General features: G+C 62.2%; 204 protein-coding genes, 1 tRNA gene and 1 other RNA gene (2 of these 206 only partly in view). 108 read left to right on the forward strand and 98 right to left on the reverse strand.

The features are described from left to right. Positions 1-2,105, reverse strand: the 5' portion of a protein-coding gene (locus tag ACLBKR_RS10290) for a glucose/quinate/shikimate family membrane-bound PQQ-dependent dehydrogenase (protein WP_414901669.1). 214 nt of this gene lie to the left of the window's left edge; only the first 2,105 of its 2,319 coding nucleotides appear in the window; the start codon lies at positions 2,103-2,105; its stop codon lies beyond the left edge, outside the window. Positions 2,106-2,490: 385 nt separating this feature from the next. Here ACLBKR_RS10290 and pncA point away from each other — a divergent pair, with 385 nt between their 5' ends. The 4 genes from pncA (at position 2,491) to ACLBKR_RS10310 (ending at position 5,853) form a co-directional block, all read left to right on the forward strand. Continuing rightward, on the forward strand, positions 2,491-3,117 hold the full coding sequence (gene pncA / locus ACLBKR_RS10295; protein WP_414901671.1) for a bifunctional nicotinamidase/pyrazinamidase: 627 nt from the start codon (positions 2,491-2,493) through the stop codon (positions 3,115-3,117). 85 nt (positions 3,118-3,202) lie between these two features. Further along, the gene (panC, locus tag ACLBKR_RS10300) at positions 3,203-4,075 is read left to right on the forward strand and encodes a pantoate--beta-alanine ligase (RefSeq protein ID WP_113466306.1); all 873 of its coding nucleotides are present in this window, start codon (positions 3,203-3,205) and stop codon (positions 4,073-4,075) included. 1 nt (position 4,076) lies between these two features. Beyond that, a complete protein-coding gene (gene panB, locus ACLBKR_RS10305) occupies positions 4,077-4,904 on the forward strand; it encodes a 3-methyl-2-oxobutanoate hydroxymethyltransferase (protein ID WP_113466307.1) in 828 nt (275 codons plus the stop codon). A gap of 79 nt (positions 4,905-4,983) precedes the next feature. Next, positions 4,984-5,853 carry an aldose 1-epimerase family protein gene (locus ACLBKR_RS10310; protein WP_113466308.1) on the forward strand — a complete coding sequence of 290 codons (870 nt, stop codon included), beginning with the start codon at positions 4,984-4,986 and terminating at the stop codon, positions 5,851-5,853. A gap of 9 nt (positions 5,854-5,862) precedes the next feature. On the opposite strand, the gene ACLBKR_RS10315 is transcribed toward ACLBKR_RS10310, so the two are convergent. After that, a complete protein-coding gene (locus tag ACLBKR_RS10315; RefSeq protein ID WP_113466309.1) occupies positions 5,863-6,111 on the reverse strand; it encodes a DUF2164 domain-containing protein in 249 nt (82 codons plus the stop codon). Positions 6,112-6,257: 146 nt separating this feature from the next. Between ACLBKR_RS10315 and ACLBKR_RS10320 the strand changes: the two genes are divergently transcribed. Then, entirely contained in the window at positions 6,258-6,971 is a 714-nt protein-coding gene (locus ACLBKR_RS10320; RefSeq protein WP_113466310.1) for an AzlC family ABC transporter permease, read from the forward strand. Next, positions 6,968-7,279, forward strand: a complete 312-nt coding sequence (locus ACLBKR_RS10325) for an AzlD domain-containing protein (RefSeq protein ID WP_112828046.1) — start codon at positions 6,968-6,970, stop codon at positions 7,277-7,279. The genes ACLBKR_RS10320 and ACLBKR_RS10325 overlap by 4 nt, the downstream gene beginning before the upstream one ends. Positions 7,280-7,307: 28 nt before the next feature. Here the strand turns inward: ACLBKR_RS10325 and ACLBKR_RS10330 are convergent, their stop codons facing one another. Then, a complete protein-coding gene (locus ACLBKR_RS10330) occupies positions 7,308-9,149 on the reverse strand; it encodes an aminopeptidase P family protein (RefSeq protein ID WP_113466311.1) in 1,842 nt (613 codons plus the stop codon). 286 nt (positions 9,150-9,435) lie between these two features. Here ACLBKR_RS10330 and ACLBKR_RS10335 point away from each other — a divergent pair, with 286 nt between their 5' ends. After that, positions 9,436-9,609 carry a hypothetical protein gene (locus ACLBKR_RS10335; RefSeq protein WP_414901676.1) on the forward strand — a complete coding sequence of 58 codons (174 nt, stop codon included), beginning with the start codon at positions 9,436-9,438 and terminating at the stop codon, positions 9,607-9,609. Between the two features lie 219 nt (positions 9,610-9,828). On the opposite strand, the gene ACLBKR_RS10340 is transcribed toward ACLBKR_RS10335, so the two are convergent. Both ACLBKR_RS10340 and ACLBKR_RS10345 read right to left on the reverse strand, forming a co-directional pair. Beyond that, complete coding sequence (locus ACLBKR_RS10340) at positions 9,829-10,719, reverse strand: 50S ribosomal protein L11 methyltransferase (RefSeq protein ID WP_112828044.1); 891 nt, start codon at positions 10,717-10,719, stop codon at positions 9,829-9,831. Between the two features lie 117 nt (positions 10,720-10,836). Then, on the reverse strand, positions 10,837-11,436 hold the full coding sequence (locus ACLBKR_RS10345; RefSeq protein ID WP_113447280.1) for an SCO family protein: 600 nt from the start codon (positions 11,434-11,436) through the stop codon (positions 10,837-10,839). Positions 11,437-11,892: 456 nt separating this feature from the next. Here ACLBKR_RS10345 and ACLBKR_RS10350 point away from each other — a divergent pair, with 456 nt between their 5' ends. The 3 genes from ACLBKR_RS10350 (at position 11,893) to ACLBKR_RS10360 (ending at position 15,343) form a co-directional block, all read left to right on the forward strand. After that, the gene (locus ACLBKR_RS10350) at positions 11,893-12,681 is read left to right on the forward strand and encodes a DUF2189 domain-containing protein (protein WP_113447279.1); all 789 of its coding nucleotides are present in this window, start codon (positions 11,893-11,895) and stop codon (positions 12,679-12,681) included. 230 nt (positions 12,682-12,911) lie between these two features. Then, positions 12,912-14,876, forward strand: coding sequence for a methyl-accepting chemotaxis protein (locus tag ACLBKR_RS10355; protein ID WP_112828041.1), 1,965 nt, complete (start codon positions 12,912-12,914; stop codon positions 14,874-14,876). Between the two features lie 2 nt (positions 14,877-14,878). Beyond that, entirely contained in the window at positions 14,879-15,343 is a 465-nt protein-coding gene (locus ACLBKR_RS10360; RefSeq protein WP_099058254.1) for a chemotaxis protein CheW, read from the forward strand. A 477-nt stretch (positions 15,344-15,820) separates the two neighbouring features. On the opposite strand, the gene ACLBKR_RS10365 is transcribed toward ACLBKR_RS10360, so the two are convergent. Together ACLBKR_RS10365 and ACLBKR_RS10370 are read right to left on the reverse strand one after the other, a co-directional pair. After that, complete coding sequence (locus ACLBKR_RS10365; RefSeq protein WP_113447278.1) at positions 15,821-16,312, reverse strand: CreA family protein; 492 nt, start codon at positions 16,310-16,312, stop codon at positions 15,821-15,823. Positions 16,313-16,361: 49 nt separating this feature from the next. Further along, positions 16,362-16,997 (reverse strand): 3'-5' exonuclease, encoded by a 636-nt coding sequence (locus ACLBKR_RS10370; protein ID WP_113447277.1) that lies wholly within the window; start codon positions 16,995-16,997, stop codon positions 16,362-16,364. Positions 16,998-17,231: 234 nt separating this feature from the next. On the opposite strand from ACLBKR_RS10370, the gene ACLBKR_RS10375 reads away from it, so the two are divergent. After that, entirely contained in the window at positions 17,232-19,283 is a 2,052-nt protein-coding gene (locus ACLBKR_RS10375) for a DEAD/DEAH box helicase (protein ID WP_113447276.1), read from the forward strand. 33 nt (positions 19,284-19,316) lie between these two features. Here ACLBKR_RS10375 and ACLBKR_RS10380 read toward each other — a convergent pair whose 3' ends face one another. From ACLBKR_RS10380 to ACLBKR_RS10435, 12 genes are all read right to left on the reverse strand, one after another. Further along, positions 19,317-20,297 (reverse strand): NAD-dependent epimerase/dehydratase family protein, encoded by a 981-nt coding sequence (locus ACLBKR_RS10380; RefSeq protein ID WP_113447275.1) that lies wholly within the window; start codon positions 20,295-20,297, stop codon positions 19,317-19,319. 78 nt (positions 20,298-20,375) lie between these two features. Then, on the reverse strand, positions 20,376-21,539 hold the full coding sequence (locus ACLBKR_RS10385) for a glycosyltransferase family 4 protein (protein ID WP_414901682.1): 1,164 nt from the start codon (positions 21,537-21,539) through the stop codon (positions 20,376-20,378). 285 nt (positions 21,540-21,824) lie between these two features. Next, a complete protein-coding gene (ligA, locus tag ACLBKR_RS10390) occupies positions 21,825-23,984 on the reverse strand; it encodes an NAD-dependent DNA ligase LigA (protein ID WP_113447273.1) in 2,160 nt (719 codons plus the stop codon). A gap of 65 nt (positions 23,985-24,049) precedes the next feature. Next, positions 24,050-24,853 carry an endonuclease/exonuclease/phosphatase family protein gene (locus ACLBKR_RS10395; RefSeq protein ID WP_113339049.1) on the reverse strand — a complete coding sequence of 268 codons (804 nt, stop codon included), beginning with the start codon at positions 24,851-24,853 and terminating at the stop codon, positions 24,050-24,052. Positions 24,854-25,031: 178 nt separating this feature from the next. Beyond that, a complete protein-coding gene (locus ACLBKR_RS10400; RefSeq protein WP_113447272.1) occupies positions 25,032-26,480 on the reverse strand; it encodes a phospholipase D-like domain-containing protein in 1,449 nt (482 codons plus the stop codon). Between the two features lie 69 nt (positions 26,481-26,549). Continuing rightward, positions 26,550-28,223 carry a DNA repair protein RecN gene (gene recN / locus ACLBKR_RS10405; protein ID WP_113443513.1) on the reverse strand — a complete coding sequence of 558 codons (1,674 nt, stop codon included), beginning with the start codon at positions 28,221-28,223 and terminating at the stop codon, positions 26,550-26,552. 32 nt (positions 28,224-28,255) lie between these two features. Beyond that, a complete protein-coding gene (locus ACLBKR_RS10410; RefSeq protein WP_414901686.1) occupies positions 28,256-29,065 on the reverse strand; it encodes an outer membrane protein assembly factor BamD in 810 nt (269 codons plus the stop codon). 317 nt (positions 29,066-29,382) lie between these two features. Next, positions 29,383-30,336, reverse strand: coding sequence for a UDP-3-O-acyl-N-acetylglucosamine deacetylase (gene lpxC, locus ACLBKR_RS10415; protein ID WP_113439081.1), 954 nt, complete (start codon positions 30,334-30,336; stop codon positions 29,383-29,385). Between the two features lie 265 nt (positions 30,337-30,601). Further along, positions 30,602-32,347 (reverse strand): cell division protein FtsZ, encoded by a 1,746-nt coding sequence (gene ftsZ, locus ACLBKR_RS10420; protein WP_112828247.1) that lies wholly within the window; start codon positions 32,345-32,347, stop codon positions 30,602-30,604. Between the two features lie 99 nt (positions 32,348-32,446). Next, complete coding sequence (gene ftsA, locus ACLBKR_RS10425) at positions 32,447-33,778, reverse strand: cell division protein FtsA (RefSeq protein ID WP_112828031.1); 1,332 nt, start codon at positions 33,776-33,778, stop codon at positions 32,447-32,449. After that, on the reverse strand, positions 33,775-34,707 hold the full coding sequence (locus ACLBKR_RS10430; protein WP_414901689.1) for a cell division protein FtsQ/DivIB: 933 nt from the start codon (positions 34,705-34,707) through the stop codon (positions 33,775-33,777). Before ACLBKR_RS10430 ends, ftsA begins: the two co-directional genes overlap by 4 nt. Then, on the reverse strand, positions 34,695-35,621 hold the full coding sequence (locus ACLBKR_RS10435) for a D-alanine--D-alanine ligase (protein WP_113447270.1): 927 nt from the start codon (positions 35,619-35,621) through the stop codon (positions 34,695-34,697). Before ACLBKR_RS10435 ends, ACLBKR_RS10430 begins: the two co-directional genes overlap by 13 nt. A 428-nt stretch (positions 35,622-36,049) precedes the next feature. Between ACLBKR_RS10435 and ACLBKR_RS10440 the strand changes: the two genes are divergently transcribed. Continuing rightward, on the forward strand, positions 36,050-37,357 hold the full coding sequence (locus ACLBKR_RS10440; protein WP_113447269.1) for an MFS transporter: 1,308 nt from the start codon (positions 36,050-36,052) through the stop codon (positions 37,355-37,357). Between the two features lie 137 nt (positions 37,358-37,494). Continuing rightward, a complete protein-coding gene (locus tag ACLBKR_RS10445) occupies positions 37,495-38,589 on the forward strand; it encodes a metallophosphoesterase (RefSeq protein WP_113447268.1) in 1,095 nt (364 codons plus the stop codon). Positions 38,590-38,604: 15 nt separating this feature from the next. On the opposite strand, the gene murB is transcribed toward ACLBKR_RS10445, so the two are convergent. The 14 genes from murB to ACLBKR_RS10515 all read right to left on the reverse strand — a co-directional run bounded on the left by murB (position 38,605) and on the right by ACLBKR_RS10515 (position 54,442). Then, the gene (gene murB / locus ACLBKR_RS10450; RefSeq protein ID WP_113424961.1) at positions 38,605-39,579 is read right to left on the reverse strand and encodes a UDP-N-acetylmuramate dehydrogenase; all 975 of its coding nucleotides are present in this window, start codon (positions 39,577-39,579) and stop codon (positions 38,605-38,607) included. Beyond that, positions 39,576-40,991 (reverse strand): UDP-N-acetylmuramate--L-alanine ligase, encoded by a 1,416-nt coding sequence (gene murC, locus ACLBKR_RS10455; protein ID WP_112828025.1) that lies wholly within the window; start codon positions 40,989-40,991, stop codon positions 39,576-39,578. Before murC ends, murB begins: the two co-directional genes overlap by 4 nt. Further along, positions 40,991-42,109, reverse strand: coding sequence for an undecaprenyldiphospho-muramoylpentapeptide beta-N-acetylglucosaminyltransferase (murG, locus tag ACLBKR_RS10460; protein WP_113447267.1), 1,119 nt, complete (start codon positions 42,107-42,109; stop codon positions 40,991-40,993). Before murG ends, murC begins: the two co-directional genes overlap by 1 nt. A 4-nt stretch (positions 42,110-42,113) precedes the next feature. Continuing rightward, positions 42,114-43,268, reverse strand: a complete 1,155-nt coding sequence (ftsW, locus tag ACLBKR_RS10465) for a putative lipid II flippase FtsW (protein WP_112828023.1) — start codon at positions 43,266-43,268, stop codon at positions 42,114-42,116. A 1-nt stretch (position 43,269) separates the two neighbouring features. Then, on the reverse strand, positions 43,270-44,679 hold the full coding sequence (murD, locus tag ACLBKR_RS10470) for a UDP-N-acetylmuramoyl-L-alanine--D-glutamate ligase (protein ID WP_414899307.1): 1,410 nt from the start codon (positions 44,677-44,679) through the stop codon (positions 43,270-43,272). Positions 44,680-44,686: 7 nt separating this feature from the next. Then, positions 44,687-45,787 carry a phospho-N-acetylmuramoyl-pentapeptide-transferase gene (mraY, locus tag ACLBKR_RS10475; RefSeq protein ID WP_112828021.1) on the reverse strand — a complete coding sequence of 367 codons (1,101 nt, stop codon included), beginning with the start codon at positions 45,785-45,787 and terminating at the stop codon, positions 44,687-44,689. Between the two features lie 24 nt (positions 45,788-45,811). Continuing rightward, positions 45,812-47,245 (reverse strand): UDP-N-acetylmuramoylalanyl-D-glutamyl-2,6-diaminopimelate--D-alanyl-D-alanine ligase, encoded by a 1,434-nt coding sequence (locus ACLBKR_RS10480; RefSeq protein ID WP_113424964.1) that lies wholly within the window; start codon positions 47,243-47,245, stop codon positions 45,812-45,814. Next, entirely contained in the window at positions 47,242-48,702 is a 1,461-nt protein-coding gene (locus ACLBKR_RS10485; RefSeq protein ID WP_113439087.1) for a UDP-N-acetylmuramoyl-L-alanyl-D-glutamate--2,6-diaminopimelate ligase, read from the reverse strand. Before ACLBKR_RS10485 ends, ACLBKR_RS10480 begins: the two co-directional genes overlap by 4 nt. 60 nt (positions 48,703-48,762) lie before the next feature. Then, a complete protein-coding gene (locus tag ACLBKR_RS10490; protein ID WP_113339061.1) occupies positions 48,763-50,511 on the reverse strand; it encodes a peptidoglycan D,D-transpeptidase FtsI family protein in 1,749 nt (582 codons plus the stop codon). Further along, the gene (locus ACLBKR_RS10495; protein WP_112828017.1) at positions 50,511-50,885 is read right to left on the reverse strand and encodes a hypothetical protein; all 375 of its coding nucleotides are present in this window, start codon (positions 50,883-50,885) and stop codon (positions 50,511-50,513) included. Before ACLBKR_RS10495 ends, ACLBKR_RS10490 begins: the two co-directional genes overlap by 1 nt. A gap of 3 nt (positions 50,886-50,888) precedes the next feature. After that, on the reverse strand, positions 50,889-51,914 hold the full coding sequence (rsmH, locus tag ACLBKR_RS10500; RefSeq protein ID WP_113339063.1) for a 16S rRNA (cytosine(1402)-N(4))-methyltransferase RsmH: 1,026 nt from the start codon (positions 51,912-51,914) through the stop codon (positions 50,889-50,891). Positions 51,915-51,928: 14 nt separating this feature from the next. Continuing rightward, on the reverse strand, positions 51,929-52,369 hold the full coding sequence (gene mraZ, locus ACLBKR_RS10505) for a division/cell wall cluster transcriptional repressor MraZ (RefSeq protein WP_112828015.1): 441 nt from the start codon (positions 52,367-52,369) through the stop codon (positions 51,929-51,931). A gap of 408 nt (positions 52,370-52,777) precedes the next feature. Next, positions 52,778-53,172: RNase P RNA component class A (rnpB, locus tag ACLBKR_RS10510), an RNA gene on the reverse strand. Positions 53,173-53,254: 82 nt separating this feature from the next. Further along, the gene (locus ACLBKR_RS10515; protein ID WP_113439088.1) at positions 53,255-54,442 is read right to left on the reverse strand and encodes an FAD-dependent oxidoreductase; all 1,188 of its coding nucleotides are present in this window, start codon (positions 54,440-54,442) and stop codon (positions 53,255-53,257) included. Between the two features lie 163 nt (positions 54,443-54,605). Between ACLBKR_RS10515 and ACLBKR_RS10520 the strand changes: the two genes are divergently transcribed. Next, a complete protein-coding gene (locus ACLBKR_RS10520; RefSeq protein ID WP_162757243.1) occupies positions 54,606-54,794 on the forward strand; it encodes a hypothetical protein in 189 nt (62 codons plus the stop codon). A gap of 137 nt (positions 54,795-54,931) precedes the next feature. Here the strand turns inward: ACLBKR_RS10520 and ACLBKR_RS10525 are convergent, their stop codons facing one another. The 3 genes from ACLBKR_RS10525 to ACLBKR_RS10535 all read right to left on the reverse strand — a co-directional run bounded on the left by ACLBKR_RS10525 (position 54,932) and on the right by ACLBKR_RS10535 (position 57,228). Then, positions 54,932-55,462, reverse strand: a complete 531-nt coding sequence (locus tag ACLBKR_RS10525) for a lytic transglycosylase domain-containing protein (protein WP_113447265.1) — start codon at positions 55,460-55,462, stop codon at positions 54,932-54,934. A 270-nt stretch (positions 55,463-55,732) separates the two neighbouring features. Then, complete coding sequence (locus ACLBKR_RS10530; RefSeq protein WP_113339067.1) at positions 55,733-56,494, reverse strand: N-acetylmuramoyl-L-alanine amidase; 762 nt, start codon at positions 56,492-56,494, stop codon at positions 55,733-55,735. Further along, entirely contained in the window at positions 56,491-57,228 is a 738-nt protein-coding gene (locus ACLBKR_RS10535; protein ID WP_112828010.1) for a J domain-containing protein, read from the reverse strand. Before ACLBKR_RS10535 ends, ACLBKR_RS10530 begins: the two co-directional genes overlap by 4 nt. 361 nt (positions 57,229-57,589) lie before the next feature. On the opposite strand from ACLBKR_RS10535, the gene ACLBKR_RS10540 reads away from it, so the two are divergent. The 3 genes from ACLBKR_RS10540 to ACLBKR_RS10550 all read left to right on the forward strand — a co-directional run bounded on the left by ACLBKR_RS10540 (position 57,590) and on the right by ACLBKR_RS10550 (position 60,547). Further along, positions 57,590-58,804 (forward strand): pyrophosphate--fructose-6-phosphate 1-phosphotransferase, encoded by a 1,215-nt coding sequence (locus tag ACLBKR_RS10540; protein WP_113339068.1) that lies wholly within the window; start codon positions 57,590-57,592, stop codon positions 58,802-58,804. A gap of 47 nt (positions 58,805-58,851) precedes the next feature. Continuing rightward, positions 58,852-59,487 (forward strand): LysE family translocator, encoded by a 636-nt coding sequence (locus tag ACLBKR_RS10545; RefSeq protein WP_112828008.1) that lies wholly within the window; start codon positions 58,852-58,854, stop codon positions 59,485-59,487. Between the two features lie 103 nt (positions 59,488-59,590). Continuing rightward, positions 59,591-60,547, forward strand: coding sequence for a lytic transglycosylase domain-containing protein (locus ACLBKR_RS10550; protein WP_112828007.1), 957 nt, complete (start codon positions 59,591-59,593; stop codon positions 60,545-60,547). A 31-nt stretch (positions 60,548-60,578) separates the two neighbouring features. Here the strand turns inward: ACLBKR_RS10550 and ACLBKR_RS10555 are convergent, their stop codons facing one another. Next, entirely contained in the window at positions 60,579-61,946 is a 1,368-nt protein-coding gene (locus tag ACLBKR_RS10555; protein WP_113447346.1) for a serine hydrolase domain-containing protein, read from the reverse strand. Positions 61,947-62,151: 205 nt separating this feature from the next. On the opposite strand from ACLBKR_RS10555, the gene ACLBKR_RS10560 reads away from it, so the two are divergent. The 5 genes from ACLBKR_RS10560 (at position 62,152) to ACLBKR_RS10580 (ending at position 67,339) form a co-directional block, all read left to right on the forward strand. Continuing rightward, a complete protein-coding gene (locus ACLBKR_RS10560; protein WP_113447264.1) occupies positions 62,152-63,399 on the forward strand; it encodes a DUF3419 family protein in 1,248 nt (415 codons plus the stop codon). Beyond that, on the forward strand, positions 63,399-64,052 hold the full coding sequence (locus tag ACLBKR_RS10565; protein WP_112828005.1) for a class I SAM-dependent methyltransferase: 654 nt from the start codon (positions 63,399-63,401) through the stop codon (positions 64,050-64,052). The genes ACLBKR_RS10560 and ACLBKR_RS10565 overlap by 1 nt, the downstream gene beginning before the upstream one ends. A 135-nt stretch (positions 64,053-64,187) precedes the next feature. Continuing rightward, the gene (locus tag ACLBKR_RS10570; RefSeq protein WP_112828004.1) at positions 64,188-64,970 is read left to right on the forward strand and encodes a GH25 family lysozyme; all 783 of its coding nucleotides are present in this window, start codon (positions 64,188-64,190) and stop codon (positions 64,968-64,970) included. Between the two features lie 142 nt (positions 64,971-65,112). Then, positions 65,113-66,297, forward strand: a complete 1,185-nt coding sequence (locus ACLBKR_RS10575; protein WP_414899308.1) for a lytic murein transglycosylase — start codon at positions 65,113-65,115, stop codon at positions 66,295-66,297. Between the two features lie 112 nt (positions 66,298-66,409). Next, positions 66,410-67,339 carry a DMT family transporter gene (locus ACLBKR_RS10580; protein ID WP_113447262.1) on the forward strand — a complete coding sequence of 310 codons (930 nt, stop codon included), beginning with the start codon at positions 66,410-66,412 and terminating at the stop codon, positions 67,337-67,339. A 451-nt stretch (positions 67,340-67,790) separates the two neighbouring features. On the opposite strand, the gene metF is transcribed toward ACLBKR_RS10580, so the two are convergent. The 4 genes from metF to ACLBKR_RS10600 all read right to left on the reverse strand — a co-directional run bounded on the left by metF (position 67,791) and on the right by ACLBKR_RS10600 (position 73,472). After that, positions 67,791-68,699 (reverse strand): methylenetetrahydrofolate reductase [NAD(P)H], encoded by a 909-nt coding sequence (gene metF / locus ACLBKR_RS10585; RefSeq protein ID WP_113447261.1) that lies wholly within the window; start codon positions 68,697-68,699, stop codon positions 67,791-67,793. Continuing rightward, the gene (locus ACLBKR_RS10590) at positions 68,700-69,707 is read right to left on the reverse strand and encodes a metalloregulator ArsR/SmtB family transcription factor (RefSeq protein WP_113447260.1); all 1,008 of its coding nucleotides are present in this window, start codon (positions 69,705-69,707) and stop codon (positions 68,700-68,702) included. A gap of 218 nt (positions 69,708-69,925) precedes the next feature. Beyond that, positions 69,926-71,575 carry an energy-dependent translational throttle protein EttA gene (ettA, locus tag ACLBKR_RS10595; RefSeq protein WP_112827999.1) on the reverse strand — a complete coding sequence of 550 codons (1,650 nt, stop codon included), beginning with the start codon at positions 71,573-71,575 and terminating at the stop codon, positions 69,926-69,928. Between the two features lie 109 nt (positions 71,576-71,684). Then, positions 71,685-73,472: a hypothetical protein gene (locus ACLBKR_RS10600; RefSeq protein ID WP_113447259.1), complete on the reverse strand. Its 1,788-nt coding sequence runs from the start codon at positions 73,470-73,472 to the stop codon at positions 71,685-71,687. Between the two features lie 125 nt (positions 73,473-73,597). Between ACLBKR_RS10600 and ACLBKR_RS10605 the strand changes: the two genes are divergently transcribed. The 4 genes from ACLBKR_RS10605 to ACLBKR_RS10620 all read left to right on the forward strand — a co-directional run bounded on the left by ACLBKR_RS10605 (position 73,598) and on the right by ACLBKR_RS10620 (position 78,609). Further along, positions 73,598-74,554 carry an alpha/beta hydrolase gene (locus tag ACLBKR_RS10605; RefSeq protein WP_113339076.1) on the forward strand — a complete coding sequence of 319 codons (957 nt, stop codon included), beginning with the start codon at positions 73,598-73,600 and terminating at the stop codon, positions 74,552-74,554. 235 nt (positions 74,555-74,789) lie between these two features. Then, the gene (locus tag ACLBKR_RS10610) at positions 74,790-75,746 is read left to right on the forward strand and encodes a DMT family transporter (protein ID WP_113339077.1); all 957 of its coding nucleotides are present in this window, start codon (positions 74,790-74,792) and stop codon (positions 75,744-75,746) included. Between the two features lie 11 nt (positions 75,747-75,757). Next, entirely contained in the window at positions 75,758-76,960 is a 1,203-nt protein-coding gene (locus ACLBKR_RS10615; protein WP_113447345.1) for a CaiB/BaiF CoA transferase family protein, read from the forward strand. Then, positions 76,957-78,609 (forward strand): thiamine pyrophosphate-binding protein, encoded by a 1,653-nt coding sequence (locus tag ACLBKR_RS10620; protein ID WP_113447258.1) that lies wholly within the window; start codon positions 76,957-76,959, stop codon positions 78,607-78,609. The genes ACLBKR_RS10615 and ACLBKR_RS10620 overlap by 4 nt, the downstream gene beginning before the upstream one ends. Positions 78,610-78,612: 3 nt before the next feature. Here the strand turns inward: ACLBKR_RS10620 and ACLBKR_RS10625 are convergent, their stop codons facing one another. Continuing rightward, complete coding sequence (locus ACLBKR_RS10625; protein ID WP_112827994.1) at positions 78,613-79,512, reverse strand: LysR family transcriptional regulator; 900 nt, start codon at positions 79,510-79,512, stop codon at positions 78,613-78,615. Between the two features lie 103 nt (positions 79,513-79,615). Between ACLBKR_RS10625 and ACLBKR_RS10630 the strand changes: the two genes are divergently transcribed. Beyond that, entirely contained in the window at positions 79,616-80,440 is an 825-nt protein-coding gene (locus tag ACLBKR_RS10630; protein WP_112827993.1) for an SDR family oxidoreductase, read from the forward strand. Between the two features lie 67 nt (positions 80,441-80,507). Here the strand turns inward: ACLBKR_RS10630 and ACLBKR_RS10635 are convergent, their stop codons facing one another. The 4 genes from ACLBKR_RS10635 to ACLBKR_RS10650 form a co-directional block, all read right to left on the reverse strand. Further along, complete coding sequence (locus tag ACLBKR_RS10635) at positions 80,508-80,849, reverse strand: RidA family protein (RefSeq protein ID WP_112827992.1); 342 nt, start codon at positions 80,847-80,849, stop codon at positions 80,508-80,510. Between the two features lie 60 nt (positions 80,850-80,909). Further along, complete coding sequence (locus ACLBKR_RS10640; RefSeq protein ID WP_112827991.1) at positions 80,910-81,248, reverse strand: TIGR01244 family sulfur transferase; 339 nt, start codon at positions 81,246-81,248, stop codon at positions 80,910-80,912. A gap of 83 nt (positions 81,249-81,331) precedes the next feature. After that, positions 81,332-82,162, reverse strand: a complete 831-nt coding sequence (locus ACLBKR_RS10645; RefSeq protein ID WP_112827990.1) for an aldose 1-epimerase family protein — start codon at positions 82,160-82,162, stop codon at positions 81,332-81,334. Beyond that, the gene (locus tag ACLBKR_RS10650) at positions 82,159-82,563 is read right to left on the reverse strand and encodes a MarR family winged helix-turn-helix transcriptional regulator (RefSeq protein ID WP_414899309.1); all 405 of its coding nucleotides are present in this window, start codon (positions 82,561-82,563) and stop codon (positions 82,159-82,161) included. The genes ACLBKR_RS10645 and ACLBKR_RS10650 overlap by 4 nt, the downstream gene beginning before the upstream one ends. A 255-nt stretch (positions 82,564-82,818) precedes the next feature. Here ACLBKR_RS10650 and ACLBKR_RS10655 point away from each other — a divergent pair, with 255 nt between their 5' ends. Continuing rightward, positions 82,819-84,153 (forward strand): L,D-transpeptidase, encoded by a 1,335-nt coding sequence (locus ACLBKR_RS10655; RefSeq protein ID WP_162757761.1) that lies wholly within the window; start codon positions 82,819-82,821, stop codon positions 84,151-84,153. A gap of 108 nt (positions 84,154-84,261) precedes the next feature. Here ACLBKR_RS10655 and ACLBKR_RS10660 read toward each other — a convergent pair whose 3' ends face one another. The 6 genes from ACLBKR_RS10660 to ACLBKR_RS10685 all read right to left on the reverse strand — a co-directional run bounded on the left by ACLBKR_RS10660 (position 84,262) and on the right by ACLBKR_RS10685 (position 92,100). Then, positions 84,262-84,981, reverse strand: a complete 720-nt coding sequence (locus tag ACLBKR_RS10660) for an AAA family ATPase (RefSeq protein WP_414899310.1) — start codon at positions 84,979-84,981, stop codon at positions 84,262-84,264. A gap of 370 nt (positions 84,982-85,351) precedes the next feature. Next, the gene (locus ACLBKR_RS10665; RefSeq protein WP_113339084.1) at positions 85,352-86,497 is read right to left on the reverse strand and encodes an iron-containing alcohol dehydrogenase; all 1,146 of its coding nucleotides are present in this window, start codon (positions 86,495-86,497) and stop codon (positions 85,352-85,354) included. Then, positions 86,494-87,879: an aldehyde dehydrogenase family protein gene (locus ACLBKR_RS10670; RefSeq protein WP_113486926.1), complete on the reverse strand. Its 1,386-nt coding sequence runs from the start codon at positions 87,877-87,879 to the stop codon at positions 86,494-86,496. Before ACLBKR_RS10670 ends, ACLBKR_RS10665 begins: the two co-directional genes overlap by 4 nt. 282 nt (positions 87,880-88,161) lie before the next feature. Continuing rightward, positions 88,162-89,526 (reverse strand): glutamine synthetase family protein, encoded by a 1,365-nt coding sequence (locus tag ACLBKR_RS10675; RefSeq protein WP_112827984.1) that lies wholly within the window; start codon positions 89,524-89,526, stop codon positions 88,162-88,164. A gap of 135 nt (positions 89,527-89,661) precedes the next feature. Continuing rightward, positions 89,662-91,215 carry an amino acid permease gene (locus ACLBKR_RS10680; RefSeq protein ID WP_113447255.1) on the reverse strand — a complete coding sequence of 518 codons (1,554 nt, stop codon included), beginning with the start codon at positions 91,213-91,215 and terminating at the stop codon, positions 89,662-89,664. A gap of 111 nt (positions 91,216-91,326) precedes the next feature. Next, complete coding sequence (locus ACLBKR_RS10685) at positions 91,327-92,100, reverse strand: N-formylglutamate amidohydrolase (RefSeq protein ID WP_113447254.1); 774 nt, start codon at positions 92,098-92,100, stop codon at positions 91,327-91,329. Between the two features lie 181 nt (positions 92,101-92,281). Here ACLBKR_RS10685 and ACLBKR_RS10690 point away from each other — a divergent pair, with 181 nt between their 5' ends. From ACLBKR_RS10690 to ACLBKR_RS10715, 6 genes are all read left to right on the forward strand, one after another. After that, positions 92,282-93,154, forward strand: a complete 873-nt coding sequence (locus tag ACLBKR_RS10690; protein ID WP_113339087.1) for a MurR/RpiR family transcriptional regulator — start codon at positions 92,282-92,284, stop codon at positions 93,152-93,154. Positions 93,155-93,300: 146 nt separating this feature from the next. Then, on the forward strand, positions 93,301-94,407 hold the full coding sequence (locus ACLBKR_RS10695; protein ID WP_113339088.1) for an ABC transporter substrate-binding protein: 1,107 nt from the start codon (positions 93,301-93,303) through the stop codon (positions 94,405-94,407). A gap of 117 nt (positions 94,408-94,524) precedes the next feature. Next, positions 94,525-95,415 (forward strand): ABC transporter permease, encoded by an 891-nt coding sequence (locus tag ACLBKR_RS10700; protein WP_112827979.1) that lies wholly within the window; start codon positions 94,525-94,527, stop codon positions 95,413-95,415. Then, entirely contained in the window at positions 95,412-96,194 is a 783-nt protein-coding gene (locus tag ACLBKR_RS10705) for an ABC transporter permease (protein WP_113447253.1), read from the forward strand. The genes ACLBKR_RS10700 and ACLBKR_RS10705 overlap by 4 nt, the downstream gene beginning before the upstream one ends. A 10-nt stretch (positions 96,195-96,204) precedes the next feature. Further along, complete coding sequence (locus tag ACLBKR_RS10710) at positions 96,205-97,263, forward strand: ABC transporter ATP-binding protein (RefSeq protein ID WP_113339090.1); 1,059 nt, start codon at positions 96,205-96,207, stop codon at positions 97,261-97,263. Between the two features lie 145 nt (positions 97,264-97,408). Further along, the gene (locus ACLBKR_RS10715; protein WP_113447252.1) at positions 97,409-98,038 is read left to right on the forward strand and encodes a DAK2 domain-containing protein; all 630 of its coding nucleotides are present in this window, start codon (positions 97,409-97,411) and stop codon (positions 98,036-98,038) included. A 6-nt stretch (positions 98,039-98,044) separates the two neighbouring features. Here ACLBKR_RS10715 and ACLBKR_RS10720 read toward each other — a convergent pair whose 3' ends face one another. Then, positions 98,045-98,848: a response regulator transcription factor gene (locus ACLBKR_RS10720; RefSeq protein WP_113447251.1), complete on the reverse strand. Its 804-nt coding sequence runs from the start codon at positions 98,846-98,848 to the stop codon at positions 98,045-98,047. A 200-nt stretch (positions 98,849-99,048) separates the two neighbouring features. On the opposite strand from ACLBKR_RS10720, the gene ACLBKR_RS10725 reads away from it, so the two are divergent. The 5 genes from ACLBKR_RS10725 (at position 99,049) to ACLBKR_RS10745 (ending at position 103,913) form a co-directional block, all read left to right on the forward strand. After that, the gene (locus tag ACLBKR_RS10725; RefSeq protein ID WP_113447250.1) at positions 99,049-100,143 is read left to right on the forward strand and encodes an ABC transporter ATP-binding protein; all 1,095 of its coding nucleotides are present in this window, start codon (positions 99,049-99,051) and stop codon (positions 100,141-100,143) included. Between the two features lie 46 nt (positions 100,144-100,189). Next, the gene (locus ACLBKR_RS10730) at positions 100,190-101,350 is read left to right on the forward strand and encodes a spermidine/putrescine ABC transporter substrate-binding protein (protein ID WP_113447249.1); all 1,161 of its coding nucleotides are present in this window, start codon (positions 100,190-100,192) and stop codon (positions 101,348-101,350) included. A 108-nt stretch (positions 101,351-101,458) separates the two neighbouring features. Further along, on the forward strand, positions 101,459-102,322 hold the full coding sequence (locus ACLBKR_RS10735; RefSeq protein WP_113447248.1) for an ABC transporter permease: 864 nt from the start codon (positions 101,459-101,461) through the stop codon (positions 102,320-102,322). After that, the gene (locus ACLBKR_RS10740; protein ID WP_113447247.1) at positions 102,322-103,146 is read left to right on the forward strand and encodes an ABC transporter permease; all 825 of its coding nucleotides are present in this window, start codon (positions 102,322-102,324) and stop codon (positions 103,144-103,146) included. Before ACLBKR_RS10735 ends, ACLBKR_RS10740 begins: the two co-directional genes overlap by 1 nt. 5 nt (positions 103,147-103,151) lie before the next feature. Continuing rightward, positions 103,152-103,913 (forward strand): SDR family oxidoreductase, encoded by a 762-nt coding sequence (locus ACLBKR_RS10745; protein WP_113447246.1) that lies wholly within the window; start codon positions 103,152-103,154, stop codon positions 103,911-103,913. A gap of 10 nt (positions 103,914-103,923) precedes the next feature. On the opposite strand, the gene ACLBKR_RS10750 is transcribed toward ACLBKR_RS10745, so the two are convergent. Next, positions 103,924-104,907: a GlxA family transcriptional regulator gene (locus tag ACLBKR_RS10750; RefSeq protein ID WP_113439092.1), complete on the reverse strand. Its 984-nt coding sequence runs from the start codon at positions 104,905-104,907 to the stop codon at positions 103,924-103,926. Between the two features lie 123 nt (positions 104,908-105,030). Here ACLBKR_RS10750 and ACLBKR_RS10755 point away from each other — a divergent pair, with 123 nt between their 5' ends. The 10 genes from ACLBKR_RS10755 (at position 105,031) to ACLBKR_RS10800 (ending at position 118,214) form a co-directional block, all read left to right on the forward strand. Next, on the forward strand, positions 105,031-105,945 hold the full coding sequence (locus tag ACLBKR_RS10755; RefSeq protein WP_113339099.1) for a 3-keto-5-aminohexanoate cleavage protein: 915 nt from the start codon (positions 105,031-105,033) through the stop codon (positions 105,943-105,945). Positions 105,946-105,983: 38 nt separating this feature from the next. Continuing rightward, positions 105,984-107,474, forward strand: a complete 1,491-nt coding sequence (locus ACLBKR_RS10760; RefSeq protein WP_113486928.1) for a carnitine 3-dehydrogenase — start codon at positions 105,984-105,986, stop codon at positions 107,472-107,474. A gap of 87 nt (positions 107,475-107,561) precedes the next feature. Continuing rightward, on the forward strand, positions 107,562-108,722 hold the full coding sequence (locus tag ACLBKR_RS10765; RefSeq protein WP_113439094.1) for an acyl-CoA dehydrogenase family protein: 1,161 nt from the start codon (positions 107,562-107,564) through the stop codon (positions 108,720-108,722). Between the two features lie 37 nt (positions 108,723-108,759). Further along, a complete protein-coding gene (locus ACLBKR_RS10770) occupies positions 108,760-110,814 on the forward strand; it encodes an acetate--CoA ligase family protein (RefSeq protein ID WP_414899311.1) in 2,055 nt (684 codons plus the stop codon). Between the two features lie 4 nt (positions 110,815-110,818). Further along, entirely contained in the window at positions 110,819-111,601 is a 783-nt protein-coding gene (locus ACLBKR_RS10775; protein WP_113339103.1) for a carnitinyl-CoA dehydratase, read from the forward strand. A gap of 120 nt (positions 111,602-111,721) precedes the next feature. Beyond that, positions 111,722-113,311 carry an ABC transporter substrate-binding protein gene (locus tag ACLBKR_RS10780; protein WP_113486932.1) on the forward strand — a complete coding sequence of 530 codons (1,590 nt, stop codon included), beginning with the start codon at positions 111,722-111,724 and terminating at the stop codon, positions 113,309-113,311. 108 nt (positions 113,312-113,419) lie between these two features. Next, a complete protein-coding gene (locus ACLBKR_RS10785; protein ID WP_113486934.1) occupies positions 113,420-114,424 on the forward strand; it encodes an ABC transporter permease in 1,005 nt (334 codons plus the stop codon). Continuing rightward, positions 114,421-115,248: an ABC transporter permease gene (locus ACLBKR_RS10790; RefSeq protein ID WP_113339106.1), complete on the forward strand. Its 828-nt coding sequence runs from the start codon at positions 114,421-114,423 to the stop codon at positions 115,246-115,248. The genes ACLBKR_RS10785 and ACLBKR_RS10790 overlap by 4 nt, the downstream gene beginning before the upstream one ends. Next, on the forward strand, positions 115,241-116,872 hold the full coding sequence (locus ACLBKR_RS10795; RefSeq protein ID WP_113486936.1) for an ABC transporter ATP-binding protein: 1,632 nt from the start codon (positions 115,241-115,243) through the stop codon (positions 116,870-116,872). Before ACLBKR_RS10790 ends, ACLBKR_RS10795 begins: the two co-directional genes overlap by 8 nt. 193 nt (positions 116,873-117,065) lie before the next feature. Further along, positions 117,066-118,214: an acyltransferase family protein gene (locus tag ACLBKR_RS10800; protein ID WP_113486938.1), complete on the forward strand. Its 1,149-nt coding sequence runs from the start codon at positions 117,066-117,068 to the stop codon at positions 118,212-118,214. A gap of 39 nt (positions 118,215-118,253) precedes the next feature. On the opposite strand, the gene ACLBKR_RS10805 is transcribed toward ACLBKR_RS10800, so the two are convergent. Then, positions 118,254-119,042, reverse strand: coding sequence for a helix-turn-helix domain-containing protein (locus ACLBKR_RS10805; RefSeq protein ID WP_112828244.1), 789 nt, complete (start codon positions 119,040-119,042; stop codon positions 118,254-118,256). A 137-nt stretch (positions 119,043-119,179) separates the two neighbouring features. Between ACLBKR_RS10805 and ACLBKR_RS10810 the strand changes: the two genes are divergently transcribed. The 3 genes from ACLBKR_RS10810 to ACLBKR_RS10820 are packed head-to-tail and all read left to right on the forward strand — an operon-like array spanning position 119,180 to position 123,896. Continuing rightward, complete coding sequence (locus tag ACLBKR_RS10810; protein ID WP_113438707.1) at positions 119,180-120,769, forward strand: ABC transporter substrate-binding protein; 1,590 nt, start codon at positions 119,180-119,182, stop codon at positions 120,767-120,769. Positions 120,770-120,792: 23 nt separating this feature from the next. Next, the gene (locus ACLBKR_RS10815; protein ID WP_414899312.1) at positions 120,793-122,793 is read left to right on the forward strand and encodes a CocE/NonD family hydrolase; all 2,001 of its coding nucleotides are present in this window, start codon (positions 120,793-120,795) and stop codon (positions 122,791-122,793) included. 59 nt (positions 122,794-122,852) lie between these two features. Then, positions 122,853-123,896, forward strand: a complete 1,044-nt coding sequence (locus tag ACLBKR_RS10820) for a zinc-dependent alcohol dehydrogenase family protein (protein ID WP_113439097.1) — start codon at positions 122,853-122,855, stop codon at positions 123,894-123,896. Between the two features lie 59 nt (positions 123,897-123,955). Here the strand turns inward: ACLBKR_RS10820 and ACLBKR_RS10825 are convergent, their stop codons facing one another. Further along, positions 123,956-124,390: an ACT domain-containing protein gene (locus tag ACLBKR_RS10825; RefSeq protein WP_113339112.1), complete on the reverse strand. Its 435-nt coding sequence runs from the start codon at positions 124,388-124,390 to the stop codon at positions 123,956-123,958. Positions 124,391-124,516: 126 nt separating this feature from the next. On the opposite strand from ACLBKR_RS10825, the gene ACLBKR_RS10830 reads away from it, so the two are divergent. Then, on the forward strand, positions 124,517-125,854 hold the full coding sequence (locus ACLBKR_RS10830) for an MFS transporter (protein ID WP_113447241.1): 1,338 nt from the start codon (positions 124,517-124,519) through the stop codon (positions 125,852-125,854). A 2-nt stretch (positions 125,855-125,856) separates the two neighbouring features. Here the strand turns inward: ACLBKR_RS10830 and ACLBKR_RS10835 are convergent, their stop codons facing one another. Then, positions 125,857-126,756, reverse strand: coding sequence for an alpha/beta hydrolase (locus tag ACLBKR_RS10835; protein WP_113447344.1), 900 nt, complete (start codon positions 126,754-126,756; stop codon positions 125,857-125,859). A 159-nt stretch (positions 126,757-126,915) separates the two neighbouring features. On the opposite strand from ACLBKR_RS10835, the gene ACLBKR_RS10840 reads away from it, so the two are divergent. Then, positions 126,916-127,785, forward strand: coding sequence for a protein phosphatase 2C domain-containing protein (locus tag ACLBKR_RS10840; RefSeq protein WP_113438709.1), 870 nt, complete (start codon positions 126,916-126,918; stop codon positions 127,783-127,785). A 266-nt stretch (positions 127,786-128,051) separates the two neighbouring features. Here ACLBKR_RS10840 and metH read toward each other — a convergent pair whose 3' ends face one another. Continuing rightward, a complete protein-coding gene (gene metH / locus ACLBKR_RS10845) occupies positions 128,052-131,807 on the reverse strand; it encodes a methionine synthase (protein WP_113438711.1) in 3,756 nt (1,251 codons plus the stop codon). A 194-nt stretch (positions 131,808-132,001) separates the two neighbouring features. Between metH and ACLBKR_RS10850 the strand changes: the two genes are divergently transcribed. Then, positions 132,002-133,258 (forward strand): AGE family epimerase/isomerase, encoded by a 1,257-nt coding sequence (locus tag ACLBKR_RS10850; RefSeq protein ID WP_113438712.1) that lies wholly within the window; start codon positions 132,002-132,004, stop codon positions 133,256-133,258. A gap of 8 nt (positions 133,259-133,266) precedes the next feature. Here the strand turns inward: ACLBKR_RS10850 and ACLBKR_RS10855 are convergent, their stop codons facing one another. The 5 genes from ACLBKR_RS10855 to ACLBKR_RS10875 all read right to left on the reverse strand — a co-directional run bounded on the left by ACLBKR_RS10855 (position 133,267) and on the right by ACLBKR_RS10875 (position 139,187). Then, the gene (locus tag ACLBKR_RS10855; RefSeq protein WP_113447239.1) at positions 133,267-134,469 is read right to left on the reverse strand and encodes an HlyD family efflux transporter periplasmic adaptor subunit; all 1,203 of its coding nucleotides are present in this window, start codon (positions 134,467-134,469) and stop codon (positions 133,267-133,269) included. A gap of 6 nt (positions 134,470-134,475) precedes the next feature. Then, positions 134,476-136,839, reverse strand: a complete 2,364-nt coding sequence (locus tag ACLBKR_RS10860) for an ABC transporter permease (RefSeq protein ID WP_414899313.1) — start codon at positions 136,837-136,839, stop codon at positions 134,476-134,478. 2 nt (positions 136,840-136,841) lie between these two features. Beyond that, positions 136,842-137,549, reverse strand: coding sequence for an ABC transporter ATP-binding protein (locus tag ACLBKR_RS10865; protein WP_112827949.1), 708 nt, complete (start codon positions 137,547-137,549; stop codon positions 136,842-136,844). 99 nt (positions 137,550-137,648) lie between these two features. Further along, positions 137,649-138,773 (reverse strand): zinc-dependent alcohol dehydrogenase family protein, encoded by a 1,125-nt coding sequence (locus ACLBKR_RS10870; RefSeq protein WP_113447236.1) that lies wholly within the window; start codon positions 138,771-138,773, stop codon positions 137,649-137,651. 338 nt (positions 138,774-139,111) lie between these two features. Continuing rightward, a tRNA-Ile gene (locus ACLBKR_RS10875) sits at positions 139,112-139,187 on the reverse strand. A 158-nt stretch (positions 139,188-139,345) separates the two neighbouring features. On the opposite strand from ACLBKR_RS10875, the gene ACLBKR_RS10880 reads away from it, so the two are divergent. Further along, complete coding sequence (locus ACLBKR_RS10880; RefSeq protein ID WP_113339130.1) at positions 139,346-140,086, forward strand: SIMPL domain-containing protein; 741 nt, start codon at positions 139,346-139,348, stop codon at positions 140,084-140,086. A gap of 277 nt (positions 140,087-140,363) precedes the next feature. Here the strand turns inward: ACLBKR_RS10880 and ACLBKR_RS10885 are convergent, their stop codons facing one another. Then, on the reverse strand, positions 140,364-140,708 hold the full coding sequence (locus ACLBKR_RS10885; RefSeq protein ID WP_112831647.1) for a hypothetical protein: 345 nt from the start codon (positions 140,706-140,708) through the stop codon (positions 140,364-140,366). Positions 140,709-140,960: 252 nt separating this feature from the next. After that, positions 140,961-141,383 carry a secondary thiamine-phosphate synthase enzyme YjbQ gene (locus tag ACLBKR_RS10890; protein WP_113339131.1) on the reverse strand — a complete coding sequence of 141 codons (423 nt, stop codon included), beginning with the start codon at positions 141,381-141,383 and terminating at the stop codon, positions 140,961-140,963. A gap of 258 nt (positions 141,384-141,641) precedes the next feature. Here ACLBKR_RS10890 and ACLBKR_RS10895 point away from each other — a divergent pair, with 258 nt between their 5' ends. Next, the gene (locus tag ACLBKR_RS10895; protein ID WP_113339132.1) at positions 141,642-142,112 is read left to right on the forward strand and encodes a heme-degrading domain-containing protein; all 471 of its coding nucleotides are present in this window, start codon (positions 141,642-141,644) and stop codon (positions 142,110-142,112) included. A 13-nt stretch (positions 142,113-142,125) separates the two neighbouring features. On the opposite strand, the gene ACLBKR_RS10900 is transcribed toward ACLBKR_RS10895, so the two are convergent. After that, positions 142,126-142,473, reverse strand: a complete 348-nt coding sequence (locus tag ACLBKR_RS10900) for a nuclear transport factor 2 family protein (protein WP_113447219.1) — start codon at positions 142,471-142,473, stop codon at positions 142,126-142,128. 66 nt (positions 142,474-142,539) lie between these two features. Beyond that, complete coding sequence (locus ACLBKR_RS10905; protein ID WP_113447218.1) at positions 142,540-143,430, reverse strand: LysR family transcriptional regulator ArgP; 891 nt, start codon at positions 143,428-143,430, stop codon at positions 142,540-142,542. Positions 143,431-143,531: 101 nt separating this feature from the next. Between ACLBKR_RS10905 and ACLBKR_RS10910 the strand changes: the two genes are divergently transcribed. Continuing rightward, positions 143,532-144,140 carry a LysE/ArgO family amino acid transporter gene (locus ACLBKR_RS10910; protein WP_113447217.1) on the forward strand — a complete coding sequence of 203 codons (609 nt, stop codon included), beginning with the start codon at positions 143,532-143,534 and terminating at the stop codon, positions 144,138-144,140. Between the two features lie 77 nt (positions 144,141-144,217). Then, on the forward strand, positions 144,218-145,366 hold the full coding sequence (locus tag ACLBKR_RS10915) for an amidohydrolase (RefSeq protein ID WP_414899314.1): 1,149 nt from the start codon (positions 144,218-144,220) through the stop codon (positions 145,364-145,366). Between the two features lie 22 nt (positions 145,367-145,388). Here the strand turns inward: ACLBKR_RS10915 and ACLBKR_RS10920 are convergent, their stop codons facing one another. Continuing rightward, on the reverse strand, positions 145,389-146,381 hold the full coding sequence (locus ACLBKR_RS10920) for a DUF930 domain-containing protein (protein ID WP_113447215.1): 993 nt from the start codon (positions 146,379-146,381) through the stop codon (positions 145,389-145,391). Positions 146,382-146,712: 331 nt separating this feature from the next. Between ACLBKR_RS10920 and ACLBKR_RS10925 the strand changes: the two genes are divergently transcribed. After that, the gene (locus ACLBKR_RS10925) at positions 146,713-147,372 is read left to right on the forward strand and encodes a peroxiredoxin (protein ID WP_113447343.1); all 660 of its coding nucleotides are present in this window, start codon (positions 146,713-146,715) and stop codon (positions 147,370-147,372) included. A gap of 369 nt (positions 147,373-147,741) precedes the next feature. Beyond that, entirely contained in the window at positions 147,742-147,879 is a 138-nt protein-coding gene (locus ACLBKR_RS10930) for a DUF2798 domain-containing protein (RefSeq protein ID WP_414901770.1), read from the forward strand. 58 nt (positions 147,880-147,937) lie between these two features. Here the strand turns inward: ACLBKR_RS10930 and rpoD are convergent, their stop codons facing one another. From rpoD to ACLBKR_RS10945, 3 genes are all read right to left on the reverse strand, one after another. Continuing rightward, positions 147,938-150,004 carry an RNA polymerase sigma factor RpoD gene (gene rpoD, locus ACLBKR_RS10935; protein ID WP_112831664.1) on the reverse strand — a complete coding sequence of 689 codons (2,067 nt, stop codon included), beginning with the start codon at positions 150,002-150,004 and terminating at the stop codon, positions 147,938-147,940. 524 nt (positions 150,005-150,528) lie between these two features. Continuing rightward, a complete protein-coding gene (gene dnaG, locus ACLBKR_RS10940) occupies positions 150,529-152,529 on the reverse strand; it encodes a DNA primase (RefSeq protein WP_414901772.1) in 2,001 nt (666 codons plus the stop codon). 162 nt (positions 152,530-152,691) lie between these two features. After that, positions 152,692-153,141, reverse strand: coding sequence for a GatB/YqeY domain-containing protein (locus tag ACLBKR_RS10945; RefSeq protein WP_244709676.1), 450 nt, complete (start codon positions 153,139-153,141; stop codon positions 152,692-152,694). Positions 153,142-153,456: 315 nt separating this feature from the next. Between ACLBKR_RS10945 and carA the strand changes: the two genes are divergently transcribed. Then, positions 153,457-154,662: a glutamine-hydrolyzing carbamoyl-phosphate synthase small subunit gene (gene carA, locus ACLBKR_RS10950; protein WP_113447341.1), complete on the forward strand. Its 1,206-nt coding sequence runs from the start codon at positions 153,457-153,459 to the stop codon at positions 154,660-154,662. Positions 154,663-154,698: 36 nt separating this feature from the next. Here the strand turns inward: carA and ACLBKR_RS10955 are convergent, their stop codons facing one another. Then, positions 154,699-156,099: an MATE family efflux transporter gene (locus ACLBKR_RS10955; RefSeq protein WP_113447340.1), complete on the reverse strand. Its 1,401-nt coding sequence runs from the start codon at positions 156,097-156,099 to the stop codon at positions 154,699-154,701. Between the two features lie 157 nt (positions 156,100-156,256). Beyond that, entirely contained in the window at positions 156,257-157,162 is a 906-nt protein-coding gene (locus tag ACLBKR_RS10960) for a LysR family transcriptional regulator (protein ID WP_113339141.1), read from the reverse strand. A 114-nt stretch (positions 157,163-157,276) separates the two neighbouring features. On the opposite strand from ACLBKR_RS10960, the gene ACLBKR_RS10965 reads away from it, so the two are divergent. Beyond that, positions 157,277-158,269 carry an aldo/keto reductase gene (locus tag ACLBKR_RS10965; RefSeq protein WP_414899315.1) on the forward strand — a complete coding sequence of 331 codons (993 nt, stop codon included), beginning with the start codon at positions 157,277-157,279 and terminating at the stop codon, positions 158,267-158,269. A gap of 79 nt (positions 158,270-158,348) precedes the next feature. Here ACLBKR_RS10965 and ACLBKR_RS10970 read toward each other — a convergent pair whose 3' ends face one another. Next, entirely contained in the window at positions 158,349-159,278 is a 930-nt protein-coding gene (locus tag ACLBKR_RS10970; protein ID WP_414899316.1) for a neutral zinc metallopeptidase, read from the reverse strand. A 108-nt stretch (positions 159,279-159,386) separates the two neighbouring features. Then, positions 159,387-160,106, reverse strand: coding sequence for a DUF1868 domain-containing protein (locus ACLBKR_RS10975; RefSeq protein ID WP_414901775.1), 720 nt, complete (start codon positions 160,104-160,106; stop codon positions 159,387-159,389). 277 nt (positions 160,107-160,383) lie between these two features. Between ACLBKR_RS10975 and carB the strand changes: the two genes are divergently transcribed. From carB to ACLBKR_RS11010, 7 genes are all read left to right on the forward strand, one after another. Beyond that, positions 160,384-163,878 (forward strand): carbamoyl-phosphate synthase large subunit, encoded by a 3,495-nt coding sequence (carB, locus tag ACLBKR_RS10980; protein WP_414899317.1) that lies wholly within the window; start codon positions 160,384-160,386, stop codon positions 163,876-163,878. A gap of 107 nt (positions 163,879-163,985) precedes the next feature. Beyond that, positions 163,986-165,521 (forward strand): MFS transporter, encoded by a 1,536-nt coding sequence (locus ACLBKR_RS10985; RefSeq protein ID WP_414899318.1) that lies wholly within the window; start codon positions 163,986-163,988, stop codon positions 165,519-165,521. 80 nt (positions 165,522-165,601) lie between these two features. Then, positions 165,602-166,840, forward strand: a complete 1,239-nt coding sequence (locus ACLBKR_RS10990; protein WP_113447338.1) for a T6SS phospholipase effector Tle1-like catalytic domain-containing protein — start codon at positions 165,602-165,604, stop codon at positions 166,838-166,840. 203 nt (positions 166,841-167,043) lie between these two features. After that, positions 167,044-167,520, forward strand: a complete 477-nt coding sequence (gene greA, locus ACLBKR_RS10995; protein WP_112831676.1) for a transcription elongation factor GreA — start codon at positions 167,044-167,046, stop codon at positions 167,518-167,520. Between the two features lie 20 nt (positions 167,521-167,540). Continuing rightward, on the forward strand, positions 167,541-168,605 hold the full coding sequence (locus tag ACLBKR_RS11000) for a glycosyltransferase family 4 protein (protein ID WP_113447212.1): 1,065 nt from the start codon (positions 167,541-167,543) through the stop codon (positions 168,603-168,605). After that, a complete protein-coding gene (locus tag ACLBKR_RS11005) occupies positions 168,602-169,834 on the forward strand; it encodes a nitrogen fixation protein FixF (RefSeq protein WP_113447211.1) in 1,233 nt (410 codons plus the stop codon). Before ACLBKR_RS11000 ends, ACLBKR_RS11005 begins: the two co-directional genes overlap by 4 nt. A gap of 2 nt (positions 169,835-169,836) precedes the next feature. Next, positions 169,837-170,727: a hypothetical protein gene (locus tag ACLBKR_RS11010; RefSeq protein WP_414899319.1), complete on the forward strand. Its 891-nt coding sequence runs from the start codon at positions 169,837-169,839 to the stop codon at positions 170,725-170,727. On the opposite strand, the gene ACLBKR_RS11015 is transcribed toward ACLBKR_RS11010, so the two are convergent. Beyond that, positions 170,644-171,111 (reverse strand): Lrp/AsnC family transcriptional regulator, encoded by a 468-nt coding sequence (locus tag ACLBKR_RS11015; protein WP_112831682.1) that lies wholly within the window; start codon positions 171,109-171,111, stop codon positions 170,644-170,646. The genes ACLBKR_RS11010 and ACLBKR_RS11015 overlap by 84 nt on opposite strands. Positions 171,112-171,338: 227 nt before the next feature. On the opposite strand from ACLBKR_RS11015, the gene trxB reads away from it, so the two are divergent. The 4 genes from trxB to ACLBKR_RS11035 all read left to right on the forward strand — a co-directional run bounded on the left by trxB (position 171,339) and on the right by ACLBKR_RS11035 (position 175,079). Continuing rightward, positions 171,339-172,313 (forward strand): thioredoxin-disulfide reductase, encoded by a 975-nt coding sequence (gene trxB, locus ACLBKR_RS11020; protein ID WP_113438403.1) that lies wholly within the window; start codon positions 171,339-171,341, stop codon positions 172,311-172,313. Between the two features lie 20 nt (positions 172,314-172,333). Next, complete coding sequence (locus tag ACLBKR_RS11025) at positions 172,334-173,230, forward strand: LysR family transcriptional regulator VtlR (RefSeq protein WP_112831686.1); 897 nt, start codon at positions 172,334-172,336, stop codon at positions 173,228-173,230. Between the two features lie 372 nt (positions 173,231-173,602). Then, entirely contained in the window at positions 173,603-173,896 is a 294-nt protein-coding gene (locus ACLBKR_RS11030; RefSeq protein ID WP_112831688.1) for an ArsR family transcriptional regulator, read from the forward strand. A gap of 73 nt (positions 173,897-173,969) precedes the next feature. Next, positions 173,970-175,079, forward strand: a complete 1,110-nt coding sequence (locus tag ACLBKR_RS11035; protein WP_113447209.1) for an alkene reductase — start codon at positions 173,970-173,972, stop codon at positions 175,077-175,079. A gap of 60 nt (positions 175,080-175,139) precedes the next feature. On the opposite strand, the gene ACLBKR_RS11040 is transcribed toward ACLBKR_RS11035, so the two are convergent. Both ACLBKR_RS11040 and ACLBKR_RS11045 read right to left on the reverse strand, forming a co-directional pair. After that, on the reverse strand, positions 175,140-175,388 hold the full coding sequence (locus ACLBKR_RS11040; RefSeq protein WP_113447208.1) for a hypothetical protein: 249 nt from the start codon (positions 175,386-175,388) through the stop codon (positions 175,140-175,142). Positions 175,389-175,521: 133 nt separating this feature from the next. Then, positions 175,522-176,571, reverse strand: coding sequence for an NAD-dependent epimerase/dehydratase family protein (locus ACLBKR_RS11045; protein WP_113447207.1), 1,050 nt, complete (start codon positions 176,569-176,571; stop codon positions 175,522-175,524). Between the two features lie 93 nt (positions 176,572-176,664). On the opposite strand from ACLBKR_RS11045, the gene ACLBKR_RS11050 reads away from it, so the two are divergent. Together ACLBKR_RS11050 and ACLBKR_RS11055 are read left to right on the forward strand one after the other, a co-directional pair. Beyond that, the gene (locus tag ACLBKR_RS11050; protein WP_113439102.1) at positions 176,665-177,555 is read left to right on the forward strand and encodes a LysR family transcriptional regulator; all 891 of its coding nucleotides are present in this window, start codon (positions 176,665-176,667) and stop codon (positions 177,553-177,555) included. Between the two features lie 10 nt (positions 177,556-177,565). Continuing rightward, complete coding sequence (locus ACLBKR_RS11055; protein WP_113438398.1) at positions 177,566-178,042, forward strand: bleomycin resistance protein; 477 nt, start codon at positions 177,566-177,568, stop codon at positions 178,040-178,042. Here ACLBKR_RS11055 and ACLBKR_RS11060 read toward each other — a convergent pair. Continuing rightward, entirely contained in the window at positions 178,039-178,302 is a 264-nt protein-coding gene (locus tag ACLBKR_RS11060; RefSeq protein WP_112831700.1) for a DUF2188 domain-containing protein, read from the reverse strand. The two genes, ACLBKR_RS11055 and ACLBKR_RS11060, sit on opposite strands and share 4 nt — an antisense overlap. A gap of 271 nt (positions 178,303-178,573) precedes the next feature. Between ACLBKR_RS11060 and ACLBKR_RS11065 the strand changes: the two genes are divergently transcribed. Continuing rightward, entirely contained in the window at positions 178,574-179,764 is a 1,191-nt protein-coding gene (locus ACLBKR_RS11065) for an OpgC domain-containing protein (RefSeq protein ID WP_113447206.1), read from the forward strand. 91 nt (positions 179,765-179,855) lie between these two features. On the opposite strand, the gene ACLBKR_RS11070 is transcribed toward ACLBKR_RS11065, so the two are convergent. Further along, positions 179,856-181,058, reverse strand: coding sequence for a pyridoxal phosphate-dependent aminotransferase (locus ACLBKR_RS11070; RefSeq protein WP_112831704.1), 1,203 nt, complete (start codon positions 181,056-181,058; stop codon positions 179,856-179,858). Between the two features lie 218 nt (positions 181,059-181,276). Between ACLBKR_RS11070 and ACLBKR_RS11075 the strand changes: the two genes are divergently transcribed. The 6 genes from ACLBKR_RS11075 to ACLBKR_RS11100 all read left to right on the forward strand — a co-directional run bounded on the left by ACLBKR_RS11075 (position 181,277) and on the right by ACLBKR_RS11100 (position 188,221). Then, positions 181,277-182,209 carry an EAL domain-containing protein gene (locus tag ACLBKR_RS11075; protein WP_113339155.1) on the forward strand — a complete coding sequence of 311 codons (933 nt, stop codon included), beginning with the start codon at positions 181,277-181,279 and terminating at the stop codon, positions 182,207-182,209. A 199-nt stretch (positions 182,210-182,408) separates the two neighbouring features. Continuing rightward, positions 182,409-184,757 carry a marine proteobacterial sortase target protein gene (locus ACLBKR_RS11080; protein ID WP_113448355.1) on the forward strand — a complete coding sequence of 783 codons (2,349 nt, stop codon included), beginning with the start codon at positions 182,409-182,411 and terminating at the stop codon, positions 184,755-184,757. Continuing rightward, the gene (locus tag ACLBKR_RS11085; RefSeq protein WP_113448356.1) at positions 184,747-185,394 is read left to right on the forward strand and encodes a class GN sortase; all 648 of its coding nucleotides are present in this window, start codon (positions 184,747-184,749) and stop codon (positions 185,392-185,394) included. The genes ACLBKR_RS11080 and ACLBKR_RS11085 overlap by 11 nt, the downstream gene beginning before the upstream one ends. A gap of 202 nt (positions 185,395-185,596) precedes the next feature. After that, on the forward strand, positions 185,597-186,754 hold the full coding sequence (locus ACLBKR_RS11090; RefSeq protein WP_414899320.1) for a PQQ-dependent sugar dehydrogenase: 1,158 nt from the start codon (positions 185,597-185,599) through the stop codon (positions 186,752-186,754). A 650-nt stretch (positions 186,755-187,404) separates the two neighbouring features. Beyond that, positions 187,405-187,620: a cold-shock protein gene (locus ACLBKR_RS11095; RefSeq protein ID WP_003494703.1), complete on the forward strand. Its 216-nt coding sequence runs from the start codon at positions 187,405-187,407 to the stop codon at positions 187,618-187,620. A 151-nt stretch (positions 187,621-187,771) separates the two neighbouring features. Continuing rightward, entirely contained in the window at positions 187,772-188,221 is a 450-nt protein-coding gene (locus ACLBKR_RS11100) for a BA14K family protein (RefSeq protein ID WP_113339158.1), read from the forward strand. A gap of 115 nt (positions 188,222-188,336) precedes the next feature. On the opposite strand, the gene ACLBKR_RS11105 is transcribed toward ACLBKR_RS11100, so the two are convergent. Continuing rightward, positions 188,337-188,984, reverse strand: a complete 648-nt coding sequence (locus tag ACLBKR_RS11105; RefSeq protein ID WP_113339159.1) for an MBL fold metallo-hydrolase — start codon at positions 188,982-188,984, stop codon at positions 188,337-188,339. A 249-nt stretch (positions 188,985-189,233) separates the two neighbouring features. Here ACLBKR_RS11105 and ACLBKR_RS11110 point away from each other — a divergent pair, with 249 nt between their 5' ends. The 4 genes from ACLBKR_RS11110 to ACLBKR_RS11125 are packed head-to-tail and all read left to right on the forward strand — an operon-like array spanning position 189,234 to position 192,509. Further along, positions 189,234-189,767, forward strand: a complete 534-nt coding sequence (locus ACLBKR_RS11110) for a MarR family transcriptional regulator (protein ID WP_162757628.1) — start codon at positions 189,234-189,236, stop codon at positions 189,765-189,767. A gap of 1 nt (position 189,768) precedes the next feature. Further along, the gene (locus ACLBKR_RS11115; protein ID WP_113448357.1) at positions 189,769-190,470 is read left to right on the forward strand and encodes a response regulator; all 702 of its coding nucleotides are present in this window, start codon (positions 189,769-189,771) and stop codon (positions 190,468-190,470) included. Positions 190,471-190,518: 48 nt separating this feature from the next. Continuing rightward, the gene (locus ACLBKR_RS11120) at positions 190,519-191,898 is read left to right on the forward strand and encodes an ATP-binding protein (RefSeq protein WP_113425022.1); all 1,380 of its coding nucleotides are present in this window, start codon (positions 190,519-190,521) and stop codon (positions 191,896-191,898) included. A 23-nt stretch (positions 191,899-191,921) separates the two neighbouring features. Further along, positions 191,922-192,509 carry a DUF1349 domain-containing protein gene (locus tag ACLBKR_RS11125; RefSeq protein WP_113339162.1) on the forward strand — a complete coding sequence of 196 codons (588 nt, stop codon included), beginning with the start codon at positions 191,922-191,924 and terminating at the stop codon, positions 192,507-192,509. Between the two features lie 11 nt (positions 192,510-192,520). On the opposite strand, the gene ACLBKR_RS11130 is transcribed toward ACLBKR_RS11125, so the two are convergent. The 4 genes from ACLBKR_RS11130 to ACLBKR_RS11145 all read right to left on the reverse strand — a co-directional run bounded on the left by ACLBKR_RS11130 (position 192,521) and on the right by ACLBKR_RS11145 (position 194,958). Then, a complete protein-coding gene (locus tag ACLBKR_RS11130; RefSeq protein WP_112830988.1) occupies positions 192,521-192,886 on the reverse strand; it encodes a tRNA-binding protein in 366 nt (121 codons plus the stop codon). Continuing rightward, complete coding sequence (proC, locus tag ACLBKR_RS11135; RefSeq protein WP_112830989.1) at positions 192,883-193,701, reverse strand: pyrroline-5-carboxylate reductase; 819 nt, start codon at positions 193,699-193,701, stop codon at positions 192,883-192,885. Before proC ends, ACLBKR_RS11130 begins: the two co-directional genes overlap by 4 nt. A gap of 17 nt (positions 193,702-193,718) precedes the next feature. Then, complete coding sequence (locus ACLBKR_RS11140) at positions 193,719-194,219, reverse strand: YbjN domain-containing protein (protein WP_112830990.1); 501 nt, start codon at positions 194,217-194,219, stop codon at positions 193,719-193,721. Positions 194,220-194,697: 478 nt separating this feature from the next. Next, a complete protein-coding gene (locus ACLBKR_RS11145) occupies positions 194,698-194,958 on the reverse strand; it encodes an accessory factor UbiK family protein (RefSeq protein ID WP_112830991.1) in 261 nt (86 codons plus the stop codon). 196 nt (positions 194,959-195,154) lie between these two features. Between ACLBKR_RS11145 and lgt the strand changes: the two genes are divergently transcribed. From lgt to ACLBKR_RS11175, 6 genes are all read left to right on the forward strand, one after another. Further along, positions 195,155-195,988, forward strand: coding sequence for a prolipoprotein diacylglyceryl transferase (lgt, locus tag ACLBKR_RS11150; RefSeq protein ID WP_414899321.1), 834 nt, complete (start codon positions 195,155-195,157; stop codon positions 195,986-195,988). 24 nt (positions 195,989-196,012) lie between these two features. Further along, a complete protein-coding gene (locus ACLBKR_RS11155) occupies positions 196,013-197,113 on the forward strand; it encodes a class I SAM-dependent methyltransferase (protein WP_113448360.1) in 1,101 nt (366 codons plus the stop codon). 127 nt (positions 197,114-197,240) lie between these two features. Further along, on the forward strand, positions 197,241-198,029 hold the full coding sequence (gene pgeF / locus ACLBKR_RS11160) for a peptidoglycan editing factor PgeF (RefSeq protein ID WP_414901777.1): 789 nt from the start codon (positions 197,241-197,243) through the stop codon (positions 198,027-198,029). Position 198,030: 1 nt separating this feature from the next. Next, the gene (locus ACLBKR_RS11165) at positions 198,031-199,182 is read left to right on the forward strand and encodes a M24 family metallopeptidase (protein WP_113487371.1); all 1,152 of its coding nucleotides are present in this window, start codon (positions 198,031-198,033) and stop codon (positions 199,180-199,182) included. 109 nt (positions 199,183-199,291) lie between these two features. Beyond that, positions 199,292-200,125, forward strand: a complete 834-nt coding sequence (locus ACLBKR_RS11170) for a hypothetical protein (RefSeq protein ID WP_113448363.1) — start codon at positions 199,292-199,294, stop codon at positions 200,123-200,125. 117 nt (positions 200,126-200,242) lie between these two features. Then, positions 200,243-201,175: a ribose-phosphate pyrophosphokinase gene (locus ACLBKR_RS11175; RefSeq protein WP_112830997.1), complete on the forward strand. Its 933-nt coding sequence runs from the start codon at positions 200,243-200,245 to the stop codon at positions 201,173-201,175. An 84-nt stretch (positions 201,176-201,259) separates the two neighbouring features. Here the strand turns inward: ACLBKR_RS11175 and ACLBKR_RS11180 are convergent, their stop codons facing one another. From ACLBKR_RS11180 to ACLBKR_RS11190, 3 genes are all read right to left on the reverse strand, one after another. After that, positions 201,260-201,646, reverse strand: coding sequence for a DUF779 domain-containing protein (locus ACLBKR_RS11180; protein ID WP_113425026.1), 387 nt, complete (start codon positions 201,644-201,646; stop codon positions 201,260-201,262). Between the two features lie 128 nt (positions 201,647-201,774). Beyond that, positions 201,775-203,289: an aldehyde dehydrogenase gene (gene adh, locus ACLBKR_RS11185; protein ID WP_112830999.1), complete on the reverse strand. Its 1,515-nt coding sequence runs from the start codon at positions 203,287-203,289 to the stop codon at positions 201,775-201,777. Positions 203,290-203,445: 156 nt separating this feature from the next. Continuing rightward, positions 203,446-204,405: a sigma-54-dependent Fis family transcriptional regulator gene (locus tag ACLBKR_RS11190; RefSeq protein WP_113425027.1), complete on the reverse strand. Its 960-nt coding sequence runs from the start codon at positions 204,403-204,405 to the stop codon at positions 203,446-203,448. Between the two features lie 446 nt (positions 204,406-204,851). Between ACLBKR_RS11190 and ACLBKR_RS11195 the strand changes: the two genes are divergently transcribed. The 5 genes from ACLBKR_RS11195 (at position 204,852) to ACLBKR_RS11215 (ending at position 210,071) form a co-directional block, all read left to right on the forward strand. Beyond that, positions 204,852-205,451 (forward strand): 50S ribosomal protein L25/general stress protein Ctc, encoded by a 600-nt coding sequence (locus ACLBKR_RS11195; RefSeq protein WP_113339167.1) that lies wholly within the window; start codon positions 204,852-204,854, stop codon positions 205,449-205,451. Positions 205,452-205,673: 222 nt separating this feature from the next. Then, positions 205,674-208,049: an EAL domain-containing protein gene (locus ACLBKR_RS11200; protein ID WP_113339168.1), complete on the forward strand. Its 2,376-nt coding sequence runs from the start codon at positions 205,674-205,676 to the stop codon at positions 208,047-208,049. Between the two features lie 30 nt (positions 208,050-208,079). Beyond that, on the forward strand, positions 208,080-208,823 hold the full coding sequence (locus ACLBKR_RS11205) for a transporter substrate-binding domain-containing protein (RefSeq protein WP_113339169.1): 744 nt from the start codon (positions 208,080-208,082) through the stop codon (positions 208,821-208,823). A 65-nt stretch (positions 208,824-208,888) separates the two neighbouring features. Further along, the gene (gene pth / locus ACLBKR_RS11210; RefSeq protein WP_113339170.1) at positions 208,889-209,617 is read left to right on the forward strand and encodes an aminoacyl-tRNA hydrolase; all 729 of its coding nucleotides are present in this window, start codon (positions 208,889-208,891) and stop codon (positions 209,615-209,617) included. A gap of 1 nt (position 209,618) precedes the next feature. Beyond that, on the forward strand, positions 209,619-210,071 hold the full coding sequence (locus ACLBKR_RS11215; protein ID WP_113487369.1) for a GNAT family N-acetyltransferase: 453 nt from the start codon (positions 209,619-209,621) through the stop codon (positions 210,069-210,071). 30 nt (positions 210,072-210,101) lie between these two features. Here the strand turns inward: ACLBKR_RS11215 and clpS are convergent, their stop codons facing one another. Beyond that, positions 210,102-210,413 carry an ATP-dependent Clp protease adapter ClpS gene (clpS, locus tag ACLBKR_RS11220; protein ID WP_113339172.1) on the reverse strand — a complete coding sequence of 104 codons (312 nt, stop codon included), beginning with the start codon at positions 210,411-210,413 and terminating at the stop codon, positions 210,102-210,104. 187 nt (positions 210,414-210,600) lie between these two features. On the opposite strand from clpS, the gene ychF reads away from it, so the two are divergent. After that, positions 210,601-211,704 carry a redox-regulated ATPase YchF gene (ychF, locus tag ACLBKR_RS11225; RefSeq protein WP_112831007.1) on the forward strand — a complete coding sequence of 368 codons (1,104 nt, stop codon included), beginning with the start codon at positions 210,601-210,603 and terminating at the stop codon, positions 211,702-211,704. 95 nt (positions 211,705-211,799) lie between these two features. On the opposite strand, the gene ACLBKR_RS11230 is transcribed toward ychF, so the two are convergent. The 3 genes from ACLBKR_RS11230 to ACLBKR_RS11240 all read right to left on the reverse strand — a co-directional run bounded on the left by ACLBKR_RS11230 (position 211,800) and on the right by ACLBKR_RS11240 (position 213,763). Then, the gene (locus ACLBKR_RS11230) at positions 211,800-212,789 is read right to left on the reverse strand and encodes an SLAC1 anion channel family protein (RefSeq protein ID WP_113487367.1); all 990 of its coding nucleotides are present in this window, start codon (positions 212,787-212,789) and stop codon (positions 211,800-211,802) included. Between the two features lie 37 nt (positions 212,790-212,826). Further along, entirely contained in the window at positions 212,827-213,033 is a 207-nt protein-coding gene (locus tag ACLBKR_RS11235) for a DUF2892 domain-containing protein (RefSeq protein WP_112831009.1), read from the reverse strand. A 73-nt stretch (positions 213,034-213,106) separates the two neighbouring features. Next, entirely contained in the window at positions 213,107-213,763 is a 657-nt protein-coding gene (locus ACLBKR_RS11240) for a Crp/Fnr family transcriptional regulator (RefSeq protein ID WP_113339292.1), read from the reverse strand. A gap of 67 nt (positions 213,764-213,830) precedes the next feature. Between ACLBKR_RS11240 and ACLBKR_RS11245 the strand changes: the two genes are divergently transcribed. From ACLBKR_RS11245 to ACLBKR_RS11265, 5 genes are read left to right on the forward strand one after another with little or no spacing between them, the layout of a single operon-like run. Next, positions 213,831-214,301, forward strand: a complete 471-nt coding sequence (locus ACLBKR_RS11245; protein ID WP_113339175.1) for a MaoC family dehydratase — start codon at positions 213,831-213,833, stop codon at positions 214,299-214,301. Beyond that, a complete protein-coding gene (locus tag ACLBKR_RS11250) occupies positions 214,298-214,765 on the forward strand; it encodes a MaoC family dehydratase (RefSeq protein ID WP_113339176.1) in 468 nt (155 codons plus the stop codon). Before ACLBKR_RS11245 ends, ACLBKR_RS11250 begins: the two co-directional genes overlap by 4 nt. A gap of 9 nt (positions 214,766-214,774) precedes the next feature. Next, positions 214,775-215,260, forward strand: a complete 486-nt coding sequence (locus tag ACLBKR_RS11255; RefSeq protein ID WP_112831012.1) for a glutathione peroxidase — start codon at positions 214,775-214,777, stop codon at positions 215,258-215,260. Then, entirely contained in the window at positions 215,260-216,096 is an 837-nt protein-coding gene (locus ACLBKR_RS11260; RefSeq protein ID WP_414899322.1) for an AraC family transcriptional regulator, read from the forward strand. Before ACLBKR_RS11255 ends, ACLBKR_RS11260 begins: the two co-directional genes overlap by 1 nt. A gap of 58 nt (positions 216,097-216,154) precedes the next feature. Continuing rightward, positions 216,155-216,766, forward strand: a complete 612-nt coding sequence (locus ACLBKR_RS11265; protein ID WP_113339177.1) for a LysE family translocator — start codon at positions 216,155-216,157, stop codon at positions 216,764-216,766. A gap of 27 nt (positions 216,767-216,793) precedes the next feature. Here ACLBKR_RS11265 and ACLBKR_RS11270 read toward each other — a convergent pair whose 3' ends face one another. From ACLBKR_RS11270 to petA, 4 genes are all read right to left on the reverse strand, one after another. Further along, the gene (locus ACLBKR_RS11270; RefSeq protein WP_112831014.1) at positions 216,794-217,336 is read right to left on the reverse strand and encodes an adenine phosphoribosyltransferase; all 543 of its coding nucleotides are present in this window, start codon (positions 217,334-217,336) and stop codon (positions 216,794-216,796) included. A 115-nt stretch (positions 217,337-217,451) separates the two neighbouring features. Continuing rightward, entirely contained in the window at positions 217,452-218,330 is an 879-nt protein-coding gene (locus tag ACLBKR_RS11275; RefSeq protein ID WP_113339294.1) for a cytochrome c1, read from the reverse strand. Between the two features lie 23 nt (positions 218,331-218,353). Further along, positions 218,354-219,622 (reverse strand): cytochrome b N-terminal domain-containing protein, encoded by a 1,269-nt coding sequence (locus ACLBKR_RS11280; protein WP_112831015.1) that lies wholly within the window; start codon positions 219,620-219,622, stop codon positions 218,354-218,356. A 14-nt stretch (positions 219,623-219,636) separates the two neighbouring features. Next, positions 219,637-220,215: a ubiquinol-cytochrome c reductase iron-sulfur subunit gene (gene petA, locus ACLBKR_RS11285; protein ID WP_112831016.1), complete on the reverse strand. Its 579-nt coding sequence runs from the start codon at positions 220,213-220,215 to the stop codon at positions 219,637-219,639. A gap of 292 nt (positions 220,216-220,507) precedes the next feature. On the opposite strand from petA, the gene ACLBKR_RS11290 reads away from it, so the two are divergent. Then, the gene (locus tag ACLBKR_RS11290) at positions 220,508-221,455 is read left to right on the forward strand and encodes an endonuclease/exonuclease/phosphatase family protein (RefSeq protein WP_113490181.1); all 948 of its coding nucleotides are present in this window, start codon (positions 220,508-220,510) and stop codon (positions 221,453-221,455) included. A 226-nt stretch (positions 221,456-221,681) separates the two neighbouring features. Here the strand turns inward: ACLBKR_RS11290 and ACLBKR_RS11295 are convergent, their stop codons facing one another. Continuing rightward, entirely contained in the window at positions 221,682-223,565 is a 1,884-nt protein-coding gene (locus tag ACLBKR_RS11295) for an ABC transporter ATP-binding protein (RefSeq protein WP_113487363.1), read from the reverse strand. A gap of 318 nt (positions 223,566-223,883) precedes the next feature. On the opposite strand from ACLBKR_RS11295, the gene fucP reads away from it, so the two are divergent. Beyond that, positions 223,884-225,155, forward strand: a complete 1,272-nt coding sequence (gene fucP, locus ACLBKR_RS11300) for an L-fucose:H+ symporter permease (protein WP_414901780.1) — start codon at positions 223,884-223,886, stop codon at positions 225,153-225,155. A 186-nt stretch (positions 225,156-225,341) separates the two neighbouring features. On the opposite strand, the gene ACLBKR_RS11305 is transcribed toward fucP, so the two are convergent. Continuing rightward, on the reverse strand, positions 225,342-227,198 hold the full coding sequence (locus ACLBKR_RS11305) for an ABC transporter ATP-binding protein (RefSeq protein ID WP_414899323.1): 1,857 nt from the start codon (positions 227,196-227,198) through the stop codon (positions 225,342-225,344). A gap of 375 nt (positions 227,199-227,573) precedes the next feature. Here ACLBKR_RS11305 and ACLBKR_RS11310 point away from each other — a divergent pair, with 375 nt between their 5' ends. Continuing rightward, positions 227,574-228,029 carry a tRNA (cytidine(34)-2'-O)-methyltransferase gene (locus ACLBKR_RS11310; RefSeq protein WP_112831020.1) on the forward strand — a complete coding sequence of 152 codons (456 nt, stop codon included), beginning with the start codon at positions 227,574-227,576 and terminating at the stop codon, positions 228,027-228,029. Between the two features lie 216 nt (positions 228,030-228,245). Then, a protein-coding gene (locus tag ACLBKR_RS11315) for a cell envelope biogenesis protein OmpA (RefSeq protein WP_113448369.1) crosses the window boundary here: on the forward strand, positions 228,246-229,528 show its 5' portion. Its footprint extends 76 nt past the window's final position; the window shows 1,283 of its 1,359 coding nt (coding positions 1-1,283); it begins with the start codon at positions 228,246-228,248; its stop codon lies off the right edge, out of view.

A 229,528-nucleotide genomic window follows, 5' to 3' on the forward strand; every position in this document is an offset into this window, starting at 1 on the left:
GCGACGCCGCCCTTGGTGATTATCGGCCCGCCGATACCTGGAACGCCAACCTTGAAGGGCAAGGGCAGCGCCGCCATGTCCATCACCGTGCCGTTTCTGTGCTTGTAGGCGATCTGGCCGGTTCGCAGATCGACGCCGGCGACATAGCCCCACGGCGGCGCCTGGCACGGAATGCCGAGCGGCGACAGGAACGGCCCCATGTAAACGCCATAGGGCGCGCCGTCATTGCGGTTGAGGCCCTGCTCCGAGCCCTTCTCGTCCTGCCCGCGCGGCGGGACCTCGGCGCGCGGCACCAGCCGCGAGGTGAAGGCGAGATAGGTCGGCATGCCGAACATCACCTGACGCTCCGGATCGACGGCAACCGAACCCCAGTTGAAAGTGCCGAAATTGCCGGGATACACCAGGGTGCCTTGCAGCGACGGCGGCGTGTATTGCCCCTCGTATTTCAGCTTGTGAAAGGCGATCCGGCACGCCATCTGGTCGATCAGCGTGACGCCCCACATGTTCTTCTCTTCCAGCTTTGGAGGCCGGAACGTCAGAGCCGAAAGCGGCTGTGTCGGCGCGGTGAAGTCGCCTTCGACGGCGCCACCCGGCGCGGGCTCTTCGCTGACCGGAACGATCGGCTCCCCGGTCCGCCGGTCGAGAACGTAAATATCGCCCTGCTTGGTCGGCCCGACCAGCGCCGGCACCGCCGTCCCGTCCTGCTGCGTGATGTCGAGCAACACGGGCTGGGCCGGAACGTCCATGTCCCAGAGATCGTGATGGACCGTCTGGCGCACCCAGCGGTCTGCTCCGGTATTGATATCGAGCGCGACGATCGAGGAGGAATATTTCTCCACGTGCTCGCTGCGGCCGATGCCGATCTGGTCCGGAACCTGGTTGCCGAGCGGGATATAGACGAGGCCCAGCTGTTCATCGACCGAGAAGACCGACCAGCTGTTGGGCGAGTTGGCCGTATAGGTCTCGCCCTCGCCGATGGGCTGGGTCCGGGTCGGATTGCCGCTGTCCCAGTTCCAGATCAGCGCTCCGGTATGCACGTCGAAGGCACGAATGACACCGGACTGCTCCTGTGTCGAATAGTTGTCGTTGACCGCTCCGCCGATGATGATCTTCCCGGCGGCGACCGCCGGCGGCGAGGTGGAATAGTAGTAGCCGGCAGGATTGTAGGGCATGCCTGTTTCCAGGTGCAGCACGCCGTTCTCGGCGAAACTCGTGCACACCTTGCCGCTTTCGGCATCGAGCGCGATCAGCCGCGCATCGGAGGTCGGCAGGTAGACGCGGGTGGCGCATTCGGCTCCCGCCGTCGCGGCCGGATCGGCATAATAGGTCACGCCGCGGCAGGTCTGGTGCTGGCGGTCAGGATTCAGCCCGACATTCGGATCGTATTTCCAGATTTCCTTGCCCGTCGCCGCATCGATCGCGATCGCCCAGTTATGCGGCGTGCAAAGATAAAGGCGATTGCCGATCTTCAGCGGCGTCACCTGATAGGTGGTCTCTCCGACATCTCCAGGCTGCTTCACATCGCCGGTCTGGTACGTCCAGGCGACCTTCAGGTCCTTCACGTTTTCGGTCGTGATCTGCGCAAGCGGCGAGTAACGCTGGCCGAATGGCGTGCGTCCGTACTGGTGCCATTCCGCGTCGGCCACCTCCCCGCCATAGGCAGGCGTCTGAACGACCGCCTCCGTCGGCAAGGTGCCGGCCTTGTCCAGCGGATCGATGCTCAGGGAGTAGCCGGCCACGCCGAGCGAGACCAGCACCGGAACGGCCACCGGCCAGGGCGACGCACCGAGACCGTTCAGGCGCCGGCGAAGCGCCGGCGACAGCAGCAGGAAGGCAAGCAGGATAACCAGCCCTCCCCGCGTCCCGAGCTGCCACCAGTCGAAGCCGACCTCGAGAATGGCCCAGCCGAGCGTGGCGAGGATGAAGAGCCCGTAGAGCCAGAGCGCCGCCTGGCGGCGCATGAGAAGCAGGATTGCGGTGAGGATGAAGACGATGCCAGCGGCAAGATAGAAAGGGCTGCCGGACAGGGTGACGAGCTCGACGCCGCCGATGGCAAGCACAAGCCCGATTGCGCCGAACAGAACGGCGGTAAGGACAACGACCATGTCTTTTCCAATTCGTTATGGAAATAAATTCTCAGACAGCGGAGACGTGCCTCCGCCAAGGCGGAAACGCAACCGCAGCAATTTTGTTCCATGAGGATATCGACGCATAAACTGAAAAAGCGCCCGGGGAAGATAACCGGCTCCGGTCCACAGCGGAGCCATTTGGACGGCAGGACGCCAGTCGAGCCGACCCCAAACCCATCGGCGGTCGCCCGTGGCAGGGCAAGAGCGTGACGCCCGAAGGCGACACAAGACATCGCCCCCATCGCTTGCCCGCCTAGGATTTCCGGCATCGGAGAAAGACGGAGGACAACGCAGCCCCACCCTTGATCCGACCGCCGCCGCTTGCCATCTTGCGGCGCATACAGACAAGAAGGGAACGCCAATGACCAAGGCTCTGCTGCTGATCGACATCCAGAACGGCTTCTGCCCCGGCGGCAACCTGCCGGTGGCGGATGGCGACAAGGTTGTGCCCGTCGCCAATGTGCTGATGGCGAGCGGCCGCTACACGCTCGTCGTCGCATCGCAGGACTGGCACCCGGCCAATCACGGCAGCTTCGCCTCGCAGCATCCCGGCAAGGCTCCCTTCGAAATGGGCGAACTCTCCGGTAAGCCGCAGGTGATGTGGCCCGATCATTGCGTGCAGGGCACCCGCGATGCCGATTTTCATCCCGCGCTCGACACCGCCGCAATCGACTACGTGCAGAAAAAGGGCCAGGACCCCGCTGTCGACAGCTACTCCGCCTTCCGTGACAACGATCGCTCGGCGCTGACGGGCCTTGACACCTACCTGAAGGAAAACGGCGTCAACGAACTCGACATCATGGGCCTTGCCACCGATTACTGCGTCAAGTTCTCAGCACTCGACGCCGTCGACATGCTGCCGGGCGCCACGGTGCGTTTCATCGAGGATGGTTCACGCGGCATCGACCCGGAGGGCGTGAAAGCTGCCATCGCCGAAATGAAGGCCAGCGGAATCGAGGTCGTCAGAAGCACTGATATAATCGTTTGAGAAAAAGCTCCAACCGATTCAGCGGATTGCCTTTTTGCGGGAACGGCGCTAGTGCAGCCCGTCGCGTCAATCGGGAGGAGCCGATATGGAGACCGTCACAACTATTTCCGCCCTCCGGCAGCGGCTTGCCCCTCATCGCCGCGCCGCCCGCGACATCGGCTTCGTGCCGACCATGGGCTATCTGCATGAAGGCCATATGAGCCTCGTGGAACGTTCTCGTGCCGAAAACGACGTCACCGTCGTCTCGATCTTCGTGAACCCTTTGCAGTTCGGCAGGAACGAGGACCTCGATCAATATCCGCGCGACCTCGCGCGCGACAGCAAGATGCTGGAACGCGCCGGCGTCGATTTCCTCTTCGCGCCGCGCGTCGAGGACATGTATCCGCGACCGATGGAAACCGTTGTCGACGTGCCGGCACTCGGGGGCGAGCTCGAAGGCGCCGCCCGGCCGGGCCATTTTGCCGGTGTCGCGACCGTGGTCACCAAGCTGTTCAACATCGTCCAGCCCCATGCGGCCTATTTCGGCGAGAAGGATTACCAGCAGGTGGCGATCATCCGCCGCATGGTCGAGGACCTTGCCCAGCCGGTGCGGGTCGTGCCGGTGCCGACGGTGCGCGAGGCAGACGGCCTCGCCTGCTCCTCGCGCAACGTCTACCTCTCGGAGAAGGAACGCTCGGCTGCGGTCATCGTGCCGAAGGCGCTCGACGAGGCGCTGCGACTGCGCATGCTCGGCGTGACCGATCCCGCCACGATGGAGCGCATGCTTTCCGCCTTCATAGCCGCAGAACCGCTGGCGACACCGGAAGTCGTGGCGGTACGCCATCCCGATACGCTGATACCGCTTGGCGTCCTCGACGGACCTTTTCTGGTCCTGCTCTACGTCCGCATCGGAAAAACCAGGCTGCTCGACAACCGCGTGATCGACGCCGGCTCAGCCAGAGGCAGGGAGGCCGCCTAAAATGAGCACACCACCCCGCCAGAAGCGTCTTACCCCGGCAGACATCGCCGCGCTCAAGGGCAATCGGCCCGTCGTGTCGCTGACCGCCTATACGACGCCCATGGCGCGCCTGCTCGATCCCCACTGCGATTTCCTGCTGGTCGGCGACAGCCTCGGCATGGTTCTCTACGGTATGGATACGACGGTCGGCGTCACCATGGAAATGATGATTGCCCATGGCCAGGCCGTCATGCGGGGCGTCTCCCGCGCCTGCGTCATCATCGACATGCCATTCGGCTCCTACCAGGAATCGAAGGAACAGGCCTTCCGCTCGGCCGCCCGCATCATGAAGGAAACCGGCTGCGACGGCGTGAAGCTGGAAGGCGGCGCGGAAATGGCCGAGACCGTAGCCTTCCTCGTCGACCGCGGCGTGCCGGTGCTCGGCCATGTCGGGTTGATGCCACAGCAGGTGAACACCGCCGGCGGCTATCGCTCAAAGGGCCATAGCGACAAGGAAGCGGAAAAAATCCGCCGCGACGCCCGCGCCATCGACGAAGCCGGCGCCTTCGCCATGGTCATCGAAGGCACGGTCGAACCGCTTGCCCGCGAGATCAGCGCCGCGGTATCCGCCACCACGATTGGCATAGGCGCATCCCCCGCCTGTGACGGCCAGATCCTCGTTTCCGACGACATGCTGGGCCTTTTCAATGACTTCAAGCCGCGCTTCGTCAAGCACTATGCCGAACTTGCCGAGGTGATTTCGAAGGCCGCTGCGGATTATGCCGGCGAAGTCCGGGCGCGCACCTTCCCCGGCCCGGAGCACACCTTCCAGCCGCGTCCGAAAAGCTGACCGCTCCGGCGGTTTCCGCGATTGAAACCTCCGGGCGTCCGCTCTTATGGTACGCCAACGGGAATCGAAGGGACCAGCCATGCCGGAAATCGTCAGGATCGCCAATGACCGTCTTGCCGTCGAGGTTTCCTCTCTCGGCGCGGAGATGCAGTCGCTGTCCTCCTCCGATGGCCGTTCATGGCTCTGGACCGGTGACGCCGCCTGGTGGTCGGGACGCTCGCCCATTCTCTTTCCGATTGTCGGAAAAGCGCCCGGCAATAGGTTGACCGTTGACGGACGGCAGATGGAGATGGCGCAGCACGGCTTTGCCCGTCGCAGCGAATTCGCGCTCGCCAGCCGGACCGAAACGAGTTGTTCGCACCGGCTCGCGGCAACGGATGCAACACGGGCCGTCTACCCCTTCGAGTTCGCGCTGACGCTCACCCACTCTCTCGACGGCGACACCCTTACCGTCACCGCTGAGGTGGACAACCTCGACGAAAAGCCCCTGCCCTTCGGACTGGGCTTTCACCCCGCCTTCCTCTGGCCGCTTCCCGATGGTGACGGCAAGCCGCATGTGGTCGAACTCGAAAACGGGGCAGAGCCGCCGCTTGCAAGACTTGAGGATGGGCTCCTCCGCCCGGAGCGCCTTGCCTCGCCCTTCGCGGCAGGCAAGCTCCAGGTTTCCTCCGAAATGTTCGCGGATGACGCGATGATTTTCCTGGAAGGGGCCGGAACAGCGCTCACCTATGGCGTCGATGGCGGTGCGGTCCTTCGCTTCCGCTTCGAGAACCTGCCGAACCTTGCCCTTTGGAGCAAACCCGGTGCACCTTTCCTTTGTGTCGAGCCCTGGCACGGCACCGCCGCAGCCATGGGCGCGTCAGACGACCTTGCGGCACGGCCCTTCACCACGATACTGCCGCCGGGTGAAAAGGCCTGCTTTGCCTTCAGCGTCGAAATCCCCGCCTGAGGCGAAGCTTCAAGCTCCGACCGGCCTCTCCATCTGATAGATCGCATCGCCAAGGCTCTCGACCTGCCGTGCGAGCAGCGCCTGCGCGTCATGCAGGCCGCGATTGTAGAGAAGCGCGCCAATGGTGCCTGCCATGAACGCGATCAGGTTTTCCGCCTCGAAACGGCCGAGTTTCAGGTCGTATTCCGTGTCGATATGCTTCTGCACGGCTTTCACCAGCACCGCCAGCTGCTCGGGAGAAAAATCGGGCTTGGCCATGGCCGCCGTTCCTTTCGTTCAAGAAATCCCTGCCGACATCCGCGAGGTTGCGGTCGCGATCAATTCCGCGCGATCAGCCATCACGCGAATTGGTTTGTATATCAAAGCCTTTTGCGACAGTGAGAGGCAGACCACAATAGAGACGAATGATGCGAAGCGACTTTATCGAGGGCATGCGCGGCAGCATGCCGATCCTTTTTTCCACCATGCCCTTTGCGGCGCTCTTCGGTGCGGTCGCGGTCGCCAACGGCCAGACGGTTGCCGAGGCGACACTGATGAGCGCCAGCGTCTTCGCCGGCGCAAGCCAGCTCGTCGGCATCGAGTTGTTCGGCCATTCCGTGCCGCTCTGGGTGATCGTACTGTCGATCCTCGCCGTCAACTTCCGCCACGTGCTCTATTCGGCCGCCATCGCGCCCTTCGTCAGCCACTTCACGCTGGCGCAGAAAGCCGCAAGCTTTTTCCTTCTAACCGACCCGCAATTTGCCGAAACGCTGACGCGCGGTGAAACCAGCCGTCCCGTGACCTTCGCCTGGTACATGGGATTTGCGATGACGATCTACATTCCCTGGGTCGCCATGACCACGGTCGGCGGGCTGCTCGGCAGAGTAATGGGCGAGCCGGCCAATTGGGGCATCGACGTCCTGCTGCCGATCTATTTCATGGGTCTCGTGCTGGGCTTCCGCAAACGCAGCAACTTCCTTTTGATCGTCGCGGTTAGCGCCGTGGTCTCCATCGCCGCCCAGAAGCTCGTCGGCTCGCCTTGGCACGTCAGCATCGGCGCCATCGCCGGCGTGGTGCTCGCCGCACTGCTGCCGCCGAAGAAGACCGGAAATGTCGCGGAGAAGGAGGCTGTCCGATGAGCACGCTCCTGACGCCCTACATGACGCTGCTGATCGCGGCAGCCGCCATAGCCACCTTTCTCACCCGCATCGCCGGCTACATCCTGGTAAAACGGCTGAAAACCATGCCACCACGATTGGAGGCGGCCCTGAACGCGGTTCCCGCCGCCGTTCTGACAACCCTGGTCGCCCCCGCCTTCTTTTCCGGCGGGCTCGACGTCAAGGTCGCGATGGCGGCTTCGCTGCTGATCGGGCTGCGCTACTCGGCGATCCCGATGCTCGCCGGCGGCTGGCTCGTGGTGATGGCGGCGCGTCAGTTCCTGATGTGACGCGCGCACCCGGATTGAAACGACCGGATCAGGCCTCGCCGCGGAAGGGTGCGGTCGCCCGCTCCAGCCATTCCCGCGCCTTGGGATCATGGATCAGCGGCATCAGTTCCTCGCGAGTCTTTTCGTGATAGGCATCGAGCCAGCGCAGTTCCTCGTCGGTCAGGAGATCCGTGTCGACGAGGTATTTGTCGATGGGCACGAAAGTCAGCGTCTCGAAGGAGAGCATCGGCTGATCGCCGCCCTCGACGGGTTCCGCCTCGCGCACATAGACGAGGTTTTCGATGCGGATGCCGAAATGACCGGGACGATAGTAGCCGGGTTCGTTGGAGAGGATCATGCCCGGCAGCAGTTCCTGCGTTGAAAGGCGCGAAATGCGCTGCGGTCCTTCATGCACGGAGAGATAGGAACCGACCCCGTGCCCCGTGCCGTGGGCGAAATCCGCTCCCGCCTTCCACAGCGCGATACGGGCCAGAGGATCGAGATCGCAGCCTCTCGTTCCCTTCGGAAAACGCGCGGTGCTGATCGCAATCATGCCCTTCAGCACAAGGGTAAAGAACCGCCGCTGCTCGTCCGGCACCGGACCGATCGCGACGGTGCGGGTGATATCCGTGGTTCCGTTCACATATTGCGCGCCGGAATCGATCAGGAACATCTCTCCCGACTTGAGCGGCCGGTCGGTCTCCGTCGTCACCCGGTAGTGAATGATCGCGGCATGTTCGCCGGCGCCGGAAATCGTGTCGAAGGAGATATCCTTGAGCGGGTTCTGCATCCGCTCGCCGACCCGCGCCCGCGCCTCTTCCAGCGCCTTCGTCGCAGCGATCTCGGTAACCGTGCCGGGGTGCTGCCCGTCCAGCCAGGAGAGGAATTCGGTTACCGCCACGCCGTCCTGCAGATGCGCCGCCGCCGAGCCGTTCAGTTCGACGCTGTTCTTGGTCGCCCTCGGAATCCTCACCGGGTCCGCGCCCTCGACGACATTGCCGCCGTGAAGGCGGATGAGTTCCACCAGCGCGAAGGGCGCGAGATCCGGATCGACGAGAATGCTGGCGCCCTTGGCGGAAAGCTGCGCCAGGCGGCCGGTCAGAAGCTCCGGATCGACCTGCTCGCAAAGCTGGCCGAGATAGGCCTCCGCCTCGATGCCGGTCTTGCGCTTGTCGAGAAAAAGCTCCGCCTTCCCGTCGGCATGGATGATGGCGCGCGCCAGGGGATGGGGCGTATGCGGCACATCCGAACCGCGAATGTTGAATATCCACGCGACCGAGGATGGATCGGTAATCAGTACCGCGGCGAGCCCGCGCTCCTTCAGATCCATGGCGATCTTGGCGATCTTGTCGCGCGCCAGCGAGCCGGCATAGGCAATGGTCTGTATCGTGACAGTGCCAAGCGGTTCCTCCGGTCGGTCCTCCCAGATCGCATCAACGGGATTGCGGGTGAGCATGACAACGGCGCCCTCCTTCTCGGCAAGCGCCTTTTCCAGCCGCCGCACCTCCGCCGTCGTGTGCAGCCAGGGGTCGATGCCGAGCTGGAAACCGGCATGTGCATGCCCGCGCAACCATAGGTGCGGCGGTTCGCCGACGAGATCGCCACCGGTGAAGACCGACTGATCGACCTGCTGGGCAAGCTGAGTCGTATAGCGGCCATCGACGAAAACCACCGCCTGCCCCGCCGTCACCAGCGCCTGACCTGCCGAACCGGTGAAACCCGTAAGCCAGGAAAGCCTTTCGGCCGAAGCGGGCACATATTCGCCCTGATATTCGTCGGCGCGAGGCACGAGCAGACCGTCGATGCCGAGGTCGGCGAACTGCGCCCTTAGCGCCTCGATGCGTTCGCGGCCGTATTGCGGAGTGGAGGTGACGTCAAAGGACTGAAACATGGAGAGACTACCTGCCTGAAGGATTCGTGGCTCCGCTTATAGCAAGCCCGGACGCTGCTGCCCATTTCCAACCGTAGGCACACAGCACAGCGAAATGACGCACCGCACCATAAGAACTTCAAAATCGCTCAAATCTGCACAAGAAGACGTCATTTGGATCGTATTTTCGCTCGACCAATGCGAGGAACGCATAGCACCCTTGAGGCAAGCCCACTCACTGCGCCGCATCGCACGAACTATATTCACACCATTGATGGCTCACACAGCGCGACGAAGGAGAGAGATGATGGCAGGTTCATTTTTCCGCAACGCATATCGGCACCTCATCGCTGCTCGTGAGCGGCAAGCGGAGCGCTATGTTACGGGCGCCCTTCTCGGCATGGACGACAAGGCCCTGCAGCAGATGGGCGTCTCGCGCGAAGAACTTCGCCGCAAGGAGCGGCAGCACGCATTTTTCTGAGAACCGGAGACCGCAACGAAAGGCTCTCGGCAATCTGAACGGAAAGTATTCCCGCTTGAGCGATCCTCCCAAGGCTCGCGGGAACGGACCGGCAAGACCGGTCCAGCAAGGCGGCATCGGTGATGCCGCCTTTTTGCTTTTCAATCCCTTGAACTGATCGTCATGCATATATCGCAATGCTGCGATTGCAATATGGCAACTGCCGTCAGTCGGCACCTCTTACCGACGGTGGCTTTCATGCCGCAGATGGATGGTCACCCAACCGTTGCGCCAGATGGTGCGGATATGGGCGAGGCCTGCGCCATTATAGGCGGCCAGCACCTTCCAGCGCTGTTCTGCGAGAATACCTGAAAGAATGACTGACCCGCCGGGCGCCAGATTGGCGACAAGCTGCGGCGCCATCTTCATCAGCGGCCGCGCAAGGATGTTGGCGATAATCAGGTCGAACGGGCCGCGCTCACGAAAAGCGGTCGAATGGAAACCCGGCGCCACGCGGAAATCGATGCCCTCGACGATGCCGTTGCGCCGCGCATTTTCGCGCGCCACCCGGATGGCGATCGGATCGATATCGGTTGCCAGCACCGGCACCGGCAGAAGTTTGCGCACAGCGATGGCAAGCACGCCGCTGCCCGTACCGAGATCGAGCGCATTGGCGACCGGCCTCGAGCGGGTAACATCCTCGATCACCTCAAGGCAGCCCGCAGTCGTGCCGTGATGACCGGTCCCGAACGCCTGCCCGGCGTCGATTTCGATCGCCACATCGTTCGGCTGCACCTTGTCGCGGTCATGCGAACCGTGAACGAGAAAGCGCCCTGCCCTGACTGGCGTCAGCCCTTCCAAGGACTTGGCGATCCAGTCGATGTCGGGAATGACTTCACGCTCGACCGGAAGATCGGGAAACTCCTCCGCCAGCAGGGCGACGACACGCTCGTTCACCTCGGCTTCCTCGTCGGCCATCAGATAGACGGAGGCCTGCCAGACATCGTTCTTCTCGTCGATCTCGGTCGTGGCGATCGCATAGTCCTCTTCGCCGAAGGCGAAGCTCATGAGGTCGAGGATACGATTTGCCTGCTGCTCGGTGGTGGTGACGAAAAGACGGATTTCGCTCACGATCGATGGTCCTGTGCCATTGGGAAGGGTATCGCGCGGAAAACGCGCGGCGCTCGCGTCTGCGCTACACCGTCGTCCCACATATGGCAACCTTCAAGGGCGCGGAAAGCAGGCCGGTCAGCCCTTCGCCAGATTTTCGAGCTTCTTGACGGCCGTGTCAGGGTTCTCGCCATAGGCAATGGTACCGACGAATCTTCCCTCGGCATCCAGCAGGAAAACCGAGGCCGTGTGGTCCATGGTGTAGTCGCCGTTCGGGTCCTTCTCGTCGAGGGGTACCTTGCGCGCATAAACGCGGAACCCCTTGATGACCTCCGCGACCTTATCCGGCGCGCCGGCGATGCCGGTCACTCGGTCGGTCACGTTGGAGATGTAAGAACCGAGGATCTCCGGGGTGTCGCGCTCGGGATCGACGGTAACGAAATAGGCCTGCAGCTTGTTTTTATCCGGGTCGACCTTGGCGAGCCAGCCATCGAGCTCAAACAGCGTCGTCGGGCAAACCTCCGGACAATGGGTAAAGCCGAAGAAAAGCGCTGTCGGCTTGCCGCGGAAGGCCTGTTCCGTGATCGGCTTGCCGTTCTGGTCGATCAGTTCGAACGGAACGCCGAACGGCGCCTCCGTCATCTTTGTCGTCGACTGGGTAACGGCAAGCGTCAGCCATCCGAGAACGCCGGCCATGACCAGAACGCCGGCCCAGAGGAAAATCCGCAACGTCTTCATCTATTCCATCCTCGCGACCCGCCTTCGGGCGGCCGTCCGCATTTTCCAATGCCGATACGCTGCCGGCGCGAGAAGCGCAAATCAACTGGACGTCAAAAAGCCGGGGCGCGCCATTTTGTCTCGGCTGCCGACCGCCCGTCCGGACAGGTGCCAATCAGAAACAGATGGAAAGGCCGCTCTCGGAGAGTGCAAGGATGATAGCCGCTCCGTGCTGCAGCCAGCCGGCGAAAACAAGCGCGAGAACAACCGACGACGCGGCCGCAAGAGCGGCAGCGAGCGCGAGGCGGGATGTTCTGGAGGCGATATGGTCCATAAACGGGTTTATAATATTCCTCCGCCCCGTGCGAAAGCACAAAGTTTCTCGGCCGGCTTGCAGAAAATGGATGAAATGGAGAGCGGAACCTGCGAGGCTCACCGCGTGATCGCTGTGGCGACCGTGAGTCTTGGGAGGGGCGAATGGGAGAGCAGACATTACAGGCGGTTCCTCAGACGAAGCTGCGGATCAACCGGCTGACAGTCGGTGACGTGCAGGCAGCGCTACGGCAGGGTATCGACGATTTCCGCCGTTATCCCGTGTTCGGGCTGTTCTTCGGCGGCATCTATGCGCTTGGCGGCGCCTTCATTCTGGCGATGCTGGTCTATTATCACATGCCCTGGATGATAATACCCGTGGCGATCGGCTTTCCGCTGATCGGGCCCTTCGTTGCCGTCGGCCTCTACGAGATCAGCCGGCGCCACCATCGACACGAACCCGTCACGTGGCGCGGCGTCCTGGCCGAAGTTTTCCGCCAGCGCGAACGCCAGCTTTCCTGGATGGCCTTCGCCGTTCTGTTCATCTTCTGGATCTGGATCTACCAGGTGAGATTGCTTCTCGCCCTTTTCCTCGGTTTCAAGATACCCGCTGAACTCGGCGCATTCTTCACCCTTGTGACCACGACACCCGAAGGTATCCTCTTCCTGATCGTGGGCACGGCCGTCGGCGCGGTGCTTGCAACCGTTCTCTTCGCCGCGACAGTCATTTCCATGCCTTTGCTGCTGGATTACGACCTCGACTTCGTCACAGCAATGATAACCAGCGCCCGGGTCGTATTGGAGAACCCGCTCCCCATGCTCGGCTTCGGCGCGATCATCGCGGTTTCGGCGATTCTTGCAATGCTGCCGGTTTTTCTGGGACTGTTCGTTGTCCTGCCCGTTCTCGGGCACGCGACGTGGCACGTCTATCGACGGGCGATCTCCGCCACCTGAACCGGGGCCGACCGTGAAATCAGGCCTTTCAGCCGGAAATCACCGGCAAGGGCCGCCACATTAGGCGTTGTTTAACTAATATTGGCGAATCTTCGGGTTCGCGAGATGACTGCTCAGGTCATTCGGACATCACGTCCACCGGGATATGCAATCTCCTCCTCGGGTCTCAGCATGCAGGAACGACATCGCGGACGAAACCGATCCGCGACAGCCGGATTTCGGGGAGGCGCATGCTGGAGTTCATATCGGGAACACGCCTGTCGGTTCGCCAGCGTTTGATGACGCTCGGCGCAGCGGCGGTTTTTGGGATAGGTTCTATGCTGGCCGTCGGCTGGTGGGAAAACACCAGCGTCGACACGGCCTTGCGGCGCTCAGTCGCCCTTTCGGCCGACCTCGAGCGCCTCAACGAGATGCGGCTCGCGAATACGCATCTGACCCTTGCGGCAATGGACACCATCATCGATCGCGGCGAGCGTACTGTTCAGCCGGAGCGGATGGAAATCATTGCGCAGGCCTCGGCAGTCCTCGCGGATGGCGCGGCCACCTTGAAATCCGTCGCCGAGGCCACGGGCAACGCGGCGCTTGTTTCGAACTACGACAAGGACAGGACAGCGCTCGTCCAGGCCATCTCCGTCGACCTCAAGCAACTGGTCGAAAACGGGGCGGCGGAAGAGGCTTATGCCCACATCGACGATGTGATCGACGAAGCGGGGGAACGCCTCGGCAAGACGCTCGACGATCTGTCGGAGGCCACCGCCAACGCGGTTGAGGATCGTGTCGCGCAGGCGACCGAACGGACAAGCTCCTCCCTTCACAGCCAGCTTATCCTCGGGCTTTTGGCCTTTCTCAGCGTTTGCACGCTGCAGATCGTGCACGGCAATGCCATCGTCAATGGAATTCGCGCGGTACGCGGCGCGATGCAGCGCATCGTCGACGGCGACCTGACAACCGCGGTGGATGCAGTCGAGCGCAGGGACGAGATCGGGGACATGGCCCGCGCGGCCGACGTTTTCCGCAAGGCGGCGATCGACAAGCAGGAACTTGAGACATCCGCCGAACAGACCCGGAAGCAAAACGATGCCGAGCGCGAAAGCCGCGCAGCGGCAATGGCGTCCGACAGCCGCGCGATCAAGCAGGCCGTGGACCAGCTCGCCCTTGGCCTCAACCGGCTGTCCGAAGGCGATCTCTCCGTTAGCATCGGCGAACCCTTCCATGGCGATCTCGACCGCCTGCGCCTCGACTTCAACCAGGTGGCCAGCCATCTCCAGCGCGTGATGTCCGAGATTGCGGCCAACAGTGCGTCGATCCGGGCTAACAGCCAGCAGATGCGCAGCGCCGCTGACGATCTCGCCCGGCGCACCGAGCAACAGGCGGCTTCGCTCGAACAGACCTCCGCTGCCCTCGATGAAATCACCTCCACCGTTCACAACGCCACCGAACGCGCCGAAGAGGCGAGTCAGATGGTCGACCATGCCAAGGACTATGCGGAAAAATCCGGCGCGGTCGTCAACGACGCCATGGCCGCCATGGAGCGCATCGAGGATGCGACCGGCGAGATCGGCAAGATCATCAATGTGGTCGATGAAATCGCCTTCCAGACGAACCTTCTGGCGCTGAACGCCGGCGTCGAGGCAGCTCGTGCCGGTGATGCCGGCAAGGGTTTCGCCGTCGTGGCACAGGAGGTTCGCGCGCTGGCCGGCCGTGCAGCCGAGGCCGCCCGCGACATCAAGAACCTCGTCGGCCGGTCGAGCACCGAGGTCAAGACCGGTGTCGAACTGGTGACGGCAACAGGCCAAGCCCTGCATCGGATCGGCGAGGACGTGCACCGCATCAACGAGCATGTGAAGGCTATCTTCACCTCCGCCCGCGAACAGTCGGTGGGTCTGAGCGAGATCAACTCCGCCGTCAGCCAGATGGACCAGGTGACCCAGCAGAACGCCGCCATGGTCGAACAGACCAATGCAGCCAGCCACACGCTTGCCGGCGACGCGGAAAACCTTTCGCGTCTCGTCAGCCAGTTCAACATGGGCGGAGAGGCGAGCCTCGTTTCCGCCAAGCCCGCGACGGTCACCGCCGCCGCGGTTCCGCAACCGTCCCCCGCGCGCAATCTGGTCGCCAGGGTCGCGGGGACATTCAACCGCAGCACCGCCGCATCCAGCCAGACCGCGGCCGCCGAAAACTGGGAAGAGTTCTGACCATGAGCAATGCCATCAAGCAGTCCGGGGCCTACCTCGAAATCGTATCCTTTCACCTGGGCGACCAGGAATTCTGCATCGATATCATGGCGATCCGCGAAATTCGCGGTTGGGCGCCTGTGACCCCGATGCCCCACACCCCGCCTTACGTGCTCGGCCTCATCAACCTGCGCGGCGCAGTGATCCCGGTCATCGACATGGCCTGCCGCCTCGGCATGAAGATGACGGAACCGTCCGAGCGCGCCGCCATCATCGTCACCGACATCGCCGGCAAGCTGGTCGGCCTGCTGGTCGAGCAGGTTTCCGACATGATGACAATCAAGGCTGAGGACCTGCAGCCTGCTCCGGAAATCATTCCGGAAGAACAGCGCGCCTTCTGCCGCGGCATCGTCGCCCTGGAAAAGTCGATGGTCTGCTTCCTCAACCTCGACACCGTCATCGCCGACGAACTCGCCCAGGCGGCCTGACCGTCGGCCTGATGCGCGCCGCTGTCCCGCGGCTCGCATCGTGTGGCCGTCGCCATCGCGAAACCGCTGCACACTCTTGCGCGATGTGCCTGGAGGCTCTTCCCTCGCCCGCAGTCCCGGCCTCCGGAACTGCGGGTGTTTTCTTGCGCCACCCTTTTCGGAGTTCCGCCAGTTCTTCAATCGTTGCGGGGGATTTCGTTGCGGAAGCTGAAACGAAAAAAAGCTGCGTTCCGGGATGAAGATCATCCGAAACGCAGCTTCTCAACTGGAGTCCGAGAGGCGCAACCTCGCGGTCTGGCAAGACATGAACAGACAACGGTCGAAAAATGGGGTGACACGACCGTCCGCCAATGCCGCCGGAACTTTTGCAAACTGCTCAAGTAAACGGAAGTGACGCCGCTCACAAAAAGCCGGTTCAACCGTCTTTTAAATCGACCATTTTTGGCACAATCATACCGATCCCATCGAAATTAGGGGTTATTGCGGTTTACCTTTGGTCCAGGTGACGGGCTCGTTGAACAAGGGCACCGTCGAAATCGCCATCTTGGCGGAACCGTCGACAACCTGACGCGAATGGATGAGATAGATCAGCGTGTCATTGGCCTTGTCGTAAATTCGGTTGACCACGAGCTGTTTCCAGATGAGGGACATGCCCTCCCGAAACACTTCCTCGCCATCCTTCGACAAGTCGATGTCGCCGATCTCGATCGGCCCGGTCTGGCGGCAGGCGATCGAGTTGTTCGAGGGGTCCTCGAACCAATTGCCCTTCGACAGACGGTCGATGATCGAGCGGTCGAAATAGGTAACGTGGCAGGTCACCCCCTTGATCTTGGGATCGGTAACCGCCTCCACGACGATATCGTTGCCAACCCAGTCGACGCCGACCTTGCCGACCACTTCGGCGGAGGCGGCAGAGGCAAGGGCCGAGAGCAGGATGCCAACGACAAGAATATGGGATCTGAGCGACATGGAAACCTCCGGTCGTGACGCACAATTGAGATAAGCGTGGCACACGGCCTTACAAGACGGAAGCGGCTTTCGGCCTGCGGCGAACGGAACATGCCTCGTAGCCCCCGCGGTAAAGCCGCCCCGGTGCGATACCGAGGCTTGTCGCGAGCTCCCTGATTCCAGCCGCACGCGCCTGTCTGGCCATGGCGATCGCGGCAAGCGCGCAGACATGGGCGTCCTCCGCGGCATTGTGGTGGGAAAAGGTCAGGCCGAGATGTGCGGCGAGCACGTTCAGGCGGTGCGAACCGAGTTCCGGCCAGACGCGCTGCGACAGCTTGACACTACAGATATAGGAAAGCTCCGGATAGGGTTGACGATAGGCATCGAGCGCGGCGCGCCAGACGGAAAAGTCGAAGGCGGCGTTGTGCGCGATCATCAGCGCTCCCTCGAAATCGTCGGCGAATTCCTCCATCACTTCAGGGAATTCGCCGGCATCTTCCACGTCTTCCGGCCGAATGCCGTGAATGGCGACGTTGAATGGCGAGAAGCGCATGGTTTTCGGCCTGATGAGCCGCTCTTCCAACCGTACCACCTCGCCGTTCTCGATGAAGGCAAGCCCGACCGAGCAAGCACTGCCGCGCTCTTCGTTCGCGGTCTCGAAATCGATGGCGATGGCTTTCTCGGCAAGGGGCGATGAATACGGCATCCGACTGGCATAGGCTGCGACAAGGATTCGGGCAACTCGATCCGCTTCCAATTCTGCAAATGCAGGCCTTGGGTGGGGTCTCGGACGCTTTTATAGCCCGTTCCCCCTGTACATCCGGGCCAATGCCTTATAGGAACGGCTGAAATCCGGCCCGCCCCTGGCGGATGCGGCGCGTGAACGCGCCCGAAACGCATCGGCCGGGATGCGCAACACTTACGTTCGAAAGACGGTTCTATGACAGAATTTGACGGCATCGCGCCGCCGATCGCCGAGGCATTGTCGAAACGCGGCTATGCCACCCTCACCCCGGTTCAGCAGGCGATGCTGGACCCGGAGCTTGCCGGCGCCGATGCCTTGGTTTCAGCCCAGACGGGATCCGGCAAGACAGTCGCCTTCGGGCTGGCGCTTGCCCCCACCCTTCTCGACGGCGAGACCCGCTTCGGCCGCACCACAGCACCGCTTGCGCTCGCCATCGCTCCGACGCGCGAACTGGCGCTGCAGGTCAAGCGGGAACTCGAATGGCTCTACGAGATGACCGGTGCGACGATCGCCTCCTGTGTCGGCGGCATGGACATTCGCAATGAACGGCGCGCGCTCGAACGCGGCGCCCACATCGTCGTCGGCACGCCGGGTCGCCTTCGCGACCATATCACCCGCAATTCGCTCGATCTGTCCGGCATCCGCGCCGTGGTGCTGGATGAAGCCGATGAGATGCTCGATCTCGGCTTCCGCGAGGATCTGGAGTTCATCCTCGAATCCGCACCGGAGGATCGCCGGACGCTGATGTTTTCGGCGACCGTGCCGAAGTCGATCGCTGATCTCGCCCGCAACTACCAGCGCGACGCGAAGCGCATTGCCACCGCCGGCGAAAAGAAGCAGCATGTCGATATCGACTACCGCGCGCTCGTCGTCGTGCCCTCCGACAAGGAAAACGCGATCATCAACGTGCTGCGCTATTACGAGGCGCGCAACGCCATCGTGTTCTGCTCGACCCGTGCGGCGGTCAATCACCTGACGTCCCGGCTGCATAATCGCGGCTTCTCCGTCGTTGCGCTTTCGGGCGAGCTTAGCCAGAACGAACGCACCCACGCGCTTCAGGCGATGCGCGACGGCCGCGCCCGGGTCTGCATCGCGACCGACGTCGCCGCCCGCGGCATCGACCTCCCCGGCCTGGAGCTGGTCATCCATGCCGACCTGCCGAGCAATCCGGAAACCCTTCTTCACCGCAGCGGCCGCACCGGCCGCGCCGGCAACAAGGGCGTCTCCGCCCTGATCGTGCCGGCCAGCACTCGCCGCAAGGCGGAGCGCCTGCTGGACAACGCCAAGATCGCCGCGAACTGGGCCAAGCCGCCGTCGGCCGACGAAGTCATCCGGCGCGACGATGAACGCCTTCTGGCCGATCCGCTTTTCCTCGACAAGGCGACGGAAGACGAAGCAGCCACCATCGGCGAATTGCTGGCAAAGCATGGCGCCGAACAGGTGGCTGCCGCTTTCGTCCGGCTCTACCGCAACGGCCGCTCCGCACCGGAAGACCTGATCGACGTCTCCGTGGCTCCCGAGCGCAAGCGCCGCGAACGCGACGGGCAGGACACGCCGCACACGGAACGCAGCGAGTTGCGTCCGCGTGAAAACTTCGGCCCGAGCGTCTGGTTCTCGCTATCGGTCGGCCGGCGTCAGAACGCCGAACCGCGTTGGCTGATCCCCATGCTCTGCCGCCATGGCCAGATCTCCAAGGCGGATATCGGCGCGATCAAGATGCAGCCGGAGGAAACCTTCGTCGAGATCGCCTCCGACAGCGCAGACCACTTCCTCGCGGCGCTCGGCCCCAACAAGACCATCGACCGCGGCATCAGCGTCAAGCCGCTCGACGGTATCCCGGACTTCAATGCACCGCCGAAGGAACGCCCCTTCCGCGAGAAGAGCGAATTCGGCCACAAAAAAACCTATGGCGAAAAGCGCGGCTTCGGCGACAGGAAGCCTTACGGTGATAAGCCCGCCGGCAAACGTCGCTTCGACGACGACATGGTAAAGGCCGATGCCGAGGTTTGGGGCGATGCACCTGCCCGCAAGCCCGAAAGCGACCGCGACTTCGGCAAGAAACCCTTCGGTAAAAAGCCGAAGGCCGCCGGTGCCGGCGACAATCGCAATTGGGACAAGCCCGCCAAGAGCGACTGGGCTGGCAAGCAGGGAAAGCCTGGCGGCAAGTTCAAGGATCGCGGTTTTGACGACCGCACCGGAAACGGCCCCGACCGCAAGCCGAAAAAGAAAAGCCGGCCGAACGGCTGAACACCCGGTGAGCCCGTCCCCTTGCGTTCGGGCTCACGCTGCCTTTCCGGCGGCAAACCTCAGATGCTCCAGCATGCGCGCGATGCCATCCCTGAGGCCGATCGACGGTGAAAGTCCGTATTCGGACTGCAAGCCGGTATCGCCGCAGCGAAAGAAGACGCCCTCCGGCTTGTCGGAAAGACCGGAAACCTTTGGCTGCCATCCGATCTGAAGTGCCACGTCCTCGGCCAGTGCGATGAACGAAGTGGCGACACCCGTCGACAGGTTGAGACTTGCCCCTGAAGGCAGCCGGTCAACGGTTCGCCAGATGAAATCCACGCAATCCGAGATATGGATGAAGTCCCGGCATTGCCGGCCGGAACCCCAGACGAACACCTCGTCCCGCCCTTTTTCTTCCATCAGCCGCTTGCATATCGCTGGAAAGGGATAGGCGAGATCCTGATCCTCGCCATAGCCGCTGAACGGGCGATAGGCGACTGCGCGCCCGCCATAGCGCTCGACATAGAGTTTCATCAGGAACTCGCCCGTAAGCTTCGCCCAGCCGTAACTGAGATCCGGCACGCCGAGCCCATTTTCGAACGAAATCATGTCTTCGCGCAGCATGACATGTCCGGCCGGGCTTTGCAGCGCGACCGGATAGGCGGCACTGGAGCTGAAGAACACAACGCAGCCGGGTCGGGTTTCCGCCGCCCACTTCCACATCTGCGCGTCGATGGAGAGGTCCTCCGCAACGCAAAGGGCCTGCGTCTCCATCATGAGCCTTCCGCCGACCATTGCGGCAAGATGATAGACATAATCGAAACGCTCGGCAGAACGGGCGAAATAATCGCGACAATCCTGGGGGACGAAGGTGAAGTCGCCCTTCGGCGGAAAGGGCCAACGCTCGGGGCGAAGGGCGCCGGTTGCCGGGGCAAGGCTGTCCACGCACACGACATCCATCCCCTCATCCAGAAGCCTGGCGCAGATATGACGTCCAACGAAACCGGCACCGCCGGTGACCAAAGCCCTTGCCATCGTTTCCCTGCCTCCCCGAATACGCCTTCACAACTTTGCCTGATCCGCCCCACCCGGAGGCGCAGCATTGCCGATACATCAGTGGATTGCCCGCATTGCCTCGGGCATGACGCCGGTCTCCTCCCCCGTCTCATCCGCGAACACGCCCCCCTGATAGATCTCGATGAGCCGGCGCCGCCATTCGTCATCTGACGGGGCGATCCGCTTGCCATATTCATAAGCTCCCTCGCTCAGGCGGCGCACGAGGGTGGCGCTGTCCATCATCGCGATCTTCTCGGCAAGCGATGCGGCATTGCCGCTCTCGAAGACCAGCCCGGCGCTGTTGCGCGCCACCTCGTCCGCGATCAGGGCATTGCTGCTGACGATCACCGGAATGCCGCTCATCATCGCCTCGGCAGCCACCAGGCCATAGGGTTCCGGCATCCGCGAGGGCATGATGAAGAACCGTGCTCCGGAGGCGAGCCGATCGACCTCGCTGTCCTCCAGCCAGCCAGGCACGTAACAGTGAGGCAAGACATTCTGAATCTCTTCGAGCAATGGCCCGCGCCCGATCAGGGTCGCGGTCCGGCCGCTTCCGTTCAGCGCTTCCGCCAGCGTGCGCACGCCTTTCTCCCAGGTCATGCGACCGAGAAACAGCGCCCGGTCGTTGTGCCAGGCCCTGACCGGCCCGGCGGTCAGCGGCTTGCAGGGAGTGCGCAGCGTCTGGAAATGCCGCAGCAGACCGCCCCCGAGATGTTTCTCCATGTTCTCATGGGCAAGGATCACCTCCACCCCGTTCCAGAACGCCTCTCCGGCGGAACGCTGGGTCAGCATTCGGCCGACGCGCCACAATTTGTGCAGGTAGCTGCGCTTGTCGCAATTGCTGGAAAGGCAGGACGGCGACATCGGTTCGTATTCACAGACCTCGCCGGTGCGGAAATTCAGGCGGCCGCCGTTCGGACAGGTGAGAAAGAAATCATGCGCGGTCACGATCACCCGGACGCGATGGCGGGCAAGGGCGTGAAAGATGGAAGGGGAAAGGATCTGGGACCAGCCGTGGACATGAACCACGGTCTCCTCATCGCTCGCGGACAACAGGCCGTCCAGCATGGCGTAAGCGCGGATATTGTAGTTCCGGTCGATGACGTCGCGCACCCGGACGCCATCGCGCAGCGGCCTCTCTCCGAGGGCGACGACCGTCGCCTCGGGAAAGCGCGTGCGCACGCCTTCGCCGTCGTCTCCGACAAGGACCGTACAATTCATTCCGGCGGCTATACCCGCCTCGACGCATTGCATCGCGACCTTTGTCGCGCCTCCCAAAACAAACGACACATCATTTATCACAACAAGCCGCATAGCGCCGTGGTCCATTCATCCGGAACCAAACGACGGGGGGTGTCTCGACGCCCCCAGGCTCCCCAGCCGGCCCATCGTTTTCAGCGTCAATTGACCTATATTTCGAGGGGGTAACGCAATTTATCCTTTTGAGTTATTCCACCTGTTTTTCCGGTCATGCGCAATGCAGAACGTGTGTCTACGCGGCGGGGTTCAACCGCCGATCAGGGCCAACCACTCGTCCTCGTCCATGACGGTCACGCCGAGCTCGCGGGCCTTGTCGAGCTTGGACCCGGCGCCGGGCCCGGCCACCACGTAGTCCGTCTTCTTCGAAACAGAACCCGCCACCTTTGCACCTAGGCTCTCCGCCCTCGCCTTCGCTTCGTCGCGCGTGAACTTTTCGAGCGAGCCGGTGAACACAACGGTCTTGCCGGCAACGGGACTGCCGCTCGTGGCAGGCGCTTCCGCATCGAGCGGCCGAACCTCCTGCAGGAGCCGCTCGACGACCGTCATGTTGCGCGGCTCCTTGAAGAACTCAACGATCGAGGCGGCGACGACCTCGCCGATACCATCGATGGCATTGAGTTCGTTCCAGGCATCGCCATGCATCGGAGCCGCGGCCGTCATGCCCTCGGCAAAGGCAGAATAGGACCCGTAGGAACGAGCGAGTAGCTTGGCGGTGGTCTCACCCACATGGCGAATACCGAGCGCGAAGATCAGCCTGTGAAGCGCGATTTCGCGGCGCGCATCGATGGCATCGAACAGCTTGCGCACGCTCACACGGCCGAAGCCCTCGATATTTTCGAGCTTGGTAAGCGGTGAAGCCTCCTGCCGGCTGCGCAACGTGAAGATATCGGGCGCCGTGCGGATCTGGATCGCCGGGTCCTCGCTCTCGAAGAAGAAATCGACCTGCTTCGTCCCCAATCCCTCAATGTCGAAGGCATTGCGCGAGACGAAATGCTTGATGTGCTCCTTCGCCTGCGCGGAGCAGACGAAGCCACCGGTGCAGCGGGTAACGGAATCGAGCTTCCCGGTCTTCTCGTTCAGCTCGCGCACGGCATGGCTGCCGCAGACCGGACATGTCTTGGGGAAGGCATAAGGCACGGCCCCTTCGGGCCTCTTTTCCGGCACGATGTCGAGGACCTGCGGAATAACGTCCCCCGCACGTTGGACGATGACGGTGTCGCCGATGCGGATATCATGGTCGTCCGGACGGATCCGCTCGCCGGAATTGCCGATGCCCTTGATATAATCCTCATTGTGCAGCGTCGCGTTGGTCACCACGACGCCACCCACCGTAATCGGCTCCAGCCGGGCAACGGGCGTAAGCGCGCCGGTGCGTCCGACCTGGATCTCGATGTTCTCGACCGTGGTGAAGGCCTGCTCGGCCGGAAACTTGTGCGCCGTCGCCCACCGGGGCGAACGCGACCGGAAGCCCAGCCGCTCCTGCAGGTCCAGCCGGTCGACCTTGTAGACGACACCATCGATATCGTAGTCGAGATCGGCGCGCATCAGGCCGATCTCCCGGTAATGCGCAAGAATCTCCTCCGTCGAATGAAGCCGCCTCATCAGCGGATTGACCGGGAAACCCCACATGCGGAACATCTCGACCATGCCCATCTGCGTGTCGGCCGGCATGGCGGACATGTCGCCCCAGGCATAGGCGAAGAATTTCAGTTTGCGGCTCTCCGTCACCTTCGGGTCGAGCTGGCGAAGAGAACCGGAAGCCGTGTTGCGTGGATTGACGTAGGTCTGCTTGCCTTCTGCCTCCATCTGCGCGTTGAGCGCCAGGAAATCGCTCTTTGCCATATAGACCTCACCGCGCACCTCGACGACATCGGGCGCACCCGGCGGCAATTGGCGCGGGATTTCCCTGATGGTGAGAATATTCGCGGTGACATTCTCACCCGTGGTACCGTCCCCGCGGGTTGCGGCCGTTACGAGCCGGCCGCCTTCATAGCGGATCGACATGGAGAGACCGTCGATTTTCGGCTCGGCGGTGAACGCGATGGAATTGTCCGGCAGCCGCCCGAGGAAGCGGTAGACGGAAGCGATGAAATCGGCGACGTCCTCGTCGGAAAAGGTGTTGTCGAGCGACAGCATCGGACGGGCATGGACGATCGGCGCGAAGGTCGCCAGCGGCGTGGCACCCACCCGCCTCGATGGGCTGTCGGCACGCACGAGTGCGGGAAAACGGGCCTCGATGGCATCGTTCCGCCGCTTCAGCGCATCGTAATCGGCGTCGGAAATCTCCGGCTGGTCCTTGCCGTGATAGAGAGCATCGTGGCGGGCGATTTCCGCAGACAGTCGCGCCAGTTCGGCAACGGCCTGCTCCTCGGTCAGATCAGCGACTGCGACGATATCCTTTGCCATGGCCATGCTCCGAAAATTGACGCCTTCGGTATTAGCCTAAATTGACGGAATGAAAAGCGGGGGCGTCACACCCCGTCGAGATCGAGCCGCGCGGTCAGCGGCAGGTGGTCAGACGCCAGACGGGCAAGCGGCGTGTCGTGCACGGCAAGCTCGGCAATGAGGCCGGCGCGATTCGCCATGATCCGGTCAAGGGAAAGCACCGGCAGCCGGGCGGGAAAACTCGGGATCGCCGGCGGCAGCGGACCGAACACCGATTCGAGGCGGGTGAGCGCCGAACCCGGGCCAAGCCGCCATTCGTTGAAATCGCCCATCAGCAGGGTCGGCCGCTCCTCCCGGCCGTCCATGATATCGAGGATGACGTCCGCCTGCTGGCGGCGCGCCCAGCGCAGAAGGCCGAGATGCGCGGCAATCACCCGCAATCCCTCGCCCCGCGCGAGATCGATCTCCGCGACGAGCGCGCCCCGCGGCTCCAGCCCCGGCAGCGCCACCTGATGCACGTCCCGGACCACCCCCTCCTTGAACAGCAGCACATTGCCGCGCCAGCCATGGGATTTCGGTTTCGACAGGACCGGGACAGGCATCAGACCCGTCTCCAGCCGAAGCCGCGGCAGATCGAGAAGGCCGGACCTTTCGCCGAAACGCTGGTCGGCCTCCTGCAGCGCGATCACGTCCGGGTCAATCTCGCTGATAACCTCGATGATCCGCTCGGGATTGAAGCGTCCGTCGGTGCCGACGCATTTGTGAACGTTGTAGGAGGCGACCACCAGCGACCCGTCCCGCGCGTCGAAAGGCCGAACAACCGCCCGGTTTGCGCGATTGCGGATCGAAGCGAGCATTGTCCTGGCGAGATTGCCTTTGGTCTTCGTCATCTCGTTACCATGCGACTGTCGGGCACGATGCCCGGTCCTGCCTGACCGAGGCGACCGGACGTCGGCACCGTTGCCCGGCGCTTACGGCCCCAATGTGAAATGCGGGATACCGCACCGCAACAGCAAATACACGGCAGCGGCAAATTTCCGCAGTTTTTCAGAACCTCCGACATCTGCCTCAGAGATAGGGAGAACCGAGCCAGAGAATACGATCGAAGAAACGCAGCAGGAACGGTCGTGATCCCAGGACTTCGAAGGAAAGTGATTCCGCGCCGTCCAGCGCTGCATCGATACGGGCATCGATGGCTGCGGCAAAGTCCCGATCGAAGACCTCCATGTCGATCTCGAAGTTCAACCGCAGGGAGCGCGAATCGAGATTCGAGGAACCGATGAAGGACCATTGGCCGTCCACCGTCAGCAGTTTCGAATGGTCGAACGGCCCCGGAGCACGATAGATTCGACAGCCGTCCTTGAGGATCTGCCCGAACTGCGAGGTCATCGCATGACTGACGATCGCCAGATTGTTCTGTGAAGGCACGACGATTTCGACCAACACTCCGCGCCGCGCCGCCGTGACGAGAGCCGCAAGCAGGATGTTATCAGGAAGAAAATAGGGCGACATGATGCGGATCGATTTTTCCGCGACAGAAAAGGCGCCCATCAGGATCTTGTGATTGGTTTCGATGTGGCTGTCCGGACCGGATATCACGGTCCGCGCGAAAGCCGGTCCACCCGGCACGGCATCATCGACCGCTAACTGCCACGCGACGCCCGTCAGCACCTCGCCGGTCTCAAAGTGGAGGTCTTCCGCCGCCACGGCGAAGATGTCCGACACGATCGGCCCCGTGACCCTGAAATGGGTGTCGCGCGCGGCATCCTCGCCATCGAAGGCGGCACGGATATTCATGCCGCCCATGAAGGCGACCTTGCCGTCGACCACCATGATCTTGCGGTGGGTGCGCAGGTTCGCATAGGGCAGCCGCATGCCGACGATGACCTTGCCGTTGAACGCGGCGACGGGAACTCCGCGCTCCCTGAGGTAACCGAGGATACTCGGGACGCTGTAACGGGCGCCGACGGCGTCGACCAGCACCCGAACCTCCACACCGCGCCCGACCGCTGCCGCAAGACAATCGGCAACCCGTTTTCCGATACGGTCACGGTCGAAGATGTAGGTCTCCAGGATGACGCTCCTCTCTGCCCCGTCGATCGCCGCGCAGAGCGCCGCGTAAGTCTCGCGGCCTGAGCCCAGAACTTCGATCCGATTGCCGGACAGGAGCGCATGATGGCCGACGGTATCGCCAAGCGATTTCAGCGCCCCCATGCGGCTACCGAAATCCCGGGTGATGGCCTCGCGCGGCACGCCGTATTCGGAAAGCCGCTTCCAGAGTTCCTCGAAACGCCGCGTGCGGCGAGAAATCAGCGATTTGCGGCGCACCCGGTTGATGCCGGCGACCGCATAGATGAGCGTTCCGATCAGAGGAGAAAGAAGAATAATGCCAACCCAGCCGATGGCTGAGCGGACATCCCGCTTGGTCATCGCGGCATGCACGGCGGCCACCGTCCCCAGCACAATGGAAAGAACGGCAAGGATTTCAGCCCAGTAGGTCGCAAAAACGCCTGTCATCGTGCCCCGAGGGAAACAGGTTTCGGCAGATAAAGCAATCTGCGCCTTGCATCGGAACAGATCAGGCCGTCAGCCCTCGCCAGCAAGAAGCTTGGCGGCAGCGGCCCTTGCCTCGTCCGTGATCGAGGCACCTGCCAGCATGCGGGCAATCTCCTCCCGGCGCCGCTCCGGCTCCATGGTCGCAACCCGCGTCGCGATCTTGTCGCCCGCCTCACCGGTCGGCCCCTTGGAGATCAGCAGATGGGTCCCGGCACGTGCAGCAACCTGCGGCGCATGCGTGACGGAAAGAACCTGCACCTTTGCCGAAAGCCGTTTCAGCCGTTGACCGATGGCATCGGCAACCGCGCCGCCGACGCCCGTATCGATCTCGTCGAAGACCAGGGTCGGCGCCGAACCGCGATCGGCAAGCGCCACCTTCAGCGCCAGCAGGAAGCGAGAGAGTTCGCCGCCCGAGGCAACCTTCATGATCGGTCCGGGCCTGGTTCCGGGGTTCGTCTGGACGTGGAACTCGACGGTATCGATCCCCTCGGCGGTCGCAGCAGCGGCATCGGTCGCGACTTCCACCATGAAACGGGCGCGCTCCAGCTTCAGCGCCGGCAACTCCGCCATCACCGCCTCGGAAAGCGCCGATGCGGCGTTGCGGCGCTTGTCGGACAAGGCGACCGCGAGATGATCGTAATGCGCACGCGCCGCCGCCACGGCGGCCTCAAGCTCGCCCAGGCGCTCCTCGCCGGCATCCAGTTCGGCAAGGTCGCCTACCATCTTTTCCGCCAGCGCCGGCAGGTCGGCAACGGATACCGAATATTTCCGGCCCGCCGCCCTCAGGGCGAAAAGCCTTTCTTCGACACGCTCCAGTTCATGGGGATCGAATTCGGTACGTCTAAGCGCAGCCTCGACCTCCATCTGAGCGTTGGAAAGGTGATCGAGCGCAGCGTCGAGCAATTGAACCGTGTCTTCCAGAAGGCCCGGCGCTTCATGGCTCTTGCGCTCCAGCCTTCGGACCAGAGATGCAATCAGCGGTACGGGAGAGGCATGGCCGTTCAGGAACTCGGACGCTTCCGAGATGTCGCTGGCGATTCGCTCGGACTTCTGCATGATCGTGCGGCGTTCGGCGAGCGCGTCCTCCTCGCCATCCACCGGGGCAAGCTTTTCGAGTTCCTCGACGGAAGCCCGCAAGTAATCCGCCTCGCGGGCGGCGGCCTCGACACGAGCCCGGTGCGCCTTCAGCACCCGGTCCGCCTCGCGCCAACGACGATAGGCGTCGCCAAGGGTGACGACATCGTCGGAAAGCCCGGCAAAGGCATCGAGCAGCATCCGGTGCGCATCGGTGTCGACCAACGCCCGGTCGTCATGCTGTCCGTGGATTTCGACGAGCAACTGCCCGGCCTGCCGCATCAGCTGCACGGAAACCGGCTGGTCGTTTATGTAGGCGCGCGTACGACCGTCCGCCGACTGGATGCGCCGAAAGATGAGATCGCCGTCATCGTCCACCCCATTGCCGCGCAGGAGCGTTCGGGCGGGATGATCGCCCTCGACGTCGAAGACGGCGGTGACCTGCCCCTTCTCTTCGCCATGGCGCACCAGGGAGCCATCGCCGCGCCCGCCGAGCGCAAGCGAAAGACTGTCGAGCAGGATGGACTTGCCGGCGCCGGTCTCGCCGGTCAGAACCGACAGCCCCGCCTCGAAGGCAAGATCCAGCCGCTCGATCAGAACGATATCGCGGATCGACAACTGGACCAGCATGGATGCCTCATCTCACCTGGATGTCGGGTGTCTCAGCTCCCGAGCAGGAGCTTCTTGCCGGCGCGCGAAATCCACGAACCCGCGTTCTCGCGCGGTTCCAGACCGCCGCTCTGGAGCAGCTTGTAGGAATCGGCATACCACTGGCTGTCCGGATAGTTGTGGCCGAGAACGGCCGCGGCGGTCTGCGCTTCCTGCACGACGCCCATCGCGTAATAGGCCTCGACGAGGCGCGCCAGCGCTTCCTCGATCTGGTTCGTGTTCGGATATTTTTCGACGACCGTACGGAAACGGGAGATCGAGGCCAGGTATTCCTTGCGCTCGAGATAATAACGGCCGACCTGCATCTCCTTGCCGGCGAGTTGGTCGCGCGCGAAGCGGATCTTCGCCTGCGCGTCGTCGACATATTCCGAATCGGGATACTGGTCGACGACCTTCTGCATCGTCTCGATGGTCTTCACCGAATTCTTCTGGTCCTGTGTGACGTTGGAAATCTGTTTCCAGTAGGACAGACCGACGAGATACTGCACGTAGGCGGCGTCATCGGACTTCGGATAGAGATTGAGATAGCGGTTGCCCGTCGATACCGCTTCGGTATAGCGGGCAAGACGGTATTTCACGAAGGTGCTCATCACCAGCGACTTGCGGGCGGGCTCTGAGAACGGATGCTGTGCATCGACGGCGTCGAACTTGCGCGACGCTTCGGCCATATTGCCGGCCTTGATGTTGGCAAGGCCCTGATTGTAGAGGGTTTCCGGCGGATCGGTATCGACGCCGAGCTTGGTGATGTCGATATCGGGATCGGACTGGCAGGCGGCGAGCAACCCGCCGGATACAGTCATCATCACACAAATGCTGGCAATACGTGCTGCTTTCTTCACAGTGACCGACCTTAAATGACTCATTCGACAGATCCCGATTGCAGCGCCGTTTGAAAAGCCGTCGCTTTCAAATGGCGTTTCTAGCCACAAAAGCGGCGGGAGAGCAACGCAATGATCGCGATTTAACGCATTTTTGTGGCGATCCAGAAGGAAAACCCGGAATTGGTCCGCAACCTTCGACTGGAGCGACCGGCAAGCGCTGAATACGTATCGTCCCGCCCTCGGGAGAAGGCGGGACAAAACGACGAAACCCTTGTGAAATCGAGGAAAGCTGCGTCCTCTCAGGCAGACCAGGGAGCAAATTCCGGAACATTGACGGCGACGAATTCACGCGCCCTCGCCTGCTGGCTGCGGGCCGGAGCCTCGACCACTTCGTAAGCGTCGCGATTCTCCAGAAGAGCCTTCAATGCATTGGCGTTGAGTTTGTGGCCGCCGCGATAGGAACGGTAGCAGCCGATGAACTGCGCACCGGCAAGAGCAAGATCGCCAACGGCGTCGAGCGTCTTGTGACGCACAAACTCGTCCGCGTAGCGAAGCCCCTCGACATTGATGACGGTATCGTCGTCAGAAATGACCACCGAGTTTTCCAGCGAGGAGCCAAGCGCAAAGCCGGCAGCCCAGAGGCGCTCCACATCCCGCATGAAACCGAAGGTCCGAGCCCGCGACAATTCGCTCTTGAAGGTCGCAGCCGTCAGGTCGCCCTGCCAGCTCTGCCGACCGATCAACGGCGACGTAAAATCGATCTCGACCTCGAAACGGGTCCCGTCATACGGACGGAACTCCGCCCAGGAAGCACCGGCTTCGATACGAACCGGCTTGGTAACCCGGATATAGCGGCGCTTGACACCGAGATTGCTGATGCCGACCTGCTCGATCGCCTCGATGAAAACTTCGGAGCTGCCGTCCATAATCGGCATTTCCGCACCGTCGACCTCGATCACGAGATTGTCGATGCCGAGCGCGTATATGGCCGCCATGACATGTTCGATGGTTGCGACCGAACGGGCAGGCGAGGTGCCGAGCACCGTGCAAAGATCGGTATTGCCGACCTGCGAGGAAACCGCCTTGTATTCGGCCTGCGTACCGTCTTCGAACAACCGCACGAAGACGATGCCGGTGCCGGCTTCTGCAGGCTGAAGATTGATTGTCACCGACCGCCCGGAATGCACACCGATGCCCGTCAGGCTGAGCGGTGCCGCGATGGTCGTCTGAAATCCGAGCAATGCGATTGCCATGAATACTGCCTCTGTCTTCCGGCCGTCGGCGCCTAGGCGCGACTGGTCTTTCATTCTCCGGACAAGCCGCCCCACGGCGCACCCTGTCCACGTGTCGATCCTTTCATACGGCGGGCTCGCCGACATTCCAAATCACTGTTCGTTTCCGATTGTTACGATCCAATGAGTTTGAAAACAAAAGACAATTTACACCACGAACTGCGGCCTGAAACAAAGGAAGCCCGGGCTCTCGCCCGGGCTCCGAATTCGCTTCGTAAGGCCGCCCTTAATTCGACTGGCGACGCAGGAAGGCCGGGATTTCCAGCTCGTCGTCACCGCCATGGGCAGCACGCGCGGCCGGCACCTGCCGACCCTGGTCGTCGAGCTGACCGCGGCGCGGAGCATAAAGGCTCGCCTCGGCCGACAGCGGACGACGCTGAGGCTGTGCGACCGGAGCAGGCGCCGGAACGTCGGCGGCAACCTGCTCGCCTTCCTGATGGCCGACAAGCGAATTGGTGATTCGCTTCAGCAGGCCCATCGGACCGCGCTCGTCGTGAGCGGCCGGCGCGGCACGCTGGTCCATCTCGGCGCGGACGACCGGCGGGAAATCCTCGACCTTCGGCATGCGGACCTGCTCGACCGTCTGGCGGGCGACCGGAACAACCGGCTCGTGACGGAGCGGAGCGGAAGCCATCGGCTGCGGGGCCGGTGCAGCCATCGGAGCGACCGGGCGGCTCACCATCGGGGCAGGCATCGGTTCCGCCATGCGCGGAGCCGGTGCGGGTTCCGCAACCGGGGTTGCGAACAGGCGGCTGGCCGGACGGAATTCCGGTTCGGCAACCGGCTGCTGAACCGGTGTGGCTGCAGCCTGGCGGGCGACGGCGATTTCAAGTTCACGCTCCATTTCGGCTTCAGCCGAGCGGATGGTTTCGGCGACCGGGTCAACGGTCTTGGGTGCCTGCGCCATTGCAGGCTGATATGCGGCCGGAGCCGGAGCAACGGCCGCGGAAGGACGCATAACGGGCTTGGAAAGCGGTGCAGCTTCGAAGCCCTTGGAAGCGAGGGCAGCACGGTCGATGCCGGTCGCAACGACCGAAACGCGGATGATGCCTTCCAGCGCTTCGTCGAAGGTCGCGCCGAGGATGATGTTCGCATCCGGATCGACTTCCTCGCGGATACGGGTCGCGGCTTCGTCGACTTCGAAGAGCGTGAGGTCGCGGCCACCGGTGATGGAGATCAGGAGGCCCTGAGCGCCCTTCATCGAGGTTTCGTCCAGCAGCGGGTTGGCGATTGCTGCCTCCGCGGCCTGCATCGCGCGGCCCTGGCCCGAAGCCTCGCCTGTACCCATCATTGCACGGCCCATTTCGCGCATGACCGAGCGGACGTCGGCGAAGTCGAGGTTGATGAGACCTTCCTTCACCATCAGGTCGGTAATGCATGCAACGCCGGAGTAGAGCACCTGGTCGGCCATCGCGAAGGCGTCGGCGAAGGTGGTCTTGTCGTTGGCGATGCGGAAGAGGTTCTGGTTCGGAATGACGATCAGGGTGTCGACGGACTTCTGAAGTTCCTCGATGCCCTGTTCGGCGAGCCGCATACGGCGGGCGCCTTCGAAGTGGAACGGCTTGGTGACCACGCCGACCGTCAGGATGCCCTTGTTGCGGGCTGCCTGTGCGACGACCGGGGCTGCACCGGTACCCGTGCCGCCGCCCATGCCGGCGGTGACGAAGCACATGTGCGTACCGTTCAGGTGATCGATGATCTCATCGATGCACTCTTCGGCGGCAGCGCGGCCGACTTCCGGCTGCGAACCGGCGCCGAGGCCTTCCGTAACGTTGACGCCGAGCTGGATGATGCGTTCGGCCTTCGTCATGGTCAGCGCCTGGGCATCCGTGTTGGCGACGACGAAGTCGACACCCTGTAGGCCCGCGGTAATCATGTTGTTGACGGCGTTGCCGCCGCCGCCCCCGACACCGAACACGGTGATCCTGGGCTTCAGCTCGGTAATGTCTGGCTTCTGCAGCTTGATGGTCATGGTACCAGTTCCTTCTCTTTCCGGCCGCATCGCCACGCCGGCCATGTCATTTCAACTCTTTCGCCCGGCGGCCCGCCCTGCGGGACCGACGGACTGAACTCAAAAACTCTCTTTCAGCCATTGGCCCATGCGGGCGATACGGCTGTTGCCGTTACCGAAGGGCGAGAACAATCCCGCCTGCCCGGCATGGGTCTCCTGATCTGCAACTTGCGGATAAATCATCAATCCGACAGCGGTCGAAAAAGCGGGACCCTTGGCCGCGGCCGGGAGGCCGGCGACACCCATTGGGCGCCCGATTCGCACGTTGCGGGCAAGGATGCGGCGCGCAGCTTCGGGAAGGCCCGTCAGCTGGCTTGCGCCACCCGTCAAAACGACTCGCTTGCCGACAACCGGCGAGAAGCCCGACTTCTGAATCCGATCACGCAGAAGTTCAAGAGTCTCTTCGATGCGGGCGCGAATAATCCGCGTCAGCAGCGCCTTCGGCACCTGGGTCGGCTGATCGCGATCATCCTCGCCGATCGGCGGAATGGAAAGCACATCACGCTCGTCGGCGCCGTTCGCAAGGGCGGAACCATGGACCACCTTGAGACGTTCGGCGTCTTCGATCCGGGTCGACAGACCGCGCGCAACGTCGGTGGTGACGTGATGGCCACCGAGCGCGATCGCATCGGTATGGATCAGCTTGCCCTCGGCGAAGACGGAGATCGTCGTCATGCCGCCACCCATGTCGATGGCGGCGCAGCCGAGTTCGACCTCATCGTCGACCAGGGCGGCAAGACCGCTCGCATAAGGCGTTGCAACAACGCCCTCGACCGTCAGGTGAGCGCGGTTGATGCAAAGTTCGAGGTTCCGAAGCGCGGCGCGCTCCGCCGTCACGACATGCATGTCGACCCCGAGCGCGTCGCCATACATGCCGAGCGGATCGCGGATTCCACGTTCGCCATCCAGCGAGAAACCCGTCGGCAGAGAATGCAGCACGGCCCGGTCCGAACCCTGCGACTGCTGGCCGGCGGCAACGAGAACCTTGCGCAGGTCGCCCGATTCGACTTCCTGTCCGCCGAGGTCGATGGTCGCCGTATAAACGTCCGAACCGATGCGGCCGGCAGAAACGTTGACGATCAGGCTTTCGACGGTCAGCCCGGCCATCCGCTCGGCAGCGTCCACCGCCAGGCGAACGACGTTTTCGACGGCATCGAGATCGGCGATCACCCCGGATTTGACGCCGCGAGAGCGCTGGTGACCGATACCGATGATTTCGACGTTATGCGTGCGACCGGGCAGGACGGAGCTTTCCTTGCGCGGGGTGAGCCGGCCGATCATGCAGACGACCTTGCTGGAGCCGATATCCAGCACCGAGACCACATGGGTACGCTTCGAAGAGAGCGGCTTGATGCGCGGGAGACCGAAATGGGAGCTTCCGAACAGATTCATATGTTCTGCCCCGCCTTCTTGAGTGCCTTGCGACGTTCCTCGACCGCCGCCAACCGGCGCTCCTGCGCCTCCGGCGTCAGCTGAACGGTTGTGCGATCGGGCAGCCGCAAATCGACGGCCGCTATATCACGGGAGAGAATCTGCTGTTCCGCATCGAGACGGGAAAGCCGGGCGAGAGCGTCTGAAACCCCTTCTTCCGGAAGCTTCACCACGACACCGTTGTCGAGGTGGATATCCCAGCGGCGACCGGCAACGCGGACATAGGCTTTGATCCGCGAGGCAACCTCGGGAAACCTGGCGAACTCCTTCTCGACTTCGGAAGCAGCCGTCTCGGCATCACGCCCCACGAAAAGCGGCAGGCTTGCAAACTTGTTGTCGCGCAGCGGCGCAATCACGCTGCCGGACTTCTCGATCAGGGAAAGCTCCGTGCCATGCTGCCAGATTCCGTAGGCCTTGCGCTCGCGAAGAGCGACCTCGACGCGGGACGGATACACCTTGCGAACCTCTGCCGATTCGACCCAGGGCAACTCGGTGAGCGACTGACGAGCCGCCGCAATATCGAGACCGAGAAGACTCGTCGAACCATCAAGACCAAGAAGCTGAAGAATGTCGATCTCCGAGGTCTGCTCGTTGCCGGAAACCTTTACATCCTCGATCGCAAAACCCGCAAACGACGTGATCGCCTGACTGACCGCAGGACCATGCCCACCGACAACCACGCCGTAAACAGCAATGGCAGAGTAAAAACCAACGAGAGAAACCTTGCCCGTATGGGCCGGAATTGCGATTCGCCCCGAGCAGAGGCTGACGACAAAGCGCACGACGCGCCGCAACGGACGCGGCAAAACCACACCTTCCGCGGAAGCCGCAGAGGCATGCGCGGCATGCGCCGCAAACTCCCCTGACCTATCGCCCCTTACCGCAAACAAGACGCGTCCTCCACCATCCACCGGACAAATTCACCGAAGCCCATACCCATATGAGCAGCCATTTCAGGCACCAGCGACGTCGGAGTCATCCCAGGCTGGGTATTAATCTCCAGCCAGATGAGCTCACCGTCTTCGGAGAGGCGATCATCGAAACGAAAATCGGATCGACTAACCCCTCGGCACCCGATTGCTTGATGCGCCTTAAGTGCCAATGATTGTATTTTTTGGTAAATTTTCGGTGAAATTTCTGCAGGAAGCACGTGCCGCGAACCACCGGCGACATATTTGGAATCGTAATCGTAGAAGCTATGCCCCTGCGGCACGATCTCCGTCACACCAAGCGGCCTGTCGCCCATGACGCCACAGGTCAGCTCGCGCCCCGCAACGTAGTGCTCGACCATGACCCGATCGCCATAGCGCCACTCACTGGACTGCAGCGATTGGGGTGGATGCGCCATATCCTCGCGAACGATGACGACGCCGAAGCTGGAACCTTCGCGAACCGGCTTCACCACATAGGGCGGAGCAATCGGATGTACCGTCCCGATGTCGAAGCGCATCATCACCTTCGCCTCGGCAACCGGAATTCCGGCATTGGCCGCAACGATCTTCGCCTGAGCCTTGTCCATGGCCAGCGCCGAGGCCAGAACGCCCGAATGCGTATAGGGGATCTGCAGGTATTCGAGAACGCCCTGAACGGTGCCATCCTCACCGAAAGGGCCATGCAGTGCATTGAAAGCGACATCCGGACGAAGATCGGAAAGCACCTGACCGATATCGCGTCCGACATCGACGCGGGTCACACGGTAGCCGACGGATTCGAGCGCCTCCGCACAGGCAGCCCCGGAAGAAAGGCTGACCGGCCTCTCCGAGGAAAGGCCCCCCATCAGGACGGCTACATGCTTGCCACTCATCAACGCCCCCGCAGGAAAAAATAAAACATACTGATCGACCTCAAGCCGGAAGCGGACTCAGATGATGACCGCCTCGACCGTTGTCTTAGTAAAACGACATTAAGGTTAATGAAGTGTTTACTTTCGTTAACCGCCCGGCTTCAAACGGCCCGATTTTAACGAAAAATTCGACGCTCCTGCATTTCGAGCACTGGCTTTTTTCACACACGCCGGATCGGTTCCGACCGCAAGAACAAGTGCATCCGCCGAATCGGTAACCTGCCGTTTCAAAACGATAATCAGGGTTAGGCGGCAACTTTGTGGCCATGTGGCGGTCGCCATCATTCCATTTCTTGCAAACTTGACGCTTTACAAGCAGGAAAATTGTATTAATGAGCACGCGACCTTTCCTAAGGTGTCGTTAAGAAAATCCCGAACTGGAAAATGAAATGACAGACGCGATATCCCAGGTATCGCCGACTGCGACCACGTCTTCCGGCAACGCCGCACCGAATTCCCCCGCGCGCGTGCTGATGGCCAGTCTGGTCGGCACGACGATCGAGTTCTTCGATTTTTATGTCTACGCAACCGCGGCCGTCCTGGTCTTCCCGACGCTGTTCTTCCCGAACAACGATCCGACCACCGCGCTGCTCGCCTCCTTCGCCACCTTCTCCATCGCCTTCTTCGCCCGTCCGCTCGGCGCCGTCGTCTTCGGCCATTTCGGCGACCGCATCGGCCGCAAGACGACGCTGGTAGCGGCCCTTCTGACGATGGGCATCTCCACCGTCGTCATCGGCCTTTTGCCGAGCTACGAGCAGATCGGCGTGATCGCACCGCTGCTGCTGGCGCTCTGCCGGTTCGGCCAGGGTTTCGGCCTCGGCGGCGAATGGGGCGGCGCAGTGCTGCTTGCCACCGAGAACGCGCCGGAAGGCAAGCGCAACTGGTACGCCATGTTCCCGCAACTCGGCGCCCCGGTCGGCCTGTTCCTCTCCTCCGGCATGTTCTGGCTGCTGCTGCAGGTCATCTCCAAGGACGCCCTGCTCGCCTGGGGCTGGCGCGTTCCCTTCCTCGCCTCCACTCTGCTGATCGTGCTCGGCCTGTGGGTGCGCTTCTCGATCAGCGAGACGCCGGCATTCCAGAAGGCGATCGACACGCAGGAGCGTGTGGCTGTTCCGGCCGCGGAGGTGTTCACCAGGTACAAGCGCAGCCTGTTCCTCGGCACCTTCGTGGCGCTCGTCACCTTCGTGCTGTTCTATATCGGCACGGCCTGGCTGCTGTCTTACAACGTCAAGGTTCTGCAGATCCCCTTCCTCGACGCGCTGGAAATCCAGATCCTCGGCGCCGTGGTCTTCGGCATCTTCATCCCGCTGACCGGCAAGGTGGGAGACCGCGTCGGCCGCCGCCTGTCGCTGATCGTCATCACGGTGCTGATCGCGCTCTTTTCCTTTGCCCTTCCCGCATTGCTGCAGGGCGGCGAAACGGGTGTCGCCGTCTTCGCCGTCGGCTCGATGGCGCTGATGGGCATGACCTATGCACTGATCGGCGCTGCACTGGCCGCCCCCTTCCCGACCAACGTCCGCTATACCGGCGCATCGCTGACCTTCAACTTCGCCGGCATCGTGGGTGCTTCGCTCGCCCCCTATATCGCCACGTGGTTGCAGGCCAATTATGGCATGACCGCCGTAGGCCTCTACCTCGGCCTTTCGGCGGTGATTACCCTGGCATGCATCCTGCTTTCGGGCCGGGAAGAGGTCTGAGCGCCTGAATCAGAAGAATAAAAAGGGCCGCGAAGCACCTGCTTTCGCGGCCTTTCTCTTGTTCACCATTCAAGTAACAATGACTTTTCTCTCCATGACCGGCTGCTACTATCGACAACCGGGAACGAGAGGCCGCCATGATTTCACGACGGATATTGCTGAAGGGACTACTGGCTTCGGGGTCGGTCCATACCTTTCGGCAGGCGGCGAGCGCGGCCACCATCGCCACCGACATAACCTTCCTCGTCACCAATGACGTGCATGCCTGCCGCATCGGTGAGGGGCTCAGTCCCGGCTGTGCGGAAGAAGGCAAGACGGATGAAAACCTGCTGCGTCACATCCGGGCCTTGAACGCCGTGCACCGTCTTCGCTGGCCGACCGAGATTAACGGCAAGCCAACGGCACTGGCCGGCGCCGGAACCCGGATCGCAACGCCCCGCGGCCTCATCGTTTGCGGAGACATCACCGACGATGGCGGCGGTCAGACCGCCCTTCCCCGCGAAGGAGCGCAGCTCCGGCAGTTTTCCGAGCGTTACCGGCAGGGTTCCGGTCCCGATCGCGTGCATTATCCGGTCTATGTCGGCCTCGGCAATCACGATCTCGATCAGGACGGCAAACCGCCGGAGATCAACTGGTACCGGGACGAACTGCGCGACTATGTTCGCCTGAACCACAAGCCGAGTGTCTTCTTCAAGCCGCCTCTTCCTGCCGAGAACTACGACGAGGCGTCCGACAGCTATTCCTGGAACTGGGAACGGTTGCATCTCGTCCAGCTTCAGCGTTACGCGGGCGACACCGGCAAGGGGGCGGCAAGCGGGCTGTCATGGCTGGCGCAGGATCTCAAAAGCTTCGCCGCCGACGGCAGGCCTGTCGTGCTGTTCCAGCATTACGGCTGGGACCCCTTCTCTCTCGAGCGGTGGGACCCCGTCAGGAAGACCTTCGACGACGACGGAAGCGGTCCGCCGCACTGGTGGTCGGATGCCGAAAGACTGGCCTTTGCCGATACCATCCGCGGCTACAACATCGTCGCCATCTTCCATGGCCATGAGCACGACACGCCGATGATCTATCGGAGCGCCGGCCTCGACATCGTGAAACCGACAGCCGCCTACAAGGGCGGTTTCGGCATCGTCAGGATCACGGATCGTTTCATGGATGTCGCGCTGGCTGAAACCGCGGACGAAAAAGGCGGCGTCACTTTCGTCGCCGCCTCCAGCAAGGTTCTGGGCTGACCCGCCTGAGGCCGGTTACTCGGTCGTTACACCCATGAAAGGCTTGATCTCGCGGCCCGGCATAAACATGCCGAGACGCTTGATCTCCCACTCCAGCTTGACACCGGAATGCTCGAAGACGCGCTGGCGCACGGTCTCACCGAGATATTCGAGATCGTAGCCGGTGGCATGGCCGATATTAATCATGAAATTGCAGTGCAGAGACGACATCTGCGCGCCGCCGATCATCAGGCCGCGGCAACCGGCCTCGTCGATCAATTCCCAGGCGGAATGTCCTTCCGGGTTCTTGAAGGTCGAACCGCCGGTCTTTTCCTTGACCGGCTGCACCGTTTCACGGTGATGGCGCACCGCGTCCATCTCGGCACGGATCTTGGCCTTCTCGTCAGGATAGCCCTCGAACAAGGCGCTCGTGAAGATCAGCCCGTCCGGCGCGGAGGAATGACGATAAGTGTAACCCATGTCGGCCTTGGAAAGGACATGAATATTGCCCTTGCGGTCTACCGCCTCCACCTCGACCAGCCGACCGGCGGTATCGCCACCGTTAGCGCCGGCATTCATCCTGACGGCACCGCCGATCGAACCTGGAATACCGTAGAAGAAAGCAAACCCGCCGATGTTATGATCCATCGCCATGGCCGCGATATGTTTGTCTGGGCAGATGGCGCCGGCCCGAATACGGTTCTCGCCGGCAAGTTCCACCTGACCGAAACCCTTGGCCGACAGACGGATGACGACGCCCGGAATGCCCCCGTCGCGGACCAGAAGGTTGGAGCCCACACCGACGACGGTCAGCGGCACCGATTCGGGCAGGAGCTTGAGAAAGGCAACGAGATCATCGGTATCGTGCGGCTGGAACATGAGTTCGGCCAGACCGCCCGCCTGGAACCAAGTGACGCGGTCCATCGGCGCGTCGGGCGTCAGGCGTCCCCGCAAGGCATCGACGCCCGGACCAAGCGACGCCAGAAGTTTTTCTCCATCCACCTGTTTCATGCCGACTTTCCCGAATAGGCTTCCAATTCCTTGGGCAGCGCGGCCGCCCAGTATGTGATGCTTCCAGCCCCCAACAGGACCACGAAATCGCCGGGTTGCGCAATACCCGCAACGAGCGGCGCCAACTGATCCGGTGAAGAAAGATAGCGTGCGTCGCGATGTCCGCCCGACTTGATGCGCGAAACCAGCGCCTCGGCATCGAATCCCTCGATCGGATCCTCGCCCGCCGCATAGACCGGCGCCAGGAACAGCGTATCGGCATCGTTGAAGCAGTTGGCGAAATCCTCGAACAGGCTGGCAAGGCGCGAATAGCGATGCGGCTGGTGCACGGCGATGATCCGGCCCTTGCAGGCTTCGCGCGCGGCCCTGAGCACTGCCTTGATCTCGACCGGGTGATGGCCATAGTCGTCGAAGATCTGCGCGCCGTTCCAGGTGCCCGTCAAGGTGAAGCGTCGCTTGACGCCGCCGAAGCTCGACAATCCCTTGCGGATCGCCTCTTCCGGAATATCGAGCCGGTTGGCGACGGCGATCGCGGCGCAGGCATTGGAGATGTTGTGGCGACCCGGCATCGGCAGCGTCAGGTCCTTGAAGCTGAATACGCGGCCCGTGCGGCGGCGACGGATCTCGACGTCGAAGGTTGAATGGGTGCCTTCGAGGCGGACATTCGAGAAGCGGACATCGGCCTGCGGGTTTTCGCCGTAAGTGATGACCTTGCGGTCCTCGATCTTGCCAACCAGCGCCTGCACTTCCGGATGGTCGAGGCACATGACGCCGAAACCGTAGAACGGCACGTTCTCGACGAACTGGCGGAAGGCGGCGCGCACCGCGTCGAAATTGCCGTAGTGATCGAGATGCTCGGGATCGATATTGGTGACGATCGCGACCTCCGCGGGCAGCTTCAGGAAGGTACCGTCGGACTCGTCCGCCTCGACCACCATCCACTCGCCCTCGCCCATGCGGGCATTGGTGCCATAGGCATTGATGATGCCGCCATTGATGACGGTCGGGTCCAGCCCGCCCGCTTCGAGCAGCGTCGCGACCATGGAGGTCGTCGTCGTCTTGCCATGCGTGCCGCCGATGGCGATCGCATTGCGGAAGCGCATCAATTCGGCCAGCATTTCCGCGCGGCGTACGATCGGCAGCAGCTTTTCGCGCGCGGCCACCAGCTCCGGATTGTTCTTCTTGATCGCGGTCGACACGACGACCACCTCGGCATCGCCGAGATTGGCGGCGTCATGGCCGACGAACACTTCAATGCCCTTGGCGCGCAGACGCTGTACGTTTGCGCTGTCGGCCTGGTCCGACCCCTGCACCTTGTGCCCGAGATTGTGCAGCACTTCCGCAATCCCGCTCATCCCGATGCCGCCGATCCCGATAAAATGGACCAGCCCGATGGACTTCGGCATTTTCATTAATTGGCTCCCTTCAAGTCGGCCACGCCTTTGCCTGCGGCAATAGCCTCAACCAGATCGGCGAGCAAGCGCGCAGCGTCCGGCTTGCCTGCAGTTTTCGCAGCTTCCGCCATTTTGCCAAGCTTTTCGGGTTCCTGCATGGCATCGCTCAACAGATGCGCGAGGCGCTCGGGACTAAGCTCCGACTGGGCGATCACCTTGGCGCCACCCGTCGCCGCAAGTGCCGCCGCGTTCGCCGCCTGGTCATGATCCAGCGCATAGGGATAGGGCACGAGGATCGACGGCCGGCCGATCACCGCAAGCTCGGAAACGGTCGAAGCGCCGGAACGGCAGATCACCAGATGCGCGGCCGCGAGCCTTGCTGCCATGTCGGTGAAGAAGGGCTGAATCTCCGAAGCGATGCCAAGCTTTGTCGAGCAGGCTGTCACCCGGTCCAGATCCTCGGGCCTCGCCTGCTGGGTCACGCTGAGGCGCCTGCGCAGGCCCTCGTCGAGCAGGCTGATGGCATTCGGCACGGCAGCCGAGAAATATTGCGCGCCCTGGCTTCCGCCGAAGACCACCAGCCGGAACGGCTGACCTTCGAGGGAGGGCTGGTAGGGCACCGACGATGCGGCAATAACAGCCGGGCGCACGGGATTGCCGGTGACAACGGTCTTGGAGGCGAATGTCCCGCCTTCCTGAAGGAACCCGCCGGCAATCGCCTTCACGCGGGAGGCAAGCGCCTTGTTGGCGCGCCCCATCACCGCGTTCTGTTCGTGAACGACCGTCGGCACTCCCAGTCCCGCGGCCGCCATAAGCGGCGGCACAGTCGGATAACCGCCGAAACCGACGACGGCCTTCGGTTTCAGCCGGCGGATAAGCGCCTTGGCCTGCCGGAAGCCCTTCCAGAGCGACAGCAGCGCCTTGGCAAATGCAATCGGGTTCTTCGACCCGATCGTCGCCGAGGCGACCGTGTGGATCGCTTCCGCCGGAAACTTGCCGGCATAGCGCTCGGCCCGGCTGTCCGTCACCAGATGAACCGAGTAACCGCGCTCTATGAGGGTGTGCGCCAGCGCCTCGGCCGGAAACAGATGACCGCCGGTTCCCCCGGCGGCTAGAAGGATGATGCCCTTGGTCATCGTCTTACTCCGCCGGGACGCCGTGAGCGGCCCGGAACAGGCTGCGTTCCTGCGCCCGCTTCTCCGGCCGCCGCCGCGTCAGCGCCAAAATGAACCCGGCGGTCACGCAAATCGCGATCATCGAGGAACCGCCATAGGAGATCAACGGCAGGGTCATGCCCTTCGCCGGCAGCAGTTCGAGATTGACGCCGATGTTAATCATCGACTGCACGCCGATCTGCAGAACGAGACCAGCGACCGCAAAACGGTTGAAATCGTTTCGTTCCTTGAAGGCGTGGCTGAGGCCGCGGATCACCAGAAACGCAAAGATCGCCACCAGCACCATGCAGAACACGATGCCGAATTCTTCCGCCGCGACCGAGAAGATAAAGTCCGTGTGGCTGTCGGGAATGATCCGCTTGACGATGCCCTCTCCCGGCCCCTGCCCGAACCAGTCGCCGCGAATGATGGCCTCACGGGCGGTATCCACCTGGAAGGTGTCGCCTTCGCCGGTAAGGAAGCGGTCGATACGGCCGGTCACGTGCGGCAGCGTAAGGTAAGCGCCGAAAATACCTGCTGCGCCGAGGCCCCCGAGAAGGGAAATCCAGAACCATGGCACGCCCGCCATGAAGAACATGCCGCCCCATACGACGGAGGTCAGGATGGTCTGGCCGAAGTCCGGCTGGGCGATGAGCAGAGCCGCAACGATGCCGAAAAGGATGATGGCAAAGAGATTACCCGGGATTTCCGGCTGGCGCGTATGCTCCGAAAACAGCCAGGCGCAGATGACGACGAAGGCCGGTTTCATGAATTCCGAAGGCTGGATGGAAATACCGGCGATGGTGATCCAGCGCCGGGCGCCCTTGACCTCGATCCCGAAGAACAGTGCCAGCACCATCATGGCCAGCGAGACGGCGAGCAGCACCATGGCGGTGCGCCGAACCTGACGCGGGCTGAGGAAGGAAAGTCCGATCATCACGCCGAGGGCCGGCAGCATGAAGGCCGCGTGCCGCTTGACGAAAAAGAAGCTGTCGAGCCCCAGACGCTCCGCAACCGCGGGCGAGGCCGCGAAGGAGAGCATGAAGCCGATCCCCATCAGCAGGATGAAGGTAATCATGAACAATCGGTCGATCGTCCAGAACCAGTCTGCGACGGGGCCCCTCTCCGCGCGGCTTACCATATCATTTGCCTCCTGTTGGCACGTCGACCAGCATCGTCACGCCGGAAAGGGCGGCGACATGGCCGACAAAGGCATCGCCGCGCACTTCGAAATTCTTGTACTGGTCGAAGCTTGCGCAAGCCGGGGATAACATCACGGCAACCGGACCGCCGTCGGCGGCTGCGTCGGCCGCGGCATGGGCGACAGCCATATCGAGCGTGCCCGAAATTTCATAAGGAACCGTTTCACCGAGCGTTACGGCAAAGGCGGAAGCAGCTTCACCGATCAGATAGGCCTTGGCGATACGCGGAAAGAGCGGCGCAAGACTGGCGATGCCACCTTCCTTGGGTAATCCGCCGGCGATCCAGTAGATCCGGTCGTAGCTCGATAGCGCGGGTGCGGCCGCCTCGGCATTCGTCGCCTTCGAATCATTGACGAAGACCACCTCGCCACGACGGCCGATGGGTTGCATACGATGTTTCAGGCCGGCGAAGGATTGGAGCCCAGCCCGAACCTCATCCGGAGACAAGCCGACGGCAAGGCAGGCTGCGATCGCTGCCGCCGCATTTTGCGCATTGTGAGCGCCCCTCAGCGTCTGGATGCCGTTGAGGTCGGCCAGAACCGACGTGGCGCCGCCATGGGCCTCGATGATCCGATGACCGTCATTGTAGAGGCCATTCGCAAGCGGCTGACGCTTCGAAATGCGCACCACCTTCTTTCCGGCGCGTTCGACACGGTCGGCGATCAGTTCGCAATAGCTGTCGTCCATTCCGACGACCGCCGTATCGCTGCCTGCGACCAGTCGTTCCTTGACATCGGCATAATGCTGGATCGTGCCATGCCGGTCGAGGTGATCGGGCGTGACGTTGAGCAGGATGCCGGCGGAGGGATTAAGCGTCGGTGCGAGGTCGATCTGGTAGGATGAGCATTCGACCACAAAGAAACGGCCGTCCTGCGGCGGATCGAGCGTCAGCACGGCCCGGCCGATATTGCCTCCGAGCTGAGCGTCGCGACCGCTGGCGGACAGGATATGGGCGATCAGCGCGGTCGTCGTCGATTTTCCGTTCGTGCCGGTGATCGCGATGAACGGGCAATGGGGCGCGTGCGCCCTGCGCTCCCGCACGAAGATCTCGACATCGCCGATAATTTCGACACCCTCGGCCCTGGCAAGCGCCACCGACCAGTGCGGTTTCGGATGGGTGAGCGGCACACCGGGAGAGAGCACGAAGCTCGCGACCGTCTTCCAGTCAATGCCGTGCAGATCCTGCGTGACGATGCCTTCGACGGCAGCTTTCGCCACACTGTCGGGGTTGTCGTCCCAGGCGATGACCTCGGCTCCACCGGCAACCAGCGATTTGGCCGTCGCCAGGCCGGAACCGCCGAGCCCGAAGAGTGCGACCTTCTTACCCTTGAAGGTGGTGGCCGGGATCATCTCGGCCTCACCGCAGTTTCAGGGTGGAAAGGCCGAGCATGGCAAGGCCGACCGCGATGATCCAGAAGCGGACCACCACCTGGCTTTCCGTCCAGCCGAGCTTTTCGAAGTGGTGATGGATCGGCGCCATGAGGAAGACGCGCTTGCCGGTCATCTTGAAGTATCCGACCTGAATGATGACGGAGAGCGTTTCGGCGACAAACAGGCCACCGATGATCGCCATGACGATCTCGTGCTTGGTAGCGACAGCGACGGAGCCGATCAGGCCGCCGAGCGCGAGCGAACCGGTATCGCCCATGAAGATGGCGGCTGGCGGCGCGTTGAACCACAGGAAGCCAAGCCCCGCGCCGATCACCGCACCCAGCACCACGGCGAGCTCGCCGGTGCCGACCACGAAATTGATCTGCAGGTAATTGGCGAAGACCGCATTACCGGCGACATAGGCGATCACCCCGAACGAGGCTGCCGCGATCATCACCGGCACGATGGCAAGTCCGTCCAGACCGTCGGTCAGGTTGACGGCATTTCCCGCCGCCACGATCACGAAGCCGCCGAACAGCACGAAGAAGATGCCGAGATCGATCAGGAAGTCCTTGAAGAAGGGAAACGCGATCGAAGAGCCGAAGGTCGAACCCTGCGGACCCGATACCAGCGCGGTGCGCATCATGAAATAAACCGCGATACCGGCGATGACGAATTCGATACCGAGGCGCGCCTTGCCGGAGAAGCCCTTCTCCGTCTGCTTCGTGACCTTCAGGTAATCGTCGTAAAAGCCGATTGCCCCGAAACCAAGCGTCACCAGCAGCGTGCAGACCACGTAGACATTGGAAAGATCCGCCCAGAGAAGCGACGAAACGACGATGCCCGCGAGGATCATCAACCCGCCCATGGTCGGCGTTCCGGCCTTTTTGAAATGGGTCTGCGGACCATCGGCGCGAATCGGCTGCCCCTTGCCCTGGCGGACACGCAGCGAGGAAATCATGGCCGGCCCGAAGAGAAAGACGACGAGAGCCGAGGTAAAGAGAGCAGCGCCCGTGCGGAACGTGATGTACCGGAACAGGTTGAAGAATTGAAAGTGGTTCGCCAGTTCCACAAGCCAGATCAGCATTGGAGCCCTTTCCGAAAGCCCTTATTAATTTTGGCGCCCCGTGTCGGGCACGGCCGGATACTTGTCAAGAAGAGCAGCAACGATCTTGCCGAAACCGAGGCCGAGCGACGACTTTACCATCAGCACGTCACCGGGCTGCACCGAGGCCGTGACGAAGGCCGCAAGCTCCGCCGTTGTCTCGAGATAGACGACATCGACGCTCTCCGGCAGCGCATCGCGAAGCGCCGTCATTTCGGGTCCGGCGAGCCACACATGTTCGATACCGGCGGCCAACAGCGGGCTCGCCAGTTCGGCATGCACCTTCTGCGAAAACTCGCCCATCTCCAGCATATCGCCGAGAACAGCGATCCTGCGCCCCTCGCCCTCGGGCTGCGCGGCGGCGAGCACGGCGATCGCCGCGCGCATGGAGGCGGGATTGGCGTTGTAGCTCTCGTCGATCAGGGTGAAGCCTCCGCCATCGATGGCGAGCCGGTGCCGGGCACCGCGCCCCTTGACGGCGGAGAGCCCTTCCAACGCCTCGATCGCCGCATCCATATCGGCGCCGACCAGGGAGACGGCCGCAAGCACCGCGACGGCATTTTCCGCAATATGACGGCCGGGTGCGCCAAGCGCCACCTCGCGCGTCTCGCCGCCGAAACAGACCCAGACGGTGGAGCTTTCGGCCGCACCGTCGAACTCCGCCAGCCGGAACTCGGCCTTGGCATGCTGCCCGAAGGAATGCACATTCTCTATGCCGGCCGCCTGCGCGGCGTGGTCGAGAAAATCGTACTGGCTGTTATCCCGGTTGAGGATTACGTCGCCGCCCGGTTCAAGCCCCTCGAAGATTTCGGCTTTCGCGGCCGCAATTTCCTCAAGGCTTGCGAAATTGCCGAGATGGGCCGGCGCAATCGTCGTGATGATCGCGACGTCCGGCCTCACCATGCGCGAAAGCGGCCCGATCTCCCCGGCATGGTTCATGCCAATTTCGAAGATCCCGAACCGCGTGTCGGCGGGCATGCGCGCAAGCGTAAGCGGCACGCCCCAGTGGTTGTTGAACGAAGCGACGGCTGCATGCACCTTGCCCGAGGGAGCAAGCGCGAGCCGCAGCATTTCCTTGGTGGTCGTCTTGCCCACCGAGCCGGTCACTCCGATTACCGTGGCCGAACTGCGCTCGCGCGCCGCGATGGCGAGTTTCTGCAAGGCCCCCAGCACGTCCTCGACGACGATCATCGGCACGACGAGGCGGCCGAGCGCCGGAAGCTTCGCCTCGCTGACAACCAGCAGGGAAGCGCCGTTTGCAACCGCAAGACTGGCAAAATCGTGCCCGTCGACACGATCACCCTTGATCGCGAAGAAGGCTTCCCCCGGAGAGATCGTTCGGCTGTCGATCGAAATGCCCGTAATACCGTCCGGCAAGGTGCCGAACGGACGGCCATCCATGGCGTCGATCAGGTCTCGCGTCGTCCAAAGAAACGTCAATGTTCGAATTCCTCCAATGCCTTGCGCAGTTCGGTATGGTCAGAGAACGGCAGCGTTACATCGCCCACCGTCTGCCCCTCCTCGTGCCCCTTGCCGGCCACGACAAGCGTGTCCCCCGCCGACAGCATGGCAACGCCGGCGCGAATGGCCTGCGCCCGGTCGCCGATCTCGATTGCCTTGGGCGCGGCCGCCATGATCTCGGACCGGATAACGGCCGGAACCTCCGAGCGCGGATTGTCGTCCGTGACGATAACGATATCCGACAGGCGGCAGGCGATCTCGCCCATGATCGGACGCTTGCCCTTGTCGCGGTCGCCGCCGCAGCCGAAGACGACGATCACGCGCCCCGTCGTGAACGGCCGAACCGAATTGAGCACGTTTTCCAGCGCATCCGGCTTGTGAGCATAATCGACATAGGCGAGCGCGCCTGCCTTTGTATGGCCGACGAGTTCCAGCCGGCCGGAGGCGCCGACAAGCTTTTCCAGCGCTTTCATGGCGACCGGAGCGGCGACCCCGGTCGACATTGCGAGGCCCGCAGCCACCAGCGCATTGGCAATCTGGAAATCACCGGCAAGCGGAATATGCACCTCATGGATCTCGTCGCCGATATGGATCTCGGCGACCTGCTTATGGCGAAAGTGCTCGACCCGCTTCAGCGAAAGGAAAGCGCCGTTGCGGCCGACGGTACGCACGTCGTGACCCGCTTCGGTCGCAACCCGGATGGCCTCCGCCGACCACGGATCGTCGGCAAAGATCACCGCCGGCGAACCTTTCGGAAGCAGCGTATCGAACAGCCGCATCTTGGCGGCCATGTAATGCTCGACCGTCGGATGGTAGTCCATATGGTCGCGACCGAGATTGGTGAAGGCGGCAGCGGCAAGGTTGACGCCGTCGAGGCGGCTCTGGTCGAGACCGTGGCTTGAGGCTTCCATGGCGGCATGCGTGACGCCTTCGTCGGACAGTTCAGCCAGAAGCTTGTGAAGGCCGACCGGATCGGGCGTCGTCAGCGAACCATATTCATTGCGCGTCGGGGATACGACACCCGTCGTGCCGATCTGTGCTGCCGGATGGCCGGCCTCCGCCCAAATCTGCCGCGTGAAGGATGCGACGGAGGTCTTTCCGGCCGTGCCCGTGACGGCAACCATGGTTTCCGGTTGCCGTCCGAAGAAGCGCGCTGCGGCAAGCGCCAGGAACCGGCGCGGATTATCGACCACGACAACCGGTACGGAAGCGTCCACGGCATGCCCAGCCACCACAGCGGCGGCGCCGCGGGCTGCCGCATCGGCCGCATAGGCCGCACCGTCTGCCTTCGTGCCGGAAAGGGCAACGAACAGCATGCCGGGCTCGACCTTGCGGCTGTCGGCCGTGATACCGGAGATTGAGATTCCACCGACAATATCGCTCGCCTTGCCGACCTGATCCTGAAATTCGCCGCTCGCCAGATCCCGCAAAAACATTGATTACCGTCCATTTCCCCAAGGCGATTCCGCCGAATCGCCCCGTACATTGAAGCCTGCTTAATAAGAAACGAGCAAGGCGGAGCCGTCTTCCCCGAATTTCGGTTCTACACCGAGAATTGCGGCGCTTCTGCGGATAATCTCGGCGACCATGGGCGCCGCCGAGGTACCGGCGAGCGCTGCACCGTTACCCTTGTCGGTCTTCGGCTCGTCGATAACGGTCAGGACGACGTAACGGGGATTGTCGATCGGGAAAGCGGACAGGAAGGCGTTGAAATTCTTGTCGCCGACGTAACGGCCGTTGACGACCTTGTCCGCCGTGCCGGTCTTGCCGCCGACGTTGAATCCCTCGACGCGGGCATTTCGGCCGGAACCCTTGACGCCGTTCCATTCGAACAGGAAGCGCATGTCCTTGCTGGTCGAGGGCTGGATGACCTGCTCGGCCACCTGATCCGCCTCCTCCTGTGTGCGCGGCAGGAAGGTCGGCGGTATGAGCTTGCCGCCATTCACCAGCGCAACGCCGGCGACAGCCGTCTGCAGGGGCGTCGTCGAGACACCGTGGCCAAACGAGATCGTGATCGAGTTGATCTTCTTCCATTCCCGCGGCTGGCTGGGCATCGCGACTTCAGGCAGTTCCGTCCTCAGTCGCGTCGTCAGGCCGAGCTTGGCCAGAAACGCCTTGTGAGCTTCCGTTCCCACCATGTCGGCGATCTTCGCGGTGCCGATGTTGGAGGAGTACTGGAAGATTTCCGGCACCGTCAGCACACGGTTCTTGCCGTGGAAATCCTTGATGGTGAAGCCGCCGATGCGGATGGGGTAGCGCGCATCGACCGTATCGTTGAGCGACACCTTGCCCTCGTCGAGCCCCATGGCGAGCGTGAAGGACTTGAAGGTCGAGCCCATTTCGAACGTGCCGTTCGACATGCGGTTGAGCCAGCCCTCCTGGGCGCTCGCCGCCGGATTGTTGGGATCGAAATCCGGCATGGAAACCATGGCGAGCACCTCGCCGGTATGAACGTCGAGAACAACGCCGCCGGCGCCCAGCGCCTCGAATTTCTGGATCGCAGCGGCAACCACATCGTGCACGATGTTCTGCACCCTGAGGTCGATCGACAGCTTTACCGGCTCGAGCGGCGTGTCGCTGGTCATTCCGAGCGCGCGGAGGTCCGCCATGCCCTGGTTGTCGATGTATTTTTCCATACCCGACATGCCACGGTTGTCGATATTGACGTAGCCGACGATGTGGGACGCGGTCGAGCCGCCGGGATAGAAGCGACGCTTTTCCGGGCGGAAGCCGATGCCGGGAATGCCGAGCGCAAGAATCTGGCTCTGCTGCTTCGGTGTGAGCTGGCGGCGCAGCCACTGGAAATGCGACTGCGGATTGGAGAGCTTCTTGTAGGTGCCCTTGATGTCGAGATCGGTCAGCACGGTCGCAAGCTTCTCGACCGCCTCGTCCGGATCGACGATCTTGTTGGGCTCGGCAAACAGCGAAACGGTACGGATATCGGTCGCAAGAACCTCGCCGTTACGATCGAGGATATCGGGACGCGACGCCATCAGCCGGTCGGCCGGCAGGATGCTGGAAACGGTTTCCGGATGAGCATAACCGTACTGCACCAGTCGTCCGCCGATGATGGCATAGGCGACGGCGAAACCGGCGATCATCAGTCCGACACGCTTGCGCGCCATTTCCGTCTTGCGCTTGCCCGTTCCCTTGAAGGTTCCGTTCATCGAGGCGCCGGCGCGATGAACGTCAGCCGAGAAGTGGGCCTGGCTCTTCAACAGCATGATCCGAGAAAGAAAAGTCATCAGCGCTGCACCGATCCGGTTGTAATGAGATCCGAGACGGGATCCGAACTCTTTTCGCCTTCCGCCACTTCAGGCTTCGGCACGTCCGCCTTCATCATGGGCAGTTCTACGGGCCTTGCGAGCTGCTCCGGCGAGGTCGGCTGAAGCTGCAGTTCCTGACCATAGACCCTGATGAGCCGGTCGAGCCTGTTCGGCTGCGTCAACAGGGCCCAATCGGCCTTCAGCAATTCGATTGTGTCTTTCTCAAGCTTGATTTCGGCCTCGATCCGCCGGACTTCCTCGAGCTTGTTGTCGGTGTGATGCTTGATCTGATAGGTCACTGCCGCCGCGGCGGCCATCGCACCGATCATGATGAGATCGAAAGTCCTGAGCATGGCTTATCCTCCGATCCTGTCGAGGCTGGCGAGGTCGGGCAAATCGAAGATCGAGAAATCCGGCTTCTCCGCCGGGGCCGTCGTGCGAATGCCGGCCCGAAGCTTGGCGGACCGCGCCCGTGGATTGATCTCCGCCTCGGCATCGCTGGCAGAAACCATGCCCTTGCCCACCGGCTCGAAAATCGCCGGCTTCGCTGTCAACATCGGCATATGACGGGAACCGGAGGCCTTGCCCGAACGCTCGGAGAAGAATTTCTTGACGATACGGTCTTCGAGCGAATGAAAAGTGACGACGACCAGTCGTCCGCCCGGCTTCAAAACCTTCTCGGCGGCAAACAACGCCTGAGCGAGTTCGCCCAGTTCGTCGTTGACGAAGATGCGCAGCGCCTGAAAGACGCGCGTCGCCGGGTGGATCTTGTCCTTGGCCTTGCGCGGCGTAACGATCTCGATCAACCCGGCCAGATCGCGCGTGGTTCGAAACGGTTCTTCAGTCCGGCGCTTTTCGATGGCGCGTGCGATACGGCCTGCCTGCTTCTCCTCACCGAGAAAGCCGAAGATGCGGATGAGATCGCCGACCTTGGCGCGATTGACGACGTCGGCGGCTGACACACCCGCACCCGACATGCGCATGTCGAGCGGCCCATTCTTCTGGAAGGAAAAGCCGCGATCGGCCTCATCGATCTGCATGGAGGAGACGCCGATGTCCAGAACGACACCGTCGAGCCCGCGCGCCGGCGCAAAATCGGCCAGCCGGGAAAACGGCGTATGATGCAGCACGAGATGGCCGGCATGCGCATCGACAAGCGCCTGACCGCCGGCAATCGCCGTGGGGTCGCGATCAAGCGCGATCACGTCGGCGCCGGCACCGAGGATCGCCGAGGTATAGCCGCCGGCACCGAAGGTACCGTCGAGAATGACCTTGCCGGAGCAAGGCTCCAACGCCTCAAGCACTTCACGGAGAAGAACCGGAATGTGGCGAACCGGTCCGCCTTCGGCATCAGTTGAACCTCCGCCTGAATTCGCCACCATTCCGTTTCCCCGTTCTATGGAGCCCGCAGCCCTCGCAGTCTGCGCTCCTCTCTTGCCGCCGCCTGCGCCTCGTGGAACGCCTGCGGCTGCCAAAGCTGAAAGTGATCCGAGCGCCCGACGAAACAGACTTCCGTCGTGATGCCCGTAAAGTCCCGGATGAAATCCGTGACCATCAGACGCCCTTCGGCATCGAGCTTCATGAAGACGCCGCCGCCATGAACCAGCAACGACATCTCGTTCCCGTCCCGGGAAAACGGATCTTCGTTCGAGATCTGCCGCTCGTACCGCTCCAGGACATCCGCCCCGCCGACGCTGATCGCCGGAAACACGAAATCCTGGAAGCAATAGAGCTCCTGGATATCGCGCTGCGCAAGCACGGAACGAAACACCGCCGGAACGGAAACCCGTCCCTTCGCATCGATCCTGTTTGTCGCATTGGACAGGAAGCGGCTCATGACGACAGACCGCTGCTCCCCTGAAACGAGGACCGACAGACGACCCTCCAGAACTCGAAAACCCGATCACCGCAGACACTTCAAAGCCACGAACCGAAAACCTCTCCGCTTTCGCGGCCAGCTCGCCTTCAACCTTGAAAATCCGGACCTTCATCGATCCTTCACCGGTATGTGAATGGGATATCATGGGACTACATGGGCGTCAATGGGACGAGGCATTTCCAAACCCTTCAGGGATTCAAATATTGATAAGCGGTTAAGCTTAACGAAGAGTTAGGAAAAGCCGCCGACATCGCGCTTTTTGATGCTCAAGCTTGACCGAGGCTTGAGGCGGAAGCGCGGAAAATACGACATTTTTTCAGGAGGTTAGATTCCCTGCCAATAAAGGCGGGTCGCGACGGCGGGAAAATTGCCAGTTGGCCTGTAAGCCGGGTTCTGTATGGCTCCGGTTGCCCGGAACGTGGCAGCCATTCATCTGGGACAGCGTTTGCACGCTGCCTCGCGCAACCCACCCGGATGACTGGCCCGGAAACAGGCTGTAGGCGCTTGCGCGCCCCGCGTCATCCCTATTCGGTCTTGCTCCCGGTGGGGTTTACCGTGCCGTCCCTGTTGCCAGCGACGCGGTGGGCTCTTACCCCACCCTTTCACCCTTACCCTGCATGCAGGGCGGTTTGCTTTCTGTGGCACTTTCCCTGAGGTCGCCCCCGCCGGACGTTATCCGGCACCGTGTCTCCGTGGAGCCCGGACTTTCCTCACCCTACCGCCTTTCGGCATTGGTAAAGCGCGGCTGCCCGGCCAACTGGCACCGCGTCCTTAGACGAGCGAGCCCGCGAACGCCACCAAAAATGCAGGAACAATCAACAGAAAGAGCTGGATGATGAACAGTCAGAGAAAAACCGGCGCGAAAACCGGATCATAGGCCTCATCCACGATCCGCCCGTGAAGCATCAATTCCGCCCCCAGCCGCCCGATCTCGTCGGAACTCTTGGCAGCGGCACCACAGCCGCCCGTGAGAACTGCGATCCTGTCGCTGGCGAAACCGATCGCCGGGTAGTTGCCGGGCGTGAAGGAGGTGACGCAGGCACCCATCGTCACCGGCGCTTTGGCAAGTCCCGGCACGAGACCGTCGAGAATACGCTTGAGATGCCCGCGCGTGCCTTCCCGGCCGCCGCCACGGAACCAGGCGCGGATATCGGGTTCGGTCGCAAGACGCAGATCGTCGGGATCGCCGCCGATCTTCAGATAGGTCTTGCCGTCGGGATAGCGAACCGGCGGCAGCATATAGATATGATCCGCCGGTTCCTCGGGCTGATGGATCAGCGAGGGCATGCCCGCATAGGCATCGAGATCGGCATCCGCGATCTCGAAGAAGGCGACGGTCCGCCCATAAACCTTCAGATCAAGCGGACGCGGCAAGAGATTCTTCGCAATGGAAAATCCTCCGGCGGCCACCAGCGCCTTTTCACCCTTGACCTCGCGCCCCCCGGCAGTCGTGACCACGACCCCGCCATCCTCTTCACGCACGGCGACAGCCACATCCGCGATCAGCTCGGCCCCGGCCTTCCGGGCGAGCTTCGATTGCGCCTCGACCAGCCGGCGAGGATTGACATAACCGGCGTTCCGCGCCTCGTAAACGCCCTCGCAGCCTATACCGAAACGGAAATAACCGAAGTGTTCGGCGAGCGCCCGATCGCTCAGGATTTCTGTGGGAACGGCGAGTTTCTCAGCCGCCGCACAGATATTGCCGACATAGGGATCGGCTCCCCCACGCTTCGGCCCGACGATCAGGCAGCCCGTCTCGTGATAGAATTCAACTCCGCTTTCCCGGACGATCTCGCCGTAACGGGCAATGGAACGGTTTGCGAGCCTTGCCCAGACCGGATCGGGATCGATGGTGCGGGTGATGCGCGCCTCGTCATAATGGCTGGCGAACACGCCGTCATGGCTTGCAGCATCGGCCGGTTCATCCGGACCGATCAGAAGGACGCCGTCCGTCTGCGAGGCGAGATGCCGGGCGGCGGCGGCACCCATCATGCCGCGGCCGATAATGATGTGCCTGTAGATTTCAGCCATGTGCGCCTGTCCTGAAATTACATAATTATCGATCGTTTTCAAAATCCTGCCGGTACAGGCGGAATCATTTTCACAACAATACAGGCCGAAGCTCTTCGGCGAAATCGCTTTGCGGCAAGGCGACCTCGGGAGCGGAGGTAAATCCGACATGGGGATAGGTGACGTGCGTGAGAGAGACAACGCGGCCCCCGCTTGTTGCCGGGAAAACGTCACGTCCCGGCATCCGCCGCACGGCGATGCGTTCGAGCTTGCGGGCCGCGCCGTGCTGGCTGGCGAAATCGACCTGATGGGCCGGCCGGTCGGAGGGCTCCTCTTTGTCGACCAGCGCGACCCGCCCTGCCCTTCAACGTGAGGCGGCGAGCCGCCGCCCCATCATGCCTCGTCCGATCGCGACAAACTCGAAATCCGTTACCATGCACTTATCCCCGGTTCTGGGGTTCTCGATGGCATGGCAACCTTTCGCTTGCACGCCGTTGTGGCGTGCGGCGATCAGGAACCGATCAGCGCCTGAACCTTGCCGCAATAGCGCTTGGAAACCGGGTTCATGCGCTTCGCGCCATGACCGGCATTGTACTTGAGGATCGTCGAGCAGGTCCGGCCGTCACCCAGTTCGTGGGCCATGGAAAGATACTTCATGCCATAGCGAATGTTGGTCTCGGGGTCATAAAGACCCTTGCTCGAACCGGAATAGCCCATCATGCGGGCCGTCGCCGGCTTGATCTGCATGAGGCCGATCTCGCCTGCACCGCCACGCGCCTTTGGATTGAAGTTGCTCTCGATGCGTACGACGGCATGGGCGAGCGCGACCGGTACGCCGTAGGTTTTTGCATATTTGGAAATCAGGCTGGTGTAGGGGCTGTTGGAAAAGGACGGCGCTGGATATCCCGCAGCGCGCGTTGCCGTGTTGAAGGGAAGTTTGAATGTCTTTTCCTGTTGTTCCTTGTCACGGGCGGATGCCGTCATGGAGGAGGACAAAAGAATAGCCAGGCATGCCGCAGCAGCAACAACACGTCTCATCATGTGGAAGGTCAGTCTCCGAACCAGAGTAGCAAGGCGGATCGTCCTTTCCCTGGACGCAAATCGACCCTGTCCGCCTGTCCTGCCGGATCAGGCGCCGCACTTGCCCTCATCGTTGATATTTGCGATCGCGATCCGCGGATGCGGTACTCAGCGTCGCCGTTCAGCCCGCTCTTTAGAACGGGGAAATTGGGAATTCATGTGGCGACGCAACAAATTGGCGTTTCCCGCGCTCGAAGTCGCCCTCAAAAGGGCGTTCGCGCTGGGCCGGATTCAGGTGTAACGCGGCAGCGTGGAAAGCAGCCTGTGCAGCGTCTCAATGGTCGACATGTCGGCCACGCCGTCCACCAGAGCTGGCCGGAAATGCCGCTGGAAAGCGGCGATCACGCCTTCGGTCTTGTCCGAATATTCTCCAGTAATATCAATATCATAACCATAAAGGGACAGCATCGACTGCAAGGCTTCTATCGGCTGGCCGCTATCGCCCTTCTGAAAGAAACGGCCACCCGAGATCGGCACAGGTTCGACAAAATGCCCGACACCGGCCGCATGCAGCCTCCCCCAGGGAAAATTCTCGCCCGGATCGACCTTGCGAACCGGAGCGACATCGGAGTGTCCGAGCACCCGTTCCGGCCGGATATCGAGCCTCCGGCCGCAATCGCGACACAATTCGATGACCGCTTCGATCTGCTTGTCCGGAAACGGCGGAAGACCCTCGGGATGGCCTGCATTGGCGATCTCGATGCCGATCGAGCGCGAATTGATGTCCGTCTCACCGGCCCAGAAGCTCTTGCCCGCATGCCACGCACGGCGCTCCTCCGGCACGAGTTGCACAACGCGCCCGTCCTCATGCACGAAATAATGGGACGACACCTGGCTTTCCGGACTGCAAAGCCATGCAAGCGCCCCCTCCTCGGAAGGCATGCCGGTATAATGCAGGATAATCATATCGGGGCGAACACCATCGACGCGCTCGCCATGATTGGGCGACGGCAGCACGCAGGCGGCCCGATAATCGGCGGTGAAAAGGCTCATGCGGCGCGACGTGCCTTCTCGATCGCGGAATAGGCGGCGTTGAGCTTCGCCATGCGGTGATGGGCAACCGCGTGGAACTCGGCCGGCACACCCCGCGCGTAGAGGCGATCCGGATGATGCTCGGCTGCGAGCGCCCGGTAGCGCTTGCGGATGGTCGCGAAGTCGTCGGACGGATGGACGCCGAGAACGCCATAGGGATCGCCGTCGAGATGCACGTGACGCTCGGTAATCGTCGCGAAGCGGTCTTCCGACACGCCGAAGATCTCGGCGATGCGCGACAGGAAGGCAAGTTCCTTCTCGTGCAACATGCCGTCGGCCTTGGCGATGTGGAAAAGCGCGTCAACGATATCTTCTAGAACCGGGCATTGCTGGTCGCAGGTCCGGCAGAGGTTCGCCAGCTTCTGCGCATAGGCCTCGTAGCCGGCCACGTCCTGGCGCGCGAGGTTATAGAGCCGCGCGACGTTGCGCGCCTCTTCCGGCGGAAAATCGAAGATCTTGCGGAACGCGGCAACCTCGGCCTCGGACACGATACCGTCGGCCTTGGCCATCTTGGCCGAAAGCGCGATGATCGCCACGGAGAAGGAAACCTTGCGTCGCGTTTCCGGATCGCCTTCGAAGGCGGTTCGAACCGCCTCGATCACCCCGGACAGCACACTGCCCGCCGCGTCGCCGATAGCGCCCAGCAAACGATCCCATAACGAAGCTATCTGTTCGCAGGCGAAATCGAATAACATGCTGCAGCATGACCAAATCCCGCGGGAAAAAGCAAGACGGCCACCCCTTCGCGCGCATTAAACTTTATTCACGTTCCGTTCGGAATAACTGAAGCAAGGCCTCATCCCGCACCCGCGTATCGCGCCGAAAGCACCTTTCAGACACCGGCCACCGCCGCGTCTTCTCCTTTTCCACAACACGCCGAACGCGCAGGTCCCGATTGAAACGATTATATTCGCACCTGCGGTAGCATTCCCCGCTTATCGCTGCGAAATGCCCGGATTTCTTGAATTTTTCGCTTTACAGCTTGTTCCGACTATCGCATCCATTCGCCCGGAAAACCTTGTATTGACGGCGCCAAGGAATGCCGAAGGAGGACTGATGGCCAAACAGAAAGTTGCAATGCTGACCGCTGGCGGCTTGGCACCCTGCCTCTCGTCCGCGGTGGGCGGTCTGATCGAGCGCTACACCGACATCGCCCCGGACGTCGAGCTCATCGCCTACAAGTCGGGCTTCCGCGGCCTGCTGATGGACTACAAGATCGAGATTACCCGCGAGATGCGCGAGAAGGCCCACGTCCTTCATCGCTACGGCGGCTCGCCGATCGGCAACAGCCGCGTCAAGCTGACCAATGCGGCCGATTGCGTGAAGCGCGGTCTCGTCAAGGAGGGTGAAAACCCGCTGCGCATTGCCGCCGAGCGCCTTGCAGCCGACGGCGTTACCATCCTTCACACCATCGGCGGTGACGACACCAACACCACGGCGGCCGATCTCGCCGCCTATCTCGGCGCCAACGGCTACAACCTGACCGTGGTCGGACTGCCCAAAACCGTGGACAACGACGTCGTGCCGATCAAGCAGTCGCTCGGCGCCTGGACGGCAGCGGACGTCGGCGCCCGCTTTTTCGACCACGTGTCCAACGAGCAGAGCGCCGCACCGCGCACGCTCGTCATCCATGAAGTGATGGGCCGCCACTGCGGCTGGCTGACCGCCGCGACGGCCCGCGCCTACATCCAGCGCACCAAGGGCAACGAGTACATCGAGGGCTTCATGATGAATCAGGAGCTCAAGAACATCGACGGCATCTACCTGCCGGAAACCCATTTCGATCTTGAGGCCGAAGCCGCTCGCCTCAAGCAAATCATGGACCGCTCCGGTTTCGTCACTCTGTTCGTCTCGGAAGGCGCCTGCCTGGAAGAGATCGTCGCCGACCGCGAGGCCGCCGGCGAGGAAATCAAGCGCGACGCCTTCGGCCATGTGAAGATCGATACGATCAATGTCGGCTCCTGGTTCCAGAAGCACTTCGCCAAGCTGCTCGACGCCGAACGTTCCATGGTGCAGAAATCGGGTTATTACGCCCGCTCCGCCCCGGCGAACTACGAGGACCTGCGCCTCATCCAGAGCATGGTCGACCTTGCCGTCGAAAGCGGCCTGAACAAGGTCTCCGGCGTGACCGGCCATGACGAGGACCAGGGCGGCAAGCTCCGCACCATCGAGTTCCCGCGCATCAAGGGTGGCAAGGCCTTCGACCTGTCGACCCCCTGGTTCAAGGAGGTGATGGATTACATGGGGCAGAAATACCGTCCGGCGCATTGACGGAGCCGGCGAAAGCTGGCTTGCTCTTTCCTGAGGAGGAAAGACTCATGTCGTTCGAACATTGGCTCGCTTTCGCCGCCGCCTCGGCCTTTCTCTTGGCAATTCCGGGGCCGACCACCCTGCTCGTCGTGTCCTACGCATTGGGGCACGGCAAGAAGACGGCGCTTGCGACGGTAACAGGCGTGGCTGTCGGCGATCTCGTCGCGATGACGGGTTCGCTTCTGGGGCTCGGCGCTCTGCTTGCAAGTTCGGCCACGGCCTTCATGATCCTCCGATGGATCGGTGGCGCCTACCTCGTCTATCTCGGCATCCGGCTCTGGAGGGCGCCCGTCGGGGACGGCCCTATGGCCGACAACGACAATCTCCCGGAGGAAAAGCCGCTTCGAATCATGGCGCACGCCTTCGCGGTGACTGCGCTCAATCCGAAAAGCATCGTCTTCTTCGTCGCATTTCTGCCGCAATTCATGACCCCGGCAGTACCGTTCATCGAGCAGGTGGCGATCTTTGAAGCAACCTTCCTCGCCCTGTCGATAGCCAACTGTCTGGTCTATGTCGCGCTCGCCGAGCGGGCGCGACGCTTCATTCGCAAGCATTCCGTAAGGAAAGCCGTCAATCGCACGGGTGGCACGCTGCTCATCGCAGCCGGAGCGGTGACGGCGGGCTATCGCAAGATCGCCGCCTGAACGTGGCAAGCTTGCCGCAATTCCGCCCATGCATTATGACACCAGAACGTTAACGGGCGCGCATGCGCGTTAACCGGTGTTAAGTTTTACTTGGGATGTCGGGATGATCGCAAAAAGAGACCTGAGAGCGAACCTGGGTTTCGCCTCCATTCTGCTTGTCGGTCTCGCCGGCTGTACCAGCAGCATGGAAGACGCGGCCAAGCAGGAGCTCAAGGCCAATCCGGTTGCCGGAACACCCGCCCCGGGCACCCAGACGGCAGCAGCCGGCACGACAACCGACCCGGCAGCTCCGGCCGATCCCAACGCCTCGAACGAGCCGGCTCCGATCATTCCAGGCACCCAGACCCCAGCCCCGATCCCGGTCCTCAAGGCCAACGCGCTGGCCACTGCCGCGGCAACCATGCCCGCCGCTCAGGCAATCGAACTGGTGGCAAACCAGCAACGCGGGACGATCCAGACGGCGTCCATGCCGGAATCGCCGAACATGGTGACGAGCCTGCCGGATTCGGCGCCTCCCACGGTTCCGACGATCCTTCCGCCCGAGGTCACGGCCGCCCAGACCATCGTGCCGGCGCAGAAGCCGACCACCGCGCTCGCCTATGCCGCACCGTCCGGCAATCTGTCCCTTGCAGCGCTCGACAGGCAGTTTGACGTTTCGCCGCCCGGCCCGCCGCCCGTCATCGAGGAACAGCCGAAACCGGCCACCAGCGGACCGACCGTCATCAACGCGCTGATTAAGAAATACTCCAAGATCTACGAGATGCCGGAAGCGCTGATCCACCGGGTCGTCAATCGCGAAAGCACCTACAATCCCGCCGCCTATAACAACGGTCACTACGGTCTAATGCAGATCAAGTATTCGACCGCCAAGTCGATGGGTTATGATGGCCCCGCCTCCGGCCTGTTCGACGCGGAAACCAATCTCAAATATGCGATCAAATATCTGAAGGGTGCCTGGCTCGTGGCAGACAACAGCCATGACGGCGCGGTGCGGCTCTATTCCCGCGGCTATTATTATGACGCCAAGCGCAAGGGCATGCTCGACGTCCTCGATCCATAAGTGCTTTTGACTTTCCCGGCGCCTGCAAAGTTTACCGAAGGCCGTCCATGACGGCCTTCACCAGTTTCTGCGGCCGATAGCCGAGCTTTGAAGGCGTAAGCCCAAGTCGGACGACAACGAGGCGTTCGGAAGGAACGATGGTGACGGATTGCCCGTCATGGCCGAGCATCCAATAGGCATCCGCCGGCAGGCCGAACGTCTGGTCCATAACCCCTCCCGGACCTTCCTGCCAGGCCTGCCCCTTCGTAAAGCGGTTATTGGAAGCGACCGTCGGCTGCTGCATCATGGCGACGTAACCCTCCGGCAGAAGCCGGTTGCCGTTCCACACACCGTCCTGCAGCAGGAACAGCCCGAAGCGCGCCCAGTCGCGGGCCGTCGCATAGACATAGGAGCTTCCCACAAACGTGCCGGCGGCGTCTGCCTCCATCAGCGCACTCGTCATGCCGAGCGGCGCAAACAGCGCCGTCTCCGGGTAGGCCAAAGCCCGCGACTGGTCCCGGAAACGGTCCATCCACACCCGCGCCAGAAGAACGCTTGTGCCGGAGGAATAGTTGAAGACCTCTCCCGGCCCGGCGATTTCGGGCTTGTCAGCGGCATAGGCGGCCATGTCGCGCTCCAGATAGAGCATTCGCGTCACATCCGTCACATCGCCATAATCCTCGTTGAATTCCAGCCCGCTCTCCATCGCCATCAGGTCACGGACACGGATCGTGCCGCGCTGGTCGTCCTTCCACCCGGAAAACAGGCCGCTGTCGTCCAGACCGAGCCTGCCCTCCGCGACCAGCCGGCCGAGAACGGCGGCATTGACCGTCTTTGCCATCGACCAGCCGAGGAGCGGCGTTGCGTGGGAAAATCCGCCTCCGTAGGTCTCGGCAACAATACCACCGTCCTTCACCACGACGATGGCGCGCATTCCCGGTCCGGCAAGCGCCGGATCGGCAAGCAGCCCGGCAATCGCGGGTTCGGCGGCCTCCACTCGGTCACCCGCAGGCCACGGGGCATCTGCCGCTATCCGCTGCGGCTCAAGCGGCGGTGGCTGCACGGTATCCGCCACGGCGCCGCCATCCGGCACGTTGGAGCAGCCCAGCCCTTCCCGGTAGATCGCGGTGCTGGCTGCGATTGCGCCGGGAAGCTGAGCCGTCACGGATCGCGCTTCGCGATCCACATCGACACTAACCAGCCTGAGTAGGGGATGGCCCGGCGCCTGCACGTCTGCCGCCAGCACATTCTCGGGGTCGCGTCCGGCCAGGAAAACGTTCGAGCAGACGATCTTCGCCGCATAGCCGGTGCCGACCCTCAGCAAGGCCGGGGGCGAGAAAGATAGCCAGAAGACAAGCGCCGTGACCAGCATGACAACGGCAAGTACGAGCCCCCGGATGATCCTGCCAAACAATCGCATGCGTGCCTCCCGATTGCCGCCGTCATGCAATCAGGATTCCTCCGGTGACGAAACCCCCAAAACATCTGGTCCGACCGCCAATACACGGATTTCCGATAGACTTTGACCGGCTCCGTCGATCTTCCGGTGCACCCACAGCCTGCGTCATCATACTGTTGCATGACGGGTCTACACGCCCTCAACGTTCAATGGATGGCGAATAGACATGACCGACGTTGCACCGGATGCCGGCTTTCGCAAGAACCGGAAACTCAAGGACGCTCTCCTGCAGCACAAGGCCCTGACGAAGGACGGCCTGTCCGAACGGCTGTTCGGCATGCTCTTCTCCGGCCTTGTCTATCCGCAGATCTGGGAGGACCCGGATGTCGACATGGAAGCGATGCAACTCGCCGAGGGCCACTCCATCGTCACCATCGGCTCCGGCGGCTGCAACATGCTGGCCTACCTTTCGCGCAGCCCCTCCCGCATCGACGTGGTCGATCTCAACCCTAACCACGTGGCCCTGAACCGGCTGAAGCTCGCCGCTTTTCAGCATTTGCCCGATCATGCCGCCGTGGTCCGCCACTTCGCTGCAGAAAACATTCGCTCCAATTCCCGCAGCTATGACCGCTTCATCGCACCGAACCTCGACGAACAGACGAGGGACTACTGGAGCAAGCGCGGGGTTACCGGCCGCCGGCGCATCGCCGCCTTCAACCGCAATTTCTACCGCACCGGCCTTCTCGGCCGCTTCATTAGCGCAGGCCATGTCGTTGCAAGGCTGCACGGCGTCAAGCTGAAGGAGATTACCGAAACCCGTTCGCTCCGGGAGCAGCGCCAGTTCTTCGACGACCGTATTGCGCCGCTGTTCGAAAAGCCGCTGATCCGCTGGATCACCGCCCGCAAGAGTTCTCTCTTCGGCCTCGGCATCCCGCCGCAGCAGTACGACGAGCTCGCCAGCATGTCCGAGGGAGGCACCATCGCGCCGGTGCTGCGCCACCGCCTCGAAAAGCTCGCCTGTCACTTCCCGATGAAGGACAATTATTTCGCCTGGCAGGCCTTTGCCCGCCGCTATCCGCAGCCGCATGAAGGCACGCTCCCGACCTATCTGAAACCCGAGCTCTATCCGGCGATCCGGGCCAATGCGAACCGCGTCACCGTTCATCATGCGAGCTTCACGGAGCTCCTGTCGCAGAAGCCGGCGGCAAGCGTCGACCGCTATGTCCTGCTCGACGCGCAGGACTGGATGAACGATCGCCAGCTCAATGATCTCTGGGGTGAAATCACCCGCACCGCCGCACCCGGCGCCCGCGTGATCTTCCGCACGGCCGCAGAAAAAAGCGTGCTTGACGGCCGGCTCTCCGATACCCTTCTCGACCGATGGACCTACCACGCCGAACGGTCGGCGGAGCTCAACAAGCAGGACCGCTCGGCGATTTACGGTGGTTTCCACATCTACGAGAGAAAAGCCTGATGGTGGCAGAAGCCGGGCTCGACGCCGAACACGCTGAACGCATGGACCGGATGTACCGCTACCAGCGGCATATCTACGATCTCACGCGCAAATATTACCTGTTCGGCCGGGACCGGATGATCGCCCGGCTGGATGTCCCGCGTGACGGAAGCCTTCTCGAGGTCGGTTGCGGCACCGGCCGCAACCTGCTGCTCGCCCATCGTCTCTATCCGACCGCGCGGCTCTATGGCCTCGATATTTCGGCGGAAATGCTCGTCTCCGCCCGCGCCAATTTCCGTGGCAAACCCACAGAACCGGTCCTTGCGGTCGCCGATGCAACGACCTTCACGGCCGGCGAATTCGGCGTCTTCGGCTTCGATCGGGTCATGATTTCCTACGCCCTGTCGATGATCCCGGATTGGGAGAAGGCGATCGATGCCAGCCTCGCGGCGCTGAAGCCAGGCGGCTCCCTGCATGTGGTCGATTTTGGCCAACAGGAGGGCCTTCCTGGCTGGTTCAGACGGCTCCTGCAGTCATGGCTCGCACGCTTCCACGTCACGCCCAGGGCCGACCTGCGCAAGGCCCTGGAAGCACGGCTCGAAGGCATCGGTGGGCGGCTGGAATTCGAAACCGTCGGACGCGGTTATGCCTGGCATGCGGTTATTCGCATCTGAGACGCCGTCAGACAGTTGAAAATAACGCATATTTAAGGATGATGGAGGCAAAAGGAGGTTTGCGCCTCTTTTGTATTTGCGTGTGCGCGCGCCGCATCAGGGGCATGACCTCGAATTCTATCTGACGGAATAACCATGCGGTGGCTTCTTAACGCTCTTTTGCCGGTCGCCCTTGCCCTTAGCGGCTGCACCTCGGCCAGCTACGACCTCATGGAGACGGCCTCCATCAAGCAGCCGCGATTCGAGGACAAGGACCCGCAGGACTTCGGTGCCAACAATCCCCATCGGCACAAGGTGCATGGCATCGACGTGTCGAAATGGAATGGCGATGTGGATTGGGCTAAGGTCCGCCAGTCCGGTGTCTCCTTCGTCTTCATCAAGGCGACCGAAGGCAAGGACATGATCGACCCGCGCTTCGACGAATACTGGCGCAAGGCCCGCGCCGCCGGCCTGCCGCATGCGCCCTATCATTTCTATTATTTCTGCTCCACCGCCGACGAGCAGGCCGACTGGTTCATCCGCAACGTGCCGAAGGAATCGATGCACCTTCCGCCCGTTCTCGACGTGGAATGGAATCACGCCTCGAAGACCTGTCAGTATCGCCCGAATGCGGAGACGGTCCGTAGCGAAATGAAGCGCTTCATGGATCGCATCGAGGCCTATTACGGCAAACGCCCGATCATCTATACCTCCGTCGATTTCCATCGCGACAATCTCGAGGGCGCTTTCCAGGATTACCATTTCTGGGTTCGCGCGGTTGCCCAACACCCCGAGGAAATCTATCCGGAGCGCCGCTGGGCGTTCTGGCAATACACCTCGACCGGCGTCATTCCCGGCATCAAGGGGGAGACGGATATCAACGTCTTTGCCGGCACCGAGAAAAACTGGAGAAAATGGGTCGCCGCCGCGTCCAGGTAGGAATGCGGCAGACCATTTTCATCGTTGCCCCAACAAACTCAGCTAATCCTCTGCAATGCTGTGATTTCTCGGCTGACCATCTCGTTTTCGTCAAAATGACGGGCATGATCGCAGCCGACCCGAAAAATTCAAGGATATGGATATGAAAGCCGCACCACGCCTCGCCCTTGCACTCGCAGGTCTTCTCGCCACCACCGCTTCCTCGCTTGCCGCGGAATGCGGCGGCGACCTGCAGGCCTTTCTCGACGGTGTAAAAGCCGAAGCGATCGCGGCAGGAAGCACGGCGGATGCCGCCGCCCAGGCGCTGGCCGGTGCCCAGATCGATCAGAAGGTGCTCTCCCGCGACCGCGCCCAGGGCGTGTTCAAGCAGACATTCCTGGAGTTCTCGCAGCGCACCGTCAGCCAGGCGCGCCTCGATATCGGCCGGCAGAAGATGAAGCAGTATGCCGACGTCTTTGCCCGCGCCGAGCAGGAATTCGGCATTCCCGCCGGAGTCATCACGGCCTTCTGGGCTATGGAAACCGACTTCGGCGCCGTGCAGGGAGATTTCAACACCCGCAACGCGCTGGTCACGCTCTCGCATGACTGCCGCCGCCCGGAACTCTTCCGTCCGCAATTGCTGGCGCTCATCAAGATGGTCGAGCACGGCGACCTCGATCCTGCAACGAATACCGGCGCCTGGGCCGGTGAAATCGGCCAGGTGCAGATGCTGCCGGAAGACATCATCGCCTTTGGCGTCGATGGCGACGGGGATGGCCATGTCAACGTCAAGAAGAGCTCGCCGGACGCCATCCTGACCGCTGCGAAGTTCATTCAGAGCCTCGGGTTCCGCCGCGGCGAACCCTGGCTGCAGGAGGTCACCGTTCCGGAAAACCTGCCGTGGGAAAAGACCGGCTTCGACAGCGGCATGAAGGCGGGCGACTGGTTCGCGCTCGGCGTCAAGCCCCGTAACGGCGACACGAGCAATACCGGCCTCGAAGGGGAACTGCTGTTGCCGCAGGGCCGCAAGGGCCCGGCCTTCATGGCCTATCCGAACTTCAACATCTATCTCGAATGGAACCAGTCCTTCATTTATACGACCTCGGCCGCCTATTTCGCCACGCGGCTGATGGGCGCCGAACCCTACCTGAAGGGCAACCCGGAACCCGGCATCGGCGACGTGGAAATGAAGGCGCTTCAGACCAGGCTGCAGCAGAAGGGCTATGACGTCGGCAAGATCGACGGCATTCTCGGCGGCGGCACCCGCATGGCCATCCAGAAGGAACAGCTCCGTCTCGGCCTGCCGGCCGACGGTTGGCCGACCCCGGCCTTCCTCGCAGCCTTCTGATCGAGCCGCCACGACGATTTCGCAACATAAAAGACCGGATCGCAAAAAACGGGTGGCGTGACGAACGCGCCATTCGTAGCTATGACACTCCAACACACACCGGAGTGATCCCATGAATGCCATCGCCCAGCAGAAAATGACGACCGCCACCTGGTTGATGCTGTTGTTGCTCGGGCTGATCTGGGGCGGATCCTTCTTCTTCGCCCGCGTCGCAATCCCTTATGTGCCGCCGTTCACGCTGGTATTCCTCAGGCTTTCGATCGCCGCGCTGGCGCTGCATATCTACCTGCGGGGCAGCCTGGATATCTATCGCATCCTCGCTGCCAACTGGCGTTCCTTTCTTCTCCTCGGGCTGATGAACAACGCCCTCCCCCACACCCTGATCTTTCTCGGCCAGACCCATATCGGCGCCGGCCTCGCCTCTATCCTCAACGCCACCACGCCGGTCTGGACCGTCATCATCGCCAATCGCCTGACGGAGGACGAAAAACTGACGGGCGCCAAGCTCGCCGGCTGTCTGACCGGCCTTCTCGGCACCGTCATCCTGATCGGCCCGAGCGCGCTTTCCACGAGTTCCATTCCTCTATGGGCCGTGTGCCTGCCCATACTGGCCGCCGTTTCCTATGGTTTTGCCAGCATCTACGGTAAGCGTTTCAGAGGCATCCCGGCCCCTGTGACGGCAACCGGCCAGCTGACCGCCTCATCGGTCATCATGCTGCCCGCCTCGCTCCTTATCGACCACCCCTGGGCGCTCTCCATGCCGCCCGTCGGCGCCGTGGCCGCAATCATTGCGCTCGCACTCATCTCGACGGCCTTCGGATACATCCTGTTTTTCCGTATCATGGCGCGGGCCGGCGCTACGAACACCTCCCTCGTCACCCTGCTCGTCCCGCCGAGCGCCATCCTCCTCGGAGCACTTTTCCTTGATGAGCGCCTGCATCTCACTGATATTGCAGGCATGACGCTGATCGGCCTCGGATTGATTATTCTGGATGGCCGGCTATTCGCCCGTCGCTCTGCCATCGGCGCCTCAGCTAAGTGATGCCGGCTGTCACGCATCAAAACGGTCTCATTTTTGCAAATCACGTTTGTTAATCAACATTAACAGACGCTCACATTTTTTATGCTTTTGATTTTATTGATTTTTGCCATCCATGCGACAACTTATCCACGGGCATGAACTGCACTGCAGCATACAAATCGCTTTTCAATCGACACAAAACGGACATATTATCTAACGGTCAACACAAGGAGGCAGACATGGGACTGACCAATTCTCTCAATGTCCTGATCGTCGGTGCGGCGTTTGTGTTCATAGCGACGATGCTGTTCATCTGAGTTTTCCAGGATGAACCAAAGGCCGTCATAAAGAGGCCCGAGAGGTCCGGCCAAGCCAGTGATGCTTTCCGAATTCGATAAAAAAGGCGCATGAACCGCAAGCGGCATGCGCCTTTTTTAATGGCTATCCCGAAACCGCCTGCCTTTCGGCGCAATCAGGCGGCGGCGCCGGCCGCAGCCTGATCCGACGGCCTCAGGCCGATGTTTGCGAGCGTGGCATTCACCAGCGGTGCGCGGTTCATCGTATAGAGGTGGAAGTCGGCAATCCCGCGGCGGACGAGATCTTCGATCTGCTCGGCAGCGACCGTTGCGGCCACCTCCGCCCTCGCCTGCGGCTGGTCGTCGAGACCGGCAAAGCGGTCGTCCAGCCAGGCCGGAACGCTGGCGCCGCACATCGAGGCAAAGCGTCTCAGCTGCGTGAGATTCTGGATCGGCATGATGCCCGGGACGATCGGGATGGTAATGCCGGCGGCACGCACCCGCTCCAGATAACGCTCGAATATATCGTTATCGAAGAAGAACTGGGTGAGCGCGCGATGCGCCCCGGCATCCACCTTGCGTTTGAGCATGTCGATGTCTGCGGCCGCGTCCCGGCTTTCCGGATGCTTCTCCGGATAGGCCGACACGGAAATCTCGAAATCGCCCATCTCCCTCAGCCCGGCTACCAGCTCCGACGCATTGGCAAAACCGCCGGGATGAGGCTGGTAGGCCGTTCCGATTCCGCCCTGGGGATCGCCACGCAGGGCCACGAAATGGCGCACGCCAACGGCGCGGAATTCTTCCACCACATGCCGCACTTCATCCTTCGTCGCACCGACGCAGGTAAGATGCGAGGCCGTGGGCAGCGTCGTCTCGGCAATCAAGCGCTTCACCGTCGATAGGGTCGGCGCGCGCGTCGTGCCGCCGGCGCCGTAGGTGACCGACACGAAATCGGGGTTCCAGCGGGACAGTTCATCGACCGTGGCCCAAAGCTGGCCTTCCATCTCCTCCGATTTCGGCGGAAAGAATTCAAAGGAAATGCGAAGCGGCGCTCCGGCCTTTTCGGCGTGCTCGTCTCTCGCCATTCATCTGCTCCCGGTCTGAAGGGTGGATACGATGGAAATATCGCGGTCGGCTGGCACATTCTGGCGAGCCAGCCAGAGGGTCACCGTCAGCCCTCCGCCCTTCGGCCTTTCCGGCGTGAGATCGACCGCCTGTTCCACTTCGAGATCGTATTTCGCCAGCCATTCGGCCATTGTCTGATGCGAGAAACCGAGCCGCACATGGGCATGCTCGTCCCGCAGATATTCGTGGTCGTGCGGCGCCAGATCGACGATCGCGAGCCGCCCGCCGGGCTTCAGCATGCGGCTTGCCTCGGCAAGCGCCAGCTCCGGCTGGGGCAGGAAGTGCAGGACCTGATGGATCGTCACCAGATCGTATTCGTTGCCGTCGAGCGGCAGGTTCAGGATGTCGCCATGGCGAACGGCGGCCTTCAATATGCCGGCCTTGTCGAGATTGGCGCGCGCCACGGCCAGCATGTCCCGGCTGGCATCGATGCCGACGGCCCGGCGATAGATATTCGAGAGGAGCTGGAGAATACGGCCCGTGCCCGTGCCGAGGTCCAGCAGTGCATCGACGGGTTCCCGGCCTATCAGCCGCAACAGCGCCGCCTCGACGGCGTCGTCATTGACATGAAGCCGGCGCAGTTCGTCCCATCCGGAGGCGTTGCGGCTGAAATAAGCCTGGGCACGCTCGGCCCGCGTCCGCTTCACGGCGGCAAGGCGCTCCCCGTCACGCAGCAGCACCGGGTCGGTCTCGAGCGTGGCGTCAATCAGCAACCGGGCAAGGGAAGCAGCCTCGCCCTCCTGCTTTAGGCGGAAATAGGCCCAGGCGCCCTCCTGATAGCGGTCGACAAGGCCGGCCTCCGTCAGCAACTTCAAGTGACGGGAAATTCGCGGCTGCGACTGGCCGAGAATGTCGGTAAGATCGGTGACGGTCAGGTCGCCGGCGGCCAGCAGCGCGAGCAGCCGCAGCCGCGTCGGCTCCCCGGCGGCCTTCAGCAGCTCGACCAGAACGTCCACACCGAATTTCATGCACCCTCGCCCACATCCAATCAAGACATAAACATATCTTTATGTCATTCATCTTACCTGCGCAAGCGCAAATCGGTCGTATACAAGGCAAATATCGGAGGGAATATTACGGCAGATGCCGCCCCCGGCCCGCGACGGCCCAGGCAGAAGCCAAAGAAAAACCCCGCGGACCAGAGCGGTACGCGGGGTCGGGCAGACTTTTCGGACAACCGGGATCGTCAGCGCGTCAGACGCTTGTAGGTCACCCGCTTCGGATTGACCGAATCCGCGCCGAGACGACGGATCTTGTCCTGTTCGTAGTCCTCGAAGTTGCCTTCGAACCATTCGACATGGCTGTCGCCTTCGAAGGCGAGGATGTGGGTGGCGAGTCGGTCGAGGAACATGCGATCGTGGCTGATGATGACCGCGCAGCCTGCAAAGTTTTCCAGCGCGTCTTCGAGCGCTCCCAGCGTCTCCGTATCGAGGTCGTTGGTCGGTTCGTCGAGAAGGATGACGTTGCCGCCCGACTTCAGCATCTTCGCCAGATGCACGCGGTTGCGCTGACCACCGGAAAGCGTGCCGACCTTCTGCTGTTGGTCGCCGCCCTTGAAGTTGAAGGCGCCGCAATAGGCGCGGGAGTTCATCTCGTGCTTGCCGAGCTTGATGACGTCGTTGCCTCCGGAGATTTCCTCCCAGACGGTCTTGTTGCCGTCCAGCGAGTCGCGGCTCTGGTCGACATAGCCGAGATGAACGGTCTCACCGATAGTGATGTCGCCGGTGTCGGGCTTCTCCTGGCCGGTAATCATCCGGAAGAGCGTGGTCTTGCCGGCGCCGTTGGGGCCGATGACGCCGACGATGCCACCGGGCGGAAGCTTGAAGGAGAGGTTTTCGAACAGGACGCGATCGCCGTAGGTCTTGGAGATGTTGTCCGCCTCGATCACCACGTTGCCGAGACGTTCGCCGACCGGGATGATGATCTGTGCCTCGCCGGGACGACGGTCTTCCGCCGCCTTGACCAGTTCGTCATAGGCGCGAATACGGGCCTTCGACTTGGCCTGGCGGGCCTTCGGGCTGGATGCGATCCATTCCTGTTCGCGGGCGAGCGCCTTCTGGCGGGCGCCCTCTTCGCGCTCTTCCTGTGCCATGCGCTTGGCCTTGGCATTGAGGTAGGCGGAATAATTGCCTTCGTAGGGAATGCCGCGGCCGCGGTCGAGTTCGAGGATCCAACCGGTGACGTTGTCGAGGAAGTAACGGTCGTGGGTGACCATCAGGATGGCGCCCGGATATTCGCGCAGGTGCTTTTCGAGCCACGCGATCGTCTCGGCGTCGAGGTGGTTGGTCGGCTCGTCGAGCAGCAGAAGGTCGGGCTGGCGCAGCAGCAACTGGCAGAGCGCGACACGACGCTTCTCACCACCGGAGAGATTGTCGATCGTTGCGTCGCCGGGCGGGCAGCGCAGCGCTTCCATCGCCATTTCCACCTGGCTCTCGAGGTCCCAGAGATTCTGGCTGTCGATGATGTCCTGGAGCTTGGCGCCCTCCTCCGCGGTCTCGTCGGAATAGTTCATCATCAATTCGTTGTAACGGTCGAGGATCGCCTTCTTGTCGGCCACCCCTTCCATGACGTTGCCGAGCACGTTGAGGCTCTCGTCGAGCTGCGGCTCCTGCGGCAGATAGCCGAGGGTAGCCCCCTCCGCCAGCCAGGCCTCGCCGGTATACTCGCTGTCGAGGCCGGCCATGATCTTCAAAACGGTCGACTTACCGGCGCCGTTCGGGCCGAGAATACCGATCTTGGCGTCCGGATAGAACGACAGGTGGATGTTCTCGAGGATCTTCTTGTTGCCATAGGCCTTGTTGAGGCCGGCCATGTGATAGATGAACTGACGTGCCATCGTCCTGTTGCTCCGCGCGTCGAATGGGAAGTTGCCGCTATGTAGGCGAAAGCGGCTAAGGGGGCAATGCGGCATGCCCGGTTTTTGTGAATTGCCAGTGCCGGGGTGCCTATCGAAAGGCCTCGTGGTCGACGCGCAGCAAGCGGAACGCGGACTTCCCCTCCCCGACAACACTCAAGCCCGGCCAGTCGTCGCCCCCCGCGAGCGCCCGGAAGAGGGGCGCGGGCTCTCCACCGGCAGGCAGGACGCGCCGGCAGACAGCCACGTAGTCGAAAGGAGCAAGCGCCTCGCGCCGTACCTCGCTATCCTCGCTGAGCAGGGTTTCATAGGTCCGCCGCAAACCGGGCGACGCACGGTGGAAAAGGATGCCTGCAACGGAGACACCCGGCTGCATTCGTCCGGCGATCGCCAAGGCCAGTCCCGGCGGTGCCAGAATACGCCCGGTCGTGAGCCGGGAAAGGTCGGCAAAATCCGCCCCTTCGCATCCGTCTTCGTTCATATAGTCCACAGCATCGGGCCCGGTGGCCGTTGCGGAAGCCGCCTTGGCCGCGCTGCCGAGCGCAAGGCCAAGCATTGCTGCGCCCGCCATCCAGAGCGCGAGGCGTCCTTTGCCCCGCCCGCTCCACAGACGAATAACCTCGCTTGCGGCCAGAGGCAGAAAGATCGGGCCGACAGAGGCCGCAATCGGCGTATAGCGGAACATCGCCAATGCAAGAAGGAGCGCCGCACAGGCGGTTGCCCAGGCAATCGCCGTTTCCGCAAGATCCGGCCGATTTTCCCGCGCGAGCTTTATACCGGCGGCGACGATGACGGCTGCAAGCAGTGCGAGCCGCACCACCTCCACCGCATAACCGGCTTCGAAGACCGCGCCGATATTCCCTTCCTGCCGCACCCGGGAAAACCAATAGCGATGCGAAACAGGATCGATGATCCCGTAAGGGCCCGCCAGACACTCACTGAACAGGAATGCACCGCAAAGAAGGACCGGCAACGCCGCCCCGCCAACGGCGAGAATCCGCATCCTCGGCTCTAACTCGGAAGGCAGGATGAGGATCACAAGGCCGGTGACGAGCGGCAGGGCGGTTAGGGCGAAGGCGAACGGTGCGGAAAAACTGTCGCATTGCGTCGCAAAAAGTCCGCGCGCTCCGACCAGAAGGCCTCCCAGAAAGAGCGTGGCCGAGGCACAGGCCAGAAGGAAAACGAGGGTGAAGCCGCGCCTTGGGAGCCCCGCGATACACCATGCCAGCACGATGGCGCCAGCGCCGACGGCCATGAGCGGCAGGCATTCGAGGCCGACCATCGGCGACGCGGCGACCGCCACGCCGGCGAGAAAGCCGCCCGCAACATCATCCCTCAAGACGCCATAGACGAAAAACAGAAGCAGGAGGATCTGGACATTGTGATGATCGATGCGACCGGGCTCGAACTCCAAAATCGCCGGAGCCGCAAGGATCACCATAGCAACAAGCTGCCAGAACGGCACCCCGCGGGACCCGTCGCGTTTGACCCGAAACAGAATTGCGGTCGCCAGCAGGCTGAAAACCATGAAGAGCACAGGCGGCCAGATCAGGAAGGCGACATTGACGGCCCCTTGTCTCTCGACAAACGGCTCGATCATCCAGGTCAGCAGAACGTAGGGCAGATCGACCAGGCGCGACCACGGCGAAACGTAGGGCTCGGGCATCCGGATCGCATCCAGTGTGCGGTCGAACCAGCGGCTGTCTGCCAGCAACTGGATGACCTCGATGCGTCGCAAGGCATCGTCGATATCGATTCTCCTGAACCGGCCATCCAGCCCGTCGAGAAACATCAGCAGAAAGCCGATGAATATCAGGCAAAGAAAGAACAAAACACGAGATAGCCCCTCGCGGTCGCCATCGCCGACTTGCAAAACCATCAAAGCCCCCGTTCAATGGTCCTCCGGGGAGGACTGCCGGAAACTAGCCTCGCAGGCTTTAACACCGGATAAATCGCGGCGAATGCCGCCGGCCGGCCCGTTCCGGCAAGAACAGGGGGAGAAGCATGTTCACAGAAGCGAGACGTCTTTCCAGCCCGACAGGCGCATTGATCGCCTACCGTCATGAGGCTGCCCTGGGCGTGCCGCGCGGCATCCTGCTGATCTGCCATGGGCTGATCGAGCACTCCCGACGCTACCAGGGCTTTGCCCGTTCCATGGCCGATGCCGGTTTTCATGTCTATGCCCACGACCATCGCGGTCATGGCGAGACGACCTCTGTCGACGCCCCGCTCGGACGTTTCGCCGGACACGGCGGCGTCCACAAGGTGGTCGCCGATGTCCGCGCCATGCGCGACATGGCGATCGCCGAGCATCCCCACCTTCCGGTCGTGCTTTTCGGTCATTCCATGGGCGGGCTGATCGCGCTGAATGCCGCGACCATGCACCCCGACGCCTTCAAGGCCGTGGCGATCTGGAACTCCAATTTCAATCCCGGTCTTGCCGGCCGGCTCGCACAGGGTGTTCTCGCCGTCGAACGCATGCTGAAGGGCTCCGACGTTCCGAGCGCCATCCTGCCGAGAGCGACCTTCGATGCCTGGGCTCGCGCCATCCGCGGCCGCCGGACCCCGTTCGACTGGCTGTCGCGCGATGCCGCCGAGGTCGACAAATATGCCAACGACCCCCTCTGCCGGTTTGACGCCAGCATCTCGATGTGGAGCGACGTGCTCGCCCTGACCTTCCGCGGCCGCTCCGCCGCGATGCTGAGCCGCCTCCCCCGAGACCTGCCTTTCCATCTCGTCGGCGGCAGCGAGGACCCGGCCACCCGCGGAGGCCGGGACATTCTCTGGCTGGAGGAACACCTGCGGGAGAGCGGTTTCACCGACGTCAGCACCCGGATATACGAGGATATGCGGCACGAGACGCTGAACGAAATCGGCAGGGAACGGGCGATTACCGATTTCAAGAGCTGGTGCGACCAAGTAATCGGCAACGTAGCCCGCCCGCTCGAAACCCTTTCCTAGCTTGGGCAGCCACCCGCGATCGCTCCCGATCCGGTATCATCCACTTCGTTCCGGCCCGTCCTTCGATGGTCGTCATAAAGCTGTTTCGAGACGATCATCCCTTCCCGACAGCGTCACAGAAAAGGCGCCTTCACACCAATCCTGCGGCAAACCGACGCCCGGCGATGTCGAAAGGGAATAACCCCATGAGAGAAATTCAAGTGTTTGCCGGAACACTCCCGGCTATAGAAAGACCATGATGTCGTCGTCCGCTACATTGGCAGATACCGCTCCCCAAAACAGGATCATGCAGGGCCTCGGGCTGATGATCCTCGCCATGCTGGTCGCCCCCTGCATCGACATTTTTTCCAAGCTTGCAACCGCCGATGCCTCGCCGACGATGATTACAGCCGGCCGCTTCCTGTTTCAGGGGGTGTTCATGCTTCCCATCGTCATCAGCAAGGGCCTCTGGCGCGACTTTTCATGGCGGCTGAGCGGCTACCATGCCATTCGCGCCGCCATCATCACCGTGTCGATGATCTGCTTCGTCGCGACGCTTGCTGTCATGCAGGTGGCCGATGCCGTCGCCATCTTCTTCGTCGAGCCGATCATCCTCACGGTGCTGGCCAGCATATTTCTGAAGGAAGCCGTCGGCTGGCGGCGCTACACTGCCTGTGCCATCGGCTTTCTGGGGGCGATAATCGTCATCCGCCCGAGTTTCGAGGAGGTCGGTTTCATAGCCCTGCTGCCGATCGTAACCGCCTTCTGCGTCGCCATTTTCGCGCTGATGACCCGCGCCCTTTCCCAGCGCGAAGATCCCTGGTCGATGCAGTTCCAGATGTCGGTATGGGGCTTGCCGATCTGTGGCGCGCTGCTCGCCTTCGGCGCGCTGAACGATATCGATTTCCTGGCCCCTTCCGTGCCCGATGGACTGACCTTCACGTGGCTGGCCGCAGTCGGCTTCGCAGCGGCCCTTTCGGGCATCCTCGCCGTCTATGCCTACCGTGTCGCTCCCGCCTCGATTCTCGCTCCGATGCAGTATCTGGAAATCGTCTCCGCCACCTTGCTCGGCTGGCTGGTGTTCGGCGACTTCCCCGATGCAGTGAAATGGCTCGGCATATCCATCATCATCGGATCCGGCCTCTTTATCGTCTGGCGGGAGCGCCGCTTCTCCTCCAGGCCGGTATCAGACAGCAAACCCGTTGCCCCATGACAGGATCGACCATGACTGACGCGCCTTTGAGGAAACCGCCGCTTGCCGGCATCCGGGTGATCGAGCTCGCCCGTGTGCTCGCCGGTCCCTGGGCCGGCCAGATGCTGGCGGACATGGGCGCGGACGTCATCAAGGTCGAGAACCCCGAAGGCGGCGACGACACCCGCGCCTGGGGACCGCCTTTTGTCGAGGGCGGCAACGGCGAAAACCTGTCAGCCGCCTACTATCATTCGACCAATCGCAACAAGCGCTCGATCGGGGTCGATCTCCGCTCGCCCGAGGGCCAGGAAATCGTCCGGCGGCTGGTCGCCACGGCCGATGTGGTGATCGAGAACTTCAAGGTTGGCGGCCTGAAGAAATACGGCCTCGACTATGAGAGCCTCAAGGCGGTCAATCCGAAACTCGTCTACTGCTCGATCACCGGCTTCGGCCAGAACGGCCCCTATGCCGAATTTGCCGGCTACGATTACATCGTACAGGGCATGTCCGGCTTCATGTCGATCACCGGCGAGCCGGACGGCCAGCCAATGAAGGCCGGCGTCGCCATCGCCGATATCTTCACCGGCATCTATGCCGTCACCGCGATCCAGGCGGCGCTGATCCACGCCATGAAAACCGGCGAAGGCCAGTTGGTCGACATGGCGCTGCTCGACGTCATGTCTGCGGTGCTCGCCAACCAGAACATGAACTATCTGATCTCCGGAAAGTCTCCGGTGCGCCTCGGCAACGCCCACCCGAACATCAGCCCTTACGAGGTCGTTCCGACAGCGGATGGTCACCTGATCCTCGCGGTCGGCAATGACGGCCAGTTCAAGCGCCTCTGCGCCATCCTCGGCATCGAACAGCTCGCCGAAGACGAGCGCTTCGCCACCAACAAGGCGCGCGTCGCCCACAAGACGGAGGTGCGGCGCATCGTTTCGACCGAAACGGCGAAATGGGCAAAGCGCGACCTGCTGACGGCCTGCGAGAGCAATGCCGTGCCGGCCGGTCCGATCAACTCCATTGCCGAAATGTTCGACGACCCGCAGGTCAAGGCGCGCGGCCTGAAGATCGACCTCAGCGATGCCGACGGCAACACCATTCCGGGTGTCAGAACCCCGATCGTGCTTTCCGAAACGCCGCTGCGTTACGAGCGACCAAGCCCGAGGGTTGGCGAGCACAGGGATGAAATCCTTGCCGAACTGGAAGAGATCGAGAGAAAGGCAGCCCAATGAAGAAGACAGGTGGCCAACTGATCGTCGATGCACTCAAGGCGAACGGCGTGAAGCGCGTTTCCTGCGTGCCGGGCGAAAGCTATCTCGCGGTGCTCGACGCGCTCTATGACAGCGGCATCGACACCATCGTCTGCCGGCAGGAAGGCGGCGCCGCGATGATGGCCGACACCTGGGGCCGGCTGACCGGCGAGCCGGGCATCTGCATGGTGACGCGCGGACCGGGCGCGACCAACGCCTCCGCCGGCCTGCATGTCGCGAAGCAGGACTCGATCCCGATGATCCTGTTCATCGGTCAGGTCCAGCGCGACGCCCGCGAACGCGAAGCCTTCCAGGAAGTCGAATACCGCCGCGCCTTCACCGAATTCGCCAAATGGGTCGGCGAGATCGACGATGCCCGCCGCATTCCGGAATTCGTCACCCGCGCCTTTGCCATCGCCACCTCCGGCCGCCCCGGCCCGGTCGTGTTGACGCTGCCGGAGGACATGCTGGTCGACGAAGTCGATGCGCCCGAAGCCAAGCCCTACATGCCGGTCGAAGCCCATCCCGGCCCGGCACAGATCGAGGCTTTCGGCGCGCTGCTGGCAAAGGCGAAACGCCCGATGCTGATCCTTGGCGGCACCCGCTGGGACGACGAATCCGTTGCCGGCATCCGCGCCTTCGCCGAACGCTTTGCCCTGCCGGTCGGATGCTCCTTCCGTCGCCAGATGCTGTTCGATCACCTGCATGAGAACTATGCCGGCGATGTCGGCATTGGCATCAACCCGGCGCTTGCGAAGGAAATCAAGGAAAGCGACCTCGTCGTCCTGCTCGGCGGCCGCTTCTCGGAAATGCCGTCTTCGAGCTACACCCTCATCGGCATCCCCTACCCGTCCCAGACGCTGGTGCATGTCCATCCCGATCCGTCCGAACTCGGCCGCGTCTACCGCGCCGACCTTGCGATCTGCGCAACGCCAAAGGACTTCGTCGCGGCACTGGGCAAGCTTTCCCCCGCAGTGAAACCGGAATGGGCAACCCGCACCGCCGCCATGCATACAGGATACCTCGCATGGTCCACCCCGCCGAAGACGGGTCCGGGCAAGCTGCACATGGGGCCGATCATGGAGTGGATCGAGGCCAACACGCCGAAGGACGCGATCTTCACCAACGGCGCCGGCAACTACGCCACATGGCTGCATCGTTTCCACCGGTTCCAGGCATTCAACACGCAGGCAGCACCCGCCTCGGGATCGATGGGTTACGGCCTGCCCGCCGCCGTTGCCGCCAAGCAGCTCTTTCCAAGGCGCGAGGTCATCTGCTTTGCCGGTGACGGCTGCTTCATGATGCACGGACAGGAATTTGCGACCGCCATCCGCTACAACCTGCCGATCATCGTGCTTCTGGTGAACAACGGCATCTACGGCACCATCCGCATGCATCAGGAACGGGAATATCCCGGCCGCGTCAGCGCCACGGATCTGACCAACCCGGATTTCGCAGCCCTTGCCCGCGCCTATGGTGGCTATGGCGAGACGGTCGAGGACACCGAACAATTCGCCGCCGCCTTCGAACGCGCCCGCGCCTCCGGCAAGCCCGCGATCCTCGACATCAAGCTCGATCCGGAAGCGATCACCCCGACGAGAACCCTGACCCAGATCCGCGAAAAGGCCTGATATTCAGGCCTTACGCGTCATTTCCCGGGCAACGTCGATAAAGGCTCGCACGGGCGGAGGCAGATGCCTGCGCCCGGAAAAATAAAGGCAGAGTCCCGGAAATGGCGGCGTCCAGTCTTCCAGAACCGCTGTCAGCAATCCCGCCGACAAGGGGCCGGCGGCCTGCCGCTCGGTCATGTAGGCCAGCCCCACGCCGGCGACGGCGGCCTCGAGCATGAGATCCATGTCCTGCAGGGTCATCGGCCCATCCACTTCGACCCTGATCTCCTGCCCATGACGCTCGAACTCCCAGCGATAGATCGCACCGCTTGGCAAACGCAAGCGCAGGCAGGGATATCGCGAGAGATCGGTCGGCACTGAAGGCTTTCCGTAACGCTCGAAATAGCGCGGCGCGCCGAGAACGTGAAAACGCTCCTGCTCCGTTAGTGGAATGGCGATCATGTCTTGCGGTACGCTTTCACGCAGGCGCACACCGATATCGAAGCCTTCCTCGACGATATCCACAAGACGGCCCTCGCTCGCAACGTCGACATGAACTTCGGGATAACGACGCTGGAATTCGACAAGAATGGGCATCAACAGCCCCTGCATCCCGCCGGGTGACGTATTGATCCTCAACCTTCCGCGCGGACTGCCCCCCGCCGCGGTCGCTCCCTCCATCGCGCCGGCGATATCCTTCAGCGCCGGAGAAACCTTTTCCAGAAAACGCTCGCCTGCCTCGGTCAACGAAACGCTGCGTGTCGTGCGGTTGAACAACCTTACCCCGAGACGATTTTCGAGTGCCGAAATAGCGTGACTGACGGCAGAGGCGGACATGCCGAGCTCGCGGGCCGCTGCCCGGAAATTGCGGGTCTCGGCGACGATGGTCACGGCATTCAGTTCGATCAGCCCTGCTCTCTTCATTGTTCGAATATACTCATCATGCTGTCCATGATTGTCGCGCTTATCGAAGCATATCCGGAAATCTATCTCCTGTGCATCCCCAAACGCCAAAGGAGTTGGAAACATGGCAAAGACCGTCCTCATCACCGGAGCGTCGTCCGGCATCGGCAAGGCGAGCGTGAAGCATTTCAGTTCTCAGGGCTTCAACGTCGTCGCCACGATGCGGGACATATCCGCCGGCGAGGAATTCAAGGAGCTTTCAAATGTGCTGGTGACGCGCCTCGACCTTGAAGAGCGGGCCAGCATAGAGACGGCGATTGCGGAAGGGATCGAACGCTTCGGCAAGATCGACATTCTCGTAAACAATGCCGGCTATGGCCTCTACGGTGTCTTCGAAGCTATTCCGCGGGAAAAGCTGCAGCAGCAGTTCGACGTGAATGTCTTCGGCGTGATGGACACCATCCGCGCCATCCTTCCCCATTTTCGTGAAAACCGTGGCGGCACCATCGTCAATCTCAGTTCCGGTGCGGGACACTTCACCCTGCCGATGATCTCGGCCTACTGCGCAAGCAAGTTCGCGCTCGAAGGGTTCACTGAGGCATTGTCCTATGAAATGCTGGCGCTCGGCATCGGCGTCAAGCTGGTCATTCCCCATGGCGGAGTGGCGGAAACCTCGTTCCAGCAAAGATCGGCAGCCGACTTCGCTCGGGACGGCACGCCAGCCGAATACGACGCCTTTCTCGAAAGGAGTATCGCTACTTTCGCACGTCTCGGCGGGGCGGTGACCATGACCTCCTCCGACGTCGCAAAGGTCGTATTCGAGGCAGCGACCGATGGAAAACCGCAGCTGCGCTACTTCGTCGGCGATGCTCAAAGCGGTTGGCTGAAAGCCCGCAAGGAACTCGAAGAGAACGACTATATCGCCTTCATGCGCCAAAAATTCGCCTGACAGGCAGAACGAAAAAGACCGGCGCATCAGCAGGATGCGCCGGTCTTTCGAATCAAGTTCTCAAGGATCAGAGAGCAGCGGTGACGACGAACTCGACCTTGTAGTCCGGGGTTGCGAGCGCGGCCTGGCTGGTGGCGCGGGCCGGCGGGTTCTTCGGATCGATCCAGGCTTCCCAGACGGCGTTCATTTCGCCGAAGGTCGACATGTCCGAAAGGTAGATGATCGTCTGCAGGATCTTCGACTTGTCCGAGCCGGCGGCGGCAAGCAGACGGTCGACTTCAGCGAGAGCCGACTTGGACTGTTCGGTCACGGATACGCCGTCGCCCACCTGACCGGCGAGATAGACAGTGTTGCCGTGAACGACTGCGCCGCTCATGCGGGCGCCCGGCTCGATACGCTTGATGGTCATGGGAAATACTCCTGTTGCTTTAAACGGAAATCGGCAGGCCGGAAGGGCCGGTACCTCAGGTCAGCCGCGCAGCGGCAGCGTCTTCTGATAGGCATTGGTGGAACGCGCGCCGGAACGGCAATAGCCGAGCATCGGACGATCGAAATCGTCGAGGGCATCCATCATGCCGCGAACGGCATCCTCGGTCACGCCCATGGGGCCGACGGGCACATGCTTGATCTCGATGCCGAGTTCCTTGGCGCGGGCGGCAATCTCGCCGAAGGTCGGCTGGCCGGGCTCCTCGCCATCCGGACGGTGGCAGACGATGGACTTGAAACCCAGCGCCTTGATCTGATCGAGATCGGCAACCGTGATCTGGCCGGAAACGGAATACTCTTCGTTGATCTGCCTGATATCCATCGTCTTATTGCTCCTCGAATGAACGTGGCAAACACTTAAGGTGCCATGCCGGAGGCGTCAATCGAAGTTGTGTCGAAGCCGGCTCAAACGAAGGAGAAAGTCAGGAGGTATTCGCGGCTGTCGCCGGGGGAAAGCGCAACGAGTTCGCCACGCTTCGCGAGTTCCGCGCGCGGCTCCCAGCGGTGGGAAACCGGCTCGATCCCCAGCACATGGGCGGGAGCGGCCTGATTGCGCCAGATCTGCAGGAAGGGCAGGCTATCGGTCAGGAAGCGGACCCGAAGCGTCTTGCCGCCGATGGCCGCGATGGGTCCGAGCCGGACTTCCGCCCAATCCTCTTCGCCGGCGGGAACGCAGAAGACTCCACCATCCCCCTCGCCGAATGCCCAGGGGAAGCCGCCTTTTTCCAGCATGGCCCCTTCAAGCCTGACGCCATCGTCGAACAGCCGGGCGCCGATATTCATGTGGTACATCAGCATGGCCGGAAACGGGCTGGGGCCGGTATTGGTGACACGGTCGGAAAGCCTGACCTCGCCGGTTACCCCATCGATTCGCCAATGGCGTTCGAGCCGGGCGCTGCCGCCATCGGCCAGCCTTGCATCGACAATCGCGCGGGCCTCGGCATTCTCCTCGTCAGAAGAGAACGAAACGATCTCAGCCGGATGCGACGAGAACGAGCCATGCAGGGGAAATCGGGCGCCAGCCAGACCGGGCACCGGTTCCGGATGGCGGATATGGTCGGGACCACAGGTGAAAAGAAACCCTTCGAGCGAATGGTCGATGCGCAGATCACCATCGTCGGGAATGGCCCGGCCGGGCGCAAGATCGACCCCGTCGACCACGCAGGAGCCGATATCGAATACCGATCCCTCGTCAAGTGAAAGCTTCGGCCCCTTGCCGCTGCTGAATTCCATCAATGCCCGTCATCCTCGTCGGCCGGCGACGGCATGCGCAGATGTCCCGTCGCCATTGCATCCTCGATGCCGGACAGTCCGTCATCGAGCGCCCTGAGGTACGGCAAATCCACCGCCCCTTCAAGCCAGTGCTGGTAGTCTGCGGCGCAGCGCTTCAGTTCCAGGTAAGCGGCATGGCCGCTCTCGGTGAGCGACAGGATCTCGAAACGCCGGTCGACCGAATCGCGCTGGCGCCCGAGCCAGTTGCGATCCTCCAGCGCCTTCACCGCCCGGCTGACCTTGGTCTTCGTCAGGCCGGCATATCCGGAAATCGCCTTTGCCGTTTCGTGCAGCCCTTCGCCAAGCGACCAGAGCACCTGCCACTCCGTCCAGGAAATCTCGCCGCCGACATGACATTGGCGCATGAAATGGCTGCTGAGCCGCTCGGCGGCACGATTCAGCCGATACGGCAAAAAACTCTCGATACCGAAATGATTTCGCATCGTCCCCCCACGACGAGATAAAAACTAGCCGGTCGTCCGATCCTCTCTCCCGACAAACCGACTCTCCTCGAAAATGGATTTTAAGCCATTCTTCACCATGAATTCACCTTTTCCACATTAGTGTCAAATTTGTCGCGTTCTTCCCGTTGGAAACAAGGAATTCGAATCGTGAGCGAGATGAAGAAAGCCGGCCTGTTACTTGCGTCCGTGGCAATGATCCCGGCCTTCCTGACCGCGCCCGCCTTCGCGCGCGATCCCTATGGTTATCGCCCGAGTTCGACCATCCTCGTCACGCCGGAAGGCGATATCCTCGGCTACACGCCCGAACAGAATGAAGTCGTCATCAGCCGCGACCGCATGGGCCGCCGCGTCCTGTTCGACCACTATGGCAACCTGATCGCCACGGAAGTTCCGGCCGAAAGCTATTTCCCGCGCAATGTTCCGCGCGGCTATCCCGAAACCGTCTACGAAAACTATCCGCCGCAGCCGCGCGGATGGAACGACGACCAGGTCGTCACGGGTGCCATCCCCGGCCCTGAAACCATCGATCGCCAGCCGCTCGACGAGCCGGCAGAGGACATGCCCTATGGCGGCCCCGACATGGCGCCGCCCGCCGAGCAGGCCGCACCGCGCACCGTGACCCCGGATATCCCGGTGAAGAGCAATCTCTCGCAGCTTGAAATCACTGCACTTCAGACCTTCCTCGACCGCGAGGGGATTTCCCCCGGCGTCATCGACGGCAAGATGGGCCAGAACGTCAACAAGGCGCTGGTGGCCTATCAGCAGATGACCGGCGAGACGCTCGACCCGAACAATGCCGAAGACATCCTCGAGCGCCTGCGGCTTTCAGGCGGCCTGGCGATCATCTCCTATACGATCACGCCCGGCGATGCAGCCGGCCCTTATGTCGCTTCGATCCCGGAAGATTATAGCCAGAAGGCCCAGTTGCCGGCCCTCTCCTTCACGTCCACCACCGAAATGCTGGCGGAGAAGTTCCACATGGACGAGGCCTATCTGAAGGCACTCAATCCGGGTGTCGACTTCACCATTCCGGGCACGATCATCAAGGTCGTCGACCCCGGCAAGCCGAAGCAGGGTCAGGTGGCAAGGATCGTCGCCGACAAGGGCCTGAAGCAGGTCTTCGCCTATGCCGCCGACGGCTCGCTGATCGCCGCCTATCCGGCCAGCATCGGTTCGGCCGATACACCGTCGCCCTCCGGCACGGTGACGGTGGAGCGTATCGCCTTCGACCCCGGCTATACCTACAATCCGAAGATCAATTTCCAGCAGGGAGCGAACGACAAGATTCTCTCGATCCCGCCCGGCCCGAACGGTCCTGTCGGCACGGTCTGGATGGCGCTCTCCCGCCCCACTTACGGCATTCACGGCACGCCGGAACCGTCGAAGATCGGCCGCACCCAGAGCCATGGCTGCATCCGCCTTTCGAACTGGGATGCGACGGAACTCGCCAAGATGACCAAGCCGGGGGTGACGGTCGAGTTCATCGACTGAGCCAAGCGAAGCCGTCCGCTGAAATACAGAAATCGACATGCAAAAAGAGCCGCGGGACATCCATCCGGCGGCTCTTTTCGTTATCGCTGCTTGGGAGGAGCGAGGATCTCAGGCCGCGCTGCGAACGACCTTGAACAGGCGGCGCGACTGCTGGGTGCGCACGATGCGGACCGGGAGCAATTGCATGACTTCACCGGCAAATGCGCGGGCATTTTCGCGAGCACGGTCGAGATTGCTGATCTTCGCTGCATCCATCGAATACAGCGTGCCGCCACAGTCGAAGATTTCCCGGTAAGCGCTACGCTCGGCAATCGGCGTATTGATGACATTGACGCCCCGCGCGGCCAGCAGGCCCTTGATGGTGAGCAGGGCCCGCGTGGTCACCATGGAGGTCACGCGGGTCAGGACGACGGAATGGGCAATCTTCAGCCGGCCGGTCTCCTCCATCAGCTTGATGAGGTCGAGGATCTGCGCTCCGCCGCGCGCATCCATCGCACAGCCCTGTACGGGGATCATCACGTGATCGGAAAGCCCGATCGCGGTCGTGACGATGGCGTCCCGGGCACCGGCAAGGTCGATGATCGTGTAATCGGCCGTGCGAGCCAGTTCGCGAATATGCCCCTGAATGGAGGCGACTGAGACCTCCGAGATGACCTCGATATTGTGCTGGGGGCCGGAAAGCTCATGCCACTGGGTAATCCAGCGCTGCGGGTCCGCATCGAGGATCGCGACGCGATAACCCTGGTGGGCAAGCTCGGTTGTGAGAAGAAGGGCTGCGGTGGTCTTGCCGGCACCGCCTTTGGCATTGGCAAACGAGATGACTGGCATGCTTGATCCCTGAAGCTGTGAACCGAGCCAATCATCAGCTCCTGCGGTCGCCTCCTGTTCATCGAGGCGGTCCGCAAATTATTCGCCATCATGGTTAAGAAAGAGCAAATAAACCCGCATGCACCCTCCCCAAAAATGGGAGGACGCGCGCAAAACACGATGAAAAACAACGGGTATTCCGAAGCCGCACTTAGCCGCGCAATGGCAGGCATGCCCCGATATTTTCCCGCCAAACGCGACCGGCTTTCAGATCGGCGGGCCTGGCCATGTTCCCGTCCGGTCCGCCGGCATCTCCCTCCCCGCTGGCCCGAACGACGATGGCCCGGCTTGGTCAAAGCCGGGCCATCGTTCAGATCTCTCGTCGTTTCGATCAGAAGCAGTCTTCGTACAGCGCCTTGGTGTTTTCCAGCGTCATCTTGACCGGATTGCCGCCGGCGCTCGGATCCTCAATCGCCATGGCCGACATCTCGTCGATCCGGCTCTTGTCGAGGCCGAGGGCGCCAAGGGTTTCCGGAACGCCGAGTTCGGCGCGCAGCTTGAGCACCCAGTTGTAGAAACCGTCGAAACCGCCTTCGATGCCGAGATAGGCGGCGGCGGCAGCGATCTTGCCTTCGATGGCGGAGCGGTTGAAGCGCAGCACGGCCGGCATGACCACGGCGTTGGTCATGCCGTGATGGGTGTTGTAGATGGCGCCGATCGGATGCGAAATTGCGTGGATCGCGCCGAGGCCCTTCTGGAACGAGACGGCGCCCATCGCTGCCGCCGACATCATGTTGGTGCGTGCCTCGATATCCGTACCGTCATGGAAGGCGCGCGGCAGGAATTCCTTCACGAGACGCATGCCCTCCAGCGCAATGCCCTGGCTCATCGGATGATAGAAGGGCGAGGAATAGGCTTCCAGGCAATGGGCGAGCGCATCCATGCCGGTGCCGGCCGTGATCGCCTTCGGCATGCCGACGGTCAGTTCCGGGTCGCAGATAACGACGCCCGGCAGGAACTTCGGATGGAAGATGATCTTCTTTACATGGGTCTTCGAATTGGTGATGACCGATGCGCGGCCGACTTCCGACCCGGTGCCGGCGGTCGTCGGCACGGCGACGATCGGCGCGATGCCCTCGACATTGGCGCGGGTCCACCAGTCGCCGATATCCTCGAAATCCCAGACCGGCCGCGTCTGGCCAACCATGAAGGCGACGCACTTGGCGAGGTCGAGGCCGGAACCGCCGCCGAAGGCGACGACGCCGTCATGGCCGCCGTCCTTGAAGGCCTTGATGCCGGCCTCCAGGTTAATCTCGTTCGGGTTCGGGTCGACGTCTGCGAAGATCGCCCGGCCAAGACCGCCCTCGGCCATCACGTCCAGTGCGGCCTGCGTGATCTGCATCGAGGCCAGCCCCCGGTCGGTAATCAGGAGCGGCTTCTTCATGCCGAGCGACTTGCAGGCGTCGGCCAGTTCCTTGATCCGGCCGCGGCCCATCTTGATGGCGGTGGGATAGCTCCAGTTTGCGACGATGTTCATTTCGTGACTTTCTTGAGGTGGTAGGATTTCGGACGGGTAAGATTGTGGAAGCCGAGCACAGAGAGCGAGCCGCCGCGGCCGGTTTCCTTGACGCCCGTCCAGCACAGGGCCGGATCGAGATAATCGGCGCGGTTCATGAAGACGGTGCCGGTTTCGATTTCGCGCCCGAGACGCCCCGCCCGTTCGGGGTCCTGCGTCCACAGCGAGGCGGTGAGGCCGTACTTGCTGTCGTTCATCAGCGACAGCGCTTCCTCGTCGTTCTTGACCTTCATGATGCCGACAGCCGGGCCGAAGGTTTCCTCCCGCATGAACGACATGGAATGGTCCACATCGACCAGAACCTGCGGCATCAGGTAGGCGTGGCCATCGTCCTGCGGAAAGAGCTTCGGATCGACGAGCGCCTTGGCGCCCCTGGCGACGGCCTCGGCGATCTGTTCACGCACATGGGCGGCAAACCGGCGATGCGCCATCGGGCCGAGCGTCGTTTCCGTATCGAGCGGGTTGCCGAGCTTGTAGTTCGACACCCAGGCGACCGACTTTTCGACGAATGCGTCGTACAGGCTCTCGTGCACGTAGATGCGCTCGATACCGCAGCAGCACTGACCGGAATTGTAGGTCGCGCCGTCCATCAGCGTGTCGACAGCGGCGTCAAGGTCGGCGTCCTCCATCACATAGCCCGGATCCTTGCCTCCGAGCTCGAGGCCGAGGCCCGCGAAGGTGGAGGCGGCGGCGCGCTCGATGGAGCGTCCGCCTTCGACGGAACCGGTGAAGTTGATGAAGTTGAAGCTGCCGGTCGCGATCAGCGCCGAAGTCGTCGCATGGTCGAGGAACAGGTTGACGAAGACGTCATCCGGAACGCCGGCCTCGACGAAAGCCCTGACCAGTCGTTCGCCGACGAGGAGCGTCTGCGTGGCGTGCTTGATGACGACAGTGTTGCCGGCCATCAGCGCCGGGGCGACGGTGTTGATCGCCGTCATGTAGGGATAGTTCCACGGCGCGATAACGAAAACGACGCCGTGCGGTTCGCGCTCGATGCGACGCTCGAAGGTGCTGCTTTCCTCGATCACGAGCGGAGCAAGCGCATCGGCCGCAATGGAGGCGACATAGTTCGACCGTTCGTTGAACCCCTTGTATTCGCCGCCGTAACGCACCGGACGCCCCATCATCCAGGCCAGTTCCGGCACGACTTCGTCCGACATCTCGTTCAGCCGGGCAACGCCCTTGAGGACGAGTTGCACCCGCTCTTCCAGCGGGCGGCGCGCCCAGGCCTTTTGGGCCTTGCGCGCCCGTTCCACGGCAGCCTTTGCCGCCTCCAGCGACATGGCCTCGCGCTCGGCGAACACCGAGCCATCGACCGGCGAAATGCATTGAATCATTGTCATTCCATTGCTCCTTGAAAGCCCTTGAGGCCAGTAGCCTGACCTTGCCCGCCGCGCCATTGGCCAAGATGGCGCAGCCGCTCAACGCTGATCGATCCCGACCGCCGGACCGCGGTACGGGATCGAGTGCCCGGGACTGCCCTGCCCCCTGTTCCTCATCGATTCCACAGGGACATGTTCGTATTCTATTGCGGTTTGGCCGGCACAGAAATCTTCCGAAAGGAATATGCCTGCTACCTGTCGAAGACATCCGACAAAGACGCTCCGCCGGAGGAAAAACGAACGTCAGGCCCTCTCGAACCCTCTGGCCACCTCCCAGTCGGTTACCTTGCGGTCGTATTCTTCCTGTTCCCATTCAGCAGCGCGGACATAGTGATCGACCACGGCGTCACCAAAGGCGGCCCGCAGCATAGCCGAGCCGGAAAGCGCTGCGGTCGCAGCCCTCAGCGTCCGCGGGATCTCGCGAACGCCCTGCGCGCCGTAGGCATCGCCGGTGAAGGCCGGCTCCAGTTCCATCCTCTTTTCGATCCCGTCGATGCCAGCCGCAAGCAGGGCCGCCATGGCGAGATAGGGATTGAGATCCGAGCCGCCGACGCGGCATTCGACGCGGATCGCCTTGGTGTCCTCGCCGCAGAGCCGGTAGCCGGCCGTGCGGTTGTCCTTGGACCAGATCGCCTTGGTCGGCGCGAAAGTGCCGGCCATGAAGCGCTTGTAGGAATTGATGTAGGGCGCGAGGAAATAGGTGATCTCGCTCGCATGGGCGAGAAGACCGGCCATGTAGTGCTTCATCGTGGACGACATGCCGTGTTCGCCGTTTTCGTCGAAGAACAGCGGGGTCTTGCCGTCGGACGTCCACAGCGACTGATGGATGTGGGATGAGGAGCCCGCGGCATTGTAATGCCACTTGGCGAGGAAGGTGATCGCCTTGCCGCGCGACCAGGCGATTTCCTTGCAGGCATTCTTGATGATCGCATGACGGTCGGCCATGGTCAGCGCGTCGGCGTAGCGGACGTTGATTTCCTCCTGCCCGGCGGACGCCTCGCCCTTGGAATTCTCGACGGGAATGCCTGCGCCCTGCAGGCCCTTGCGGATCGCCCGCATCACGTCTTCTTCCTTGGTCGTCTGGAAGATATGGTAATCCTCATTGTAACCCGAGGCGAGCTGCAGGTCGCGATAACCGGACATCCGCGCATCGTCATAGGTCTGGTCGAACAGGAAGAATTCGAGTTCGCTCGCCATATAGGCCTTCATGCCCATGGCCTCCAGGCGGGCGACCTGCTTCTTCAGGATGGCGCGGGGAGAATGGGGCACTTCGTCATGGGTGTGATGGTCAAGCACGTCGCACAGCACGAGCGCCGTACCTTCGAGCCACGGAACGCGCCGGAGCGTCGAGAGATCGGGCTTCATGGTGTAGTCGCCATAGCCCTTTTCCCAACTCGTGGATTTGTAGCCGGGGACGGTCTCCATCTCCATGTCGGTCGCAAGCAGATAGTTGCAGCTGTGGGTTTCCTTATAGGCGCTCTCGATGAAATACTCCGCCTGGAAGCGCTTGCCCATCAGGCGGCCCTGCATGTCGACCTGGCACGCCAGCACCGTGTCGATGCGACCGTCGGCGACATCTTTTTTCAAATCGTCGAATGTATAATTCATGCTCATGTTGACCGCCTACAAGGTGAAGATACGTCTCACATCGGCGATCTCTACGCCGAATCCGATTCTGGTCTCATTCTGCGGCCCGGAACAGATTGACTGCTCCGGGCCGTATCTCAACTGCGGCACGTTGGCTCAGGCAACTTCGCCGACGGCCTTTTCCGCAGCGGCAATCTGTGCCTGCCGGCGAGCGACTTCCTCGCCGATCGGCGGGCCCTTGAAACGCTTGTTTTCGAAAGCCAGCCACACGATCGCCGTCAGCACGAGGAAGCCCACGGTGATCGGCAACGCCCAGTCGTTCGGCGGCTGGATGCCGATGTAGAAGATCACCGCCATCGATACGATGACAAGCACGGAGACCAGTCGGTAGCCGCCGATACCCATGCTCCACGGCCCCATCTTCGACCACTTCGGCGTGCCGATTGCCACGAAACCGAGCGCGATCGGCAAAGCGAAGGAAAGGAAGAGGAAGATGACCGTGCACGACACCACGATCGAATAGGCCGGCGTTCCGGCAATGGTGATCGCCGAGGTGAACCAGACGAACAGCACCGCGAGAATTGAGCCGGTCCAGATGGCGGCAACCGGGGTGCGGTATTTCGGGCTCACCTTCGAAAGCGCCGCGGAACCGGGCAGACCCTTGTCACGCGAAAACGCGAAGATCATGCGGGACAGCGAGGTCACCGTCGCGAGGCCGCACAGGAATTGTGACACGAAGATGAGGAAGTACAGTATCTCCTTCATCGTCGGATTGACCTGCGCATCCATTGCCCAGAAGAACACGTTCCAGCCCTGCTTGGCGGCATCGTCCATGTTCGGGATCATCAGAACGAACGAGCACAGCATGATATAGCCGAACAAGGCCGACCAGATGACCGAGCTGACCATGCCCTTGGGCACGGAATGAGCGGCCTTGACAGTCTCCTCGGACGTATGGGCCGAGGCGTCATAGCCGGTGATGGTGTAGATCGGCAGCAGCAGCCCGAGCAGGAACGCCATGGTGCCGGAAACCGCGGTCGGCCAGACCAGCGAGGCGCCTTCCGTTCCGGTGTAGTTGGCGAAGGTGAAGAGCCGGCCGATTTCATAGCTCGGCGCAGAAATCAGGCACACGACCGTCAGGAGGATGGCGGTGGCGAAGATCAGATAGCCCGAAAAGTCGGTGAGCTTCGCGGTCAGACCGATACCGAAATGGTTGATGAGCGCCTGCAGGCCGGTAATCAGCGCCACGAAGACGACGCGGTGCGTCAGCGTGTCCTCCAGGCCGATATAGGAGCCGAAAGCGCCGAAGAAGAAGTAGAAGGTGCCGACATTGATGGCGCCGAGAACCGTGACGAGGCCGAGCAGGTTGAGCCAGGCAGCCAGCCAGCCGGTGAACCGGTTACCGAGGATCGAGCCCCAGTGATAGAGCCCTCCCGCCGTGGGATAGGCCGAGCCGATCTGGGCAAGCCCCAGGGCGAACAGACCCGAAATCAGGCACCCCAGCGGCCAGCCGAGGCCGATGGCAGCGCCGCCCGCTCCCGAGGTCGCCTGTCCGAGCGAGTTGATGCCGCCCGACAGGATGCAGATGATCGAAAAGGAGATCGCAAAGTTCGAGAACGAACTCATGCGACGCTCGAGTTCCTGGGCGTAGCCCATGGAGTGCAATATGTGTATGTCGTGTTTTTTATCCTGCTCGGTATAATCAGACATGACGTCCCCCAATTAACCGATCATCCGCGGGATTGCGGACAATTCCGTTGGTCTCGCCATCGACCGTTTCGATGGCTGGTTTGCAGATCACCTGCTCCCCGGGGTCATTTCTTATTGCTGGCATGTGCTGATCGCCGCGCGGATCAGTCCAGCCAGATAGTCGGCCATAACCCCTTGGCCGACTGTATCTGCGATCAGGTCGTTTCGAACCTCGATCATCACGTTGAGGTGCCCGTGCGGAAGCCCGTGCAGCCTCAGAGTATGGGTAACGCCGTCCTCGGGACCGTACGGCGAGTTCCTTTCGACGCGGAAGGGACCGCCTTCCGCCGCCGCCAGCATGGCATCGGCCAGCCGGCGGTCCGTATCGTGGAGAATGCCGATCTCGACCGCGCGCGGCTTGCCGAGATAGACCGGCGTGAAACTGTGCACCGTCACCAGAACCGTCTGCCGCCCTCCCGCCGTCCGGTCGGCAATGATCGCCGCGATCCGGTCGTGAAACGGCACGTAGAGAGCGGCCGTGCGGGCGTAACGCTCCGCCGGAGACAGATCCCGGTTGCCGGGAATTTCGTAGATCTCGCTCACCTCCGGCATGGCGGCCGGAGCTTCCGGAGGACGATTGCAATCGTAAACGAGCCGGGAGAAGCGTTGGTGGACGAGCGTTGCATCGAGATGTGCGGCAAGGGCTCGCGCCACCGCCAAAGCGCCGGGGTCCCACGCAATGTGGCTGGAAAGCGCCTGCTCATCCAGTCCGAGATCGCCGACGCTCGCCGGCAGCCTTCGCGAAGCATGCTCGCAGACGAGAAGTGCGACCCCCGCTCCTTGCGGATTGTCGACGCCGACGGCTTCGCCTTCTGCTGCCGTAAGGATATCCGACCTCAAGAGCATGCGAGTTCCCCCGGACCTTCATGGTCCTCATCGTTGAGAAGAGAATTCTTCACGATTGCGAGACTGTCAATCCGCCTCTGAAAATTTCTCTTCATCCCCTGCATTGACACGCGGGGTCGTGCAGGGGATAAATTTTGGGCGAGGCCGGCAGAAGATCGGCCCGAGGGGAAAAGGACGATCATTGCCGAACGCTTCGAAGAGAGTTGCGGACGTCATACAGGCGCGTTTCGAGGATCTGACGCGCGCAGAACGGCAATTGGCCGAAAGCCTGCTGGACAATTATCCCGTCTCCGGCCTCGGCAGCATCACCACAGTCGCCGACAATGCCGGTGTTTCGACGCCCACCGTCGCCCGCATGGTACAGAAGCTGGGCTACAGGGGTTATGCCGAATTCCAGTCCCACCTGCATCAGGAACTCGAAGCCACACTATCGAACCCGATCGCAAAACACGACCGCTGGGCTTCCAACGCACCGGGAACCCATATCCTCAACCGCTTTGCGGAAGCGGTGATGAACAACATGCGCCAAAGCCTCGGCGAACTGGACACGGCGTCCTTCGATGAAGCTGCCCGCCTCCTCTCCGACCAGCGCCGAAGCCTTTATTTCGTCGGAGGACGCATCACCGGTGCGCTTGCCGAGTACTTCTTCACCCATATGCAGGTCATCCGGCCGAAGACAACGCTGATGTCGTCGAACACCAGCGCCTGGCCGCAGCACGTGCTCAACATGAATCCCGGCGACGTGCTGGTGATCTTCGATATCCGCCGCTACGAGGCAGACATGGCGACGCTGGCGCAGGTCGCCAAAACGAGCGGCGTCGAGATCATCCTGTTCACCGATGTCTGGAGTTCACCGGTCTCCAAATACGCCCGACACTGTTTCAAGGTGGCGGTGGAAGCGCCCTCCGCCTGGGATTCGTCCGTTGTCACATTGTTTGTCGTGGAAGCCCTGATCGAGGCTGTTCAGAGTTCGTCATGGGCGGAGACCCGTGAGCGCATTAATACGCTGGAAGGACTGTTCGAACAGGCCCGCCTGTTCCGCAAACCCCGCTAGTACGACACCTAAAATGCAAGGGAGGAGACCAAACGGAACGAGAAAGCCGGGAGCCGGCTAACGGCTCCACCGAAAATGTCACATTCTTATCATGCAAGCCGAATATCTGTCCCGCATCGCTGTATAACCAACCAAGGAGAACTTCAGTGATTACGAATTTCCGCCGCATGCTGTCGCTGACGACCGCCATTGTCGTCGCGTCCTCCGCCGTCGCTTACGCCGAACCGAGCGCCGAGCTGATCGAGGCTGCCAAGAAGGAAGGCATGCTCACCACGATCGCCCTGCCCCACGACTGGTGCGGCTATGGCTCCGTGATCGAGGGTTTCAAGAAGAAGTATCCGGAAATCTCGGTCAATGAACTGAACCCGGATGCCGGCTCCGCTGACGAACTTGAAGCCATCAAGGCCAACAAGGACAACAAAGGCCCGCAGGCTCCTGACGTCATCGACGTCGGTCTCGCCTTCGGTCCGCAGGCAAAGGCCGAAGGCCTGCTGCAGCCTTACAAGGTCTCCACCTGGGACGAAATCCCGGACAACATCAAGGACGCCGAAGGCTACTGGTACGGCGACTACTACGGTGTCATGTCCTTCATCGTGAACAAGGATATCGTCAAGGAAACCCCGAAGGACTGGGCTGACCTGCTGAAGGCCGACTATGCCGGCCAGTTCGCCCTCGCCGGTGACCCGCGCGCCTCCAACCAGGCCATTCTCGGCGTTCTCGCCGCTGGTCTCGCTTCCGGCGCAAAGGCCGGCAAGGAAGCTGGCGAAGCCGGTCTGAAGTACTTCGCCGAACTCAACAAGGCCGGCAACTTCGTTCCGGTCATCGGCAAGTCCGGCACGCTCGCCCAGGGTTCGACCCCGATCGTCGTCGCCTGGGACTACAACGCCCTGTCCTGGAAGGACACGCTCGCCGGCAACCCGCCGGTCGACGTCGTCGTCCCGGAAAGCGGCGTTCTTGCCGGCGTCTACGTTCAGGGCATCTCGGCCTACGCTCCGCATCCGAACGCCGCCAAGCTCTGGATGGAATACCTGTACTCCGACGAAGGCCAGACCGCATGGCTCGCCGGCTACTGCCACCCGGCCCGCTTCAACGCCATGTCGAAGGCTGGCAAGATCCCGCAGGCTCTGCTCGACAAGCTGCCGCCGGCTGCATCCTATGAAAAGGCCTACTTCCCGACGCTTGAGGAAGTCGATGCCAACAAGGCTGCCGTCACCGCTGGCTGGGACAGCGTCGTCGGCGCCAACGTGCAGTAATTTTGCCATTGAAATACCCGCCCCGGTCTTGAGGCCGGGGCGGATTTTGCCTTTTATGAAACGACTTGAAAGCACTAAAACTAAAGCCGCGCATGACGGGCGGCAGGGGACAAATCGATGGCAAACGAAAGTCCGGTCGTCGGCAAGCAAGCCGGCATCGCCGATCGGCTCCCGCTACAATGGCTGGGCGTTGCACCTTTTCTGATATTCGCGACGCTGTTCCTGCTCCTGCCGACGATGAAGATCGTCATCGGCGCCTTCCAGACACCGGACGGTAGCTTCACCCTTCAGAACATCGCAGACCTTTTTACGCCGTCGATTTTGTCGGCCTACTGGATTTCCATCAAGATAAGCTTTGCCTCGGCTTTCCTCGGTTGCCTGATCGGCTTTGCAATGGCCACGGCCGTCGTCCTCGGCGGCCTGCCGTCCGGCATCCGCGCACCGCTCCTCACCTTCTCCGGCGTGGCCTCGAACTTCGCCGGCGTTCCGCTTGCCTTCGCCTTCCTGGCGACGCTCGGCCCGGTCGGCATCGTCACCGTCTTCCTGCGCACGCAGATCGGCATTGACCTGCGCTCACTCGGCTTCAACATCCTGTCCTTCTGGGGCCTGACCATCACCTACCTGTTCTTCCAGATCCCGCTGATGATCCTCATCATCACGCCCGCGATCGACGGATTGAAGCGGGAATGGAAGGAGGCGGCCTCCATCCTCGGCGCAACGAACGGGCAATACTGGCGCATGGTCGCCTTCCCGATCCTACTGCCCTCGCTGCTCGGCACCATGGCGCTGCTCTTCGCCAACGCCTTCGGCGCCGTGGCAACCGCAATCGCGCTGACGGGATCGTCCCTCAACATCGTGCCAATCCTGCTCTTCGCCCAGATCCGCGGCGACGTTCTCGGCAACCCCAATCTGGGCTATGCTCTTGCTTTCGGCATGATCTTTGTCACCGGCATCGCCAACGCCCTCTACATCTGGCTGCGCGCCCGCAGCGAAAGGTGGCTGAAATGAAGAAGATCTGGGCCTGGGGGGCCTTGCTGTTCGGCCTCCTCTACTTCGCCCTGCCGCTGATCGGCATGACGAATTTTTCGCTGAAGATGCGCCGCGGCGAATATTCGTTCGACGCCTACGCCAAGGTTTTGGGCGATCCGCGCTTCCAGGAAACCTTCACCTATTCTGTGACGATGGCGCTGGTCACGATCGTCTTCGGCGTCCTGCTTGTCGTGCCGACGGCCTATTGGGTGCGCCTGCGCATGCCGAGCATGCGCCCCTTCATCGAGTTCATCACACTATTGCCGCTGGTGATTCCGGCCATCGTCATCGTCTTCGGCTATATTCGGCTCTACAACACGTCGAGCTGGCTGCCGCTGACCGGCTCGCTCATGGGAACGAATATTCTTCTGATGTTCGGCTACGCGACCCTGTCGCTGCCTTACATGTACCGTGCCGTCGATACAGGTCTGCAGTCCATCGACGTTCGCACGCTGACGGAAGCTGCCCAGAGCCTCGGCGCGAGCTGGGCGCGCATCCTGTTCCGCATCATCTTGCCGAACGTGCTGATTTCGGTTCTGTCGGGCGCGTTCCTCACATTCGCAATCGTCATCGGCGAATTCACCATGGCCGCCCTGCTCAACCGTCCGGCCTTCGGCCCCTACATGCAGCTGCTCGGCGCAAACCGCGCCTACGAGCCGGCGGCGCTTGCCGTGATCGCCTTCGGCATCACCTGGGGATGCCTCGGCCTGATCCAGCTCGTCTCACGTTTCCAGAAAACAACGCAACGTCCAGCCTGAGAACACCGCCATGTCGTTTCTGACCCTGACCAATATCCAGAAATCCTTCGGGCCGGTGCAAGTCGTTCACGACTTCAACATGGCGATCGAGAAGGGCGAATTCATCTCCTTCCTCGGCCCATCGGGCTGCGGCAAGACGACAATCCTGCGCATGGTCGCGGGCTTCGAGACGCCGACCGGCGGCACGATCGTCATCAACGGCCGCGATCAGTCGAGCCTGAAACCCAACCAGCGCAATATCGGCATGGTGTTCCAGGCCTATGCGCTTTTTCCCAACATGAACGTATTCGAGAACGTCGCCTTCGGCCTGAAGATCGCCGGTATTCCGAAGGCGGAAATCGAAAAGCGAGTGAAGGAGATGCTCGATCTCATCCATCTCGGCCATCTCGGAGACCGCTATCCCTACCAGATGTCCGGTGGCCAGCAGCAGCGCGTGGCGCTTGCCCGCGCGCTGGCGCCGAAGCCGCAGGTCCTGTTGCTGGACGAGCCGCTGTCGGCGCTCGATGCCAAGATCCGCGTTTCGCTGCGCGAGGAAATCCGCCAGATCCAGCAGAAGCTCGGCATCACCACTATCTTCGTCACCCACGACCAGGAAGAGGCTCTCTCTATCTCTGACCGTGTGGTGGTCATGAATGCCGGGCGGGCCGACCAGATCGGCACGCCCTTCGAGATCTACAACAAGCCTGCTACCCGTTTCGTCGCCTCCTTCGTCGGCACGCTCAACCTCATCGAGGCGACGGTGCTCGATCCCGCGGCCGGCAGCGTTCGAATCGGCGACACCGAAGTGAAGCTCAGGGACACCGTTTCGGCGGCAGCGGGCGGCAAGGTGCAACTCGCCATGCGTCCGGAAGCCGGATCGCTGGCGGACAGCCGCAAAAGCGATACCACCCTCCACGGACAGGTCGTGTCGAGCCACTTCCTCGGCTCGGTCATCCGCACCCGCCTGAACGTCGGCGGCAACACCATCTCCTTCGACATGTTCAACGATCCGGGCGTCAGCCCGCCGGTTGTCGGCGATACGGTGGCGCTGAGGATCGATTCCGGCGACCTGCTGGTCCTGCAGGACTGAAGGCTGTAGCTGCTGCACTGCAATAACGGCTTGAACCGGACCTGAAAATTCCGTCTACTTGCCTTGACCGTCAAAGGGGTACGGAAAGGGCCAGGATGAGAAACAGGTGCGAACGACAGCTCACCATCATCGGGGAGGCGTTGGCATGACGGCTCCCGCAATCACCACCGTCTCCCTGCTGGAGGCCTTTTCCGAGATCGCGGCGGCGATGACGGAAAACCGTAGCATGCTTTCCCGCGTCGACTGCATCGATGGCGACGGTGACCATGGCGAGACCATGGCCCGCGTCTTCTGCGGTGTCGAAACCCACCTTGCGACGCTGGAACCGGATGAGGCAACGCCGGCCGAACTCTTCGATATCGTTGCCGAAAGCCTGATGACCTTCGACGCCGCGTCGGCCCGGCTCTACGCCAGTGCGTTTCGCCGCGCCGGAACCGCCACGATGCACAAGAAAGCGCTGACGGCAGCTGACTTCGCCAAGGCGTTCAAGGAAATGGCGGCCGGCATTGCGTCCCACGGCAAGGTCGGAAGCGAAACCAGAAACATCGCCGACATCTGGCAGGTTGCGGCCGCCGCCTATGCGGAGGCCGCCGCGAACAACGACGATACCGCCGCCCGTCTGGCCGCAGCGCTCGAGGCTGCCGAAGACGGCATTGAGACGAATGCGATGATCCATGGCGCCGATGCTACCTTCGTCAACGGTCGGCGTCCGCCCGATGCCGGCGCGCTCTCCGCCCTGCTGATGATCCGGGCATTGCGCGACAGCTTCCGCTGATCCCGCTCAGGCCGTCGTCGGCAGCGTCTCGAGGTAAAGCGACAGAAGCTGGATCTGAGAGGATATGCCGAGCTTTCGATAGACGTTGCGGCGGTGCACCTTCACCGTGCCGGTCGCGATGTTGAGCCTCAGTCCGATAGACTCGGACGAATGCCCCTGCAGGACGAGTTCGATGATTGCGGCCTCCCGGGCCGTCAGGTTGAGATCCCGCCAGATGCGCTGCGGACCGGGACCGTCCACATGGCCGCGTTTGCGGCTGGCCCGCGCCGCATCGAAACGCTTGCCGGTATCCGCCCAGAAATGCCGCACGATCGCGGCGACCAGGGGTTCGGCCTGCTTGAGAAGCGCGAACTCGCTTGCCGAGAAGACCCCGGATACCTCCTTGCGCATCAGGGAGAGCACGATTGTCACATCGCCCGAAAGCGTGACGAAGAAGCCCACCTCTTCGGCAAGGCCGGTCTGCCCGTAATAGGTCCGGTAATATTCGCTGGAAAAGAACCGGTCGGGCGCCAGCTCCCGCATGCGGAAAACGCCGGCGCCGGCCGCGGTCGCATTCCAGTAGAACGGATCGAGCAGATAGGCTCCGTCCTGATAGAGGCTGACGAAGAGTTCGTGCTCCTTCTCGTTGAAGGTGGCATAGAGATCGATCGGTCGTTGCTCCCCCCGATAGGCGAAGACCACGACATGATCGAAACGCGTGAGGCTTGCCATCAGCCGGCGGAAGCGTTCCCCCACATCGGCATCGGCAAGCGCCTCCACACCGACCAGCGAGGCCGCGGCCTGAAACAGGTTTCCATGGTCGATCGGCATTGCCTCTAGATCCTTTGCATGTCCGCGGTCTCTCCTCCGGAGCGCGGCAGAAGTATATCTTCCATGACACAATTTGCAGCAAAATACCTCTCTCGGGGTATATACCGCGAAATGAAGGCAGGACTACTCTTCTGCCTAGCGACGGTGGCAAGGCAACGAAGAGTGCCGACATAAAAAACCTCTAGCCGCGGGGAACAGACGTGACGCAAACGTCAGTCAACGACATCGAATTCCGGTCCGTCACCAAGAATTATGGTGCCGTGACCGCAGTGAAGAACATTGAACTCGCAGTTCCGAAGGGTGCGTTTCTGGCGCTCCTCGGGCCATCCGGCTGCGGCAAGACCACTTGCCTCAGGATGATCGGCGGCTTCGAGCAGCCGAGCGAAGGCGAGGTGATGATCGCCGGCACTCCGATGCGTGGCGTGCCGGCCTATCGCCGCCCGGTGAACATGGTGTTCCAGCACTATGCGCTCTTTCCGCATTTCGACGTTGAGAACAACGTCGCCTATGGCCTGAGACAGCTCCGCCCTCGCCTGCCCGCAGCAGAAATCACAAAAAGGGTTGCCTCCGCGCTCGAAATGGTCCGGCTCGGCGGCTTTGCCAAACGACGGATCCATGAACTCTCCGGCGGTCAGCAACAGCGCGTGGCGCTTGCCCGGGCGCTGGTGAACCGTCCCTCGGTCCTCCTGCTCGACGAACCTTTGGCAGCACTCGACAAGAACCTGCGCACTGCCATGCAGATAGAACTGCAGACGATCCAGCGGGAACTCGGCATCACCTTCGTGCTCGTCACCCATGACCAGGAAGAGGCGCTGTCGATGAGCGATCTCGTCTGCGTCATGAATGCCGGCCGGATCGTCCAGCTCGCTCCGCCGCAGGAAGTCTACGACAACCCCGCAGACCTCTTCGTCGCCGGATTCGTCGGCAAGACCAACCGCCTGGAAGGCGAAATCGAGGCACGCGGCACCGATCGCTGCATGGTCCGCCTCGGCAACGGCCTGACGATCACCGCACCGGTGAAACGGGAGCTTTCGACCGGCAAGGCGATCCTGTCCGTGCGCCCCGAGGCAATCGCGCTTTCGACCGCCACGGACGCGACAGCCAACGTCCTGAAAGGTCGTGTGACCAACCGGATCTTCCTCGGATCGAGCGTCGAATATTGCGTGGCTGTGCCCGGCATCGGCGATGTGCTCGTCACCACGGAACGCCAGCCGGCCGAAACCGGCCTGCACGATCCGGGCACGGAGGTCGCGCTCGGCTTCGACCCGCAGACCGTTCACATTTTTTCAGCATGACGCGCATTACAAGAAAACATCACGCAAGAACAAAGGGAACAGCAACATGAGCAGGAAAGAAAAGGATAATTCGCTAATCACGCCCGAACGCTTCATGGATGAGTTCATGCGTCTGAAGCGTGGTTCCGTAACCCGCCGCCACTTCCTCGGCATAACCGGTCTCGGCCTTGCCGCCACGGTCATGGGCGGCGCGATGCGGCCGTTCGGGTCAATGGCGATGGCCGAGGATCTCGGCAAACAGATGTCGATCGCCACATGGCCAAACTATCATGACCCTGCAACCTTCGAGTCCTTCACCGCAGCGACCGGCGTCGCCGTCGAGGTCAACGTCTTCGGCTCCAACGAGGAGATGCTGGCCAAGCTCCAGGCGGGCGCCTCCGGCTGGGATCTGTTCGTGCCGACCAACTACACGATCTCCACTTATGTCCAGCTCGGCCTGATCGACGAACTGGATCTGTCGAAGATACCGAATTTCTCGGCGTCCACCGAGAGCCCGCGCTTCACATCGGAAGGCAAGATCGACGGCAAGACCTTTGCACTGCCAAAGAACTGGGGCACCACCGGTTTTGCGGTCAGCACCGACAAGATCAAGAAGCCCATGGCAACCTGGAAGGACTTCTTCGAGATCGCCATGACCGAGGCGGACGGCCGCGCCATGGTACATGACTACCAGCTCACCACCATCGGCAGCGCCCTGGTCTCGCTTGGCTACTCCTTCAACTCGATCAAGCCGGAGGAACTCGCCAAGGCCGAGGAACTGCTGCTCAAGGTGAAGCCGCATCTCTTCGCGATCAACAGCGATTACCAGCCCGCCATGCGCGCCGGCGATGCCTGGCTGACCATGTGCTGGACCAATGACGGCGCCCAGCTCAATCGCGACATTCCCGATATCGCCTATATCCTCGGCAAGGACGGCGGCGAGATCTGGACCGACTATTACGCGATCCCGAAGGATGCCCCCAACAAGGCGGCCGGCTACGCACTCCTGAATTTCCTGATGGACCCGGCCGTCGCCGTGAAGGAACACGTCGCCAACGGTGCTCCGGCGACCGACAGCCGCGTCATCGACCTGCTGCCGAAGGAAGTCACCTCGAACAGGATCGTCTATCCGGACGAAGCAGCGCTGACGCCGCTCGAATTCGGCGCCGCCGTGACGCTGACCGATCCCGGCCGCGCCGAACTGATGGCGCGGTTCAAATCGGCCTGAATATGAAGCCGGGCGGTTCATCGCCGCCCGCTTCCCATCCCCCGCCGATACAAGGCGGACCACGGCGGGGGTCTTCCGTTCAAACTCCTTCAGGATCGATTTCGACCCATGGCCAGTCTCGACACAAGGAAAAGGCTTGTGACCGCGGCGCTGATCGCGCCGGCGGCCCTGTGGCTGTTCTTCTTCCTGGTGCTGCCCTTCATCGCCATGATGGTCTTCTCCTTCGGCGAACGCGGCGCGGCCGGCGGCTACCAGCCAGGCTTCACGCTGGAGCACTACGCCAATCTCGGCGCCCGATCGATGGCCTATGTCAACACGCTGACGCTGGCGCCGATCGGCTCCCTGCTCTGCCTGCTAATCGCCTATCCGGCGGCCTATTACCTCGCGGTCAAGGCGAGCCCAAGCCACCGGCTTCTTCTCGTCTCGCTCGTCATCATCCCCTTCTGGACGAGCCTGCTCGTACGCACCTATGCATGGATGTATATCCTCGGCTCGCGCGGCATCCCGAACCTGCTGGATATGATCGGCATCGAGAATGTCCGCATGCTCAACACGCCCGGCGCAGTCCTGCTCGGTATCGTCTACGGCTATCTGCCGCTGATGATTATGCCGATCTATGTCAGCCTCGAAAAACTCGACAGGCGCCTGCTGGAGGCCTCCGCGGATCTTGGCGCCAAGCCGATCTCGACCTTTTTCAGCGTCACCTTGCCGCTCTCCCTGCCCGGCGTCATGACCGGCGTGGCGCTCGTCACCATCCTGCTGCTCGGCGAATACCTGATCCCGCAGCTTCTCGGCGGCGGCAAGGTCTTCTTCCTCGGCAATGCGCTGGTCGACCTCTTCCTGCAATCGCGCAACTGGCCCTTTGGCTCTGCGATTGCCGTCACCCTCGTGCTCATCGTCGTCATCGTCCTGATGATCGCCATGCGGATTGCCTGGCGTGTCTCGGGTACAAGGCAAGTGGATCTCGTCTGATGCGCGCCTTCATCACCAGCGTCTACCTGTTCCTGTATGCGCCGATCGCGCTCGTCGTCCTGTTCTCGTTCAATGCCGGCCGCAATGCGTCCGAGTTCATCGGCTTCTCGACGCAATGGTACGCCAGGGCGCTCAGCAATACCTTCCTGATGAACGCCCTGTGGAACAGCCTTGTCATCGGCCTGGCCAGCGCCCTCCTCGCTGCTCTCTTCGGCACCATGGCTGCGCTTGCGATGGAACGCATGTCTCCGCGCATGCGGGCGATCTTCGATGGCCTGTTTTCCGCGGCCATCGTCGTTCCGGGGGTCGTCATCGGCATCGCGACGCTCGTCGCGCTGGTCGAAGTCTTCAATTTCGTCAATCCGGTGCTGACGGCGATCTGGCCGGGGGAAGCCGCGCCGAAACTCGGGCTCGGCTATGGCTCCGTGATCGCCGCCCACGGCCTATTCAGCATGGCGCTTGTGACCATGATCGTCAAAGCGCGCATCGCCAGCCTCGGCCGCGATATCGTGGAAGCCTCGAGCGATCTCTACGCCACGCCGTTCACCACCTTCCGCTCCATCGTCCTGCCGCAGATCCTGCCTTCCATCGTGGCCGGGTTCCTGCTCGCCTTCACCTTCTCCTTCGACGATTTCATCATCGCGTTCTTCGTCGCGGGCTCGAAGACCACGCTGCCAATGTATGTCTTCGCCTCGATCCGCCGCGGCATCACGCCGGAAATCAACGCCGTCGCATCCATGGTGCTCGCCGCCTCGCTCATGATGATCGTCGGCGCACGCAGCCTGATGCGCGAGCGCAAGCCCGCGTCTTCGGAAACGGAGTAAATCCCATGATCCTCAAGGACCGCGTCGCCATCGTCACCGGCGCCGGCTCGGGCATCGGCCACGCTTCGGCCGCGATCATCGCCCGCGAGGGCGCCCATGTCGTCGTCGCCGATCGGAACGCCGACGCCGCGCAATCCGCCGTCGCGGACATCGAGGCAGCAGGTGGTTCGGCTGAGGCGCTCGTTCTCGACGTCACCGACGATGCCGCCCTTAGCGATGGTTTTGCCAGCGTGCTCGCCCGTCATGGCAGGATCGACATCCTGCACAACCATGCAGGAGCCCAGGTTGAAGGCGATCTGGAAACCGTCTCCGTCGAAGGCTTCGACCGTTCCTGGGACCTGAACGTGCGCGCCCATTTCATGGCCGCCCGCCTCGTCATGCCGGCGATGAAGGCCGCCGGTCGTGGAGCCATCGTCAACACCTCGTCGTCCTCGGGCATCCTCTACGACCGCGAGATGATCGCCTACACGACGTCGAAACACGCGGTTATCGCCATGACCAAACAGATGGCCGGCGACTATGCGAAATACGGCATCCGGGTAAACGCCCTTTGCCCGGGCTGGGTCGACACCCCGTTCAACGATCCCTTCATCCGCCAGATGGGCGGCAGGGAAGAGCTTGAAGCCTATATCCGGAGAAAGGTGCCGCTCGGCCGCTTCGGCAGCACCGACGAGATCGCCGAAGCCGTTCTCTTCCTCGTCTCCGACCGCTCGTCCTACATGACCGGCCAGGTCCTCGTGATCGACGGCGGCGAAACCGTATCCTGAGCGGCCAAGACTATGCGGCCAACCCGCTGCCCGGCCGCAACCGCCGGCGGGTGTCGGAAGCGCTTTCGCGGAAATGCGCCCGGTAGCTACGGGCAAAGGCCGAAGCCGAATTGAAACCGGTCAGCGCCGCGATATCGGCAAAGGCAAGCCGCGTCTCTATCACCTTGCGCCGCGCCGCATTGAGCCTGAGAGCCAGATAATGCACATGCGGCGGCGCGCCGATCGTCTCCCGAAACAGGGATTGCAGGTAACGGTCGCTGACCCCGACGCGCCGGGCTAGCCGCGCCAGCGTCAGCGGCTGCTCGATATGCTCCTCCATCAACCGCATGGCATGGCTGACCCTCGGATCGGCCAGCCGCACGCTGCCGGTCGACGGCATCGCCGCAGCGTCGCCCGGCGTACCGCCCTGCTCGTAGATGAACTGCCGCGACACCTCCAACGCCATGGAATAGCCGTGACGGCGACGGATCAGCTCCAGCATCAGGTCGAGCGTCGGCAGAGAACCGCCGGTGGTGATACGTTTTCCATCGATCACATAGCGCTCCCGAACGGTGCGCACCTGCGGATAGGAGGAGGAAAACTCCTCGTAATCCTCCCAGTGCGAGGTTGCCGAGAAGCCGTCGAGCAGCGCCGTTTCGGCCAGCAGCCATGTACCGGATTCGATCCCGGCGACGACACTCCGATGGCGGGCGGACTTTGCCAGCAGGGTTTTCAGCGCGGAGGTCGCATAACGCCGCCAGTTGTGGCTCGACAGCACGAAGAGCGGGGTTGTCTCGTTCTCCGGCCGGAAGACCGCGTCGACCGGCACGGGAATGCGGCTCTTCGTCTCGATCGCCAGCCCGTCCGGGCTCATGATACGCCAGCGGTAAAGGTCAAGACCGCTGACCCGGTTGGCAACACGCAACGGCTCGATCACCGAGGCGACGAGGATGAGGTTGGTTTCCGGAACGACAAGAATGTCGAGTTCAGTCGTCTGGATCGGGTCTTCCGCCATGCAAGGATCTTTTGAAAGAGCATCGGATCGGTTCCGATACTGTATAGAATTGATCCGTTCATGCAAAGCACGTTCCTCAAAACTGGCCCGTAATAGCCCTAACAAGAGAGGGAGAACCTGACCGTGCCACTAGCCATGAATCGCGACGTCTTCATCACCTGTGCCGTTACCGGCGCCGGCGACACCACTTCCAGATCGAAGCACGTACCGATTACCCCCCAGCAGATCGCCGAAAGCGCCATCGATGCGGCAAAGGCAGGCGCTGCCGTCGTCCACTGCCACGTCCGCGAGCCGGAAACGGGTGCAGCAAGCCGCCGCAACGAACTCTACAGGGAAGTCACCGACCGCATTCGCGCCGCCGATGTCGACGTGGTCCTCAACCTCACCGCCGGCATGGGCGGCGATCTGATTTTCGGCGATGTCGAAAGCCCCCTTCCCTTGAACCCCAAGGGCACCGACATGGCCGGCGCCAGCGAGCGCGTCTCCCATGTCGCCGAATGCCTGCCGGAAATCTGCACGCTCGACTGCGGCACGATGAACTTCAACCTCGGCGACTACGTGATGACCAACACGCCGTCGATGCTGCGCGCCATGGCGAAGCTGATGACGGACCTCGGCGTTCGCCCCGAGATCGAGGCCTTCGACACCGGCCACCTCTGGTTCGCCAAGCAGCTCGCCGAAGAAGGCCTGATCGAGGACCCGGTCCTGATCCAGCTCTGCATGGGTATTCCCTGGGGCGCGCCCGATGACCTCAACACCTTCATGGCGATGGTCAACAACGTGCCCTCGCACTGGACCTTCTCGGCCTTCTCCATCGGCCGCAACGCCATGGCCTATCCGGCAGCCGCCGTGCTCGCCGGCGGCAATGTCCGCGTCGGCCTCGAGGACAACCTCTATGTCGGCAAGGGCCAGCTCGCCACCAACGCCCAGCTCGTCGAAAAGGCCGTGCAGGTCATCGAAGGCATGGGCGCCCGCGTCATCGGCCCGGCCGAGGTGCGCGAAAAGCTGAAGCTGGTGAAGCGCGCGCCGCGCAGCTGATCCGGAACAGGCAACCGAGAGATACAGGGAATTTCTGCATGACCAAGATCAACAAGGCCGCCTGTGTCGGCGGCGGCGTCATCGGCGGGGCCTGGGCCGCCCGCTTCCTGCTCGCGGGCATAGACGTCTCGATGTACGACCCGCATCCGGAGGCGACCCGCATCGTCGGCGAAGTGCTGGCCAATGCCGAGCGCGCCTATGGCATGCTGACCATGGCGCCGCTGCCGCCGCGCGGCACGCTTTCCTTCGCCAAAAGCATTGAGGAAGCCGTGCAAGACGCTGACTGGATTCAGGAAAGCGTACCGGAACGGCTGGAGCTGAAGCGCGGCGTCCTGACCCAGATCGACGCGGCCGCAAGCCCGTCCGCCCTGATCGGCTCCTCCACTTCCGGACTGATGCCGACCGATCTCCAGCGCGATATGAAGCATCCCGAACGCTTCTTCGTCGCCCATCCCTATAACCCCGTCTATCTTTTGCCGCTGGTCGAACTCGTCGGCGGCCAGAAGACCTCGAAGGAAACCATCACGAAAGCCAAGGAACTTGCCGCCACCATCGGCATGGAAGGCGTGGTCATTGCCAAGGAGATAGAGGCCTTCGTCGGCGACCGCCTGCTCGAAGCCCTGTGGCGCGAAGCGCTCTGGCTGATTCAGGACGACATCTGCGATACCGAAACCCTCGACAACGTCATCCGTTATTCGTTCGGCATGCGCTGGGCGCAGATGGGCCTGTTCGAGACCTACCGCATCGCCGGCGGCGAGGCTGGCATGCGCCACTTCCTCGCCCAGTTCGGCCCCTGCCTCCAGTGGCCCTGGACCAAGTTCACCGATGTCGTCGATCTCGACGACGCGCTGGTCGACAAGATCGGCAGCCAGTCGGACGCGCAATCCGGCGCCTATGGCATCCGCGAACTCGAACGCATCCGCGACGAAAACCTCGTCGGCATCATGCAGGCGCTAAAGGGCGGAAACGGCGGCAAGGGCTGGGGCGCCGGTAAGCTGCTGGCCGATTTCGAAAGCCGCCTCTGGGCCAATGCCGGCAAGCTCCCGGTCGATACCGGCGCCGCAAAGCCGCTCCGCCTTCTCGACGTCAAGGTCAACCCGTCCTGGGCCGACTATAACGGCCACATGACCGAATTCCGCTACCTTCAAGTCTTCGGCGACACCTCGGACGCACTGCTCAGGTTGATCGGCGTGGATGACGCTTACGTGAAGGACGGCCACAGCTACTACACGGTGGAGACACACATTCGCCATCTCGGCGAAGCCAAGGTCAACGAAGCGCTCTACTCCACCTGCCAGGTTCTTTCCGTGGATGAAAAACGCATCCACGTCTTCCACACGATCCACCGCGCTGCGGACGACGAAACAATCGCCACCGCCGAGCAGATGCTGCTTCATGTCGACGCAAAAGCCGGCAAGGCGGCACCCGCTCCGGAAAGTGTGCTTTCGAAGGTGAAGGCAATCGCCGAGGCCCATGCCACCCTCCCGAAGCCGGAAGCGGCGGGACGGCATGTGGGGCAGAAGAAATGAAGTCAGACCTTGCCATTTCCGCCGGTCCTGCAGGCCGGCGGGAGTGGCAAAACGGCACGTCACTAATGGAGAATTGGGGGGAAGTGCATGAATTTCGGGCTGACCGAAGAACAGGAAATGATCGTCAGGACGGTGCGGGATTTCGTCGAGACGGAAATCTACCCGCATGAGGACGAAGTAGAGCGAACCGGCATTGTGCCGCCGGAACTCGGGCAGGACATTGCCCGCAAATGCAAGGAAATCGGCTTCTTCGGCTGCAATTTCCCGGAAGAGGTCGGCGGTGCCGGCCTCGATCACACGACATTCACGCTGGTCGAGCGCGAACTCGGCCGCGGATCGATGGCGCTGACGGTATTTTTCGGACGGCCCTCCGGCATCCTCATGGCCTGCAACGACGAGCAGAAGGAAAGATATCTGCTTCCGGCCGTTCGCGGCGACAAGTTCGACGCCCTCGCCATGACCGAGCCGGATGCCGGCTCCGACGTCCGGGGCATGAAGTGTTTCGCGCGACCTGACGGCAACGACTGGATCGTCAACGGCACCAAGCATTTCATCAGCCATGCCAACATCGCCGACTTCGTCATCGTCTTCATCGCCACCGGCGAGGAACAGACCCCACGCGGCCCGAAGAAGCTCATCACCTGTTTTCTCGTCGACCGGGGCACGCCCGGCTTCGAGATCCGGGAGGGCTACAACTCCGTCTCCCATCGCGGCTACAAGAACTGCATCCTGACCTTCGACGAATGCCGCCTGCCGAAGAGCCAGATCCTTGGAGAGCTGCACAAGGGCTTCGACATCGCCAACGACTGGCTCTATGCGACCCGCCTGACGGTTGCGGCAACCTCGGTCGGTCGGGCGCGGCGAGCCTTCGACTATGCGCTTTCCTACGCCGCCGAACGCAAGCAGTTCGGCAAGCCGATCGGCACCAATCAGGGCGTGTCGTTCAAGCTCGCCGACATGATTACCGAGATCGACGCCGCCGACCTCCTGACGCTCTCGGCGGCATGGCGGCTCGATCAGGGCCTGCCCTCCAACCGCGAGATCGCCTCAGCCAAGGTCTTCGCCACGGAGATGCTCGCCCGCGTCACCGATGAGGCAATCCAGATCTATGGCGGCATGGGCCTGATGGACGACCTGCCGCTCGCCCGCTTCTGGCGCGATGCCCGGGTCGAACGCATCTGGGACGGCACCTCGGAAATCCAGCGGCACATCATCAGCCGCGAACTGCTTAGACCGTTGGGAGCGTAAGGATGAAACCGATCGCTCCCGTGGAGAACGTTAGCCCATGATCCGTCCCCTCGACCGCCTGATCCGTCCGAAATCGATCGCAGTCTATGGCGGCAAGGAGGCGCGCCGGGTCATCGAGCAATGCGACAAGATGGGTTTCGCCGGCGAGATCTGGCCGGTTCATCCGAAGCTCGACGAGATCTTCGGCCGCAAATGCTATCGCGGCACGGCCGACCTCCCCGCACCGCCGGACGCATCCTTCGTCGGCGTCAACCGGGCGCTGACCATCGACATCATCCGCGAACTGTCCGCCATCGGCGCGGGCGGCGCTGTCTGTTACGCCTCAGGTTTTCGTGAGGCAATGAGCGAATTGTCTGATGGCGGCGACCTGCAGGAAGCGCTCGTGGCCGCCGCCGGCGACATGCCGATCATCGGTCCCAACTGCTATGGCCTCATCAACATGCTGGACGGCGCCCTTCTCTGGCCGGACCAGCACGGCATGGTCCGCGCGACGAAAGGCGTCGCCATCCTCACGCAGTCGTCCAACATAGCCTGCAACATCTCCATGCAGACCCGCGGACTGCCGCTCGCCTATCTGATGACGGCCGGAAACCAGGCTCAGACAGGCCTTTCCGGCCTCGCCTGCGCCGTGCTTGAAGACCCGCGCGTTACCGCCGTCGGACTCCATATCGAAGGCTTCGACGACATCCGCACCCTTGAGCGGCTGGCGCTGCGGGCCCGCGAGCTGAAGAAACCCGTCATTGCGCTGAAGGTCGGCAAGTCCGAAGCGGCGCGGAAGGCGACCGTCTCGCACACGGCATCCCTCGCCGGCAACGACGCCGTCTCGGGCGCGGTTCTGGAGCGTCTCGGCATCGGCCGGGTCCACAGCCTGCCGGCCATGCTGGAAACGCTGAAGCTGCTGCATCTCTACGGACCGCTCGAAAATAGCGATATCTCCTCCATGAGCTGCTCCGGTGGCGAGGCCTCGCTGATGTCGGATGCCGCGGTCGGCCGGAACATCCACTATCGTGACCTGAAGCCCGAGCAACTGGGTCCCCTCCGTGAAAGCCTGGGCGAAATGGTGACGCTCGCCAATCCGCTCGATTATCACACCTTCGTCTGGGGCAATCTGGAGCGCCAGACCGCAGCCTTCACCGCAACGATGTCCGGTGGCTACACGATGAACCTCGTCGTACTCGATTTCCCACGCGGCGACCGTTGCGATTCCAGCGACTGGATGACGACGGTCGATGCCGTCGTGGCCGCCGCCCGCGCGACAGGCGCGCGCGCAGGTGTCGTCGCAAGCCTTGGCGAGAATATGCCGGAAAACATCGCGCTCGGCCTGATGGAAGAAAAGGTGGTGCCCTTCTCTGGTATCGACGAGGCGCTGACCGCAGTAGAAACGGCAGCCGCAATCGGTTCCGCCTGGGCAAAGCCGACGCCCGCCCCTCTGATAGATGCTGCCATCGTTGACAGCAAAGCCGTAATGCTCTTCGAGGATCAGGCCAAGGCAGAGCTTGCAGCTTTTGGCGTCCCCATCCCGAAAGGTCAGGTCGTTCGGACACCGGACGAGGCAGCAAAGGCAGCCGGCGAGATCGGCTTCCCGGTCGTGCTCAAGGGTCTCGGCGTTGCTCACAAGACCGAATCCGGCGCGGTTCGTCTCGACCTGCACGATGCTGTTTCTGTGCGTGAAGCCGCGGCGCAAATGGATTCCGTCGCAACCGGTTTTCTCATTGAGGAAATGGCGCCAAAGCCGGTTGCCGAAATCATTATCGGCGCGATGCACGATCCCGTCGCCGGCCCGGTGCTGACGATTGGCGCGGGCGGAATTCTCGTTGAACTGCTCGAGGATAGCGCCATCCTGACACTGCCGACGACGTCGGATGCCATCAGTGAAACGATCGGACGCCTTAAGGTTTCGAAATTGCTGGACGGCTACCGCGGTGGACGGGCCGGCGACAAGGATGCATTGATACAAACCGTCGCAGCCGTGGCACATTATGTCGCAACCAATGCGACGAAAGTCGAAGAAGTCGACGTTAATCCCGTGATGGTGCTGCCGCATGGCATGGGCGTCGTCGCCGTGGACGCCCTGATCCGGAAGAGGAATTGACTGCATGACCGACCCCATCCGCACCAGACGCGAAGGCGGCATCCTCGAAGTCACCATCGACCGCCCCAAGGCCAATGCCATAGACCTGAAGACCAGCCGCATCATGGGCGAGGTTTTCCGCGATTTTCGCGACGATCCGGAGCTGCGCGTCGCCATCGTGACCGCCGCCGGAGAGAAGTTCTTCTGCGCCGGCTGGGATCTCAAAGCCGCCGCCGCCGGCGATGCTGTCGACGGAGACTATGGCATCGGCGGTTTCGGCGGCATGCAGGAACTGCGCGACCTCAACAAGCCGATCATCGCCGCGATCAACGGCATATGCTGCGGCGGCGGTTTCGAGATCGCCTTGTCGACCGATCTTATCCTCGCGGCGGAACACGCGACCTTCGCGCTTCCCGAAATCCGCTCGGGCACCGTGGCGGACGCCGCCTCGATCAAGCTGCCGAAGCGCATCCCTTATCACATCGCCATGGACATGCTGCTGACGGGCCGCTGGCTCGATGCGCAGGAAGGCCATCGCTGGGGCTTCGTCAACGAAATCCTTCCCGCCGACAAGCTGATGGAGCGAGCCTGGGAACTCGCCCGTCTGCTCGAAAGCGGCCCGCCGCTGGTCTATGCGGCGATCAAGGAAATCGTCCGCGATGCCGAGGGCAAGGACTTTCCGACCGCGATGAACAAGATCACCAAGCGGCAATATCGCACGGTCGATATTCTCTATTCGAGCGAGGATCAGCTCGAAGGCGCCCGCGCCTTCGCGGAAAAGCGCGATCCCCTGTGGAAAGGACGATAGAAAGATCGAGGGAGGCCTTCGGAGACCCGGCCTGATGCCAAGGCATCGAAACGGTCCCCGCATCACGGAACAAAAACAACATGCCGGATGCGCCCAACCAACCAGAGAAGGAACAGGCTAATGAACGATTATACGAAATACCTCGCAGGTCGTGTCACATCCGCCGGCATAAACCGTCGTGAATTCATGGGGCGGGCCATGGCAGCAGGCTTGACGCTTACCGCAGCAAGCAGCCTTTTCGCCGCCAGCGCCGAAGCCCAGGAACCCAAGAAGGGCGGTCACCTGAAGCTCGGCCTTGAAGGCGGCTCCGCCACCGACAGCAAGGACCCGGCAAAATTCCTGTCCCAGTTCATGTTCTGCGTCGGCCGTTGCTGGGGCGACATGCTGGTCGAAAGCGACCCGCTGACCGGTGCTGCCGTCCCGGCCCTTGCCGAGAGCTGGGAGCCCTCCGCAGACGCCGCCACCTGGACCTTCAAGATCCGCAAGGGCGTGCAGTTCCACGACGGCAAGGAACTGACGGTCGACGACGTCGTCGCCACGCTCAAGCGCCACACCGACGAGAAGTCGGAATCCGGCGCGCTTGGCGTGATGAAGTCGATCAAGGAAATCAAGAAGGACGGCGACAATCTCGTTCTCGTGCTCACCGAGGGCAATGCGGACATGCCGCTGCTCCTCACCGACTACCACCTCGTCATCCAGCCGAATGGCGGCAATGACGATCCGCTGGCCTCGATCGGCACCGGCCCCTACAAGCTGACGAGCTTCGAGGCCGGCGTTCGCGCGACCTTCGAAAAGAACCCGAACGACTGGCGTTCCGACCGCGGCTATGTCGACTCGATCGAGATCATCGGCATGAACGATGCCACCGCCCGCATCGCGGCGCTGTCGTCAGGTCAGGTTCACTACATCAACCGCGTCGATCCGAAGACGGTGGCGCTCCTGAAGCGCGCCCCGAATGTCGAGATCCTCAACACCTCCGGTCGCGGCCACTACGTCTTCATCATGCACTGCAACACCGCGCCGTTCGACAATAACGACCTGCGGCTTGCGCTGAAATACGCCATGGACCGCGAGACGATGGTGGAAAAGATCCTCGGCGGCTACGGCAAGGTCGGCAACGACTTCCCGATCAACAACACCTATGCCCTCTTCCCCGAAGGCATCGAGCAGCGCGCCTACGATCCCGACAAGGCGGCTTTCCACTTCAAGAAGTCGGGTCATTCCGGCTCGGTGCTGTTGCGCACCTCGGAAGTCGCGTTCCCCGGCGCCGTCGATGCGGCGGTCCTCTACCAGCAGAGCGCCAAGAAGGCCGGCATCGACATCGAAGTGAAGCGCGAACCGGGCGACGGATACTGGTCGAACGTCTGGAACGTCCAACCCTTCTCCACCTCCTACTGGGGCGGTCGCCCGACCCAGGACCAGATGTATTCCACCGCCTATCTTTCGACGGCGGACTGGAACGACACCCGCTTCCTGCGTCCGGACTTCGACAAGCTCTTGCTGCAGGCCCGCTCGGAACTCGACGAGACCAAGCGCAAGGAAATGTATCGTGAGATGGCGATGATGGTCCGCGACGAAGGCGGCCTGATCCTGCCGATGTTCAACGACTTCGTGAACGCGGCAAGCACGAAGGTGAAGGGCTACGTCCACGATATCGGCAACGACATGTCGAACGGCTACGTCGCCACCCGCGTCTGGCTCGAAAGTTGACGAAAATGAGGCGGGGCCGCATGATGCGCCCCTGACATTTCACGGGGATCCGCACGCCGACAGGACTGCGGGTCCCGCTCGATTTTTCATAAAGCCATACCGGAGCCCATGACCCAGTTGCCTGACGCCGGTTCGCCGTCACTCAGATTTCGCGAACGATATCCGCTGGTTGCGCTGATCCTTCAGCGCCTCCTCCTCAGTCTCGGCCTGCTGATCGCCGTATCCATGTTGATCTATGGCGGTGTCGAAGCGCTGCCGGGCGATTTCGCGACGACCTATCTCGGCCAGTCGGCCACGCCGCAGGCCGTTGCCAACATCCGTTCGGAACTCGGCCTCGACCGTCCCATCGTCGCCCGCTATTTCGAGTGGCTCGGCAACGCTTTGCATGGCGATTTCGGTACCTCATGGGCAAGCCGCAATTCCGTGACGGAGCAGATCGGCAAACGCTTGGGCAATTCGCTGGCGCTTGCGGGACTGGCGGCGGCGATATCCGTGCCGCTGGCCGTCGGGCTCGGCATGCTGGCGGTTCATTTTCGCAACCGGTTGCCGGACCGCATCATCAACATCGTCTCGCTGGCGGCCATCTCGCTTCCCGAATTCTTCATCGGCTACCTGCTGATCCTGTTCTTCGCCATCAACTTCGGCATCGCGACCTTTCCCGCGACCGTGCATGACGGCATGACCATATCCGAACGGCTGCAGGCCATGGCGCTGCCGACGGCAACGCTGGTTCTCGTCGTTCTCGCCCACATGATGCGCATGACCCGCGCCGCGATCCTGTCGGTCATGTCTTCGGCCTATATGGAAACCGCGGAAATCAAGGGCCTTTCCGCCTTCCGCGCCATCGTAAGACATGCAGCGCCCAACGCGCTCGCCCCGATCGTGAACGTCGTGGCGCTCAACCTCGCCTATCTCGTGGTCGGCGTGGTCGTGGTCGAGGTGGTCTTCGTCTATCCCGGCATGGGCCAGTACATGGTTGACGCCGTGACCGTCCGCGACATGCCCGTCGTGCAGGCCTGCGGCCTGATCTTCGCCGCCGTCTACATCTTCCTGAACATGCTGGCCGATATCATCGCGATCATCGCCAATCCGAGACTGAGGCATCCCCGATGAGGCTGAGAGATATCCCTGTTAGCGCCTGGGTCGGCATTCTCGGCATCCTCACGGCTTTCGTCTGTGCCATCTTCGCGCCCTATATCGCCCCGTTCGGCGAACGCGACATTGTCGGCGGCGTATGGGAACCGATGGGCGGTGCCTATCTGCTCGGCACCGACAATCTCGGCCGCGACCTCCTGTCCCGCATGATCTATGGCGCCCGCACGACACTGTTCGTGGCGCTTGCCGCAACCGTCCTGTCCTTCTCGCTCGGCATCTTCCTGAGCTTTACGGCGGCGGTCTCGCGCGGCCTGATTGATCAGACGCTGTCGCGCTTCAACGACCTGATGATGTCGATCCCGACGCTGATCTTCGCACTGGTCGTTCTGGCCGTCCTGCCGCAGAACCTTTTTGTCCTGATCCTCGTCATGGCGGTCCTCGACTCGACCCGCGTCTACCGCCTCGGCCGCGCCGTGGCGCTCGATGTCGCGGTGATGGAATTCGTGGAAGCGGCAAGACTTCGCGGCGAAGGCACGCTCTGGATCATCTTCCGGGAAATCCTGCCCAACACGCTTTCGCCGCTTCTGGCCGAATTCGGCCTGCGCTTCGCCTTCTCCATCCTGTTCCTCTCCACCCTCTCCTTCCTCGGCCTTGGCATCCAGCCGCCGGCCGCCGACTGGGGCGGCATGGTGAAGGACAACAAGGACGGCATCATTTTCGGCATTTCCGCAGCCCTCGTGCCGGGCTCGGCCATTGCCGCCCTTGCCGTCTGCGTCAACCTGGTGGTCGACTGGCTGCTGAAACGAACCTCCAGCCTGAAGGGAGGCCGCGGCGATGCCTGAACTTCTTTCCGTCCGCAATCTCAAGATCGAAGCCACCAGCTATCCGCCGGGCGAGCCGCCGAAGAACGTCACCATCGTCGAAGGCGTCTCGTTCGACCTGCAAAAGGGCAAGGTTCTCGGCCTGATCGGCGAGTCCGGCGCCGGCAAGTCCACCATCGGCCTGTCGGCACTCGCCTATGGCCGCGGCGGCGTGCGCATCACCGGCGGCGAAGTGCTGCTGGATGGCGAAAACATCCTGGCGCTCGACAAGCGCGGCATCCGCAAGGTGCGCGGCGCCCGCGTCTGTTATGTGGCGCAGTCCGCCGCCGCCGCCTTCAACCCGGCCCACAAGCTCGGCGACCAGGTGATCGAGGCAACGCTCACCCACGGGCTGATGACCGTCGAGGAAGCCCGCGCCCGCGCCGTCTACCTCTTCGGGGTGCTCGGCCTGCCGGACCCGAAACACTTCGGCGACCGCTATCCGCATCAGGTATCCGGCGGCCAGTTGCAGCGCGCCATGACGGCCATGGCGCTCTGCCCGAACCCCGAACTGATCGTCTTCGACGAGCCGACCACGGCTCTTGACGTCACCACCCAGATCGATGTCCTTGCCGCGATCAAGCACGCTATCGAAGAAACCCACACAGCAGCGCTCTATATCACCCACGATCTCGCAGTGGTCGCCCAGATCTCCGACGATATCATGGTCCTGCGCCACGGAAAGACTGTCGAATACGGTTCGACGCAGCAGATCATCGAGGAGCCCCGGCAGGACTATACTCGCGCCCTGGTCAATGTCCGACAGGCAAGGAAGGACGAGGCCGCCGATCAGTCGAGCGCGCTGCTGAAGGTCGAGAACGTTACGGCCGGCTATCCGAATGGCTTCAGGGTCCTGCACGACGTTTCACTGCACCTGCCGAAGGGCCAGACACTGGCCGTCGTCGGCGAGAGCGGATCGGGCAAGTCGACGCTCGCCCGCGTCATCACCGGCCTCCTGCCTCCGCTCCAGGGCAGTATCAGCTTCGACGGACGCCAACTGCCGCCAGCGCTCTCCGGCCGCGCACGCGACGACCTGCGCCGCATCCAGCTTATCTATCAGATGGCCGACACGGCGATGAACCCGCGCCAGACCGTTCGCGACATCATCGGCCGTCCGCTGACTTTCTACTATGGCCTCCATGGAGCGGCGAAGACGGCCCGGGTCAAGGAACTGCTGGAACAGATCGAAATGGGCTCCGGCTTCGTCGATCGCTTCCCCGCGGAGCTTTCAGGCGGCCAGAAGCAGCGCGTGGCGATTGCCCGGGCGCTTGCGGCAAAGCCCGAACTTCTGCTCTGCGACGAGCCGACCTCGGCGCTTGATCCGCTGGTCGCGGAGGGTATCCTGAAGCTCCTGATGCGCCTGCAAGAGGAAACCAAGCTTTCCTACGTGTTCATCACCCATGACATCGCCATCGTCCGCGCCATCGCCGACAGCGTCGCCGTGATGCATCGAGGCCGGCTGGTGCGCTTCGGCCCCAAATCGAAGGTGCTGGAGCCTCCTTTCGACGATTATACGGACCTGCTGCTGAAATCCGTCCCCGAAATGGAAATCGGCTGGCTGGAAAAGGCCTTGGCGACCCGGAAGATGGCAAGCGCCGGAAATTGAAGCGTATGCCGCCCGGCCTCCATCCGGCAGGGCGAGAAGAACGCCCGAGCGACTTCACTTAGCTGTCGCAGAAAATACTTGTTGCAATGCGGCAACGCTTTGGAATACTATACAATTAGTAGTAATAATTGCATACACTCTTATCTATTTATTTGCGCGGCAACGCGTTCATTTTGCCGGAGCATCGATCGAAATGATGCGGTTTACCTCACTCGACTCCCTTCGGGGAATTGCGGCTCTGACGGTCGTTCTTCACCATATCTTCCTCACTTTTCCGCAGGCGATCGTACCGATCGATCTTTCCAGCCTGTCGGTCTGGCTGGACCCGGTCACGTATCTGCGATATTCGCCGCTGCGCACCATCGTCGGCGGAAGGCCCGCCGTTATTCTTTTCTTCGCCTTGAGCGGCTTCGTGCTGGCCCTGCCCTTTGCCGCCGGTCGAAGCACGCCTTATCCGAGCTATCTGGTGAAGCGCTTCTGCCGGATTTATATCCCCTTCGCCGCCTCCATCGCCTTTGCCGCTGTGCTCGCATCGCTGTCGCCGGCAGGGCCGATCCAGGGCCTCAGCGACTGGTTCAACATGAAATCCTGGACAGAACCGGTCACCATCAGGCTCATCCTCAGCCACCTTCTGATGCTCGGCACGCAATCCACCATGGACCTCAACAACGTCATGTGGAGCCTGGTGCACGAAATGCGGATTTCGCTGTTCTTTCCCCTGATCGCACTTTTCCTCCTCCGCGCCCGGCGGATCGCATTGCCGGTCTTTTTCATTGTCTGGCTTCTCGCCAGCGCGATCATCATGCTGTTCAGGCCGGACCCGCTGACACGGTCGCTGCTTGATACGGCCATCTATACGCTGTTCTTCGCCCTCGGCGCGCAGATGGCGATCGACCGCACACGAATTACGGACATCGTGTCGACCCTTAGCCGTCCCGCATTGTGGAGCGGCCTGGCGCTTGCGTTCACCCTTTTCGCAGTGCCGCCCGGCCTGCCGGGAGCGGAGCTTCTATACGGACTGGCCTCCGTCATGGTCATCGCCGCAGCCCTTGGAAACAACGGTTTTCGCACAGCGCTGGAACACGACGGATGCCAGTGGCTTGGCCGGATTTCCTACAGCCTCTACCTGTTCCATCTTCCCATCCTGCTGTTCCTGTTCCGCTGGTTCTACGGCGAAATTCACCCCGCGCTGATTATCGCGGCAGCGATTGCGATAATCGTGCCGGTCGCTGCATTGGCCTACAAAAGCGTGGAGGTCCCCTCCATGGCGCTTGGTCGTCGCCTCGGCGCCGCTTTGGCTCCAGAAACCGGCAAGGTCAGGCAATCGAGCGGGGTTTCCTGAAACCGGGCGCCGAAACCTTCGGCATCGGTACCATCCGTCTCAATATTCCGTCGGCACGGTCAGGATCTCCGCCGACGGATCTTCGAGAAACGCTCGAACCGTCGGCGGCAAATGCCGCGACGCAAGCGGCAGAACACCGCAGCGCGACAGCACCTGACGAATGTCCGGCTCCCGTCCGATATAGCGCCAGATCATCCGCGACGCATAAGGCAGGTTTTCCTTTCGCCAGGACACTCCCATCGTCGTGCCGCGCAGGTAGACCCGCTGATGCGCTTCGAACGGCATCAGGATCGTTTGCGAAAGCATTGTGTTACGGCCGATATTGCGCTCGGTAATGAAGATGCGGTTCCGCCAGAAGGCCGCCAGCCCGACATATTTCGAAAATTGCAGGATCTCCCGCTCGGCATCGCGTATGCGCTCCACCGAGCGAACGCGGATCAACCCGTCCTCCTCGTAAAGCCTGCTGTAGGAGCAGACCACCAGCCCCGGCCAAGAGAGCGACAGGTGATACGTCTGATAATATCCGACATGCCGTCTTAGCGCTGCGATATCGCCCGGGAACCCCTGGAAAACATCGGCGACGCCCTCCGCTCCCCCGAGTGAAGGCCTATGAAGCTTCTGCCCGAAGGAGTGCTCCGGGAGCTGAAAATCGGCCGGCGTCAGGCCGAAGAACGTGGCGATCCGCGCCAGATTATGGGCAGACGGCTTCGCCTCGCCATTGATGTAGCGATTGAATTGCTGACGGTTGATCCCGATCTCCCGGCAGACCTGCGAGATCGAGTGCCGCGTTGCGCAGGCCGTCCTGAGGTTTTCGACAAAGGCATCCATTTTCGATTCCATGCGCTATTTCAGCACGGAATAGATAGCGTAAACCAGCATAAAAGAGCGTCAGATAGCGAAATTGCGCGCCGCATTTGCCGCGATACGGTCAGCCCCGGATTTTGAAACAAATAGGGTAACCGACCATGTCCGAATTCACCAGAAACACCAACGGCCTTATCCTGCCGATGAGCGTCAACCGCCGCGCTTTCCTCGGCGGCACGGCAGCCCTTGGCGGCCTTGCAGCCCTCGGCGGCGGCCTTCTTCCCCAATCCGCGCGGGCACAGGAAGCCAAACGCGGCGGCCATCTCAAGCTCGGCCTCAAGGGCGGCGCGACCAGCGACGTTCTCGATCCCGCCAGCTACAGCGCCTCGGTTCTCTTTGTGATCGGCCGTCTCTGGGGTGATACCCTCGTCGAGTCGGATCCGAAGACCGGCGCGCCGCTGCCCGCGCTTGCCACCTCCTGGGAGCCTTCCGCCGACGCCTCCGTCTGGACCTTCAAGATCCGCAGCGACGTTGCTTTCCATGACGGCAGCAAGATGACTGTCTCCGACATCGTCGCCACACTGAAGCGCCATTCCGACGCAAATTCCAAGTCCGGCGCACTCGGCCTGCTCTCCTCCATCACCGCGATCGAGGAAAAAGCCGGCGATCTCGTCCTGACGCTCAAGGAAGGCAATGCCGACCTGCCGCTGATGCTGACGGACTACCATCTGATTATCCAGCCCAAGGGTGGCGTAGAAAACCCGGCCGCCGCCATCGGCACCGGTCCCTATGTGCTGAAGAGTTTCGAGCCAGGCGTCCGCGCAACCTTCGAGAAGAACGCAAGCGACTGGCGCTCCGACCGCGGTTATGTCGAGAGCGTCGAAATCATCGTCATGAACGATGCAACCGCCCGTATCGCCGCTCTGTCCTCGGGTCAGGTCCATTTCATCAATACCGTCGATCCGAAGACCGTGCCGCTCCTGAAGCGTGCGCCGAAGGTCGAGATCGTGCGCAGCTCGGGCAAGGGCTTCTACAGCTTCCTGATGCATTGCGACACGGCACCTTTCGACAATAACGACCTGCGTCTCGCCCTGAAATACGCCGTCGACCGTCAGGCGATCCTCGATCAGGTTCTCGGCGGCTTCGGCACGCTCGGCAACGATTATCCAGTGAACGGCAACTACGCTCTGGCCCCGGAAAACATCGAGCAGCGCATGTACGACCCGGACAAGGCAGCCTTCCACTTCAAGAAGTCCGGCCTCGACCGCCCGGTCCTGCTGCGCACGTCCGATGCGGCCTTCCCCGGTGCCGTGGATGCGGCAATCCTCTTCCAGGAAAGCGCCAAGAAGGCGGGCATCGAGATCGAGGTAAAGCGTGAGCCGGAAGACGGCTACTGGACGAATGTCTGGAACGCGCAGCCCTTCTGCGCATCCTACTGGGGCGGCCGTCCGACGCAGGATTCCCGCTACTCCACCTCCTATCTCTCGACGGCGGAATGGAACGACACCCGTTTCAAGCGCGAGGATTTCGACAAGATGCTGCTCGAGGCTCGCTCCGAGCTCGACGACACCAAGCGCAAGGCACTCTACCACAGCATGGCGCTGATGGTTCGCGACGAAGGCGGCCTCATCCTGCCGGTGTTCAACGACTACATCATGGCGTCTTCCAACACGCTCAAGGGCTTCGTCGATGATATCGGCAATGACATGTCGAACGGCTATATAGGTAGCCGCGTCTGGTTCGACGCTTGAAAACGCAGGATAGGAAGCCCATCATGTCAGGCACACGCCCCTTCCAAGTCATCGAGAACCAGTGGATCGTCCTGAAGGACGGCACACGTCTTGCCGCCCGCATCTGGATGCCGGACGGGGCGGAAGCCGATCCCGTGCCGGCGGTTTTCGAATTCCTGCCCTACCGCAAGCGCGACGGAACCTGCCTGCGCGACGAGTCGACCTATCCGTCCTTCGCGGAGGCCGGCATTGCCGGCGTCCGCGTCGACATCCGCGGCTCCGGTGAATCGGATGGCGTCATCGACGGCGAATACACTCCGCTCGAACTCGCCAACGCCTGCGAACTCATCGCCTGGATCGCCGAACAGCCGTGGTCGAACGGCTCGGTCGGCATGATGGGCATCTCCTGGGGCGGCTTCAACTGCCTGCAGGTGGCGGCGATGCGGCCGCCTGCCCTGAAGGCGGTCATTTCGATCGCGTCCACCACCGATCGCTACAACGACGATATCCACTACAAGGACGGTTGCCATCTCTCGGCCCAGCTTTCCTGGGCAGCAACCATGCAGGGCTACCAGTCCCGCTCCCCGGACCCGGCGCTCGTGGGCAACCGCTGGAAGGAAATGTGGCTCGAACGGCTGGAAAACGAACCCTTCTTCATGGAGGAATGGCTCTCGCACCAGCGCCGTGACGATTTCTGGAAACACGGCTCGATCTGCGAAGACTTTTCCGCTTTCCAGGTGCCCGCGCTGGTGATTGCCGGCTGGGCCGACGGCTATCGCAACACGCCGCTCAAGGCCGTGGAAGGTTTGGGCGGCAAGGCCAAGGCGTTGATCGGCCCCTGGGTCCATAAATATCCGCATTTCGCCTGGCCGAAGCCGCGCGCCGATTTTCTCGGCGAGGCAATCCGCTGGTGGAACCGCTGGCTGCGTGACGAAGCGAACGGTATCGAGGATACGCCGCAGGTGCGAGCCTACATCATGGACGGCATCCGCCCCGCCCCGCGCCGCGACGTCGACCCCGGCCGCTGGATTGCCAAGGCTGCATGGAGCGAGCCGGAATACCAGTCCTTCGCGGTCGATACCCACGGAGCGCTCGTCACCGGCAAGCCGGCGGGCACGGCTGCAACCGACGTCTTCCTGAAATCGCCGCTCGATACCGGCACAGCCTCGGGCGAATGGTTCACCCTGAAGCCGGATGCCGAACTGGCGCTCGACCAGCGCGGCGATGACGCCGGCTCCCTCTGCTTCGAGACCGCGCCGCTCACGCAGGATGTCGATTATCTCGGCCGCCCTTTCGTCACGCTGGAAGTGGCCTGCGATGCGGACTGGGCGAACCTGATTGCCCGCGTCGTCGATGTCCATCCCGACGGCACCGCCTATCGCGTCTCCTTCGGCGTTCTCAATCTGGCGCATCGTGAGAGCAATGCCGAGCCGAAGGCCATGCCGCATGGCAGGAAGGTCAAGGTAACCGTCACGCTCGACGCCTGCGGTTACCGTTTCCGGACGGGCCACAGAATCCGCCTTGCGCTTTCGACCGCCTACTGGCCGATGGTTCTGCCGGCGCCCTTCGATCCCGGCCTCACCATCGATACGGCAAGCCTTTCGCTCTCCCTTCCCCTCCTTGGTGCGCATGACGAAATCGCGGTGAAGGAGCCGGACAATCCGGACCCTCTGCCGACTTACATCACCCATGAACCGGGTGAGACCCAGCGGCAGGTACTGCGCGATCTCTCCGGCAACAGCACGACCTACTACATTCTGGAGGATACAGGACTTTCAGAACATCCCGACACCGGCCTTTCAACCCGCCAGATCCGCGAGGAAGCCTGGTCGATCACCCCAGGCGATCCGCTGTCCATGGCGGGAACCTCGACCTGGACCTGCGATATGGTCCGTCCCGGCTGGACGGTTCGCTCCGTCGCGACCACCACTATGACCTGCACCGAGACCGAATGGGTGATCGGGGCGCACGTCACGGCCCACGAAGGCGAGACCCTTGCCTTCGAGCGACACTTCGAGCGTCGTATCGCACGTGATTTCATGTGATCGGCGTGCTTTGATAGCCCGCCGCCGAAATGTCGGCGGCGAGTCTGAAGGAGAGTGTCATGAAGGCGATGTTCTACGAGCGTTTTGGCGAAGCCCCGGAAGTGATCGAGGTTCCGGACCCTTCACCGCCGCCTGCGGGGGTCGTCCTCCGGATCACGGCGACGGGCCTTTGCCGCAGCGACTGGCACGGCTGGATGGGACACGATCCGGATATCGGACTGCCGCATGTTCCCGGCCATGAATTTGCCGGTGTGGTCGAGGCCGTTGGCCCGGAGGTGAAACGCTTCAAGGTCGGCGACCGCGTGACCGTTCCGTTTGTCTCCGGTTGCGGCCATTGCTTCGAATGCAAATCGGGCAACAGCCAGGTCTGCGAGGAGCAGTTCCAGCCCGGCTTCACCCATTGGGGCAGCTATGCGGAATTCATGGCGCTCGACTACGCAGACCACAATCTCGTGAAGCTTCCCGACGCGATCGACGATGCGACGGCGGCAAGCCTCGGCTGCCGCTTCGCAACCTCGTTCCGTGCGGTCGTCGATCAGGGACGCCTCAAGGGCGGCGAGTGGCTGGCCGTGCACGGCTGCGGCGGCGTCGGCCTTTCCGCCATCATGATCGGCAAGGCGCTCGGCGCCAACGTCGTTGCCGTCGATATCTCCGAAGAAAAACTGGCGCTCGCCCGCTCGCTTGGCGCGTCCGTGGCGATCAATTCAACGCGCGAGACGGACGTCGCCGTTGCCGTGCGCGACGCAACCGGCGGCGGCGTTCACGTTTCCATCGATGCGCTGGGCCACCCTTCGACATGCTGCAACTCGATCGTCAACCTGCGCCGGCGCGGCCGCCACGTACAGGTCGGACTGATGCTCGCCGACCACGCCACACCGCAACTGCCGATGGACCGGGTCATCGCCCATGAACTGGAAATCTACGGTAGTCACGGCATGCAATCCTGGCGCTATGACGCCATGCTCGCGATGATCGGAGCCGGCACACTGAAGCCCCAGCAACTTATCGGGCGCCACATATCCCTGACGGAGGCCGTTCCAGCCCTCATGGCGATGGACCGTTTCGCCGAAAGCGGCATCACCATCATCGACCGTTTCGAGTAGAAACGCCGTCCGCAGCGCGCCGCCGGCGCGCGCTCGCAAACATGTCGGGAAAAGCCGCCTTACGAAAACATCCGCGTCTCGTTCCGCCTGCTTCCGGCACTGAGTTCCTGCAGCAGGCGCAATGCCTTCTCGGCATCGGCAGCCGGCACGAAGATGTGGTCGTGATGAAAGGCCGCGACCACATTCGCGGCAATACCGTTGCGCGCCAGTTCGCCGGAGACTGCGGCGGTCAGGCCGACGGCTTCCAGAGATGAATGCACGTCGAGCGTGATCTGTCGCATCGGCATTGCCTCGCCCAGTCCGTGAGCCCTGGCCTTGTCGTCGGAGAGGATCAGCGTCAGCCCCTCTTTCTCCCGGAAGGTTCCGAGCGGATCGAGCAAGCCAAGGTCCAGGCCATGCCCCGGCGCCAGATGAATGAAGACGAAGAAGCCGGGCGCAAGCCGCGGCTCCATCTCCGCCAGCAGTCGCGCCGGATCGACGATGCCGCTACTCATCTGCGCTTCCCGTATTCTCAAGGCATTCGAAGCCGATTCGCCGATGAAATGACTTGCAATGCCATCCGCTTTGCCGCATTCCCGGCCCGGCGCACCGGACGCGCCGTATTTCAGGATGCCTCCCATATGACCTCCCTCCCCTTGACGCATACCGCTTCCCGCCCCCTCGACGGCCGCGACTACAAGACGCTTGGCCTCTCCGCACTCGGTGGCGCTCTCGAATTTTATGATTTCATCATCTTCGTCTTCTTTGCAACGGTGATCGGCAAGCTGTTCTTTCCCGAGGGCATGCCGGACTGGCTGGTTCTGATCCAGACCTTCGGCATCTTCGCCGCCGGTTATCTGGTTCGCCCGCTCGGAGGCATCGTTCTCGCTCATTTCGGGGACCGTTTCGGCCGCAAGCGCGTTTTCGCCTTCTCCATCCTGCTGATGGCGCTCTCGACGCTCGGCATGGCGCTCATGCCGACCTATGAAAGCATAGGCGTGGCCGCACCCGTTCTGCTCATCGTCCTGCGCATGCTGCAGGGTGCGGCAATCGGCGGCGAGGTTCCCGGAGCCTGGACCTTCGTGGCCGAGCACGTGCCTGCCCGCCGCACCGGTCTGGCCTGCGGCATCCTGACATCAGGTCTGTCGCTCGGTATCCTTCTGGGATCGATGATCGCCACGCTGATAAACACCGTTTTCCTCCCCGATGAAGTGGCGTCCTATGCCTGGCGCATCCCCTTCCTGCTTGGCGGCATCTTCGGCCTGATCGCGGTCTATCTTCGCCGCTGGCTCGAGGAGACGCCCGTCTTCGCCGAAATGAAGCGCAGCAACGCGCTCTCGGCCGGCCTGCCGCTCAAGGCCGTGCTGCGCGATCATCCGCGCGCGGTCATCATCTCGGCTCTGCTGACCTGGGTTCTGTCCGCCGCAATCGTCGTCACCACGCTGATGACGGCGACCTTCCTGCAGAAGCTCTACGGCTACACCGCCCGCGAGGCCCTGGCTGCGACCTCTTTCGGAACGCTCTTCCTGATGATCGGCGTGGTCGCCGCTGGAGCCATCATCGACCGTATCGGCAGCGGACTTTTCTTCACCTTCGGCAGCATCTTCTTTGCTGCCGCAACCTTCGCCTTCTACACCTACGCCGCAACCTCGCTCGAAGTCCTCTTCGCGCTCTATGCCGTCATGGGCCTTGCGGTCGGCATGGTCGGCGCGGTGCCCTACGTGATGGTGCGCGCCTTCCCGGCTCCGGTCCGCTTTTCCGGCCTGTCGTTTTCCTACAACATCTCCTACTCCGTCTTCGGCGGCCTGACGCCGATCGCGGTCACCACCATGCTCGCCGTCAACCCCATGGCGCACGCCTGGTATCTGCTGTTCGTGGCGGCTCTTGCCTTCGCCATAGGCATCTATCTCCTCGTCCACAGCGACAAGGTCGAGGCGCACGGCGCAGAACAGAAAACGCCTCTCCGCGCTGCAGCCTGATATCAGATCGTTCCCGCCAGCCGGGACACGGCAAGACAAAGGGCGTCGAAGCCATCTTCGGCGCCCTTGCTCATATGACGGGCACGCAGCCAGGCATGCACCATCTGCGGCTCCTCGCAAAACCATACCTCGACCCCGGCTTCGGCGAGCCGCATCGCATAAAGCCGGCCGTCATCCCGTAGCGGGTCGAAATGTGCTGCTGTCACGTAGGTCGGCGGCAGACGGGCAAAGCTCTTCGCCCGCAACGGAAAAGCGACCGCATCGTCCTCGGGCGCCTGCAACACCTCCCGATAATATCGGACATCGGCGGTCGAAAGGCCGGGGGCGTCGCTCATTTCGGCATAGGAGCCGGTAATGAGGTCGCCGCCGAGCCCCGGATAGACCAGCGCCTGCCCGAGAATCTGCGCCGTCCTGCCCTCGTCCCGCGCCCTGAGAGCAAGGCCGGCGACAAGATTGCCGCCGGCGCTGTCGCCGATCAGCACCAGCCTGTCGCCATCGGCAAGAAGCGCATCGAGCACCGCCTGACAATCCTCATGCTGAGCCGGCCAGACATGTTCCGGAGCCAGCCGATAGTCGATCGCGGTGAGTTCTGCCCCGACGCGATCCGCAATTTCGGCGCAGATGGCGTCATGGCTTTCGAGCGAGCCGACCACGAAACCGCCGCCATGGATATAGACCAGCCTCACGCCAGTCTTCACCTGCGCTGGCCGATAGAGACGCACTGGCACGCCGGCCACCTCTCCGTCCAGCTTCACAAGCCCCTCCGGCAGCGCGGGGGAGAATTCGGCGCACAAAGCGTTGTACCAGAGTCGCTGCTGTCCGATCGGGGCGTCGACAGCGTCAGGCGGATAGAAGTTGTCGCATTTTTCGAGAAAGGCGAGAATGCCCGGTTCCGTCGGCATGGGTTTCATCGCTCTGTCTCCCTTGGCAAGATACAGTGGATCGCATGACATTTGACATGGCCATGCCAAATCCGCCGGATCATCATCCAGAACATCGAGTCGTTCTGACTCCGATCCTGCAGAAATGCTCTTCCATTTGCGCCCTTGAGAGTTCCAGACATGGCTTTTTCCATCGACATCCTCGACACCATCACCGATCCCGGCAAGGCCGGCCGTCCGAACGAGGACAGGTTCGGCTTCAACCCCGATGCCGCCTTCGTTCTCGATGGCGCGACCGGGCTCGGAGACCGGCAGTTCATGGAAGGCCATGGCAGCGATGCGGCATGGATGGCGGAATTCGCCGCAACCCGGCTCGGCGAAAGGCTCGATGGCGTGGTCGACGTGGCAGAAGCGATCCGTGGGATTTCTTCAGAAGCGCGCGATGCCTTTCATGCCGTCGCCGGTGAGCAACCACGCTACGCCTGGCCGAGTTGCAGCCTGACGGGACTGCGCCGCACACCGACGGGTTTCGAGTATTTCGGCCTCGGAGACAGTTGCCTCTATCTGCTTCACGACAACGGCCGCGGCGATTTCGTGATCCCCATTCCCGGCGCCTATGAATGGGAGCAGCTTGCCGCGCAGAAGCATATCGAGCGGGCCGGCGGCATCGGCTCATCCGGCAGCGCCGTCGGCGACCCCGACACACTGGAGGATCTGCGCAAGGGTCGCTCGCGGCACAACACCACGGAAAGCAATGTCTGGACCTTCGGCATGGTGCCGGAAGCAGCCGACCGCCTTTACCGGCGACCGGTGGAGATCACCGGAGGGGCAACTGCAATCCTCTGCTCGGACGGTCTGGCCGACCTCGTCGCCCTTTACAAGGTCTACGATCCCGCGGGACTGGTGCGGCGCGCCGAAACCGAGGGGCTATTGCCTCTGGTCGAGGAACTCCGCCGCTTCGAACGGGAGATCGATCCCGATGGCCTGCGGTTTCCACGCTTCAAGCAAAGCGACGACACCACGGCTATCTTGCTGCGGCTGAAGGCCTGACAGCCAACCCGAAAAATGATTCCCACCCAAGGCGATAGCGCGAAAAGCGGAATCGTTTTCGCAAGGCATTCAAGCGATACAGAAATAGCTGCCCCTCATCCGCCTGCCGGCGCTTTCTCCCCGTCAACGGGGAGAAAAAGCACGTCGCAGCGTCTCCATTCCCTCCCCGCTTACGGTCGAAGGAACTTGCCGCGCCGTTTCGTCTCCCTCGCCCCGCTTGCGGGAAGAGGGCGGGGTGAGGAGCAAAGCGACGACCTGTAGCCGACCTATTCCGCCGCCTTCGGTACATAGTTCAGGACCGGTCCGAGCCAGCGCTCAACCTCCCTGATCTCCATGCCCTTGCGCGCCGCATAGTCCTCGACCTGATCGCGCTCGACCTTGGCGACACCGAAATAGTAGCTCTCGGGATGGCCGATATAGAGGCCGGATACGGACGAGCCGGGCCACATGGCATAGCTCTCGGTAAGCTGCACGCCGGTTGCCTTTTCCGCATCCAGAAGCCGGAACAACGTCGTCTTCTCGGTGTGATCGGGCTGGGCCGGATAGCCCGGCGCGGGGCGGATGCCGCCATAGGCCTCGCCAACGAGTTCGTCATTGGTGAAATTCTCGTCCGGCGCATAGCCCCAGAACTCGCGGCGAACCCGCTCGTGCATCCGCTCCGCAAAGGCCTCGGCGAACCGGTCGGCCAGTGCCTTGACCAGAATGGACGAGTAGTCGTCGTTCGCCCGCTCAAACCGCTCGGCAATGGCGATTTCCTCGAAACCGGCCGTCACCACGAAACCACCGACATAATCGGCAACGCCGCTACCCTCAGGCGCGACGAAATCCGAGAGCGCCACGTTCGGCCGCCCGTCGCGCTTCGACAATTGCTGGCGCAGCGTGAAGAAGGTCGCAAGCTCCTCAGACCGGGCCTCGTCATTGAACAGGCGGATATCGTCTCCCACCCCATTCGCGGGCCAGAATCCGATCACGGCCCGCGGCCGGAACCACTTCTCGTCGATGATCTTCGTGAGCATCGACTGGGCGTCGGAGAAGAGCTGGCGCGCGGCCTCACCCTGCTTTTCGTCTTCGAGAATGGCCGGATAGCGACCCTTCAACTCCCAAGTCTGGAAGAAGGGTGTCCAGTCGATGTAGCGCGCGAGTTCCGTAAGGTCGTAATCCTCGAAAACCTTCGTTCCGAGAAAGGACGGCTTCTTCGGCTTGTAGGCGGACCAGTCGAGCTTCACCGCATTTTCCCGGGCGCGGACAAGCGGCAGGCGCTGCTTTTCGGCTTCTGCCCGCGCATGGGCGTCGGCGACCCTGGCATATTCAGCGCGCAGCCCATCGATGGTGGACGAACGGCTGTCCGGCGACAAAAGCGACGAGACCACACCGACCGCGCGGCTGGCATCCGTCACATAGACCGCCTGCCCTGCCTGATACTGCGGATGGATCTTCACCGCGGTATGGACCCGGCTGGTGGTCGCGCCGCCGATGAGAAGCGGAATGTCGAATCCCTGCCGCTGCATCTCGCCGGCGACATGCACCATCTCGTCGAGCGACGGCGTGATGAGACCGGAAAGCCCGATGATATCGACCTTTTCCTTGACCGCCGTCTCCAGGATCTTCGTCGCGGGCACCATGACGCCGAGGTCGATGATGTCGTAATTATTGCAGGCGAGAACGACGCCGACGATGTTCTTGCCGATGTCGTGCACATCGCCCTTTACCGTCGCCATCAGTACCTTGCCAGCCGACTGCCTCTCGCTGCCGCCGCCATTGGCCGCCTTCTCCGCCTCCATATAGGGGAGCAGCACGGCGACCGCCTGCTTCATCACACGGGCGGATTTGACCACCTGCGGCAGGAACATCTTGCCGGCGCCGAAGAGATCGCCAACCACGTTCATGCCGGCCATCAGCGGCCCTTCGATGACATGCAGCGGCCGTTCGGCTTGTCCGCGCGCTTCTTCCGTGTCGGCGTCGATGAATTCGGTGATGCCGTTGACCAGCGCATGCTCCAGACGCTTTTCAACCGGCCATTCGCGCCAAGCGAGATCCTGTCCCCTTGCCTGCTTCTCGCCGGTGCCACGGTAACGGTCCGCGATTTCCAGCAGACGCTCGGTGGCATCGGCGCGGCGGTTCAGCACCACGTCCTCGCAGGCCTCGCGCAATTCGGGATCGATGCTCTCGTAGACGGCAAGCTGGCCGGCATTGACGATGCCCATGTCCATGCCGGCCTGGATCGCATGGTACAGGAACACGGCGTGCATCGCCTCGCGCACCGGTTCATTGCCGCGGAACGAGAAGGAAAGGTTCGAGACACCGCCGGAAATATGCACCAGCGGCATCTTCTCGCGGATCGTCCGCGTCGCCTCAATAAAGTCGACGCCGTAATTGTTGTGCTCCTCTATGCCGGTCGCCACGGCAAAGATATTCGGATCGAAGATGATATCTTCCGGCGCGAAACCGACTTCTTCGGTCAGGATGCGGTAGGCGCGCTGGCAGATCTCCACCTTGCGGGCATAGGTGTCCGCCTGCCCCTTTTCGTCGAAGGCCATGACCACGACAGCCGCGCCATAATTGCGGATCAGACGGGCATGCTCGATGAAGGCCTCTTCGCCTTCCTTGAGCGAGATGGAATTCACCACCGCTTTGCCCTGTACGCATTTCAGGCCAGCCTCGATGATCGGGAACTTCGAGCTATCGATCATCACCGGCACGCGGGCGATATCGGGTTCCGCGGCGATCAGGTTCAGGAACTCGACCATGGCCTTTTCGGAATCGATCAGGCCCTCGTCCATGTTGATGTCGATGATCTGCGCGCCGTTCTCCACCTGATCGCGGGCGACCGCCAGAGCAGACGTGTAGTCGCCAGCCGTAATCAGTTTGCGAAACTTGGCCGAACCGGTGACGTTGGTGCGCTCTCCGACATTGACGAAGGGAATGTCCTTGGTCAGTACGAAGGGCTCAAGGCCGGAAAGCGACATGAACGGCCGATGCTCGGCAGGCTTGCGCGGCGCCTTGCCGGCAACGGCCTCGGCAATCGCACGGATATGCTCAGGCGTCGAACCGCAGCATCCACCAACGACGTTGACGAGGCCTTCCTCCGCAAAGCCGGTGATCTGCCGCGCCATGTCGTCGGGCGTCTCGTCATAGCGGCCGAACTCGTTCGGCAGGCCGGCATTCGGATAGGCGCAGATGAAGGTGTCTGCGATGCCTGAAAGCTCCTGCAGATGCGGACGCATGGCATCAGCACCCAGCGCGCAGTTGAGGCCGATGGTGAAAGGCTTGGCGTGGCGCACCGAATACCAGAAGGCCGATGGCGTCTGGCCCGACAGCGTGCGTCCCGAAAGGTCGGTGATGGTGCCGGAAATCATCACCGGCAGGCGGATGCCCTTGGCGGAGAAACGCTCCTCGCAGGCGAAGATCGCAGCCTTGGCGTTCAGCGTGTCGAAGATCGTTTCGATCAGAATGATATCGGCATTGCCGTCGATCAGGCCGTCGATCTGCTCGCCATAGGCAAGGCGCAGGTCGTCGAAGGAAACGGCGCGGTAACCGGGATTGTTGACGTCGGGCGAAATGGAGGCCGTGCGGTTGGTCGGGCCGATCGCGCCGGCCACGAACCGGCGGCGGCCGTCCTCGCGCTCGGCGCGGATCGCCGCCCGGCGGGCGACCAGCGCCCCTTCCCGGTTCAGGTCATAGACCGCCTGCTCCATCTGGTAATCGGCCTGCGCGATGCGGGTCGAGGAAAACGTATTGGTTTCCAGAATGTCCGCGCCTGCCATGGCATACCGGAAGTGGATCTCCTCGATCGCATCCGGCTGGCTCAGCGTCAGAAGGTCGTTATTGCCCTGCTGGTGACAGGCGCAGCCGATGAAGCGGGAGCCGCGAAAGGCGTCTTCGTCGAAGCCCAGTCCCTGGATCTGCGTGCCCATGGCGCCATCGAGGACAAGGATGCGCTCGCGCGCGGCAGCCGCCAGCGCCCGCATGATCTCCGTGCCGTTCCGTTCCCGAGCGTCTTCACCGAACAGCCTGTCGAACATCTGGCCAACCTTCCTTGCAAATGACAATAAATTCGAAATCACATAAAGATATCTTTATGTCAACATGCGTTTATTCGTTTCATTTGCGACAGACAAAACCCTGGAACGCCTTAACCGCGACGCTGGTTGCGCGGTGACAACGCGCCGATTTCGCTATAAGAGGTTTCAAACGATTGAAATTCGGGAGGATCGCCATGTCGGACACAACCGCCCCCACTGCCCTCGCCACCCATTGGAGCGATCGCCCCTATCATCGCAAATGGCTGCTCGATCAGGCCGACGGTCTTTTTTCCTTCTTTCAGCGGCAAGCCATCAACCCGAAGGGCGGCTTCTTCGACCTCACGCGTGACGGCAAGCCGCTCAACACCGACAATCCCATCCGCAGCATCCACATGGCCGCGCGCATGGTCCACTGTTACGCAATCGGCGACCTGCTCGGTCGGCCGGGCGCCGCCGACGTGGTCGACCACGGCATGAAATTCCTCTGGGAGCGCCATCGCGACACAGAGCACGGCGGTTATTTCTGGCAGGTGGACGACAATGGCGCGGCCGATGCCGGCAAGCAGGGCTATGGCCACGCCTTTGTGCTTCTGGCTGCCTCCTCCGCCAAGGTCGTGGGCCATCCGCTGGCCGACGCCATGCTGGCCGATATCACCGAAGTTCTCGAAACCCGTTTCTGGGAGGAGCGCTTCGGCGCCATCGCCGAGGAGTTTTCCCGCGACTGGCAGCCTGTTCCCGGCTATCGCGGCCAGAACTCCAACATGCACCTCACGGAAGCCCTGATGGCAGCTTTCGAGGCAACCGGTGACAACGGCTATCTCGCCAAGGCCGAGAGCATCGCGGATCTGCTGATCCGCCGCCGCGCCGCCGAACAGGGTTATCGCGTCCCGGAACATTTCGACGAGGTCTGGACACTCGACCGGATCTATTACCATGAGAACGAGATGTTCCGCCCCTCCGGCACCACGCCGGGACATTGGCTGGAATGGGCCCGCCTGATCCTTCAGCTCTGGGTGCTCGGCGGCAAGCGTCACGACTGGATGCCGGAAGCCGCCCGAGGCCTGTTCTTCCAGTCCATGTCACTCGGCTGGGACAAGGAGAAAGGCGGCTTCTTCTATACGCTCGACTGGGAAAACGTGCCCGACAAGCGCTTCAAGCTGTGGTGGCCGCTGTGCGAGGGTGCGGGCGCTGCCCATTTCCTCAACCAGTTGAGCCCGAGCGACTTCCACGAGGAAAGCTATCGCAAGATCTGGAGTTTCATCGCCAGCAACAACCTCGACCCCGCCTTCGGCGGCTGGCACGAGGAACTGACGGAAGACCTCCGCCCGGCCAACACCCTTTTCCCCGGCAAGGGCGACATCTACCACGCCCTGCAGGCCTGCCTCATTCCCCTCTTCCCGGCGACGGGCAGCCTGACCAGGGTCATCCGGGAAACCGGCGGCGCGATCTGACACCGCCCTTACTCCGCGCGCGCTTCAACGAGCGATCCCTCGCTGATCGTATCGCTGGGATGCAGGATGACGGTGTCGCCCTGCTCCAGACCCGCGGCGAGTTCGGCGGTCTCATCGTTCATGTGGCCGATCTCGACCTTGATCTGGCGCGCGCGACCGTCGCGGATGGCAAAGACCGCCCACTCCCGCCCGTTACGGAACAGGGCGCTGATCGGCACCTGCAGCACATTGTCGCCCTGCCAGAGCGTCAGGCGGGCGTAGATGCGAAATCCATGCCCCAGGCGCGGGTCCTTGTCCTCCAGGTCGAGGATCAGATTGACCCGCTGCTCCTCAATGCCAAGCGCGGAAACCTTGGTAAAGCCCGCCGGCTCGATGCGTCGCACCCTCGCGGCAAGCGCGTGCTCTCCGCCCCAGTCGATGATCTCGGCCTGGGCGCCGGGAACGACCCGCACCGCGTCCGATGACAGGAGGTCGACGACGATTTCCAGATTGCCGGGATCGCCGATCTCGGCGATCTTCGTGCCTGCCGCAACCGGCTGCTCGCTCTTGGCCATGACGCCCAGGACCACCCCGTTGACCGGCGCCGTGACGTAGACGCAACAATTGCGCTCGCGCGACGCATCGGACGACTGCGGCTGGATGAGGCGGGCCTCGGCGCTGGCAAGCTCCGCCTTGCGCAGCTCAATCGCCGCCTTGGCCGAGCCAAGCTGCGCCTCCAGCACCTCAACCTCGGTCGTCGCTTTCTGCAATGCGCTTTCCGCGAGGAATTCGGTCTTGGCGAGCCGAAGCGCCCGGGCGAGATTGTCGCGCGCGAATTGCAGATCGGACTGGAACCGCTTGTATTCGATTTCCGCCATGGAGACGGCAGCGCGGGCGGCTTCCCGCGCGGCCAGAAGCTCGGCCTGGCTGCGGAGATCGATCAGCGGGGGATCGAGCGGGTGGATGGCCGCCACCACCGTGACATCAGCGGTCACCTTGTCGCCCTCCTCCAGCACCGTGCGCGCCAGATGCCCGGCGATCGGCGCCGAAACAGTATAAACGTCACGGACCCGCGTGACGCCTTCCTGCGAGACGCTGACCTTCATTGCGCCGCGCGTAACCGCGCCCGCATCGACGGCCTGCGGTTTTTCCCGCAAGGCATAGGCGAAACCGGCGATAATCGCAGCAACCACCAGCGTCCAGACGAACCGCTTGATCCATTTTTCCCGCATGGAGCCTTACTCCCTGGCTTTCAGTACGCCCACGAGATCCAGCGCATCGATGCGCCGGCGCACGATCAGCGCCGACAACAGCGATGCGCCGAGCACCACGAGGCTCGCGATTGCAAATGTCGATGAATTGATGACGAAGGGAATGCGGAAGAGATCGCTGGAGACCCCCTCCACCACCAGTTTCGAAAAGAGATAACCGAGCAACCAGCCGAGCGGCTGGGCGGCAAGGACGACCACCGCAAGCTCGGTCAGAAGCACGCCGGATACTTCCGCCGGCGTAAAGCCGAGCACCCGCAGGCTCGCAAGCTCGCGTGCTCTCTCGGAAAGCTGTATCCGCGCCGAATTATAGACGAGCCCGAAGGCGACGATGACGGCGAGCGTCGTATAGACCACCTGCATCGTCGATATGTTCTGCTCGACCGTTGCCCGGAAGCGGTCGCGCGACAGACCGATCAGCATCGCAAAGGCAATTGCCGGCGTCTGCTTGAGTTCCGCGTAGAGCGCCTCCTGCTGCGCCATGTCGAGCGATACCCGCACACCGGTAATCCGCCGCCCGTCGCCGATCAGCCGGTCGAGCGCGTCGATGCGCATGTAGGCGTCCGTGCCGACAAGGCTCTGTGTGATGCCGGTCACAGGAACCAGGATGCGCCGATGGTCCTTCTCGACCAGCTCCACTTCCACCAGATCGCCGACCCGCGCGCCGAGCAAGTCCGCGACCCGGCCGATAAGAAGAATGCCGTGGTCCGGGGGCGAGATCGGCCGCATATCCCCATCCATGATCCGCCCGAGATCGGCATTCCCGCCGATGCCGAAGACCGTCAGGTCTTTCTCCCGCGAGCCTTTGCGCACTTTGACCGCGAGCGCCCGGAACGGTTCGGCCCGCGTCACCCCCGGCAAGTGCCGCACCGCGTCAAGCGCCGCCACGGACCGGTCCTGATCGAAGAACAGGCTGGCGTCCTGCCGCTCCATGCGGAAGAAGATTTCGTTGACCATATACCCGACGGAATCGGAGGAAAACATCGAGACCACCAGCAGGGCCACGGAAAAAGCGCTGCCGAGCGAGGTGAGAAACGCCCTGAGCGGCGTGCGGACAATCTGACGGAAAGCCATGATCGTCAGTTGCGAGACGAGCGGCACGCCCCGCGGCCGCCTGGAAAACAGCGAACGGAAGCGGAGCGGTGCCGGCGGCTGCATGGCGACGGCGGCCGGCAGCGCGATGACCGACCAGATCGCCCGAATGGCGCCGGCAAAGGCCGCCGCGACACAGATGCCGCCCGAGATGAGATAGAGGTCGAAGCTCTCCCGGAAGATCAGGAACGGAAAAGAGAAGAAGCGAGCATAGAGCTGGGTCAAGCCGCGCCCTGTCCAGTTGCCGGCGGCAAAACCGATCGTCACGCCGATCAGTGCGATCACGATGGTGAGTTTCAGATAGTGCCAGGCGACCTCGGTCTCGCGGTAGCCGAGCGCCTTCAAGAGCCCGATCTGCTCCCGCTCCAGCGCGATCAGCCGCGTCAGGATCATGTTGACGAGGAAGGCCGAGACGAACAGGAAGATCGGCGGGATGATCGCCGCCATCGCCCGCAGTTGGTCGAGTTCGTTTTCGATGAAGGTGTGGGAGATCTGGTCCTTGCGCGGAAAGGCGCCGCGCCCGCCATATCGGTCGAGCAGGTCGTCGAGCTTCTCCCGCACCTCCTCGGTATCGACGCCCCGCAGCGTCGTCAGCGCCGCGTTGTTGAAGGCCTCGCCCATGTCGAAAATGCCCTCGAGCGCATCGCGCGACATGTAGAATACGCCGAAGCGACGCGGATCGGGCACCATGTCGCCCGGCCCGATCGTATAGATGTATTCTGGCGACAACACGATACCCGTCACCGTCAGTTCCTGCTTGCGGCCGTCCATGATCGCGGAAAAGCGGCTGCCTTCCGTAAGGCGATGCGCCCTGGCGAAGCTTTCCAGCACAGCCACCTCCTGCGGCCGTCCGGGTTCCGGCAACCGGCCGCTGCGGATATAGAGCCGGTTGACCGCGGGTTGACCATGGTCGGGCAGCGATACCGCGACCCCGGTCGCCGGTTCCGCCATGCCCTCCATGTCGAGCAGCACGTATTCGACGATCCGGAGTTCGACGCTGCCGATGCCGTCGATCGCAAGCATCCGGTCCCGCAGGTGCAAGGGCGCGCGGTTCGCCTCCACGAACAGGTTGGCGAAGCGATAACGATCGTAGAAAACGCGCCGCGTCTCTTCCAGCGAGCGATAGGAGCCGATGGCGATGATGATGGTCATCACCCCGCAGGCCATGACCAGCGCGACCGCCATCACCTGCGCCCACAGCCGGATCACGTCGCGATAGAGTTTCCGGTTAAGCATCGACATGGCTACCAGCTCACATCCGAAGGCTGGAGCCGGACCGGATTGGTGACGGACTCCTCGATCCGCCCGTCGCGGAAGGAGAAGACGCGGTGCGCGATCTGGCGGATGGCGGCATTGTGGGTGATGATCGCCATCGTCGTATTGAATTCGGCATTCACGCGGCAGAGAACCTCCAACACCAGAATGCCGGTCTTTGAATCGAGCGCGCCCGTCGGTTCGTCGCAGAACAACACTTCCGGCCGCTTGACGATGGCGCGGGCGATCGCCACGCGCTGCTGCTCGCCGCCCGAAAGCTGCGCCGGAAAATGATCCATGCGCTCCTTGAGACCGACCATTGCAAGGGCCTCTCCCGCATCCATGGGATTGCGGGCGATCTCCGTCACCAGCGCAACGTTTTCGTAGGCCGTGAGACTGGGAATGAGATTGTAGAACTGGAAGACGAAACCGACATGATCGCGCCGGTATCGCGTCAATTGCCTCTCTGTGTGCTCGGTGAGTTCGTGATCGGCGAAGCGCACCCGGCCGGAGGTCGCCCGGTCGAGCCCGCCCATGATGTTGAGCAGCGTCGACTTGCCGCTGCCCGACGGTCCCAGCAGAACCGCCATCTCACCACGCTCCAGCGTCAGGTCGACGCCGCGAAGCGCCTGCACCTCGACATCGCCGGTGCGGTATGACTTGGTGACGTCCCTGACCTCGAAAAGCGCTTCGCTCATTTCCCACCATGCGTGAACGGGGAAAGGCTACCCGAACAGGAGGGCACAGGCTTTGACCATTGTCAAAGCCTACGAAAGCTCCAACTCGGACGCTTCCGCTTAGAAGGTGATGACGTGCCGGATCACCTTGGCCTCGTGCAGCAGGTCGAAGGCCTCGTTGATGCCATCGAGCGGGCCGGTCGATGACAGGAGCCTGTTCACCGGCAGTCTGCCGGCCTGATAGAGCGCGATGAAACGCGGAATATCCCGCACGGGCACGCAGCTTCCCATGTAACTGCCGCGCACCACCCGCTCGTCCGCCACCAGCCCGACCGCAGGAATGGAAAACTGGGCGGAAGGCGGCGCAAGCCCCGCGCTGGCCGTCATCCCTCCCCGCCGTGTGATCTTGTAGGCCGTTTCGAATGCCCGCGCCGACCCGGCCATCTCCACGGCATGATCGACGCCGCCGCGGGTCCCCTCGCGCACCCGCTCCACAATGTCGGGATCACCCGCAAGGAAGGTATCGGTCGCCCCGAGTTCGCGCGCCTTGTCGAGCTTTTCCTGCGCCAGATCGATGGCGACGACGCGTGTCGCGCCCGAGGCCACCGCCCCGAGAACGGCGGCAAGCCCGACGCCACCCAGACCGACGACGGCCACGCTCTGGCCCGGCTGAACCCTGCATGTATTGACGATCGCCCCGACGCCGGTGAGCACCGCGCAGCCGAACAGCGCCATTTCCGCCATCGGTAGCTCTGCCTCGACCTTAACCGCCGAATAACGGGAAACAACCGCATATTCCGCAAAGCCGGAAACCCCGAGATGGTGGTGAAGCGGCACTTCCTCGCAGGAAAGCCGCGAGCCACCACCGAGCAACTCCCCCCGGCCGTTTGCCTCGGCGCCGGGAATGCAGAGCGCCGAGCGCCCTTCCGCGCAAGGCAGGCAATGCCCGCAGGAGGGCAGGAAGGTCGTCACCACCCGGTCGCCGGGCCGAATGTCATGCACCCCGCTTCCAACCGCCTCCACCGTTCCCGCCGCCTCATGCCCGAGCACCATCGGCATCGGCCGCGGCCGGTCGCCGTTGATGACCGAAAGATCGGAATGGCAGAGCCCCGCCGCCCCGATCCGCACCAGCAGTTCCTCCGGCCCCGGCCCCGCCAGCTCCACCGTCTCGATGGAAAGCGGTCGCGTCACCGAAAATGGCGGCTTGACCGGCGATTGCCTCAAAATGGCGGCCCTGACCTTCATGAATACGCTCCTCCTGCGATCTCCCGTCACAAGAGATAACAGGAAAAACCGGCCTTGCGTCTAGCCGACGAGAGGACTTCATGTCCGGGTTCAAGGGAACAGGCCTCGACCTCGCTCCCTGAAGCCGCTATTTTGGGCGCCGCCGGTCTTTCGGCTAGTTTGCCATCCGAAGGTTTTACAGGGGCGGTGTCTGTCCTAGCGCGCCTGCCGGCACAGTCCTCAATTCTGCATCCGTTTCTTCCCGCATGCGCGGGCAACACACCTTCGGAAAGTTCGCCACCAAGGCAGAACGCGCTTCATTCCCGCATTGCGGAAGACACCTGTTTTAAATGAGGAAATGGTGGGCCCGGAGGGACTCGAACCCCCAACCAAGCGGTTATGAGCCGCCGGCTCTAACCATTGAGCTACAGGCCCGGCCCGTGCGACGGGCGGCCGCGCGGACAATGGCACCCGCGACGGTTGGACCGCTCTAACCCAATTCGCCGGAGGCGACAAGCCTTTGCCGCAATAGCTTCACAATCTCCGGTCAACAAGGCAAGGGACAGGGACGCTTCAGGAAAAAGGAATCAACGATGACCAGCCGCAAGACCGGGGGCCTCGCCCTCGCCGCATTGATCTCCACCGCACTGATTGCGCCCCTGCCGGCATTGAGCGCCGAGGCGGAAAGGCGCGAAGCCACGATCATGGTCTCCGGCGAGGGCGAGGCCGCCCTTGCCCCCGACATGGCCATGCTGACGCTGAGCGTCGTGCGCCAGGCCAAGACGGCCGAGGAGGCGATGAAGGCCAACAACGAGGCGATGGCCAAGGTCCTCGCCGATCTGAAGGAAAAAGGCGTCGCCGAGCGCGACCTGCAGACGTCGGACTTCTCGGTCCAGCCCCAATATCGCCAGGAAAAGCCCGCCGATGGCAACTACGAGGCACCCGAGATCGACAGCTATCTCGTCACCAACACCCTGACGGTTAAGGTGCGCGACCTCTCACAACTGGGCGGCCTGATCGATGCGAGCGTCAAGCTCGGAGTGAACCAGGGCGGCAACATCACCTTCGGCAACGACGACCCGAAGGAAGCCGTGACCGAAGCGCGCAAGCAGGCGGTGGCGGAAGCCATCGAAAAGGCGAAAACGCTGACGGAAGCCGCAGGCGTTCGCCTCGGCCGCGTGGTCGATATCAGCGAAAACTTCGCGAGGCCGGTGCCGCAACCGATGTATCGCATGGCCATGGCCAAGGAGATGGCGGCCGATGCGGTACCGGTGGCCAGCGGCGAGAACCGCTACACCGTCACCGTCAACATTACCTACGCGATCGAGCAATAAGCACCCGGTTCACCGGGATCTCACGCAAAACAGGAAGGCAGGATGTCGCATCCTGCCTTCCTTCTCGTTCTTGGCCCCGTGATCGATGATCGACCCACTGTTTGTGCAGGAGCCCGGGCAAACGCCAGCTTTCCATCTTCGTCCCAATCTCGCTTCTGTGGGAAACACGCTTGCGAGCAGGTCGAACCGGGCCAATCAGGAGGGCCGGAAGAATGGTCAGGCCGGCGGGCGAGGCGGCTGAATTTCCGCGCCGACCCGCCGGCGATGTTCATCATGCTCAGTAGCGGATGATGGGGCAGCCGCTCACATTGGCGAAAACCATCCGGTCGAAATCGCCGTGGCGAACGCCGGCAACCACCACGCGGCGCGGTGTGACATCGTGGATGCGGGCGCGGTGCAGTCCGCTCCAGCGTGCCTTTTCGACGGCTTCGCCGGGGAAGCAGCCGCGCGGGCGGTGATGGCGGCGCTCATAGCCACCGCGGCCGTAATCCATCTCCATGCCGTAGCCGGGACGGTCGTGGCCGAAGCGCCAGCCGTCGGCCGCCGCCGTCGAAACGGTGACGAAGGTTGCACCAAGGGCGATCAGTGCGGCAAGGCCGGTCTTTGCGAAAACACTTTTCATTGTCTCTCTCCTCATCTGGGAACTTCGACTGTCATTCCCGCTTGCCTCAGCGATTGAGAAGAGACTATCGGCCAGCGCCTGAATGCGATCCGAACCGGTCATTCAGCCAGGGTTCACACGGGCGAATGCCGAAAGAAGCCGGCTCGAAACCGAAACCCCTTCGTGATGCCCGCGGTCTTGCTTCAGATCGTCCCGGTCCCCGTTCAGCCGCTTGGCGGCAAGACCGCCGCCCGCCCCTCCGGGCGATAAGTCTCAGGACGAGCAATGCAGGACGACCTCGCGACGATGCGGACGATCGCGATGCTCGAAGAGGTAGATGCCCTGCCATGTGCCGAGAAGCAGGCGCCCACGGCTGAAGGGAATGCCGATCGAGACCTGTGTCAGCGCCGCCTTGATGTGCGCCGGCATATCGTCCGGCCCCTCGTCCCGATGAATGATCCATCGCATCGCCGGATCGTCGGAAGGCGGCACCAGCCGTGCGAAGAAAGCCTTGAGGTCGCGCTGAACGGAAGGATCGGCGTTTTCCTGAACGATGAGGGAACAGGACGTGTGCCGGACGAACACGGTCAGAAGCCCCTCCTGCGCATCCGTATCGGCGAGAAAGGATGCAGCCTCGCCGGTGAATTCGTAAAGGCCCTGCCCGCTGGTTGAAATGCTGAGTGATCGCAACGTCATTGCCGCTTTCCTTTTTCTGCCGCCTCTCCACCGCGGAATATATCGGGGCGCGTTTCCCGCCATGATAAACGACTTTCCAAAACGATGATTGTCCCGGCCATGCGCGGTGGCAGGCAAAAGCCGAAGGCCTCTCATGCCGAAGACCGGTGGATGCCGGGTGTCAGGTCGATCCATGCGTCGCCGGGATCGGCCTGACGCTCTAGCCAGACGACAGCACCCGCTATAGTCTCCCGCCGCACGGAAAAAGAGGAAAACGACATGACTGCCGACAAGACCGACCTTCTCGCCATGATCGACGCCCAGGAAGCGAAGCTGGTCTTCCCGTCCTTCGACGAGGACACGGCGATCGAGATCGGGAAACGTCTGCTGAAGCGGGCGCGGCGCGACAAGGCGCCTGTCGTCATCGACATCCGCACCCCCGATCGCGTTCTGTTTCATGCCGCCCTGCCCGGCTCCTCGCCGGATAACGACCATTGGGCGCGGCGCAAGAGCAATGTCACGCTGCGTTTCCACAAAGCCTCGCTCAGGATCGGCGAAAGCTACCGCCAGAAGGCACGAACGATCGGCCCCGATTACGGGCTGGATCCGCTGGACTATGCGGCCCATGGTGGAAGTTTCCCCGTGCGCGTGGCCGGCACCGGCGTCATTGCCGCCATCACGGTCTCCGGCCTGGCCTCCGAGGAAGATCACGCAATGATCGTCGAGGTTTTGGAAGACTACCTGAAGTGATCGGCGCCGGCAGTTACGGCGCGCTCGAAAGATAGAGGCTGAGGCGGGAAAACCGCTCGCCTTCCTTTTCGAACACCATGACGCAGGGAAGCGAGGCAGCCTCGCCGGCGGCGATGTCCATCGTGCCGTCGACCGCTCCCCGCAGGCCGCCTTCGTCCACCATCACCACGCTGTTGACAAAGCGGGCATCGTGGCGCGGCAGATAGGCCGCAAGCGTATCCCGCAGGGATTCGAGGCCGATCACCCGCATGCCATCCGGCATGTCGAGAGCCGCATCGGCATCGAACAGCCCAACGAAAACGGAAAAGTCGCGTTGGTTGAGGGCGTTCAGCGCCTCCGATATTTCCCGCTTGAGGGTCATCGTCCATCCTTCCTTGTCCACCAACAAGGCAATTAGCGCCCCGCGCGCCGCCGGCAAGGGAGCATGTCACGGCAAATCCTGCACCAGCACTTGCCGGGCGGCCGCCAGCACCGCCTCGGTCAGCGACTTGAGAGCCGGCCCCGCCGACCGGCTCCAGTGCCAGTAGAGCGGCACGTCGAGCGGATGACCGGGCAGCAGCACGACAAGCCTGCCGTCGGCGACAGCGTCTCCCACGAGGATTTCCGGGTTCATCCCCCATCCCAGTCCGGCGAGCGTCCCATCGACGAAACCGTGCGACGACGGCAGCCAATGGGTGGGTGGCGAGAGATCCGCCCCGGCGACAAGCGCCAGCCAGCGGGATTGCAGCATATCCTTGGCATTGAAGGTCAGCGTCGGGGCGATTGCCAGCCGCTCGGGCGTGACGCCATCGGGAAACCAGCGCTCCATGAAAGCCGGGCTCGCAGTCGCGAAATAGCGCAGGCGACCGAGATAACGGCAATCGCAGCCCTGCACGGGCTGGGACGAACTGCTGACAGCGGCCCGGACCTCGCCGCGCCGGAGCCAGTCCGCGCTATGATCCTGGTCATCCAACACCAGATCGTAAAGGAAGGCGTCAACCGCCGCCATCGCCGGTACGAACCATGTCGCGAGACTGTCGGCATTGACGGCGAGCCGCAGGCTCGGAGTTCTCGCCATGTCCGCAAATGCGCCGAGATCGCGTCCAAGCCCCGCCTCAAGCAACGCAACCTCCTCCGCATGGCGGAAAAGTCTCTGGCCGGCCGGCGTCGGCTGGCATGGCTGGCCGCGCACCACCAGAACCGCCCCCACCCGCTCCTCCAGCGCCTTGATCCGCTGCGAGATCGCCGAGGACGTCAAACCCAGTTGCCGCGCCGCCTTTTCGAAGGAACCGGTGCGAAGAATAGCAGCGAGTGCCGAAAGCTGGTCATAATCCAGCACTAGATTAGCTCTCCTAATGATACAAAAGAATATTTAATTTTTCTAATTTCGCTATCAAGCTTAGTCAATCCAGGTAAAACAGAACCGGGATTTCCATCGCCATGCCAGCCTCCGCCGCCCTTGCGGGCTTTTTCCTTGGCCTCAGCCTGATCGTCGCCATCGGCGCGCAAAACGCCTTCGTTCTGCGTCAGGGATTGCAGGGCCGCCACGTGCTTGCCATCTGCCTCACCTGCGCCGCCTCCGACGCACTGCTGATCGCCGCGGGTGTCGGTGGCTTCGCAACCATGATTTCCAGCATCGGCTGGCTCGATCCCTTGCTGCGTTACGGCGGCGCCGCCTTTCTGGCCTCCTACGGCCTGCGCAGCCTGCGTTCGGCCGCCAGCGGCAATAGCGCGCTGACGGTAAGGGGCGATGCCGAACAGAGCCTTGCGGCGGCCCTTCTCACCTGTCTGGCGCTGACATGGCTGAACCCGCATGTCTATCTCGACACCGTGGTCCTGCTCGGCTCGATCTCCACCCGCTATCCCGGAAAAGAGTTCGCCTTCGCAGCCGGCGCGACCAGCGCCTCCTTCCTTTTCTTCTTCTCGCTCGGTTATGGCGCGCGCCTGCTTCGCCCGCTCTTCGCGCGCCCCGCCGCCTGGCGTCTCCTCGATGGCCTGATCGCGCTGGTGATGGGGACCATCGCCTTCAATCTCGTGTCGAGCGGCTGATCTCCGGAGCATCCGCGATAGGCACCCGCGGCAAAGCGGTGTAGACCTGTCGCCAACATATTCTGCCAGGGCGAGCCATGTTCCTTACCAATCACGATCTGGTTGATCTCATCAACCTTCGCCGCGACCTTCATCGTCATCCCGAAATCTCCGGCGAGGAGCAATGGACGGCCGCTCGCATCGTTTCCTTCCTTGCACCGCTCAAACCCGCGAGAATCCTCAGGGGTCTCGGTGGCCACGGCGTTGCCGCGGTCTTCGAGGGAGCGGCGCCCGGTCCGACGCTTCTTTTCCGCTGCGAGCTGGATGCCCTCCCGATCGAGGAGAAATCCACGGCGCCCTACCGCTCGACCGTTCCGGGCAAGGGCCATCTCTGCGGCCATGACGGTCATTCGACCATCATGACGGCGCTCGCCCTCGGCCTTTCACGCCAACTGCCGAAACGCGGCCGCGTCGTGCTGCTGTTCCAGCCGGCGGAGGAAACCGGAGCGGGTGCTGCGGCGGTCATCGCCGACCCCGGGTTCCGGGAGATCACGCCAGACTTCGCCTTTTCCCTGCACAATCTGCCGGGCCTTCCGCTCGGGCATGTGGCGATCAAATCCGGACCGGTAAACTGCGCCTCGCGCGGCATGCGCATCGCCCTTTCCGGCAAGACGGCCCATGCCTCGCAGCCGGAGACCGGCATTTCCCCCATGTTCGCCATCGCAACCCTGATGCCGGCGCTAACAGGTCTTTCGCGAAGCGCTCCGCCCGCCCCGGATTTCCGGCTGGCGACCGTCACCCATGCCTCGCTTGGCGAAAAGGCCTTCGGCATTGCGCCCGGCGATGGCGAAATCTGGGTGACGCTTCGCACTCTGACCGACGACGGCATGGCCGATCTCTGCAGCGAAGCGGAAGCGCTCGCCCGTTCCGCCGCCGAAAGCGGCAGCCTCGGCCTCGACATTTCCTATGACGACATATTCCTGCATTGCGAAAATGCACCAGAAGCCGTCGATCACCTCATCCGCGCGCTCGATGCCGAAGGCGTCTCCCATGACGAACGCAATCTGCCGATGCGGGGCTCGGAAGATTTCGGCCGCTTCCGCGCCATCGCCCCTTCCGCCATGTTCTTCCTCGGCTCCGGCGAAACCCACCCCGCCCTTCACAATCCCGATTACGACTTCCCCGAGGACCTGATCGCCATCGGCGCAAGGATTTTCATGCGGGTCGTGCGGCATATTCTGGAATAGCGGAAATTCGGCGGGCGGCCGCTTAACGGTAGCGGTCAATGCCACGCTTCTTCCATTCACTGCGCGGGACGGGCTCTCCGACGGCGAAACTGAAGTCGACGACCCGCGTCGCGTCGTCGTCAACCGTACAGCGCATGGCGAGATTGTACCATTCACCGTTCCCGTCGCCGAAAGCTACCCGCGGAGCGTTAATAACGTTGCCGGACCTCAGATTGAACTCTGGAGCCCACTTCATATCCCTTGAAGGAGAAGCTTGAGAAAGCTGGACGTCCAATTCCGTTCCGCAAAGTCTGTTAATGCGCTCACCACGGCTTTCGCCGGCCATGGCTGACATAGTAACCAAATCATCGGCCACCGACGCCGAATAAATGCGCTTTACCGGTTTCGGGACCAACTGAACCTCAGCCTCTGCCGTGCCGTCCGCTTTTGTCGGCTTGGCCGGTTTCGGCGGCGGCGGCGCGGCAAGCGCTAGCGCCTGATCGGTCGGGAACTCCGTCTCGCCTTCCTCGACCGCGCCCCCATCAACGGGTTGGTCGACGCTTTCCGTTGTATTTTCAGGCTCCGCCTCGGCCGGTAACTCGCCGGCCTTCGCCGCCTCAGGCTTCTGCTTTTCCTCTATTGGCGGGGTTTCCACCGACTTATCGACTTCTTTCCCCTCAGCATCGCCGCGAAGATCTCCACGCGTGCCGCTATCCTTCTCGCCAAACAAGGTCGCGGGTTTCAGGACGGGCACAGGCGGCGGAGGCTCCTCGGCCTTTTTCTCTTCGACTGGCGGCGGAGGAGGAGGAGGGGGTGGCTCCGCCTTCTTTTCCTCTTCCTTCTTCGGCTCCTCGGGCTTCGGCTTTTCCTCCGGCGGTGGAACCAGTTCCACCGCAACGCTCTCTTCCTCTTGCGGCAATGCCGGCAGAGCCGGGAGCTTCATCAGGAACACGGCAAGGACGATGAGATGCAGGGCAACGGAAAGCACGAGCCCCCTGCCCCATCTGTCCAGGAATTTTGCCGGTTTGTTTTGCATGAGAACGAAGGAAGCCCTGTCACGTTACGGGAGATGTGGTCCCAAACGGAAGCGTCATCAAGTGACAAATTCGAAAGCCCCCGTGAAATGCGACCGTATTGAGGAACGGGCCGGCATTTTGAAACCCGTCAACTTCTTTTTCCGCACGCTCTGCAAGTGCGAAAAGCTGGCGGGCGAAATGCCCCACCGGAGCGGATTTGATTTGCCGCTCGGAATTGAAAGTAAGAATTTCCCACCCTGAAATGCGCCGCGATGAGCATGGCTTTTGCCGACGTGACACGGAAAACCTGTAATGATCCGATCCATTATCAAATTCGAGAGGAGAAAGATCATGAGCTTGCGCATCAACCAGACCGCGCCGGACTTCACCGCCGAAACGACGCAGGGCACCATTCATTTCCACGACTGGATCGGTGACAACTGGGCGGTCCTCTTCTCCCATCCGAAGAACTTCACGCCGGTCTGCACCACCGAACTCGGCACCATGGCCGGCCTCGAAGGCGAATTCCGCAAGCGCGGCGTCAAGATCATCGGCATCTCCGTCGATCCGGTCGAAAGCCACGCCAAGTGGAAACAGGACATCCGGGTCGCAACCGGCTTCGACGTCGAATATCCGCTGATCGGTGACAACGACCTCAAAGTCGCCAAGCTCTATGACATGCTGCCGGAGGATGCCGGCGAAAGCTCGGAAGGCCGCACGCCCGCCGACAACGCCACCGTTCGCTCGGTCTACGTCATCGGCCCCGACAAGAAGATCAAGCTGATCCTCACCTATCCGATGACCACCGGCCGCAACTTCGACGAGATCCTGCGCGCCATCGACTCGATCCAGCTGACCGCCAGGCATCAGGTCGCAACACCCGCCAACTGGAAGCAGGGCGACGACGTCATCATCACCGCCGCCGTCTCCAACGAAGACGCCATCACCCGCTTCGGCTCCTTCGAGACGGTACTGCCCTACCTGCGCAAGACCAGGCAGCCGACGGTCTGAACGAGAAGCACAATAACGATATCCCGCCGCATGAACTCGGCGGGATATTTATTGGAAACGCGGTTTTCGCACATAACCTCGTTTCATGTGGCAATCCACAACAGGCTGGACGAAAGCGAAAAAGAGGCATATGAGGAAGCCGCGCCCGCCAGAGGGAGCCGTAAGCGTCTGACGTTAGGCTACGCATATCAATCCGGATCATCCAGGTGATGACGATGATATGTGAAATGCCGTCACGGGATGATCCAATAAGTTGGAAAATTCATCATGAAGCTTACACGCCTGCCTGCACGCTACGCAGGAATCCTTATGCCTCTGGTCCTCTCGATATTGATGACATTCGTCGTTTCCGGTGTCTCGACCGTAAAGATGATCGGATTTCACCGGGACGTCATCTCCTTCTGGATGCCCGCATGGGGGATATCCTGGCTTATCGCATTTCCAACTTTGCTTGGCGCGACCCCGATCGCACGAGGGATCGTGCGGGCGGTAACCCGCCCAGCCTGACAAAAAAGCCCGGGCTGCTGTTTGCAGACCGGGCCTCTCAAGCATTGACTGAATATTCTCAGCTGTCCAGGAACGAACGCAGCTTGCGCGAGCGGCTCGGATGCTTCAGCTTGCGCAGGGCCTTGGCCTCGATCTGACGGATACGTTCGCGGGTCACCGAGAACTGCTGGCCGACTTCTTCGAGCGTATGGTCCGTGTTCATGCCGATACCGAAGCGCATGCGGAGCACACGTTCCTCGCGCGGCGTCAGCGAGGCGAGAACACGGGTCGTGGTCTCGCGCAGGTTCGCCTGGATGGCGGCATCGATCGGCAGAAGCGCGTTCTTGTCCTCGATGAAATCGCCGAGATGCGAATCCTCTTCGTCGCCCACCGGGGTTTCGAGAGAAATTGGCTCCTTGGCGATCTTCAGGACCTTGCGGACCTTTTCGAGCGGCATGGCGAGCTTTTCTGCCAGTTCTTCCGGCGTCGGCTCGCGGCCGATCTCGTGCAGCATCTGGCGCGAGGTACGAACGATCTTGTTGATCGTCTCGATCATGTGAACCGGAATGCGGATGGTGCGGGCTTGGTCGGCGATCGAACGGGTGATCGCCTGCCTGATCCACCATGTGGCATAGGTCGAGAACTTGTAACCGCGGCGGTATTCGAACTTGTCGACCGCCTTCATCAGGCCGATATTGCCTTCCTGGATGAGGTCGAGGAACTGCAGGCCGCGGTTCGTGTACTTCTTGGCGATCGAGATAACCAGACGGAGGTTGGCTTCCACCATCTCCTTCTTGGCGATGCGGGCTTCGCGTTCGCCCTTCTGAACCATATGCACGATACGGCGGAATTCCGAGATCGAAATACCGGTTTCGGTCGCCAGATTCTGGATCTCCGCACGGATGTCGCGGATCGTCTGGTTTTCTTCCCTGGCGAACTCCTTCCAGCCGCGCGCAGCCAGATTGCCGATCGACTTCATCCAGTTCGGATCGAGTTCGGCACCCTGATACTGCTCGAGGAAGGCCTCGCGCTTGACGCCGTAGGATTCGGCAAGGCGCAGCAGGCGGCCTTCGTTCTGAACGAGACGCTTGTTGATGTCGTAAAGCTGCTCGACCAGAGAATCGATGCGATTCTGGTTGAGCGACAGGGACTTCACCGCCGTGATGAGCTGGTCCTTCAGTTCCTTGTAGCGTCGCTCCTGGCCGGAGGAAAGCGTGCCGGTACAGGCGAGACGCGCCTCCACCTGCTGGTCCTGCAGCTTGCGCAGCTTCTTGTAGGTGTCGGCGATGAGGTCGAGCGTTTCCATGACCTGTGGACGCAGTTCCGCTTCCATGGCGGCGAGCGACAGGTTGGATTCGTCCTCGTCCTCTTCCTCTTCTTCCGGCGGCAGGCCCTCGCCGCCGATGGCCGTGATGTCATCGTCGTCGGAAGCGGCAGACTGCGGACGGCGCTTGGCTCGTTCCTTTTCCTTCTCTTCCGCGGCCTTGCGGTCGGCCTCGATCTTTTCCGGGCTCTGGAACTGCGGAGCAGCCTTCGCCTCGGGACCGGAATAGGTCGTTTCGAGGTCGATGATTTCACGCAGAAGCGTGGTGCCTTCGTTGAGCTCGTCGCGCCAGATAATCAGTGCCTGGAAGGTCAGCGGGCTCTCGCAGAGACCGGAGATCATCGTCTCGCGGCCGGCCTCGATGCGCTTTGCAATGGCGATTTCGCCCTCGCGCGACAGAAGCTCGACCGAGCCCATCTCGCGCAGATACATGCGCACCGGGTCGTCGGTACGGTCGGTCGGTTCCTTCTTCTTCGCGGTCGCAAGCGCCGTGCCGGAGGTCGGGGCGAGTTCGCCGCCCTCGCTGTCGCTGTCATCGCTGTCGTCGCTGTCCTCGGAAGCCGCAGCCTCCTCGGCTTCTTCGTCCTCAATGACGTTGATGCCCATGTCCGACAGCATCGCCATGGTGTCTTCGATCTGTTCGGAGGTGACTTCCTCCGACGGCAGAACCGAATTCAGCTCGTCCATGGTGACGTAGCCGCGCTTCTTGGCGGCCTTGATCATCTTTTTGACCGCGTCATCCGAAAGGTCGAGAAGCGGACCATCCGTTGCGCCATCGCGTTCGTTGTCTGCTTCTTCGTTTTCTTTGACTTTGGATGCCATCTAATTCGTCGCTTTCCCTGACGTCTGATCTTGCCGCACGCTGCAAGGCGGATAGGCTGCCCCCGCGGCCCCTGCCCGCTGCGAATACAGTCAATGACCTAACGGAATGTTGCTTAATTCCCGATTAACTATGGGCGTCGAGACCATTGCGCCGAGCCCCGTTGTTTCTGCATGACCGGTCATGGTACGAGAGATCCGCCTGAACCCACTTCACCCTTGTATGCCTGAAATGGTGATTCCCACAATTTTCTCTGGCGTCAAGCTCTTCCGACATCAAAACCAAAAGAAAAGCGGGGAAATCCGGCCGCTCCGCACAATAGTGACCGCTTGGGGCAGATGTAGGACGGTTGCCGCAGGAAACAAGGGGCAAGCGCCATTTGCCAAAGCCCCGGACACGAACACTGTTCGACACTTCCACCGAAACCGTAAATGATCGCATCGCTGGACATTGCCACCGCCTTCGCCGCAACCCGCCATCCGGCTGCGAATCGCCCTCTCCACTCCGTTCGAGAACGGCGGCTTACTTACACGCCGTGACCGTTGGCGGCGCCCTTCACCCGTCCCGACATGACGCCGAAGCCATCGATGATCGCCTCCTGGTTTTCCATGCGCGTGACCTCAAGCTGCACCTGATGCAGCGCGCCGATGAGCTGGCCGATACGGTCGGCATCCTCGGCCTCTGTCGCCTCGGCCACTTCGCGCTCCAGTTCCATCCGCTGACGCCGCAGCGCCTTGGCGCGTTTGTGCAGCGAATGCGCCTGCCCATAGGCTTCCCGTGCATCCTCCGCAGCCGCGATTTCGGTCGCGACCCAGAGCCGCGCATTGCGGATCTGCTGATCGAGGCTTTTGATCAGCGCTCCGTGCCCCTGTTCCTCCAGACGCGCGATCAGCTTTTCCCGCGTCAGCTCGGCCCCGGCGCCGGCCGCCGCCGTCAACAGGGAGGACCAGAGCTTCTGCAGCTCGCGGTTCTCGTAATCGATCGAGGCGATCTCGTCGTACTCGTCCTGCAGAAGCTGGGGATGATTGACGATGGTGAGCGCCAACACGCTCTCGCGAAGTGCTGGCTGGTCCTGATGTCCCTTGACGAGACCGGAACGTGCCAAACGGTCCGAAATCCCGCCTCCGATGGCAGAATAGCCGCCCGGAGGCCGGCCGGTCCGGCCGTTGTCGCGTCCACGCCCGCCGCGGTTAGCGTCGAACCCGCCTCGCCTTTCGCCGCGATTGTTCGAAGCCCCCTGAAAGAAGGCGTTCAGCCGGTCGCGGACATCCTGCTGATAGTGCCGCCGGACGTTTTCGTCGGCAATCACCGAAATTACCTGCTTCATCCGCGCCTCGAGCTCGGCGCGTTTTTCCGGCGTGTCGTACTGCCCGGCGCCTGCCTCGCGCAGCCAGACCATTTCGGCAAGCGGCCGCGCTTCCGAAAGCACCTTGTCGAAGGGCGTGCGACCGTCGTGCTTGACAAGGTCATCGGGGTCCTTGCCGTCGGGCAGCATGGCGAAACGCACCGATTTGCCGGGTTTCAGATGCGGAAGCGCCAGATCCACCGCCCTGAAGGCCGCCCGCTGGCCGGCCCCGTCGCCATCGAAGCAGAGCACCGGCACCGGTGTCAGTTTCCACATGAGGTCGAGCTGGTTTTCGGTAAGCGCCGTACCAAGAGGAGCAACGGCGTTTTCGACCCCCGCCTGATGCAGCGCGATCACGTCCATATAGCCTTCGACCGCGATGATCGTGTCGGCTCCGCCGGCGCCCTGAAGGGAACGGCGCGCGCGGGAAAAATTGAAGAGCACATTGCCCTTGTGGAAGAGCTCTGTCTCCGGCGAGTTCATGTATTTCGCCATGGCGTCCTGCGCCATCGCCCGCCCGCCGAAGGCAATCACCTTGTCGCGCGAAGACAGGATGGGAAACATGATGCGGTCGCGAAAATAATCGTAGGAAACCGGGATATCCGGTCCGTGGCGCACCAACCCGCAGGCCTCTATCTGTTCCTTGGGCACGCCCTTTGACGCGAGATGTTCCTTGAGCGCGTTGCGGCTCTCCGGCGCATACCCCAACCGGAAGGTCTCAATCGTGCGGCCGGACAATCCGCGCTCACGCAGATAGGCGCGCGCCCGTGCACCGTTCGCCGTCTGGAGCTGATCCTGAAAGAACTGCGTCGCCAGTTCCATGACGTCCAGCAGCGTCGTACGCTCGCGCTCCCGCTGCTGCGCCTGCAGGTCGGGCTTAGGCATGGGCACGCCCGCCATCTCAGCCACCTGCTCCACGGCCTCCGGAAAGCTCACCCCCTCGAGATCGGTAAGAAAGCGGAAGTGGTCGCCGGTCACCCCGCAACCGAAGCAGTGATAGCGTCCCTTGCGGTCCTCACAATGAAAGCTCGGACTTTTCTCGCCATGAAACGGGCAACAGGCCCAATAATCGCCACGCGAGACGTTGGTCTTCTTCCTGTCCCACGAGACGCGACGGCCGATCACGGCCGAAATCGGCACGCGGTCACGGATCTCGTCAAGAAACTCGTTGGAAAAGCGCATCATGTCCTCGGGCTAGCCATTTTCATATAGGCTGGCATTTTATCAAACGCTACCGCCCTCTATCACCATGCCCGCTATTCACAGGCCACGGAAATCGGAAAGCTGAAAACAAAAACTCCGCCCGAAGGCGGAGCTCCTGTTTCCATTGGCGATCCGAACCGCTTACTTCAAGAGATCCTTCACCACGCCGGATGCCTTGGCGAAATCCATCTGGCCGGGATAACGCTCCTTGAGCAGCGCGATGCACTTGCCCATGTCCCGGAGCCCCTGGGCGCCGACCTCCTGAATGGCGGCGGCTGCGAGTTCGCTCACCTTCGCGTCGGAGAGCTGCTCCGGCATGAACGTCTTGATGATCTCGATTTCCTCGCGTTCCTGCTGGGCAAGTTCCGGCCGCGCATTGTCGGCATAGATTTTGGCCGACTCCTCACGCTGCTTAATCATCTTGGTCAGGATCTGCATGATCTCGTCGTCGCTGACCGGGTCCTTGCCCGCGCCGCGATTGGCAATGTCGCGATCCTTGATCGCGGTCTGGATCAGCCGCACTGTGGACGTACGGCGGGTATCCTTGGCCTTCAAAGATTCCTTCAGGGAATCGGCGAGTCTGTCGCGCATCATATTCCTTCTCCATGGAAAAGCCGGCTTGCAGGCTTCACCGATTGTGGCTTTTCCTTGTCATTTCCGCCGAAGCAATAGCCAGTCCGACACGCCCGCGCAAATCAATTACACAACCCATTGAAATACATGGGAGTTAATCCAACGAAGACAATTGACCGCAGGGATCGATCCGTCTATTTTCCGGCACCTGCACGAAAATTGTCATCAGGGCGGAAAGCGCGCATTGTCGCGCGCCCTCGATCTGCGACATAAATGGCCCTCAGGCCCCGTTCCTTCAAGGACCGGCGGTTTGCGGCCGGACAAGGAACGAACATGACCTCGACAGCCCCATGGACCACCCGCAAGCCGACCGCCCTTCTGGTTCTCGCCGACGGCACCGTCATCGAAGGACAGGGCATAGGCGCAACAGGCAAGGTCCAGGCAGAAGTCTGCTTCAACACGGCGCTCACCGGATATGAGGAAATCCTCACCGACCCCTCCTATCTCGGCCAGATCGTCACCTTCACCTTCCCGCATATCGGCAATGTCGGCACCAACGAGGAAGATATCGAGGACCTGACGCCCGCCGCCCGGCGCGGCGCTGTCGGCGTCATCTTCAAGGCCGACATCACCGATCCCTCCAACTACCGCGCCGCCAAGCATCTCGACGCCTGGCTGAAGGCCCGCGGCATCATCGGCCTGAGTGGCATCGATACCCGGGCATTGACCGCCTGGATCCGCGAGCACGGCGCGCCGAATGCCGTCATCGCCCACGATCCGAACGGCGTCTTCGACGTCGACACGCTGAAAACCGAGGCCAAGGCCTGGAGCGGCCTCGTCGGCCTCGACCTCGCCATCGAGGCGACCTCCGGCCAGTCCTCCGAATGGAAGGAAAAGCCCTGGGTCTGGAACGAAGGCTATAGCGAACTCGATCCGGCCGGCGCGAAGTATCACGTCGTCTGCGTCGACTACGGCGTGAAGCGCAACATCCTGCGCCTCTTCACCGGCCTCGATTGCCGTGTGACGGTGGTTCCCGCCAAGACCTCGGCCGAAGACATCCTGGCGCTCAATCCCGATGGCATCTTCCTGTCGAACGGCCCGGGCGACCCGGCCGCCACCGGCGAATATGCCGTGCCGGTCATCCGCAAGCTCGTCGAAAGCGGCCTTCCGGTCTTCGGCATCTGCCTCGGTCACCAGATGCTGGCGCTGGCGCTCGGCGGCACCACCGTCAAGATGCATCAGGGCCATCACGGTGCCAACCATCCGGTCAAGGACTACACCACCGACAAGGTCGAGATCGTCTCGATGAACCACGGCTTCGCAGTCGACAAGAACAGCCTGCCGGAAAGCGTTGAGGAGACTCACGTTTCCCTGTTCGACGGTTCCAACTGCGGCCTGCGCCTCGTCGGCAAGCCCGTCTTCTCGGTCCAGCATCACCCCGAGGCCTCCCCCGGCCCGCAGGACAGCCACTATCTCTTCCGCCGCTTCATCAACATGGTGCGCGAGAAAAAGGGTGAGCCGGCGCTGGCAGAGCGTTGATCGGACTCCCTCATTGGAGACAGCAGAACGGCCCGGTCAGATCCGGGCCGTTTTCATTTCGAAACGCACCCGGTGGAAGAAGCGCAGGCACAGCATGACGGAGGCGGTCAGGAGACCGATCAAGAACCCCATCCAGATGCCGACGCCGCCATAACCCAGGGGAAAAGCGATGAGCCAGGCCAGGAAAAAGCCGACCGGCCAGTAGGCGATCAGCGCCAGCAGCATTGGAACCCTCGCATCCTTGAGACCGCGCAACAGGCCGGAGGCGATCGCCTGCAAGCCGTCGACCAGCTGGAAGATACCGGCGATCACCACCAGCGGGCCGGCGAAGTCGAGCACGGCTGCGGCGTCCGGGGTATGGGCGTTGATGAAGGCGCTGCTCAGCAACCGCGGCATGGAATAGAACAGAATGCCGCCCGAAAGCGACATCAGGCTGGCGATCCCGAGCACGGCGATCGCCGCCCGTATGAGATCGGGATAATCGCCCCGCCCATGCGCGAGACCGATGCGGACCGTAGCCGCCTGCGACAGTCCGAGCGGGAACATGAAGGCGATGGAAGCGAGTTGAAGCGCGATACCATGCGCGGCAAGCTCGATCGTACCGATCTTGCCCATCAGCAACGAGGCGGCGGCAAACAGACTGACCTCGGCCAGAACGGTCACACTGATCGGCAGGCCGAGATGCACGACTTCCCAAAGCGCATGCCAGTCCGGCCGCCAGAACCGGACGAAAAGCTCGTAGCGGCGCGTCTCCTCGCGTGTCTCGATATAGGCGACCATGAACAGGAAACTTGCCCACTGTACCGTGACGGCGACGATGGCAGCGCCTGTCATGCCGAGCGCCGGCAGACCGAAATGACCAAGCACCAGCGCATAGGCCAGCACCGCATTCATCACCAGCACGGCCAGCGTCACATAAAGGATGATACCTGCCCTGCCGGTTGCGCTGACGAGCGAGCGCAGCACGGCGAAAAGCAACGCCGGCAGCAGGCCGAACTGAACGATCATCACATAATGGGCAGCGAGTGAGGCGACTTCCGGCTTCTGCCCGAGCGCCAGCAGGATCGTCTCGGCATGAAAGAACAACGGCGCCGTCATCAGCGTGTAGGCGATCGACACCCACATGCCCATGCGGATGGAACGGCGGACGGACACGGCGTCCCCGCGTCCATAGGCCTGCGCGACCATCGGAACGACGGCAATGGAAAAGCCGGACCCGAAGATGAAGATGGTGAAAAAGAACTGTCCGGCAAGGACCATAGCGGCGAGCGACTGCGCACCGAGCTGGCCGACAATCACCACGTCCGTCGTGTGGATACCGAGCTGCGCAAGCTGGGCGCCGATCAGCGGGATGCCGAGCTTCAACGTCGCGAGAATATGCGACCGCCAGCTTGCTGCACCGGGCCTTGCGACCGAAATTGAGGCTTGCGTATTCATGATGGCACCCAAGACGAAAAAAGCCGCTTCCAGAGATGACTGGCGAGCGGCGCGCGACCTTTGCATAAGGGAAACGCCGGAGGGGAGCAAGGCGGGCTTTTCATCGAGAAATAAATATCGTGGACGCTTCACATTAACTGATAGGTTGCGGGCAGGCCTATTTTTCCGCCGCCCGATCGTGGCGCACGAAATCCACGAACGCCTTCAGCGGAGCCGGCATGTAACGGCGGCTCGGATAATAAAGGAACGGACCTGAAAAAGACTGTTCCCAGCCTGGCAGCACGGGCAGCAATGCGCCGGAAGCGAGGTCATCGCGCAGGAATTCCTCGAAGGTGAAGATGATGCCGAGCCCGGCGCGCGCGGCGGCCAGTTCCAGATCGATGGATTCGGCGATCAGGCGGGGCTGCGGATGAACCGTTATCGTCTCGCCATCACGTTCGAACGCCCAGGAGACGGTACGCCCGCTTGCAAAACGGTGCAGGACAGCCTCATGGCCGACAAGTTCGCGCGGATGGGAAGGCGCGCCGCGCCGCTCGATATAGGCGGGAGCGGCAGCGCCCATATAGCTCTGGCGGCGCGGCCCGAGCGGTATGGCGATCATGTCCTGATGCAGCGCCTCCTCGTAGCGCACGCCGGCGTCATATCCTTCCGCCAGCACGTCGACAAAGGTATCGTTGACCGAAACCTCCAGGATAATCTCCGGATAGGCCGCGAGGAACCGGCTGGCGATGTCCGGCAGGATGTTGCGGGCGACGATACCCGGCACATTGAGCCGCAGCCGACCCGCCGGCCGGTCGCGAAAGCTGTTGATCGCATCGAGCGCCGTCTCGATCTCGGCAAGTCCGGGTGTCAGCCGTTCCAGAAGCCGCTCTCCGGCGTCGGTCAGCGTCACGCTGCGGGTCGTCCGGTTGAAAAGCCGCACGCCGAGCTGCGCTTCCAGCCGTCGCATCGCCTCGCTTAGAGAGGACGCGGAAACCCCGCGCAACTTGCCCGCCGCCCGAAAGCTGCGAAGGCGCGCGATGGTGGCGAAGGCGTCGAGCTCCGCAAGCGGTAGATTGCTCATTGTGCAAAAATCCAAACAGGCTGTTTCGTTTGCATCGGATTATCGCACAAAGCGTCAGGAGGTAAAAAGAGCTGCGGCGACATCCTCGCCACGGAATTTCGAAAGGAGCCCAAAATGCAGATTGCAAAACTCGGCCGGACCGGCCCCTCCGTCTCCCGCTTCGGCCTCGGCTGCATGGGAATGTCCGGCATGTATGGCGATGCCGACCGGAACGAGAGCATCGCCACCATCCACGCAGCCCTCGATGCCGGCATCAACCTGCTCGACACCGGCGATTTCTACGGCATGGGTCACAATGAGATGCTGATCGCCGAAGCCCTGAAGGGCCGCCCCCGCGACACTGTCCTGCTCAGCGTCAAATTCGGAGCCCAGCGCGATCCGGCAGCCGGCTGGATCGGGTTCGATGCCCGTCCCGCGGCTGTGAAGACCGCACTCGCCTATACGCTCCAGAGGCTCGGCGTGGACCATATCGACATCTACCGCCCGGCACGCCTCGATCCCGCGGTGCCCATCGAAGATACAATCGGCGCCATCGCCGACATGGTGAAGGCAGGCTTCGTCCGCCACATCGGCCTTTCCGAAGTCGGCGCCGACACGATCCGCCGCGCCGCAGCCGTCCATCCGATCGCCGACCTGCAGATAGAATATTCGGTCATCTCCCGCGGCATCGAGGACAGGATACTGCCCACCTGCCGCGAACTCGGCATCGGCATCACGGCCTATGGCGTGCTGTCCCGCGGCCTCATCAGCGGCCACTGGCAGCCTGCCGGAATAGGCAGGAATGACTTCCGTGCCCACTCACCCCGCTTTCAGGGCGAGAACGCAACCCACAATCTCGCGCTCGCGGAAGCGCTCGGCAAGGTCGCGGCTTCGAAAGGCATGACGACCGCTCAGGCCGCAATCGCCTGGGTTGCCGCCCAGGGTGACGACATCGTGCCGCTGATTGGAGCCCGCCGCCGTGATCGCCTTAAGGAATCCCTCGGCGCAGCGGATTTCTCCCTGACCCCGGAGGATCTGGCGGCGATCGAACGCGCCGTGCCGAAGGGCTCTGCCGCCGGCACGCGCTACGCGGAAGCACAGATGGCGCATCTCGACAGCGAGAAGTGACCTTCAGACATGAAGGCGGCCCGGTCGAAGCCGGGCCGTTCCTGATTTCATTTCGTCCCGACGCAGACCTTTAGCCGCATCAGATCGATCCGGAGAAAGTGTCGCAAGCCTCGACCTTGCCGCTGTCGAAGCCGCGCTTGAACCACTTCATCCGCTGGGCGGAGGTACCGTGATTAAAGCTGTCGGGAACGACATAGCCCTGGCTGCGCTTCTGCAGCGTGTCGTCGCCGATCTGCCTGGCGGCGTTGAGCGCTTCTTCGAGATCGCCCGATTCAAGCAATCCCTTCTGCTCCGTATACTTGCCCCAGATGCCGGCAAAACAATCCGCCTGGAGTTCGACGCGCACCGACATCTGGTTGGCCTCGACCTCGCTCATCGACTGCCGCATCTGGTTGAACTTCGGCAGGATGCCGGTGAGGTTCTGCACGTGATGGCCGACCTCATGCGCGACGACATAGGCTTCGGCAAAGTCACCGGATGCGCCGAATCGATTGCTGAGTTCCCGGAAGAAATCCGTGTCGAGATAGACCTTGCGATCGCCAGGGCAGTAGAACGGCCCGGTAGCGGAGGAAGCGGTTCCGCAGGCGGAAGCCGTCCGGCCGGCAAACAGGACCAGCGTCGGTTCTTCGTAGGTCTCCCCTGCAGCCTTGAAGATACCGTTCCAAGTATCTTCCGTCTCGGCAAGGACTGTACGGACGAAAGCCGTCATCTCGTCGCTTGCTGGCTGCGAGGGTCGCTCACCGACCGATTGCTCGTAGCCCGAACCCTGCTGCTGCATCGAGCCGTCGCCCAGCAGCTGCAGCATGTCGATGCCCATCATCTTCAGGACGAAGTAGATCACGATCAGGAAGACGATCGTTCCGATGCTCATCCCGCCGCCGCGCCGTCCGCCCGAGGGGATCTGGATACCGGATCGCCCGAACGGATCGCGCCCCATGCCGCTACGGCCGGTCGAGGAACCGCGCCGGTCTTCAACATTGTCCGATTGACGTCGGCCCTTCCATTCCATGATGCTCATCCTCTCCACCGGGCAAGTCACGCCCTTGGAAACAGTCTATAATGCAAACCGTTCCCTGCGGCCACGCTAATTGAGAGAATGCAGTTGAAACCGACCCTCTCAGGCAGGGTCGAAGACAAGCAGTTCCTCGAAATGGTTCATGTCCTCGAAAGCACAGAAGGCCGGTGGTCTGAGCGCTATCACCGGCGAACGGGCGCGAATCTCGTCCACCACCGAGTGAAGGAAAGGGGCCCAGGCCACAATTGTCGAATCGTCAAACCGCTCCTTGGGATAAGCGAAACTGATGTGAAAGACATAGCTTTCGTGGTCCGGATGGCGATAGCCGAACAGATCGGCGAAGCGGTCTCGCCAGGATTTCAATCGAGATCGGTCCGCAGCTGTCACACCATCGAGCGTCAATCCCGCCGGGGTCGCCCCGGTCACTTCCATCTCGAACGGCGAGTCCGGCTCAAAACCCGCCAGGCGATCCAGAAAAATTGCCGTCATGTCATCGATCGGGGTGTCGAGCGGCACATCGACCGGCCAGTACGGCGGCCTGCGGCGATATTCGATGACCCCCTGAAACAGGGTCATGTGCAGGCTGGAGATCGGCGTGAAGGCAAGCTGATCTGCCCCCGCCATCGCGAGATAGCGGGCCCGTGCATCGATAATGGCCCGTTCGCCTTCGGAACCCGGCAACAGATGGCAGACGACGGTATTGCCCGGTTCCGGAAGGAACACGCCGGCCGGATTGTATCGTGTCCCGAGATGCGGAAGAGGTCCGGGCGTCAGCGTCCGGGAAAAGGAGTGCAGATACGGAGGAAGCGCTTCGAGGATCATTGATGGCACGGTCATGAAACAGCCTTGGTAACGAGGAAGCACAAGGACTATCCGCGCAGCAACAAACCCATGTGACAAACGGATGAATTCGTTCCCCGAAAAGCGGCTGATCCGCCCTCCCCAACTTTCATGCCTTTCTCGTCATTTAAGGGGTTGGTTTGCGCGAGAGTTTTCCCTATAAGCCCCTTCTAGCCTGAAAAGACCCTCGTTTGCGCCCCGGCCGGTGAAAGATCACCCTGGCCGGTTTTTCGCGCAACCTGAAAATGGAAATGAGCCCATGCCGAAGCGCCAAGATATCAAGTCCATCCTCATCATCGGCGCAGGGCCGATCGTCATCGGCCAGGCATGCGAATTCGACTATTCCGGCACACAGGCCTGCAAGGCGCTGAAGGAGGAAGGCTACCGGGTCATCCTGGTCAATTCCAACCCCGCGACCATCATGACCGATCCGGGCCTTGCCGATGCGACCTATGTCGAACCGATCACACCGGAAGTCGTCGCCAAGATCATTGCCAAGGAACGCCCGGATGCGCTCCTGCCGACCATGGGCGGCCAAACGGCGCTGAACACCGCCCTTTCTCTGAAGCGCATGGGCGTTCTCGATCGCTATAACGTCGAGATGATCGGCGCTAAGCCCGCCGCCATCGACAAGGCCGAGGACCGTGCGCTCTTCCGCGAAGCCATGGCGAAGATCGGCCTCGAAACGCCGAAGTCGATGCTGGCGAATGCGACGGAAATCAAGGATGCCGACCGCAAGACCCACGAAGCGGCGCGCGCCGAGTTGAAGGCAAAGCTCTCCGGCGCGGAACTAGACAAGGCGCTCGACAATCTCGAGAACCAGTGGAACCTCGGCGAAAGCGACCGCAAGCAGCGCTATATGGCCCACGCCATGGCAATTGCAGCTCAGGCGCTCGACCATGTCGGCCTGCCGGCCATCATCCGTCCCTCCTTCACGCTGGGCGGCACCGGCGGCGGCATCGCCTACAACCGCTCGGAATTCTTCGACATCGTTTCCGGCGGTCTCGATGCGTCGCCCACCACCGAAGTGCTGATCGAAGAATCGGTGCTCGGCTGGAAGGAATATGAAATGGAAGTCGTCCGCGACAAGGCGGACAACTGCATCATCATCTGCTCGATCGAGAACATCGATCCGATGGGCGTCCACACCGGCGATAGCATCACCGTCGCGCCGGCGCTGACGCTGACCGACAAGGAATACCAGATCATGCGCAACGCCTCGATCGCGGTGCTGCGTGAGATCGGCGTCGAGACCGGCGGCTCGAACGTCCAGTTCGCCGTCAACCCGAAGGACGGTCGCCTCGTCGTCATCGAAATGAACCCGCGCGTCTCGCGCTCCTCCGCGCTCGCCTCCAAGGCGACCGGCTTCCCGATCGCCAAGATCGCAGCCAAGCTCGCCATCGGCTACACCCTGGACGAGTTGGAAAACGACATCACCGGCGGCGCCACCCCGGCTTCGTTCGAACCGTCCATCGATTATGTCGTCACCAAGATCCCGCGCTTTGCCTTCGAGAAATTCCCCGGCGCCGAGCCGACGCTGACCACCGCCATGAAGTCGGTTGGCGAAGTGATGGCGATCGGCCGCACTTTCGCAGAGTCCCTTCAAAAGTCGCTTCGCGGCCTTGAGACCGGCCTGACCGGCCTCGATGAGATCGAGATCCCCGGCCTCGGCACCAATGGCGACAGCGGAGACGACAAGAACGCCATTCGCGCCGCAATCGGAACACCAACGCCGGACCGCCTTCGCATGGTCGCCCAGGCACTGCGCCTCGGCATGTCGCCGGAGGAAGTGCACGAGGGCTGCAAGATCGATCCGTGGTTCATCGCCCAGTTCAAGGCGATCGTCGACATGGAGGCCCGCATCCGCGAACACGGCCTGCCCGACGATGCCGAGAACCTGCGCATGCTGAAGGCCATGGGTTTCTCCGACGCACGTCTCGCAAGCCTCACCGGCAAGCGCCCCAAGGAAGTCGCCGAACTGCGCAACAGACTGAACGTACGCCCGGTCTACAAGCGCATCGATACCTGCGCCGCCGAGTTTGCCTCGCCGACCGCCTATATGTATTCGACCTATGAAACGCCCTTCGTCGGGGCTGCCCGCTCGGAAGCGCAGGTTTCCGACCGCAAGAAGGTCGTGATCCTCGGCGGTGGCCCGAACCGCATCGGCCAGGGTATCGAGTTCGACTATTGCTGCTGCCACGCCGCCTTCGCCCTGAAGGATGCCGGCTATGAAGCGATCATGGTCAACTGCAACCCGGAAACGGTCTCGACCGACTACGACACCTCCGACCGCCTCTACTTCGAGCCGCTGACGGCCGAAGACGTGATCGAGATCATGCGCGCCGAGCAGGAAAACGGCACGCTCGTCGGCGTCATCGTCCAGTTCGGCGGCCAGACCCCGCTGAAGCTCGCCGAAGCGCTGGAAAAGAACGGCATACCGATCCTCGGCACCGCTCCGGATGCAATCGACCTCGCCGAAGACCGCGACCGCTTCCAGAAGCTGCTGATGAAGCTCGATCTCACGCAGCCCAACAACGGCATCGCCTACTCGGTCGAGCAGGCCCGCCTGGTCGCCGCCGAGATCGGCTTTCCGCTGGTCGTGCGCCCGTCCTATGTTCTCGGCGGCCGCGCCATGCAGATCATCCACAATGAGAGCATGCTGCAGACCTACCTGCTGGACACCGTTCCGGGCCTCGTTCCGGAAGACATCAAGCAGCGTTACCCGAACGACAAGACCGGACAGATCAACACCCTGCTCGGCAAGAATCCGCTTCTGTTCGACAGCTACCTGACCAATGCCATCGAGGTGGATGTCGATGCGCTGAGCGACGGCGAAACCGTCTTCGTCTCCGGCATCATGGAGCATATCGAGGAGGCCGGCATTCACTCGGGCGATTCGGCCTGCTCGCTGCCCTCGCGTTCGTTCACCCCCGAGCTTCTCGACGAACTCGAACGCCAGACCAAGGCAATGGCGAAGGCGCTGAACGTCGGCGGCCTGATGAACATCCAGTACGCCATCAAGGACGGCACGATCTACGTGCTCGAAGTCAACCCGCGCGCCTCGCGCACCGTGCCTTTCGTAGCAAAGACCATCGGCGCGCCAATCGCCAAGATCGCCGCCCGCATCATGGCCGGCGAAAAGCTGGACGCCGCGATTGCCGCCTATGGCAAGAAGCCAGACCCGCGCAACCTTAAGCACATCGCGGTCAAGGAAGCTGTCTTCCCGTTCGCCCGCTTCCCCGGCGTCGACACACTGCTCGGTCCGGAAATGCGTTCGACCGGCGAAGTGATCGGCCTCGACACCGATTTCGCGCTCGCCTTCGCCAAGAGCCAGCTCGGCGCCGGCGTCGAGCTGCCGCGCGAGGGAACGGTCTTCGTATCCGTCCGCGACGAAGACAAGGAGCGCGTCCTGCCGGCCGTGCGCCTGCTGACGGGAATCGGTTTCAAGGTTCTGGCGACCGGCGGCACCCAGCGTTTCCTCGCCGAGCACGGCATCGAGGCGGTCAAGATCAACAAGGTGCTGGAAGGCCGTCCGCATATCGAGGATGCCATCCGCAACCGGCAGGTTCAGCTCGTCTTCAATACGACCGACGGAAACAAGGCGATTTCGGACTCCAAGTCGCTGCGCCGCGCCGCCCTGATGCAGAAGGTGCCCTATTACACCACGATGGCAGGCGCGCTCGCCGCCGCACAGGCCATCGAGGCCCTGAAGAAGGGGCAACTCGAAGTTCGTCCGCTGCAGAGCTACTTCTGAAATGCCGATGGAACAGCCGGAAGACCGGCTGTTCCATCACAATTTGACATTTGTCTATTTACCCGGAGAAGGCAAATATCTGCGTCCCGAGTCGCGGAGGACTTCTCATGAATGACACCGGCAACGTCCCCGAAACCGCTGGACGTCGTGAATGGATCGGACTTGGCATCCTTTCGATCGCCTGTCTGATCTATTCCATGGACTTGTCCGTGCTGTTCCTGGCCATGCCCGCGATCACCACCGATCTCGACCCCTCGGCCGCCGAACTTCTCTGGATCAACGATATCTACGGCTTCATGGTGGCGGGCTTTCTCGTGACGATGGGCACGCTCGGCGATCGCATCGGCCGTCGCAAGGTGCTGCTGATCGGCGCTGCCGCCTTCGGTGCGGCTTCCGTCTTTGCAGCGTTTTCGACGACGGCCCAGATGCTCATTCTCGCCCGCGCCTGTCTCGGCGTCGCGGGAGCGACCATCGCGCCTTCGACCCTCTCGCTGGTCGTCAATCTGTTTGCGAACGAAAACGAACGCAACCGTGCGATCGGCATATGGGGGACCGCCTTTTCCCTTGGCGGCCTGATCGGCCCGCTGATCGGCGGGGTCCTGCTCCAATACTTCCACTGGGGATCGGTCTTCCTGATCAATGTTCCGGTCATGCTGGTGCTCATCATCGCCGCTCCCTTCCTGCTGCCGGAATATCGCGGTGAGGAGGCGGGTCGGATCGACCTGCCGAGCGTCGGCCTCTCGCTGGCGACCGTTCTGCCGATCATCTATGGCTTCAAGAAAATCGCTACCGACGGCATGGCTCCCCTCTATTTTGTGCCTGTCGCCTTGGGGCTTGCCTTTGGCGCGCTTTTCGTGCGGCGGCAACGCCGCCTTCCCGATCCGCTGATCGACCTTTCGCTGTTCCGGATACCGGCGTTTATGGCCTCCCTGCTCGTCAATCTGGCCGGCGTTTTCTTCGTCTTCGGCATTTTTCTGTTCCAGAATCAGTATCTGCAGCTTGTCGTCGGCCTCACGCCGCTTCAGGCAGCCCTCTGGTCCGGTCTGCCCGGCCTCGTCTTTACCGTCATGTCGCTCCAGGCCTATCGCATCACCAATCGGCTGGGCGCGGTCAGGACGGTGCTGCTCGGCCTGCTGGTCAATGCCGTGGGCGCGGCGATCATGGCGATTGCCGCCTATCATGAGAGCCTGTTCGGCGTTCTGGGCTCCAGCGCCCTGATCGCCCTTGGCTTCGTGCCGGTCATCCTGACGACGACCGGACTGATCGTGGGTTCGGCCCCGCCGGAACGCGCCGGCGCAGCATCGGCGATCTCGGAGACCAGCGCGGAATTCGGCGGGGCGCTGGGCGTCGCGCTGCTGGGCAGCCTCGGCAGCGTCATCTACCGCTTTGCGATGACGGGCGTGGATTTCGGCGGCCTCTCCGCCGAGAGGGCGGAGGCAGGCCGCGCGACGCTCGCCGGAGCCGTTGACGCCGCCCGAGGCATCGACGGCCCGGCGCCATGGCTCGACCTTGCCCGCAGCAGTTTTTCGCTCGGCTTCGCCGCATCCTGCCTGGTCGCCGCAGTGACGCTGGTGCTGCTCGCAGTCCTCGCCCGCAGCGTCTACAACCTCAATCCCGTGCCGGAAAACGCCTCGACCCACTGAACCGCCCGACACCTCAACCGCAAATTGAACCGGGACCGTCAATCTGGTATGGTCCGGCAAAGCGGTGGGGAATGCGCGGCATGGGCAAGAACATTGTTCTTCTCTTCGACGGCACATCGAACGAAATAGCGGCGGACCGCACCAATATTCTGCGCCTCTTCGGCACCCTGAGACGAACCGAGCGGCAACTCGTCTATTACGATCCGGGCGTGGGAACCTTCGGCGCCGATGACGCCTGGTCGCGTGCATGGCGCAAGACCGTGGAAGTCTGGGGACTGGCCACCGGCTGGGGCATCGATTCCAACGTCAAGCAGGCCTACCGCTTCATTGTCGAGAACTACGAGGCCGCTCCTCGCGATAAGGATGGCAAGAGGATTGGCGAGAACGACCGCATCTTCATCTTCGGCTTCAGCCGAGGCGCCTACACCGCACGGGTGCTGGCCGGCTTCATTCACAGCCTCGGCCTAATACGCCGTGAACATCTCAATCTGGTCGACTACGCCTATCGGACCTACAAGGGCATTCCGGACCATCAGGCTCCTTCGCCCGCGACATCGTCGCCGGAGGGCGGCGGCGCGCCATCCGCCTTCGCCGCCATGCGGCTTTACGAACGGACGCTGAAAGGCATTCGGCCGACGATCGAGCTGCTCGGGCTCTTCGATACTGTCGCCTCCGTCATCGAACCCGGCAAGGTGGGCCTTCAGTTCAAGACGCATCCCTTCACCAACCGCAATCCGAGCGTCCGTCATGTGCGCCACGCCGTCGCCATCGACGAGCGGCGGACGATGTTCCGGCCGGAACTCTGGCCTTCTGATCAGCCGTTCTGGGGCAGTCCCTTCCCTCCGCCGGAAAACCGGCCCGTCGAGCCGCAGGACGTCAAGGAGGTATGGTTCGCCGGCGTGCACGGCGACGTCGGCGGCGGCTATCCGGAAGATCAGAGCGCGCTCATCAAGGTGCCGCTTGCCTGGATGATCCAGGAGACCAAGGCGATGGGCCTCGATTACTCCACCCGAACGGTGAACGAAGTGGTGCTCGGCAAGAATCCCGAAAAGCACTATGTCGACCCCGACGCGATGGCGGCGCCGCACGATTCGATGAACCCGGCATGGCGTCTCGTCGAGCTCATCCCGCGCAGGGTACCCTCCTCCTGGCGGCGCGGCGGCAAGGGCGGCGGCATCTATCTTCCGCTGTCCGATCCACGTTTCATTCCCGAAGACGCACTGGTCCATGCATCGGTGGAAGCCCGGCTGAAAGGCGCTCCGGCCGGCGGCCCCTACAAGCCTTTGAACCTGCCGGGCCGCTATCGCATAGAGCCGTAAGAGCCGGTCGCCACAGCTTACGCGAAACGGCCGGGCAGCGCGGCAAAGCCTGTACTGCCGCACAAACCTCTGGAAATTTCCGTCTTTGATCTGTTATAGTCCAATTTAACGTTGATTTGAGACATGGTTCCGTAGCTTCGCTTCGGAGCCTGTTTTTCTTTTGTGTGCGCCCCTTGCGGACATGAAAAGCAGAGGAAGACGAAATGGTTGAAAAGGTTCCGATGACGCAGAACGGTTACGCCAAGCTTCAGGAGGAGCTGCGCTGGCGTCAACAGGAGGAACGCCCGCGCATCATCGACGCCATCGCGGAAGCGCGCGCCCACGGCGACCTTTCCGAAAACGCCGAATATCACGCTGCCAAGGAAGCGCAGAGCCACAACGAGGGCCGCATCGGCGAGCTCGAGGATCTGATTGCGCGCGCCGAGGTCATCGACCTCTCCAAGATGTCCGGCTCCAAGATCAAGTTCGGCGCGACCGTCAAGCTGGTCGACGAGGACACGGAAGAGGAAAAGACCTACCAAATCGTCGGCGATCAGGAAGCCGATGTGAAGGCTGGTCGCATTTCGATCTCCTCGCCGATCGCACGCGCCCTCATCGGCAAGGAAGTCGGCGACAACATCGAAGTCGTCGCTCCCGGCGGCTCGAAGGCTTACGAGATTCTCGCCGTCGCCTGGGGCTGACGCGAACCGGAAGGCCTCCCTTGCTTTCTCCAGCCGATATCACGGTGATCGCGCCGCATTTCAAGCGGCGCCTCTCCGGCGTGACATCAACGGTGATCCAGCTCGTGCCGGCCCAGAGCCGTCACGGGCGGGGCATCGCCACGCTTGGCCCCGGCCTTCCCGATCATCTGCCGAAGATGCGCTGGCGGCAATTGCCCGCCCTCTGGCGCGCGCCGAAGGGTGCGCCCGTTCGCGTCTGGCATGCCCGGCGCAACAACGAGATGCTGTTCGGCATCGTTCTGCGCGACGTTTTCCGCATGCCGCTGAAACTGCTCTTCACCTCCGCCGCGCAACGCCGGCACACGGGCTATACCCGCTGGCTGATCTCCAAAATGGATGCGGTGGTCGCAACCAGCGCGCGCTCCGGCTCGTTTCTCCTCGTGCCGCATACGGTCATCCGCCATGGCGTCGATACCGAACTCTTTCATCCGGGCGAGGATGTATCGGACACCATCGCCGCAACCGGCCTCCCCGGACGCCATCTCGTCGGTTGCTTCGGCCGGGTCCGCCATCAGAAGGGCACGGATCTCTTCGTCCGCGCGATGATCGAACTCCTGCCGGAATTTCCCGACTGGACCGCGGTCATCAGCGGTCGTGTCACCGCCGAGCATCAGGGCTTTGCCGACAGGCTGAAGGCCGATATCGCCGCGGCCGGCCTTTCGTCGCGCATCGTCTTCCTCGGTGAAGTCGACGACATCAAGCCGTGGTACCGCCGGCTCTCGCTCTACGTTGCCCCTTCCCGCAACGAAGGCTTCGGCCTGACGCCTCTCGAATCCATGGCATCCGGCACGGCGGCCGTGACCAGCGACGCCGGTGCCTATGCGGAAATGATCGTCGAGAACGCCACCGGCAAGGTGGTGCCCGCCGGAAACTACGAGGCGCTGCGCGACGCCATCCGTGTCTACCTCGCCTCGCCGGCTGCAGCCGAGGAGGCGGGCCGTGTCAGCCGCCAGCACGTACTCGACAATTTCGCCCTGGAAAACGAGGTGGGTGGCCTGGAGAAGGTTTACGATCGCCTCCTCGGGCACGACAAGGCGACACCATGACCAAGGTGGAGTTCATCGGTCACAGCAAGCATCTGAACGGTATCCGCAAGGCGTCTGACGGCAGCCTTGAACTGGTTCCGCTGAAGCTTGTCGACACCATCCGCGAACTCGTGCGCCTCAAGGGGTTCGGCGGCCTGCTGGCAACCATTGCCGGCCGCGACGAGGTTGTCGATCTCAGGCCTGTCGTCGAGCGCAACCTGATCCGTCGGCGCATCCGTTTCGGCTGGTTCTATTCCAACCCTCTGGTCGCCGCCATCTACCGGGCCATGGTCCTGCCCCGCGCCCGCATCCCCGCCGCACTGCTCAAGCTCCGTTTCGACGAACATCCCGAAGCCCGGGCCCTGGTGTTCAACGGTTTCCTGATGCCGGATGCCCTGACGCTCGAGGTCAGCAGGGCGCTCGGCCGCGAACGGCTGGTCATGGAACTCGGCTTCTTCCCGAGGATGCTGCAATATGACCGCAAGGGCATCAACTACGACAGCACCCTTCCCCGCGATCCCGCCTTCTATCGCATGGTGGAAGACCGAATCGGCAAGGACATGCCTGCGGATCTGGTGCGCCGGCAGAGCAAGCAGAAGGGATCGAAAACGGTTTCCCTGCCGCCGTCCTATGTCTTCGTTCCCTTCCAGGTGCCGAGCGACATGCAGGTGCTCGCCCATTCGCCCTGGATCAGGGATATGGTGCATTTCTATGAGGTGATCGCCCGCCTCGCCGACCGCCAGCCGGACGTGCACTTCGTCATCAAGGAGCATCCGAGCTTTCCGCTGTCGATCCGCGGCCACGTCAAGCCTCACGCCCGCATTCATTTCGCCAACCATAACGAGACGCGTGGCCTGATCGAAGGCGCCGACGCGGTGATCGTGATGAATTCGACGGTCGGCCTCGAAAGCGTGTTCCTCGGCAAGAAGGTCATCACCATCGGCAACGCGCCCTACAACGTCGACGGCCTCGTGCTGCATGCCGGCGATGACGGGGAACTGGCTTCAGCCTTCGAAAGGTTGAAGGACTGGCAGCCCGACGCGAACCTTCGTACGACCGTCATAAGATACATTTACAACGTCTTCCTGCTCAGGGGCGACCGCAACAATGCGGACGCGGCCATGATGGAGGCTCTTCGCCAACGCGCGGAGGGTAGCGACCAGCACAGCCTGCTCCTGAGAGAATTCGCCGAACGTCCGGGTCATGAGGACCGGGCGGAGAGAAAACCGGTCAGGGAAGGCCCGTACTAGCCATGAACATGCAAACCACGCCCACCCCTTCGGTCAATGTGGTTTGCATGAAATGGGGAACGCTCTACGGTCCCGAATACGTCAACAACCTGAAACGCGGCGTCGCCCGCCATCTCCGCCGCCCCCACCGCTTCGTCTGCTTCACGGACGACACGACCGGCCTCGAGGCGGGCATCGAAACCTTTCCTCTGCCGGAACTGGACCTTCCCGCCGGTCATGGCGACCGACGCTGGCGCAAGCTTGCGCTCTTCCGCCGCGATCTCGCCGACCTCAAGGGCACCACGCTCTTCCTCGATCTCGATCTGGTCGTCATGGCCGACCTCGAGCCGTTCTTCACCCATCCCGGGACATTCCTCATCATCCGCGACGACGAGCTTTTCCGCCCCAAGCCGCTTCGCCGCATCAACCCGGCCCGCGACCGCTTCCTGCATTCGGTCGGCAACAGTTCCGTCTTCCGCTACGAGATCGGCGCCCACAGCTACATCCTCGACGCCTACCTGGCCGACCCCGCCAAGGCCATGGCGCATTACGAGATCTCCCAGCAGTTCCAGAGCGCCCAGCTCGCCGCTCACGGCCATCTGCAGTACTGGCCGAAGGAATGGTGCGTAAGCTTCAAGAACGCCTGCGTTCCGCGCAATCTGGCGAGCTACTTCCGCGATCCCTTCCCGCCGGAAGGCGCGAAAATGGTGGTGTTCGCAGGCCAGCCGAAAATGGGTGAGGTCATCGCTGGCGGAGGCCACAAATGGTACCGCAGGATCGGCAGGGTCGACTGGCTGCACGACGCCTGGTATGGGAGCAGCCAGCCGGCTTCAGATTTCCAGAAGGGGAACCTTCTTGACCTGACGGATCGTCAGCATCGTCCGCACGGTGTGGACGTGCTCGTTGGCGGTTAGCACCTCGATCACGAAATCCTGAAACCGGCTCAGATTCTCCGCCACGCAGTGCAGCAGAAAATCGCTGTCGCCGTTCACCATCCAGGCCTGACGCACCATCGGCCAGCTCTCGGTGGCCGCCGCGAAGGCCTTGAGATTGGCCTCCGACTGGTGCTTGAGACCGATCATGCAGAAGGCCACGAGGTCGAAGCCGAGCTTCGGCGCGTTCAGCATGGCGTGATAGCCCTCGATGATGCCGCTTTCCTCGAGCTTGCGCACACGCCTCAGGCAAGGGGGCGCCGAAATCCCGACCCGCTCGGAAAGCTCCACATTGGTCATCCTCCCATCCCGTTGCAGTTCGCGCAGGATTCGAAGATCGATTGCGTCCAGCTCGGCTTTCAGCACGGGTATGGCCTTTCGTGATTTGCAGATGGGCATTTTCTAGCCGAACCCGTGGAATACGCAAGAATCTGGCTGCTGTGAGCACAAAAATTACCGTGCGACGCATTGCCTTGTTGGTATTGCAAGGCTGACCTTGAATAAATGCATGGATCAATCATAAATGAACCTACAAAGAAGTGGCGCGTGAGCTTATATCGCTCCCTCCTCTGGCCGCTTTGAAAGGAATTACCATGACTGCCCGCCATACGAAGGTGTTGATCATCGGCTCAGGCCCGGCCGGATACACGGCTGCGATCTACGCCGCCCGTGCCATGCTGAAGCCGGTGCTGATCGCCGGCATGGAACAGGGCGGCCAGTTGATGATTACCACCGACGTGGAAAACTATCCCGGCTTCGCCGATCCGATCCAGGGCCCCTGGCTGATGGAACAGATGCTGAAGCAGGCAACCCATGTCGGCGCCGAGATCGTCAATGACCTGGTGACCGAGGTGGACGTCTCCCGCCGTCCCTTCACCGCCCGGACCGATTCGGGCGCGGTATGGACCGCCGACACGCTCATCATCGCCACCGGCGCCAAGGCCAAGTGGCTCGGCATCGAGAGCGAGCAGCATTTCCAGGGCTTCGGCGTCTCCGCCTGCGCCACGTGCGACGGCTTCTTCTATCGCAACAAGGATGTCATCGTTGTCGGCGGCGGCAACTCGGCCGTGGAAGAGGCGCTCTATCTCTCCCACATCGCGAAATCCGTCACCGTCGTGCACCGCCGCGACAGCTTCCGCTCGGAAAAGATCCTGCAGGAGCGTCTATTCGCCAAGGACAATATCCGCGTTCTCTGGAACACCGAGGTTGCCGAAATTACCGGCGCGCCGGCAAAGCCCCCGATGCCGCCGTCGGTCAGCGGCGTGAAGCTGCGCGACACGCTGACGGGAGCGGTCACAGAACTGCCGATCGACGGCGTCTTCGTGGCGATCGGTCACGCACCGGCCGTCGAACTGTTCAAGGGCAAGCTGAAGCTCAAGTCGAACGGCTATCTCTGGACGGCTCCCGACAGCACGGCCACGGATGTGCCGGGTGTCTTTGCCGCCGGCGACGTCACTGACGACATCTACAGGCAGGCGATCACCGCGGCCGGCATGGGCTGCATGGCCGCGCTCGAGGCCGAGCGCTTCCTGGGCGCCCAGCCGGTACAGGCCGAAGCCGCGGAGTGATGGTCATGAGAGGGGGCGGCATGCCGTTGGACTGGGACAAGTTGCGCATTTTTCATGCGGCTGCAGAAGCTGGGTCGTTTACCCATGCGGCCGACAAACTGCATCTTTCCCAGTCGGCGATCAGCCGCCAGGTCAGCGCGCTGGAACAGGATATCGGCGTCAAGCTGTTCCATCGCCATGCGCGCGGCCTTATCCTCACCGAACAGGGCGAATTGCTCTATCGCACCGCCCATGACGTGCTGCTGAAGCTCGAAACGGTCAAGATGCAGCTCACCGAGACGACGGAAAAGCCAAGCGGCAAGCTCCGCGTGACGACGACCGTCGGTCTCGGACAGGGCTGGCTCACGGACAAGGTGCAGGAATTCCTGCAGCTTTACCCGGACATGTCGATCCAGCTTATCCTCGACAACGAGGAGCTGGACGTGAACATGCGCCATGCCGACTGCGCCATTCGCCTGCGCCAGCCGCAGCAATCGGACCTCATCCAGCGCAAGCTCTTCACGGTGCACATGCATGTTTATGCGGCACCATCCTACATCAACCGCTATGGCGAACCGCAATCGATCGAGGATCTCGACAACCACCGCATCATCACCTTCGGCGAGCCGGCTCCCGGTTATCTCCTGGATGTGAACTGGTTGGAGGTGGCGGGCCGCACCTCGGACAATCCGCGAATCCCGCATCTTCAGATCAACAGCCTGACCTCGATCAAGCGCGCCTGCCTGCTGGGAATCGGCATAGCCATGCTGCCCGACTACATCGTGGGACGGGATCCGGGCCTCCTGCAGCTCGTGACCAACGCCGACGTCCCCTCCTTCGATACCTATTTCTGCTATCCGGACGAAATGAAGAACGCCGCAAAGCTGAAGGCCTTCCGCGATTTCATTGTCGCAAAGGCCAGAAATTGGAACTTTTAAGCAGCTTTTACGGGTAGAAAGGGCAGGCCTGCACATTGCGCATGCCTGACATGCATAAAAAAGCATTGTTCGCTGCACAAAAAACCACCATATCGCACACAGCTGATGCACATGGTGGCTTTCCTCCCAGTTCCACCGCAGCAGCTGTTCCCCTCTGGAGGTTTTTGACCTTCACACTTCAAAGGGCCCTGGAGCAATCCGGCGGCCCTCTTTTTTTGCCCGGAGAGCACCGCAAGGGAGAAGCAACGCGGAAAGGATCGGTAACCGTATCCTCAATGCGTCGGTTTCGGGAACGAGTTGACATCCGTTTGAATTGACGCTCCGTTTTCATGGCCTATTTGAAACGCACGAACGGAATCGGAACAACGGTATATGGATCTTCACGAGGGCCTCAAAGCGCTTGCACATCCGACGAGGATCGAAATGCTGGTGTGGATGAAGCAACCCGAAGTCCATTTCCCCGACCAGTCTCAGCCCTTTGATATGGGGGTCAGCGCGGGACAGTTTGAACGCTGCGGTCTCTCGCAATCGACAGTCTCCGCCCACCTCGCGACCCTGCAGAGAGCGGGCCTTGTTATCTCCACCCGTATCGGCCAGTGGGTATTCTATCGCCGCAACGAAGAGGCGATCGGCAAGCTCCTCGATACCTTGAACACGACGATCTGAGACACCAGATCTAAGATCCCAATGCTGCTCCTCCCACCCGCCATTGGATAATCTGGAAATTTAGAGAGGTTTCATGCCCAGCCTTTTTGATCCGGTCACACTCGGCCGCACCACGCTTTCCAATCGCATCGCGATGGCACCGCTGACCCGCAACCGTTCGCCGGGAGCCGTTCCGAACGATCTCAACGTCACCTATTACGAACAGCGCGCTTCGGCGGGCCTCATCATCACCGAGGGCACGCCGATCACCCAACAGGGCCAGGGCTATGCCCAGGTGCCCGGTCTCTACCTCCCGGAAGCCGTCGAAGGCTGGAAGCGCGTGACCGCCGCGGTGCATTCGGCCGGCGGCAAGATCGCCGTCCAGCTCTGGCATGTCGGTCGTGTCTCCCACACGACGCTACAGCCCGGCGGCGCGGCGCCCGTCGCTCCTTCGGCCATCCGTGCGAAATCGAAGACCTACATCATCAACGATGACGGTACCGGCGCTTTCGTCGATACCTCGGAGCCTCGCGCTCTCGAACTTTCCGAAATCCCCGGCATTCTCGAGGATTATCGCCGTGCGGCCCGTGCGGCGGTCGAGGCTGGCTTCGACGCCGTCGAGATCCATGCCGCGAACGGCTACCTGATCGACCAGTTCCTGCGCGCGGACACCAACCACCGCACGGACGACTATGGCGGCTCGATTGAAAACCGCACGCGCTTCGCGCTCGAAGTGGTCAAGACGATCGTCGACGAGATCGGCGCCGAGCGCACAGGCATCCGCATTTCTCCGGTCACCCCGGCAAACGATGCATCCGATCCAGATCCGCAGCCTCTCTTCAACCATCTGGTGGAAAAGCTCGCCGCCTATGATCTTGCCTTTATCCATGTGATCGAGGGTGCAACCGGCGGCCCGCGCGACAACCTGCCCTTCGACTGGGCTGGGTTGAAGGCCGCCTACCGCGCCAAGGGCGGCAAGGCCGTGTGGATCGTCAACAACGGCTATGACCGGGACATGGCGATCGAGGCCGTCGAATCCGGCCACGCCGACATGGTGGCCTTCGGCAAGCTCTTCATCTCCAACCCGGACCTCGTTCGCCGGCTTAAGGAGAATGCACCGCTCAACGAAGCAGACCGCAACACCTTCTATGGCGGCGGCGCGGAAGGCTATACCAACTATCCGACACTTGCACTTTCCGCTTGAGCGTTCCGCAAGACATGAATGCCCCGCCTGCGCGGGGCATTTTCTTCTGGTGAAGCCCGCCTATCTCAAGCTGCGGAAGGCCAGGCGCCCCGATATTCCGAACATCAGCGCGCCATTCGCGGGGTGCAGCGCCGCCACCAGTGGCATATCGACTTCCTGCCCCACCACGACCACAGCGATCTGCAAGAGATAACTCGTCGCCAGCAATGCCGTCAGCTCACGAACGGCAATCAGTCGAGGAGACACGAATGCCTGCGTCAGCATCGCAAGGATAGGCAGGACGATGGCGCTGCCGACGATGCGATGCACATCCCAGTTAACCCTCCACCGAAGATCGCCATGCCTGCGAGGTAGAACTGGCTACCGATACCCGCACTGGTGAGGATCGCCATGCCGGTGAAGACGAGGCTCGCGGGAGCGGACTTAACCTCTACCCCCACACTCATGCTGCCCTGCCTGCCGAGGAGATTGATATCGAGCCTGTCGGCCCGTCAGTTCGGGATGCCCCGCCTGCCCGCTCGGGAAGGCAGCCAAGGCTCGCAAGGGTGGCGGCAACGGCCTCGTCGATGGGAGTCTGCGGCTCTTCCCCGAGAAATTCGACAAGACGGCGATTGTCCATCGTCACCTCCTGCCTCCAGAGATAGCGCATTTCCAGGAGCTCACGAAAGAGCGGCGCGAAGGGGGAAGCAAGAGCAACCGCGAACCAGGGGAAACGCTTCACCTTGAGATCCGGCCGGCCCGTGACGCGGCGAATGGATTGCGCCAACTCTGTCCCGTCGCGATCCCGGAAACCCGCCATGTGAAAGCGTGCGAAGGTCGGCAATCGGTCGGCATGCTCCAGCAGCCGCACCATGGTCTCCGCGACATCCGGAAGATAGGCCCACTGGTGCCCGACGCCGGGGGATGACGGATTGGTGATCGAGGCAACCGGCACACCCGGTTTGATGACACCCTGCGCAAACCAGTTATTGCCGGCACCGGGACCGAAGAAATCACCTGCCCGCACGATCAGCACCGGAACGCCATCGGCGGCCGCAGCTTCCAGCCGGCGCTCGAGCTCGACCCGGATCCGCCCCTTGCGGGTCACCGGATGCTGCGGACTATCCTCGCGAACCAGCGGAAAACTATCCGGCCCGAAATTATAGACCGTCCCCGGCATCAGGATACGGGCGCCGTGGCGTTTCGCGGCGGCAATCGTGCTGTCGATCATCGGCAGCACAAGCTTGCCCCAGTTGCGATAACCGGGCGGGTTGACGCCGTGGACGATGAGGCCTGCGCCCTCGGCAGCCCCCATCACGTCGGCAGGGCTCATGGCATCTCCGTGCACCCACTCATATTGCGGCATCCTCGACTGCATCTCTGCCGCGCGCCGATGCATGGCGCGAACACGATACCCCCGCTCCACGAGCTTTACGGCGACCGCACCGCCGACGCCACCGGTGGCGCCGAGAACCAGTGCGACAGTAGGATGGATGACTGCTGTCTCTGTCATGGCCTGAACTCCTTCGTTTCGATGCAAGGAGTATCCGCCACGGCGAAGATATACGGAATTGCCAGAGTTTCTTTAATTGATATACATTAATGCATGAGCACTGAACTGACCTGGGATTACTACCGGACCTTCCTCGCGGTTCTGCGCGAGGGATCGCTGTCCGCCGCCGCACGAGAACTCGGTCTGACACAGCCGACGGTCGGCCGTCATATCGACGCGCTGGAACGGGCCGGGGGCGGTCCTCTCTTCCTGCGCACACCGAAAGGCCTGCTGCCGACGGAAACCGCCCGGCAGATGCGTCCCCATGCCGAAGCCATGGCGGCGACGGCGGCGGCGCTGGAGCGAGCCGCCTCCGGGCGATCCGATGCGGTGACGGGCACCGTGCGTATCAGCGCCAGCGAGGTGATCGGCATAGAGGTGCTTCCGCCGATCCTGGCAGACCTGCATGAGGCCCATCCCGGTCTCGACATAGAACTGTCAGCATCCGACGAGGTCGAGGATCTGCTCAATCAGGCCGCCGACATTGCCATACGCATGGTCGAGCCCCAACAGGATGCCCTGCTCTCCCGCCGAGTAGGCCGCATTCCGCTCGGTTTCTACGCGCATCGCCGCTATCTCGAGCGGCATGGCGTACCACAGTCGCTCGCTGAACTCAGGCAGCACAGGCTGATCGGCTTCGACCGGAAGCTCGCCTATATCCGCGCGATTCTCGCCGAACGGCCTGATCTGGCGGACACGCATTTCTCCTTCCGCACGGATAGCAACCTTGCCCAATTCGCCGCCATCCGGGCCGGTGCAGGCATCGGCATGTGTCAGGACGGGCTTGCGAAACGTTTTTCGGACCTCGTGCCGGTCCTGCCCGGTGCCTTGGGCCTGTCACTCGATACATATGTCGTGATGCACGAAAGCCTGAAGACCGCTCCGCGCTGCCGCGTCGCCTTCGATGCGCTGGTCCGGGGTTTGCTGGACTATATCGATCGATAGGAATGCAGGAATGACCGAACTGACACGCGCCGAACGGGACGCATCTGCGGGAACCGGCAGTCGGCCGACCGGGGGATTTGCGCCCCTCGTCCCGGAACTCGATGTCACGAGCATCGAGGCAAGCCTGAACTTCTGGTGCGATGGCCTCGGCTTTCGCATCGCCTATGACCGCCCGGCCGCCAGGTTTGCCTACCTCGAACGTCAGGGCGCCCAGATCATGCTCTGCCAGATCAACGGCAACTGGAAGACGGGAACGCTGGAGAGACCCTTCGGACGCGGCATCAACTTCCAGATCGCCACGGACGATCTCGAACCGATACTGGAAGCCTTGCGCAAACAGGATTGGCCGCTCTTCGAAGATGTGAGCGAAAGCTGGTATCGAATTGGAGAGACTCACGAAAGCGGCTCGCGGGAATTCCTCGTGCAGGACCCCGACGGCTATCTGATCCGCTTTTCCCAATCGATCGGCACGCGCCCTGTCGGCTAGATGGAAGAATTCGCCTGATGGGGATCGACGATCTCGACCTCAGGGCGATCGCCGCCGTCGGAATACTCCTCGCGCCATTTGCCCTTTTCATCCTGATAGCTGATCTCGACGGGTTCGTCGCCGACCTGCTGCTCCTGCATGACGATACGGGCCGCCTCCAGCGCTTCGTCGTGACTGGCAAAGGTCTCGGAATAGACATCTCCGAGCTTATAGGCCCAGCCGCCGTCATGGGGAACGATCTCGTATACGATCTTGACCATTCTAGCCTCCTTCCAACCGGCTGCATTATCACACCAAGCGCCTGAAACATCAAATCGTCGCCGCACGAAGCGCGACGCCGTGCCGCAAGGTAAGCGAAAGAGGCGCAAGGAAACCTGTAGCCGCAGGCTTTCCAGGCCGGAACCTTTGCCCGCCATCGCCGTTCCCACTCAGGCGGTCCACACCAAGCTCAGCGGCTCGCCCCATTGTCAACAAGATGTAAGGCAAGAACGCTCGCCCAGGTCACCGGGGAGCAAACTCGGGAGCCAAACCTTGAAGAGATTGGACGTCATCGATGGCATGCGGGGTTATTTCCTCGTCTTCATGCTAATCAACCATCTGGTCTTCACGGGCGGGCTGTGGCTCGTTCAAATCAACCATCGCAATCTCGCATTCGTGGAGGATGCCCAGGGATTCGTATTTCTGTCCGGTCTGCTGACCGGCATGGTCTATGCGCGAAAGATGATGAAGGACGGTTATGCCGTCGGCCGTGACCGCGTCTGGTCCCGCGCGCTTGAACTCTATCGTTATGCCATGGGGGTGGTGCTTGCCATCCTCGTCCTGCAACTGTTGCTGCCCGGCGCAGCCGGCATATGGCAGAACTGGCTCGGCGGCACCCACCTCGACAATGTCGCAAGGCTCTCCGCGATCGGCGCCTTCCTCTTTCAGCCGACCTTCATGGATATTCTGCCGCAATACATCATCTATTTGGCCCTCTCCCCGATGGTCATCTGGCTCTGCATAAACGGACGCTGGGCTGCGGTTGCCATCGCCTCCCTGCTTATCTGGCTTGCCGGCCAGCTCGGTCTGCACAGGGCCCTGACCTATCCGCTCAATGAATGGCTGGCCGGCGCACCGGACAAGGAGGGCCTGCGCGCAAGCTTCAATCTACTCGGCTGGCAGATCGTCTTTTTCGCAGGTGTGGTCGCCGGCAGCCTCACCTCGATGAAGCGCATCGACTGGAAGCAGGTCTTCAATCCCGAAGACACTTTCCTGGCGAAGATGGCGCTGGCGGTTTGCCTGTTCTTCCTGCCGCTGCGAATCCTCACGGCTCACGAACTGATGCCCGGCGTCGTGCTGGAGAAATTCGGAATGATGGAGGTGCGCGCCGATTTCGGCCTCGTCTACCTGGTGAACTTCGCCGCCGCAGCATACGGGCTGTCGTGGCTGCTGATCGCAGGTCCTCGCCACGTCAACCCCATCGTTCGCAAGATCGCATCCGTGCCAACGGGCGTGTTCTCGCTGAGCTATCTGCAGCTCCTCGGCCGTCATTCATTGCAGATCTACGTCTGGCACGTCCTGATCGCCTATCTCGTCTTCTATGTCGATGGCCGCGTGGGCGAACTCTCGCAGTTGACCAAGACGATCGTTGCAATCGGATCGCTGGCTCTTCTGAGCCTCCCGGCCATCTATCGCGAACGGGAAAAGCTGTTCGGCGTCCCGGCCACCCAACCGGCCAGGTGATCGCCAGCCGGCCGGTCAGGCTGACCACAGAAACAAAAGGGCGGAACCCGAAGGTTCCGCCCTTTCTTTTCAAGGAAAGACGATTGAAGGCTTACTTGCAGGCCGCGCAGAAACGCTGGATGCGCTTGCAGGCTTCCTCGAGCAGTTCCTCCGAAGTCGCGTAGGAAATGCGGAAGTTCGGGCCGAGACCGAAAGCCGAGCCATGCACGACGGCAACGCCCTCGGCCTCCAACAGTTCGGACACGAAGTCCTCGTCGGTTTCGATCACCTTGCCCGACGGCGCTGTCTTGCCGATCAGGCCGGCGCAGGACGGGTAGACGTAGAAGGCGCCTTCCGGCTTCGGGCACTTGATGCCAGTCGCCTGGTTGAGCATCGACACGACGAGGTCGCGACGGGCTTCGAAGATGGCCTTGTTCTTCGCAACGAAATCCTGCGGACCGTTGAGAGCTTCGACGGCGGCCCACTGGGCGATCGAGGAAGCACCCGAGGTCTGCTGGCCCTGGATCATGTCCATCGCCTTGATGAGCTGGAGCGGTCCGGCAGCATAACCGATACGCCAACCGGTCATCGCATAGGCCTTCGATACGCCGTTCATGGTCAGCGTGCGGTCATAGAGTTTCGGCTCGACCTCAACCGGGGTCGCGAACTTGAAATCGCCGAAGGTCAGGTGCTCATACATGTCGTCGGTCAGGATCCAGACATGCGGATGCCTGAGCAGAACGTCGGTCAGTGCCTTCAGTTCGTCCGCGCTATAGGCGGCACCGGTCGGGTTCGACGGCGAGTTGAAAACGAACCACTTGGTCTTCGGCGTGATGACGCTTTCGAGTTCTTCAGCCGTCAGCTTGAAGTTGTTTTCCTGCTTCGTCGAAACGAAGACCGGGGTACCGCCGCAAAGCGCCACCATCTCCGGGTAGGAAACCCAGTAGGGCGCCGGAATGACGACTTCATCGCCCGGGTTAAGCGTTGCCATGAAGGCGTTGAAAAGAATCTGCTTGCCGCCGGTGCCGACGATCGTCTGCTGCCAGTCGTAGTCAAGCCCGTTCTCGCGCTTGAACTTCGCCGCAATCGCCTTGCGCAGTTCCGGAATGCCCGAAACCGGCGTGTATTTCGTTTCGCCGCGATTGATCGCGTCGATAGCGGCCTTCTTGACGTTATCGGGGGTATCGAAGTCCGGTTCACCTGCACCGAGGCCAATGACGTCACGTCCCTTTGCCTTCAGGTCGCGTGCTTTCTGCGAGACTGCGATAGTTGCGGAAGGCTTTACACGGGAAAGAGCGTCGGCGAGAAATGCCATTGTGATTGTCCTGAAGCTGTTGAACGAAGGAACCTCGATCGGCCAAGGCCCCAGGTTCAAGTTCTATGGCGAAAGAGTCGCTGCGTTTCAAGCGGAAAGCGGCCCGCACGGCACAAACCGCGACGTTTTCGCTTTTTAAGATTTTCTTAATATTCAGGTAAGTCTTGCAGGGTAGAATTCGCACCCACCGAGGGTTGAGAAGGAGAGCGGAAGGAAGAATGGGCCAGACCAGCATCTACAGCCGTCTCGTGCATATGACGGGCGCATGGTCGACCGCCTACGGCCCCTTCGTGCTGCGCTCGGCGCTGCAACCGATTTTCCGGCGCATTTCCGACGATGTTCTCGACGTCTATGCCTTCCAGGGCCTCGTGCGCGCCGAACGCAACGAGGAACCCTATCCGCCGTCGCAATTCTTTCCCCTCGTCGAGCCACAGGATCTGGCATCCGTCGACAGCCTGCTCAGAAGCATCCATATCCTCAACGTCGGAAGCCTCAACCGCGCCCGTTCCGGTGTTTTTGTCAGCTTCCAGCCGCAACTCTATATCGAGCCGGCGGCGATGCGCCTGGAACTCGACCGCATACGCCTTGCCGGCCACGAGGTGGCGCTGCAACCCGACAGGATCGTCTGCGACATCAACGCCAACGCCGGCGAGAGCAGGCTGATCGCCAACGCCATCCGTCAGTTGCGGCAGGCCGGCTTCCGCATCTCCATTTCCAACTACGAAGCGAGCGAAACCAGCGTAGAGGTCGTTCGCCGGCACAAGCCCGACTTCGTGCGCTTCGATGGCGATTGGGTGCGCGACTACATGCACAATACGGCCGGCTTCGCGCTTCTGAAGGTCATTGTCCGACAATTGAGGGACGACGGCATCGACCCCATCTTCGAGAGGCTGGAGGAAGGTTGGCAGGTCGAGCTCTGCTCCGATCTCGGCGTTACGCTTCTTCAAGGCTATGCCCTCGCCCGTCCCGAACTGGCGCCCACCAATTTCAACGAAATGTTTCCCGAAGCATCCTTTTCCCCGACTGCGGATGATGCGCCATCCGCCGGTGGAACACAGCCATGGCGCGCCACGGGCGCGCGACCGGCCGCCGCCCAACCCAATCCCACCCGCCCCGGACGCGTCTTCGGAAAGCGGGGCAGCACCTCCTGAGCCTGCCGGCGCAAGGTCTAAAGCGATCCCGCCCGACCCGTCGCAGACCGAGCCGCCTTCGACCGATGCGGCCGAAAGCCGAAAAATCACGATATCGCCACGATAAATGCCGCACCAAGCCGCAATTCGGTCGCCGAGAAGTCCACAACCCCGGCTTTCATCTCCCCATTGAGCATTATTCGGTTTCAAGGGGATCATCATGTTTCTGGACGAGGACAAGATCGTCGCGCCCGCATTCCTGCAACGTATTCTCGATCGCACGCTCGTGGCGGCAGCCGGCCTCCTCGCCTGCATCGCCATGCTGATCGGCCTTGCCGTCACCGCGCATGCCGAGACCGGGCCGCAAAAAACCGGTTCGCCCGCGCTGGTTCGCCCGAACGACATGAACATGGGCAGCCTGCTCTTTCCCGCCAGGGAACCGGGATTTTTCGTGGAGGCGCCGCGCCTGAAGACCGATGTGGCGATCGACGTCACCGGTCCGATCGCCCGCGTCAAGGTCACGCAACGCTTCGAGAACCCGTCCAAGGGCTGGGTGGAGGGAACCTACGTCTTCCCGCTGCCGGAAAATTCCGCCGTGGACGAACTCCGCATGCAGATCGGCACCCGCTTCATCGAAGGACAGATCAAGCCGCGCGAGGAAGCACGCGAGATCTACGAAAAGGCGAAGGAGGAAGGCAAGAAGGCTGCTCTCCTCGAACAGCAGCGCCCGAACATCTTCACCAATCAGGTCGCCAATATCGGCCCCGGCGAAACCATTGTCGTGCAGATCGAGTATCAGCAGAGCATACGCCAGTCGGGCGGCGAATTCTCGCTGCGTTTCCCCATGGTCGTCGCCCCGCGCTACAACCCGCAGCCGATCGTCGAAACCGTCGAATTCAACGGCAATGTCGGCTTTGCCATGCCGCAGGACCCGGTCGAGAACCGTGAAAAGATCGAGGCGCCCGTCCTCGACCCGCGCGAGAACGCCAAAATCAATCCCGTCGCGCTAACGGTCGACCTGAAGGCGGGTTTCGCGCTCGGCGAGATACGGTCGCCGTTCCACCAGATCGACGTTACGGAAGACGGCAGGGAGCATCGCCGCATCGCGCTGAAAACCGAAACCGTCCCGGCCGACCGTGATTTCGAGCTGACCTGGAAAGCGGAAGCCGGCAAGACGCCCAATGCCGGTCTCTTCCGTCAGGTGGTGGACGGCAGGACCTACCTGCTTGCCTTCGTCACGCCGCCGGCTGCACCTGACCCCGGGACATCGAAGCAGGATCGCGAAGTCGTTTTCGTGATCGACAATTCCGGCTCCATGTCAGGCCCCTCGATCGAGCAGGCACGGCAGGCCCTGGCGCTGGCGATCTCGACCTTGAAGGCCGCCGACCGCTTCAACGTCATCCGCTTCGACGACACGATGACGGATCTCTTCGGCGGCCTCGTGCCCGCCAGCCCCGACAATCGGGAGAAGGCCATTGCCTATGTCCGCGGCCTGAACGCCGAAGGCGGAACGGAAATGCTGCCGGCCCTTCAGACGGCCCTGCGCAATCAGGGTCCGCGCTCGTCCGGAGCCCTTCGGCAGGTGGTCTTCCTGACCGACGGCGCCATCGGCAACGAGCAGCAGCTCTTCAACGAAATCGCCGCCGGTCGGGGCGATGCCCGCGTCTTCACCGTCGGCATCGGTTCGGCACCGAACTCCTATCTCATGACTCGTGCGGCGGAGATCGGCCGCGGCACCTTCACCCATATCGGCTCGGAACAACAGGTGGCCGAACGCATGGGCGAGCTTTTCTCCAAGCTTGAAAATCCCGTCATGACCGATATCGCCGCAACGTTTGACGGCGCGGAAGCCGAGGACATCACCCCCGATCCGATGCCGGACCTTTATGCCGGCGAACCGGTCGTGCTGACGGCCGAATTGAAGGGCTCCGCGCCGGCCGGCAAGCTGCAGATCGTCGGCAAGACCGGCGCCCAGCCCTGGCGCGTCGAGATGGATATTGCCGGTGCAGCCGAAGGAGACGGCATCGCCAAGCTCTGGGCGCGGCGCAAGATCGAGGATATCGAGGCCGGCGCCTCCCAGCGCAGCGACGCCGCGGCCGTCGACAAGGAGATCGAAGAGGTCGCGCTTGCCCATCATCTCGTCTCCCGCATGACCAGCCTCGTCGCTGTCGATGTCACGCCCTCCCGGCCTGCCGGGGAGGATCTCGGACAAGCCAAGCTGCCGCTGAACCTGCCGGCCGGATGGGATTTCGACAAGGTCTTCGGGCAGGACGAACGCCAGCGCGTCGGCGACCCTGCCAACGGCCGTCCGCTGAACCCCGCCATATGGGAAAAGTCCGAGGCGGCGGAGATGGAAATGCTCGCAGCCCCGACGCCGGCCGCCGCCAAGCTCGTCGCGCAGTCGGCGGCACAGGTCGCCCTGCCCCAGACAGCCACGCTCGCCGACCGGCACATTCTGATCGGATTGCTGATGCTTCTCTTTGCCGTCATGGCCACCGCGACGCTGGCTCTATGGCGCAGGGGCATCAGGGACCTGATGCAGAGCATGGCGCGACGCCATGACATCTGAACCCGAGCGCAAACGGGGCGGGCCGTCGCTCTGGCGGCTACTCGGCCCCTTCGAAAGAACGCTGCTCCTCGCAATCGGCATCGTCGCGACGGTCGGCCTTGCCCTCATCGCCGATGGCGCATGGATCAAGGCCAAGGCCTCGGTGGCGCAGATCCTGCTGGAACGCAGTTTCGCCGCAGCCACAAGAGGAGCGACCGAGGCCCGTCCGTGGCCCTGGGCGGATTTCGAGACCGAGGCGAGGATCACGGCTCCGCGCATCGCCCGTTCGGCCATCGTGCTGCGAGGCGCCAGCGGCGAAGCCCTCGCCTTCGGTCCCGCGCTTTTGACCGGCACGCCCCTGCCCGGCGAGGAAGGCACCGCCGTGATTGCCGCCCACCGGGACACCCACTTCTCCTGGCTGAAGGACGTCCGCCGCGGCGACAGGCTCGAGGTCGTGCGCAGGGACGGCAGGCGGCTGGTCTTCATCGCCGGGGACGCTCGCGTTGTCCGCTGGGATCAGAACGGTATCGATCCCCATGCGCTCGGGCGAAATCTCGTCCTCTCCACCTGTTGGCCGTTCGACGCCAACAGCCCCGGCCCGCTCCGTTATATCCTGGAGGCACGACTGGAGGACAATGCCGAGAGCATCGGCCAATAGGCAGAAATCCTGTCCGCCCCCGCTCCTGCTCTCGTCTCTTCACATTTGCGCCAGATGCCCCCGTCTCGCCGATAAACGAATGGAAAAATGAGTAGCCGGGGTTGCTCCGGCGGCATCCCGTCCCAAGATAGTCTGAAAGGGATGGGCGAGCCGGGTTCCGGCTCAGGCCAACCCGAACCGGGAGAGACAACGGGAGAGAGCCATGCCTTTCGCCATTCGTCGCGGCCTGCCGTCCCTGGCGGGCAGCGCAGCCGTCGTAACAGCATTCCTTATGGCCGGACCGTCCTTCGTGTCGGCGGCGGATCGCTATCCCGCCGGGAATTTTGAGGTCGAGGTGTCGGAGATCGCCTCCGGCCTCGAACACCCCTGGTCCGTCGAGGTCCTGCCGGATGGCGCCTATATCGTGACGGAGCGCTCCGCCAAAATGCGCATCGTCAGGAACGGCAGGACAGGCCCGCCGGTCGAGGGCCTGCCCAGGATCTTCGTCGGCGGCCAGGGGGGCCTGCTCGACATCGCGCTTTCGCCGGATTTCGCCGTAAGCCGCAAGCTCTATTTCACCGCCTCCATCCCCGGTCCGGGAGGTCAGGGAACCGCCCTCTTCTCCGCCAGCCTCGGCAAGGACGAACGCAGGCTCGAAAACCTGAAACAGCTCTTCGCCATGAACCGCTTCACCGGCACGGGTCAGCATTTCGGTTCGCGCATCGCCATCGCAAAGGACGGCAACCTCTTCTTCGGCATTGGAGAGCGCGGCGAGATGGACCGCGCGCAGGACCCGAACGATCATGCGGGCTCCATCCTTCACATCACCCCGGATGGGCGCCCGGCGCCCGGCAATCCGTTTGCCGACAACGGCAAGGGTCTTCCCGAGATATGGTCGAAGGGCCATCGCAACCCGCAGGGCATCGTCATCGATCCGGCGGATGGCACGCTCTATACGGTCGAGCACGGCGCCCGGGGCGGCGACGAGATCAATGCGCCGAAAGCCGGCCACAACTATGGCTGGCCCGTCATATCCTTCGGCAAGCACTATTCCGGTGCGGAGATCGGGGTAGGCCAGGCAGCCGAGGGCTATGACCAGCCCCTCTATTACTGGGACCCTTCCATCGCTCCCGGCGCAATCGATATCTATCGCGGCGCGATGTTTCCCGAATGGGAAGGCGATTTCCTGGTGGCGGCGCTGAAATACCAGTTGCTCGCCCGGATCGAACGGCAGGACGGCGGCGCAGTCGATGGCGAGGAGCGGCTCTTCCAGGGCGAATACGGGCGCGTTCGGGACGTGAAGGTCGCCCCGGACGGATCCATCCTTCTTCTCACTGACGAGGAAGACGGAAAGCTCCTGCGCATCACGCGAGCCCCCTGACGCCTTTCTGTCGAACGGGAACATCGACCGTCAGCGGTCGCAGTTCCCGCCTCGGCGCTTTCCCTCCGCTGCATCCTTTCCTCTCCAGGATGCCTCCGGCGGCGGTTTAACTGGGTTGTGCACCAGTATTTCCGGTCAAACCAATGGTCGAATTGCTGCCGGAACCGGCCCGCCTCAGCCCCGTTGGGACGTGATTTCATCCTTATTGTGAAAAAAGTTCATGCCGCGAGTTTGGGCAATTTGAACAGGCTTTTTTGCCGAAATGCATCGCCTGCAATGCAATTTGTACCTGTATTGGGCACGAATCGCACTGGAGGTCCGCGACTGCCTAAAGATTGCCTTTACAAAATCTTTATCGCGGGCAGAGGGTTAGAAAACTTTCGCTTGCCAATTCTTAATAAACCAAGCACTCTTCGCCCGTTCGGGCATTTTGGCGAGCATGGGAAGAGCAGAAAATAATAAGATGCGTGCGGGGACGCAAAAATCCCCGGCAGTGTGCTCCGGAGGCGAAGGGACAATAGCCTTTGGATCGGATGCTGCGGCAAGACAAAGCCGCTTTCCCCCCATTTCACGAAGTGCCGCAACACCCTGACGGGTAACATCGTAATGCTGCCCTGCCGACACCGGGCAGAGAGAAAAGGACCTGACGCATGGCCGAGACTGGCACTGTAAAATTCTTCAATACCGACAAGGGCTTCGGTTTCATTAAGCCCGATAATGGCGGCGCTGACATTTTCGTACATATTTCCGCTGTTCAGGCTTCCGGACTTTCGGGTCTCTCCGAAAACCAGAAGGTAAGCTTCGACACGGAACCGGACCGCCGCGGCAAGGGTCCGAAGGCAGTGAACCTGCAGATCGCAGGCTGACGCTTCGGAATTGCTTTGGCACTCGCGTTGCGGCCCGGCATGATTGCCGGGTTTTTTCGTTCAGGTTCGGTTCACCCACCGGCCTCTATCCTGCCTTCATCGCTCGTTAACAAAGAGCGATGAGAGAATTCAGGCCACGGAAGGCAACGCCATGATGAAGTTCGCTAAATACACCCTGCTTTCGGCAGCGATCGCAGTCGCACCTTTTGTTGCTTCGACATCGGCCATGGCGGACGATTATTATTACCGCCGTCATCATCACAACGGCGATGCAGTCGCACTTGGCGCTCTCGGGCTTGCCACCGGCGTCATCGTCGGCTCGGCAATCGCCAGCCAGCCGCGCACTGTCTACGTCGAACCGGACCCGGTCTATGTTGAGCCTGAACCGGTTTATGTCCGGCCCGCTCCGGCTTATGTCCGCCCTGCTCCCGCCTATGTCGAAGACTATCCGCCGGCACCGCGCCGGGTCTATAATGCGGGGGTCGAACCGTGGACCCCGGAATGGTACGACTACTGCTCCGCCCGCTATCGCAGCTTCAATGCCCGGACCGGCACCTATGTCGGCTATGACGGCCGCTCGCATTTCTGCACTTCGGGCTGAACCTGAACACGCCAAGGTCATCAGGCCTCGCTCGCGCGCTTCGGTTTTCGAATGTAACCCATTGTCGTCATACTCTGATGCGCCGGCCTCGTGTCGGCGCATTTTCGTTGCAGCCTCAGATCCCGCGCAGGAAGGGATTGCCGCGGCGCTCGTCGCCGATACGACCGCCCGGTCCATGGCCGCAGATGAAACCGACATCGTCTCCGAGCGGCAGGACCTTGTCCCGGATCGAATTCAGCAGCGTCTGGTGGTCTCCGCCGGGCAAATCGGTGCGCCCGATGGAACCATTGAAGAGCACATCGCCGACATGGGCGAAATTCTGTGCCCGGTTGAAATAGATCACATGTCCCGGCGCATGGCCTGGGCAGTGGAAGACCTCGAATTCATGCTCGCCGAAGGAAACGCGGTCCCCCTCCTCCAGCCAGCGATCCGGCGTGACGTTGCGAACGGTCATCGGCACGTTGAACATTTTCGCCTGCTGCTCGATGTTCTGAAGCAGCGGCAAATCGTCCTTGTGCGGCCCGACGATCTCAAGCCCGAGCGCTTCCTTCAGTTCCTCGGCGCCGCCGGCGTGGTCGATATGGCCATGGGTCAACCAGATCTCCTTGAGCGTGATGCCGTTTTCCCGAAGCGTCTGCAGGATGACGTCGACATCGCCGCCGGGATCGACGATCACGCCCTCATGGGTGTCCGTATCGAAAAGAATCGTACAGTTCTGCTGGAATGGCGTCACCGGAATGATACCGGCCTGCAACTGTCCCATGGCGTCTTCTCCCTGTCCGGTATCGCGCAGGCGGCGAAATACCACGACCGTGGACGAAACGGAAACCTGGAAGAGCGAGTTATTGTCCAAAGCCTGCGGAAACTGTGCGATCCCGGTAATTTCGTTGGAGTTTTTCCCCGTCTGCGCATAGTTTTGCCGCAAAACTGGTGCCCGGCTCGAACAGGCGCCGCCGAACTAGAAAAATGATCCGCCCGATGCCGAAGCCGAGGCTTGCCGGTCGCGGGCCGCATGAAAGGAAATGCACGCGTGGCACGACAGTCTGTGGGCAGGGCTGCCAGGAAGGAAATTCCCGAAATGCCGGTCGTCGACGACAAGACGATCGACTTCGAAACCATCGAGCTTTTGTTCTTCGCCTATCGCGACTTCGTGTCCGATCCAGATGCAATCCTGGCCAAGATCGGCTATGGCCGCGCCCATCACCGCGTCGTCTATTTCGTGAGCCGCCGCCCGGGCATGACGGTCGCCGATCTTCTCGGCATATTGCAGATCACCAAGCAGAGCCTCGCCCGTGTCCTGAAGGAATTGATCGATTCCGGCTATATTCGTCAGATGGCGGGCCCAGCCGACCGCCGCCAGCGGCGGCTCTATCCGACGCTGGCCGGGCGTGAACTGGCGCTTGCGCTCTCCGAGCCGCAATCCCAGCGCATCGCCCGCGCGCTCGAAGGCTTCACCCCGGAAATGCGGGAGGGCGTGCGCAAGTTTCTCGAAGGCATGAGCCGCTCCGGCAAGGACGATCAGGCGGCAACCGAGGGAGACGGATGACATGGGCAGGAAGATCTTCATTCCCGACGACGCACCACACCTTCTCGTCGTCGACGACGACACCCGCATCCGTGACCTTCTCCACCGCTACCTGACAGAACAGGGTTTCCGCGTCACCGTCGCGGCTGATGCCGGCGAGGCGCGTCGCAAGCTCGAAAGTCTGCATTTCGATCTTCTCGTGCTCGACGTCATGATGCCGGGCGAGTCCGGCCTGTCGCTCACCCGCAGCCTCGCCGAACAGAAACATGTGCCCGTCATCCTGCTGACGGCCCGATCGGAGGCGGAATCGCGGATCGCCGGTCTCGAAGCCGGCGCGGACGACTACCTCGCCAAACCCTTCGACCCGCGCGAACTGGTGCTGCGCATCAACAATATCCTGAAGCGCAATCTTGCGGCAGACACGCCGAAGATCGAGCAGGTGATGTTCGGTCCCTACACTTTTTCCATCCTTCGCAAGGAGTTGAAGAAGGGGGCGGAGGTCATAAGGTTGACCGATCGGGAACAGGAAATCATGCTGTTGTTTTCCATGCGTGCCGGCGAAACCATTCCCCGCCACGAGCTGATCGGCAACGACACCGAGGTCGGCGAGCGCACCATCGACGTGCAGATCAACCGGCTGCGGCGCAAGATCGAGGACGATCCGGCCAATCCGGTCTGGCTGCAGACCGTGCGCGGCATCGGCTACCGGCTCAGCATGGACTGACCGGCGGCAGAGGCGGCGAAGACGGATACCGACGGAAGCGAAGGACAAATGACGCTCTTTGACAGCATCCGCGGAGAAGATCGCGCCCCGGGCGGCGGCCTGCGGGGCGTGGTCCGGTGGCTGCGGCGCCGGGTCCCGACCGGCCTCTACGCCCGCGCATTGCTTATCATCATCCTGCCCATGCTGATCCTGCAGACGGTGCTCGCCTTCGTCTTCATGGAGCGTCACTGGCAGATGGTAACGCAACGCCTCTCCGGCGCCGTGACCCGCGACATCGCCGCCATCATTTCGCTGATCGACGCCTATCCCGGACCTGAAAATCTCCAGAACGTCGTCCGGATCGCGCGCGACAATCTCGACATGACGATATCGCTGGAGGAAGGCGGCGAACTGCCGGCGCCACGGCCGAAGCCCTTCTTCTCGATCCTCGACCAGACCCTCAGCGACCAGATAGAAAACCAGATAAAGCGCCCCTTCTGGATCGACACGATCGGCGATTCCCGGCTGGTCGAGATCCGCATCGCCCTCGATCAGGGCATTCTGCGAATCTTCGCCCGCCGCAATTCGGCCTACGCTTCGAACACGCACATCTTCCTGCTCTGGATGGTCGGCACCTCGCTGGTGCTGATCGTCATCTCCACCTTGTTCCTGCGCGGCCAGATCCGCCCGATCCTGACGCTCGCCAAGGCGGCAGAGAGCTTCGGCAAGGGCCAGAGGCCGCCTGAAGACTTCAGCCCGCGCGGCGCCGACGAAGTGCGCCGCGCGGGGCTTGCCTTCATCCTGATGCGCGAACGTATCGAACGGCAGATGGAGCAGCGCACCGCCATGCTGACCGGCGTCAGCCACGACCTGCGCACCATCCTGACGCGCTTCAAGCTGCAACTCGCGCTCGCCGGCGACAATCCCGAACTCGACAGCCTCAACCAGGATGTGGAGGACATGCAGACCATGCTCGAAGGCTATATGGCCTTTGCGCGCGGCGAGGCGGAAGAGGATGTCGGCAAGCTGAAACTCAGCGAACTCTTCGAGAAGATCGAGGGGGACTTTGCCCTGCATGGCAAGCAGTTTTCCTCCAGGATCGAGGGCGAGGACGAGATCGCGGTCCGCCCGGCGGCCTTTACCCGGCTGGTGACCAATCTCGCCTCCAACAGCCGGCGCTACGCCAACAGGCTGGAGATCGAGGCCAGGCACAGCGCCAAATGGTTGACCATCACCTTCGACGACGACGGTCCGGGCATTCCGCGCGACATGCGCGACGAGGTGTTCAAACCGTTCTTCCGGCTCGACGAAGCCCGTAATCTCGATGCGTCGGGCACGGGGCTCGGGCTGGCGATCGCCCGCGATATCGCGCGCAGCCACGGCGGCAACGTCACGCTCGGCGACAGTCCCCTGGGTGGCCTGCGCGCCACCATCCGCGTTCCGGCATAATCGAGAGACAAAGGACAGACGCCATGACGACAGGAAACTGGGACGGCATGAACTGGCTCAATCCGCCGCCGCTGCTCGAGATCACCGCCGGAGATCTGCGGCTTGCCACGGGCGACCAAACCGATTTCTGGCAGCGGACCTATTACGGCTTCCGCCACGACAACGGCCACTTCCTGCACTGCCGCCGCGACGGTGAATTCACCATTGAAACCGCCTTCACCGGCCGCTACGAGGCTCTTTACGATCAGGCGGGCCTGATGCTGCGCCACGACAGGGAAAACTGGATGAAATGCGGGATCGAGTTCACCGACGGCCACCGTCATTTCAGCACGGTGGTGACCGTCGCCGGCCGTTCGGACTGGTCGGCCTTTGCCTTGCCCGATGGAAACGGTCCCGTCGAAGCCCGAGTGACCCGGCTGGCCGATGCGCTTTTCGTGCAATATCGGCTTTCGGAGCCGGATAACTGGAAAATGGCCCGGCTCGGTTACTTTCCACCGGAACTCGCCTCGCTGGATGTTGGCGTAACCGCCTGCTCACCGCAAAGGGCCGGCTTCGAAGTAACCTTTCACCGCTTCGCTCTCACCGACCCGCTGAGCCGCGAAATCCACTGAGGCGCGGCGGCTCACATCATCTTCATGCCGTTCGGCACCGCCTGCTCGACCGAAGCCAGCACGATGGCTCCATCCTTGTCGGCAAAGCCCAGTGTCAGGACCTCAGAGCGAAACGGCCCGATCTGGCGCGGCGGGAAATTGACCACGCCGAGCACCTGCCGACCGACCAGGCTTTCCGGGGTGTAATGCACGGTAATCTGCGCCGATGATTTTCGGATACCGATTTCCGGCCCGAAATCGATCTTCATCTTGATCGCCGGCTTGCGCGCTTCCGGAAAAGGCTCGGCCTCGATCACCGTGCCGACGCGGATATCGACCTTCTCGAAATCGGCATAGGTGATTTCAGCAGAAGCAGGGGAGGAAACGGCAGCGCTCATCCGGCCAGTTCCTCGGCGCGAAGACGCGCAGCCTCGATCGCCTTGTCGAACAGCGGCTGCATGCCCTCCTCCGCCATCAGAACGGAAAGGGCGGCGGCCGTCGTACCACCGGGTGAAGTGACATTCTGTCGAAGCTTCGCAGCGTCGTCGGGGGACTGGTGAAGCAGTTCACCAGCCCCCGCGACAGTTTCCCGTGCGAGGCGCATGGCCAGGTCCGCCTGCAGGCCGGCCTTGCGGCCCGCCTCGGCCATGCACTCCACGAGATAGAACACATAGGCCGGACCACTGCCCGAAAGGGCGGTCACAGCATTGATCGCGTCTTCGCTGTTCAGCCACTCCACCGGGCCGGACACCTTCAGCAGGCGATGGACGGTCTCGCGTTGTTCCGCAGTCACAGCGGCATTGGCATAGGCGCCGGTCACGCCACGGCCGATCATCGCCGGCGTGTTCGGCATGGCGCGAACCATGGCCACGGCGCCGAGATGGCTCTCCATGAAGGCGAGCGTCTTGCCGGCGGCGACGGAAACCACCACGGTAGAGGGACCGACCAGTGCCTTCAGCGGCGGCAGGACCTTCTCCATCACCTGCGGCTTAACCGCGAGGAAAAGAATATCGGCGGCAAGACCGGCCGGAACTTCCTTCACGTGGCGCGCGCCGGCCTCGGAAATCTGCGCCAGCATCGTCTGCGACGGACCCGGATCGACAACGGTGACGGAGGAGCCCGGAACGCCGCTCTTCAACCACCCCGTCAACATGGCGCCGCCCATATTGCCGGCCCCGACGAGTACCAATTGTCCCATTGCAGAATAACTCATTCTCAAGCCTTCCCGGCTCAGGCTTCCCCGGCCGTCTCGAACAACACGGCTTCCATCGCCGTCTTCGCATCGACCCCGGACCAGACCACAAACTGGAAGGCTTGGAAATAGGCTTCGCAAGCCTCGACCGCGCTGGACAGCAGCACCTCGACCTGGCGGTTGGTCGCCTCGGCGCCGCCTGCCAGAAGCAGGGACTGGCGGAAAATCACCACATCCTCCTGGCGCCAGAGGTCGAAATGCCCCATCAGCACCTGGCCGTTGATGTGCGACAGCAGGCGGATCACCTCGTTGACGCGGTTTTCGGGTATCTTGATGTCGAAGGCCGAGGCGACATGCAGCGCCTCGAACTCCTCCATCCAGGAGAAGGAGACGTGGTAATCGGCCCAGCGCCCCTGAACGGTCATGGCGATCTCGTCCTCGCCGGACCGTTCGAAGGACCAGTCATTGGTCGCAGCGACGAACTCGATCATGTCGACCGGGTTGGACTGGCGTTCGAATTCCATTTCCATAAGGCTCATGCATCACCTTCTTGCCGGGACAAATGCGGATATCGAGCGAAACGCAACGACGACTCACACGAGTTTACCGGGAACAACACTAGGAATGATTCCCTATGGACCCCAGGATACTGCACTCACCCTGTCCGAAACTTGTGAAGGTCCGCTTCGAATCATCATTTAAAATCAGTGTATAATGGCACCGACCAAGAACCAGCCCCCGTTATGCGATTTGCTCGCCGGGCCTGTGGAAAGCGATTGTGGCAGGTAGTGCGAAAGGCGCCATAAACGACTCTGGCGATTGGCTTTTTCCGGCCTGCCGGCATGTGGATAAAAAACTGTTAACGGCGCGATCCGGCATAGCTCCGGACGAGGCATGAAAGCAAAGCCTCACATACAAAACCGCCCACCGCGATCTCTCGCGGCAGGCGATAAAATTCTCTCAAACGCCTTTTCGGTTCCCATGGACCGGAAAAGAGGCGGGCAGTGCCGCCGGCGCTTACTTCGCCTTCTCGGCGAGCTGCCCTTCCAGCGCCTCGATCCGCTTCAAAAGGGCGTCGTTTTCGTCGCGCGCCTTGATCGCCATTTCCCGGACGACCTCGAATTCCTCGCGCTTGACGAGATCCATGCTGTTCAGCCAGCGCTCAGCCTGGGCGTGGAAGGCTGTTTCCATTTCCTTGCGCACGCCCTGCGCCGCACCCGCGGCATCCGTCATGAGCTTGGCGAATTCGTCCATAATGCGGTTAGGCCCGGTCGACATGGCTTTGGCTCCTCTTGGCACCTGATCCCTGGCCGGCAACGTGCTCCGGCCTGAAGTGAGGTAGGCATTTGCCGCCTCGGTTGCAAGGAAATTCGCTTGTGAACAAGGGGGAACGGACATGCCTGCGCCAAGATTCCATCTTGACCATGCCATGATCGGACGCCATTTTCCGCCGACATCGTCATAAGGGGCAACCTTGTCGTCAGCCACAGCACTCCTTTCCATCCTGACCTTCCCGGCCATTGACCCGGTGGCGTTTTCCATCGGTCCTCTGGCGATCCATTGGTACGGTCTCGCCTATGTCTGCGGCATCATGCTCGGCTGGGTGGTCGCGCGCGCCATGGTGCGCAACGAAAAACTCTGGCCGGCCGGCACGCCGCCCTGCACCGCCGCGCATCTCGACGATTTCCTTGTCTGGGTGGCGATCGGCATCGTCCTTGGCGGCCGGCTCGGTTATATCCTGTTCTACGACCTGCCTTCCGTCATCGCCGACCCCCTGCGGGCGATCGAGGTCTGGAACGGCGGCATGTCGTTCCACGGCGGCTTTGCCGGCGCGACGATTGCGATGATCCTCTTTGCCCGCCGCCACGCGATCCCGATCTGGAGCCTGTTCGACATCGTCGCCAGCGTCGCGCCGATCGGCATCTTCTTCGGCCGTATTGCGAATTTCGTGAACGGCGAACTCTGGGGGCGACCTTCCGACGTGGCATGGGCCATGGTCTTCCCGACTGGCGGCCCCTTTCCCCGTCATCCGAGCCAGCTTTACGAAGCCCTGCTCGAAGGCCTGTTGATGTTCGTGCTGCTGCAGATCATCGGCCGGGCCGGCGGTTTCCGCATGCGCGGCCTGGTCACCGGCTGTTTCGTCAGCCTCTACGCCGTCGCCCGCATCGCCGTCGAGTTTTTCCGCGAACCCGATCCGCAACTCGGCTATCTTGCCGGCGGCTGGCTGACCATGGGAATGCTTCTGTCGCTGCCGATGCTTGCTGTCGGCCTCTGGGCGCTCTGGCGCGCGCGTTGCACCGCGTCCTGAAGCGGGAATGGAGGAGGAAGACCAATGACGACCGCGCTTGCGGACAAGATCAAGTCGCTGATCCTTGCCGGCGGGCCGATCAGCGTCACGGATTATTTCGCCCTCTGCCTCGCCGATCCGGAACACGGCTACTATCGCACGCGCAATCCCTTCGGGCGCGCCGGCGACTTCATCACCGCCCCGGAAATCAGCCAGCTTTTCGGCGAAATGATCGGCGTTTTCATGGTGCTCGCCTGGCAGCACCACGGCGAACCGGCCGACGTACGCCTCATTGAGATCGGCCCCGGCCGCGGCACGATGATGTCCGACATGCTCAGGGTTATCGCACGCCTCGCCCCGCGTCTCTACGAACAGTCGACGGTTCATCTCGTCGAAACCAGCCCCCGCCTGCAGGACGTGCAGCGCCAGACACTGGCGAACCACGGCCAGAAGGTGCACTGGCACGAAAGCTTCGACCAATTGCCCGCCGGTTTCACGCTGCTGGCCGCCAACGAACTCTTCGACGCCATTCCGATCCGCCAGTTCATCAAGACGCCCACCGGGTTCCGGGAACGCATGGTTGGCCTCGACGCCGACAATGAGCTTTCCTTCACGCTCGGCGTCGCCACTCTCGATCCCGAAATGCTGCCGCAGCGCGAAACACCTCCCCCCGATGGCACGATCTTCGAGGTATCCCCGGCCCGTGAGGCTGTTCTGACGACCATATGCGACCGCCTGAAACAGAATCACGGCACCGCACTCATCATCGACTACGGTCACATGGTCACCGGCTTCGGCGACACGCTTCAGGCGGTTCGCGACCACAAGTTCGATCCGCCGCTCGCCAATCCGGGCCTCGCCGACCTGACCAGCCATGTCGACTTCGAGACCCTGGCCCGCAGCGCGCTTACGGCCGGCGTTCATGTCAACGGCTGTCTGCATCAGGGCGATTTCCTGGTGGCACTTGGTATCGAGGAACGCGCCTCGTCCCTCGGTCGCGACAAGGACGCCGGGACGCAGCGCGACATCGTCGAAGCCGTCCAGCGGCTGGCGGGGTCCGGCGAAGGAAGGATGGGAGAACTCTTCAAGGTACTCGCCCTCTCCAGCCCCGCCGTTTCGGTTCTACCCTTCAAATCCGGCAATTGACATCGCATGCGGCGATGGCCAACATCACGCCGATCGCCGCGCCGGAGGAACATAAATTCCGCTTTTATTTCAATGCGGGAACAGGCGGACCGGGCACGGTACCGCCGCGACGGAGACCACCATGCCGATGAACGACGCGCCACAGCCGATCGAAAGCCCCATACTCGCCGCAGGCGCAGGCGCGGGTATACGGCATGGCTATTTCACCCGCCGGGGCGGTATTTCCGATGGCATCTACGCCGGCCTCAACGTCGGGCTCGGTTCCCGCGACGATCCTGAGAGAGTACGGGAAAATCGCCGCCGGGTGGCACAATGGTTCGCACAGCCCATCGAAAAACTGGCGACGGTTCACCAGGTGCATTCGCCTGACGTGATGGTCGTCGATGCAACCTATGACGGGGCAAGACCCGAGGCGGACGCCCTGGTGACGGCAACGCCCGGCATCGTCCTCGGCGTTCTGACCGCCGATTGTGGTCCGGTATTGTTCATGGACCCGGAAAACGGCGTGATCGGCGCTGCCCATGCCGGCTGGAAGGGCGCTCTCGGCGGCGTTCTGGAAAATACCGTGGATGCGATGGTCGGTCTCGGCGCCCGCCGTGAGGCCATCCGGGCCTGCCTCGGCCCCTCGATCAGCGCCCGCAATTATGAGGTCGGCCCCGAATTCGTCGAGCGCTTCCTCGCCCAGGACCCCTCATTCGACGTGTTCTTCAGCCCCTCGGAACGTCCCGGCCATGCCATGTTCGACCTGCCCGGACTGACCGTCCGCCGCCTTTCGGACAGCGGCGTAAGGGCGGAAAATCTCGATCTCTGCACCTATGCCGATCCGCAGGCCTTCTTTTCCTATCGCCGTACCACCCACGCCGGCGAACCGGACTACGGACGACAGATCTCTGCAATCGCCATCATGGAGAAATGACATGGCCCTGCAGTTCGAACCGAGCGAATATTCGGATCGCCTCGCGCGCCTGACGGCGGCCATGGCCGAACAGAAGCTGGATGCGGTGCTGCTCTTCGCCCAGGAAAGCATGTACTGGCTGACCGGCTACGACACCTTCGGCTACTGCTTTTTCCAGACGCTCGTCGTGAAGGCCGATGGCTCCATGACGCTTCTGACGCGCTCGGCCGACCTGCGGCAGGCCAAGCATACCTCGACGATCGAAAACGTCGTCGTCTGGGTCGACCGGGTGAACGCCGATCCGAGCGTCGACCTGCGCAACCTCCTGAGCGAGATGGACCTGCTGGGCGCCCGCATAGGCATCGAATACGACACCCACGGCATGACCGGTCGCGTCGCCCGGCTGCTCGATAACCAGCTGACCAACTTCTGCGAGATCGTCGACGCCTCCTATCTCGTGAGCGAACTCCGCCTCGTGAAGAGCCCGGCCGAAATCGCCTGCGTCGAGCGCGCGGCAACGCTTGCCGACGATGCCCTCGACGCCGCCCTGCCGCTGATTAAGGCCGGCGGGGACGAGGCAGCGATCCTTGCGGCCATGCAGGGAGCGATCCTTGCCAGCGGCGGCGACTATCCGGCCAATGAATTTATCATCGGTTCGGGTGCGGATGCCCTGCTCTGCCGTTACAAGGCGGGGCGCCGGAGGCTCTCGGACAAGGACCAGCTGACGCTCGAATGGGCGGGAGCGGCGGCGCATTATCACGCGGCGATGATGCGGACGATCGTCATTGGCGAACCGAGCCCGCGTCACCGCGAACTTTACTCCGCCTGCTACCAGGCCATCAAAGCGATCGAAGAGGTGCTGCGGCCGGGCTACACCTTCGGCGACGTCTTCGACACCCATGCGCGCATCATGGACGAACGCGGTCTTGCCCGCCACCGGTTGAACGCCTGCGGTTATTCCCTCGGCGCCCGCTTCTCGCCCTCATGGATGGAGCATCAGATGTTCCACACCGGCAATACCCAGGAAATCCGCCCCGACATGTCGCTCTTCGTTCACATGATTATCATGGACAGCGAGCGCGAGACGGCGATGACGCTTGGCCACACCTACCTTACCACAGCCGCCGCGCCGCGCCCGCTTTCACGGCACGGGCTGGAACTGCTGGTGCGCTAGGCGCAGCCTGCGCGGAAACGCCCCCGCAAGGCCGGCCATAAGGATTTGCTAGGATTTTAGCCGTATTCTCGTCAATCGGCACGGAGGTGGCACGAGGACGGTAGCGCGTATGAAACCTGCACGCATGGCAATGACGAGTCTGATCGTGACGGTCATGCTGACGGCATGCAATACGCCCGACGCCCTGACGCCGCCGATGGAGGTGGGCGACGGCGGCCAGCCGGTAACGGATGGCAATCTCTCTCTCGCAAGCCAGTCGAGCGGCACCTACAACTCCTCCACCGCCTCCTATCCCATGGAAAGCGCCTCGCTTTCCGAACAAGGCTACACGCCCGGTCCGCAGAACACGCTGGAAGCACAGGCAGCCGCGCTCCAAGCCGGCCACAACCCGGTCGCTTCGGCGCCCCTGACGGGCGATCCCGTCGCCTATCCCGAAGCGCCGTCCGCCACGTATCAGCAGCAGCAACCCGTTGAGCCGCAACAGCCTATGCAGCCGATGCAGCCGCAGCCAGTCGCAGCACAGCAGGTTCAGCCTTCTGCCCCGGCTGAGGTCGCGGCCCTTCCGCCTGCCGCTGCGGTCGGCACCATCCGCTTCCTGCCGATCATCGGCGCACCCGTGCAGGCTGTCACACCCTTGTCACGACAGCTCGGCGCGGAGGCCCGCGCTCGCGGGCTCACCATCAAGCCGGCCTCCGATCCCGCCAGCCAACACATCCTGAAGGGGTATTTCTCCGCCTTCGGAGACGGCGGCACCGTCACCATCGTCTATGTCTGGGACGTGCTCGACGCGAGCGGCGGGCGGCTGCATCGCATTCAGGGGCAGGAAACCCTGAAATCCGGCGCCCAGGATCCCTGGGCAGCGGTTCCGGCCTCCCTGATGCAGCAAATCGCCACCCGGACCATCGCCGAATACGTGAACTGGCGCGACAGCCAGCGCGGTTGATGCAACGAGGTCACATAGTTTTCACGAAAAAGGTTGCCATTGTCGTCTTCGCTCTTGCATTCGGGCTTGAGGGCGCTAAAAAGCGCCCATTCTCAGCAGGGCAATAGGCGGGCCAAAATGAAGGTATTCGCAGGTAACTCCAACCGGCAACTCGCCGAGGCAATCTGCAATTATCTGAACGTACCACTCGGAAAGGCCAGCGTAAGACGCTTTGCGGACCAGGAAATCTTCGTAGAAATCCAGGAAAACGTGCGCGGCGAGGACGTTTTCGTCGTTCAGTCCACTTCCTTCCCCGCCAATGACCACCTGATGGAACTGCTGATTATGATCGACGCCTTCCGGCGTTCATCGGCGCGGCGCATCACGGCGGTCCTTCCCTATTTCGGCTATGCCCGCCAGGATCGCAAACCCGGCCCCCGCACTCCGATTTCCGCCAAGCTCGTCGCCAACCTGATTACCGAAGCCGGCGCCGACCGTGTTCTGACCCTCGACCTGCATGCCGGCCAGATCCAGGGCTTCTTCGATATCCCGACTGACAATCTCTATGCGGTTCCGATCCTGGCCCGTGACGTCAAGGAGCATTACGACCTGAAGAACGTCATGGTCGTCTCGCCCGACGTCGGCGGCGTGGTGCGCGCCCGTTCGCTGGCAAAGCGCCTCGACTGTCTGCTGGCGATCGTTGACAAGCGCCGCGACCGCCCCGGCGAGTCCGAGGTCATGAACGTCATCGGCGACGTGACCGGCAAGGACTGCATCCTGATCGACGACATCGTCGATTCCGGGGGCACGCTCTGCAACGCCGCCGAGGCCTTGCTGAAGCATGGCGCGACCAGCGTCACCGCCTATATCACCCACGGCGTCCTGTCCGGCGGCGCCGTGACGCGCGTCGCATCCTCGAAGCTGCGCGAACTCGTCATCACGGACTCGATCCAGCCGACCACCGCCGTCCAGTCGGCCCACAATATCCGTGTGTTGACCACCGCCAACCTGCTTGGCGAGGCGATCAACCGCACGGCCGCCGAAGAGTCTGTTTCGAGCCTTTTCGACTGATCGTTTCGATATCGGAATGCAGCACAAAGCCCGCGCCCCTTTTGGGGCCGCGGGCTTTGTGCTTCTGGAACCCGCAGACGGGCCTTAGCTCCTCACCATCGGCACCGGGCAGGCCTCTCCGCCGGAAAAGAGCCGGGAACGGGTCAGGAAGCGTCGCTCGCGGCCGTTGTCGAGCGAAAACATGCCGCCTCTCCCTTCCACCACGTCGATGATGAGCTGGGTATGCTTCCACACCTCGAACTGGCTGCCGCTGATATAGAACGGCACGCCGCCGATCTCGCCGAGCTTCACGTCGGTTTCGCCGACGCGGTATTCGCTCGCCGGATAACACATCGGCGATGAACCGTCGCAACACCCACCTGACTGGTGGAAAAGAATGTCGGGATGGTCCCTCCGGATTTCGGCAAGAAACGCAAGTGCGGCATCGGTGGCGATGACGCGGGGCTCGCCGACAGTGATGGTCGCGGTCATCGGTCCCTCCGGTTTGCCACCTTCCCCTCCCCCGGGGATAGAGGGTCAGGATGAGGGGCAGGACAGAGCGGCCTCACATCCGCCCTATGGGCACCTTCTCCCCGCAAGCGGGGAGAAGGAAGACACGCTCAGAAGAAGCCGAGCGCCTTCGGGCTGTAGCTGACCAGCATGTTCTTGGTCTGCTGGTAGTGCTCGAGCATCATCTTGTGGGTCTCGCGGCCGATGCCGGACTGCTTGTAGCCGCCGAAGGCCGCATGGGCCGGATAGGCGTGGTAGCAATTGGTCCAGACACGGCCGGCCTGGATGTTGCGTCCGAAACGGTAGCAGGTATTGGCATCGCGGCTCCACACCCCGGCACCCAGGCCATAGAGCGTGTCGTTGGCAATTTCCAGCGCTTCCGCCTCGTCCTTGAAGGTGGTGACGGAGACAACCGGCCCGAAAATCTCTTCCTGGAAGATCCGCATCTTGTTGTGACCCTCGAACACCGTCGGCTTGACGTAGTAGCCGCCAGCCAGATCGCCCGAAAGTTCATTGCGGTAGCCGCCGGTCAGGACCTTTGCGCCCTCCTGCTTGCCGATGTCGATATAGGAAAGGATCTTCTGCAATTGTTCGCTGGAGGCCTGAGCGCCGATCATCGTCGACATGTCGAGCGGGTCGCCCTGACGCACGGCCTCGACGCGCTTGACGGCCTTTTCCATGAAGCGGTCGTAGATCTTCTCGTGCACCAGCGCACGGCTCGGGCATGTGCACACCTCGCCCTGGTTGAGAGCAAACATCGCAAAGCCTTCCAGCGCCTTGTCGAGGAAGTCGTCGTCTTCCGCCATCACGTCGGCGAAGAAGATGTTCGGCGACTTGCCGCCCAGTTCCAGCGTGACCGGGATCAGGTTCTGGCTGGCATACTGCATGATAAGGCGGCCGGTCGAGGTTTCGCCGGTAAACGCGATCTTGGCGATGCGCGGGCTGGTCGCAAGCGGCTTGCCGGCTTCGAGGCCGAAGCCGTTGACGATGTTAAGAACGCCCGGCGGCAAGAGGTCGGCGATCAGTTCGGCGAGAACGAGGATCGATGCGGGGGTCTGTTCGGCGGGCTTCAGCACGACGCAATTGCCTGCGGCAAGCGCGGGCGCGACCTTCCAGGCAGCCATCAGGATCGGGAAGTTCCACGGAATGATCTGTCCGACGACCCCGAGCGGCTCATGGAAGTGATAGGCGACGGTGTCGTGGTCGATTTCGCCGATCGAACCTTCCTGGGAGCGAACGCATGCGGCGAAGTAGCGAAAATGGTCGATGGCGAGCGGAATGTCGGCCGCCATGGTTTCACGAAGCGGCTTGCCATTGTCCCAGGTTTCGGCGCGTGCCAGAAGCTCGAGATTGGCTTCCATGCGGTCGGCGATCTTGTTGAGGATGTTGGAGCGTTCGGTCGTCGACGTATGGCCCCACTTGTCCTTGGCGGCATGGGCGGCGTCGAGCGCGAGATTGATGTCGTGTTCGTCGGAACGGGCGACTTCGCAGAGCTTGCCGCCGGTGACAGGCGTCGTGTTGTCGAAGTAACGGCCGTTCACCGGCTCACGCCATTCGCCTCCGATGAAATTGCCGTAGCGCAGCTTGAACGGCGATCCGGCAATGGTCTGAACCTGGATATTCATCTGTAATCCTCCCTGTGAAAGGTCCCTCCTGGACCGATGGGAAGATGATCGCGATGAAAGTTGGCTTCCGGAAGTGGTGCAGCCTCATACCGCAGCGCACACTGTTTCACTTATGATACAGCAATGGCTAACATGCGCATTCCCCCGGCAGACCGGTCACTGCAGGGAAAAACGCTTCATCTTCCGGTGCAGCGTCGCGCGGCTGATACCGAGAACCTGAGCAGCCTGGGACACGTTGCCGTTTGTCCGGGAAAGCGCCCGCCGCAGGGCCGCCCTTTCAGCATCGTCGAGATCGGAAGAGGCTTCGCCTCTGTCCTCGCGCAAGGCGTCCGATGCGGGAATCCCCTGCGCGATCATCTGGTCGTCCAGCCTGAGTGCGACGCGCGCCGCCTTTGTGGCCCCCAGAATGAGGTCGTCCTGATCGACGGCAAGCAAGGCCGACACGGAAGCGCCTGCGGTCGGCACCATGACGATCCGCGCGGCGGGAAATGCCATGCGAAAAAGGCTCATCTCCACACGTGTCGCGACATCGCGGACCGCTTGCGAGAGGATTGCCAGCGTCATGTCGGTCACATCCTGCCGGCATGTCGAAATGTCCAGCGCTGCCGTTACCCGACCGAGATGGTCGCGGATTGGCGCTGTGGCGCAGCTCAAAGCAATATTCGAGCTCAGGAAATGCTGGTCGCCGTGAATGACCACCGGTCGCTCGTCGGCAAGGGCGGTGCCGATACCGTTGGTCCCGACACTCGCTTCGCTCCAGACGTTCTGCTGCCAAAGGCCGAGACCGTGGAAATCCGCATCGTCGCCGGCCGCACCGCGCCGGTCGAGCACCACGCCGCTCTTGTCGGAGAGTACGAGGCAGCAACCCGAACGGCCGACGGTCTGATAGAGACGGTCGAACTCGTCGGCGCATACGTGAATGAGGTGCTCCATCTTCTCGCGAGCCTCGCGAAAGACGGTGTCATCGACCTGGACGGGTTTGCGCCCCTCTTCCGGCTGCAATTGATAAAGGTTCAGGCAGCGCCGCCACGAAGCGGCAATCGGCGAGCTCGCCGCAGCCGAATTCTGCAAGGCGGTCGCATAGACCAAGTCCGAATGACTCGTTTCTCGGCGCATGGTGCTCCTCCCAAAGCTTGAACTTATTGTGCCCGCGCTCTTTGAATCTTTCAATCGGCGAGTCCTGATACAAGATGCGACTAGCTTTCCCAACTGAAGGTGTCGCAATATTGCGCCACTCTGCGCCCGGATCGTCCCGAACTGTCATCAGACGGCCAGACGATCGCCTTCCATCCGCTCCCGGCGGCACAATCACCGGCAGCGCCTTTCTGCCGCAATAAGCGATACGTCTTTTCGAACTTACACCCGATCTCATCTCCTGTCCGGCGGAAAATCCCGGAAAGCCTTGCCTTTGCAGGCGGTCTGTATTATAGCGCCCCCGTCCGCGTAGACACCCTTGGAGGCAACGCGGATGAGGCGTCTTCATCGACATCTCCGGTTTCCTGCCAGCGGATCGACGATCCGCGGGTGGCGAAGCTCTCCAAATAACCTCGAAAGGAATAGCCATGAGCCACGCAACTTACGAGCTCAAGGCCGAGGCGCGCGAACGGGTTGGTAAGGGGTCCTCCCGTGAACTTCGCCGCAACGGTTTGATTCCCGCTGTCATCTATGGTGACAAGCAGGCCCCCATCTCCATCGCGCTCAACACCAACGAAGTGACGAAGCGCATCCACGCCGGCGGTTTCATGACCACCGTTGCCGTGATCGAAGTCAACGGCGAGAAGATCAAGGTCCTGCCGAAGGACTATCAGCTTGATCCGGTTCGCGACTTCACCATGCACGTCGACTTCCTGCGCGTTTCGGCAAACAGCCGCGTCAGCGTTCAAGTCCCGGTTCACTTCGTCAACGAAGAGCAGTCCGCCATCAAGATCGGCGGCGTTCTGAACATCGTCCGTCACGAAGTCGAACTGCTGTGCCCGGCCGACAGCATCCCGGAATTCATCACGGTTGACCTCGCTGGCCACAAGATCGGCGACAGCCTTCACATTTCCCATGTGAAGCTGCCGGCCGGCGTTACCCCGGTCATCACCGATCGCGACTTCACCATCGCGACGATCGTTGCCCCGGCCGGTGGTGTCGACGAAGCCGCTGCTGCTGAAGCTTGATTTCTTCAGCCAAAGGCAAAGCGTAAATACGATCCCGCCTCATCGAGGCGGGATTTTTTTATGCCCGCGATCGCCCAAACGCGAATGCTGGTAGATTTGAGAATTTCGCTTTAACGCAATTTAACAGATTCGTGAAACCGTTGGGGAGTGTGGGAACGAGCTGGGGACATATGACTTGACGATCGGAACGTGTCGTCCGTTAAAAGACAGGGATCGTGCGCGATGAATCGTTCCATCGAAAGTCGATTTCTTGCGATCGTCGCAATCACCGTCTTCGTCCTGATCGTTCCGCTCTTCGCCCTCTTCCTCACACTCTCTTCCGAACAGGCCGGCAAGGAACTCAAGGATCACGTCGAGGTGCTGCTTGCGGCCAATTCGCAGGCGCTGGCCAAACCCATGTGGGATTTCGACCGGGAAAGCGTCGAACAAATCACGGCGAGCATCGTCTCTTCCAATTCCATCGCCAAGGTTCAGGTTCGCGACGTCTCCGGCGGTATCAGCGTTTCGATGCCGGCGTTTCCGGTCTGGTCCAAGCACGGCGTCCGTTCCATGTCGCGCGAAATCTTCTACCAGACGGTGGACGGAGCGAAACTGGTCGGAACGATCACCATCTATTTCGACAGGCTCGAAGCGCTTTCCTCCCTGCGCCGGGCGGAGGGCCTGCTGATCGGCATCTTTGTGGTCGCCGTGGTCGGCATTGTCGGCGCAGCGATCCTCGGCAGCCGCCTGATGATTATCCGGCCGCTGCTGAAACTGACCGCCGCCATCGAAGCCACCCGCCAGCTCGGCTCCCGGCACCATGTCGACTGGCAGTCGAACGACGAGATCGGCCGGCTGGCAAAAAGCTTCAACGCGATGCAGAGCCAGCTTGAACAGGAGGAGCGCGAACTGAAGCTGGCGCACCACCGCATTACCGACATCTATAACCTGACACCCGCCATGCTGCTGTCGCTCGACGAGGACGACCGCATTACCGGCGTCAGCGATTACTGGCTGCTCGCGACCGGTTACCGGCGCGCCGAGGTCATTGGACACCGCTTCGCCGATTTCGTGCCGGCAGACGTCCGCGATGCCTATCTCGAACGCAAGAGGTGCAGGGGCAAGGGCAATAGTGTGGTCGAAATCACCACCAAGTTCATGCGTGCCGACGGCAATGTAATGGACGTGCTGATTGCCGAAGCCAACAAGGAAGCCCATGCTGACGAGCTGGCGCTCTCCCTGAGCGTCATGACCGATGTGACGGCCCTCAAGCAGTCCGAAGCGCGCAACCTTCGCCAGGCCATCACCGACCATCTGACCGGACTGATGAACCGCCAGGGTTTCGAAAATGCGCTCGATACGGAGATCGGCAAGACCGATGAAGAGGGCGGAGAACTGGCCTGCATCTTTGTCGATCTCGACCGTTTCAAATGGATCAACGACAATCTCGGCCATCACGCGGGCGATAGTGTGCTGCGCCAGCTGGTCGATCTGATGCGGCCGCTGCTGCCGGCAGGCGCCATCGCCGCCCGTCTCGGCGGCGACGAATTCGCCATTCTCATCCGCTCCGATGCCGCCGAACGGGACGCCATGGACATCAGCCACCGTCTCTGCGCGATTTTCGACGAACCGCTTCTCGTACACGGCACGACGGTTCGGCTGAGCGCCAGCGTCGGCGTCGCGCTCTATCCCCGCCACGCGCACAACGCCGCCGAACTTCTGCAGAAGTCGGATATGGCCATGTACAGCAAGAAACGCGACGGCAAGAACGGAGCCCTGCTCTACGATCCCCTGATGCAGGACAATACGCGTCACCGCGCGGAGATCGAGCGCGATATCGAGGCAGGTCTCGCAAACGACTGGTTCGACGCCTTCTTCCAGCCGATCATCGATCTTTCGTCCGGCACAGTGATCGGTTACGAGGCGCTGCTTCGCCTCGACCACCCCGAAAAGGGCATCATGCCGCCGGCGGAAATCATCCGCGTCGCCGAAGAGACAGGAGCGATCACCCGTGTCGGCAACAGCATGCTCGACAAGGCACTCGCCAACCTCGTCCGTCTCTCGGAAGCCACCGGCAACGACCAGGCCTATCTCGCCATCAATTTCTCGCCCCTGCAGTTCGAGCCGACGCTGCCGATCCGGCTTGCGGCGCTGACCACGCGCCACGGCATTGCCCCACACCGCATCGTCATCGAAATCACCGAAGCCACGCTTCTGCACGACAATCCGCAGATCCGGACCATTCTCGATGAATTCGCCGGTTTCGGCTGCCGTATCGCGCTCGACGACTTCGGCACCGGTTATTCCTCGCTGAGCTATCTCAACCGCTTCCCTGTGGACATCGTGAAGATCGACCAGTCCTTCGTCCATTCGCTCTCGGCGGACAGTCCGGAACTGCGCCACAAGAGCCGGATGCTCGTCGAAGGGATCACCGCGATCTCGCACAAGATGGAATGCAGCGTCGTGGCGGAAGGCGTCGAGACCGAAACGCAACGTGACGCACTGAAGCAGTTCGGCGTCGATGCTGGCCAGGGCTATCTCTTCGCCCGGCCGCAACCGGTCCAACATCTGATCGACCTGGAAATCAACATGGATACGGCGCGGAGTTCCGTCGCCTGAAGCACCACAATCATGAAAGGAAATGCACGCATGCGGCTGATGGCATTTTTCCTCTCGATGGGTCTGGCGGGCGCGGCCAGCGCCGAGACGATCCACTTCACCACGGAAGACTACCCGCCCTATAACTACCGCCAGGGTAACGGCTACGGCGGTGCCGGCTACAAGCAGGTCATCGAGATGATGAAACATGTCGATGCCCAATATACGGTCGAACTGATGCCATGGGCCCGCGCCCTTGCGCTTGCCGAGACCGATACACGCACCTGTGTCTTCACCACCGCTCATATTCCGGAGCGGCACAACCGTTTCAAATGGGTCGAACCCCTGGCCATCGATCGCAACTTCATGATCGCGCGCAAGGGGGCCGGCGTGAAGGTCACGAACAACGAGGAAGCCAAGCAGTACATCGTCGGCACTCAGCGCAACGATTACACCCAGAACCTCCTGGAGCGGGAAGGGTTTCCGAAGATCGACCTGGCAACCGACCTCGATCTCACCCTGAAAAAGCTGGTCGCCGGTCGTATCGACCTCATGCCGATCTCCGAAAAATTCTATATGAAACTGAAGCAGGAAGGTAACCCGGTCGAGGCGCAGTATGTCTTTTCCAAGCAGACCTTCTCGATCGCATGCAACATCAATTTCCCCGAACCGCTCCGCCAGAGCATGCAGCAGGCATTGGCCGGCCTCATGGCCGACGGAACCCAGGCCCGTCTACTTGAGGAGGAAGGCCTCGGCGGTCTGGGCGCGACCACCGACGAGTTTCCGGAGCAATAATTCGGGTTGACAAGTCCCGCGTTTGGCGATGGTGAAAGCCTGACACTGAAAGGGAACCGCCGCCTATGATGATTATCGCCGGCTTGGGCAATCCGGGCTCGAAATACGAAGGTAACCGCCACAATATCGGTTTCATGGCCGTCGATGCCCTGCACCGCCGCCACAGCTTTTCGCCTTGGTCGAAGAAGTTCAAGGCGGAGATCGCCGAAGGCGAGATTGCCGGCGAGAAAGTGCTTCTGATGAAGCCGCAGACCTTCATGAACCTCTCGGGTGAATCGGTCGGCGAAGCCATGCGCTTCTACAAGCTCACCCCCGCCGATATCGTTGCCATTCACGACGAACTCGATCTTGCGCCAGGTAAGGTGCGGCTCAAGGCCGGCGGTGGCCATGGCGGCCACAACGGCCTCAAGTCGCTCGACGCCCATTGCGGCAGGGAATACCGACGCCTTCGCCTCGGCATCGGCCATCCCGGCGACAAGGAGCGTGTGCACGGCCATGTGCTCGGCGACTTTGCCAAGGCCGACCACGCATGGCTCGATCCGCTTCTCGACGCTATTGCAGACAATGCCGATCTGCTGGTCAAGGGCGAGGATGGCAAGCTGCTGAACAAGCTGGCGCTTGCGACGGGCGGCAAGGCCGAGGGGGAAGAGCCTAAAGCTACGGCCAAGACCGCCCCGAAGCCGGCCGGCAAGTCGCATATCCATCAGGCCCGCAACACGGCGCAACCGAAGCTCCCCGAGACCGGCCCGATGGCGGAAATGTTGAAGCGGATGTTCGCCAAGAAGGGCGAGTGAGATGACTGCCGTAATCCCGGTTCGCGCGGCTGGCATCGATGACCTTTCTGCTCTCCTCATGCTCTACCGCGAACTGCATCCGACGGAGCCGCCTCTGCCGGAAGCACTGGCTGCGGCGACATACCGGCAGATGCTCGCCCAGCCCGGCCTGACGACCTTCCTCGCCCTCGACGGCGAGACTCCGGTCGCCACGGCAACTCTCGTCGTCACGCCCAACCTGACCCGCGATGCAAAACCCTATGCCCTGATCGAGAACGTCGTTTCGCTCACCTCGCATCGTGGCAGGGGTTTCGGTCGAGCTGCCGTTTGTGCCGCGATCGCGGCAGCATGGAGGGCGGGGTGCTACAAGGCAATGCTGTTAACCGGCAGGAGCGACGAGGCGGTTCATCGCTTTTATCGCGACTGCGGTTTCCGGCAGGACAAGACCGGCTTCCAGATCCGCCGCCCGGCCTGAACACCCTTCGGCTGAACACCCTAGAGGGGTTCACTCCTCCGGTTCCGTGGTGAACATCAGCGGAAAGCCCGCTTCCTTGCCGAGGTCGGTTGCTTCCTTCGCCTTGGTTTCGGCGATATCGCGCGTGCAGACGACCACCACTGCCGTCCCCATCTTGTGCGCTGTCATCATGACCCGGTATCCGGTCTCCTCGCTCATCCGGAAGACGGCCTTCAGCACCATGGTCACGAATTCTCGCGGCGTATAGTCGTCGTTGACGAGAATGACCTTGTAGAGCCGTGGCCGCTCCGGTTTCGGCTTCGTCACCGTCTTCGGCTTCAGATCGGTATCATTCTGCGGCATGGGATACTCCTGTCGCGGACTGGCATCGTGGGCGCATGAGCGCACTAACCATAGCATGGATCGGCGGCAAAACGCATGGGTTCCGTCCCGCAGAAAGTCCGGCGACCGCCTCGAGACTTGACCGCTCTCCTCCTTTATCCCATAGGCGTGGGCAACGAAAATTCCAAGCGAAACAGGTATCCTGGCCATGGGCTTCAAATGCGGTATCGTCGGCCTGCCGAATGTCGGCAAGTCCACCCTCTTCAACGCGCTGACTAAGACGGCCGCCGCGCAGGCCGCCAACTATCCCTTCTGCACCATCGAGCCGAACACCGGTGAGGTCGCCGTGCCGGATGCGCGCATGCAGAAGCTTGCCGCCGTCGCCGGCTCGAAGGAAATCATTCCGACGCGCATCTCCTTCGTGGATATCGCCGGCCTCGTGCGCGGCGCCTCCAAGGGCGAAGGCCTCGGCAACAAGTTCCTTGCCAATATCCGCGAAGTCGACGCCATCGTCCATGTGCTGCGCTGCTTCGAGGACACCGACATCACCCACGTCGAAGGCCGCATCGATCCGGTCGGCGACGCCGACACCATCGAGACCGAGCTGATGCTGGCCGACCTCGAAAGCCTGGAGCGCCGCGTCGAGCAGACCCGCAAGCGCGCCACCGGCAAGGACAAGGACGCCGTCGCCCAGCTTCCGGTCATGGAAGCCGTCATCAAGCTGCTGAATGAAGGCAAGCCGGCCCGACTTCTGCTGAAAACGCTCGCCCCCGACGATATCGCCATCCTCAAGGGCCTGAACCTGCTGACGTCCCACCCCGTGCTCTACGTCTGCAACGTGGCCGAAGGCGATGCCGCGACCGGCAACAAATACACTGAAGCCGTCGCGAAGATGGCCGCCGCACAGGGGGCGGAATGCGTCGTCATCTCCGCCGCCATCGAGGCGGAAGTCGCCCAGCTGCCGGAAGAGGAAGCCAAGGAATTCCTGTCCGCCCTCGGTCTGGAGGAAGCTGGCCTCGATCGCCTGATCCGCGCCGGCTATCACCTCCTGGACCTAATCACCTACTTCACCGTCGGCCCGAAGGAATGCCGCGCCTGGACCATCGTCCGCGGCACCAAGGCACCCCAGGCAGCCGGCGTCATCCACACGGATTTCGAACGCGGCTTCATCCGCGCCTTCACCATCTCCTATGACGACTACATCGCCTACAAGGGCGAAGTCGGCGCCAAGGAAGCGGGCAAGGGCCGCGACGAAGGCAAGGAATACGTCGTCCATGACGGCGACGTGATCCACTTCCGCTTCAACACCTGATACGGACCCGCGATTATCGGATGATACACGACTGCCGTCCCTCGCAAGAGGGGCGGCAGTTTCATTTCACGGCTCGAAGAGACAGTCCAGCGACCCTATTCCGGTTGTAGCAGGTGACCGCTCCACAGCGCCCGCAAGGTGGCGAGGCTGACAAGGAGAATCATGGCCGAGACGACAAGCAGCAGCAGCCATAGGGCAGGCAGGTGCCAAGACATCGGATGATGATCCGCCACCTTCAGCGATGCGATGGTGAAGGCTGCCGCCGGAAACGTGTAACCCCACCATGACATGGCAAAGGGCGCACTTCTAAATACCGGCCAGAGCGTCACCAGAACGGCAGCCACAAGTGCTGCCAGCGCATAGATGCCGAGCGGACCCGGACCGACGCCATTGGTCAGTGCCATCAGCGCGATACTGCCGACTGCCGGCGGTGCCAGCAGAATAGCGAGTGTTGGTCTCATCTTGGCCGGCAGCGCCGGACCAGTCGCCAGCCTCTGCAAAATCAACGGCTGCACCATCAGCCACAGCAAAGCTCCGAGACCAAACAGCATCCAGGACAGCGTGAGGAAGCCAAGCTTCGCCCCGAAGATCGGTGCCAGTACATTGCCGACGAGCGGGATAAGAAGCGGCGGTGTCAGCGTGGCAGCGTCGCGTGGCGAGAGCAAAAGGCTGCGCACGATCCAGACACCGATCACCAGATGCAAGGCTACGCCGGCCAGCCACAGTGCCGATGCGATGGGCACCGAATACGGAATGGCGCCCCCGGCAATAATCATCAGGCCGATCGAGATCGCGCCGGCAAAGGCCGAGCGAATAGGATGCATGAGATCGGCAGCAAGTGCTTCGTGATGACGAAACGCCCGCAGAACATGCGCCAGAAAGATGACCACCCACGCAGCAGCAGCTGTTGCCATCAGCACCTCGCCAGCAATGGCAGGCGCCTGAATGACGCTGCCGGCTTCGCGCCAGGCGAGGGCCAAACCACCAAGGCCCATCGGCACGGCAAACAGCGGCAGGGGCAAATGCCGCAAACTCCCCTGCTGGGCCCCCTCCGTGGGGGCACCCGAATGGTCAAGTGTAACCATGGTCAGAACCAATCTCTTGGATTACTTTCGGATACCGTCAGATCCGCTTCGTCGGACAGGTGGAGATACCGAGGATCGAATAGAGCGGGCAAGTGGACATCAGGCCGGTCAGCAGCGGCACGACGCCGATCAGCGTGTAGTAACGCCACCAGGCCCCCGGATAGATAAAGAACAGCGACAGGATGACGAGGCCGGCGACGATGCGCAGGATACGGTCTACGGGTCCGACATTCTTGGCAAACATGGTGCGTTCCTTTCGCTCGTTGCACTGAACCGTTTACCAACAGCATAGCCGGAAACCGACCTTCGTCAGTGACTTAGTCACATTCCGCCAGGCGCTGCAGTCCCAGCCGGTCTATGAGGCGGATCTGGCCACGCTCGCTCCGGATCAGGTCCTTCGAAGCGAAGGCTTCCAGCCGCCGGGATACCACCTCCCGCGCCGAACCGATCACAACCGCAAGCTCCTGATGGGTCGTCACGATCACGCCATCCGGCCCCGCCCTTTCCAGCAGCGCATGCGCCAGCCTTTGCTCCACCTTCACGAAGGCAACCTGTTCCAGCACGAACATCAGGTCCCCAAGGCGCGCGGCAAAGGCGCGGAACACGAATGCCCGAAAGGCGGATGATTGCGCCATCAGCGTCTCGAACATGGCCCGCGGCACCATGACGGCCACGAGTTCGGATTCGGCAATCGCCTCGCCGGTATAAAATGCATCGCCGAGCACCCCGAGGGTGGTCTGCACGCAGGTTTCTCCCGGCGTGACCGCATAAAGCAAAAGTTCCCGTCCGTTACGGCCGGTGAGATACACCCCGATCCTGCCCGACAGCAGGATCACGAATGCCTGCGCCCTGTCCCCCGGGCGAAAAAGCGTCGTGCGGTCATGCAGATGCTGTGGCCGCAGGCTGTCCAGCATCTCGCGCGCAGCGCCATCGAGCGACGAAAGGAATTGCACCTGATCGATCCAGCCCGCCATGCGCACTCCTTGAATTTGCCGGTCGAGGCGGCCATTCTGCACGGATTGCGCAATAAGGAAACGTTGCATGAACAAACCGCAACTCTATTTCGAGGATTTCCAGCCCGGTCGTGTCTTCGAACTTGGGCCGAAGACCGTCGACGCAAAGGAAATCGTTGAATTTGCGAGGGAATTTGACCCACAGCCGATGCATCTTTCGGTGGAGGCCGGAAAGGCCAGCATACTGGGCGGCCTATCGGCATCCGGCTGGCACACGAGCAGCATGTTCATGCGCATGATGATCGATTCTTATCTGCTGGCCTCGGCCTCCGAGGGGGCGCCGGGCATCGATTCCATGGAATGGAAGAAGCCGGTGCTCGCCGGCGATACTCTGAGCGGCCGCTCGACCGTGGAGGCGGCCCGTCCCATGCGCTCGCGGCCCCATATCGGCATCGTCGCCTTCCGGCATGAACTCCAGAACCAGCGCGGAGAGACGGTCCTCCTCTCCCACAATTCCATCATGTTCCGGCTGCGCGCCGCGGCGGAGGATGCAGCATGAGGATGATCGAGCTTTATCCGCCGGGCGAAAGGATCGCGACGGGTTCCAAGACCTTCACCGCTGCATCCATTGTCCGCTTTGCCGAAAAATTCGATCCGCAGCCCTTTCACACGGATGCGGAGGCCGCGAAACACTATGTCTTCGGCGCGCTATGCGCCTCCGGCTGGCACACCTGCGCGGAATGGATGCGCTGCTTCGTCGACTTCTGGAAGGACGAATTCACCCGGTTGCACGCTGCAGGCGAGACACCGCCGAAGCTCGGCCCCTCCCCCGGCTTCGAAGCCCTGCAATGGCTGAAACCCGTCTATGCCGGCGACACGATCAGCTACAGCATGACGAGTGCCGAGAGCCGCCCGCTCGTTTCCCGCCCGGGCCTCATTCTCAACATCGGGCTTGGCGAAGGTTTCAACCAGAATGGCGAAGCTGTGCTACGCTTCAGGTCCAAGATCATCGAGTTCGAATAGGAGGCAGCCATGCCCACCAACTTCCATGATTTCCATGCGGTCGACATCAAAGGCAAGGAACGCTTCATGGGCGAATTCACCGGCAAGGTGGTTCTCGTGGTCAACACCGCAAGCGCCTGTGGCCTCACGCCCCAGTATGCCGGCCTTCAGAAGCTGCAGGAAACCTTTCCTGACGATCTCGTCGTCCTCGGATTTCCCTGCAACCAGTTCGGCGCACAGGAGCCCGGAACCGAAAGTGAGATCGCAAGCTTTTGCGACCTCAACTTCCACGTCACCTTCCCGATGTTCTCCAAGATCGACGTCAATGGCGATGACGCCCATCCGATCTTCAAGTATCTGAAGACGGCAGAGCCCGGCATTCTCGGTTCGGAACCGATCAAGTGGAACTTCACCAAGTTCCTGATCGGCCGCGACGGCCATCCGCTGAAACGCTACGCGCCGACGACGACACCGGAAGAGATCGAAGGCGACATCCGTGAGGCGATTGCTGCCTGATGAGCGGTTTGGCGGACGGCTTTCGCATGTTTCCCACCGGCCGGCCGGGTCTTATCGCCGTGGCCGCCGCAAGCGATCACGTCTTTCCCCGCCATACCCATGACGAATATGGCATCGGGCTCTTCGTTTCGGGCGGCCAGATGTCCGCGTCCGGCCGCGGACAGATCACCGCCGGCGCCGGCGACATCATTACCGTCAATCCCGGCGAGGTGCATGACGGTGTCCCGATACGCCGCGAGAGCCGGTCCTGGCTTATGCTTTATCTGACGCCGGCGCAGATGGCGGATATCCGCTCCGACCACGAGGGGGCCGAAAATCCCGAATTCGAGTTCGAGCGGCCGGCATTCAGCGATCCGCGGACGGTCCTCGCCTTCAGGTCGGCATTCGCCGCGGCGACCGGGGAAAAGGAAAATCGGGGTCTGGCGCTCGATCAGGCCCTTGTCGCGCTCTTTGCCCCTCTTTCCCCGCTCACCCGCCTGGAAGAAAAGGCTACAGGAGGAGACGGCCTGCTGCGGGCCAGGGCCATGATCGACGACGATCCCGCGCGCAATCTCTCCCTGCAGGATCTGGCGACGGAAGCAGGCCTCAGCCGCTTTCAGACGCTTCGTGCGTTCCAGGCTCTCACCGGCCTCACTCCGCACGCCTACCTCATGCAGCGGCGGATGAACCTTGCAAGACGCCGGATTTCTGAGGGGATGAGCCTTGCCGACGTCGCCGCGGAAGCGGGCTATGCCGACCAGAGCCACATGACGCGTGAATTCAGGCGGCGCTACGGCCTGACGCCGGCCGCCTACCGGCACGCGGTCAAACCCTGCAATTCCATTCAAGACGCCTGAGGGCGGAGACAGCTAGCGTCCGATCCGCATTCCCACCTCTCTACCGATCGGACCTCGCATGTATCTCGAATTCATCCTCACATCGCTGATCGTCATCGCAACGCCCGGCACCGGCGCGCTCTATACCGTCGTCATGGGCCTCTCGCACGGCAAGACCACATCCCTGGTGGCGGCCGCCGGCTGCACGCTCGGCATCGTTCCCCACATGGTCGCCGCGATCCTCGGCCTTGCAGCCGTTCTCGCCACCAACGACGCGGCGTTTCAGATCGTCAAGCTCGCCGGCGCGCTCTACCTGCTCTACATGGCGATCAGCATCTGGCGCGACGCCTCGCTCTTTTCGCCCAAGCGCGACCGGCAGCAACGCTCCGCGTTCGGCATCATCCGTCACGCCGTGCTGATTAATCTCTTCAATCCGAAACTGTCGATCTTCTTCCTGGCATTGCTGCCGCAATTCGTCAGCGCCGCAGACCGGCACGCCGTCCTGCGCATGACCGAATACAGCTTTGCCTTCATGGTGATGACGTTCGTCGTCTTCGCGCTCTACGGCCTGTTTGCCGCCGCAGCCCGCGACAGGGTCCTCTCGCGGCCCCGGCTGATGCAATGGATCCGGAAGAGCTTTTCAGCCGCCTTCTTGGCCATGGGCGTCAAATTGGCGCTTGCGGAGCGCTGAGACGCGCTCCGCATCCCTTCCACTGCCTCAGTGGCCGGAGAATTCGACCAGCGTCCGGACCTCGACGCCGAGGTCTTCGAGCTTCTTGCGGCCGCCGAGATCGGGCAGATCGATGACGAAGCAGGCGGAAATGACATCCGCGCCGATCTTGCGCAAAAGTTCTACCGCACCGACGGCCGTGCCGCCGGTCGCAATCAGGTCATCGACCAGGATGACCTTCTGACCAGGTTCGACCGCATCGACATGCATCTCCATTTCGTCGACGCCGTATTCGAGGCTGTAGGCGACCCTGACGGTCTCGTGCGGCAGCTTGCCTTTCTTCCGGATCGGCACGAAACCGGCCGAAAGCTGGTGTGCGACGGCGCCGCCGAGGATGAAGCCTCGGGCTTCCATTCCAGCGATCTTGTCGATCTTGAGCCCCGCATAGGGCTGCACCAGTTCATCGACCGCACGGCGGAAAGCGCGGGGATTGCCAAGAAGCGTGGTAATGTCGCGAAAGATGATGCCGGGCTTCGGATAGTCCGGAATGGAGCGGATCGAGGACGCCAGCTCCAGCGCAAAATTGCTCATGAGTCAGTCTCTGGAAGGGTTCGGGAAGATTACGCCGGAGATTATCAAGTCCGGCCGCGCTGACCAACAAAAAAGGCGGCCGGAGCCGCCTTTTCCGTCATTCGTTGAGGAACGCTCAATGCGCTTCCTTGTTGGCGTAAACCGACTTCTTCGTGAGATAGATCAGCGCCGCAAAGATCGCCAGGAACACCATGACCATGAAACCGGTCCGCTTGCGTTCTTCCAGATGCGGCTCGGCAGCCCACATCAGGAAAGCGGAAACGTCATGGGCGTACTGGTCGAGCGTCTCCGGCGAGCCGTCGTCATAGGTCACCTGGCCGTCGGAAATCGGCGGGGCCATGGCGAGCGCCGCGGCACCGGCGAAGTACGGGTTGAAGTGGGTGCCTTCGGCAACCGTCACGCCTTCCGGCGGCTCCTGATAACCCGTCAGCAGCGAGTAGATGTAATCCGGACCACCTTCCTGATACTGGGTGAAGATATCGAAGATGAACCTCGGGAAGCCGCGCTCGACGCCGCGCGCCTTGGCGAGCAACGACATATCGGGCGGCGCCGCGCCGTTGTTGGCGGCAGCGGCGGCCTCGTCGTTCGGGAACGGCGACGGGAAGTAGTCGGACGGAACCGCCTTGCGGGTGAACATTTCGCCGTCGGCATTCGGGCCGTCCTGCACCTCGTATTCCGCGGCGAAGGCCTTGACCTGCTCTTCCGAGTAACCGAGGTCTTCCAGCGTGCGGAAGGCCACAAGCTTCATCGAGTGACAGGCCGAGCAGACTTCCTTGTAGACCTTGAGGCCGCGCTGGAGCTGGCCCTTGTCATACTTGCCGAACGGGCCGGCAAAGGACCAGGACTGGTTCTTCGGCTTCAGGATCGGATAGTGGCCGGCTTCGGCCGCATGGTGCACCGCCTCCGCGAGGCCGCCTTCTTCGGCCGCCGCCGCGGAACCTGCGCTGAAGCCGAGAGCGGCGATCAGCGCGATGCTTGTAACAAGCTTCTTCATGTTGATGATCCTCTCTCGCACGCTCAGGCCTGGGTTGCGGCAGACTTACCGCTCTTTTCGAGAACCGCCTCGGTAATCGAGTTCGGAATACGCCGCGGCGTTTCGAACAGGCCGAGCAACGGCATGATCACGAGGAAGAAGCCGAAGTAGTAGAGGGTGCCGAACTGGGCCATCAGGGTGTAGAGGTCGGTCGGCGTGCGCGAGCCGAGCCAGCCGAGCATGACGCAGTCAGCGACGAAGATCCAGAAGAACAACTTGTACCACGGACGGTAGACGGCCGAGCGGACCTTCGAGGTATCGAGCCACGGCAGGAAGAACAGCACGATGATCGCGCCGAACATGACGAGAACGCCACCCAGCTTGGAGTCGATGAACAGAATGTTGAAGGTGATGGCGCGCAGCATGGCGTAGAACGGCAGGAAGTACCATTCCGGAACGATGTGGGCCGGGGTCTTCAGCGGGTTGCCCATGATGTAGTTGTCCGGGTGACCCAGGTAGTTCGGCATGTAGAAGATGAACCAGGCATAGGCGATCAGGAAGATCGACACGCCGAAGGCATCCTTGAGCGTCGCATAGGGCGTGAACGGAACGGTGTCCGTCTTCGACTTGACTTCGACGCCGGTCGGGTTGGTCTGGCCGGTCACATGCAGGGCCCAGACGTGCAGGACGACGACGCCTGCGATCATGAAGGGCAGCAGGTAGTGCAGCGAGAAGAAGCGGTTCAGCGTGGGCTGGTCGACCGCGAAACCGCCAAGCAGGAACTGCTGGATCCATTCGCCGACCCACGGGAAGGCCGTGAAGAAGCCGGTGATGACGGTCGCGCCCCAGAAGGACATCTGACCCCAGGGCAGGACATAGCCCATGAAGCCGGTCGCCATCATCAGCAGGAAGATGACCACACCAAGGATCCAGAGGATTTCGCGCGGCGCCTTGTAGGAGCCGTAATAGAGACCGCGGGCGATGTGCAGGTAGACGGCGACGAAGAAGAAGGATGCGCCGTTGGCATGCATGTAACGCAGCAGCCAGCCGTGGTTCACGTCGCGCATGATCTTTTCGACGGAAACGAAGGCGACGGTCGTGTCGGCGGCATAGTGCATGGCAAGCACGACGCCGCTCAGGATCTGGACGACCAGCATGACCGACAGCATGGCGCCGAAGGTGTAGGCATAGTTCAGGTTGCGGGGAACGGGATAGGCGACGAAGCTGTCATAGATCATGCGCGGCAGCGGCAACCGCGCGTCGATCCACTTCTCAAGGCCGGTAGCCGGCTGGTAGCTAGAATGACCACTCATATTTCAGTATCCCCTCAGCCGATCTTGATCACAGTATCGGAAACGAATGCGAAATTCGGAATATGCAGGTTTTCCGGCGCCGGACCTTTGCGAATACGGCCGGCTGTGTCGTAGACCGAACCATGGCAGGGACAGAACCAACCGTTGTATTCACCGGCCTGGCCGAGCGGTACGCAGCCGAGATGGGTGCAGGAGCCGATCATGACGATCCAGTTTTCCTTGCCCTCGCCAGCGGAACGGGCAAGGTCGGTCGCCTGCTCGGCGGCGTCGACATTGGCGTTGCGCGCCACCGGGTCCTTCAGCTCGGCGATCGGAACGGCCTTGGCGTCTTCGACTTCCTTGTCGGTGCGGTTGCGAATGAATACCGGCTTGCCGCGCCATTTGACCGTCAGCGACATGCCCGGCTCAAGCGCCGAGACATCGACTTCGATCGAGGCGAGAGCAAGCGTCGATGCGTCCGGGCGCATCTGGTCGATGAACGGCCACGCAACGGCAACTGCGCCCACGGCGCCCGCCATGCCCGTCGTCAGGTAAAGAAAGTCGCGGCGAGTGGGCTCGCCCAAGGTCTCGCTATTCACTTCGTTTTCGCTCACGGTTAAACCATCCTCTCGCACAATTCTGCGACAAACCGCATTTCCCCCACAGCGCAGACTCTGTGTCCTTGACACGATTGTGCCACAGATTCCCCGCCAATTTGGCGCGTTCTAAGCTTGATAGCGAATTATGTCCAGACTTCACAGGGGGAGGTGGGCACAATGTCGCGGATTAAATCGCGACGTGTTTCCGGGATGTAACGAACCTGCCCGTTCATGTTGCAATGCACCTTGAATTACGGCATGGTCCGCGCCGATGGGCCTCGGGCCCACCCATGGGAACAAGGGCCTGATGCGAGACAGACTTTCCTGCGTTGCGTGTGTTCTTCTCGCCATCGCCCTGCTGCTCGTCAGTCTCCGTTATGTCACGGATTTCTGGCTGCTGGCCTTCTTCTTCAGCCTTCAGCCGCATATCGGCGCGGCCTGTGTCATTGGCTCGCTCCTATGCCTTGCGATCCGGCGCAGCGCCGTGGGCTATGGGCTGCTCTTCTGGTCGCTGCTCGTCACCGGCCACGCCTTCTGGATGAAGCTGGAGTTCCTGCCTCCGGCCGGAACGACCGTCTCGCAAAACGCCACGCACTTCCGCCTTCTCTCCTTCAACGTGCTCGGCGACAACTACGTGAATGCCGACCGCATCGCCGAAACGATCAGGATGTCGGGCGCCGACGTTGCCTACGTGATGGAGGCCGGGCCGCTGGGCGACCGGCTCGACAGCTTGCAGGACGCCTATCCCTATCACATCGGCTGCGGCGTCATGGTCGAGTTCTGCGACCTGCTGATCCTCTCGAAACATCCGATCGAAGCGCCGCAATTTTACAGCCTGAGCGAGTTGCGCGCCAACCGGTTCGCCCTAGCAGGCATCCGGATCGGTGGGCAGTTGATCCAGTTCGCGGCCATTCACCTGACCAAGCCCTATTTCGATGACTACCACACGTTCGAACTGATGTGGGCGGGGGCCTATCTGCGACAGCGCCCCGGTCCGAAGATCCTCGGCGGCGATTTCAATTCCGATACCATCGCACCGGATATGCAGGACTTTCTGCGCAATTACAGGATGCACACGGCGGGCTTCGAGCCCGCCACCTGGCCCGTCGAGGCGGGCATCTTCGGCGTGCCGATCGACCACATATACATGTCCCGGGAGATCAAGGCGGTTCGCCTGCAGCGGCTTCCCGAAAGCGAGGGATCGAATCACTTCGGCCTGATCGCCGACCTCGCCATCGAGCCCGCGGCAAACTAAAGCGCCAGCGTCAAAACGGGCATTGGAAATGGTGCGTACCGTTCCACTCCGCCATTCCTGCGCCTGTCACAGCAATCCAGTGAGCCACGTCCCACAACTTGAAAGGATTTCGTGACCCGACGGGTCCCGGGACGCCGGCAACCCACCCAAGACTGCGATGACGGCGGGAGCGGCCCCTCCCTGCCACCGGGAGGAGCATGGCCTGCATCGGCGGGCTGAAACCGACCTATTCCGCCGCCTTTTCCTCTCCATGCTCATGGACCGCAAGGAAGCCGCCCGACTGGCGCGCCCAGAGCTCGGAATAGAGCCCGCCCCGCTCGACCAGTTCCGCATGCGTCCCCTCCTCGATCACACGCCCCTTGTCGAGCACGATGAGCCTGTCGAGGGCGGCGATGGTGGAGAGCCGATGGGCGATCGCCAGCACGGTCTTACCCTGCATCAGACGGTCGAGATTGGACTGGATCGCCGCTTCGACCTCGGAGTCGAGCGCCGAGGTCGCCTCGTCCAGAACCAGGATCGGCGCATCCTTCAGCATGGCGCGGGCAATGGCGATACGCTGGCGCTGGCCGCCTGACAGCTTGACGCCGCGCTCGCCGACATGGGCGTCGAAACCCCGCCTGCCCCGCATGTCTTCCAGCCTTTCGATGAAATCCAGCGCTTCCGCCCGCTCGGCTGCGCGCAGCAACTGCTCTTCGCTGGCGTCCTCGCGGCCAAACAGGATGTTGTCCCGGATCGACCGATGCAGCAGCGCCGTGTCCTGGGTCACCATGCCGATATGGCTGCGCAGGCTCTCCTGCGTCACCGCGCGGACATCCTGCCCGTCGATCAGGATACGGCCGCCTTCCACGTCGTAGAAGCGCAGGAGCAGGTTGACGAGCGTCGACTTGCCCGCTCCCGAGCGTCCGACGATGCCGACCTTTTCCCCCGGACGAATGGTCAGCGTCAGGTGGTCGATTGCCCCCTTCTGCCGCCCGTAGTGGAACGAGACGTCTTCGAAGCGGATCTCCGGGCCGATTACCTTGAGCGCGGTCGCGTCCGGCCGGTCGACAAGGCCGATCGGCTTCGAAACGAGCTCGGCCGAATTCTGGATCGTGCCGATGTTGCGCATGATGCTGTTGAGCTGGGTCATCATGCGCCCGAGCAGCATGTTGAGACGCAGCACCAGCCCGAGCGTGAAGGCGACGCCGCCGGCCGTGATCGCCCCGGCGAACCAGAGATCGACGGAAACCGCGGCGACCATGGCAATCATGATGCCGGAAAGAATTGCCTGCGAAGCGCGCACACCGGTAATCAGCCGGGCGAACGGTCGCAGCGTGTCCTGGAAGCGGTCGAAGCCCTCACGGATGAAGTGATCGTTCTGATCCTCGCGGCCGAACAGCTTCAGCGTCTGGATATTGCTGAAACTGTCGACCAGCCGGCCGCTGACCATGGAGGCGGCCTCGGCGGACTCCTTTGCATGATAGCGGATGCGCGGCACGAAATAGCGCGCGAGCAGCCCGAAAATCACCACCCAGGCGCCGATGATGACGGCAAGCCGCCAGTCGAGCTGACCGACCAGGGCCATGGTCGAACCGGTATAGATGACCATGAACCAGACGACCTGCAGCAGCGAGGTCAGGAGATCGCCCGTCGCCTGCCCCGCCGACCAGACCTTGGTCACGATGCGACCGGAGAAATCGTTCTGGAAGAAGGAAAGCGACTGGCGCGCCACATGCACATAGGCCTGCCAGCGCACGAGATTGAAGAAGTTGAGAACGATCGCCTGTTCTTCCACCAACGCGCCGATGGTAATGACGAGGAACCGGCCGAAAAGCACGACGAACGCCATTCCGAGCAGTTCCAGACCGTGCGCATCGATGAGACCGCTCCAGCCCGCTTCGCGCGGCACCGTGTCGAGCAGGTCGACGAGGCGCCCGACAAACCAGAACAACCCGGCCTCCAGGATTGCCACCGCACCGCCGAAGGCCGCCATCATGGCGAACGCCCCTTTCGCCTGCGACACATAGAACCAGGCGAAGGCCCATGTTCCCTCGGGCGGCCGCAGGTCGTCCCGCCGCCCGAAGGGATCGATCCAGTTCTCGAAAAGGCGGGTGATGGAGCGGATAATCATGGCGATCCATATAGGAGGTTTCCGCGACGCGGCAAAGGCGCGGCCAGCACAAATGGCTGTGAGTACCCCATCCGCCGCATAGGAACGCCCCGACCGGCCTTCCCGAAGCCCGCCAAAATCATTCAAAGCGCTTGCACAAACAGGTCATTATATTGCATAGCAAAATTTCATCGCGAACGGCTGTCGCTTCCTCCTCCCGGAAACCGCGGCCGTTTCCGCGAAGACGTTTCATCTGCAGCCGACGGAGAGCGGCCCGGCAGGACCGCTCCAGCCGCCGCTTTCCGCCTATCAGGACCCGAAGGTAACAACTTGGCCGGCATTTCCCAATCCTCCACGCCCGTGGCATCCGCATCCGCGGAAAACCAGAGCAGCGGCTATCGCTTTGCGCTCACGGCGCTCACCTCGCTCTTCTTCATGTGGGGCTTCATCACCTGCCTGAACGACATCCTCGTTCCTCATCTGAAGAATGTCTTCTCGCTCAACTATACCCAGTCGATGCTAATCCAGTTCTGCTTCTTCGGCGCCTATTTCCTGGTGTCGCTGCCGGCGGGCGCGATCGTCCGCCGCATCAGCTACAAGGGCGGCATCGTCCTCGGACTGGTGATCGCCGCCATCGGCTGCGCCCTCTTCGTGCCGGCGGCGTCCTATCGCGTCTACGCCCTTTTCCTCGCAGCACTTTTCGTTCTGGCAAGCGGCATCACCCTGCTGCAGGTCGCAGCCAATCCCTACGTCACCGTTCTCGGTCCGCCCGATACCGCGGCGAGCCGCCTGACCATGACGCAAGCCTTCAACTCCCTCGGCACGACGCTTGCTCCGATGTTCGGCGCCTTCCTGATCCTTTCGGCTGCAACCGGCGCCACGGCCGACATGACGCCCGAACAGACGGATGCGCTGCGTATCGCCGAAGCCTCGGCCGTCAAGATGCCCTATATGGCTCTTGCCGCGGCATTCCTCCTGCTCGCCGCCCTCTTCGCCTTGCTGAAGCTTCCGGCAGTCGAGGCGGACGACGACCTCGATCCGATCACCGAGGGCCGCTCGGCGTGGAGCTACCGTCACCTCGTCCTCGGCGCGGTCGGCATCTTCGTCTATGTCGGAGCGGAAGTGAGCATCGGCAGCTTCCTCGTCAACTTCCTCGGGCAACCGCACATCGCCGGCATGCCGGAAGCGGAAGCGGCCCACTACGTCGCCTATTTCTGGGGTGGCGCCATGATCGGCCGCTTCATCGGCTCCATCGCCATGCGCAGCATTGAAGACGGCAAGGCGCTGGCGTTCAACGCGGTGGCCGCAGCGATCCTGCTGTTCGTCACGGTCTTCACGTCCGGTTCGCTCGCCATGTGGGCGGTGCTCGCCATCGGCCTCTTCAACTCGATCATGTTCCCGACCATCTTTTCGCTCGCCCTTTACGGGCTGGGGAAACACACGAGCCAGGGCTCCGGCATTCTCTGCCTCGCCATCGTCGGCGGCGCACTGCTCCCGGTCGCGCAGGGCGCGCTTGCCGATACCATCGGCATCCAGCACGCCTTCCTCATGCCGGTGCTCTGCTATGCCTTCATCGCCTATTACGGCCTGAAAGGACACCGCGCGAGTTGAGACGCGCACCGCCGGGATAATGAAAAGGGCGCGTATCCCCGAGGATACGCGCCTTTTTTCGTTTGGCGGACTGGCGGGTAGCGACCCCGCGCGACAATCGATTTTCCGCTGGCCGGCTTCCATGAAGAGCGAAAACCGCAGGAGAGGGAAAAGCCCTCCCCGCCTTGGCGCAGAGAGGGCTCTGTATCATTCGGCCGCTTCGCTTTCTTCCTCGGATTCGTCCACCAGAAAGCCGCCCGACTGGCGGTTCCAGAGGTCGGCATAGATGCCGCCGCGTGCCACGAGTTCGCCGTGGGTGCCGGTCTCGACGATGTCTCCCTTGTCGAGCACGACCAGCCGGTCCATCTGGGTGAGCGTCGACAGCCGATGGGCAATCGCGATCACCGTCTTGCCTTCCATGAGCGAGAACAGGCTTTCCTGGATTGCCGCCTCAACCTCCGAATCGAGCGCCGACGTCGCCTCGTCGAGGATGAGGATCGGCGCGTTCTTCAGGAAGACGCGGGCGATCGCGATGCGCTGCCGCTGGCCGCCGGAGAGCTTCACCCCGCGCTCGCCGACCTGGGCATCGAGCGCCTTGCGCCCCTGCATGTCGACGAGCCCCTCGATGAAGTCCCAGGCATTCGCCCGCTTCGCCGCCTCGATCACTTCCGCGTCCGTTGCCTGCGGACGTCCGTAGGCGATGTTGTCGCGGATCGAACGATGCAGCAGCGAGGTATCCTGCGTGACGACGCCGACCAGCGAACGAAGGCTTTCCTGCGGCACGGAGGATATATCCTGCCCGTCAATGGTGATCCGTCCCTTCTCGAGATCGTAGAAGCGGAGGAGAAGGTTCATCAACGTCGTCTTGCCGGCACCGGAGCGACCGACGAGGCCGACCTTTTCGCCCGCCTCGATGGTGAGCGAGAAGTCGTTGATGACACCCTTGTCCTTGCCGTAGTGGAAGCGGACGTGATCGTAGACGATCTCACCCTTCGGCACGGCGAGCGGCGTTGCCGCCGGCATGTCGACGATATCGTGCGGCTTGGTCATCATACCCATGCCGTCATATACGGTGCCGATGTTTTCAAAGAGCGCCGACACCTCCCACATGATCCACTGCGACATGCCGTTGATGCGCATCGCAAGGCCAATGGCCACCGCGATCGCGCCGATCGAAACGCTGCCACCGAGCCAGAACCAGATGCTGAGCGCCGAAATGGAAAACAGCACGATGGCATTGTTGACATCGACCAGGATGTTGAGCAGCGTGATCTGCCGCATCTGCCGGTGCACCGTGTCGAGGAAGGCATCCATGCCGTCCTTGGCATAGGCTTCTTCCCGGCCCGCATGCGAAAACAGCTTTACCGTCGCGATGTTGGTGTAGCTGTCGACGATACGGCCCGTCATCATCGAGCGCGCGTCGGCCTGTTCGCTGGAAAGCCTGCGCAGACGCGGCACGAAATAGGAAAGGATCAGGGAATAGACCACGATCCAGACGACCAGCGGCGTAACAAGCCGCCAGTCGGCGGCAAAGACCAGCGCCAGCATCGAGGCGAAGAAACTGATCGCATAGACGAAGACATCGATGATCTTCATCACCGACTCGCGGATTGCCAGTGAGGTCTGCATCACCTTCGTCGAAACGCGGCCGGCGAATTCGTTGGCGAAGAACGTCATCGAATGGCGCAACAGAAAGCGGTGCATCTGCCAGCGGGCGATCATCGGGAAATTGCCGGCCAGCACCTGGTGCATGGTCAGCGAGTGGATGGCCCCGACCAGCGGCAGGCCGACGAGCAGCAGCGCGCCCATCCAGATCAGCCTGGTCTTTTCCGTTTCAAGGAAAGTGGCGCGATCGGCGACCGTCAGCCAATCGACGATATTGCCGAGAAACTGGTAGAGGAACACCTCCCCGACAGCGATCAGCATCGAGCACAGCCCGAGCAGCAGCAGCCAGGGGGCGGCCGGTTTAGTATAATACCAACAGAAAGCGACAAGTCCCTTGGGCGGCAGCGCGGGCGCGTCCGACGGATAGGGGTTGAGGCGGCTTTCGAACCACGCAAACATGAATATGCTCCGGCAATCTGGCGCCCGGCATCTGACGATCACAATCGATCGCGCCTGGGCGGAAATCGGGATAAAGAGGCCGCGATGCGGCCGCACGATGACTTAAATGGGTAGTTTGGGGAGAAAGGGCGAGCGCGTCGCCGTCACGCAGCCAGCAGATAATGCGGCACCGGGAAGCGCATCGCGTCAAATTCAACCATCGAGGCCTCCCTGTTGCGTATCGAAGATAGCGATGTTCTAGCGGCGATGGCGTGGATTGAAAAGGGGCTTATGCCGCAATGGCGCGTTTTGACATCGGGATGTTGCCCGAAGACAACAAGATCCGGCAATGCCGGGGACTTGAGACCGGGGCCGGCATTGGCCTATTGAGAAGCCATGACAGCGCTCCGCATCGCCCTCTATCAACCCGACATTCCAGGCAACACCGGCACGATCCTCAGGCTGGCCGCCTGCCTCGGCCTCGGTGTCGATATCATCGAGCCGGCGGGTTTCGACATCTCCGACCGCAACCTGAAACGCGCCGGCATGGACTATCTGGCAAGCGTTGCGCTCACCCGTCACGTCAACTGGAGCCGGTTCGAGACCTGGCGGCAATCGGCTGGCCGGCGCCTCGTGCTTGCCTCCACCAAAGCCGCCGAGCGCTACACCGATTTCACCTACCGCGCGGACGACATCCTGCTTTTCGGCCGGGAGAGCGCCGGTGTGCCGGATAGCGTGCACGAAGCGGCGGATGCCCGCATCGTCATTCCGATGGTCGCGGGACAGCGCTCCATCAACCTCGCAATGTCAGTTGCAATGGTCACCGGCGAGGCACTGCGGCAAACCTCCTGAGCGACGGTGGCCCCTTCGCGACCGCGAAAATGCGCCAAATCGACATCCGTCAAGGACATGTCTTCAAAATCCGTTAGGCTCCGCATGTTCGCAAGGAGATACGGAAACGGCTGCTGTTGCATCCGTGGCCTGCAGGGGCGCAAACTGTATTCGCGCATTTGCTAATTCTACCGAAAGACGATATGTTGCGACGCAGCAAAAACCGGGAGATGATCGATGTTCGAGACCGCATTCGCCCTGAGTTTGACCCACTTCGCGAGATCGCTGAGCTTTCCGGAACGCCTGCAGCGCCGACCCGGCCGCAACGCGGCGCTTGAGCCCTGGCGTCTGCGCAACGCCAATCTCGACGCATTCTTCTATGATGTGAAGGCGCTGACCGCCGAAGAAACCTTCTACATCAGCGATGTGATCGCGGCCGAGGGCCTCATCATGATCGTCCCGCCGACGGGCGCCGGCATGCTGACGCTCTGCGACACTGTCGAAGAATATCTGGTGCGTGGCGGCAGAAATGTGCATGCACTGACGGTTGCCGGCGTCGGCGGTTCGGCCATCGGTGCTGCCGCCTTCGCCCGCAATGTCGCCGATGCGATCGGCGAGCCGGTCGCGGCGGTCGTTTCCGGCTATGGCCTTGGCGACATCATAAACGAGGCGGTGGGTGGCGCCTTCTTCTTCGGATGGCTGGGCCATATGCGCAACGACCTCGAAGCGATCGACGACATCGTCGGCCGCCCTCAGCTCGGCGCCTATCAGGACCGCCATGTCCGGGAACTCAAGCCCAATGGCAGCTGCCTCGACGCCGATACGGTGAAGAGCCTGCTGGCGAACCCCGAGCTTTCCTTCCACCTGCTGGCAGGCCACTCCCGCGGCAACCGTGTGCTGTCGGAAGCCCTATACGCCCTGAAACTCGAAAACCCCAAGCGCCTCAAGGCATTGGCCGGCGGTCTTCGCGTCGTCACCTTCGGCAGCCGCATCACCATGCCGCCGGATTGCCGCAATGTCGTCGATGTGATCGGCGACCTCGACTGGTTCGGCGAGATCAACTCCCGCCCGCTGATCGATACGGATATCCGTATCCCCTATGCCGGCCACTCGACCAATACAGGCTTTCCGGGGGCCCTTTCGGTCACGAACATCCTGAAGGAGATCATCGCCCACAGCCTGCCGGCGGTGATCGAGGAAAAAGGCCAGCTCCTGGAGGAGAAGGCACTGCCCGCCGAAGCAGCGCCGGCGATTGCCGCCATCTCGGCAGAACCGGCACCGCCAACCGCCGTCGCCAGCGAGGAACCGGTGATCGAGCCGGCAGCGCCAATGCCCGCAGACCCTGAGCCGGCGGAAGCGGCATCCGTGCAAGAGCCCTCTCCGGAGGTCTTGGAAGCCACGCTCAGCCAACCGGAAACCATTGCCGTCGAGACGGCACCGGACACGCTTGAGGCGACCGAGCCCGTTCCGGCTGAAGAACTTGCGAGGGCACCCGTCGTCGTGGAACCGGAGACGAAGGC

This window comes from Paenirhizobium cremeum, assembly GCF_047553425.1.
In the GTDB taxonomy this organism is placed as follows: Bacteria; Pseudomonadota; Alphaproteobacteria; order Rhizobiales; family Rhizobiaceae; genus Allorhizobium; species Allorhizobium cremeum.

Excerpts from the sequence above, each read along its gene's own strand:
- pncA (WP_414901671.1), top strand. The coding sequence starts at position 2,491 with ATGACCAAGGCTCTGCTGCTGATCGACATCCAGAACGGCTTCTGCCCC.
- panC (WP_113466306.1), top strand. The coding sequence starts at position 3,203 with ATGGAGACCGTCACAACTATTTCCGCCCTCCGGCAGCGGCTTGCCCCT.
- panB (WP_113466307.1), top strand. The coding sequence starts at position 4,077 with ATGAGCACACCACCCCGCCAGAAGCGTCTTACCCCGGCAGACATCGCC.
- ACLBKR_RS10310 (WP_113466308.1), top strand. The coding sequence starts at position 4,984 with ATGCCGGAAATCGTCAGGATCGCCAATGACCGTCTTGCCGTCGAGGTT.
- ACLBKR_RS10315 (WP_113466309.1), bottom strand. The coding sequence starts at position 6,111 with ATGGCCAAGCCCGATTTTTCTCCCGAGCAGCTGGCGGTGCTGGTGAAA.
- ACLBKR_RS10320 (WP_113466310.1), top strand. The coding sequence starts at position 6,258 with ATGATGCGAAGCGACTTTATCGAGGGCATGCGCGGCAGCATGCCGATC.
- ACLBKR_RS10325 (WP_112828046.1), top strand. The coding sequence starts at position 6,968 with ATGAGCACGCTCCTGACGCCCTACATGACGCTGCTGATCGCGGCAGCC.
- ACLBKR_RS10330 (WP_113466311.1), bottom strand. The coding sequence starts at position 9,149 with ATGTTTCAGTCCTTTGACGTCACCTCCACTCCGCAATACGGCCGCGAA.
- ACLBKR_RS10335 (WP_414901676.1), top strand. The coding sequence starts at position 9,436 with ATGGCAGGTTCATTTTTCCGCAACGCATATCGGCACCTCATCGCTGCT.
- ACLBKR_RS10345 (WP_113447280.1), bottom strand. The coding sequence starts at position 11,436 with ATGAAGACGTTGCGGATTTTCCTCTGGGCCGGCGTTCTGGTCATGGCC.
- ACLBKR_RS10350 (WP_113447279.1), top strand. The coding sequence starts at position 11,893 with ATGGGAGAGCAGACATTACAGGCGGTTCCTCAGACGAAGCTGCGGATC.
- ACLBKR_RS10355 (WP_112828041.1), top strand. The coding sequence starts at position 12,912 with ATGCTGGAGTTCATATCGGGAACACGCCTGTCGGTTCGCCAGCGTTTG.
- ACLBKR_RS10360 (WP_099058254.1), top strand. The coding sequence starts at position 14,879 with ATGAGCAATGCCATCAAGCAGTCCGGGGCCTACCTCGAAATCGTATCC.
- ACLBKR_RS10365 (WP_113447278.1), bottom strand. The coding sequence starts at position 16,312 with ATGTCGCTCAGATCCCATATTCTTGTCGTTGGCATCCTGCTCTCGGCC.
- ACLBKR_RS10370 (WP_113447277.1), bottom strand. The coding sequence starts at position 16,997 with ATGCCGTATTCATCGCCCCTTGCCGAGAAAGCCATCGCCATCGATTTC.
- ACLBKR_RS10375 (WP_113447276.1), top strand. The coding sequence starts at position 17,232 with ATGACAGAATTTGACGGCATCGCGCCGCCGATCGCCGAGGCATTGTCG.
- ACLBKR_RS10380 (WP_113447275.1), bottom strand. The coding sequence starts at position 20,297 with ATGGCAAGGGCTTTGGTCACCGGCGGTGCCGGTTTCGTTGGACGTCAT.
- ACLBKR_RS10385 (WP_414901682.1), bottom strand. The coding sequence starts at position 21,539 with ATGAATTGTACGGTCCTTGTCGGAGACGACGGCGAAGGCGTGCGCACG.
- ligA (WP_113447273.1), bottom strand. The coding sequence starts at position 23,984 with ATGGCAAAGGATATCGTCGCAGTCGCTGATCTGACCGAGGAGCAGGCC.
- ACLBKR_RS10395 (WP_113339049.1), bottom strand. The coding sequence starts at position 24,853 with ATGACGAAGACCAAAGGCAATCTCGCCAGGACAATGCTCGCTTCGATC.
- ACLBKR_RS10400 (WP_113447272.1), bottom strand. The coding sequence starts at position 26,480 with ATGACAGGCGTTTTTGCGACCTACTGGGCTGAAATCCTTGCCGTTCTT.
- recN (WP_113443513.1), bottom strand. The coding sequence starts at position 28,223 with ATGCTGGTCCAGTTGTCGATCCGCGATATCGTTCTGATCGAGCGGCTG.
- ACLBKR_RS10410 (WP_414901686.1), bottom strand. The coding sequence starts at position 29,065 with ATGATGACTGTATCCGGCGGGTTGCTCGCCGCCTGCCAGTCCGATCCC.
- lpxC (WP_113439081.1), bottom strand. The coding sequence starts at position 30,336 with ATGGCAATCGCATTGCTCGGATTTCAGACGACCATCGCGGCACCGCTC.
- ftsZ (WP_112828247.1), bottom strand. The coding sequence starts at position 32,347 with ATGACCATCAAGCTGCAGAAGCCAGACATTACCGAGCTGAAGCCCAGG.
- ftsA (WP_112828031.1), bottom strand. The coding sequence starts at position 33,778 with ATGAATCTGTTCGGAAGCTCCCATTTCGGTCTCCCGCGCATCAAGCCG.
- ACLBKR_RS10435 (WP_113447270.1), bottom strand. The coding sequence starts at position 35,621 with ATGAGTGGCAAGCATGTAGCCGTCCTGATGGGGGGCCTTTCCTCGGAG.
- ACLBKR_RS10440 (WP_113447269.1), top strand. The coding sequence starts at position 36,050 with ATGACAGACGCGATATCCCAGGTATCGCCGACTGCGACCACGTCTTCC.
- ACLBKR_RS10445 (WP_113447268.1), top strand. The coding sequence starts at position 37,495 with ATGATTTCACGACGGATATTGCTGAAGGGACTACTGGCTTCGGGGTCG.
- murB (WP_113424961.1), bottom strand. The coding sequence starts at position 39,579 with ATGAAACAGGTGGATGGAGAAAAACTTCTGGCGTCGCTTGGTCCGGGC.
- murC (WP_112828025.1), bottom strand. The coding sequence starts at position 40,991 with ATGAAAATGCCGAAGTCCATCGGGCTGGTCCATTTTATCGGGATCGGC.
- murG (WP_113447267.1), bottom strand. The coding sequence starts at position 42,109 with ATGACCAAGGGCATCATCCTTCTAGCCGCCGGGGGAACCGGCGGTCAT.
- ftsW (WP_112828023.1), bottom strand. The coding sequence starts at position 43,268 with ATGGTAAGCCGCGCGGAGAGGGGCCCCGTCGCAGACTGGTTCTGGACG.
- murD (WP_414899307.1), bottom strand. The coding sequence starts at position 44,679 with ATGATCCCGGCCACCACCTTCAAGGGTAAGAAGGTCGCACTCTTCGGG.
- mraY (WP_112828021.1), bottom strand. The coding sequence starts at position 45,787 with ATGCTGATCTGGCTTGTGGAACTGGCGAACCACTTTCAATTCTTCAAC.
- ACLBKR_RS10485 (WP_113439087.1), bottom strand. The coding sequence starts at position 48,702 with ATGTTTTTGCGGGATCTGGCGAGCGGCGAATTTCAGGATCAGGTCGGC.
- ACLBKR_RS10490 (WP_113339061.1), bottom strand. The coding sequence starts at position 50,511 with ATGACTTTTCTTTCTCGGATCATGCTGTTGAAGAGCCAGGCCCACTTC.
- ACLBKR_RS10495 (WP_112828017.1), bottom strand. The coding sequence starts at position 50,885 with ATGCTCAGGACTTTCGATCTCATCATGATCGGTGCGATGGCCGCCGCG.
- rsmH (WP_113339063.1), bottom strand. The coding sequence starts at position 51,914 with ATGGTGGCGAATTCAGGCGGAGGTTCAACTGATGCCGAAGGCGGACCG.
- mraZ (WP_112828015.1), bottom strand. The coding sequence starts at position 52,369 with ATGAGCCGCTTCCTGTCCAATGCGACAAACAGGATCGATGCGAAGGGA.
- ACLBKR_RS10515 (WP_113439088.1), bottom strand. The coding sequence starts at position 54,442 with ATGGCTGAAATCTACAGGCACATCATTATCGGCCGCGGCATGATGGGT.
- ACLBKR_RS10525 (WP_113447265.1), bottom strand. The coding sequence starts at position 55,462 with ATGATGAGACGTGTTGTTGCTGCTGCGGCATGCCTGGCTATTCTTTTG.
- ACLBKR_RS10530 (WP_113339067.1), bottom strand. The coding sequence starts at position 56,494 with ATGAGCCTTTTCACCGCCGATTATCGGGCCGCCTGCGTGCTGCCGTCG.
- ACLBKR_RS10535 (WP_112828010.1), bottom strand. The coding sequence starts at position 57,228 with ATGTTATTCGATTTCGCCTGCGAACAGATAGCTTCGTTATGGGATCGT.
- ACLBKR_RS10540 (WP_113339068.1), top strand. The coding sequence starts at position 57,590 with ATGGCCAAACAGAAAGTTGCAATGCTGACCGCTGGCGGCTTGGCACCC.
- ACLBKR_RS10545 (WP_112828008.1), top strand. The coding sequence starts at position 58,852 with ATGTCGTTCGAACATTGGCTCGCTTTCGCCGCCGCCTCGGCCTTTCTC.
- ACLBKR_RS10550 (WP_112828007.1), top strand. The coding sequence starts at position 59,591 with ATGATCGCAAAAAGAGACCTGAGAGCGAACCTGGGTTTCGCCTCCATT.
- ACLBKR_RS10555 (WP_113447346.1), bottom strand. The coding sequence starts at position 61,946 with ATGCGATTGTTTGGCAGGATCATCCGGGGGCTCGTACTTGCCGTTGTC.
- ACLBKR_RS10560 (WP_113447264.1), top strand. The coding sequence starts at position 62,152 with ATGACCGACGTTGCACCGGATGCCGGCTTTCGCAAGAACCGGAAACTC.
- ACLBKR_RS10565 (WP_112828005.1), top strand. The coding sequence starts at position 63,399 with ATGGTGGCAGAAGCCGGGCTCGACGCCGAACACGCTGAACGCATGGAC.
- ACLBKR_RS10570 (WP_112828004.1), top strand. The coding sequence starts at position 64,188 with ATGCGGTGGCTTCTTAACGCTCTTTTGCCGGTCGCCCTTGCCCTTAGC.
- ACLBKR_RS10575 (WP_414899308.1), top strand. The coding sequence starts at position 65,113 with ATGAAAGCCGCACCACGCCTCGCCCTTGCACTCGCAGGTCTTCTCGCC.
- ACLBKR_RS10580 (WP_113447262.1), top strand. The coding sequence starts at position 66,410 with ATGAATGCCATCGCCCAGCAGAAAATGACGACCGCCACCTGGTTGATG.
- metF (WP_113447261.1), bottom strand. The coding sequence starts at position 68,699 with ATGGCGAGAGACGAGCACGCCGAAAAGGCCGGAGCGCCGCTTCGCATT.
- ACLBKR_RS10590 (WP_113447260.1), bottom strand. The coding sequence starts at position 69,707 with ATGAAATTCGGTGTGGACGTTCTGGTCGAGCTGCTGAAGGCCGCCGGG.
- ettA (WP_112827999.1), bottom strand. The coding sequence starts at position 71,575 with ATGGCACGTCAGTTCATCTATCACATGGCCGGCCTCAACAAGGCCTAT.
- ACLBKR_RS10600 (WP_113447259.1), bottom strand. The coding sequence starts at position 73,472 with ATGGTTTTGCAAGTCGGCGATGGCGACCGCGAGGGGCTATCTCGTGTT.
- ACLBKR_RS10605 (WP_113339076.1), top strand. The coding sequence starts at position 73,598 with ATGTTCACAGAAGCGAGACGTCTTTCCAGCCCGACAGGCGCATTGATC.
- ACLBKR_RS10610 (WP_113339077.1), top strand. The coding sequence starts at position 74,790 with ATGATGTCGTCGTCCGCTACATTGGCAGATACCGCTCCCCAAAACAGG.
- ACLBKR_RS10615 (WP_113447345.1), top strand. The coding sequence starts at position 75,758 with ATGACTGACGCGCCTTTGAGGAAACCGCCGCTTGCCGGCATCCGGGTG.
- ACLBKR_RS10620 (WP_113447258.1), top strand. The coding sequence starts at position 76,957 with ATGAAGAAGACAGGTGGCCAACTGATCGTCGATGCACTCAAGGCGAAC.
- ACLBKR_RS10625 (WP_112827994.1), bottom strand. The coding sequence starts at position 79,512 with ATGAAGAGAGCAGGGCTGATCGAACTGAATGCCGTGACCATCGTCGCC.
- ACLBKR_RS10630 (WP_112827993.1), top strand. The coding sequence starts at position 79,616 with ATGGCAAAGACCGTCCTCATCACCGGAGCGTCGTCCGGCATCGGCAAG.
- ACLBKR_RS10635 (WP_112827992.1), bottom strand. The coding sequence starts at position 80,849 with ATGACCATCAAGCGTATCGAGCCGGGCGCCCGCATGAGCGGCGCAGTC.
- ACLBKR_RS10640 (WP_112827991.1), bottom strand. The coding sequence starts at position 81,248 with ATGGATATCAGGCAGATCAACGAAGAGTATTCCGTTTCCGGCCAGATC.
- ACLBKR_RS10650 (WP_414899309.1), bottom strand. The coding sequence starts at position 82,563 with ATGCGCCAATGTCATGTCGGCGGCGAGATTTCCTGGACGGAGTGGCAG.
- ACLBKR_RS10655 (WP_162757761.1), top strand. The coding sequence starts at position 82,819 with ATGAAGAAAGCCGGCCTGTTACTTGCGTCCGTGGCAATGATCCCGGCC.
- ACLBKR_RS10660 (WP_414899310.1), bottom strand. The coding sequence starts at position 84,981 with ATGCCAGTCATCTCGTTTGCCAATGCCAAAGGCGGTGCCGGCAAGACC.
- ACLBKR_RS10665 (WP_113339084.1), bottom strand. The coding sequence starts at position 86,497 with ATGAACATCGTCGCAAACTGGAGCTATCCCACCGCCATCAAGATGGGC.
- ACLBKR_RS10670 (WP_113486926.1), bottom strand. The coding sequence starts at position 87,879 with ATGACAATGATTCAATGCATTTCGCCGGTCGATGGCTCGGTGTTCGCC.
- ACLBKR_RS10675 (WP_112827984.1), bottom strand. The coding sequence starts at position 89,526 with ATGAATTATACATTCGACGATTTGAAAAAAGATGTCGCCGACGGTCGC.
- ACLBKR_RS10680 (WP_113447255.1), bottom strand. The coding sequence starts at position 91,215 with ATGTCTGATTATACCGAGCAGGATAAAAAACACGACATACACATATTG.
- ACLBKR_RS10685 (WP_113447254.1), bottom strand. The coding sequence starts at position 92,100 with ATGCTCTTGAGGTCGGATATCCTTACGGCAGCAGAAGGCGAAGCCGTC.
- ACLBKR_RS10700 (WP_112827979.1), top strand. The coding sequence starts at position 94,525 with ATGGCAAACGAAAGTCCGGTCGTCGGCAAGCAAGCCGGCATCGCCGAT.
- ACLBKR_RS10705 (WP_113447253.1), top strand. The coding sequence starts at position 95,412 with ATGAAGAAGATCTGGGCCTGGGGGGCCTTGCTGTTCGGCCTCCTCTAC.
- ACLBKR_RS10710 (WP_113339090.1), top strand. The coding sequence starts at position 96,205 with ATGTCGTTTCTGACCCTGACCAATATCCAGAAATCCTTCGGGCCGGTG.
- ACLBKR_RS10715 (WP_113447252.1), top strand. The coding sequence starts at position 97,409 with ATGACGGCTCCCGCAATCACCACCGTCTCCCTGCTGGAGGCCTTTTCC.
- ACLBKR_RS10720 (WP_113447251.1), bottom strand. The coding sequence starts at position 98,848 with ATGCCGATCGACCATGGAAACCTGTTTCAGGCCGCGGCCTCGCTGGTC.
- ACLBKR_RS10730 (WP_113447249.1), top strand. The coding sequence starts at position 100,190 with ATGAGCAGGAAAGAAAAGGATAATTCGCTAATCACGCCCGAACGCTTC.
- ACLBKR_RS10735 (WP_113447248.1), top strand. The coding sequence starts at position 101,459 with ATGGCCAGTCTCGACACAAGGAAAAGGCTTGTGACCGCGGCGCTGATC.
- ACLBKR_RS10740 (WP_113447247.1), top strand. The coding sequence starts at position 102,322 with ATGCGCGCCTTCATCACCAGCGTCTACCTGTTCCTGTATGCGCCGATC.
- ACLBKR_RS10745 (WP_113447246.1), top strand. The coding sequence starts at position 103,152 with ATGATCCTCAAGGACCGCGTCGCCATCGTCACCGGCGCCGGCTCGGGC.
- ACLBKR_RS10750 (WP_113439092.1), bottom strand. The coding sequence starts at position 104,907 with ATGGCGGAAGACCCGATCCAGACGACTGAACTCGACATTCTTGTCGTT.
- ACLBKR_RS10760 (WP_113486928.1), top strand. The coding sequence starts at position 105,984 with ATGACCAAGATCAACAAGGCCGCCTGTGTCGGCGGCGGCGTCATCGGC.
- ACLBKR_RS10765 (WP_113439094.1), top strand. The coding sequence starts at position 107,562 with ATGAATTTCGGGCTGACCGAAGAACAGGAAATGATCGTCAGGACGGTG.
- ACLBKR_RS10770 (WP_414899311.1), top strand. The coding sequence starts at position 108,760 with ATGATCCGTCCCCTCGACCGCCTGATCCGTCCGAAATCGATCGCAGTC.
- ACLBKR_RS10775 (WP_113339103.1), top strand. The coding sequence starts at position 110,819 with ATGACCGACCCCATCCGCACCAGACGCGAAGGCGGCATCCTCGAAGTC.
- ACLBKR_RS10780 (WP_113486932.1), top strand. The coding sequence starts at position 111,722 with ATGAACGATTATACGAAATACCTCGCAGGTCGTGTCACATCCGCCGGC.
- ACLBKR_RS10785 (WP_113486934.1), top strand. The coding sequence starts at position 113,420 with ATGACCCAGTTGCCTGACGCCGGTTCGCCGTCACTCAGATTTCGCGAA.
- ACLBKR_RS10790 (WP_113339106.1), top strand. The coding sequence starts at position 114,421 with ATGAGGCTGAGAGATATCCCTGTTAGCGCCTGGGTCGGCATTCTCGGC.
- ACLBKR_RS10795 (WP_113486936.1), top strand. The coding sequence starts at position 115,241 with ATGCCTGAACTTCTTTCCGTCCGCAATCTCAAGATCGAAGCCACCAGC.
- ACLBKR_RS10800 (WP_113486938.1), top strand. The coding sequence starts at position 117,066 with ATGATGCGGTTTACCTCACTCGACTCCCTTCGGGGAATTGCGGCTCTG.
- ACLBKR_RS10805 (WP_112828244.1), bottom strand. The coding sequence starts at position 119,042 with ATGGATGCCTTTGTCGAAAACCTCAGGACGGCCTGCGCAACGCGGCAC.
- ACLBKR_RS10810 (WP_113438707.1), top strand. The coding sequence starts at position 119,180 with ATGTCCGAATTCACCAGAAACACCAACGGCCTTATCCTGCCGATGAGC.
- ACLBKR_RS10815 (WP_414899312.1), top strand. The coding sequence starts at position 120,793 with ATGTCAGGCACACGCCCCTTCCAAGTCATCGAGAACCAGTGGATCGTC.
- ACLBKR_RS10820 (WP_113439097.1), top strand. The coding sequence starts at position 122,853 with ATGAAGGCGATGTTCTACGAGCGTTTTGGCGAAGCCCCGGAAGTGATC.
- ACLBKR_RS10825 (WP_113339112.1), bottom strand. The coding sequence starts at position 124,390 with ATGAGTAGCGGCATCGTCGATCCGGCGCGACTGCTGGCGGAGATGGAG.
- ACLBKR_RS10830 (WP_113447241.1), top strand. The coding sequence starts at position 124,517 with ATGACCTCCCTCCCCTTGACGCATACCGCTTCCCGCCCCCTCGACGGC.
- ACLBKR_RS10835 (WP_113447344.1), bottom strand. The coding sequence starts at position 126,756 with ATGCCGACGGAACCGGGCATTCTCGCCTTTCTCGAAAAATGCGACAAC.
- ACLBKR_RS10840 (WP_113438709.1), top strand. The coding sequence starts at position 126,916 with ATGGCTTTTTCCATCGACATCCTCGACACCATCACCGATCCCGGCAAG.
- metH (WP_113438711.1), bottom strand. The coding sequence starts at position 131,807 with ATGTTCGACAGGCTGTTCGGTGAAGACGCTCGGGAACGGAACGGCACG.
- ACLBKR_RS10850 (WP_113438712.1), top strand. The coding sequence starts at position 132,002 with ATGTCGGACACAACCGCCCCCACTGCCCTCGCCACCCATTGGAGCGAT.
- ACLBKR_RS10855 (WP_113447239.1), bottom strand. The coding sequence starts at position 134,469 with ATGCGGGAAAAATGGATCAAGCGGTTCGTCTGGACGCTGGTGGTTGCT.
- ACLBKR_RS10860 (WP_414899313.1), bottom strand. The coding sequence starts at position 136,839 with ATGTCGATGCTTAACCGGAAACTCTATCGCGACGTGATCCGGCTGTGG.
- ACLBKR_RS10865 (WP_112827949.1), bottom strand. The coding sequence starts at position 137,549 with ATGAGCGAAGCGCTTTTCGAGGTCAGGGACGTCACCAAGTCATACCGC.
- ACLBKR_RS10870 (WP_113447236.1), bottom strand. The coding sequence starts at position 138,773 with ATGAAGGTCAGGGCCGCCATTTTGAGGCAATCGCCGGTCAAGCCGCCA.
- ACLBKR_RS10880 (WP_113339130.1), top strand. The coding sequence starts at position 139,346 with ATGACCAGCCGCAAGACCGGGGGCCTCGCCCTCGCCGCATTGATCTCC.
- ACLBKR_RS10885 (WP_112831647.1), bottom strand. The coding sequence starts at position 140,708 with ATGAAAAGTGTTTTCGCAAAGACCGGCCTTGCCGCACTGATCGCCCTT.
- ACLBKR_RS10890 (WP_113339131.1), bottom strand. The coding sequence starts at position 141,383 with ATGACGTTGCGATCACTCAGCATTTCAACCAGCGGGCAGGGCCTTTAC.
- ACLBKR_RS10895 (WP_113339132.1), top strand. The coding sequence starts at position 141,642 with ATGACTGCCGACAAGACCGACCTTCTCGCCATGATCGACGCCCAGGAA.
- ACLBKR_RS10900 (WP_113447219.1), bottom strand. The coding sequence starts at position 142,473 with ATGACCCTCAAGCGGGAAATATCGGAGGCGCTGAACGCCCTCAACCAA.
- ACLBKR_RS10910 (WP_113447217.1), top strand. The coding sequence starts at position 143,532 with ATGCCAGCCTCCGCCGCCCTTGCGGGCTTTTTCCTTGGCCTCAGCCTG.
- ACLBKR_RS10915 (WP_414899314.1), top strand. The coding sequence starts at position 144,218 with ATGTTCCTTACCAATCACGATCTGGTTGATCTCATCAACCTTCGCCGC.
- ACLBKR_RS10920 (WP_113447215.1), bottom strand. The coding sequence starts at position 146,381 with ATGCAAAACAAACCGGCAAAATTCCTGGACAGATGGGGCAGGGGGCTC.
- ACLBKR_RS10925 (WP_113447343.1), top strand. The coding sequence starts at position 146,713 with ATGAGCTTGCGCATCAACCAGACCGCGCCGGACTTCACCGCCGAAACG.
- ACLBKR_RS10930 (WP_414901770.1), top strand. The coding sequence starts at position 147,742 with ATGATCGGATTTCACCGGGACGTCATCTCCTTCTGGATGCCCGCATGG.
- rpoD (WP_112831664.1), bottom strand. The coding sequence starts at position 150,004 with ATGGCATCCAAAGTCAAAGAAAACGAAGAAGCAGACAACGAACGCGAT.
- dnaG (WP_414901772.1), bottom strand. The coding sequence starts at position 152,529 with ATGCGCTTTTCCAACGAGTTTCTTGACGAGATCCGTGACCGCGTGCCG.
- ACLBKR_RS10945 (WP_244709676.1), bottom strand. The coding sequence starts at position 153,141 with ATGCGCGACAGACTCGCCGATTCCCTGAAGGAATCTTTGAAGGCCAAG.
- carA (WP_113447341.1), top strand. The coding sequence starts at position 153,457 with ATGACCTCGACAGCCCCATGGACCACCCGCAAGCCGACCGCCCTTCTG.
- ACLBKR_RS10955 (WP_113447340.1), bottom strand. The coding sequence starts at position 156,099 with ATGAATACGCAAGCCTCAATTTCGGTCGCAAGGCCCGGTGCAGCAAGC.
- ACLBKR_RS10960 (WP_113339141.1), bottom strand. The coding sequence starts at position 157,162 with ATGAGCAATCTACCGCTTGCGGAGCTCGACGCCTTCGCCACCATCGCG.
- ACLBKR_RS10965 (WP_414899315.1), top strand. The coding sequence starts at position 157,277 with ATGCAGATTGCAAAACTCGGCCGGACCGGCCCCTCCGTCTCCCGCTTC.
- ACLBKR_RS10970 (WP_414899316.1), bottom strand. The coding sequence starts at position 159,278 with ATGGAATGGAAGGGCCGACGTCAATCGGACAATGTTGAAGACCGGCGC.
- ACLBKR_RS10975 (WP_414901775.1), bottom strand. The coding sequence starts at position 160,106 with ATGATCCTCGAAGCGCTTCCTCCGTATCTGCACTCCTTTTCCCGGACG.
- carB (WP_414899317.1), top strand. The coding sequence starts at position 160,384 with ATGCCGAAGCGCCAAGATATCAAGTCCATCCTCATCATCGGCGCAGGG.
- ACLBKR_RS10985 (WP_414899318.1), top strand. The coding sequence starts at position 163,986 with ATGAATGACACCGGCAACGTCCCCGAAACCGCTGGACGTCGTGAATGG.
- ACLBKR_RS10990 (WP_113447338.1), top strand. The coding sequence starts at position 165,602 with ATGGGCAAGAACATTGTTCTTCTCTTCGACGGCACATCGAACGAAATA.
- greA (WP_112831676.1), top strand. The coding sequence starts at position 167,044 with ATGGTTGAAAAGGTTCCGATGACGCAGAACGGTTACGCCAAGCTTCAG.
- ACLBKR_RS11005 (WP_113447211.1), top strand. The coding sequence starts at position 168,602 with ATGACCAAGGTGGAGTTCATCGGTCACAGCAAGCATCTGAACGGTATC.
- ACLBKR_RS11010 (WP_414899319.1), top strand. The coding sequence starts at position 169,837 with ATGAACATGCAAACCACGCCCACCCCTTCGGTCAATGTGGTTTGCATG.
- trxB (WP_113438403.1), top strand. The coding sequence starts at position 171,339 with ATGACTGCCCGCCATACGAAGGTGTTGATCATCGGCTCAGGCCCGGCC.
- ACLBKR_RS11025 (WP_112831686.1), top strand. The coding sequence starts at position 172,334 with ATGCCGTTGGACTGGGACAAGTTGCGCATTTTTCATGCGGCTGCAGAA.
- ACLBKR_RS11030 (WP_112831688.1), top strand. The coding sequence starts at position 173,603 with ATGGATCTTCACGAGGGCCTCAAAGCGCTTGCACATCCGACGAGGATC.
- ACLBKR_RS11035 (WP_113447209.1), top strand. The coding sequence starts at position 173,970 with ATGCCCAGCCTTTTTGATCCGGTCACACTCGGCCGCACCACGCTTTCC.
- ACLBKR_RS11045 (WP_113447207.1), bottom strand. The coding sequence starts at position 176,571 with ATGACAGAGACAGCAGTCATCCATCCTACTGTCGCACTGGTTCTCGGC.
- ACLBKR_RS11050 (WP_113439102.1), top strand. The coding sequence starts at position 176,665 with ATGAGCACTGAACTGACCTGGGATTACTACCGGACCTTCCTCGCGGTT.
- ACLBKR_RS11055 (WP_113438398.1), top strand. The coding sequence starts at position 177,566 with ATGACCGAACTGACACGCGCCGAACGGGACGCATCTGCGGGAACCGGC.
- ACLBKR_RS11060 (WP_112831700.1), bottom strand. The coding sequence starts at position 178,302 with ATGGTCAAGATCGTATACGAGATCGTTCCCCATGACGGCGGCTGGGCC.
- ACLBKR_RS11070 (WP_112831704.1), bottom strand. The coding sequence starts at position 181,058 with ATGGCATTTCTCGCCGACGCTCTTTCCCGTGTAAAGCCTTCCGCAACT.
- ACLBKR_RS11075 (WP_113339155.1), top strand. The coding sequence starts at position 181,277 with ATGGGCCAGACCAGCATCTACAGCCGTCTCGTGCATATGACGGGCGCA.
- ACLBKR_RS11080 (WP_113448355.1), top strand. The coding sequence starts at position 182,409 with ATGTTTCTGGACGAGGACAAGATCGTCGCGCCCGCATTCCTGCAACGT.
- ACLBKR_RS11085 (WP_113448356.1), top strand. The coding sequence starts at position 184,747 with ATGACATCTGAACCCGAGCGCAAACGGGGCGGGCCGTCGCTCTGGCGG.
- ACLBKR_RS11090 (WP_414899320.1), top strand. The coding sequence starts at position 185,597 with ATGCCTTTCGCCATTCGTCGCGGCCTGCCGTCCCTGGCGGGCAGCGCA.
- ACLBKR_RS11095 (WP_003494703.1), top strand. The coding sequence starts at position 187,405 with ATGGCCGAGACTGGCACTGTAAAATTCTTCAATACCGACAAGGGCTTC.
- ACLBKR_RS11100 (WP_113339158.1), top strand. The coding sequence starts at position 187,772 with ATGATGAAGTTCGCTAAATACACCCTGCTTTCGGCAGCGATCGCAGTC.
- ACLBKR_RS11105 (WP_113339159.1), bottom strand. The coding sequence starts at position 188,984 with ATGGGACAGTTGCAGGCCGGTATCATTCCGGTGACGCCATTCCAGCAG.
- ACLBKR_RS11110 (WP_162757628.1), top strand. The coding sequence starts at position 189,234 with ATGAAAGGAAATGCACGCGTGGCACGACAGTCTGTGGGCAGGGCTGCC.
- ACLBKR_RS11115 (WP_113448357.1), top strand. The coding sequence starts at position 189,769 with ATGGGCAGGAAGATCTTCATTCCCGACGACGCACCACACCTTCTCGTC.
- ACLBKR_RS11120 (WP_113425022.1), top strand. The coding sequence starts at position 190,519 with ATGACGCTCTTTGACAGCATCCGCGGAGAAGATCGCGCCCCGGGCGGC.
- ACLBKR_RS11125 (WP_113339162.1), top strand. The coding sequence starts at position 191,922 with ATGACGACAGGAAACTGGGACGGCATGAACTGGCTCAATCCGCCGCCG.
- ACLBKR_RS11130 (WP_112830988.1), bottom strand. The coding sequence starts at position 192,886 with ATGAGCGCTGCCGTTTCCTCCCCTGCTTCTGCTGAAATCACCTATGCC.
- proC (WP_112830989.1), bottom strand. The coding sequence starts at position 193,701 with ATGAGTTATTCTGCAATGGGACAATTGGTACTCGTCGGGGCCGGCAAT.
- ACLBKR_RS11140 (WP_112830990.1), bottom strand. The coding sequence starts at position 194,219 with ATGAGCCTTATGGAAATGGAATTCGAACGCCAGTCCAACCCGGTCGAC.
- ACLBKR_RS11145 (WP_112830991.1), bottom strand. The coding sequence starts at position 194,958 with ATGTCGACCGGGCCTAACCGCATTATGGACGAATTCGCCAAGCTCATG.
- ACLBKR_RS11155 (WP_113448360.1), top strand. The coding sequence starts at position 196,013 with ATGACGACCGCGCTTGCGGACAAGATCAAGTCGCTGATCCTTGCCGGC.
- pgeF (WP_414901777.1), top strand. The coding sequence starts at position 197,241 with ATGAACGACGCGCCACAGCCGATCGAAAGCCCCATACTCGCCGCAGGC.
- ACLBKR_RS11165 (WP_113487371.1), top strand. The coding sequence starts at position 198,031 with ATGGCCCTGCAGTTCGAACCGAGCGAATATTCGGATCGCCTCGCGCGC.
- ACLBKR_RS11170 (WP_113448363.1), top strand. The coding sequence starts at position 199,292 with ATGAAACCTGCACGCATGGCAATGACGAGTCTGATCGTGACGGTCATG.
- ACLBKR_RS11175 (WP_112830997.1), top strand. The coding sequence starts at position 200,243 with ATGAAGGTATTCGCAGGTAACTCCAACCGGCAACTCGCCGAGGCAATC.
- ACLBKR_RS11180 (WP_113425026.1), bottom strand. The coding sequence starts at position 201,646 with ATGACCGCGACCATCACTGTCGGCGAGCCCCGCGTCATCGCCACCGAT.
- adh (WP_112830999.1), bottom strand. The coding sequence starts at position 203,289 with ATGAATATCCAGGTTCAGACCATTGCCGGATCGCCGTTCAAGCTGCGC.
- ACLBKR_RS11190 (WP_113425027.1), bottom strand. The coding sequence starts at position 204,405 with ATGCGCCGAGAAACGAGTCATTCGGACTTGGTCTATGCGACCGCCTTG.
- ACLBKR_RS11195 (WP_113339167.1), top strand. The coding sequence starts at position 204,852 with ATGAGCCACGCAACTTACGAGCTCAAGGCCGAGGCGCGCGAACGGGTT.
- ACLBKR_RS11200 (WP_113339168.1), top strand. The coding sequence starts at position 205,674 with ATGAATCGTTCCATCGAAAGTCGATTTCTTGCGATCGTCGCAATCACC.
- ACLBKR_RS11205 (WP_113339169.1), top strand. The coding sequence starts at position 208,080 with ATGCGGCTGATGGCATTTTTCCTCTCGATGGGTCTGGCGGGCGCGGCC.
- pth (WP_113339170.1), top strand. The coding sequence starts at position 208,889 with ATGATGATTATCGCCGGCTTGGGCAATCCGGGCTCGAAATACGAAGGT.
- ACLBKR_RS11215 (WP_113487369.1), top strand. The coding sequence starts at position 209,619 with ATGACTGCCGTAATCCCGGTTCGCGCGGCTGGCATCGATGACCTTTCT.
- clpS (WP_113339172.1), bottom strand. The coding sequence starts at position 210,413 with ATGCCGCAGAATGATACCGATCTGAAGCCGAAGACGGTGACGAAGCCG.
- ychF (WP_112831007.1), top strand. The coding sequence starts at position 210,601 with ATGGGCTTCAAATGCGGTATCGTCGGCCTGCCGAATGTCGGCAAGTCC.
- ACLBKR_RS11230 (WP_113487367.1), bottom strand. The coding sequence starts at position 212,789 with ATGGTTACACTTGACCATTCGGGTGCCCCCACGGAGGGGGCCCAGCAG.
- ACLBKR_RS11235 (WP_112831009.1), bottom strand. The coding sequence starts at position 213,033 with ATGTTTGCCAAGAATGTCGGACCCGTAGACCGTATCCTGCGCATCGTC.
- ACLBKR_RS11240 (WP_113339292.1), bottom strand. The coding sequence starts at position 213,763 with ATGGCGGGCTGGATCGATCAGGTGCAATTCCTTTCGTCGCTCGATGGC.
- ACLBKR_RS11245 (WP_113339175.1), top strand. The coding sequence starts at position 213,831 with ATGAACAAACCGCAACTCTATTTCGAGGATTTCCAGCCCGGTCGTGTC.
- ACLBKR_RS11250 (WP_113339176.1), top strand. The coding sequence starts at position 214,298 with ATGAGGATGATCGAGCTTTATCCGCCGGGCGAAAGGATCGCGACGGGT.
- ACLBKR_RS11255 (WP_112831012.1), top strand. The coding sequence starts at position 214,775 with ATGCCCACCAACTTCCATGATTTCCATGCGGTCGACATCAAAGGCAAG.
- ACLBKR_RS11260 (WP_414899322.1), top strand. The coding sequence starts at position 215,260 with ATGAGCGGTTTGGCGGACGGCTTTCGCATGTTTCCCACCGGCCGGCCG.
- ACLBKR_RS11265 (WP_113339177.1), top strand. The coding sequence starts at position 216,155 with ATGTATCTCGAATTCATCCTCACATCGCTGATCGTCATCGCAACGCCC.
- ACLBKR_RS11270 (WP_112831014.1), bottom strand. The coding sequence starts at position 217,336 with ATGAGCAATTTTGCGCTGGAGCTGGCGTCCTCGATCCGCTCCATTCCG.
- ACLBKR_RS11275 (WP_113339294.1), bottom strand. The coding sequence starts at position 218,330 with ATGAAGAAGCTTGTTACAAGCATCGCGCTGATCGCCGCTCTCGGCTTC.
- ACLBKR_RS11280 (WP_112831015.1), bottom strand. The coding sequence starts at position 219,622 with ATGAGTGGTCATTCTAGCTACCAGCCGGCTACCGGCCTTGAGAAGTGG.
- ACLBKR_RS11290 (WP_113490181.1), top strand. The coding sequence starts at position 220,508 with ATGCGAGACAGACTTTCCTGCGTTGCGTGTGTTCTTCTCGCCATCGCC.
- ACLBKR_RS11295 (WP_113487363.1), bottom strand. The coding sequence starts at position 223,565 with ATGATTATCCGCTCCATCACCCGCCTTTTCGAGAACTGGATCGATCCC.
- ACLBKR_RS11305 (WP_414899323.1), bottom strand. The coding sequence starts at position 227,198 with ATGTTTGCGTGGTTCGAAAGCCGCCTCAACCCCTATCCGTCGGACGCG.
- ACLBKR_RS11310 (WP_112831020.1), top strand. The coding sequence starts at position 227,574 with ATGACAGCGCTCCGCATCGCCCTCTATCAACCCGACATTCCAGGCAAC.